This is a genomic window from Spirosoma flavum (assembly GCF_042686045.1).
GTDB classification, from domain to species: domain Bacteria; phylum Bacteroidota; class Bacteroidia; order Cytophagales; family Spirosomataceae; genus Spirosoma; species Spirosoma flavum.
The window spans coordinates 57,672-288,357 of record NZ_JBHUOM010000001.1 but is presented as its reverse complement, the minus strand read 5'-3'; the positions used below and the strand labels follow the sequence as shown (position 1 = coordinate 288,357).

General features: G+C 47.1%; 179 protein-coding genes, 1 tRNA gene and 1 pseudogene (2 of these 181 only partly in view). 104 read left to right on the top strand and 77 right to left on the bottom strand.

Translation table 11 applies throughout. The features are described 5' to 3' along the window. Positions 1 to 93, bottom strand: the 5' portion of a protein-coding gene (locus ACFS25_RS01120; RefSeq protein WP_381496560.1) for an SPOR domain-containing protein. It extends 507 nt beyond the left edge of the window; the window shows 93 of its 600 coding nt (coding positions 1-93); its start codon is at positions 91 to 93; its stop codon lies off the left edge, out of view. A gap of 123 nt (positions 94 to 216) precedes the next feature. Here ACFS25_RS01120 and murB point away from each other — a divergent pair, with 123 nt between their 5' ends. Next, entirely contained in the window at positions 217 to 1,242 is a 1,026-nt protein-coding gene (murB, locus tag ACFS25_RS01115; RefSeq protein ID WP_381496559.1) for a UDP-N-acetylmuramate dehydrogenase, read from the top strand. A gap of 72 nt (positions 1,243 to 1,314) precedes the next feature. Here the strand turns inward: murB and ACFS25_RS01110 are convergent, their stop codons facing one another. Beyond that, positions 1,315 to 2,229, bottom strand: coding sequence for an ROK family protein (locus tag ACFS25_RS01110; RefSeq protein WP_381496558.1), 915 nt, complete (start codon positions 2,227 to 2,229; stop codon positions 1,315 to 1,317). 143 nt (positions 2,230 to 2,372) lie between these two features. Further along, positions 2,373 to 3,047, bottom strand: a complete 675-nt coding sequence (locus ACFS25_RS01105) for an SDR family oxidoreductase (RefSeq protein ID WP_381496557.1) — start codon at positions 3,045 to 3,047, stop codon at positions 2,373 to 2,375. A gap of 183 nt (positions 3,048 to 3,230) precedes the next feature. On the opposite strand from ACFS25_RS01105, the gene ACFS25_RS01100 reads away from it, so the two are divergent. Beyond that, positions 3,231 to 3,962 (top strand): MlaE family ABC transporter permease, encoded by a 732-nt coding sequence (locus ACFS25_RS01100; RefSeq protein ID WP_381496556.1) that lies wholly within the window; start codon positions 3,231 to 3,233, stop codon positions 3,960 to 3,962. Between the two features lie 46 nt (positions 3,963 to 4,008). Further along, the gene (locus ACFS25_RS01095) at positions 4,009 to 4,755 is read left to right on the top strand and encodes an ABC transporter ATP-binding protein (protein ID WP_381496555.1); all 747 of its coding nucleotides are present in this window, start codon (positions 4,009 to 4,011) and stop codon (positions 4,753 to 4,755) included. An 8-nt stretch (positions 4,756 to 4,763) separates the two neighbouring features. On the opposite strand, the gene ACFS25_RS01090 is transcribed toward ACFS25_RS01095, so the two are convergent. After that, positions 4,764 to 6,857 carry a ComEA family DNA-binding protein gene (locus ACFS25_RS01090; protein WP_381496554.1) on the bottom strand — a complete coding sequence of 698 codons (2,094 nt, stop codon included), beginning with the start codon at positions 6,855 to 6,857 and terminating at the stop codon, positions 4,764 to 4,766. 99 nt (positions 6,858 to 6,956) lie between these two features. Further along, positions 6,957 to 8,243, bottom strand: a complete 1,287-nt coding sequence (locus ACFS25_RS01085; protein ID WP_381496553.1) for a hypothetical protein — start codon at positions 8,241 to 8,243, stop codon at positions 6,957 to 6,959. 169 nt (positions 8,244 to 8,412) lie between these two features. Between ACFS25_RS01085 and ACFS25_RS01080 the strand changes: the two genes are divergently transcribed. Then, positions 8,413 to 9,036: a thymidine kinase gene (locus ACFS25_RS01080; protein WP_381496552.1), complete on the top strand. Its 624-nt coding sequence runs from the start codon at positions 8,413 to 8,415 to the stop codon at positions 9,034 to 9,036. 78 nt (positions 9,037 to 9,114) lie between these two features. Further along, positions 9,115 to 11,364, top strand: a complete 2,250-nt coding sequence (gene porZ / locus ACFS25_RS01075) for a type IX secretion system anionic LPS delivery protein PorZ (protein WP_381496551.1) — start codon at positions 9,115 to 9,117, stop codon at positions 11,362 to 11,364. A 14-nt stretch (positions 11,365 to 11,378) separates the two neighbouring features. Here the strand turns inward: porZ and ACFS25_RS01070 are convergent, their stop codons facing one another. After that, complete coding sequence (locus ACFS25_RS01070; protein ID WP_381496550.1) at positions 11,379 to 13,838, bottom strand: TonB-dependent receptor domain-containing protein; 2,460 nt, start codon at positions 13,836 to 13,838, stop codon at positions 11,379 to 11,381. A 469-nt stretch (positions 13,839 to 14,307) separates the two neighbouring features. On the opposite strand from ACFS25_RS01070, the pseudogene ACFS25_RS01065 reads away from it, so the two are divergent. After that, positions 14,308 to 15,306: pseudogene (locus tag ACFS25_RS01065) on the top strand (pyruvate dehydrogenase complex E1 component subunit beta); the annotation flags it as partial. A 188-nt stretch (positions 15,307 to 15,494) separates the two neighbouring features. Then, entirely contained in the window at positions 15,495 to 15,854 is a 360-nt protein-coding gene (locus ACFS25_RS01060; protein ID WP_381496549.1) for a hypothetical protein, read from the top strand. Positions 15,855 to 15,963: 109 nt separating this feature from the next. On the opposite strand, the gene nadC is transcribed toward ACFS25_RS01060, so the two are convergent. Together nadC and ACFS25_RS01050 are read right to left on the bottom strand one after the other, a co-directional pair. Then, positions 15,964 to 16,797 carry a carboxylating nicotinate-nucleotide diphosphorylase gene (gene nadC / locus ACFS25_RS01055; RefSeq protein ID WP_381496548.1) on the bottom strand — a complete coding sequence of 278 codons (834 nt, stop codon included), beginning with the start codon at positions 16,795 to 16,797 and terminating at the stop codon, positions 15,964 to 15,966. Between the two features lie 187 nt (positions 16,798 to 16,984). After that, positions 16,985 to 20,629, bottom strand: a complete 3,645-nt coding sequence (locus ACFS25_RS01050) for a T9SS type A sorting domain-containing protein (protein WP_381496547.1) — start codon at positions 20,627 to 20,629, stop codon at positions 16,985 to 16,987. Between the two features lie 255 nt (positions 20,630 to 20,884). Between ACFS25_RS01050 and ACFS25_RS01045 the strand changes: the two genes are divergently transcribed. From ACFS25_RS01045 to ACFS25_RS01025, 5 genes are all read left to right on the top strand, one after another. Further along, the gene (locus ACFS25_RS01045; protein WP_381496546.1) at positions 20,885 to 21,274 is read left to right on the top strand and encodes a hypothetical protein; all 390 of its coding nucleotides are present in this window, start codon (positions 20,885 to 20,887) and stop codon (positions 21,272 to 21,274) included. 100 nt (positions 21,275 to 21,374) lie between these two features. Continuing rightward, positions 21,375 to 24,455: a protein translocase subunit SecDF gene (gene secDF / locus ACFS25_RS01040; protein ID WP_381496545.1), complete on the top strand. Its 3,081-nt coding sequence runs from the start codon at positions 21,375 to 21,377 to the stop codon at positions 24,453 to 24,455. A 142-nt stretch (positions 24,456 to 24,597) separates the two neighbouring features. Beyond that, a complete protein-coding gene (locus tag ACFS25_RS01035; RefSeq protein ID WP_381496544.1) occupies positions 24,598 to 26,109 on the top strand; it encodes an APC family permease in 1,512 nt (503 codons plus the stop codon). 106 nt (positions 26,110 to 26,215) lie between these two features. Then, positions 26,216 to 27,025 carry a sulfite exporter TauE/SafE family protein gene (locus tag ACFS25_RS01030; RefSeq protein WP_381496543.1) on the top strand — a complete coding sequence of 270 codons (810 nt, stop codon included), beginning with the start codon at positions 26,216 to 26,218 and terminating at the stop codon, positions 27,023 to 27,025. Continuing rightward, a complete protein-coding gene (locus ACFS25_RS01025) occupies positions 27,022 to 28,425 on the top strand; it encodes an MBL fold metallo-hydrolase (protein ID WP_381496542.1) in 1,404 nt (467 codons plus the stop codon). The genes ACFS25_RS01030 and ACFS25_RS01025 overlap by 4 nt, the downstream gene beginning before the upstream one ends. Positions 28,426 to 28,616: 191 nt before the next feature. Here the strand turns inward: ACFS25_RS01025 and ACFS25_RS01020 are convergent, their stop codons facing one another. The 7 genes from ACFS25_RS01020 to cobA form a co-directional block, all read right to left on the bottom strand. Further along, the gene (locus ACFS25_RS01020; protein ID WP_381496541.1) at positions 28,617 to 31,487 is read right to left on the bottom strand and encodes a M16 family metallopeptidase; all 2,871 of its coding nucleotides are present in this window, start codon (positions 31,485 to 31,487) and stop codon (positions 28,617 to 28,619) included. A gap of 73 nt (positions 31,488 to 31,560) precedes the next feature. Next, the gene (locus ACFS25_RS01015) at positions 31,561 to 31,956 is read right to left on the bottom strand and encodes a hypothetical protein (protein ID WP_381496540.1); all 396 of its coding nucleotides are present in this window, start codon (positions 31,954 to 31,956) and stop codon (positions 31,561 to 31,563) included. A gap of 72 nt (positions 31,957 to 32,028) precedes the next feature. After that, positions 32,029 to 33,489 carry a rubredoxin gene (locus ACFS25_RS01010; protein WP_381496539.1) on the bottom strand — a complete coding sequence of 487 codons (1,461 nt, stop codon included), beginning with the start codon at positions 33,487 to 33,489 and terminating at the stop codon, positions 32,029 to 32,031. Between the two features lie 31 nt (positions 33,490 to 33,520). Continuing rightward, positions 33,521 to 37,174 (bottom strand): molybdopterin-dependent oxidoreductase, encoded by a 3,654-nt coding sequence (locus ACFS25_RS01005; protein ID WP_381496538.1) that lies wholly within the window; start codon positions 37,172 to 37,174, stop codon positions 33,521 to 33,523. 91 nt (positions 37,175 to 37,265) lie between these two features. After that, entirely contained in the window at positions 37,266 to 38,567 is a 1,302-nt protein-coding gene (locus ACFS25_RS01000; protein WP_381496537.1) for a NarK family nitrate/nitrite MFS transporter, read from the bottom strand. Positions 38,568 to 38,641: 74 nt separating this feature from the next. Further along, entirely contained in the window at positions 38,642 to 40,165 is a 1,524-nt protein-coding gene (locus ACFS25_RS00995) for an alginate export family protein (protein WP_381497400.1), read from the bottom strand. 272 nt (positions 40,166 to 40,437) lie between these two features. After that, a complete protein-coding gene (gene cobA / locus ACFS25_RS00990; RefSeq protein ID WP_381496536.1) occupies positions 40,438 to 41,196 on the bottom strand; it encodes a uroporphyrinogen-III C-methyltransferase in 759 nt (252 codons plus the stop codon). 280 nt (positions 41,197 to 41,476) lie between these two features. Here cobA and nirB point away from each other — a divergent pair, with 280 nt between their 5' ends. From nirB to ACFS25_RS00970, 4 genes are all read left to right on the top strand, one after another. Beyond that, complete coding sequence (gene nirB, locus ACFS25_RS00985; RefSeq protein WP_381496535.1) at positions 41,477 to 44,002, top strand: nitrite reductase large subunit NirB; 2,526 nt, start codon at positions 41,477 to 41,479, stop codon at positions 44,000 to 44,002. A 171-nt stretch (positions 44,003 to 44,173) separates the two neighbouring features. Next, positions 44,174 to 44,527 (top strand): nitrite reductase small subunit NirD, encoded by a 354-nt coding sequence (gene nirD / locus ACFS25_RS00980; RefSeq protein ID WP_381496534.1) that lies wholly within the window; start codon positions 44,174 to 44,176, stop codon positions 44,525 to 44,527. A 49-nt stretch (positions 44,528 to 44,576) separates the two neighbouring features. Further along, positions 44,577 to 46,061: an ATP-binding protein gene (locus tag ACFS25_RS00975; RefSeq protein ID WP_381496533.1), complete on the top strand. Its 1,485-nt coding sequence runs from the start codon at positions 44,577 to 44,579 to the stop codon at positions 46,059 to 46,061. Between the two features lie 2 nt (positions 46,062 to 46,063). After that, the gene (locus ACFS25_RS00970; RefSeq protein WP_381496532.1) at positions 46,064 to 46,732 is read left to right on the top strand and encodes a response regulator transcription factor; all 669 of its coding nucleotides are present in this window, start codon (positions 46,064 to 46,066) and stop codon (positions 46,730 to 46,732) included. A 17-nt stretch (positions 46,733 to 46,749) separates the two neighbouring features. Here ACFS25_RS00970 and ACFS25_RS00965 read toward each other — a convergent pair whose 3' ends face one another. From ACFS25_RS00965 to ACFS25_RS00950, 4 genes are all read right to left on the bottom strand, one after another. After that, complete coding sequence (locus ACFS25_RS00965; RefSeq protein ID WP_381496531.1) at positions 46,750 to 47,913, bottom strand: acyltransferase family protein; 1,164 nt, start codon at positions 47,911 to 47,913, stop codon at positions 46,750 to 46,752. 47 nt (positions 47,914 to 47,960) lie between these two features. Beyond that, positions 47,961 to 48,734: a hypothetical protein gene (locus tag ACFS25_RS00960; protein ID WP_381496530.1), complete on the bottom strand. Its 774-nt coding sequence runs from the start codon at positions 48,732 to 48,734 to the stop codon at positions 47,961 to 47,963. A gap of 163 nt (positions 48,735 to 48,897) precedes the next feature. After that, positions 48,898 to 50,871, bottom strand: coding sequence for a glucosamine-6-phosphate deaminase (gene nagB / locus ACFS25_RS00955; protein WP_381496529.1), 1,974 nt, complete (start codon positions 50,869 to 50,871; stop codon positions 48,898 to 48,900). A gap of 127 nt (positions 50,872 to 50,998) precedes the next feature. Continuing rightward, positions 50,999 to 52,156, bottom strand: coding sequence for a Gfo/Idh/MocA family protein (locus ACFS25_RS00950; RefSeq protein WP_381496528.1), 1,158 nt, complete (start codon positions 52,154 to 52,156; stop codon positions 50,999 to 51,001). 302 nt (positions 52,157 to 52,458) lie between these two features. On the opposite strand from ACFS25_RS00950, the gene ACFS25_RS00945 reads away from it, so the two are divergent. Then, positions 52,459 to 54,519, top strand: coding sequence for a M64 family metallopeptidase (locus ACFS25_RS00945; RefSeq protein WP_381496527.1), 2,061 nt, complete (start codon positions 52,459 to 52,461; stop codon positions 54,517 to 54,519). Positions 54,520 to 54,532: 13 nt separating this feature from the next. Next, a complete protein-coding gene (locus ACFS25_RS00940; protein ID WP_381496526.1) occupies positions 54,533 to 55,294 on the top strand; it encodes a hypothetical protein in 762 nt (253 codons plus the stop codon). A 423-nt stretch (positions 55,295 to 55,717) separates the two neighbouring features. Here ACFS25_RS00940 and ACFS25_RS00935 read toward each other — a convergent pair whose 3' ends face one another. The 3 genes from ACFS25_RS00935 to ACFS25_RS00925 form a co-directional block, all read right to left on the bottom strand. Continuing rightward, a complete protein-coding gene (locus ACFS25_RS00935; protein ID WP_381496525.1) occupies positions 55,718 to 56,329 on the bottom strand; it encodes a GNAT family N-acetyltransferase in 612 nt (203 codons plus the stop codon). A 4-nt stretch (positions 56,330 to 56,333) separates the two neighbouring features. Then, a complete protein-coding gene (locus tag ACFS25_RS00930) occupies positions 56,334 to 56,741 on the bottom strand; it encodes a ketosteroid isomerase-related protein (protein ID WP_381496524.1) in 408 nt (135 codons plus the stop codon). A 95-nt stretch (positions 56,742 to 56,836) separates the two neighbouring features. Beyond that, positions 56,837 to 57,601, bottom strand: a complete 765-nt coding sequence (locus tag ACFS25_RS00925) for an NUDIX hydrolase (protein WP_381496523.1) — start codon at positions 57,599 to 57,601, stop codon at positions 56,837 to 56,839. A 222-nt stretch (positions 57,602 to 57,823) separates the two neighbouring features. Between ACFS25_RS00925 and ACFS25_RS00920 the strand changes: the two genes are divergently transcribed. The 7 genes from ACFS25_RS00920 (at position 57,824) to ACFS25_RS00890 (ending at position 64,529) form a co-directional block, all read left to right on the top strand. Further along, positions 57,824 to 58,330 (top strand): (2Fe-2S)-binding protein, encoded by a 507-nt coding sequence (locus tag ACFS25_RS00920; protein WP_381496522.1) that lies wholly within the window; start codon positions 57,824 to 57,826, stop codon positions 58,328 to 58,330. Further along, on the top strand, positions 58,327 to 60,567 hold the full coding sequence (locus ACFS25_RS00915) for a xanthine dehydrogenase family protein molybdopterin-binding subunit (protein ID WP_381496521.1): 2,241 nt from the start codon (positions 58,327 to 58,329) through the stop codon (positions 60,565 to 60,567). Before ACFS25_RS00920 ends, ACFS25_RS00915 begins: the two co-directional genes overlap by 4 nt. Before the next feature lie 177 nt (positions 60,568 to 60,744). Then, positions 60,745 to 61,923 (top strand): XdhC family protein, encoded by a 1,179-nt coding sequence (locus ACFS25_RS00910; protein WP_381496520.1) that lies wholly within the window; start codon positions 60,745 to 60,747, stop codon positions 61,921 to 61,923. 2 nt (positions 61,924 to 61,925) lie between these two features. Further along, on the top strand, positions 61,926 to 62,531 hold the full coding sequence (locus tag ACFS25_RS00905; protein WP_381496519.1) for a nucleotidyltransferase family protein: 606 nt from the start codon (positions 61,926 to 61,928) through the stop codon (positions 62,529 to 62,531). Positions 62,532 to 62,646: 115 nt separating this feature from the next. Continuing rightward, positions 62,647 to 63,069 (top strand): Holliday junction resolvase RuvX, encoded by a 423-nt coding sequence (gene ruvX, locus ACFS25_RS00900; RefSeq protein WP_381496518.1) that lies wholly within the window; start codon positions 62,647 to 62,649, stop codon positions 63,067 to 63,069. A gap of 45 nt (positions 63,070 to 63,114) precedes the next feature. After that, on the top strand, positions 63,115 to 63,690 hold the full coding sequence (gene def, locus ACFS25_RS00895; RefSeq protein WP_381496517.1) for a peptide deformylase: 576 nt from the start codon (positions 63,115 to 63,117) through the stop codon (positions 63,688 to 63,690). A 38-nt stretch (positions 63,691 to 63,728) separates the two neighbouring features. Beyond that, positions 63,729 to 64,529 carry an amidohydrolase gene (locus tag ACFS25_RS00890; protein WP_381496516.1) on the top strand — a complete coding sequence of 267 codons (801 nt, stop codon included), beginning with the start codon at positions 63,729 to 63,731 and terminating at the stop codon, positions 64,527 to 64,529. Here ACFS25_RS00890 and ACFS25_RS00885 read toward each other — a convergent pair. Then, on the bottom strand, positions 64,513 to 65,214 hold the full coding sequence (locus ACFS25_RS00885; protein ID WP_381496515.1) for an HAD family hydrolase: 702 nt from the start codon (positions 65,212 to 65,214) through the stop codon (positions 64,513 to 64,515). The genes ACFS25_RS00890 and ACFS25_RS00885 overlap by 17 nt on opposite strands. A 157-nt stretch (positions 65,215 to 65,371) precedes the next feature. Here ACFS25_RS00885 and ACFS25_RS00880 point away from each other — a divergent pair, with 157 nt between their 5' ends. Continuing rightward, a complete protein-coding gene (locus tag ACFS25_RS00880) occupies positions 65,372 to 66,934 on the top strand; it encodes a DUF4301 family protein (protein ID WP_381496514.1) in 1,563 nt (520 codons plus the stop codon). Positions 66,935 to 67,016: 82 nt separating this feature from the next. Here ACFS25_RS00880 and ACFS25_RS00875 read toward each other — a convergent pair whose 3' ends face one another. Then, a complete protein-coding gene (locus tag ACFS25_RS00875) occupies positions 67,017 to 67,499 on the bottom strand; it encodes an RrF2 family transcriptional regulator (protein WP_381496513.1) in 483 nt (160 codons plus the stop codon). Positions 67,500 to 68,227: 728 nt separating this feature from the next. Here ACFS25_RS00875 and ACFS25_RS00870 point away from each other — a divergent pair. Beyond that, positions 68,228 to 71,449, top strand: coding sequence for a TonB-dependent receptor (locus ACFS25_RS00870; protein ID WP_381496512.1), 3,222 nt, complete (start codon positions 68,228 to 68,230; stop codon positions 71,447 to 71,449). Positions 71,450 to 71,682: 233 nt separating this feature from the next. Here ACFS25_RS00870 and ACFS25_RS00865 read toward each other — a convergent pair whose 3' ends face one another. Both ACFS25_RS00865 and crcB read right to left on the bottom strand, forming a co-directional pair. Further along, positions 71,683 to 73,131, bottom strand: coding sequence for a M14 family zinc carboxypeptidase (locus tag ACFS25_RS00865; RefSeq protein ID WP_381496511.1), 1,449 nt, complete (start codon positions 73,129 to 73,131; stop codon positions 71,683 to 71,685). Between the two features lie 35 nt (positions 73,132 to 73,166). Beyond that, on the bottom strand, positions 73,167 to 73,556 hold the full coding sequence (crcB, locus tag ACFS25_RS00860; RefSeq protein WP_381496510.1) for a fluoride efflux transporter CrcB: 390 nt from the start codon (positions 73,554 to 73,556) through the stop codon (positions 73,167 to 73,169). A gap of 126 nt (positions 73,557 to 73,682) precedes the next feature. Here crcB and ACFS25_RS00855 point away from each other — a divergent pair, with 126 nt between their 5' ends. Beyond that, positions 73,683 to 74,990, top strand: coding sequence for an APC family permease (locus ACFS25_RS00855; protein ID WP_381496509.1), 1,308 nt, complete (start codon positions 73,683 to 73,685; stop codon positions 74,988 to 74,990). Between the two features lie 31 nt (positions 74,991 to 75,021). On the opposite strand, the gene ACFS25_RS00850 is transcribed toward ACFS25_RS00855, so the two are convergent. Together ACFS25_RS00850 and ACFS25_RS00845 are read right to left on the bottom strand one after the other, a co-directional pair. Continuing rightward, positions 75,022 to 76,311: a D-alanyl-D-alanine carboxypeptidase gene (locus tag ACFS25_RS00850; RefSeq protein WP_381496508.1), complete on the bottom strand. Its 1,290-nt coding sequence runs from the start codon at positions 76,309 to 76,311 to the stop codon at positions 75,022 to 75,024. 157 nt (positions 76,312 to 76,468) lie between these two features. Then, positions 76,469 to 78,022 (bottom strand): polysaccharide biosynthesis C-terminal domain-containing protein, encoded by a 1,554-nt coding sequence (locus ACFS25_RS00845; protein WP_381496507.1) that lies wholly within the window; start codon positions 78,020 to 78,022, stop codon positions 76,469 to 76,471. A gap of 176 nt (positions 78,023 to 78,198) precedes the next feature. Here ACFS25_RS00845 and purH point away from each other — a divergent pair, with 176 nt between their 5' ends. The 3 genes from purH (at position 78,199) to gatC (ending at position 80,881) form a co-directional block, all read left to right on the top strand. After that, a complete protein-coding gene (gene purH / locus ACFS25_RS00840; protein ID WP_381496506.1) occupies positions 78,199 to 79,758 on the top strand; it encodes a bifunctional phosphoribosylaminoimidazolecarboxamide formyltransferase/IMP cyclohydrolase in 1,560 nt (519 codons plus the stop codon). 98 nt (positions 79,759 to 79,856) lie between these two features. Next, positions 79,857 to 80,597, top strand: a complete 741-nt coding sequence (locus ACFS25_RS00835; protein WP_381496505.1) for a lysophospholipid acyltransferase family protein — start codon at positions 79,857 to 79,859, stop codon at positions 80,595 to 80,597. Then, positions 80,594 to 80,881 carry an Asp-tRNA(Asn)/Glu-tRNA(Gln) amidotransferase subunit GatC gene (gatC, locus tag ACFS25_RS00830; RefSeq protein WP_381496504.1) on the top strand — a complete coding sequence of 96 codons (288 nt, stop codon included), beginning with the start codon at positions 80,594 to 80,596 and terminating at the stop codon, positions 80,879 to 80,881. Before ACFS25_RS00835 ends, gatC begins: the two co-directional genes overlap by 4 nt. A gap of 20 nt (positions 80,882 to 80,901) precedes the next feature. On the opposite strand, the gene ACFS25_RS00825 is transcribed toward gatC, so the two are convergent. The 5 genes from ACFS25_RS00825 to ACFS25_RS00805 all read right to left on the bottom strand — a co-directional run bounded on the left by ACFS25_RS00825 (position 80,902) and on the right by ACFS25_RS00805 (position 91,656). Then, entirely contained in the window at positions 80,902 to 81,294 is a 393-nt protein-coding gene (locus ACFS25_RS00825) for a DMT family transporter (protein WP_381496503.1), read from the bottom strand. A 115-nt stretch (positions 81,295 to 81,409) separates the two neighbouring features. Beyond that, complete coding sequence (locus ACFS25_RS00820) at positions 81,410 to 82,927, bottom strand: DUF1501 domain-containing protein (RefSeq protein WP_381496502.1); 1,518 nt, start codon at positions 82,925 to 82,927, stop codon at positions 81,410 to 81,412. An 85-nt stretch (positions 82,928 to 83,012) separates the two neighbouring features. Beyond that, positions 83,013 to 85,808, bottom strand: a complete 2,796-nt coding sequence (locus ACFS25_RS00815) for a DUF1553 domain-containing protein (protein ID WP_381496501.1) — start codon at positions 85,806 to 85,808, stop codon at positions 83,013 to 83,015. Positions 85,809 to 85,947: 139 nt separating this feature from the next. Further along, entirely contained in the window at positions 85,948 to 88,320 is a 2,373-nt protein-coding gene (locus ACFS25_RS00810; RefSeq protein WP_381496500.1) for a sialate O-acetylesterase, read from the bottom strand. A 378-nt stretch (positions 88,321 to 88,698) separates the two neighbouring features. Beyond that, positions 88,699 to 91,656 (bottom strand): excinuclease ABC subunit UvrA, encoded by a 2,958-nt coding sequence (locus ACFS25_RS00805; RefSeq protein ID WP_381496499.1) that lies wholly within the window; start codon positions 91,654 to 91,656, stop codon positions 88,699 to 88,701. A gap of 150 nt (positions 91,657 to 91,806) precedes the next feature. Between ACFS25_RS00805 and ACFS25_RS00800 the strand changes: the two genes are divergently transcribed. The 4 genes from ACFS25_RS00800 (at position 91,807) to ACFS25_RS00785 (ending at position 95,783) form a co-directional block, all read left to right on the top strand. Next, complete coding sequence (locus tag ACFS25_RS00800; RefSeq protein WP_381496498.1) at positions 91,807 to 92,436, top strand: MgtC/SapB family protein; 630 nt, start codon at positions 91,807 to 91,809, stop codon at positions 92,434 to 92,436. 41 nt (positions 92,437 to 92,477) lie between these two features. Next, a complete protein-coding gene (locus tag ACFS25_RS00795) occupies positions 92,478 to 93,110 on the top strand; it encodes a hypothetical protein (protein WP_381496497.1) in 633 nt (210 codons plus the stop codon). A gap of 118 nt (positions 93,111 to 93,228) precedes the next feature. Then, the gene (locus ACFS25_RS00790; protein ID WP_381496496.1) at positions 93,229 to 94,668 is read left to right on the top strand and encodes an MBOAT family O-acyltransferase; all 1,440 of its coding nucleotides are present in this window, start codon (positions 93,229 to 93,231) and stop codon (positions 94,666 to 94,668) included. 17 nt (positions 94,669 to 94,685) lie between these two features. Further along, positions 94,686 to 95,783 (top strand): alginate O-acetyltransferase AlgX-related protein, encoded by a 1,098-nt coding sequence (locus ACFS25_RS00785; protein ID WP_381496495.1) that lies wholly within the window; start codon positions 94,686 to 94,688, stop codon positions 95,781 to 95,783. A 43-nt stretch (positions 95,784 to 95,826) separates the two neighbouring features. Here the strand turns inward: ACFS25_RS00785 and ACFS25_RS00780 are convergent, their stop codons facing one another. From ACFS25_RS00780 to ACFS25_RS00770, 3 genes are all read right to left on the bottom strand, one after another. Beyond that, positions 95,827 to 97,503 carry a GMC family oxidoreductase gene (locus tag ACFS25_RS00780; RefSeq protein WP_381496494.1) on the bottom strand — a complete coding sequence of 559 codons (1,677 nt, stop codon included), beginning with the start codon at positions 97,501 to 97,503 and terminating at the stop codon, positions 95,827 to 95,829. Positions 97,504 to 97,757: 254 nt separating this feature from the next. Further along, entirely contained in the window at positions 97,758 to 98,423 is a 666-nt protein-coding gene (locus ACFS25_RS00775; RefSeq protein ID WP_381496493.1) for a phosphatidylserine decarboxylase family protein, read from the bottom strand. A gap of 119 nt (positions 98,424 to 98,542) precedes the next feature. Then, complete coding sequence (locus tag ACFS25_RS00770) at positions 98,543 to 99,817, bottom strand: Glu/Leu/Phe/Val family dehydrogenase (RefSeq protein ID WP_381496492.1); 1,275 nt, start codon at positions 99,815 to 99,817, stop codon at positions 98,543 to 98,545. A gap of 335 nt (positions 99,818 to 100,152) precedes the next feature. Between ACFS25_RS00770 and ACFS25_RS00765 the strand changes: the two genes are divergently transcribed. From ACFS25_RS00765 to ACFS25_RS00745, 5 genes are all read left to right on the top strand, one after another. Then, entirely contained in the window at positions 100,153 to 100,539 is a 387-nt protein-coding gene (locus ACFS25_RS00765) for a TraR/DksA family transcriptional regulator (RefSeq protein ID WP_381496491.1), read from the top strand. 173 nt (positions 100,540 to 100,712) lie between these two features. Further along, on the top strand, positions 100,713 to 101,132 hold the full coding sequence (locus tag ACFS25_RS00760; protein ID WP_381496490.1) for a phage holin family protein: 420 nt from the start codon (positions 100,713 to 100,715) through the stop codon (positions 101,130 to 101,132). A 36-nt stretch (positions 101,133 to 101,168) separates the two neighbouring features. Beyond that, positions 101,169 to 101,699, top strand: a complete 531-nt coding sequence (locus ACFS25_RS00755) for a hypothetical protein (RefSeq protein WP_381496489.1) — start codon at positions 101,169 to 101,171, stop codon at positions 101,697 to 101,699. Then, on the top strand, positions 101,677 to 102,426 hold the full coding sequence (locus tag ACFS25_RS00750) for a phosphoglycerol geranylgeranyltransferase (protein ID WP_381496488.1): 750 nt from the start codon (positions 101,677 to 101,679) through the stop codon (positions 102,424 to 102,426). The genes ACFS25_RS00755 and ACFS25_RS00750 overlap by 23 nt, the downstream gene beginning before the upstream one ends. Before the next feature lie 3 nt (positions 102,427 to 102,429). Next, positions 102,430 to 102,867, top strand: a complete 438-nt coding sequence (locus ACFS25_RS00745; protein WP_381496487.1) for an energy transducer TonB — start codon at positions 102,430 to 102,432, stop codon at positions 102,865 to 102,867. 73 nt (positions 102,868 to 102,940) lie between these two features. On the opposite strand, the gene ACFS25_RS00740 is transcribed toward ACFS25_RS00745, so the two are convergent. The 3 genes from ACFS25_RS00740 to ACFS25_RS00730 form a co-directional block, all read right to left on the bottom strand. Continuing rightward, a complete protein-coding gene (locus tag ACFS25_RS00740; protein WP_381496486.1) occupies positions 102,941 to 103,867 on the bottom strand; it encodes an AraC family transcriptional regulator in 927 nt (308 codons plus the stop codon). A gap of 173 nt (positions 103,868 to 104,040) precedes the next feature. Beyond that, positions 104,041 to 105,210 (bottom strand): acyl-CoA dehydrogenase, encoded by a 1,170-nt coding sequence (locus ACFS25_RS00735; protein WP_381496485.1) that lies wholly within the window; start codon positions 105,208 to 105,210, stop codon positions 104,041 to 104,043. Between the two features lie 95 nt (positions 105,211 to 105,305). Then, on the bottom strand, positions 105,306 to 105,761 hold the full coding sequence (locus ACFS25_RS00730) for a MaoC family dehydratase (protein WP_381496484.1): 456 nt from the start codon (positions 105,759 to 105,761) through the stop codon (positions 105,306 to 105,308). 76 nt (positions 105,762 to 105,837) lie between these two features. On the opposite strand from ACFS25_RS00730, the gene ACFS25_RS00725 reads away from it, so the two are divergent. After that, positions 105,838 to 106,641, top strand: coding sequence for an alpha/beta fold hydrolase (locus ACFS25_RS00725; RefSeq protein ID WP_381496483.1), 804 nt, complete (start codon positions 105,838 to 105,840; stop codon positions 106,639 to 106,641). 34 nt (positions 106,642 to 106,675) lie between these two features. Here ACFS25_RS00725 and ACFS25_RS00720 read toward each other — a convergent pair whose 3' ends face one another. Then, positions 106,676 to 107,347 carry a TVP38/TMEM64 family protein gene (locus tag ACFS25_RS00720; protein ID WP_381496482.1) on the bottom strand — a complete coding sequence of 224 codons (672 nt, stop codon included), beginning with the start codon at positions 107,345 to 107,347 and terminating at the stop codon, positions 106,676 to 106,678. 87 nt (positions 107,348 to 107,434) lie between these two features. Between ACFS25_RS00720 and ACFS25_RS00715 the strand changes: the two genes are divergently transcribed. Then, the gene (locus ACFS25_RS00715; protein ID WP_381496481.1) at positions 107,435 to 108,574 is read left to right on the top strand and encodes a cystathionine gamma-synthase; all 1,140 of its coding nucleotides are present in this window, start codon (positions 107,435 to 107,437) and stop codon (positions 108,572 to 108,574) included. Positions 108,575 to 108,675: 101 nt separating this feature from the next. Here the strand turns inward: ACFS25_RS00715 and ACFS25_RS00710 are convergent, their stop codons facing one another. After that, positions 108,676 to 111,057, bottom strand: a complete 2,382-nt coding sequence (locus tag ACFS25_RS00710) for a TonB-dependent receptor (RefSeq protein ID WP_381496480.1) — start codon at positions 111,055 to 111,057, stop codon at positions 108,676 to 108,678. A gap of 253 nt (positions 111,058 to 111,310) precedes the next feature. Between ACFS25_RS00710 and ACFS25_RS00705 the strand changes: the two genes are divergently transcribed. The 5 genes from ACFS25_RS00705 (at position 111,311) to serS (ending at position 115,693) form a co-directional block, all read left to right on the top strand. Next, positions 111,311 to 111,553 carry a DUF4926 domain-containing protein gene (locus ACFS25_RS00705; protein ID WP_381496479.1) on the top strand — a complete coding sequence of 81 codons (243 nt, stop codon included), beginning with the start codon at positions 111,311 to 111,313 and terminating at the stop codon, positions 111,551 to 111,553. A 67-nt stretch (positions 111,554 to 111,620) separates the two neighbouring features. Then, a complete protein-coding gene (locus ACFS25_RS00700; RefSeq protein WP_381496478.1) occupies positions 111,621 to 112,316 on the top strand; it encodes a tetratricopeptide repeat protein in 696 nt (231 codons plus the stop codon). Between the two features lie 122 nt (positions 112,317 to 112,438). Beyond that, positions 112,439 to 112,939, top strand: coding sequence for a 6,7-dimethyl-8-ribityllumazine synthase (gene ribH, locus ACFS25_RS00695; RefSeq protein WP_381496477.1), 501 nt, complete (start codon positions 112,439 to 112,441; stop codon positions 112,937 to 112,939). 89 nt (positions 112,940 to 113,028) lie between these two features. Beyond that, positions 113,029 to 114,354 (top strand): aspartate kinase, encoded by a 1,326-nt coding sequence (locus ACFS25_RS00690; protein WP_381496476.1) that lies wholly within the window; start codon positions 113,029 to 113,031, stop codon positions 114,352 to 114,354. 67 nt (positions 114,355 to 114,421) lie between these two features. Further along, on the top strand, positions 114,422 to 115,693 hold the full coding sequence (serS, locus tag ACFS25_RS00685; protein ID WP_381496475.1) for a serine--tRNA ligase: 1,272 nt from the start codon (positions 114,422 to 114,424) through the stop codon (positions 115,691 to 115,693). Positions 115,694 to 116,043: 350 nt separating this feature from the next. On the opposite strand, the gene ACFS25_RS00680 is transcribed toward serS, so the two are convergent. The 3 genes from ACFS25_RS00680 to ACFS25_RS00670 form a co-directional block, all read right to left on the bottom strand. Continuing rightward, positions 116,044 to 116,550, bottom strand: a complete 507-nt coding sequence (locus ACFS25_RS00680) for a Dps family protein (RefSeq protein ID WP_381496474.1) — start codon at positions 116,548 to 116,550, stop codon at positions 116,044 to 116,046. A 78-nt stretch (positions 116,551 to 116,628) separates the two neighbouring features. Then, positions 116,629 to 117,837 (bottom strand): L-2-hydroxyglutarate oxidase, encoded by a 1,209-nt coding sequence (gene lhgO, locus ACFS25_RS00675; protein ID WP_381497399.1) that lies wholly within the window; start codon positions 117,835 to 117,837, stop codon positions 116,629 to 116,631. A 158-nt stretch (positions 117,838 to 117,995) separates the two neighbouring features. Continuing rightward, positions 117,996 to 119,255, bottom strand: a complete 1,260-nt coding sequence (locus ACFS25_RS00670; protein ID WP_381496473.1) for an anthranilate phosphoribosyltransferase — start codon at positions 119,253 to 119,255, stop codon at positions 117,996 to 117,998. 241 nt (positions 119,256 to 119,496) lie between these two features. On the opposite strand from ACFS25_RS00670, the gene ACFS25_RS00665 reads away from it, so the two are divergent. Next, complete coding sequence (locus tag ACFS25_RS00665) at positions 119,497 to 120,510, top strand: hypothetical protein (RefSeq protein ID WP_381496472.1); 1,014 nt, start codon at positions 119,497 to 119,499, stop codon at positions 120,508 to 120,510. Between the two features lie 94 nt (positions 120,511 to 120,604). After that, entirely contained in the window at positions 120,605 to 124,162 is a 3,558-nt protein-coding gene (locus tag ACFS25_RS00660; protein WP_381496471.1) for an SNF2-related protein, read from the top strand. Between the two features lie 78 nt (positions 124,163 to 124,240). Here ACFS25_RS00660 and ACFS25_RS00655 read toward each other — a convergent pair whose 3' ends face one another. From ACFS25_RS00655 to ACFS25_RS00640, 4 genes are all read right to left on the bottom strand, one after another. Then, entirely contained in the window at positions 124,241 to 125,620 is a 1,380-nt protein-coding gene (locus tag ACFS25_RS00655) for a Gfo/Idh/MocA family protein (protein WP_381496470.1), read from the bottom strand. A 178-nt stretch (positions 125,621 to 125,798) separates the two neighbouring features. After that, the gene (locus tag ACFS25_RS00650; RefSeq protein ID WP_381496469.1) at positions 125,799 to 126,968 is read right to left on the bottom strand and encodes an alpha/beta hydrolase family protein; all 1,170 of its coding nucleotides are present in this window, start codon (positions 126,966 to 126,968) and stop codon (positions 125,799 to 125,801) included. Positions 126,969 to 127,025: 57 nt separating this feature from the next. Further along, positions 127,026 to 129,371 carry a DUF7133 domain-containing protein gene (locus tag ACFS25_RS00645; RefSeq protein WP_381496468.1) on the bottom strand — a complete coding sequence of 782 codons (2,346 nt, stop codon included), beginning with the start codon at positions 129,369 to 129,371 and terminating at the stop codon, positions 127,026 to 127,028. A gap of 124 nt (positions 129,372 to 129,495) precedes the next feature. Continuing rightward, positions 129,496 to 130,533 carry a LacI family DNA-binding transcriptional regulator gene (locus ACFS25_RS00640; protein ID WP_381496467.1) on the bottom strand — a complete coding sequence of 346 codons (1,038 nt, stop codon included), beginning with the start codon at positions 130,531 to 130,533 and terminating at the stop codon, positions 129,496 to 129,498. A gap of 343 nt (positions 130,534 to 130,876) precedes the next feature. On the opposite strand from ACFS25_RS00640, the gene ACFS25_RS00635 reads away from it, so the two are divergent. The 4 genes from ACFS25_RS00635 (at position 130,877) to ACFS25_RS00620 (ending at position 139,948) form a co-directional block, all read left to right on the top strand. Beyond that, positions 130,877 to 133,930 (top strand): SusC/RagA family TonB-linked outer membrane protein, encoded by a 3,054-nt coding sequence (locus ACFS25_RS00635; protein ID WP_381496466.1) that lies wholly within the window; start codon positions 130,877 to 130,879, stop codon positions 133,928 to 133,930. A gap of 16 nt (positions 133,931 to 133,946) precedes the next feature. Next, positions 133,947 to 135,425, top strand: a complete 1,479-nt coding sequence (locus tag ACFS25_RS00630) for a RagB/SusD family nutrient uptake outer membrane protein (protein ID WP_381496465.1) — start codon at positions 133,947 to 133,949, stop codon at positions 135,423 to 135,425. 94 nt (positions 135,426 to 135,519) lie between these two features. Next, positions 135,520 to 138,102, top strand: a complete 2,583-nt coding sequence (locus tag ACFS25_RS00625; protein ID WP_381496464.1) for a glycoside hydrolase family protein — start codon at positions 135,520 to 135,522, stop codon at positions 138,100 to 138,102. Positions 138,103 to 138,223: 121 nt separating this feature from the next. Then, the gene (locus tag ACFS25_RS00620) at positions 138,224 to 139,948 is read left to right on the top strand and encodes a sodium:solute symporter family protein (RefSeq protein ID WP_381496463.1); all 1,725 of its coding nucleotides are present in this window, start codon (positions 138,224 to 138,226) and stop codon (positions 139,946 to 139,948) included. Here the strand turns inward: ACFS25_RS00620 and ACFS25_RS00615 are convergent. Together ACFS25_RS00615 and ACFS25_RS00610 are read right to left on the bottom strand one after the other, a co-directional pair. Beyond that, positions 139,904 to 140,227 carry a PIN domain-containing protein gene (locus ACFS25_RS00615; RefSeq protein WP_381496462.1) on the bottom strand — a complete coding sequence of 108 codons (324 nt, stop codon included), beginning with the start codon at positions 140,225 to 140,227 and terminating at the stop codon, positions 139,904 to 139,906. The genes ACFS25_RS00620 and ACFS25_RS00615 overlap by 45 nt on opposite strands. Positions 140,228 to 140,324: 97 nt before the next feature. Then, entirely contained in the window at positions 140,325 to 140,528 is a 204-nt protein-coding gene (locus ACFS25_RS00610; RefSeq protein ID WP_381496461.1) for a hypothetical protein, read from the bottom strand. Between the two features lie 98 nt (positions 140,529 to 140,626). Here ACFS25_RS00610 and ACFS25_RS00605 point away from each other — a divergent pair, with 98 nt between their 5' ends. Next, complete coding sequence (locus ACFS25_RS00605) at positions 140,627 to 142,690, top strand: glycoside hydrolase family 2 protein (protein ID WP_381496460.1); 2,064 nt, start codon at positions 140,627 to 140,629, stop codon at positions 142,688 to 142,690. Next, on the top strand, positions 142,668 to 144,965 hold the full coding sequence (locus ACFS25_RS00600; protein WP_381496459.1) for an FAD-dependent oxidoreductase: 2,298 nt from the start codon (positions 142,668 to 142,670) through the stop codon (positions 144,963 to 144,965). The genes ACFS25_RS00605 and ACFS25_RS00600 overlap by 23 nt, the downstream gene beginning before the upstream one ends. A gap of 69 nt (positions 144,966 to 145,034) precedes the next feature. Here ACFS25_RS00600 and ACFS25_RS00595 read toward each other — a convergent pair whose 3' ends face one another. From ACFS25_RS00595 to prmA, 4 genes are all read right to left on the bottom strand, one after another. Continuing rightward, positions 145,035 to 146,789: a GMC oxidoreductase gene (locus ACFS25_RS00595; RefSeq protein WP_381496458.1), complete on the bottom strand. Its 1,755-nt coding sequence runs from the start codon at positions 146,787 to 146,789 to the stop codon at positions 145,035 to 145,037. A 103-nt stretch (positions 146,790 to 146,892) separates the two neighbouring features. After that, the gene (locus ACFS25_RS00590) at positions 146,893 to 147,828 is read right to left on the bottom strand and encodes a CPBP family intramembrane glutamic endopeptidase (protein WP_381496457.1); all 936 of its coding nucleotides are present in this window, start codon (positions 147,826 to 147,828) and stop codon (positions 146,893 to 146,895) included. A 95-nt stretch (positions 147,829 to 147,923) separates the two neighbouring features. Beyond that, positions 147,924 to 153,020, bottom strand: coding sequence for a hypothetical protein (locus ACFS25_RS00585; protein ID WP_381497398.1), 5,097 nt, complete (start codon positions 153,018 to 153,020; stop codon positions 147,924 to 147,926). Between the two features lie 107 nt (positions 153,021 to 153,127). Beyond that, on the bottom strand, positions 153,128 to 153,955 hold the full coding sequence (prmA, locus tag ACFS25_RS00580) for a 50S ribosomal protein L11 methyltransferase (protein ID WP_381496456.1): 828 nt from the start codon (positions 153,953 to 153,955) through the stop codon (positions 153,128 to 153,130). A 173-nt stretch (positions 153,956 to 154,128) separates the two neighbouring features. Between prmA and ACFS25_RS00575 the strand changes: the two genes are divergently transcribed. Together ACFS25_RS00575 and ACFS25_RS00570 are read left to right on the top strand one after the other, a co-directional pair. Then, positions 154,129 to 154,914, top strand: a complete 786-nt coding sequence (locus tag ACFS25_RS00575; protein ID WP_381496455.1) for a cysteine hydrolase family protein — start codon at positions 154,129 to 154,131, stop codon at positions 154,912 to 154,914. 22 nt (positions 154,915 to 154,936) lie between these two features. Then, complete coding sequence (locus tag ACFS25_RS00570) at positions 154,937 to 155,566, top strand: LON peptidase substrate-binding domain-containing protein (RefSeq protein ID WP_381496454.1); 630 nt, start codon at positions 154,937 to 154,939, stop codon at positions 155,564 to 155,566. Between the two features lie 77 nt (positions 155,567 to 155,643). Here ACFS25_RS00570 and ACFS25_RS00565 read toward each other — a convergent pair whose 3' ends face one another. After that, on the bottom strand, positions 155,644 to 156,795 hold the full coding sequence (locus ACFS25_RS00565) for an AI-2E family transporter (RefSeq protein WP_381496453.1): 1,152 nt from the start codon (positions 156,793 to 156,795) through the stop codon (positions 155,644 to 155,646). 299 nt (positions 156,796 to 157,094) lie between these two features. Between ACFS25_RS00565 and ACFS25_RS00560 the strand changes: the two genes are divergently transcribed. Further along, entirely contained in the window at positions 157,095 to 157,802 is a 708-nt protein-coding gene (locus ACFS25_RS00560; protein WP_381496452.1) for a response regulator transcription factor, read from the top strand. A gap of 114 nt (positions 157,803 to 157,916) precedes the next feature. Next, complete coding sequence (locus tag ACFS25_RS00555; RefSeq protein WP_381496451.1) at positions 157,917 to 158,951, top strand: sensor histidine kinase; 1,035 nt, start codon at positions 157,917 to 157,919, stop codon at positions 158,949 to 158,951. 31 nt (positions 158,952 to 158,982) lie between these two features. Here the strand turns inward: ACFS25_RS00555 and ACFS25_RS00550 are convergent, their stop codons facing one another. Then, positions 158,983 to 160,245, bottom strand: coding sequence for an aspartyl protease family protein (locus tag ACFS25_RS00550; protein WP_381496450.1), 1,263 nt, complete (start codon positions 160,243 to 160,245; stop codon positions 158,983 to 158,985). Between the two features lie 236 nt (positions 160,246 to 160,481). Between ACFS25_RS00550 and tpiA the strand changes: the two genes are divergently transcribed. Next, the gene (gene tpiA, locus ACFS25_RS00545) at positions 160,482 to 161,246 is read left to right on the top strand and encodes a triose-phosphate isomerase (protein WP_381496449.1); all 765 of its coding nucleotides are present in this window, start codon (positions 160,482 to 160,484) and stop codon (positions 161,244 to 161,246) included. 105 nt (positions 161,247 to 161,351) lie between these two features. After that, on the top strand, positions 161,352 to 161,879 hold the full coding sequence (locus ACFS25_RS00540) for a cupin domain-containing protein (RefSeq protein ID WP_381496448.1): 528 nt from the start codon (positions 161,352 to 161,354) through the stop codon (positions 161,877 to 161,879). Here ACFS25_RS00540 and ACFS25_RS00535 read toward each other — a convergent pair. The 3 genes from ACFS25_RS00535 to ACFS25_RS00525 are packed head-to-tail and all read right to left on the bottom strand — an operon-like array spanning position 161,872 to position 164,217. Beyond that, the gene (locus ACFS25_RS00535; RefSeq protein ID WP_381496447.1) at positions 161,872 to 162,927 is read right to left on the bottom strand and encodes a hypothetical protein; all 1,056 of its coding nucleotides are present in this window, start codon (positions 162,925 to 162,927) and stop codon (positions 161,872 to 161,874) included. The two genes, ACFS25_RS00540 and ACFS25_RS00535, sit on opposite strands and share 8 nt — an antisense overlap. Continuing rightward, on the bottom strand, positions 162,911 to 163,579 hold the full coding sequence (locus tag ACFS25_RS00530; protein WP_381496446.1) for a hypothetical protein: 669 nt from the start codon (positions 163,577 to 163,579) through the stop codon (positions 162,911 to 162,913). The genes ACFS25_RS00535 and ACFS25_RS00530 overlap by 17 nt, the downstream gene beginning before the upstream one ends. 59 nt (positions 163,580 to 163,638) lie before the next feature. After that, complete coding sequence (locus ACFS25_RS00525; RefSeq protein WP_381496445.1) at positions 163,639 to 164,217, bottom strand: RNA polymerase sigma factor; 579 nt, start codon at positions 164,215 to 164,217, stop codon at positions 163,639 to 163,641. A gap of 248 nt (positions 164,218 to 164,465) precedes the next feature. Between ACFS25_RS00525 and ACFS25_RS00520 the strand changes: the two genes are divergently transcribed. The 5 genes from ACFS25_RS00520 to ACFS25_RS00500 all read left to right on the top strand — a co-directional run bounded on the left by ACFS25_RS00520 (position 164,466) and on the right by ACFS25_RS00500 (position 170,672). Further along, on the top strand, positions 164,466 to 164,819 hold the full coding sequence (locus ACFS25_RS00520) for a hypothetical protein (RefSeq protein WP_381496444.1): 354 nt from the start codon (positions 164,466 to 164,468) through the stop codon (positions 164,817 to 164,819). Positions 164,820 to 164,935: 116 nt separating this feature from the next. Further along, positions 164,936 to 167,230, top strand: coding sequence for an ATP-dependent helicase (locus ACFS25_RS00515; protein ID WP_381496443.1), 2,295 nt, complete (start codon positions 164,936 to 164,938; stop codon positions 167,228 to 167,230). A gap of 394 nt (positions 167,231 to 167,624) precedes the next feature. Beyond that, complete coding sequence (locus ACFS25_RS00510) at positions 167,625 to 169,241, top strand: OmpA family protein (RefSeq protein WP_381496442.1); 1,617 nt, start codon at positions 167,625 to 167,627, stop codon at positions 169,239 to 169,241. Positions 169,242 to 169,359: 118 nt separating this feature from the next. Continuing rightward, positions 169,360 to 170,226 carry a transglutaminase domain-containing protein gene (locus ACFS25_RS00505; protein WP_381496441.1) on the top strand — a complete coding sequence of 289 codons (867 nt, stop codon included), beginning with the start codon at positions 169,360 to 169,362 and terminating at the stop codon, positions 170,224 to 170,226. A 2-nt stretch (positions 170,227 to 170,228) separates the two neighbouring features. Beyond that, on the top strand, positions 170,229 to 170,672 hold the full coding sequence (locus tag ACFS25_RS00500; protein ID WP_381496440.1) for a hypothetical protein: 444 nt from the start codon (positions 170,229 to 170,231) through the stop codon (positions 170,670 to 170,672). An 80-nt stretch (positions 170,673 to 170,752) separates the two neighbouring features. Here ACFS25_RS00500 and ACFS25_RS00495 read toward each other — a convergent pair whose 3' ends face one another. Beyond that, the gene (locus tag ACFS25_RS00495; RefSeq protein ID WP_381496439.1) at positions 170,753 to 171,700 is read right to left on the bottom strand and encodes a hypothetical protein; all 948 of its coding nucleotides are present in this window, start codon (positions 171,698 to 171,700) and stop codon (positions 170,753 to 170,755) included. 381 nt (positions 171,701 to 172,081) lie between these two features. Between ACFS25_RS00495 and ACFS25_RS00490 the strand changes: the two genes are divergently transcribed. Beyond that, complete coding sequence (locus ACFS25_RS00490) at positions 172,082 to 172,897, top strand: Fpg/Nei family DNA glycosylase (RefSeq protein WP_381496438.1); 816 nt, start codon at positions 172,082 to 172,084, stop codon at positions 172,895 to 172,897. Between the two features lie 100 nt (positions 172,898 to 172,997). Beyond that, positions 172,998 to 173,858 carry a pirin family protein gene (locus tag ACFS25_RS00485; RefSeq protein ID WP_381496437.1) on the top strand — a complete coding sequence of 287 codons (861 nt, stop codon included), beginning with the start codon at positions 172,998 to 173,000 and terminating at the stop codon, positions 173,856 to 173,858. Between the two features lie 53 nt (positions 173,859 to 173,911). On the opposite strand, the gene ACFS25_RS00480 is transcribed toward ACFS25_RS00485, so the two are convergent. Beyond that, complete coding sequence (locus tag ACFS25_RS00480) at positions 173,912 to 175,177, bottom strand: DNA polymerase Y family protein (RefSeq protein WP_381496436.1); 1,266 nt, start codon at positions 175,175 to 175,177, stop codon at positions 173,912 to 173,914. A gap of 155 nt (positions 175,178 to 175,332) precedes the next feature. Between ACFS25_RS00480 and ACFS25_RS00475 the strand changes: the two genes are divergently transcribed. From ACFS25_RS00475 to ACFS25_RS00435, 9 genes are all read left to right on the top strand, one after another. After that, positions 175,333 to 176,010, top strand: a complete 678-nt coding sequence (locus ACFS25_RS00475) for a LexA family transcriptional regulator (RefSeq protein ID WP_381496435.1) — start codon at positions 175,333 to 175,335, stop codon at positions 176,008 to 176,010. Between the two features lie 368 nt (positions 176,011 to 176,378). Beyond that, on the top strand, positions 176,379 to 178,496 hold the full coding sequence (gene fusA / locus ACFS25_RS00470) for an elongation factor G (RefSeq protein ID WP_381496434.1): 2,118 nt from the start codon (positions 176,379 to 176,381) through the stop codon (positions 178,494 to 178,496). A 109-nt stretch (positions 178,497 to 178,605) separates the two neighbouring features. Continuing rightward, the gene (gene rpsJ, locus ACFS25_RS00465) at positions 178,606 to 178,911 is read left to right on the top strand and encodes a 30S ribosomal protein S10 (protein ID WP_012930032.1); all 306 of its coding nucleotides are present in this window, start codon (positions 178,606 to 178,608) and stop codon (positions 178,909 to 178,911) included. 181 nt (positions 178,912 to 179,092) lie between these two features. Further along, positions 179,093 to 181,156 (top strand): DNA mismatch repair endonuclease MutL, encoded by a 2,064-nt coding sequence (gene mutL / locus ACFS25_RS00460; protein WP_381496433.1) that lies wholly within the window; start codon positions 179,093 to 179,095, stop codon positions 181,154 to 181,156. A gap of 34 nt (positions 181,157 to 181,190) precedes the next feature. Next, a complete protein-coding gene (locus tag ACFS25_RS00455; protein ID WP_381496432.1) occupies positions 181,191 to 181,970 on the top strand; it encodes a rhomboid family intramembrane serine protease in 780 nt (259 codons plus the stop codon). A 2-nt stretch (positions 181,971 to 181,972) separates the two neighbouring features. Next, entirely contained in the window at positions 181,973 to 182,899 is a 927-nt protein-coding gene (locus ACFS25_RS00450) for a rhomboid family intramembrane serine protease (RefSeq protein WP_381496431.1), read from the top strand. 247 nt (positions 182,900 to 183,146) lie between these two features. Next, complete coding sequence (dxs, locus tag ACFS25_RS00445) at positions 183,147 to 185,081, top strand: 1-deoxy-D-xylulose-5-phosphate synthase (protein ID WP_381496430.1); 1,935 nt, start codon at positions 183,147 to 183,149, stop codon at positions 185,079 to 185,081. An 84-nt stretch (positions 185,082 to 185,165) separates the two neighbouring features. Then, on the top strand, positions 185,166 to 186,407 hold the full coding sequence (locus tag ACFS25_RS00440) for an aspartate kinase (protein WP_381496429.1): 1,242 nt from the start codon (positions 185,166 to 185,168) through the stop codon (positions 186,405 to 186,407). Positions 186,408 to 186,489: 82 nt separating this feature from the next. After that, entirely contained in the window at positions 186,490 to 187,341 is an 852-nt protein-coding gene (locus tag ACFS25_RS00435) for an aminotransferase class IV (RefSeq protein WP_381496428.1), read from the top strand. Here ACFS25_RS00435 and bioD read toward each other — a convergent pair. The 3 genes from bioD to ACFS25_RS00420 all read right to left on the bottom strand — a co-directional run bounded on the left by bioD (position 187,294) and on the right by ACFS25_RS00420 (position 190,329). Continuing rightward, positions 187,294 to 187,947, bottom strand: coding sequence for a dethiobiotin synthase (gene bioD / locus ACFS25_RS00430; RefSeq protein ID WP_381496427.1), 654 nt, complete (start codon positions 187,945 to 187,947; stop codon positions 187,294 to 187,296). The two genes, ACFS25_RS00435 and bioD, sit on opposite strands and share 48 nt — an antisense overlap. Next, complete coding sequence (locus ACFS25_RS00425; RefSeq protein ID WP_381496426.1) at positions 187,934 to 189,121, bottom strand: aminotransferase class I/II-fold pyridoxal phosphate-dependent enzyme; 1,188 nt, start codon at positions 189,119 to 189,121, stop codon at positions 187,934 to 187,936. The genes bioD and ACFS25_RS00425 overlap by 14 nt, the downstream gene beginning before the upstream one ends. 182 nt (positions 189,122 to 189,303) lie before the next feature. Further along, positions 189,304 to 190,329, bottom strand: coding sequence for a quinone oxidoreductase family protein (locus ACFS25_RS00420; protein WP_381496425.1), 1,026 nt, complete (start codon positions 190,327 to 190,329; stop codon positions 189,304 to 189,306). 28 nt (positions 190,330 to 190,357) lie between these two features. Between ACFS25_RS00420 and ybeY the strand changes: the two genes are divergently transcribed. Beyond that, positions 190,358 to 190,771, top strand: coding sequence for an rRNA maturation RNase YbeY (ybeY, locus tag ACFS25_RS00415; RefSeq protein WP_381496424.1), 414 nt, complete (start codon positions 190,358 to 190,360; stop codon positions 190,769 to 190,771). Positions 190,772 to 190,817: 46 nt separating this feature from the next. On the opposite strand, the gene ACFS25_RS00410 is transcribed toward ybeY, so the two are convergent. After that, positions 190,818 to 191,612 (bottom strand): glucose 1-dehydrogenase, encoded by a 795-nt coding sequence (locus tag ACFS25_RS00410; RefSeq protein WP_381496423.1) that lies wholly within the window; start codon positions 191,610 to 191,612, stop codon positions 190,818 to 190,820. 206 nt (positions 191,613 to 191,818) lie between these two features. On the opposite strand from ACFS25_RS00410, the gene ACFS25_RS00405 reads away from it, so the two are divergent. The 3 genes from ACFS25_RS00405 to ACFS25_RS00395 all read left to right on the top strand — a co-directional run bounded on the left by ACFS25_RS00405 (position 191,819) and on the right by ACFS25_RS00395 (position 193,951). After that, positions 191,819 to 192,112 carry a hypothetical protein gene (locus ACFS25_RS00405; protein WP_381496422.1) on the top strand — a complete coding sequence of 98 codons (294 nt, stop codon included), beginning with the start codon at positions 191,819 to 191,821 and terminating at the stop codon, positions 192,110 to 192,112. 285 nt (positions 192,113 to 192,397) lie between these two features. Beyond that, positions 192,398 to 193,123 (top strand): ferritin-like domain-containing protein, encoded by a 726-nt coding sequence (locus ACFS25_RS00400; protein ID WP_381496421.1) that lies wholly within the window; start codon positions 192,398 to 192,400, stop codon positions 193,121 to 193,123. An 18-nt stretch (positions 193,124 to 193,141) separates the two neighbouring features. After that, positions 193,142 to 193,951 carry a ferritin-like domain-containing protein gene (locus tag ACFS25_RS00395; protein ID WP_381496420.1) on the top strand — a complete coding sequence of 270 codons (810 nt, stop codon included), beginning with the start codon at positions 193,142 to 193,144 and terminating at the stop codon, positions 193,949 to 193,951. A gap of 87 nt (positions 193,952 to 194,038) precedes the next feature. Here the strand turns inward: ACFS25_RS00395 and ACFS25_RS00390 are convergent, their stop codons facing one another. Together ACFS25_RS00390 and ACFS25_RS00385 are read right to left on the bottom strand one after the other, a co-directional pair. Next, positions 194,039 to 194,953, bottom strand: coding sequence for a PfkB family carbohydrate kinase (locus ACFS25_RS00390; protein ID WP_381496419.1), 915 nt, complete (start codon positions 194,951 to 194,953; stop codon positions 194,039 to 194,041). Positions 194,954 to 194,964: 11 nt separating this feature from the next. Beyond that, positions 194,965 to 196,161: a hypothetical protein gene (locus ACFS25_RS00385; protein WP_381496418.1), complete on the bottom strand. Its 1,197-nt coding sequence runs from the start codon at positions 196,159 to 196,161 to the stop codon at positions 194,965 to 194,967. A gap of 163 nt (positions 196,162 to 196,324) precedes the next feature. Here ACFS25_RS00385 and cysS point away from each other — a divergent pair, with 163 nt between their 5' ends. The 3 genes from cysS to ACFS25_RS00370 all read left to right on the top strand — a co-directional run bounded on the left by cysS (position 196,325) and on the right by ACFS25_RS00370 (position 199,357). Further along, positions 196,325 to 197,824 carry a cysteine--tRNA ligase gene (cysS, locus tag ACFS25_RS00380; RefSeq protein ID WP_381497397.1) on the top strand — a complete coding sequence of 500 codons (1,500 nt, stop codon included), beginning with the start codon at positions 196,325 to 196,327 and terminating at the stop codon, positions 197,822 to 197,824. 74 nt (positions 197,825 to 197,898) lie between these two features. Then, a complete protein-coding gene (locus ACFS25_RS00375; RefSeq protein WP_381496417.1) occupies positions 197,899 to 198,924 on the top strand; it encodes a M28 family peptidase in 1,026 nt (341 codons plus the stop codon). Further along, positions 198,914 to 199,357 carry a hypothetical protein gene (locus ACFS25_RS00370; RefSeq protein WP_381496416.1) on the top strand — a complete coding sequence of 148 codons (444 nt, stop codon included), beginning with the start codon at positions 198,914 to 198,916 and terminating at the stop codon, positions 199,355 to 199,357. Before ACFS25_RS00375 ends, ACFS25_RS00370 begins: the two co-directional genes overlap by 11 nt. A gap of 48 nt (positions 199,358 to 199,405) precedes the next feature. Here the strand turns inward: ACFS25_RS00370 and nadD are convergent, their stop codons facing one another. From nadD to ACFS25_RS00335, 7 genes are all read right to left on the bottom strand, one after another. Further along, complete coding sequence (nadD, locus tag ACFS25_RS00365) at positions 199,406 to 199,978, bottom strand: nicotinate (nicotinamide) nucleotide adenylyltransferase (protein ID WP_381496415.1); 573 nt, start codon at positions 199,976 to 199,978, stop codon at positions 199,406 to 199,408. A 41-nt stretch (positions 199,979 to 200,019) separates the two neighbouring features. Beyond that, a complete protein-coding gene (gmk, locus tag ACFS25_RS00360) occupies positions 200,020 to 200,619 on the bottom strand; it encodes a guanylate kinase (RefSeq protein ID WP_381496414.1) in 600 nt (199 codons plus the stop codon). Between the two features lie 95 nt (positions 200,620 to 200,714). After that, entirely contained in the window at positions 200,715 to 200,957 is a 243-nt protein-coding gene (locus ACFS25_RS00355; protein ID WP_381497396.1) for a hypothetical protein, read from the bottom strand. Positions 200,958 to 201,086: 129 nt separating this feature from the next. Beyond that, positions 201,087 to 201,794, bottom strand: a complete 708-nt coding sequence (locus tag ACFS25_RS00350) for a sigma-70 family RNA polymerase sigma factor (protein ID WP_381497395.1) — start codon at positions 201,792 to 201,794, stop codon at positions 201,087 to 201,089. Positions 201,795 to 202,063: 269 nt separating this feature from the next. Continuing rightward, positions 202,064 to 202,561 carry a hypothetical protein gene (locus tag ACFS25_RS00345; RefSeq protein ID WP_381496413.1) on the bottom strand — a complete coding sequence of 166 codons (498 nt, stop codon included), beginning with the start codon at positions 202,559 to 202,561 and terminating at the stop codon, positions 202,064 to 202,066. Positions 202,562 to 202,621: 60 nt separating this feature from the next. Beyond that, positions 202,622 to 203,425, bottom strand: coding sequence for a (Fe-S)-binding protein (locus ACFS25_RS00340; protein ID WP_381496412.1), 804 nt, complete (start codon positions 203,423 to 203,425; stop codon positions 202,622 to 202,624). 108 nt (positions 203,426 to 203,533) lie between these two features. Continuing rightward, entirely contained in the window at positions 203,534 to 204,910 is a 1,377-nt protein-coding gene (locus tag ACFS25_RS00335; RefSeq protein WP_381496411.1) for a 4Fe-4S dicluster domain-containing protein, read from the bottom strand. 127 nt (positions 204,911 to 205,037) lie between these two features. Here ACFS25_RS00335 and ACFS25_RS00330 point away from each other — a divergent pair. Further along, a tRNA-Phe gene (locus ACFS25_RS00330) sits at positions 205,038 to 205,113 on the top strand. Positions 205,114 to 205,425: 312 nt separating this feature from the next. Here ACFS25_RS00330 and msrA read toward each other — a convergent pair. Next, the gene (gene msrA, locus ACFS25_RS00325; RefSeq protein WP_381497394.1) at positions 205,426 to 206,013 is read right to left on the bottom strand and encodes a peptide-methionine (S)-S-oxide reductase MsrA; all 588 of its coding nucleotides are present in this window, start codon (positions 206,011 to 206,013) and stop codon (positions 205,426 to 205,428) included. A gap of 183 nt (positions 206,014 to 206,196) precedes the next feature. Here msrA and ACFS25_RS00320 point away from each other — a divergent pair, with 183 nt between their 5' ends. The 4 genes from ACFS25_RS00320 (at position 206,197) to ACFS25_RS00305 (ending at position 211,650) form a co-directional block, all read left to right on the top strand. Beyond that, positions 206,197 to 207,078: a PPK2 family polyphosphate kinase gene (locus tag ACFS25_RS00320; protein ID WP_381496410.1), complete on the top strand. Its 882-nt coding sequence runs from the start codon at positions 206,197 to 206,199 to the stop codon at positions 207,076 to 207,078. Between the two features lie 94 nt (positions 207,079 to 207,172). After that, entirely contained in the window at positions 207,173 to 208,054 is an 882-nt protein-coding gene (locus ACFS25_RS00315; RefSeq protein ID WP_381496409.1) for a PPK2 family polyphosphate kinase, read from the top strand. 188 nt (positions 208,055 to 208,242) lie between these two features. After that, positions 208,243 to 210,681, top strand: a complete 2,439-nt coding sequence (locus ACFS25_RS00310) for a TonB-dependent receptor (protein WP_381496408.1) — start codon at positions 208,243 to 208,245, stop codon at positions 210,679 to 210,681. A gap of 66 nt (positions 210,682 to 210,747) precedes the next feature. Further along, positions 210,748 to 211,650: a DUF4249 domain-containing protein gene (locus tag ACFS25_RS00305; RefSeq protein ID WP_381496407.1), complete on the top strand. Its 903-nt coding sequence runs from the start codon at positions 210,748 to 210,750 to the stop codon at positions 211,648 to 211,650. Positions 211,651 to 211,761: 111 nt separating this feature from the next. Here ACFS25_RS00305 and ACFS25_RS00300 read toward each other — a convergent pair whose 3' ends face one another. Both ACFS25_RS00300 and msrB read right to left on the bottom strand, forming a co-directional pair. After that, complete coding sequence (locus ACFS25_RS00300) at positions 211,762 to 214,401, bottom strand: T9SS type A sorting domain-containing protein (RefSeq protein ID WP_381496406.1); 2,640 nt, start codon at positions 214,399 to 214,401, stop codon at positions 211,762 to 211,764. A gap of 169 nt (positions 214,402 to 214,570) precedes the next feature. After that, positions 214,571 to 214,978, bottom strand: a complete 408-nt coding sequence (gene msrB / locus ACFS25_RS00295) for a peptide-methionine (R)-S-oxide reductase MsrB (protein ID WP_381496405.1) — start codon at positions 214,976 to 214,978, stop codon at positions 214,571 to 214,573. A gap of 185 nt (positions 214,979 to 215,163) precedes the next feature. Here msrB and ACFS25_RS00290 point away from each other — a divergent pair, with 185 nt between their 5' ends. The 15 genes from ACFS25_RS00290 to hisIE form a co-directional block, all read left to right on the top strand. Next, positions 215,164 to 217,092, top strand: coding sequence for a RecQ family ATP-dependent DNA helicase (locus tag ACFS25_RS00290; RefSeq protein WP_381496404.1), 1,929 nt, complete (start codon positions 215,164 to 215,166; stop codon positions 217,090 to 217,092). 165 nt (positions 217,093 to 217,257) lie between these two features. Beyond that, the gene (locus ACFS25_RS00285) at positions 217,258 to 217,809 is read left to right on the top strand and encodes a DUF2141 domain-containing protein (protein WP_381496403.1); all 552 of its coding nucleotides are present in this window, start codon (positions 217,258 to 217,260) and stop codon (positions 217,807 to 217,809) included. Positions 217,810 to 217,972: 163 nt separating this feature from the next. Continuing rightward, positions 217,973 to 218,839 (top strand): SDR family oxidoreductase, encoded by an 867-nt coding sequence (locus ACFS25_RS00280; protein WP_381496402.1) that lies wholly within the window; start codon positions 217,973 to 217,975, stop codon positions 218,837 to 218,839. 40 nt (positions 218,840 to 218,879) lie between these two features. Continuing rightward, positions 218,880 to 219,482, top strand: coding sequence for a gluconate 2-dehydrogenase subunit 3 family protein (locus ACFS25_RS00275; protein ID WP_381496400.1), 603 nt, complete (start codon positions 218,880 to 218,882; stop codon positions 219,480 to 219,482). 72 nt (positions 219,483 to 219,554) lie between these two features. Next, positions 219,555 to 221,096, top strand: a complete 1,542-nt coding sequence (locus tag ACFS25_RS00270) for a GMC family oxidoreductase (protein WP_381496398.1) — start codon at positions 219,555 to 219,557, stop codon at positions 221,094 to 221,096. Positions 221,097 to 221,171: 75 nt separating this feature from the next. After that, the gene (locus ACFS25_RS00265; protein ID WP_381496396.1) at positions 221,172 to 222,512 is read left to right on the top strand and encodes a family 1 glycosylhydrolase; all 1,341 of its coding nucleotides are present in this window, start codon (positions 221,172 to 221,174) and stop codon (positions 222,510 to 222,512) included. A 201-nt stretch (positions 222,513 to 222,713) separates the two neighbouring features. After that, the gene (locus ACFS25_RS00260) at positions 222,714 to 223,517 is read left to right on the top strand and encodes an alpha/beta fold hydrolase (RefSeq protein WP_381496394.1); all 804 of its coding nucleotides are present in this window, start codon (positions 222,714 to 222,716) and stop codon (positions 223,515 to 223,517) included. A gap of 228 nt (positions 223,518 to 223,745) precedes the next feature. Next, the gene (locus ACFS25_RS00255; protein ID WP_381496392.1) at positions 223,746 to 225,182 is read left to right on the top strand and encodes an anthranilate synthase component I family protein; all 1,437 of its coding nucleotides are present in this window, start codon (positions 223,746 to 223,748) and stop codon (positions 225,180 to 225,182) included. A 62-nt stretch (positions 225,183 to 225,244) separates the two neighbouring features. Further along, positions 225,245 to 225,811 carry an anthranilate synthase component II gene (locus ACFS25_RS00250; RefSeq protein WP_381496390.1) on the top strand — a complete coding sequence of 189 codons (567 nt, stop codon included), beginning with the start codon at positions 225,245 to 225,247 and terminating at the stop codon, positions 225,809 to 225,811. Between the two features lie 38 nt (positions 225,812 to 225,849). After that, entirely contained in the window at positions 225,850 to 226,836 is a 987-nt protein-coding gene (gene trpD / locus ACFS25_RS00245; RefSeq protein WP_381496388.1) for an anthranilate phosphoribosyltransferase, read from the top strand. Further along, positions 226,833 to 227,642, top strand: coding sequence for an indole-3-glycerol phosphate synthase TrpC (gene trpC / locus ACFS25_RS00240; protein WP_381496386.1), 810 nt, complete (start codon positions 226,833 to 226,835; stop codon positions 227,640 to 227,642). Before trpD ends, trpC begins: the two co-directional genes overlap by 4 nt. Before the next feature lie 11 nt (positions 227,643 to 227,653). Then, positions 227,654 to 228,298 carry a phosphoribosylanthranilate isomerase gene (locus ACFS25_RS00235; protein ID WP_381496384.1) on the top strand — a complete coding sequence of 215 codons (645 nt, stop codon included), beginning with the start codon at positions 227,654 to 227,656 and terminating at the stop codon, positions 228,296 to 228,298. Between the two features lie 2 nt (positions 228,299 to 228,300). Further along, positions 228,301 to 229,500: a tryptophan synthase subunit beta gene (trpB, locus tag ACFS25_RS00230; protein WP_381496381.1), complete on the top strand. Its 1,200-nt coding sequence runs from the start codon at positions 228,301 to 228,303 to the stop codon at positions 229,498 to 229,500. A 53-nt stretch (positions 229,501 to 229,553) separates the two neighbouring features. After that, a complete protein-coding gene (trpA, locus tag ACFS25_RS00225) occupies positions 229,554 to 230,360 on the top strand; it encodes a tryptophan synthase subunit alpha (protein ID WP_381496379.1) in 807 nt (268 codons plus the stop codon). 16 nt (positions 230,361 to 230,376) lie between these two features. After that, on the top strand, positions 230,377 to 230,686 hold the 5' portion of the coding sequence (hisIE, locus tag ACFS25_RS00220; protein ID WP_381496377.1) for a bifunctional phosphoribosyl-AMP cyclohydrolase/phosphoribosyl-ATP diphosphatase HisIE. Its footprint extends 299 nt past the window's final position; the window shows 310 of its 609 coding nt (coding positions 1-310); the start codon lies at positions 230,377 to 230,379; its stop codon lies off the right edge, out of view.

Genomic DNA, 230,686 nt, shown 5'->3' with positions numbered 1-230,686 from the left:
ACCCGCCGACGCCGACGTAGTTGAGCGACTACTGGCACAACCTGTCATAAAAAGCAATCCTAACACAAAAATTTCACCAAATCCGGAACGCATAATCATCATTAAATGAGAAAGCAAAAATAGCCATTTTGTCATTGTAATAACTTAAACCAATGAGCATACGTACAAACCCATCCCAGAATTTGGTTATTTTTGTCTATTCACAAGGTACACTACATGCTGAATATACAAAGTCACGTATCGCTCAAGCCATACAATACGTTCGGAATTGATGCCAACGCGCGATACTTGGTTGAAGTTAACAGTGAGGAAGACCTCCGGACCTTACTTCAACTGACTGAATTCATTGACAATCCTAAACTAATTCTTGGCGGAGGCAGTAATGTTTTACTATGCCACGATTTCAACGGGTTAGTTGTCAAAATGAATATTCAGGGTATTGAGGTCGTCCGCGAAAGTGATACTCATGTTTACATAAAAGCCGGTGCTGGTGTCAATTGGCACGCGTTAGTCCTGTTTTGCGTTGGGAAAGGCTATGCGGGAGTAGAAAATTTATCGCTAATACCGGGCACAGTTGGAGCGGCACCGATGCAAAATATTGGTGCTTATGGCGTTGAGTTAGAGCAGGTATTTGAATCCCTTACCGCCGTTCATATCCTAACTGGCGAAAAGCAAACGTTTACTCATGCTAATTGTGCATTCGGTTATCGGGAAAGCATTTTCAAACGGGAATTAAAAGGCCAGTACATAATCTCGAGCGTTACCTTTCAGTTAGATAAGGAGCCAACATTTCATACTCGCTATGGAGCTATTCAGGAAACGCTGACCGAGATGGGTGTAGAAGAAAAAGATTTGTCTATCAAGGCCATTAGCGAATCCGTTATCCGAATCCGGCGTACCAAACTCCCCGACCCGAATCAAATTGGAAATGCAGGTAGTTTTTTTAAAAATCCTGAAATTCCAAAAGCTCAGTTTGATGCGCTAAAAGCTCAATACCCTGCCTTACCTGGATACCCTATGAGTGACGACGTTGTGAAAATTCCGGCGGGCTGGCTTATTGAACAGGCTGGCTGGAAAGGATATCGTTCCGGAGATGCAGGCGTTCATACGAAACAGGCACTGGTTTTGGTTAACTATGGCAATGCCACCGGCGACGAAATTCTGCTCCTTGCCAAAAAGGTACAGGAATCTGTATTTTCTCAGTTTGGCGTTACTATTTCGCCAGAAGTAAATGTTATTTGAAGACAGGAAGTATTGAAGGAGAAGGAAGTTTGTACAAGACTACTCCTTCTCCTTCAATCTCCTTCAATACTTTTATTCGAAGCAAAGTGAAGCCGCTCCCAGCAGCCCCGCATCGTTTCCTAGTGTTGCCCGCTTAATACTTAGCCCATTTTTATAGTATTCATTGAGCCAGTAATCGAGAGTCCTATTAACAGCAGGCAAAATATAATCGAACGAAGCAGACAATCCTCCGCCAATCAATACCTGTTTGATGTCTAGTATCTTAATGAGTGCAGCCAGGCCTTCACCCAGCATTTCGCCTACTTCCGTCCAAATTTGAAGGGCTAACTCGTCACCTTCAGCCGCAGCCGCCACCAAACCGGTTGTAGAAATATCGCCATCGTTAGACAAATGCGTTTCACCTTTGTAGGCACGCCGACGTTCATTAGCCAAATCGAGCAACTCTTTCTTGCCGATATTGCGTTCCAGCACCCGCCCATTGCGCGAAGGAATGTGGCCGGGTTCCATAGCGTTACCATCGCCCCCGGTGAAGATTTTCTTGTTTATGATGGCTGCTCCGCCAACACCCGTTCCGAGGGTGATAAAAATATAATTTTCAGTAATCTTCTCCTCGGCAAAATAGTACTCTCCCAGAGCTGCTGCGTTTGCATCGTTAGCCAGAAAAAACTGAATACCCTGAAATCGCTTACTCAGCAAATCCACCATTGGGATACCATTGATTTCAGGAATAGCCGTAATTTCGAGCGGAATCGTACGTTCGCGATTGAGCATACCAGGCAACCCGATACCAACTTGTTTTACATCTTTATTGGAAAACAATTGCAACGCAACCGCGTCGCCAAAGCGTTCAACAAAGTGCCCTGATTCCCGCCAGCTAATGGTGTCGTGGCTGTAGAAATTGGAGATTTTACCGGTATTAGCATCGACAATACCCATTTTGACGTTCGTGCCGCCGACGTCAATACCCAAATACTCAACGGAAGCCATTCGTAATAATAATCAGTTAATAGTGAACAGTTGTCAGATCAGGGACAAATGAATTGAGTGCAAGATACGAAAAGTCGGTAGTCGTTAGACATTCGTCCCTAGTAGTTCGCTCAGTTTACTTAGTGTAAAGGACGTTGATTTACCTAAATATCGCCCAACTGTGGCCGAATGATGATTTCTTCTATAACAGCACTTTTCGAAAGCGAATAAGCCGCCCAAACACTATCAGCTACATCTTCGGGTTTCAAAAAGCGCTCTTCGGGCAAATCGGTTCCCTCCCAGCTAGCGGTGAGGGTAGCTCCCGGCAAGATGGCCGTTACTTTTACATCATGCGATTTTAGTTCCTCGCGCAAAACGCGGCTCATGCCTAGCAACGCGAATTTAGAAATACAATAAGACCCCCCGTTGGTATAGGCGGTGATACTAGCTGTCGAACACATCATAAAAATATGTCCCTGCCGACGGGCAATCATATCACCCACCAGCCCACGAGTCAGGTGATAGGCACTTGCAACATTGGTATTCATCAGTTGCTCAAATGTACCCTCGGCTTCATTATGAATCTGGCCTGGATGAAATATTCCCGTATTGTTAACCAACACATCGACAGGCCGCTTGAGCGAGTGAATATAATCGAGCAGCGTATTAACGCCGGAGCGGGTAGACAAATCGGCGGCAACGGGCAATAAGCCAGACCCGTGAATGCCCTCAACCGAACGGGCGCAAACTACGGCATCGAAGCCCTCGGTCACAAATTTACCGGCAATAGTGCGGCCAATTCCTTTGGTGCCACCGGTTACAACAACTAATGGATTCATAGAACAAAGGTATTGATCTCAAACGTCAGAGGATAACTTTTCCTCATTTAAACGCCCATAAGACGTAGGATAATCGATGACGCAAGTTACCTCAGAAACCATTCTATCGTTACGGGGGTTCTCCCGAATGGATACCATCAGCACCACCACAGATGAGGTCCGTTCGTTTTTCTATACGCTTTTATGTCACGATTAGGCAGTTACTTTATTTTTTTGGGTACTCTCTTCCGTAATCGGGAGAAACTCCGTGTTTATCTGGGCCTTATCATGAATGAATGCACGTCCATTGGCGTCGGGTCTGTTTTCATAGTAGCCTTGGTCAATATATTCATTGGTGCCGTTACCTGCGTCCAGACAGCCTACAACCTTACTAATCCGTTTGTACCCAAGAATATTATTGCGCTAATCGTACGCGACAGTTCTATTCTGGAACTGGCTCCAACCCTATCGTGTATCGTGCTGGCGGGAAAGGTTGGCTCTAATATTGCCAGTGAATTAGGCACGATGCGAATTACGGAACAAGTTGATGCACTGGAAGTTATGGGCATCAATTCGAGTTCTTACTTGATATTGCCAAAGGTCATAGCATCGGTGTTGATGTTTCCACTCCTGGTTATCATGGCTGGTTTCCTGGCTATTCTGGGCGGATACATTGCCGGAACACTGGCGGGTGTTATCTCTCCTGAAGACTACGTTTCTGGCCTACGTTTTGAGTACAAGCCGTTTGGTGTTGTGTTTGCGCTCATTAAAACGGTCGTGTTTGCTTTCTTAATTTCAACCATCTCGGCTTATCAAGGGTATAACGTTAGTGGCGGTGCGCTCGAAGTTGGTTCGGCTTCAACGTCTGCCGTTACGAACAGTTGCATTGCCATCGTAGCCGCCGACTTTGTTCTGACACAGTTATTACTCACGTAAGTAGTGATTGAGCAAATAGTTTCTATTAGTTAATCACTCATTGATTATGATTGACATTAAAAATATATCGAAATCCTTCGGCGACAGACAAGTGCTGGCGGGTATCGACGGAACCTTTAAGCCGGGCGATACAAGCCTGATTATTGGCGGTAGCGGCACGGGTAAAAGTGTGTTGCTGAAGTGTATGATTGGATTGATTAAGCCCGACTCCGGGGAGGTTCTTTACAATGGACGAGATTTTTTAACCAGCGACCTGAAGGAACAAAAAGCGATTCGGCGTGAGATGGGCGTTTTGTTTCAAGGATCGGCTTTGTTCGACTCAAAGACCGTATTGGAAAATGTTCGATTTCCACTCGATATGCTCACGGAGCAATCAGAAAGCGAAAAAGTAGATCGGGCGAAAGAGTGTTTACAACGCGTCGGTTTGGAAAAAGCGGGGGACCGAATGCCGTCTGAAATTAGCGGAGGGATGAAAAAACGCGTTGGTATAGCCCGTGCTATTGTCCTAAATCCCAAATATTTATTTTGTGATGAACCGAACTCTGGCCTTGACCCCTTAACGTCGATTAAGATCGATCAGCTCATATCTGAGATCACCGACGAATTTAAAATTACGACGGTTGTGATTACGCACGACATGAATTCGATGATGGAGATTGGGGAGAAAATTATGTTTCTTTATGAGGGCAAAAAGCTCTGGCAGGGAAATAGCAGTACGCTTACTGAATCGAATGTGAAGGAGTTAAACGAATTTATCAACGCGAACAAGCTCATTCGGGAAATGCAAAAGTGATTGAGTCCTCAAAAACGCCATCGTGCCTGCATCTTCACCTCTGTTTTATGTGGGGCGCTAATCTGGTCGAGGTCAGAGCCAACAGAATCCTGATTCGTTAGGTCGGTTCTGGCCCATCGAACCCAAACTGTCAACTGACGACTTATATTATATTGAGCTAATAGATAGTGCCGGACACCCCGGTTAAAGTAGGCCGGAAACGAAAACGCATAAAGTACATCACGTTCGTAGACGTATTGGCGACTGTCATAATCGTCCGTACCGAACAAGGCTACCCGACCGCTCAGACTTAGCCTGCGTAAATCCAGTGTGGCATCCTGCACAAGCGCAAACCCATGTGAGACCGCCTGACCTGCATAATTAAATCCACCCCACTGCACCCTAGACCGTAGCGACAATCCCCGAAATAGTACATAGTCGGCATTGAGCGCGTAACTCCGACGCGTTGTCCCAACAACATCTTTAACCTTATCAATCGTCAGGTTTTTCTGCTTGTGTTCTTCGTGGTAAACGGCATAAAAAGCAGTTTTCCGATTCGGTGTGTAACGAGCTTGCAGTAAGTAGTCAAACCCATTAGACGGTGTATCTACTAAATATCGTAACCACGGGAAGCTGAAATAATCAACAAAGCCACCCATCGTCAATTTACGGTAAACGGTGTACTTCATCCCCAAATAGGCACCGGATTCGTTGATCGTCCGGCTACCTTCACTAAACCCATTGCTGTAAAAACTATGAAAATTGGGGTCGTAATGCCGTAGTACAACAGCTAAATCTACCTTTTTCGTCAGACTAATCAAGGCCCCGCCAACGGCTCCAATCCCACCCGAATTTGTTGCGGAGCCACTACTGCGCGCCACTTCGCCAAATAGATTCCAATTGCGCCAGATATAACCGCCGTGTATGCCAACGACCAAATTTTGCTTGCCTGTAAATTCATACTGGTTATAAGGCAAATCTCGTCGGCGAAAAAATGTGTCGAAGGTGGTCTGTAATAACGTTAGACCAAGTTGAAACTGTTGGCGATTGTGGTAGAGAAGATGCGCGCCAATATTGGTTTCGGTTAAACTTCCCTGATCGTCAAGTTCGGATTGGGTTCTGTGTAATCCTGACGTTTGTAGAGACGTGGCAATTGTAACCACAGAATCCTGAGTCATATTCGCATCGCGCCGGTTACGGGCCGCTAACAGCGTGATGTCAAGTGTTCGGTGTAAGGCGTAGGTAGCGGTTGCGCCCCGGAAATAGCCGTACTCCGTGAGCGATGTATAAGGCCGGGCACCTAATGTTGGACGGCGAACGGTCTGCACCGTTTCGGCACTTTTCCCCAACACAAAGCCCGCTGACAACACCAATCCCTGCCCAACTTGCAATTGGTAATCACCCAGCAGAATATTTCGCCATTTGCCCCGGTTCTGAACCTGCGCATGAAACGATACATAATCTACGCCGTACCGACGGACCGACGGTTGCCAACCCATTGTTTCGCCGGGATCTTTTTCCATCGTTAGCCCAACACTGAACGCATGGGGGCGGCTATATCGGTAGCGGGCATATAATTGCCCGGAACTACCCAGATAACGCGTTGGTAGGTTCCCTTTTTTATCGGGGGTAGCTTCCGAAAAGCCTTTTTGTTGCTCCAATACCTGCTCGTATCGTACAATCAGGTAGTTATCCGTTGGTGTGAGCATGGCACTAAATAGACCCGAATTGGCGGACACCGTTACAAACGGTAATAGGCGCCGAATTGTCGGTAAGTCGAAATCCGGTATAGCCTGCAGCTCATAGACCGATAATAAATCACCTAATTCAGCACGGTACGTTGCCAGACTACTCAACTGACGTTCGGTAAGCAGATAAGTGGCTTCCAGTTCGTCACGCGTAGCAACATTCAAGTCGAGCGGATTGGCGTAGAGTTGGGTTAGAGCATCATAAACAGATTGATAGTCGATCCCTTCTGTCTGCACCGGGAATAAATCCTGCAAATGTCGACTCACGGCATCAGCCGATCGATCTGCATCTCGATACGATGGTTTATTAGCTTGGGAAAAAGCAGTGGTTGTGGTTAGCCATCCGACCACCGTAAGCAAGTAAACGATTCGCAAGGCCCTTTTCGGTAAAATAAATCTGATGTTGGGTTAGACGAACGCACCCACCAAAAGATACATTTAAGCGCAAAAAGGTCACATCACAGTTAACGATTTTCAGGAAAATCGGCGTTTCAGAATTTCAACCAGTTCACTAACTTCATCACTGCTCATGTCCCATAGGTACTGCGAGGCATAGCGGTAGGAAATTAAGTCGAGTGCCTGACCATAATTATTTAGCGTATCGATTTCTTCAACAGCCTGATTATAGGCACTTGTATTCCCGTTGAACAACTGGTTGATAAAGCGAAACTTCTGGTTCAGTGAAATACTACGAGCAACACTCTCAATAGGCGCACGATGAAAGGTCTCGGCCACCGTAACGGGTTCAGCAGGAGTCCCCTCACGCAAGGTATCATTTAAAGTATGTGTCGCATCAACCGAGTTAACAGCTTGTGAATTTTCGGCTATAATAGGTTGGAGGCTACTGCCAGCCGATAACTGCGACGGCTGACCAATAGGAGAAATTGGGTCTGGGCCAGCCTCACCATCAAGAAACATAGCCCCGCTTGATGATGACTCGTCGGTTGCTTCGGCCGCCGAGACACTCGGGTATGGTTGTGGGGGTATCGCTGGCCTATTAGCACCCGTTCCATCAGTCAATATCCCCTCCACTGGTGTGGTATTCTCATTAGCTACCAATGGGGCTGGAGGAACCTCAGTAGCCGTATCAAAAAAGGAGCGGAATGGAGTAGCCGGGATGCTGTCGGGAACATGACTACGCAGCAACGCAGACACATCCATCGGTAGTTTCTCCGAAAACAGAGCCACAAATTTATCGTAATGCTCTAGTTCATGCCCACGCTGGGTCAACGCTTCGTCCAAGTAATTCAGTGCCTGATTAGCATACACGAATGGCTTACCGTTCATGCGTTGCGTAATATGGGCCAGAATAAACTGGTTAATTTTCGTATAACGCATTATTTGCTTGAGCGCATCAGCCGTCAGGGTAAACTCAGGCTGGCCGCGTAGCAGATCATCAAAATAAGCTCGAGGATCGAAAATCATGATAATTGTCCGGCGCGTAGCATCAGCCAACAAAGGTTCGAGGTGTTCGCGTCGAACGGTAATATGCTGCGACACAACGTTCATAAAATTTTGTAAGGCTTCCTGTACCTCAGCGTCGGTAAAGTCGAAATAAGGGCTTCGAAATTTGGCTGCATCCGCTTGCCACTTGTCAGATAAGCTACTAATAACGAACAGGTTAATCTGATTAATAGGCGTCAGTGATAGGATGCTTGGCCCATTGATAGTTGCGTGGTGTTGAAAGAAGTCGGCGGCTATCCGACGGGCGTAAGACTTGCTATATTCAGTAAGGGCGTTGGCATTAAACTTGTTCGACATTAGGAAAAGCCTTTGTTTTGTGAAAGATAAAGTTTTGGGTCGCAAACCTATTTCTGGTTATAAATAACGTTAAAAAAAGCGATTCACGGCTTAGAACTATGCCGATGTCCAAACAATTAGAGTGTTTGGTTAAGAGTAAGTAACCAGCTTCTAGAAAGACTATCACCTGATGTTTATTGAACCCTCCCGACGACGTGACCCGCCCCATCTCCGCACTGGTTGGATTGAAGTAATATGCGGCTCGATGTTCTCTGGTAAAACCGAAGAATTAATCCGGCGGCTCACCCGTGCCCGGATCGCAAAACTGAATGTCAGAATCTTCAAACCCGCCTTAGATACGCGCTACCACGAAGAAAACATCGTTTCACACTCAGCCATCACAATACAATCCATTCCGGTACAAATGGCGAGCCAGATTCCAGCATTAGCGGGCAACTGCGATGTGGTGGGTATAGACGAAGCGCAGTTTTTTGATAAAGATATTTCGGAGGTCTGCAATCTATTGTCTAATCAGGGTAAACGTGTTATTGTTGCCGGTTTAGATATGGACTTCTCAGGGCAACCGTTCGGCTGTATGCCCCAGTTGATGAGTATTGCCGAATACGTTACCAAAGTTCACGCCATTTGCGTGATTTGTGGCGACATTGCGCAGTATTCCTATCGGCTGGTACCCTCGCAGGAGCGCGTACTTTTGGGCGAAACCGATAGCTATGAAGCCCGGTGCCGACGATGTTTCAACCTCGGCGACGATGCAGGCCAGAAAGAGTGGGCTTACGAGGATGTTGAGAACTGATGCCGGAGCACCGGCGTGATGATAACTGATAAAAGAAATCCTGTGGTGAATCAATGGTGGATTAAGAGACTAACCTCAATGTTTTGGTACGTTTCGTTTAGCCTGTGTTTATCATTTGTCATCCATCCATCATTTGCTCAAATTGGCACCTGGCAGACACATGTTAGTTATCAATCGGCGCAGTCGGTAGCCGTCGTTGGTAATAACGTGTACGCAGCTACCCAAAACGGTTTTTTCTACTACGACAAAACCACCCATGAAACCACAACAATTGGCAAACAGAACGGCTTAAATGACGTTGGTATCAGCCGATTGCTTTACCTCGCTGACCAGAAACGACTACTCATTGTCTATCATAATGGCAATCTGGATTTTATGAGTCTAACGGATACCGGCGAACCGGGTACCGTCACGAATGTAAACACAATCGTGGCCGCCACTTCTTTACCTGCCGCACGGGGCATCAACCATATTAACCGGATTGGCAATAATGTCTACCTCAGCACCGACTTCGGGCTTGTGGTACTGGATCTACTTAAAAATGAAATTCGGGATACGTATTTCAGCCAACGGGCAGATGGCACTCCGCTCCCTATCTTTCAGACAGCCGCCACGACCGACACATTATATGCTTTAACGGCACCGTTACTTCCGACAGAAACCAGACGTCGGCTGCGGGCGGTGCGTTTTGCGGCTACCGTTAACATTGTGGACCCAGCTAATTGGCGATTGATAACCGAACCTGGCTTACAAACAGAATCTATTATTATTAATCAGGGGAAATTATCGGCAACAGTTAATGGGCAGGGAATTTACGAACGTCAGGCAGGGCAATGGAATCTAAGTCAGTCACTTACGAGCCTAATTATCCGGCAATTTTCGGCTACATCGGGCTTAATCTTAGCTACCAATCAAGCCGTGACACTGTCAGGTATTGGCACATTCACAAGTTCGTTGTTAGCTGACCCGCGCGAGGTAATAGCCGATGGCAATGTCTTATGGGTCGCCGATACAAAAAACGGTTTGTTGACCTCTACGGCTAATACGTTTCAGCGAATTGCTCCCGAAGGTCCAACGCGTGACCAGTTTGCCCAGTTATATGCCTATTCGCAGACACTCGTAGCGCTACCTACTAATCCGCAGGATGCAACGCTGCTGGCCGGAAACCAGCCGCCCGTTGAGTTGCTGTCAGTACCAAATGAACGCTGGTCCAGTAATCTGATTTCTGGATTAACTCGTGGGTTCAATTCCGCAGCGTACGTAGCGGCTGAGCAAAAACTTTATCTGGGCAGTTTCGGTAGTGGACTGTGGAGCCAAAGCGAAGGGCAAGTTCCTACGCCCGTTACATTACCCGCAACAATTCCCCCCTTTATTAACAGTTTAGCCACTGACCTCGACGGAAATTTGTGGATAACAACCGGGAGGGTCAATACACAACAAGCTACTTTGCACGTCCGCCAATCCGACGGACAGTTTCAATCGTTTCCAGTTGTCAGCCAGACCAATATAATACAGGTTGTACCCGACGACAATGGCTTTCTGTGGCTCCGTCCTGACCTGAGTGGGGGTGGAGGTCTGTTAGTTGTTGATCCCCAAATGAATCGGAGCCGGGTTTTAAGCACTGGAACCGGACTAGGCGGCTTATTGACCAATTCCATTCGGGCTTTAGTAAAAGACCGAAACGGGGCCATTTGGGTCGGTACTGACCTCGGCCCAACGGTGTTTGACAACCCAGCCGGTGCCTTCGACGCGACCGTTGACGCCCAGCCTCCCCTGCTCAACCGGCGTCGGTTGCTAGCCAATGAACTTATCACAACGATTGCCGTCGATGGCGGTAATCGAAAATGGCTTGGCACTCGCAGTGGTCTTTATCATGTCGCTCCCGACGGTTCGCAACTGCTTGATACGTTCACAGCTGATAACAGTCCCTTACCAAGCAACATCATTCAGGCGCTGGCTATTGAACCCATTAGCGGCAAGGTGTTCATTGAAACGGGAACGTCTGCGCAACCCAATGGCATAGTCTCTTACCAAAGCCAGGCTACCGAACCCGTTCAGGCACTTAGTAATTTAACCATTTTCCCTAACCCCGTCCGACCCGATTTTACAGGTACTGTGGGCATTAACGGTCTGACCGATAACGCAACGGTGAAAATTCTTGATGCGGGCGGTCAGCTGGTTTACGAAACCCGGTCGCAGGGCGGCACCGCTACATGGGGCCTTCGGGATTATCGGGGCCGTATGGCGCAAACGGGTATTTACTTAGTGGTAGTGGTTACGGCTGATGGTTCAGAAGGGTTGGCGGGAAAACTGGCGGTGGTGAGGTGAAATTCTTTAAATAATTAACGGCCACCGGCTTTGTCATCGTTACTGATTTTTTTACTCTGCTTTCCGCCCGCGCTCATTTGACCAAACTTATAACTTAAGGTTAGTCGTACCGAGCGATTTACGAAAAGTGACGTATTCTGCCCCGTGAAGGTGGGAGCGAATTGTTCGCCTGTTATTCGAACATTCCGATTAAAAGGATTATTGACGTTCAGCGTTAAACTGATTTTCTTGTCCATCAACTCCTTCTTGGCCGACAATCCGTAATAATACCAGCCCGAATTACGGCTTTGCAGCGATATCCAGCCCGATCCAACATAGCCATTGGCTTGCAGTGTAAAATCTTTAGGCAATTTATAGGATGCGTTGGGGCTAATATTCCAGACCCAACCATTTGTACGCTGATTGAGCGCGATGCTGGTCAAATCCACATAGGTCAACTCTGTACCAATACTAAAATTCAACTGCTTATTGGGCTGAAGTGACAAGTTCATGTTAGCCCCGTAGCTGGCATTACGACCTATATTTTGCGGAGTCGTTAGCGCTACGCCCTGCGAATCTACCGTCGAGAGCCACTCGATTGAATTATTCGTTTGCCGCCAGAACAGTGCTGCATTAAATGAGGCTCCTTCCTTGCCAAATGTGCTGTACGACAATTCGGTAGCGTGGGTCAATTCAGGGTTTAGGAACGGGTTGCCTGTCTGGACGTTCTTTGGATCACTATAGTTTTTATACGGATTCAGGTACCAAATCAGGGGCCGCGAAATTCGTTGGGTATAACTGACTTTGACGGTGTGTTTGTCGTGGAAGGTTTTTGCCACAGTAAAACTCGGAATCAAGTTCTGATACTGATTATTAAACGTACTCTGGGTTGTCGCAAAATCGCCCTGAACATTGGTATGTTCAATCCGGGCACCCGCCGTTAGATTCCATTTTCGTTTTGTATCCATCTTCAGTGATGTGTATCCCGCTACAACTCGCTGATTATACGTAAACTCATTTGACCGGGAGGGGTCAAGTGTATAATCGGCTTCTAGTCCGGTCGTTGCCTGCTCAATGACAAATTCACTGCCAATCCCGCGTAGAATCGTTTTAGCCCCTGCTTCAAGTTTAAAATTGAGTGTATCGTGTTTGGTATAGGCTCTAAAAGGATGTGTATAATCTGCCTGAAACGTATATTCGTTATTGCGACTGAGGTTGGTACTCCGTTCCAAGTAGGTAGGCGTTTCAGACTGCATACTGGTTTGCCTAATTGTGTAGTAGTAATTATCAGGCATCCGGGCATATTGGGTCAGTATCGAGAACTCGCGGCCAGGCATGGATTCGTCTTTCTTCTTGAATGATTTAGTCCAGCCGAGGTTGAATTCGGTATTGCCGTAAGGATTGCGAAACTCAATATCGCGGTGGTATTCCTGCAACACTACCCCTTGCGGATCGGTTAGGCGGCTGTCAAGGGTGCTGTTCGAGGGAAAGTTGCCGCCCCAGGCATTGGCCGAAAAGTTGATGCGGTTTGTTGTATCCGGATCATAATCGAGGCTCATCTCGCCGTAGCCGCCCGTACTGGTATTATCGCGGTAGGTACTCTGGTGCAAAATGCTTGCGGGTGTCTGGTATATAAGTGCCGTGCGGGTGCTGAACGTTTCACCAATGTTCCGGTATTGATAGCCGTTCAGCGAAATGGCCAATCCCAGTTTTTTGCCCTTCACATTCAGGTTACCACCCACCGAGCGGTTCATATTACCAGCCGTTAGGTTAACGGTTCCGTTGGTTCCCTGTATTGCCTTTTTGGTGACGATGTTAATGACACCCGCCGAGCCTTCAGCGTCATATTTGGCACCGGGGCTGGTAATTACCTCCACCGATTTAATGATATTGGCGGGCATCTGTTTCAAGGCATCGGCTAGATTCCGGGCCATAATGCTCGAAGGTTTACCATTGACCAGCACTTTAATATTACCACTGCCACGCATCTTAAGATTGCCATCCAAATCAACTGTTAACATAGGCACTTTCCTCAATACGTCAACGGCTGTTCCGCCCGTATTCGATACATCTTTTTCAGCATTGTACACCAATCGGTCACCTTTATCCTCAATTAGCACTTTCTGCCCAACGACATCCACGGCCCTCAGATTTCGGCTATCGGGCGATATTATGATTTTCCCTACATCAATTACGGGTTTCTCGGTCGTGATGGCCAACTTCTCTATCGTTTTGGTACGATAGCCCACAAATGAAATGACAATTTTGTATGTACCAACGGCGATTTTATCAATCGAGAAAGTGCCTTTTTCGTTGGTTACTACACCGTTGATGAGTTTATTCTCCATTGTTTGGAGAGCCACCGTTGCAAAAAGAACCGGCTTAGCGGTGGTCGAATCGGTAAGTGTACCGTTGATGATACCGGGGTTCGTCTGGCCAAACGTCAGATATGGAGTTAAAGAAAAAAGAATCAGGAGTAGGAATATGTCTTTCATAAAGAAGGTATTGACAAAAACAATACATCACGTGCTCAGCAACGGTCGACTTTCGTATTATAACCGATTGTGTAGCAAAGCTATGTGTCATCGAAATAAGGATATGTATCGTTATAGAAATTTAACATTTCGGGGAATAAATGTTCTGCATCGATCAATATGTTAAAAAGCAGTTGGCTCTAATGATGCAGAAAGGATGAAGTAGGTTGCCTAAGTCTGTACTTTTATAGCCTGATAATGCAGGCCGTTCGCGCATGATGGGTCGGCGGCTTGTAGCTAAATTTTACGTCTATAAATAGCCAACTCAGTCGGGGACGAACAGTTATTTTTGAGCCTGTTCTTAGAAATAATAGCGGTATTGAAAGAAGCTACAAAAGGCTATTTGATGAATCAGGGCATTTTGCCTAATTTTGATCGGTTTTCTGCCATCTCATTCTAGTACCACAATAGGCAGAATGAGCAACCAAAAGCAATCAACGCACTCATTATGAGAGAAATACAATTCCGCGAAGCCCTGCGGGAGGCCATGACGGAAGAAATGCGCCGGGATCCGAAAGTCTATCTGATGGGCGAAGAAGTCGCTGAATACAACGGAGCCTACAAAGTCAGTCAGGGAATGCTGGACGAATTTGGTCCGGAGCGGGTCATTGATACGCCTATTGCCGAGCTTGGTTTTGCCGGTATTGGCGTTGGTTCAGCCATCAATGGCCTGCGGCCAATTATCGAGTTCATGACCTTCAATTTCTCGCTCGTTGCGATTGACCAGGTTATTAATTCGGCGGCTAAAATTATGTCGATGTCTGGCGGGCAATATTCCTGTCCCATCGTGTTTCGCGGACCAACGGGCAATGCCGGGATGCTGTCTTCGCAACACTCGCAAAACTTCGAGAACTGGTTCGCCAATACCTCGGGCCTGAAAGTCGTTGTACCATCGAACCCTTACGATGCCAAAGGGCTGCTCAAGTCGTGCATTCGTGACAATGATCCCGTTATTTTCATGGAGTCAGAATTGATGTATGGCGACAAAGGGCAAGTTCCGGAAGAAGAATACCTGATTCCAATTGGGCTGGCTAAGGTCGTTCGGGAAGGTAACGATGTAACGATTGTGTCGTTCGGGAAAATCATGAAAGTGGCTCTCGCAGCTGCCGACGAATTAGCCAAGAACGGTGTATCGGCTGAAGTTATTGATTTGCGTTCGGTTCGCCCAATTGACTATGCAACAATTATCAACTCGGTAAAGAAAACGAACCGATGTGTGATTGTTGAAGAAGCCTGGCCGTTGGCCGCTATTTCGTCGGAGTTGACGTACAACATTCAACGAAATGCGTTCGATTATTTAGACTCGCCGGTTATTCGGGTCAACAGCATGGATTTGCCATTGCCTTACGCCCCTACCCTCATTGAAGTCATTCTGCCAAACGTGAAGCGCACCTTGCAAGCTGTAGAAGCTGTGATGTATAAGAAGTAAGAAGCACCTACTATAGCATAAAAAAGCGTCGACCTAGCAGGTCGACGCTTTTTTATGCTATACAAAAACGCCCGGCTAGTTTGAGTAGCCGGGCGTTTGTTAGCGTAATTATAGGTGAAACCCCTAAGCTGGCAGAATAGTTTCTGACTTGAAAAATAGTAGTATAATTTTTCATATTATTAACACGCATGAACGATTCTTCTGAGAACATGCCAAAAGGACCGGTATTGACGCTGAGTGGCCGTATTATTTATGAAGTCACTATTCAGCATGTCGGCTCATTAACTACTTTGCGCCAGCGTGAGCCAACCGTCATTTTCTTCTCGAATCTCCGCAAAACTGTGGATGCGATTACGGCTGAACTAGCGCTAAATAACTGGCCACCCAATGTTAATTATACAGCGGTTTATCGGGGAGTGAAGCAGCGGGGATTCTATAGTTGTGATTTTAATGTAGCCGGAGCACGAGTTTTTCGGGTTAAAGTCGTTCCACGCGTGTTGAACCCAGCCCTCCCCCGGTTAGGCATTGATGAAAATCCGACCAAATAATTCAGAAACGGCCAAACGTAATCAAGTCCCATCGGACGTTTTAAATCATCCGATGGGACTTGACTTAATAGGGTTGCTTTTGCTATTTTATACTGATCTCAACTGATTATCAGTACGCTTTTAAACTCAAGTCCAGGCTCTTAATCTGGTGAGTTAGGGCACCGGACGAAATATAATCCACTCCGGTTTCGGCATACGCCCGCAGATTGGTTTCGTCGATTCCACCCGAGGCTTCGGTCACAAAGCGACCATTGATAAGTCGCACCATATCACGAATACCTTCGGGCGTAAAGTTGTCTAATAAAATTACGTCGATCTGACCAACCCGCAACACTTCCTCTACTTCGGCCTTATTTCGGGTTTCAACTTCGATGCGCAATTTCCGACCTGTGTCGTTTAAATAAGCAACAGCTTTGGTGATGGCTGCTTCAATACTCCCGGCATAATCGACGTGGTTATCCTTAATCAGAATCATGTCGTACAAGCCAAACCGGTGATTCACCGCCCCACCGATTTTAGTCGCCATTTTCTCGCAGATGCGGAAGTTAGGCGTGGTTTTACGGGTGTCTAACAACTTGGCCCGCGTACCCTCCAGCAAGTTTACCAACTCGCGGGTGTGGGTAGCAATGCCGCTCATACGTTGCATACAGTTGAGTACTAACCGCTCGGCAGTGAGAATATTACGGGCGTTGCCACTGACGGTCAGCGCTATATCACCAGGTTTAATGCTGGCCCCATCGTGCATCAGCACATCCACAACAAAGGCGGGGTCGACTTCGGCAAAAATAGCCTGCGCCACCTCAACGCCCGCCAGAATACCGGTTTCTTTAACTAACAGCCGGGCTCGTTTTTGCGCATCAGCCGGAATAGTCGATAAGGATGTATGGTCGCCATCGCCGACATCTTCAGCAAGGGCGAGTTGAATAAATTCGTGCAGATTCATAGCTGCAAGGTAGCAGATTATTCTTTTTCGTCTGCTACTACCAAGCCTTTCAACTCTTTCTATATGCTGTTTTAACCGGTAAGCCCTTTCTTCAGGTACGGTCTCGGAATGTATTTGTGAACATACTTTCTGCCTATATACCAACTAAAAAAACTCATTGGTCGATGAGCTTTCTTAGTGTATTTAGTTAATGTACTTTCAAAATTCGTCTTACCGTCCGGTTGTTGCCCTGTTTCACCTCAAGTAAATAAATCCCATACGGGAGTGACGATAAATCAACGCTGCCAGAAAACGTACTTGTGCTTTTTTGCAGCGTAACCTGATGCCGGGACACACCCAGATTAGCATCAATAACGCTGACATCTACCTCGCCCACATACGCATTATTTAGTTGAATGACCACTTTATCTGTTGAGGGATTCGGGTAAACACGAAGTGATTCTTCTTCGTGTCCGGGCAATTCGGCGGATAAACGCGCGGCAGCCGATGTCTGAATAATAAATTGGGGTGTTTCTGTAAGCGTCAAAGTAATCCGGCTATTTACCGTTGGTAGTATCTGCAACGCCATCGTATCACGACCGGCCTGAGGGGTATACACCCTTGCAACATTACCCGTTCCCAGATTCAGCGAGTATTGACCCGTACGACCCACTTCATCAGGAATCCAGAGCGCATAGGCCGACTGACCATTGCGTTCGTAACGGTCAACATTAGGATTTGTGCTTAGCGACTCCTTAAACACATAATCGCCAATGAGTTTTTTGGCTTGATAAAAATAATCGGCGGTGGGCTTGCGGGTGAAATCAGGGTTAATAAAACCCATTGAGCAAAATTGAGTGGCACAATCCAGACTCAGATCGTAGGTCTGGTAAAAATCAACCCTGTCTACGCCTTCCCGACCATACAACAAGGCCGTCCGCAGATTCCAATCGGCCTGGGTACTCAGCACCGATTTATTGCCAATGGCAATGGCATGGAGCGGGCTTCCCTGATTCAGGTCGTAGCCCGTTTCTGACATATACACCGGCATATCGTAACAGGCTTCGTGCGCCAATTTCAGAACATTTCGGGCAACCTGAGCGGCAATCGATAGCTCCGGCGCAGCACCCCGTGCCGCTGCCCCGCTTCCATTTTGCATGGAGCTGGAATTATCGGGGTAGAGGTGATAATTAATTACGTCCCAGCAAAGATTAACGCGACCATCCGCTTTATAGCCCCTAAACTCCTTGCACCAGTCGATCATGCCCCGGATGTAGTCTGTACCATTGGCAATCGAGCATAAACCGCCCATGACCACCGTCATACCAGGGTCGGCATTTTTCACACCAACGCCCGCTCCCATTGTGTTTTTATGTCCATCGTAAAACGCCGACATGTTAGCCGCATATTCGCGACCGGTTTGGTAAGCTTTTCGGCCACGCCACCACTTATCGCGTTCGTTATCGCACTCAATATAGTTGATCAACCCAAGGCCAATTTTCACAACGTTAGGCGGATCAGCAGTCCAGCGGATATTGGTATTTACTTTAACCAACGCGGGGTTTACAGCGGTATTTTTTCCGTAGCGAGCGGCATATTGAAACGCCACCTTTGCCTGCTCGATGTATGACAATGGGCTTGTAAAGTCCTTGCCGTACCGAACCGGCACATTGTCGTTTCCTTGCTGATTGGCCGGGTAGGTTGCGTTCATCCAGGGCGACATATCTTTCAGGCAAGCCATTACTTCAATACCGTCTGCTTTGCAGCGTTGGTACATGAGATCGTAATTCCAGCCACCGGCGTGAGTTGGGTTGAAGGTGTAATTACCCTCTGTCAACTCCAGTTTTTCCCAATCCATATAGTGCCGGACTACGCCAAATGATTGTATGGCCTTCATTTTAGGTGCCGAGATACCCGGTACGCCCGCCTGATAAAAATCCCACTCGAACCCATTTATACCAAGCAGATTTTTGAATGTCGGACTCTTTCTGGGCGCTGCGCCAACCGTTGTACTACTTGCCTGATACGTTCCGTATAGCTCTATCTCACGAGGCCAGAAATCCGTTGTATTAATGACCAGATACCGTGCTCCAGTCACTACACTGTCGAGCAGAAATTTCGAATCGCCCGAAGTCGACCGCGTTGGATACGGCCCCACCCAGGTATTGTATTCTAACCCTTGAAACTGCCCCAATTCAATACGTTTCCAATTGCTGGTAATAATGGATATTCGCATCGGACTAGCCGCATTGCTCCCATTACCATCATAGAACTTAATGGCTCTAATGGCCATTGACTCGCCGGTTTGCAGTGGGTAGTAAGCATCGTAATTACTCAGAATTTTACCCCAGCCTGTTTGAATATCATCAACGGTTTTTCCATCAAACAGAGGCCCAAGGCCACTACTGACGTTATTGAGTTGATACCATCGACTGGCATCAATGGGTATTTTACTTCCCAACACAACGGCCGTTGTCGTAGAAGCCGGCGTTGTAGTGGTTGTAGTTGGTGGGGTTGTCGTTGTACTGCCGGGCGTAGTTATCGTCACGCCACTGTCCAGTGGATGGCCATACACCCGAATTTTAACCGGCAACGCATTGCAATACTTATGAGTCACAATAGCATCGGCCACCAAAGCCGGAAACGATAACTCCTGCCAGACCGCGTAGGATGGACCGGTAAAGGATCCTAATAGCGTTTTCTGGGTTCCGTTGAGCGCATAAATTAAGGCGGGTGTACTCGAAAAATCATTTTCGCCGTCGTATAACTCAAGTTTAGTAAGCGTGCTTTTGGCTTCCAGTTTGAGGGTAAGATCCATCCATACACAGTCGGCACTGTTCCGGTCTGTTTGTACCAAACTACTCATATCATCATTCATATAAGGAGCATAGCTCTGTGTCGTAGGCAGGCTTGATGTTACGCTTGTTACATTCACCCGTTCCTGAGCATACAAAATGGCGTCGAGCGGATCGGTTGGCAGCACCTTTCCGTATGCTCGTATTTTGACCGGTATGTTATTGCAATATTTATGAATAACGATACCCTCAGCCACGACAGGCTCTGTGAGAATATACGATTTGAACACCCTGTAGTTATCGCCTGTGAACGTACCAATCAATGTTTTTTCTTTCCCGTTCAACGCATATACCTGCGCTGGAGACGACTCAAAAGTGCCCTCAAAATCGTACAAGTCCAGTTTAGTCAGCAAGCTTTTCTTGCTCAATTTAATTGTAACATCGGTCCATTGGAAATTTGCGGGTTCCCAGTACGTAGGTACCAGTTTCGTTATATCGTCGTTCAGATAGGCAGAATAGTCCTCACCCGTTACCGGGTTGTCTTTCACCGACGTAAGTGTCAACAAATCGAGCGGACGCGGAATAACGGTCGTTGCTGTAATGGGCTGTCCAAACGCCTTGATTTTTTGTGGAATATTGTTGCCATACTTGTAAATCATAATGGCATCAGCGATAAGTGGCTGAGAGGGCGTAAGCGTTACCCAACTCATATAAGCAGAGCCATCGAAGGAGCCAATCAGAATCCGCTGGCTACCGTTCATTGCGTAAAGTAAAGCGGGCTTATCCGCAAACGACCCCTCAAAATCATACACTGATAGACTGGAAATAAGGCTCTTCTTCTCCAGCTTGAGTGTTACCTGCACCCATTTGGCATTGGCTGTCCAGGCACTCTGCACCAATTTACCAAGATCGTCGGTAAGCCAAGGGGAATAATCCTGGCCTGTGTTTTCGCTGGCCGTAATTGACACGACATTGAGCCGCACAGGAGTCGGTGCTGTTTGCCCTCTGCTTAACAGGTTGCATAGTACCAATAAGAAAGTGAGTAGTCGTTTAGCCATAGGTATTATTTTGTGAAATATATAAACAATTTATTAACGATATTAATAATTTGTTTATATATTTCACTCTTTAAACGTATTGATAATCTGCATTTTGACTAAATACCCGCAACTATTACGCCAGACTCAGGCTAGTTTCCTTTGATCCGGGGGCTTTGACGATAAAGACAGGTCGACAAAGGATTTGAAAACCTGTCTTATCTATTTGCATTCCTGCAGAAATGATACGAAATTTGTCATCCGCTCAGGAAATATATGAATCAACCACGCGTCATACAACGTCTTTCAGGTCTCTTGCTGGCTACCCTACTGCTGTTTACAGCCGTTTGGGGACACGGCAATGTTACCCAGGCAAAGGCGCTGGTAACGCATAAAGAAGCCATTGCCGAACAAGCCAAGTCACAAAAAGCGACTGACGCATCATCGTCGGCAACCCAACTGAGCGCGGCCCAATTCGAAGCAGTTGTTACCCCGGCTATTCAATTGGGCGAATCAGGTCAAACAGCTTTTCTGCTTCCCGCACCAACGCTTTTGATTCTGTTACTGCTGAGCGTTCCACTGCTCCGCTTTTTTACTTTTCCGCATTTCTATTTCTCCTATTTCAGGCACGTCTTTGGACATCATATTGCCACCAATGCGCCTTAATTAACGTAATACCCGGCATGTTGCCCGATAATTTACGTTAATTACTTTCCTTTCAAGTACATCATTTTTTCTTTAGCAGACCTCTGGGCTGCTATAACTCATGCAAAACAAAACCGGAATACTTATTCTGACAGGCGTGATTGCAGCCATCTGCATTTACTTCCTGTCCTTTACGTTTGTCTCGCGGGGCATCAAGTCCGACGCCGAGGCATACGCCACAAACAAGCAGGGTCTGGTTGACCGTACAAAAAAACAGCATTACCTCGATTCTCTCTGGAAAGAACCAGTTTATCTGGGCAGCACTCTTCAGGAAGTCACCGAACGCGAACTCGGTCTTGGTCTTGACTTACAAGGCGGTATGCACGTAGTGCTGGAAGTATCGCCCGCCGAAATTCTGCGTAGCTTATCAGGCAACAATCGCGATCCAAAATTCAATCAGGCGCTGAAACAGGCATCTGAAGATCAGAAAACGAGCAGTACCAGTTATGTCGATCTGTTTGCCAGTGCTTTTAAGAAAATTGCACCAGATACCAAACTGGCAACCGTATTTGCCACTAGTGCGAACCGTAGCAAAATCAATTTCCAATCGTCGGATACCGAAGTAAGAAAATTGCTGAATGATGAAGTAAATGGCGCGACCACGCGTGCGTTCCAGATCATCCAGGCACGGGTTGACAAATTCGGGGTCGCTAACCCAAACATCCAGCGCTTGCCAGGTTCGGGCCGTATTCAGATCGAATTACCGGGTGTAGATAACCCCGATCGTATACGTCGCCTGTTGACTGGCGCGGCTAAACTCGAATTTACGGAAGTTTACCGCTTAAATGAACTTGCTCCGGCCATTGAAGGCATGGGCGCGTATCTGCTCAGCCAAGAAGCAACCCGGAAAGCGGCTTTGACCACAACGACTCCAACAACGGGCTCTGCAACTAAGGGGTCCAGTCTTGAGTCACAATTGGCGCAGGGAAGCAAGAAAGATTCAACGGCCAAAAATGATACTGCAGCTTCTGCCGCGCAAGGAACGGCTCTTACGCAGTTGTTTTTACCAGTTGGTCAGGACCAGTTGGGGGTTTATCTGAAAGATACGGCCCGCGCCAACGCCGTTCTGAACGCACCCGAAGTACGGGGTCTATTCCCCGTTGATGCCATGTTTGCCTGGGATCGCAAAACCTTTAAAGCAACCGATGGCAAAGAAATTCTGCCACTTTACTTCCTGAAAAAATCGGGGGGCCGCGCTCCGCTCGAAGGCGATGTAATTACGGATGCCACCAATGACTACGATGATCGGGGTCGCCCGGAAGTGACCATGAACATGAACCCCGAAGGTGCCCGTAAGTGGAAAAACCTGACGGCAGCAAACGTAGGTCGTCCGGTCGCTATTTTGTTGGATAACCTTGTGTATACTGCGCCGAATGTGCAGAATGAGATTCCAAATGGCCGGTCGAGTATCTCGGGTAACTTCACCGTAGAAGAAACCAAAGACATGGCCAACGTGCTGAAAGCGGGTAAACTACCGGCTCCAACAAATATCGTTGAGGAAAACATTGTGGGTGCTACGTTGGGTTCAGAAGCCGTTAGCGCCGGTGTACTCTCGTCAATTATCGGTATTTTACTCGTGCTGGCTTTTGTGGTGTTTTATTATAACCGTGCTGGCCTTATTGCCGATGTTGCCCTGATCGTTAACCTATTTTTCCTGATGGGCGTCATGGCCTCGTTGGGTGCTGTGTTAACAATGCCCGGTATTGCCGGTATCGTTCTCTCTATCGGTATGGCCGTTGATGCGAACGTATTAATTTTCGAGCGTATAAAAGAAGAGTTAGCCTTGGGTAAAGGGTTTAAGCAAGCGGTTAATGATGGTTTCCAGAACGCTCTATCCTCCATTATCGATTCGAACGTAACGACTTTTCTGACGGGTATCGTTCTGTTTATCTTCGGAACGGGTCTGATCTTGGGCTTTGCAACAACTCTGATCATTGGTATTCTAACATCGTTGTTCGCAGCTATTTTCATTACCCGCCTGCTACTAGAATATTATATTAGAAATGGTAAGACTCTGACCTTTAGCTCATCCTGGGCGAAGAACTTGTTTGCCGATTCCAATTTTGATTTCGTATCGCGTCGGAAACTGTACTATACCGTTTCGTCGGTCATTATTGGTCTGGGTATTATTTCGGCCATCTTCAGAGGATTTGGTCTGGGTGTTGACTTCAAGGGCGGTCGCTCTTATGTGGTTCGTTTCGAGAAAGGGGTTAGTACAGACGAGGTTCGGAACTCACTAGAGACGATACTAGGCGGATCACCAGAGGTGAAAACGTACGGCGGCACGGGCATCGACGCTACTCAGGTAAAGGTAACAACACCCTATTTGGTTGATGATAACACACCGGGTGCAGACAAGAAAGCCGAAGCTGCGATCTATCAGGGCTTAAGTAGCATTAAAGGCAATCCGGCCAAAATTGAAAGTTCACAAAAGGTTGGTCCTACTATTGCTTATGACCTGTTAACATCCGCTTTATGGTCTATTCTGCTGGCTGTGGGGGTGGTCTTTCTGTACATCCTGATTCGCTTCAAGAAGCTGGCATTTGGCTATGGCGCTGTTGTGGCCATGTTCCACGATGTCCTTATCATTCTAGCTATTTTCTCAATCTTCAATAACGTATTACCTTTCTCGCTGGATGTTGATCAGGCATTTGTGGGTGCGTTACTGACGATTATGGGGTATTCGATGAATGACACCGTCGTGGTATTTGACCGGGTGCGTGAGTATCTGGCCGAGAATAAAGGCAAGAAGGAAAGCATCCCGACAATTATTAACAATGCGCTGAACGCGACACTAAGCCGCACAGCTGTAACGGGTTTCTCAACGATTCTCGTCCTGTTGGTCCTGTTCATATTCGGGGGAGAAACGATTCGTGGCTTCTCGTTCGCTATGCTTATCGGTGTTATTGTTGGTACTTACTCGTCGCTATTCGTGGCTACACCAATTGTGGTTGACTCATTAAGCCGCGATCAGGAGAGAGACCTTCTGACTACGCCAACTGCCACAGTTGTAGAGAAAAAAACCGGATTCGACGCCATCCCGACAGACTTTACAAGCGCGGCACCCGCTACGCCTGAAGAGTTTACGGCTAAAAAGGAAAAGAAAGCTAAAACTCCGTTGATTCGACCATCGCAATCATAAATAACTGGCATCAGAAAAGCCGGGTGGTATTCGTTCCATCCGGCTTTTCTGGTTTTTATCTCACAATTCAGTATCTTTCCCGACGCTTTGCCTAATAATCTCTTTATAAAACGCACAATCACCAAACTCTAATTCTTCCTTCATGGAAACCAAACTAAAACCTATCGATACTAGTATCTGGCGTAAGAAGCCCCTGGCGGCCTATGAAGCCGACATGAAAAAGAGTGAATTAAAGCGGGTATTGACGCGCTGGTCGCTGACCTCGCTTGGTATTGGGGCCGTTATTGGCGGTGGTGTATTTGTGCTCACTGGCATCGCAGCCAACGAATGGGCGGGCCCGGCACTGGCACTGGCATTTGTGATGGCGGGCGTTGCCTGCGCATTTGCAGCCCTGTGCTACGCTGAGTTTGCGTCTATTCTTCCCGTCGAAGGGTCGGCTTACGCGTATTCATATGGTACGGTAGGTGAAATTTTCGCCTGGCTTATTGGCTGGAACCTGATTCTTGAATACATGATGGGTGCCACAACAGTGGCCGTAAGCTGGTCGGGGTACTTCGAAAAACTCCTTCATTTAGTCGGTATTAACCCGCCTATCTGGTTGATGAACGACCCCATCACAGCGCAGGAAAAGGCAGACAAACTGCGGGCAGCCGGTGAGAATATTCCTGATTTTGCATTTGCTGTTAACTTACCAGCCTTTCTAATTGTATGGTGTGTTACCTATGTATTGGTCAAGGGCATTAAAGAAGCAGCAAGCACCAATAACGCTATTGTAATCATAAAAGTAGCAACCGTTATTTTCGTAATTATTGCCGGTTCATTCTATGTTGATGTCGCCAACTGGACGCCCTTCATCCCGGCTCCGGTTATTGACACAACGGGTCAGCAACATTACGGATTCAACGGAATTGTGACGGCAGCCGGTATCGTGTTTTTTGCCTACATCGGCTTCGACGCCGTTTCAACGCAAGCTGGGGAAGCCATCAATCCTAAGAAAGACGTTCCATTTGCTATTATCGCGTCGCTCATTATTTGCACAGTACTCTATATTCTGGTATCGCTTGTACTAACGGGTATGGTTAAGTATGATGCATTAGATCTGAAAGCACCAGTGGCGCAAGCGTTTGCCGACATTCCAGGATTAACCTGGGCGGTGTACCTGATTACGATTGCCGCCATTGCCGGTCTGACATCCGTGATGCTGGTGATGATGCTCGGTCAAACCCGGATTTTCCTTGGTATGGCTAAAGACGGTCTGCTACCAAAAAATCTATTCGCATCTATTCACCCGACGTTCAAAACGCCCTGGAAAAGTACGATTCTGGTTGGTGCCATCGTCTCCACAGTGGCCGCACTAACACCGATTGATAAGGTATCGGAGTTGTGCTCCTCGGGAACGCTACTGGCCTTCGCTATGATTTGCGGAGCAGTTTGGTTGTTGCGTATTCGGGAGCCAAACCTGGAACGCCCTTACCGGACGCCCGCTCTGCCCGTTGTAGCTACGCTGGGTATTTGTGCCAACCTTTACCTGATGTATAATCTACGGACCGATACAAAAATTTCGTTTGTGATCTGGTGTACGCTCGGTGTCATCGTGTATTTTCTGTACAGCCGTCGGCATAGCCACCTGAACAATCCAGAAGATCACAAGTAAATCAACCTCATAATTCTGTCAAAAGCCCTCAAATTCACAGTTTGGGGGCTTTTTCATAACTCTATAGACTAAACATCTCACTCGCTACGTGTAGCTTTGTCTCGTAATGAGTGAACAGGAATTATTCGGATATGCATCTGCCGTTGTAGTAGGACTGGTTATTGGACTGGCCGGTGGCGGTGGCTCCATCCTCACCGTACCCATTTTCATCTACGTTTTTCATATACCAACCGTGCTGGCAACAACCTACTCACTGTTTGTAGTCGGCTCCACATCACTGGTAGGTTCCGTAAACCATATCTGGAGAAAACGGGTAAACTTACGTGTGACCGCCGTGTTTGCTCTTCCTTCCTTTATTTCGGTCTATTTAAGTCGTCGGTTTTTGCTTCCAGCCCTTCCTGACCCACTGTTTCAGTTCGGGCAGTTTGTTCTGCCAAAGAGCAATGCCATTCTCTATTTCTTTGCCATCGTCATGATCATTGCGGCCCGCGCCATGATTCGTAGCGACCGACCAGAACAGGGAGAAGCCTCTGACGGGCATCCACGGTATGGTAGTTTGGCCCTCGATGGACTGGCTGTAGGTATGCTGACGGGCACCATTGGCGCGGGGGGCGGTTTTTTGATTGTTCCTATGCTTGTACTACTGGCAGGATTGCCCATGTATCGGGCAGTAGCCACATCGGTTCTTATTATTTCGGTTAACTCATTCGTTGGCTTTCTGGGTGATATTAACCACACCAATCTAAACTGGAATTTTCTTCTGCCGTTTACGGGTTTATCCATTATCGGCATTTGCATCGGCATGTATTTAGCCCAATTTGTAGCCCCTGACAAACTCAAAAAAGGTTTTGGCTGGTTCGTACTAGCAGTAGCCTTTTACATGATTAGCCGGGAACTGTACACTGGAATACTATGATCATCGAACAACTATATACGGGCTGTCTTGCTCAGGGAGCCTATTATATTGAAAGTAACGGCGAAGCAGCCATCATTGACCCGCTTCGCGAAACGTCACCGTACACAAAAAAAACTGAGAAAGCCGGAGCGAAAATCAAATACGTTTTCGAAACACACTTTCACGCCGATTTTGTGTCGGGGCATGTTGATCTGGCAAAAAAAACGGGTGCCACTATTGTCTATGGCCCCAACGCCAATACAAGTTATGAGGTATATCACGCAAAGGATGGTGAAACATTTGCCTTGGGTAAGGTAACGATAAAAGTCTTGCATACGCCCGGCCATACCCCTGAATCAACGACGTATCTGCTGATTGACGAAATGGGGAAAGACCACGCTATTTTTACCGGAGACACTCTGTTTATTGGTGATGTAGGCCGACCTGACTTAGCTATTAAGGGTGACTTAACCGAACGTGACCTTGCCGGTATGCTATATGACAGCCTCCACACCAAAATCATGCCACTCGCCGACGACGTGATTGTTTACCCGGCTCATGGTGCAGGTTCAGCTTGCGGTAAAAATATGAGCAAGGAAACAACAGACACGCTCGGCAATCAGAAACGCTTTAATTACGCCCTACAGGCCAAATCGAGAACCGAGTTCGTTGAGAAAGTACTTGATGGCCTGACAACAGCGCCCGCTTATTTTGCGGAGAATGCCCGGCTTAATAAAGAAGGATATGAGCCTATTGACCGGGTTATGCAACGGGGTAATCACGCCCTCTCGCCCGATCCGTTTGAACTTGCCGTTAACGAAACTAATGCCCTAATTCTGGACGTACGAGATGCGGTTGATTTTGCAAATGGCTTTATTCCAAATTCAATTAACATCGGTCTAAACGGGCAGTTTGCTCCCTGGGTTGGTGCGTTGATTCCTGAATTAACGCAACCTATTGCGCTTGTCACGCCCGAAGGACAAGAGAGCGAAACGGTTCTTCGACTGGCTCGTGTTGGTTATGACAAGTGTATTGGCTTTTTGGACGGTGGCTTCTCTGCCTGGCAGCAGGCTGGTAAAGAGACAGACACAATTGAATCAATCTCCGCAGACGAGTTTGCAGAACGCTGGCAACAGAACTCTACTATGCCAGTTGTCGATGTGCGTAAGACCACAGAGTTTGCCGTAGAGCACGTTGATGGAGCAGATAATATCTCGTTAGATAATCTCAACGATCACATGGCCGATATAAACCGCAACGAGCCGGTCTATGTTCACTGCGCCGGAGGTTACCGCTCAATGGTTGCTAACTCGATCTTAAAAGCGCGCGGGTTCGATAACGTCGTGAATGTAGAAGGTGGCCTAACCGCCATAAAAAGGACGAACGTGCCGGTAGTTGCCGATGCACCGGCCTCCCATTAATGCCTACTTGTATTATTGGCTTTTCAGAGCGCGAATAACTCTTCAACGGTCATTTGCAGGTCTGATACGGCAGGGCCCCATGACTTATGAGGTTTTATGTAAATGTACAAAAAGAAGTCAACAGTCATTAGTTGGTAGAATACCACTGACTAAGGACTGTTGACCACCGGGCACTCACGTAATAACTCCCTTTACTGTTTCTTCTCCGGCATCAGTACCAGCCGAATCAAGTTTGGGCCAAAGTATTGATTAGCAGCAGATTTCGTGCTTTCGACGGTAACTTTACTTAACTGCTCTTTTTCGTGCAATACTTCGTCTGGTGCATCGCCATTGTAATATTGATTCTGGAGATAACCCAGCCAAAACTGATTATCCTTCAACTGAACTTCGGTTTCACGTTGAGTTTCGGCTTTGAATTTGGCAATATCGGTGGGTAATGCTCCTTTAGCTTTCAGATCATTTATCAGCTCTTGCGTCTTGGCAATGAGCTTTTCGACGTTTTCGGGAGCACAGCCGAAATTGATGCGGAAGGTATAGCGCGGTACGGGGTATTTAGCGTAAGCCGCATTGGCTCCCACACCATAAACGCCACTTTCCTCTTCTCGTAGCTTCTCAATCAGTTTGATTTCGAGCACTTCAGCCAACGCATCCAATTGCGTTGCGTTCTCTGGCGACCATGTCAGGTCTCCACTGTAAACTAATTGCACAGACGCTTTCGAGTCAACACCCTTATACACCGTCTTACTGATCTGACCTTTTGGCGCGCGGATGCCCAAGTCATTGAATTTCTCTGCTTTATCCGTCGATGGCAAGCCACCGAGGTATTTTTCAACCAACGGTTTTAGTTTATCTTCTTTGAAATTACCGACGAAGTAGAACGTAAAATCTCCCGCATTAGCAAAGCGTTCCTGATAGATTTTCAGGGCTCGGTCGAGATCGATTTTATCCAGATCATCAGGTCGGAGGGGTTGCCGACGAGGGCTGTTGTTACCCAACGTCACTGTCACCGTATCCTGAAATACTTTTGCCGGTGTTGGGGTGTTGATCTGGTTTTGCAATGAACTCCGTTGGTTTGACAGGAAGCCCTTCACAACATCGGCATCTTTGCGGGGTTGCGTAAAATAGCTGTAGAGAAGTTGCAGAGCCGTTTCCAAATCTTTCGGGGCTGCGCTCCCATTGATACCCTCACTCAGTTCACCCACGAACGGGAACACGCTCACCTGCTTACCTGACAAAAACTTGCCCAGTTGAATCTGGTTGTACTCGCCGGTACCACCCATGGCAGTCAGTGTAGATGAAAACCGCGCCGACTGAAAGTCTTTTAAATCATACAGCGATGTTCCTCCTAAGCTACTGGCAGAAAACAGAATCTGGTCATTTTTGAAGTTCGTTGGTTTCAGCACCACGTGAACCCCATTCTTTAACGTCCATTCCGTCACATCAATGTCCTTGATCTGCTTCTCATTCACAACGGGCGAACCGGTTGGCTGCTTGGCCAGCAGTGGGCTGTTCAGAGTTTTGTCTTCGTAGGCCGTTAACCCTTTTCCAGCATCGTCAACGTAATTCAGAATTTGCGCAACGGTCGGGAGTTTTGCTTTGTCTTTTTCGGGAGCCATGACAATGACAGCCCGGTTATCGTTATGAATAAATTGATCGACCAAGGCATTCACCTCGCCAAGTTTGATTCCGTCCTGCTCTTTCTTCAGGAAATTATAGTAAAAATCAATACTCGTATAGGGCGCTTTATCCGTGAAGTTCTGAACGTACTCATTCACGAAATTGACCGAACGGGTTTTGTCACGTTCGCTATATGCCTGTTCTACACTTGTCATGAACTCCTGCTTGGCACGGGCCAGTTCGGTCGCAGTAAACCCAAATTGTTTTACACGGGCATTCTCGTCGAGTACCGCCCGAATCGCCTTTTCCACATTGCCTTCTTTGGCTACAGCGATGGACGTAAACGCGTCGAGATTCCCTAGAAAGTCACTGTAATTACTATAACCACCCAAAAACGGTGGGTCAGCGCGTTGCGTAAGCTCCTGAATCCGGTTGCCAATCATGGTGTTGAACAGCCCTCGCTTGATACTCTCGCGCAGGTCGTTTAATGTCTTCTCTTTGATTTCAGGCCGTTTGTAAATCACCTGAACGACCGTGTTTGGCTGCTCGGGGTCGGTCACGATCACTACTTTCGTGTCTTTATGCGCTGGAATGTCGTATTCAGTTCGGGGTTTTTCGGATTTTACAGCTGGAATACGACCGAATTTTTCGCGGATAATGCCTTCTACCTGCTTCATATCAAAATCACCGACGGCAATCACAGCCATCAGATCGGGGCGATACCAGTCTTTATAAAACTGCCGTAAGGTTTCTGGCTTGAATGTGGTCAGCACCTGTTCTGTCCCAATAGGCAGACGTTTAGCGTATTGCGAATCATTCAATAGAGCCGGAAAATACTTGTCGCGCATTCGCTGACCAGCGCCACGGCCAAGCCGCCGTTCTTCCAGAATCACCCCGCGTTCTTTATCAACTTCGGTCGGGTCAATCGTTGCATTATGCGCCCAGTCTTCCAGAATCTGAAACGCTTGAGTGAACACGTTGGCTGAATCTGTCGGAACGGGTAATTGATACACCGTTTCATCGAAACCCGTATAGGCATTCAGGTCGGCCCCGAAGCGAACGCCCGCCGATTGCAAAAAATTAACTAGTTCGTTTTTAGGGAAATTCTTCGTACCGTTGAACTCCATGTGCTCCATGAAGTGCGCCAGCCCCTGCTGGTTATCCGTTTCCAACACCGATCCTGCCCGAATGACTAATCGCAACTCTGCTCGGTTTTTTGGCTCGGCATTTTTGCGAATATAGTAAGTCAGACCATTTGGCAGTTTACCAACCTTCACATCGGGGTCGAGGGGAATGAGACTACTAAGGTCAGGAGATTTATTCTGTGTTTTTACAGAACGAGAAGTAGCTAATTTTTGGGGTGCTGATTTGGCTTTAGGCGCGGATTGAGCCAGCACCAGCGTTGCACTGAGTAACAAGCTCAGGCATAATGGAAAACGTACCATTCGGTCGCTTGAATTGGGTTATGATTCTTGAAAATGAAATACGGACTAATAACGTTCTGGAAGGTCGAATCGTTTACCGTTTCCAAACCAGCAGTACCCCAACCAGTATAGACGCAATAAGGGACAGCCAGCAGATAATAACTACCCATCGGGTTGGGATTTCTCGTATTGGTGCGTGAAGCTTCACTATTTCGTCGTCTGCGTCGACGACCCCATAAGAATTTCGTGTGCAGAAATCAGCCCAACCAGCGTAATCGATGAAGCAAGCAAGAGTATCCAGACAAAATGGTGGAGGAATAGCCGATGACTCCCAAAACGCCTGCAAATCATGGGCATCTACGCGCCGATTTGTATGGGTAAACACGAGTTGACTCAGAAGCTCAAAATCGCGGAATCGCCAGTGGGCGGGCTGCTCCCAGCGTAGTATGCGTTCAATTTGCTGTTTGAGGTCGTTGGCATGACGTGTCATACCTTAATAATACCATTTTCCAGAATATCTCCTGCGTTAAAATGTGCTTAATCCGTACTGGCTCCTAGCAGATTAACCATGAATTCCCGCCAATTGCACTTCTTCCAGTTCCTCTTTAGGCGCATCGCAGGTTGAACATAAATAATCAATCGGTAACTGGCCGAATGCTGTACCCGCCGGGATACCGCGCCGTAAATCACCATACTGTTCGTCATATACTGTAAAGCAATGTGGACATTGATGTACGGTGGGAACAGCAGCCAAAATCGGTTCTGGCTTTTCTGTTTCCATTCGAACCGTTTCGACGCCTTCCTGTGACCGACGAGCGTTAAATTTCCGGCACAACCGATTTAGTTGATTAGGTAAATGCAGTTTCAACAACCCCCTCTCAACCAGATTATGTATTCGACTGTTGGGATTAAAATTTTCCGTGAAATACAAATCGTAGACACTGAATAAGGCCAACTGTCCAATGCGGACCAACGGACGTTTTCGTATCAAAATCGAGCCAAACACTTCTGATTTAGCCCGCGTCTGTACACCGAAACATAACCCAAATGTGCGTGTGTCATTTTTCTCAAAATACCGGATAACATAGTTTTTTAGGTTGGTTCCTTCGTCGGTATGATCTTCGGTTTGCCAGGCTAACTCGTTGGCGGCATGACGTACATTGATGTTGTGTTTGCCCAGCACATACGACCAGAATACCCGATCTTTTTCCTCAATACCTTTAATAATAAGGGACTTCCAGGGCGTTATACACAATTCGCCGATGCGGGTTTTCAAACAGAGCGCACAGACATCCAACAAAAAAGCAATCGAGAACTGTTCGTCCCGGCGGTAAAGTCCTAACCACGAACGTTCGCCATACCGATTGAAGCCTTCATAATAAGGTAGTGAAAAGTCGGGTAGTTCAACTTCCTGAGTAGCGGGTTGAATAATAAAGGTTTGTGCAGACGTAACAGTTTTATACAATGCATCTTCCCCTTGGCAACCCTGGTCCAGCATTGCCTCTTCGACGGCTTTGGCAAGTCGGCCAACATCATTCGTGTAGATCAACTCCGGCCACCGAAAAATGGCATTACTCTGTTTCAGACGGACGTAGAGATACCAAAAATGTGGTTCGTGGGAGGCAATAAAATTGAGATTTCCCGTAAAAAAGGGCGTGAAGCTTTGATTGAAATCCGATATATTTATTTTCAAACGGGGCTGATAATCAAGCTGGTCCAGAACAGTATGATATTCGCTTTCACGCAACCAGGCCCCCGTTCGAAACACGTCTTCTCCACAATACGAACTAATAATATTTGGGTACTGATCTGAGTTTATTTCGTACGAAATCTGATGCTGTTTCAGGTCTTTTTCCAGAAAACGCATGTCTTCGTAGTGAACGGTCATCAGCAATTGCTGGCGGGCACCAAACCGCACGTGCCGAACTTTTGCTTCGTAGGCCAGTGACAATATGTTTTGCAACGTACCGGGCGAAACAATCCCGGCAGGCATATTGACTTTGAGAGTGTAATAATCGCGCATGAATTTTTGAAATTATGCTGTGATGTCAAATTTAAGAACCTGACATCACAGCATTTGCACTTACTAAAGCCATCTTTTCCAGAATGCTTCGTACTTCCGGGCGGCAGGAACCGCAGCCCGTTCCAGCGCCGGTTTTCTGACACAATTGCTGGAAATCAGTGCAGCCAGCCTGAATTGCGCGTTCCAGATTGCCTTTACCAACTGTATTACAGGAACAGACCAATTTGCCTTCTACGGGGTCAACTTTTTTGTTTGACCGCAAGAGGTGAAGCCGTTTTTCAGACAATTCAATACCATCAGCAATCAGACCCCGAAATTCCTGAAACTCATTTTTATCACCGATCAAAATGGCGCCAACCAGTTTATCGCCGTGAACGATGCATTTTTTGTAGTAGCGTTTCGCCTTGTCGATAAAGATAATTTCCTCGTAGGTGGCCCGGTCGGGCGTTCCGCGGTCCGGCGTACCTGAATTGGCCGGAACGCCCGACCGCGGAACTTCGGTTAGGCCGATGCTACACAGGTGCAGCCCTTCCATTTTCAGAATATTCATAGACAAGCTTCCGCGATAGGGTTGCGAAATATCCCCAGCTATGAAGCGAGCGGCTGTTTCGGCTTGTTGCTCGGCAGCTAACGTAACACCCCACATTTGACCATTCCACTGAGCGACTTCACCGGCGGCAAAAATATCGGGGTCAGACGTTTGCAGATAATCATTCACAACAATACCCCGGTTGCAAGTAAGGCCGGATGCGCGAGCCAATTCGATGTTGGGAACTGTGCCAATAGCCATTACTACAACCTGACACTGAAGTTTACGACCCGATTGCAGCTGAACACCTTCCAGCCGGTCAGTGCCGGTAAATGTCTGCACTTCTTCATTGAAATAGATTTCAATCCCACGATCTAACAGGTCTAAATACAGTAATTCGCTGGCGAGTGGGTCCAGTTGGCGTTCCATAAATCGCCCCGACCGGTGAATCAGCGTAACCCGGACACCAATCTGCCGCAAAGAAGCCGCCAGTTCCAAGCCCAATAATCCGCCACCGACAACGACCGCGTGTGGATTTTCCTGGTCGAGAAAAGGCATGAGTGCATCGGCGTCAAGCCGCGAACGCATATTGAAAATGCCCGGCAAACGCGGCACTCCTTTGGGCATAAACGCGCGACTACCAGTACCCAATAAAATCTTGTCGTACGAATGTTCTACACCGTTACTATCCGTTATAATTTTAGCTTTTCGGTCAATGTGGTCAACGCCTACGCCCTTGTGAACAACAATATTGGCTTCCTCAAACTGATCTTCACGCAACTTGACGAGTTGCTCCCACGACTGCGACCCGCTGATGTAATCGGGCAGCAAAACCCGGTTGTAGAACGGATAAATTTCTTTGGAAAAGACATGAATTTCATCGTCGACCGGGGTCGCCGGTCCGCCGGTGCGGCTCGACTTAAGTGCCCGATACGTATTGATAAAGCCTAAACCCGCCGAGCCAGCACCAATAATAATAATTTTCTCAACCGGCTTCCGATAAGGCAATACCTCAACTGCCGAAAACTTGAAATCCGGTTCTTTGGAGCGTGGGTCAACGAGCGAGTTGGTTAGGTTGTTGGCCCGATTCAAATTGCTGTTCAGACGCTTGCCCCAGTGCATCGGCAAAAAACACAAACCCGGACGCACATCATCGGTGAGTTGCACTTTCACCCGGACATCACCGCGTCGTCCGCGCACCTCGACTAACTGACCATCCTGAATACCACGCGCTTTGGCATCGTCGGGGTGAAGTTGCAGAAACGGTTGCGGACTGTGCTGGTTCAATTTAGCCACCCGACCGGTCTTGGTCATGGTGTGCCACTGGTCGCGAATACGACCAGTGGTTAATACAAGCGGAAAGTCGTCGTCAATCGGTTCGGACGTATTTTCGTCAGGTACTGCGTGAATCTGAGCGCGTTGGTTGGGTGTGTAGAATCGGTTATCTGTGAAAAGTCGTTTTGTCCCCGCTTCGGAGAAATTCTCTGTGTTTCGTTCTTCGCCCGGCGCACCATGCCCCAAATCACCTGCCGGATACGGCCATTGAATCGTTCGTTTTTGCTTCAGCAAGTCATAGGTTACGCCTGTCACATCAACATTTGTTCCTGCCGTAAGTCGGGTATATTCCTGATAAACCTCCGATGCATTGGCGTAATTGAATTCATCGCCAAACCCCATTTTCTGAGCAAAACGCCAAATGATTTCGGCATCGGGCAATGCTTCGCCGGGTGCGTCAAGTACTTCGGGTAGGTGAGCAATCCGGCGTTCGGCGTTGGTCATGGTACCTTCCTTTTCGAGCCAGGCAGCAGCAGGCAGCACGACATCGGCAAACTGCACCGTGTCGGCCCGGTTCGACACGTCCTGCACAACCACAAAACGAGCGTTCTTCAAGGCTTTCTCAGTGGCATTCACATCGGGCATACTCACCAAAGGATTCGTATTAATGATCCAAATGGCTTTCAGCGAAGCGTCGCCCGGCCGATCATTGGCCAGCGCGTCGAACATCTCGGTAGCAGTTAAGCCAGACTTAGCCGCAATCTTAACCGGACTGTTCCAGAAAGCTTCGACTTCGGCGCGGTGGGCGGCATTTGTCACGTCGCGGTGGGCGGGTAATACGTTAGCTAAGCCCCCCGTTTCGCGGCCACCCATCGCATTTGGCTGACCGGTCAGCGAAAAAGGACCATTCCCAGGTTTACCGATACGCCCTGTAATCAGATGTAAGTTTATCAGCGCCAGATTTTTATTGACCCCAATAACTGACTGATTGAGGCCCATCGTCCAGAGAGATAAAAACCCCTTCGAGCGTCCAATCCACTCAGCAGCCGTGCGAATACCGTCGGACGAGATACCACACAGGTCGGCGGCTTCGTCTATGGACCGTTGCATAACTTGCGCCCGGTAAGCCTCAAAGCCATCGGCATGATTGGCGATAAACTCCTGGTCGATGAATCCGTTTTCGATTAGTAACCGACCGATGGCATTATTCAGCACAATATCGGTGCCGGGCCGGATAGGTAGATGCAAATCCGACGAGCTGGCGGTGTCGGTCTTTCGGGGATCGACACAGATGATTTTGACAGTTGGGTTGACTGCTTTATGTGCCTCAATCCGGCGCCAGAGAATTGGGTGGCACCAGGCTGGATTAGCTCCCTGCACCAGAAAAACATCGGCTTCTTCGATATCGTCGTAACACACGGGAACCGAGTCTTCCCCAAGCGATAACTTGTAGCCAACCACGGCTGAACTCATGCACAGCCGGGAATTTGTATCGATATTATTAGAGCCAATAAACCCCTTAATGAGTTTATTAACCAGGTAATATTCTTCGGTCAGGCACTGCCCCGATACGTAAAAAGCCACCGAGTCAGGCCCGTATTTTTGAATAAATGTTTTGAAAACGGCGGCAGTACGCTCCAAAGCGGCATCCCAAGTTACCCGCTGCATGGGCATGTTTCGGTTGAGCCGCATCTGTGGATACAACAGCCGATCCGACTGATCCATGACCGTGTAGTGCAGATTCATTCCCTTCGAGCAAAGCATTCCCTTGCTCGAAGGGTGCTGCGTATCGCCTTCCAGGGTCAATTGCCCATTTTTCTCCTGCTTGACTACAATTCCACAGCCAACACCACAATAGCAACAGGTAGTTTGATGAGTCATGATTTATCTTCGATAAATGATTGGAAGGCGGGTTGAATGGGTATAGATTATTTTTATCTGTGCCAACTCGTTTAACCCACCTTCCAATCTATCAAGCCGTTTGCATTTCCGCTTCTGACGGGTTAATGACAACCGCTTTATTGAAATTTACCAGGAACAAAAGCAAGCCAGCTGCGATCACAATACAGCCAATATACAGAAATGCCTGCCCGTAGCTGATGGATGGTGATTTAAATAAAAAGGCCATCAGCATACCGCCAAGGTTGCCACCCGCACCAACAACACCGGAAATGACACCTACGGCTTTGGGATTGACGAATGGTACAATGGCGTAGGTACTGCCGTTCGACATTTTCAGGAACAACGCAAACGTTACCATTGATAGAATAGCCAGAGGGAGGTTGCCTGCCTGCGCAAACAGCATAATACCGATACCTTCCAAGACCAACATACTCGCCAGCAGAACACCTTTACCGCGCATTCCGTATTTGCTGCCCACTTTATCGGCCACAATACCACCGAGGGCACGGGCAAAAATGTTCATACCCCCAAACAACATAGCCCAGAAACCGGCTTGTGTTTCTTCCATTTTAAAATTATCGAAGAAGTACAACGCAGCTACACCATCGAAGGTAATTTCCATACCGAAGCAGCAGCCATACGCTAAGGCCAGAGCCCAAACGCGGATGTCGGCGCAGGCTTTCCAGAAACTAACTTTCTCGCCCGTTACCGCAAACCGTTCGATCTCGTCGTAGTTACCCGCCGGTGTGTCTTTGGTGAAGCGGTAATAAATGAACGCCATAATGAGCATCAGAACGCCCGGAAAAATCATAGCCAGCCGCCACGCTTCGGGTTTGGTATAACCAAATCCAACAATGGCTGCCATGATGAGCGGCATTGCCAATTGCGTAATGCCACCGCCGAGATTACCCCAACCACCAGCAACAGCATTGGCCGTGCCTTTAATTTTCGGAGCAAACATCATCGACGTGTGAAACTGCGTAATCACAAACGATGCGCCAATGACGCCAATCGCCAGCCGGAACAACAAAAACGTTGTGTAATCATGTGCCAGACCAACAAACATAACGGGCAACGAACCCAATATTAATAACGCCGTATAGGTTTTGCGCGGTCCCCAGGTATCACATAGCTTCCCGACCAGTAGCCGGGCAAAAATAGTAGCCGACACAGCCGCAATAATCGTGTTGCCAACTTGTGGTTTTGTCAACCCCAAATCTGCCCGAATAGCGGGCATCAGCGGGGCCAGACCAAACCAGCCAAAGAAACAGACAAAGAAGGTTAACCAGGTGATGTGGAACGTCCGCATCTGAATCCCTTTGAAATTGAGGACGTTGAGCTTTTCGAGCGGTTTGTTAATCAGTACATTCATGATTGTAGCAAGTTTAGAAAGCTTGATTGAACTCTATTTTTTTCTTTTTGCGTCGAGTTTTAACCCGGTTAAATTCATTTTTTCACCGCGAAAAAGTCAGGCCGGATATTGATCATCAAATATGCCCACGTTCCAATCTTATCTTTTTGGTTCATGGTACCCTGCTTCGCATACTCCAGCGTATTAGTGCCGCTCATAATGGCGTACCCTGCTTCTACCGTCGTGAATCTGTTAAGGGAGTAGTTCGCAATCAGGTCATACTCCATACCTAATTTTGAGGATAATGGCGTAGCGGGTGCAGCCTCAGGCAATTTGTTGAAGGTGGTATTGGCTAGGGCGAAATAGTGAATATCGAAACTGGTTGTCAAACGTTTACCGGTGTATTTAAACTTCAAGTAAGCGTCCTGCAACCCACCCGATGGCGAACCTGTACCCGCGTAGAAGTAGTCCATCATGCCCCGGAATTTATGTGGAGTGCCGTACAAGGGGTCGAAGCGATTGGTTTTCCCCGCTTTGATCGTTGCGTCGTTATTTCCAGATAATACTTCGTAGCCCGGTCCGGCACTAAGTGGCCCATGTTGAACCATCAGATTCGCACCGTAGTGATAGGCATTCTTGATTTGTAGGCCATCGCGGTCTTTTCCGCTTTGCAAATAGCCAAACGCTTGCCAGGCAATGGGCAGCGTTTTACCAACCAAACCCGTTAGCATAGCTCCGTACGTCACACGCGAGTTCGTACCTAACTGATCATAACGTCTCCCATATACGTAACCAGCCGTGGCAGAACCAATCGAGTCGAGTCTATATTTCTGGAAATCATCTTTAAAGACTAACGCCGAGAATTTCGTCTGCTTAAACTTACGTGTCAGGTAAATCATCTGAAACGACTTAAACTGCTGATTTTGACCGTTTGTACTAACGGCATTCGTCACGACGGGTGCGCCCCCTTTGCCCGTTGTTGGCAGAAACCCCGCTGGTATAGACAACGTAACGTTTTGGGATGATAAGGCGGATATTGGTACGTTAGCAGGCGTATAATATGTACCGGCGACCCCAAATGCATCCGTATTTTGGTTGAAGCCTACGCCCAAATCCAACGCCCAGCCTTTATGTTGCGCTTTCAGCAAAGCCGCATCAAACCGACGTCCCTGTTGTAGCCAGTCCAGATTCCCGATCAGGCGAGAATCATCGTAAACCATCTCCTGGCGACCAATTTTAAAGGATAAGTAATCAATGGGACCGGGTTTCATCGTTGTGTCAGCTCGATTTAAGAGAGCTATATCAGCCCAGGCTTCGTGTACCATTAGCCTGTTTCCGTCAGCATTAGATATGGTTGAAGCATCCTGGCCCCAAACCCGCACATCCTGAATGGACGCCTGAAACGTGATTCGGTCCATTTTATAGCCGAAAGTCAGGCGGGCCCGTTGCGATGTAAATCCAGCCATTGGACTGTCTTTTACGGGCAGATTGCCTACGCCATGCCGGAGTTCGGTGCGGGTACGCAACTGTCCGATTAAGGAGAATTGTGCCTTGACTTGCACCTGCAAACCCACGAGGAATGCGCCTAAAAGCGATAATCGCAGAAGGTAATATTGCATCATGATACAGATTAAAAGAAGAAAATGAATAGCATAGACAAATGGCATTCCTGGCCATGTATACATGGTTAAGGTTAGACAGTTAGCGAACGAAGACGCTGATTTTCACTCAACAAATGGAGTGGCCGGAATGAGACACGGCACCAAGCAGAAAGGAAAGCAGGTTTGCTTTAGGTGATTTTTTTCATTTTCTTTGAATCGTTTGTGTTAAGCATAGACAAACCCTGTTTAGCCGATCCAAAGGTGCCCCCACACCGGATCGGCTTTTTTTGTTAGTAGGCCATAGAAAAATTCCGCATAGATTCCGCCAAATAAGACGGATGTAGCGAAACTACCTCGCCAATAATCAGTACAGCAGGCGCCCCCACGCCCTGTTCTGCTGCCAACTGCTCTATATTCCAGACCTGACCAATGACGCACTGTTCATCAGCGCGCGTACCATTTTGTACAATTGCCATAGGCAAGTGCCCGCGTCCGGCCTGACAAAATAGCGTACATATTTCATTCAGCTTACCCATGCCCATCAAGACAATAACCGTTGCTTTTGATTGAGCCGCCAGCCGTAGATCGTCAGAAAGCTCACCGTTTCGCGTGGTACCGGTAATTACCCAGAAACTCTCGCTTACACCCCGGCTTGTTACTGGAATGCCCTGCGAAGCGGGAACCGCGATACTGCTCGACACACCCGGTACCACCTCGCAGGGAATCCCGTAGTGCCGCGCATAATCGTACTCTTCAAAGCCACGCCCAAATACGTAGGGGTCTCCCCCTTTAAGCCGCACCACATGGCCGTGCTCCTGCGCTAACCTGACAATTAATTCATTTATTTCATCTTGGGTAAACGATGCTTTTCCAGATCGTTTACCGACATAGATTTTCAGCGCCTGCTCGGGAGCAAACTCCAGTAACGTATGGTTGGCAAGATCGTCGTATAAAACAACGTCGGCTTGCCGAAGCGCCCTGATCCCTTTTAAAGTGATCAATTCTCCGTCGCCGGGACCCGCCCCCACGAGTGTTAGCTTTGGCTTCATCTGACTCTTCCGTTAAACGATTAGATAGTGGTATTGTACTATTAGTAGCTAATTACTACTATTTCATATTTGTATGTCAAAAGTAGAGATGAAATTCTTAAAAACAAGCATTTTTCAGAAAATTAGCTTTCATAATGAACTAATAACGAAAGAATAGATTAGGTTTTCAGGAAAACACCTCTTACTTTTGACTTGTCTTCTTTGGGAGTAATAAGACATATTTCTTAGATAAGTACAATAATAAAACAGGGTTTTCACAATTTTATAGTTACAATTAACTATGAATGCAAACACAAACAAACGTGTCGTTGTCATTGGCAATGGTATGGTGGGCTACAAGTTTTGCGAGAAATTAATAGCCAAAGAAAAAAATGAGCAACGATTTACACTGACAGTTTTTGGAGAAGAGCCACGTGTAGCCTACGATCGAGTTCATTTAAGTGCTTACTTCGATGGCAAAACTGCCGAAGATCTGACGTTAGCATCCGAACAGTGGTATGCTGACAATGGCATCACGCTCTACCTTACCGATCCGGTAATAGATATTGACCGGGAGCGGAAACAAGTCCGTTCGCACCATGGCGTTGTAGTACCTTATGACTACCTGATTCTAGCCACTGGTTCCGGCGCTTTTGTCCCGCCGGTTGCGGGCGTCGAAAAAGACGGCGTGTTCGTTTATCGCACCATCGAAGACCTCGATCTCATTCAAGCTTACGCACGTAAGGCACGTATAGGAGCGGTATTGGGTGGCGGTTTGCTGGGTCTGGAAGCGGCTAAAGCGTTGCTCGATCTGGGTCTGGAAGAAACGCATGTGGTGGAGTTTGCGCCCCGCCTGATGCCCCGTCAGATTGACGACGCGGGTTCTGGTATTCTGCAAAGGCAACTGGAATCGCTGGGACTGAATATCCATCTGTCGAAAAGTACGCAGGAGATTACGGGATTCGATTGCATTACTGGTATGCAATTTGCCGATGGGTCACACTTAGCCATTGACATGTTGGTCATTTCAGCCGGCATTCGTCCGCGTGATGAACTGGCAAAATCATCTGGTCTGGACACGCATCCACGCGGGGGAATTATTGTCGATAATTACTTGCAAACATCTGACCCCGCCATTTTCGCCATTGGCGAATGTGCGGTAGCTCACCACATGATTTACGGGCTGGTTGCACCCGGCTACGAAATGGCTGAAGTTGTGGCATTGCAACTCATGGGAGAAATCAAAGAGTTCAAGCCCTTTGATATGTCGACAAAACTGAAGCTGATTGGTACGGATGTAGCCAGCTTCGGTGACCCATTTGCCGTCGAGCCCGCCTGCCGAACCATCGTTTATGAAAATAGGGCGAAAGGTGTTTATAAACGTATTAATGTATCAGCCGATGGTAAAGAACTGTTAGGCGGCATTTTGGTAGGCGATGCAGAGCAGTATAATATGCTCTTGCAGACTTGCAAAAACAAAACTATCCTGCCTCCCGATCCCGAAGACGTAATTTTGGGTTCGCGCGGTGGCGAAGAAGCGGGTGCCGGGATAATGAGCCTGCCCGATGATGCGCTGATTTGCTCCTGCGAAGCCATCACTAAAGCTATGCTTTGCCATGAGATTGGTGAAAATGGGCATAACACGGTCGATGCATTGAAGAAAGCAACAAAAGCCTGCACTGGTTGCGGAGGGTGTACACCGATGGTAAAAGACCTGATTGAGGGCGTGATGAAGGAAAAAGGGGTGTACGTTCGCAACATCATCTGCGAACACTTTGACTATACACGCCAGGAGTTACTGGATCTGGTCAAAATCAATAGTCTGAAAACCTATACCGACGTACTGAATCAGTTGGGTCACAGTGATGGCTGCGAAGTATGTAAACCAGCCGTGGCCTCTATCCTGGCCGGTCTCTGGAACGAGAATATTCTGGCCAAAGATCGCGCGCCCATTCAGGACTCGAACGACCGGTTTCTGGCTAATATTCAGCGGGGCGGGACATATTCGGTGATGCCGCGCGTAGCTGGTGGCGAAATCTCACCCTCAAAACTGATTGTGCTGGGTCAGGTCGCGCAGAAGTACGGTCTCTACACCAAAATCACCGGTGGTCAGCGAATCGACTTGTTTGGGGCACACGTTGGCGACTTACCAAAAATTTGGGAAGAATTAATCGTTGCTGGTTTCGAGAGTGGTCATGCCTACGGGAAATCGCTGCGGACGGTAAAAAGCTGTGTCGGCACAACTTGGTGCCGATATGGTGTGCAGGATTCCGTTACGTTCGCTATTGAACTGGAAAACCGCTACAAAGGATTACGATCACCTCATAAGCTCAAATCGGGTGTATCGGGTTGTACACGCGAATGCGCCGAAGCCCAGAGTAAAGATTTCGGCATCATCGCCACCGAAAAAGGCTGGAACGTTTATGTATGCGGCAATGGTGGCACCAAACCCCAGCATGCCCAACTGCTTGCCTCCGATATTGACAAAGAAACCTGCATTAAGTTACTCGACCGGTTCCTGATGTTCTATGTAAAAACCGCCGATCCACTGACCCGCACGGCCACCTGGCTGAATAAAATGGAAGGCGGCATGACCTATCTCAAAGCTGTTGTGATAGATGATGTATTGGGAATTGGCGCAGAGCTGGAACGCGAAATGCAGCTCATTGTCGATACATACGCCTGTGAATGGAAAGAAGTGGTTGAGAACCCCGAACTCCGCAAGCGGTTTACCCACTTTGTGAATGCTCCCGAAGTGAACGATCCCACGGTGCAATTTGAGCCGATGCGCGACCAGATTCGCGCAAAGGAATGGAGCCAGATATAGCTTTGTGATACGTGCGAGCAGTTCTTAGATGTGGTATCGGGTTCTTACATTCAACATTGAGCGGCTTCCTAAAACCGCGTATAGCACTTTCAGCTAGATATCAGTGATGGCAGTTTTAAGAAACTAATATCACTGATATCTAGCCTCACCCAAATAAACGCAGTCAAACCAATGGAATTTATTGCGATAAATAAAGACGAACTTACCTGGCACATAGCGGGTCGGGTCGATGATATTCCGGAAGATGGCGGGGCTTGTGCCCTGATTGACGGACGGCAGATTGCCATTTTCAACTTTGCGCGCCGGGGCGAATGGTATGCGACCGACAATGAATGTCCGCACCGACAGCAGATGGCACTTGGCCGGGGTATGATCGGCAGTCAGGGAGACGAGCCCAAAGTGGCTTGCCCATTCCACAAACGAACATTTTCGCTCAAAACCGGGCAATGTTTGAATGACGACGCCTATCAAATTAATACCTATCCAATTAAAGTAGACGCCGGGCTGGTTTACATCGGTTTGTAATTCTTCAGTTTGGGTTTTATTGCGTCGGTTTTTAACCCGGTGAAGAATTATGAATCAACTCGATCAACAGGTAGCCCGCCGGTTAACACGATTTTATGTAATGGCTCTCACCGTCATTGCGGTGTTATTACTAAGCGGGCTACTGTTTATCAGACATACCATTAGTACACACTACGATGACAGTCGGGTCGTAAATGTGGCTGGTCGGCAACGGATGCTGAGTCAGCGCCTGACTAAGCTTGCCCTGTTGCGAATTGAAGGGCTCGAAACTGCCGACTCGGTTTCGTTCGACTCGCTCTTACACTCTTGGAGTCGAAGCCATATTCAGTTGCGGAACGGTACGCTACGAATGGAAAAGGTTTATACTGTTCGAAAAAGCGGTCGGCTGGATAGTATGTTTACCCACATTGAGCCGGTATTTCAATCTATCTACAAAGGGTTTACCCGCATTGACAATCCTCAAACTACGCTTACTAAGAAAAAAGACGCGCTACGGATCATTTTGCGAGACGAGTTTTCGTTTTTACAGCAAATGAATGACATTGTCTTTCAGTTCGATACAGAAAGCTTTGGACGGGTAAAGCAGCTCGAACGTATTGAATGGATTTTAACAATTGCTACACTATTAACCTTATTGATTGAAGGATTATTCATTTTCCGACCGGTGGTCAATCACACCAAAAATGTAATTCGTCGGCTGGCCAGATCAGAGAAGGCGTTACAACTGGCTAATAACCATATGGAGATTACCAACCGAGAGTTAGAAGCCACCAATCAAAATCTGGCTGCATCTAATCACAAACTGGTCGATACACAGCGTGAGTTACTGCACACTACCGAAGAAAAATATCAATTGCAACTGGCCGAAGATACGGTACGGTCGGCAGCGCTGCTGGAAGGCCAGGAAGAGGAGCGTCGGCGGTTTGCCCGCGAACTTCACGATGGTATCGGTCAGATGTTGACCGGCCTGAAACTACACGCCGAAAAGCTAAAGTCGATGTCATTTGCGGATGAAAAACAACGGCTTCGATTTGCCGAGCTGTGCGACCTGATTGCCGACACGATTCAAACGACCCGGCAGGTTTCCTACAATCTTATGCCATCGACACTGAGCGACTTCGGCCTGGGCCCTACCCTGCACTTATTAGCCGATCAAACAAGCCGATCAACCGGTATTAAGGTTATCTTTACTGGCCCTCGTGAAGCCAAGCGATTAAGTCCGGCAATGGAGATTGGTTTGTACCGAATTGCCCAGGAAGCATTGCACAATGCGGTGAAATACGCCAATGCCCAAACGCTGACAATTAACTTGCAACAGAATGCGTACAAACTTCTGTTATCTATAGAAGACGATGGAAAAGGATTTGTAATGAACCCATCGCCTACCAACGAAAAACCGTTGTCAGTAGTTAACGGCCTCGACAATATGCGAACCCGAACCCGTTTGCTCAATGGTGAATTAACGATTACGTCGAAGTTAAAAAAAGGAACCAAGGTTCGTGTTAGTGTTAGTTTATCCGATAGTTCCCAATAATTATGTCGATACGAATTCTTGTTGCTGACGACCACTCTGTGGTACGAAAAGGGATTCGAATGTTGCTGGAAGACGAAGCTGATATACAAGTCGTGGGTGAAGCTGCCGACGGCGACGAAGCAATTGATTTGCTATCCAGCATTCAAACGGATGTTTTGTTGCTAGACATAACCATGCCCCGAATGTCGGGTATTGATGCTCTGAAAGTCATTTCACAGCAATACCCTGCTGTTCGGACGTTAATGTTCAGTATGCATAATAACCCGGAATACATTTTGAAAGCAGTGCAGTATGGTGCCGCCGGGTACCTCATGAAAGATACCAACCAGGAAGAAATATTGCGAGCCGTCCGAACGGTGGTTAATGGCGAATTATATTATCCACCCAATGCCTCTTCGGTGATTATCCGACATTTGATTTTAGTCAATAATTCTCAAAAGCCTGAACCCACAGCCGTTGGCCCGAAAGCCCCGTCTATATGGAATAAGATAACCACGCGGGAAGGTCAGATTCTGAGTTGCTTAATTGATGGCATGAGTAGTCCAGCCATAGCCGACCGATTTGGCATCAGCCCAAACACCGTAGCCAACCAGCGAGCGAGCATCATGCGCAAAGCGGGCGTCAAAAATACAGTTGACCTGATTCGGCTGGCGCTGGAAGAGAAAAGCTAGCGATGGCCGAAATTCGATTAGACCTTTATAATCACATTTTTTCGGTACATCCACCACAAAATTCCGAACCAGATTAGGACAAACGTCAACGCACCCGCCAGCGACGCATTTTTCGGGTCAGCAAAAGGCGGAGCAATGAACGTTCGATACAGATACTCCTTAGAGCTAATTTGGGTACCGTCGGGCTGGGTAACATGGATCAGATTCATCACACGCGGAATCAGCCCGGATAGAAAGAACACCGTGATAGCATTAACACCAAAGGCCACAAACGGCAACACGCCACGCCGGTAGTCATTCACGTCAATAAACCAATAACACAGGGCCAAGCCGAGCATCGCCAATCCACCCGCCAGTAAGACGTATGAACTGGTCCACAGCGCTTTATTAATCGGAAAGAATCCGTTCCAAATTAGTCCTAAAAGGGTAATGACACAGCCGCTGGCAAAAAGCCAGGCTACTTTCTCAGCCACTGGACGAGTATTTCTATTGCTCAGCCACGTTCCCGTTAAAATGCCGATTAATCCCGTAGCAATAGCGGGGAGGGTGCTCAATAATCCTTCTGGGTCCCAGACTTTGGCCGGTTTGTAAACGTGCGCTGGGGTCAGAATTGTCCGGTCGAACCAGGCCGCCAAGTTGGTTTCGGGTTCGAGGTTGGCAAATCCTACACCCGGCACCGGCACAAACGTCATGAGTAGCCAGTAGCCAACGAGCAGTCCGCAAACTATATAAACTTGCTGGCGTGAGGTTGTTTTCAAAAAAATGAGTGAACAGAACAGGTACACCAGCGCGATACGCTGTAAAACGCCCATAATGCGAACCGTCGTGATATCAAACTTTGGAAAGAAATTCAGGAAGAAGCCAAGCAAAAATAACGTCGCGCTCCGTCTGATAATCTTCCCAATTATCCCCTTTCCGTCCTGCTTTTTTCCATCCAGCGCAAACGTAATCGAGACGCCAACGATGAATAGGAAAAACGGGAAAATCAGATCGGTGGGTGTCCAGCCATTCCAGGGTGCGTGTTCGAGGGGTGCGTAAATATGGGCCCAATCGCCGGGGTTGTTGACTAAAACCATAGCCGCTACTGTGACACCACGAAAAAAGTCAAGCGAGAGTAGACGACCGGAATTAATTTCGGAACGGTGAGTACTGGCAGAACGTGTAGAAATGGCAGGTTGCATAAAAGCCGGGAAGGTTTCCCGAAGATACGATAAGTAGAGATACCAAATCAACTGAATACCTTCGCCAGTTTTTTCTCCAAACCTTTTTCTAACGTCAATAAACCTTCCGCATTCGACAGATAGGTTAACGCCCGATGATGGCGCAAATCGAACGGAATATCACCGACGGATTGCGTAATTGGAATCACAAGTTTACCAAGTGTATGTGCAACGCCCGTTTCGTAAAACACGTTGGGATTTCGATCCGTAAAATCAGTAATAACGGCTTTCGATGTAAAAATCAGATCAAATACATCCTGAATCAGAATGCTATTGTCCCAGATGTCGTCGGCCCGTTTGCAATCAATTCCAAGCCTGGCGCACACATTTCGGATAGCGGTGTAGGTCCCCGAAAATTTACTTTCAAAGGGCATCATTACCGACAGCACATTTGGTTCAACTGGTTTGGTCGGAATTCGAAATACGTCCGGGGCAAACGTGATAACCCGGTCGGGTATAACGGTTTGAACAGTAGAAATAAAGTCTGGCACTGCCCGAACAGAACGATTAAATGTTGTTTTTTTTGCCTCAACAAACCGTTCTATTTCATACAAATTGCTGCTACTCTCGCTAATCAGCCTGGACAAAACCTGTAGGCTATTTCCTTCATAGTCATCATCTTTAAAATCAAGACTGCGTAACAACCTGGGGTGATCTTCGATCAACTCCGTAGTATCTGTAAGGTAGGCTACTTTGATCCAATCCGATTTGGTAAAGTGATCCTGAATGAATTCGTGCAGCGCAAAAAGCCGCAGCATTTTCTGTTTATTTTGTCTGGTCATAGTTTCGATAAAGGGATCATATAATACAACTATTATATATTAATGCAATTATATTCAAATTATATATTACAATAACTAACCGAAGGAATATTTTAACGACATAAAAAAGCCATTTCATGAGAAATGGCTTTTTTATAGAATCAGAAAAATTGATAATAGTAACTTAAAACCGCCAGCGGACGAAGGCTTCCATGGCTTCGTATTCGGCTAGTCCGAGCCGGTTATAAAGGCCAGCCGTGGCGCGATTTCGCTCTTCGGCCCGTTGCCAAAACTCCCTCGAATCGGTACCCTGATAAACAACACCATCTTTCTGAGACTGGTGTTTGAAAATACCCAATCGTTTTTTCGTCACCTGATCGGGCGACATTGGAACGACCATCTCAATTTCATGAACGTCCCACTCGGCCCAGGCTCCACGGTAGAGCCATATCCAGCAATCTTTCATAAAGTCTTCATTCTTCAGGCGACGAATAGACTCCAGTACAGCATCTAAACAGACCTTGTGCGTACCATGCGGATCGGCTAGGTCGCCAGCCGCGTAGATTTGATGCGGCTTGATTTCTTCAATCAACGCCATTGTAATCAGAATATCTTCTTCACTCAGGGGTTTCTTCGCTACTGTTCCGGTCTCGTAAAAAGGCATATTCAGGAAGTGCGCATTCTCAACCGGGATACCAACAAACCGACAGGTGGATTTGGCTTCTCCCATTCGAATTAAGCCCTTCACGTAGCGAACTTCGGTAGTATCCATTTCGGAGTCTTTTTTCTCGCGTAATGACGCTGCCGCATCCTGAAAAATCCGGGTAGCTTCAGGACTATCAATGCCAAATTTCGAATTGAAATCCACGACGTAATCTGCAAAGCGAAGAGCCTCATCGTCTGCTACGGCAATGTTGCCAGACGTTTGATAGCCAATATGAACTTCATGGCCCTGATCGCGCAGGCGTTGGAAAGTCCCGCCCATCGAAATGATATCGTCGTCGGGGTGAGGGCTAAAAATCAAGCAACGTTTCTGCGCAGGTAAAGCACGTTCGGGCCGATTGGTATCGTCGGCGTTGGGTTTGCCACCCGGCCAACCCGTAATAGTATACTGGAGTTGATTGAAAACGTCGATGTTAATGTCATACGACTGACCATATTGGGCCAGTAAATCACTCATCCCGTTATCATTGTAATCGCGGTCGGTTAGTTTGAGAATCGGCTTACCAAGCGTCAATGACAGATGCGTGACGGCTTTTTTCTTCATTTTATTGTCCCACATAACCGAATCCACCAACCAGGGCGTTTTCATGCGGGTCAACTCCGAAGCAGCGGCTTCGTCGATTACAAACAGCGAGTTCCGGTGCGTTTGCAGATACGACGCCGGGTTTAATTCCGTTACCAATCCTTCTACCGCTCCCCGAATAACGGGGGCTTTACGCTCACCCCACGCCAGCAGTACCACACGTCGGGCACTCAAAATACTCGATACGCCCATTGTGATGGCTTTACGAGGTGTTTTGGGCAATCCACCAAAGTCTACCGAGGCCGCCGATCTTGTCGAGTTATCGAGCATCATAAGGCGGGTGTGCGAATTGATAAGAGAGCCCGGTTCGTTGAAACCGATGTGGCCATTCCCGCCAATACCTAACAACTGGAAATCCAGACCACCAGCGGCTTCAATGGTTGCTTCGTACTTCTTCGCAAATTCGCCAACTTCATCAGTCCGGACGGTACCATCAGGAACGTAATAATTTCCCGCCGGAATATCGACGTGATCAAACAACTGCTCCCGCATAAACCGCCAGTAACTCTGTAGCGAGTCGGCTTCCATTGGGTAGTATTCGTCCAGGTTAAACGAGACCACGTTGTGGAAACTCAAATTCTCCTCTCGGTGCATCCGGATTAATTCAGCGTATACCGTTTTGGGCGATGAGCCGGTTGCCAGACCCAGCACGCAGGGCTTCCCCTCGCTTTGCTTCTGACGAATCAGATCGGCAATTTCCTGAGCCACAGCCTGCGATGCCGCTTTTGCATCAGCATAGATGTGTGTCGGAATTTTTTCGTAGGTGATGGCCGATTGAATAGGACCACCCGTGAGTGATGTACCCGGAATTTGTCCGTCCGGGTTATTGAGTAATGGAGACTCCGTGATCATGATGTGCGGAGAAATGATGAGACTCCGCAAAGGTCGAAAAAAATCAGGTAGTTTTCAGCTACTTTAGGACCTGAAGCTAATATTTATAAAATTTTTTATTAATTCGCACCAACACGCTTGAGCTTCTTTACTGACGAGCCATCTGGTCAGCGATGGTTGCCGTTTCTAAGGATTGCAGACCATTCTGTTCATTAACAATTCGGTGCGTTCCAGGATATTGGATAGCATTAGTTTGATCACGAAACATCAACCGCAGCAACTCACCGTAGAGATGCTGTTTTTCGTCGCCGAAACCGAAGCGGAGTTCAATTTGCTGGTAAGCGTCAAACTCTTTATGCCGCCCGCGAAGGGGTTGGTCTTTACCGCTAATGGTCGCTGTTACATTAAGTTGTGCTCCCGGAAACAAGTCCATTAAGGCGCGGGTTGTTTCTTCATCGGCCACGCAACGCAGTATCATTCGAGTTGGCACCCATTCGAAAAGTGTAATATCTCCACGCTCAAACAACAGCCGCATTTCCTGACGGTCCATGCGCCCGGTTTGGGTAAAGCCGTGATAAAAATTGACTAGCTTTCTACCCGTTACGTCATCCCCATATTCAACAATAGCCTGCACCTGATCTTCAATGTCAGCATTATCAGACGAATCCACGGTGGGACGCTTAATTACTTGTGCGGCCTTCACCGTTCCTTTACCTAACCAGCCGGCAAACATATCGAAGAAGTGTACGCCATGCTCAATAAAAATTCCGCCCGATTTAGTTCGATCCCAGAACCAATGCTCAGGTGAAAGACCTTCATCACCCGCGTAATTCTCGAAATAACCATGCAGAAAGTCGCCAAGCAGATTCTTGTCGATCAGGTGCTTAACACGGGCAAACATGGGATTGTAGCGTTGCATCAGATTTGTGACCATGAGGAGTCCTTTTTCTTTCGCCAACGCCAGCATTTCGGCTCCCTGCTCAGAATTCATCGCTAATGGTTTCTCGCAAATGACGTGCTTTCCGGCATTCAGAGCTAGCATAGACTGCTCGTAATGTAGAAATGGAGGGGTGGCAATGTAGATAACATCCACATCGGGATGGTTGACCAATTCCTCAATACTGCCTAGTTGTTCAGCACCAAAACGTTTGGCCGTTCTACTGGCTTCCTCCCGTTTCGACCCGGCGATAGCGACTAATTTCGTATTCGGCGTTTGTAAAAACTGCTGAACGGCAAACAGCCCGAAGCCGCCCATACCAATAACACCAATGCCAATTTCCCGGTCTTTCGATGCGGTTGTTTCCATGCTATGCTGAGTTGTGTACAACTTATTTAACGGGTAGTAGAACGTTTGTGTTGTCGAAAGAAGCCTTTTCTACGACTTAAGGTCTGAAGATCATCAGTTTGTTCATATACTGCCAGCTATCTGATTTTATACCCACACACTTTTTCGGGATGCCAGTTAGTATCACACGTAGTAGTACGCTGCCTGATTATCAGGCTTTTTACGCTAAAATAAGCCAACCTTCTTCTCGTCTTTTGTCTTATCCTTTAACCTTCGAAGGCAAGCCCTGTTTCGCTCCTGTCTTCGCTCAGAAATCTACTACTATGCCCAATAGCGTAACCCAGATTCTTATCTCGGGCCCGGTGGGGTCCAAGCTAAACATTGCCGTATTGGGTGATGGCTTTGCCCAGACAGATCAAGCTGCCTATAACCAAAAAGTACAGGAGTTGCTGATAGATGGCGTGTTTGGTCATGATTATTTTTACGAAGACAAGCAAGCCTTCAACATCTTTCGAGTCAACCTGATTTCGAACCAATCGGGCGTTAGCACCCGACAATATAATGAACATGGAACCCCCGATGATGGATCGGACGATACGATTACCAGTACAACCCTAAAAGACACGGCGCTCAAATATATTTTCAGTGGTTCGTGGGCACACTGCTGGCTTGAAGGTACGGCTACTACCAGCGCTTTAGTACAGGCAGCGCTCAACACATGGGTACCGGATTACGACTTAGTGGTGGTCATTTTAAACGACCCTCGCTACGGCGGCTGTGGCGGAGGTGGTTTCCAGGTTATACCAATGGGCGTTGGATGGGAGGTACTTGCCCACGAATTTGGACATGGAACCGGCGGTCTCGCCGATGAATATTGTACGTCGAAGGTGTATGCTGGTGGTGAATCTGGTTCTGTTGACCTGACCACCAATACCAACCGGGCTACGTTGAAATGGAAGCGATTTGTCAATCCGACCACACCCATTCCAACTGGTACCGGCAACTGCTCCGACTACACCGCCGGACCCAAACCCGCTTCCTGGGACAATACGCAGGACGTGGGGCTTTTCGAAGGGGGTGGTACCTACGCTACCGGTATCTACCGGCCAGTCATTAATTGTCGGATGCGTAGCAACAGTCCCGAATTTTGCCCAGTCTGTTACACAGAGATGAAGACCAAAATGCATAACTATACGGGTCGAAATTTCCTGAACTGTTACAGCGGTGATTTCAACGGTGACGGCAAGAGCGACCTACTGGTGCACAACGATAACTCTATTATGATTTATCGGTCTAATGGTTCACAATTCGACGTCGTATTTAGTACAGTTGAGCGGGTGCCGGGTTCGTGGCAATTTAAACCCAACGACCAGTTTTACATCGGCGATTTTAACGGTGATGGCAAAGATGAAGTAGCCATATTTAACGGGGTTGACTGGTCAATGGAGTATTTGGGTTTGCTGGCTGACGATGGTCATAATGGCCTCAAATTAATTGCCCGTTATGACAATTCCATGCCCAACTGGGACTTCAAGAAAAACGATAAGTTTTATGTCTCAGACTTTAACGGCGACGGCAAAAAGGATCTTATTGTGTTTAATGGTGCTGACTGGTCTATACCTTACCTAGGCATGTTGCAGTCGTCGGGTACGGGCTTCAACGTTATACAACGCTATGACGCGAACTTGGCTAATTGGCAGATGACCAAAGGCGATAAATTTTACGTAGGTGATTTCGACGGAAACGGCAAAGACGATTTATACGTTTTTAACGGCGATAATTGGTCAATTCCTTACTTGTCAATGCTCCGTAGTAATGGCACATCCTATACGATGGTCCATCGCTACGATGCCAACTTAGCGGGTTGGCAGATGACTAAGGGCGACAAGTTCTACGTAGGCGACTTCAACGGCGACGGTAAGGCTGACATCTATGTTTCCAACGGGCAAAATTGGAACATAGCGTATCTGGCCATGATGGCGTCCAACGGAACATCGCTGACTATGGTCCGCCGGTATGACGGTAATGCGCCAGGCTGGCAAATGCGCAAAAATGACCAATATTTTGTCGGTGATATTAACGGCGATAATAAGGCGGACCTATTTGTGTACAATTACCAGGATTGGAGTAAAGAATATCTGGGCACGATGATTTCGAGCGGGAGCGATTTGGCTTGTAGCTGGCGAGAAGACTGGGTAGGCGAGTGGAACTTAGGTTCGGTTGATCGGTTCCTGGTGTGCAACTTCGAGGGGACAGTTGGCAAACGTGATTTGGTTGTTCACAACCAGAACTGGCTGGGCATGATTAAAGCCACGCCAACGTTGAGTTTACAGAAGCTTTATTACAAATGGATTCATAATTATCGTTACGGTAGAAACTGGTAAGACAAGGAGGTGTATGATGAGCAGAAAATCAATTAAAGGGATTTACAGTAAGCCAATGGACGCGTTTGCTACCCAGCCGGTAATCGAAAACAGGAAATTACCGACTATGGATAATGCATCCTCCCAAAATGCACAATGGCCCAAATTGGCTACACCCAATCAGATTCTGATGGATGATGCCAGGGACCAGCCGACGACCGGTAGAAAAGGAAATCAAATGGCTGCTTTTAAAGCTGCTGATGAGCCCTCTACTAATCCAGTGTATGCAGACCAAGTTCCGAAGGTAACCCGTAAACCTGCTAACGCTGGCTATATCGTGCTAAGAATGCGCGTTCAGAATGGCGTTCTGTCTGTGGTGGGATCGAAGCGGGTAGACAGCCAACTCGTAAACAATGACAGTATTGTTCAGGGTGGCCTTACCTACGAAGCTATACTGGAAAATACCCGCTTAACTATTGGCTCAGTTCCCGATTATGGCGAGCAACGCAGTTTTCCCCGACCGGGCGAACATGAACATCATATTACGGTGATGCCTAGTTTTGATTTCAACCTGAAGATGCCCAGCGATAAAATAACCATGCAAGATTTGCCACAGCTAAAGGTGTCGCTGTACCGGTTCAAAGAGCACGTGCCCGACCTCAAATTGGGTGTGCAGCCACTGAACGCACAGTTTGATAAAGAGGTCAGGGTTGTGGCCGAACTGAATGGAATCGAGCTGAGCCAACTCAAACCTGATGTACGGGAGTTAGTAGAAAAGGCGTTCAAAAAGCCGTGAATTACGTTGTCCGTTTTGGTAGTAGATGGTATAAATGCAGGGTTGCCTTATAGTCTTTATGGCTGTTTTGCAATCCTGTTTTGATTTGCACAAACCGTAATTCCATTCGTTCACCTTGCTCACTTCACCAACCCTTCCTTCACAACCTTACCTGTACTAAACGGTTAGGTTTTTGTTGCTGTGTAGTAATAACGAGGCAGGAAACTTCCGTGTAAACTTGAACCTACCTGCTGGTCAATTCCGGGAAATTGTCACGAACCGCGTCACTCACATAGATTGACTGTCAACTACCAACGATGACTTTCATTATGAAGTTGACATCCGATGGTCGGCAGACTATATACCTTAGTTTGACTTTAGCTATTCGAAATTGTTGATAGCCGTTTCAAGAATGGGTCAGATTAAGCAGTTAACAAGGCTGAACTAGTGCAGCAACCGCGTCCAGTAAACCATTGGTTTGGCTGTTTCAATAAGCTCGTTGCGGTCTAGCCAAACGAACGAACTTTGCAAGCTACTATCGCACTGATAACCGCGTTTCATCCAGAATACATCATGGGGTCGATAGTCTGTGGGACGAAGGGGATGGTCAACAGGGCGTTGCACAGCACAGAAACAAGCCATTTTATACTGACTAAACTGGCGGGCATGGGCTTCGCGCTCATCGAAAAAACGATTTCCCAAACCCAACCCCCGATAAGCAGGTAGCAGGATGCTCTCGCCAAAATAGAAAATTGATTCAAGATCATGGCCCGCTGCCAGAAAAGGAGCTTTTACCTCGTCGGTCTCGTCGCGAAGGGGCAAAGCAGTTGTCGCACCAACCATCCGGGCTCCATCGTAAACGGCAAATAACAGCGAGCGTTCAGAACGAGCGTATGTTTCCAGATAATTTTTTTCGTAGGCAATCGACCCTTCATATAAATAGGGGAAGTTGCGAAAGACCGCGATGCGCAACGCGGCCAAGTCGTCGAAAACAGTCCGAAATGCGGGTCCCGTCCCCCGCAGAAAGGTGAGTGACCAATAGTCTATAACGGCCAAAACGCTATTGATTACCCAGGACCAGCGATTCCCAGAGTGGCAAATTATAATATGTAGTGATACGGGTGATTTGCCCGTCCGCAACGTCGAGAAACGAACCGGCGGGCAGTACGTATGTCTGTCCGGTAGCCGCTGGCAAATCGCCGTCAGTTTTTTTATATACCCCATTCACAACGAATTCGCAGGCAACGCGGGTATCGGTTGGTTCCGTCATAATAATCACGTCGGTCAGGGTTTCGTCATAGCAGTCGTCCATGTGTTGAAGAAACTGGCTAAATATATCTTTACCAACACGAGAGGCACCCTGGTTACTGTCGTGGCGAACATCCGGGTGGAGCAAGCTGAGCATACCCGCCCAATCTTTACGGTTAAAAGCATCGTAGTAACGGGTAACGGTATCGAGAGAAGTCATAAGAGCGTTTTTGATACGAATTTAGTCAACAAAGATAAGGGATCGGGCAGAAGAAGAAGAGGCTGGAAATGGCCGGAAAATAAGGTTACGAAACACTAAACAAAGATCAAATTTCCATTGACAAGTGCCTTCTGATAATTCGTCTGGTCGAACTGGTAGAGGTAAGGCGATTTATACGCCCCACCCGTCCGACGTTCATTTAAGCGGGTCAGAATGCTCAGTCCTGTTATTTTCTTGTGAAAGTTACGAGCGTCCAGAGACCGTCCCAGCACGGTTTCGTAGAGTCGTTGCAAGTCAGGAATCGTAAATTTTTCGGGCATTAGATTCAGGCCAATCGGTTGCCAGTTCAGTTGCAGACGCAATGTTTGCAAGGCTACATCAATAATTTGGCGGTGGTCATAAAGCAGAGAAGGCAAGTCACCCACCTCACACCAAACACATTCGTCAGACAGAAAATCGGCGGTGGGCGTTACTTTTGTGTAATCAACTAAAGCATAGTACCCCATAGAAATTGTGCGATCAGGCCAGCTACCACCGAACGGCATAGGCATTTTCTGTCTTTGCCAGGTATCCTCGCGATCGTACCGAACAGCTTCACCAAATAGATGAAATTGTTGCAGAAACAGCTGGTTCAGGCCCGTTCGTTCATGCAGCACCCGCCCGGCTGCGGCATCTACCGACTCCTTTTTGTAAATAAATCCACCGGGCAAACACCATTCATTAGTCTCCTTCCAACGTAATAGCAAAACTTTCAGCCGGGTGTCGTGAAAACCAAAAATAACGCAATCAAGTGACAGACCGGGTACGCACTCCTCAGCTACGGTTTGGTAATAGGCGATTAATTGATCTGGGTAATTCATGCGGAAATATAAATTTTTCTACAGGTCATTATACAAGCTAATTATAAATTAGCCATGTTTGCTTTTAACTCCTCAACAGGATTAACAGGATTTTATTTGCATGAAAATATTGTTAATCCTGTAATTCTGTCAAGGCGCTACATTGCGTTACACTTTTCGATTCACTAAAATCCGTATCTTTCCTGATACAAACGCGATTCCTATTTCAATCCTTCTTCGGTTATGGCTTCTGTAAAATTGACCATTAACAACCAGCCGCATACAGTGGATGTTGATCCTGATATGCCACTATTGTGGGCCATCCGCGATGTGGTTGGTCTGACCGGTACTAAATTCGGCTGCGGCATTGCGCAGTGTGGGGCCTGTACGGTCCATTTAGATGGCAATCCTACCCGCTCATGCAGCGTTCCCGTCTCGGCAGTGGTCGGTCAAAAAATAACGACCATCGAGGGCCTTTCTAAAAACGCCGATCACCCAGTGCAGAAAGCCTGGGTGGAGCATCAGGTACCGCAGTGTGGTTATTGCCAATCCGGGCAAATCATGTCGGCGGTGGCTCTACTGAAGCAAACCCCCAAGCCCACCGACGACGACATTGATACTGCCATGCAGGGAAATATATGCCGTTGCGGTACGTATGGCCGTATTCGGCAGGCTATTCATACAGCATCAGCAGAAATGGCATCCAGTCCTAAAATGCCAAAAACAACACCTAAAATCGGTAAGCGATGAGCACAACTCCCACTTCTACTGGAACTGAAACCGGCACAAGCCGACGAAATTTCCTAAAAGCGGCAGGTCTGACCGGAGCCGCTTTTGCGCTTGGTTTTTCGTCAAACGACAGTCTCGCCAGCCCTGTACTGAATCTTAGTGCCCAGCCTGGAATGCCCCCGCCTGAATCGGTTGAACTCACACCCTATATACTCATCGAGAAATCGGGGCGAATCACGATCATGAATCCCCGCCCCGAAATTGGTCAGGGAACCTATCAATCTGTACCGGCACTCATTGCCGAGGAACTGGAAGTACCGTTAGACAAAGTCGTTATCCGGCAAACCGGGGGCGAAAGCAAATATGGTGGTATGTGGTCGCAGGCGGTAGGCGGCAGCGGCTCCATTCGGGGTGGCTACACGCAGATGCGCAAAGTAGGTGCGTCGGCCCGCGAGATGCTTATAAAAGCGGCCAGCAATCAATGGAGCGTTCCGGTAGAAGAATGTTTCGCCGAAAACGCCACGATTGTTCATAAGCCTACGGGTAGAAAATTGTCATACGGCCAGTTAGCTGAACCAGCCGCCAAACTTCCCGTTCCGAAAGAGCCTACGCTGAAAGATCCGAAACAGTTTACGATGCTGGGCAAATCGATGCCCCGGCTCGATATTCCGATGAAAGTGTCGGGTCAAGCAACGTTTGGTATTGATGCAAAGGTGCCCGGTATGGTTTATGCCTCCATAGAGCGGTGCCCCGTATTCGGTAGCAAGCTGGTCAGTTTCGACGCGGCTCAGTCGTTGAAAGTTAAAGGCGTTCGGCAAGCCGTAAAAGTGGAGCGCGTTATTGGCAAAAACCATTACGATGGTGTAGCCATTATCGCCGACAATTACTGGGCTGCCTTGCAAGGCCGGAAAGCACTCAAGGTGAAATGGGATCATCAGGGACATGACACATTCAATTCTGTTGACTTCGAAAAAAAACTCCGTGAGTTAGCCAAAACGGATGGTGTGGTGGGTCATAATGCAGGTGATTTTGACAAGACGTTTGCTGGTTCGTCGAACCAGCTTGACGCTTTTTACGAAACTCCCATCGTGAGCCATTCGACTATGGAGCCGATGAATGCGCTGGCGCATTACAAACCCGGCGCGTCCAAGCCGGGCGCATCCACACCAAGCGATAAAGTTGAGATTTGGGTCTCTTCGCAAGGTGGCGATTTGGTCAGAGACGAAGTGGCAAAAGTGCTTAAAGTGCCCGCCGATAATATAACCGTACACATTTTATTTAATGGTGGCGGTTTCGGTCGGCGGCTGGCACAGGATTTTGCTACCGAAGCAACATTGCTCTCAAAAGCCATTGGCAAACCCGTTAAAGTGGTCTGGACACGGGAAGACGACACCCAACTCGGTCCATTTCGGCCCATGACATTCTCTGCCATGCGCGGGGCGCTTTCTGCCGATGGGAAAATTATAGCCCTTCAGCACAAGGTCATTTCGCCGTCTATCGACGCGACGATGAACGAGACATACGACAAGACGAAGCCCGACAGTACCATGCTCGAAGCCACCAACGAGCAGAAATATGAAATTCCAAACCTTAACACACGCTATGTTAATGCCGACATTCACATTCCGCTTACCTACTGGCGGTCGGTGACGAGTTCGACTCTGGCATTTTCCCACGAATGCTTTATCGACGAAATGGCTCATAAAGCAGGACAAGATCCACTGGCATTTCGGCTGTCGATGATGACGAAAGACAGCGATGCAAAACGAGTGCTGATGAAGTTGAAAGAGGTTTCTGGCTGGGATAAGCCACTGCCTGCCGGTAAAGGGCGCGGTGTTGCCCAGTGGGAATTTTTCGCGGGCTTAGCCGGGCAAGTAGTGGAAGTGTCAAAGGACAAAGCTGGTGGCGTAAAGGTCGATAAGGTTTACTGCGTCATTGATCTTGGCACAGTCGTTAATCCAGATACGGTGAAAGCTCAGGTAGAAGGAGCTATCGCAATGGCCTTGACGGCCGCCACCAAAGACGGAATCACGTTCGAGAATGGTCAGGCGGTTCAGAAAAATTTTGATGCCAACCATATGCTGCGCATCAACGAAATGCCAGCGATTGAAGTCCACATCCTCGCCGAAGGCGGGCCAGTAATTAAGGGCGTTGGAGAGCCGGGTTTACCCCCTTTAGCACCCGCTTTAGCCAATGCTGTCTTTGCCGCAACGGGCAAACGCATCCGTCGGCTACCATTTGATTTGGAGAAAGTTTAGCCTAAGTTTTATGATGACTTCGGGGCTTGCTCGTGGAACTGTGTTATACTCTATATAGTGTAGATATCGTACATAGCCTAGTTCCGTGAGTAGGCCCTGAAATTTTCCAGAATCAAATTTCAAAACAGATTCTTACTGTTGTCGTTTTAATACTACGATAGTTTATTGAATTGATTCATGAAAGAAATCAGTCGTATTGTTGAGGTTTTTGAACAAATTGACTTCTCCCAACGCAAGGCCGCTCTGGCAACCGTTGTGTGGGTAGAAGGATCATCATATCGTCGTCCCGGTGCTCGTATGCTCATTACGGACGATGGACGTTGGGAAGGGGCCATTAGTGGCGGCTGTCTGGAAGGTGATGCCTTACGGAAAGCCCGGCAGGTTATGCTCGATGGACAACCTATTGTGGTCACGTATGACACAATGGACGACGGAGCCAATAGCTTTGGCGTCGGTTTAGGGTGCAATGGCATTATTGATGTCTTGATTGAACCGATTGATCCCAATAGTCCGCAAAACCCGGTCGCGTTGTTAAAGGAGTTTACACAAAGGCGTGACGTGCGTGCCCTAGCTACGGTATTGAAAAGCAATGACTTCACAGGTCTTATGCCTGGAAATCGGTTTGTTCTTACCCAGCAAACAGCCGAATCAATCCCCGGTTGGCTGCACGATGACATGTACGACGTATTCAGTACAGGCAAGCCATTGACCCGAACCTATTCTATTTTGTCAGGAAGTGCCGAGGTGTTCATTGAGCGAATCGACCCTGGTATTGAACTGGTTATATTCGGCGCTGGCTACGATGTTGTTCCGGTAGCTAAACTGGCCCGTGACCTCGGCTGGCAGGTAACAGTTACCGACGATTGCGTGGCTCACCTGTCTCCGAAACGATTTCCGGTGGCTACCTGCGTGTTGTATGCCGACCGGCAGGCCGTTACCGATCAGCTAACAATTACCAACAGAACAGCCGCAGTGTTGATGTCGCACAACTTCAATTACGACCGGGCTGTATTGCAAAAACTTCTCGCAACCGATGTTCCATACATTGGTATGTTGGGGCCGCGCAAACGGTTCGATAAGATGCAGGCCGAATTTGAGAAAGATGGACTAAATTTCAGCGAAACGGCTCTGAGCAGAGTCCACGCCCCTATTGGGCTGGACTTAGGGGCCGAAACCCCGGATGAAATCGCCCTGTCGATTATGGCCGAAATCAAAGCGTTTTTCACAAAAGGAGCCGGTGGATTTTTGAAAGACAAACCCGGTCCTATTCACGAACGGCTCTCTGGAAATTCCTCTGAGCATCGTCGGCAAGCAGACGAGATCGGCCTAGACACGGCCAGTTTGGGCGCGGTATAAGCATGAACATCGCAACGATCATTTTAGCCGCTGGCGGCTCAACCCGATTGGGCGGCAAACCAAAACAATTGCTTAGTCATGACGGAACGACGCTTGTACGGCGGATGGCCAATGCTGCTTTATCGTTACAGACGGGTCCAGTAATTGTTGTGCTGGGGGCAAATCAGGACCTTATTTACACCGAACTCGCTCATTTACCCATTCATACACCCATCAATCCCGATTGGCGCGACGGCATGTCGTCATCCCTGCGGGTTGGCCTGAACAGGTTATCCGACGAGCCAGTCGAAGCGTTTTTGATTGTCTTGACCGATCAGCCTTATGTTACGGCTGAGCTTCTCCAGCAATTAATTACGACACAGGAAAAGAGAGGGTTAGGTATCGTTGCTTGCCGGTATGGTGAGTCCGGCCATCTCGGCGTACCAGCTTTATTCGATATCCGCTATAGATCTGAGTTTATGCGCCTGTCAGGTGATGTGGGTGCTCGTAAACTTATTCAGCAGTATTCGAGCGACTGTGCCGAGATTCCTTTCCCATTGGCCGCCATCGATTTAGATACCTGGCAGGATGTAGAAGCGTGGCAGTCTTCTCTAGACAATAGCCACTAACAGGGTTCTGCTCCGGCACCCGGCTGGTGTATTAGCTTAGCTATCAGACATAAATACTTGCCTACAGCTATCTCCTTACTGACCTCTCCCTCATTTTCGTACCTTTGCCTCCAGAATGGCAAGACTCTTAGCAATCGACTATGGTATGAAACGCACCGGCATTGCCGTTACGGACCCTTTGCAACTCATTGCGTCGGCGCTGGATATGGTACCCTCCCACGAGGTGTTGAAGTATCTGAGAGCCTATGTGGTGCGGGAACAAGTCGAAGCATTTATTGTCGGCCTTCCCAAGGGATTGGATGGTAATGATACCGATAATACTCCTCGTGTCAGAAAGTTCGTGACGCATCTGCAGAACGCTTTACCCGACATTCCGGTTTATTGGCATGACGAACGTTTCACATCCGTTATGGCTCTGCAAGCCATGATTGCCGGTGGAAGTACTAAAAAAGATCGACGGGAGAAGGGCAATATCGACAAAGTCAGTGCGGCCATTATTCTTCAGTCCTATATGGAAAGCAAAAAGAATAATAAGTGAGGATTGACCACGATTCAGACTCATCTACTATTCATTATTAAAGATATGATTTTCCCAATTATTGCCTACGGTGATCCCGTTCTGCGGAAACGGGCTAAAAACATTGAACCCGGTAGCCTCGACGTCAAGACGTTGAGCGTAAATATGTACGAGACGATGTATGCGGCTTCGGGTGTAGGGTTAGCCGCTCCGCAGATCGGCCAAAGTATTCGAATGTTCGTCGTCGATGGTGAACCGCTGAACGAAGATGAAGCGGAAGAAGACATTGACAAAACCCTAATTGGTTTCAAAAAAGTGTTCATCAACCCCGAAATCATCGAAGAAGCGGGTGACGACTGGGGTTTTGAAGAAGGTTGCCTGAGTATTCCAGGGATTCGGGGCGAAGTGTTCCGGCCCGAAATTATCGTAATTCGTTACTTGGATACCGACTGGAATGAGCATGAAGAAGAATATGAAGGCATGGCAGCTCGCATCATTCAGCATGAATATGACCATCTCGACGGTAAATTATTTACGGATTACCTGCCTACTCTCCGCCGGACGCTCATCAAGAAAAAGCTAGCCGACATTACGAAGGGCAAAACGGATGTTGAGTATAAGATGAAATTCCCAAAACTGTAGAAATCAATTCGTCTGCCGGTCTCTACATCTGGTTCCTTATGAATATTACTCTCCTTCAAGCCGATCTTTACTGGCACGATCCGGTAGCTAACCGAGCCATGCTGGAGGAGCGTATCTTTAACTTATCGGAACCGACAGACCTGATTATCCTCCCCGAAATGTTCACAACGGGCTTTACTATGGATGCCCGCGCCGTAGCTGAGCCGATGAACCTGACTACGTTTCGGTGGATAAAGCAAATGGCGGCTCAAACGGGAGCCGTCGTAACAGGTAGTTATGTAACGAAAGAGGATGGCCACTTTTACAATCGGCTCATCTGGATGCAACCCGATGGACAGTTTGATACGTACGACAAACGCCACCTATTTCGGATGGCGGGCGAAGATGCAATTTATACGGCGGGAACAAGTCGAATTGTGAAAGAATGGAAAGGCTGGCGCATTTGCCCGCTTGTCTGCTATGATCTTCGTTTTCCTGTCTGGAGCCGCAATCAACTTGATGAATCATCCGATTTTGCCTACGATTTACTACTCTATGTAGCCAACTGGCCAGCCGCACGGCGCAACGCCTGGAATGTGCTCCTACAAGCCCGCGCCATTGAAAACCTGAGTTACGTAGTCGGTGTGAACCGAGTTGGCGAAGATGGTGACCGAAACGTTGGACCGGGCCACGTGTACTCGGGCGATTCAGCCGTGATTGACTTCAAAGGTGACATCTTGTTCCGGCATTCCGACACAGAAATAGTTCACCAGCAAACGCTTTCGCTGGATGAATTGCAGACATTTCGAACGAAATTTCCGGCTAATCTGGATGCCGATTCGTTTACACTTCTTCGTTAAGGTTGTCAAATAACGTCGATAACTCCCGGAAACTTCCCAACGTGGTAAACGATTTGCCGGTCAATTGTTCCTCGGTCACTTGCTCGTGCGCCCAGGTAATGGCATAGGGTATGTGTATAGCCCGCCCACCAATGTGAACTACTGGCAGAATATCGGATTTTAACGAATTTCCAATCATCAGAAAATCAGCGGGTTGAATATTATATTTCTGTAGAATACGCTGATAGGCCAGTTCATTCTTTTCGCTAACTATTTCCACGTGCTTAAAGTAATGTCCTAAACCCGAACGGGCAATCTTACTCTCCTGATCAAAAAGGTCGCCTTTAGTCAGTACCATGAGGTCAAACTTCTTGGAAAGCGTTTCCAGAACGTCGACAACCCCATCGAGTACGTCAATTGGGAAATCCAGTAGTTGCCTTCCCACATCAATAATCTGCTGAATCTCTACCCCGGTAACAGCACCATTGGTTAGTTCGATGGCCGTTTCGATCATAGCAAGTATAAAACTTTTAGCGCCGTAGCCAAACAATTCGAGGTTCCGAATCTGCGTAGCATAAAACCGTTGCGACAGGGTATCTTCATCGATGTGATGCGCGAGCATTTCGCCTAATTTTTGCTTTACATCAACGTAATTTGGTTCGTTGACCCACAGTGTGTCGTCGGCATCGAAAGCGATTAGTTTCATGGGCGAAGTGATGTTAACGGTTGAAAATTGAACAAAGGTAAGCAGGCAGCCAAAATCTTATTATACTACGCCATTTTGCGATAATTTGATTTGCGTCATATTGCTGAAATACCCAATTTGCCGCCTATTCCTAACGCTATTTTCCTTTTTTATCAATATGGTATTTACTGAGCAAGATCAGGACCAGATTCAGTTGCAGGGCGTTTCGCTCGACCAGATTGACCAGCAGATACAACACTTCGTACAGGGCTTCCCGTATCTGAATGTCATAAAAGCCGCTACCATTGGTGATGGTATCGTTCGCATTACCGAAGACCAGTTACCAGCTTACATTCACCGGTTCGATGTAGCGGCTCACGAACGCGATTTAGTAAAGTTCGTTCCCGCTTCGGGAGCGGCTACCCGGATGTTCAAATCATTGTTTTCTGCACTGGATGGCAAGTCGGATAAATCGACGGACGAAGTATTTGCCCGCCTAACCGAGTTTGCTTTCTACGACGATCTGAAAGCTGCCATGGCAGCTAAAGGCCATGATTTGGATAAAGCCGTTGCCGAAAATGATTGGACGCCATCGCTGCGGGTAACTGTCCTGCAATTTTTGTTGACCGACGAGGGCCTGGAATATGGTAGCCTGCCGAAAGGATTACTGAAGTTTCACCGTTACGCCGACGGCCCACGGACTCCTGTAGAAGAACATTTGGTAGAGGGTGCAGCTTATGCCAACTCCGACGGTTTAGTTAAAATTCACTTTACCGTCTCGCCCGAACACCGCAGCCGTTTTGAGCAACTGATTCAGGAACAGAAAGCCGATTATGAAGCGTGGCTTGGTGTGACGTTCGAAATAAGTTTTTCGGAGCAGAAAAAATCCACCGATACCATTTCGGTAAATGTCGACAATTCGCCGTTTCGTAATGCCGACCGCGACGGCGTGCCGGGGTCATTGTTGTTTCGCCCGGCGGGTCATGGTGCGCTTATCGAAAACCTTAATGACATCGACGCTGACATTGTCTTTATCAAAAACATCGACAATGTAGTGCCTGACGAAATTAAGGAACCTACCGTTACCTACAAAAAAGTATTGGCTGCTGTGTTGATCGATGCCCAACAGCAAATTGCCCGTTTGCAGGGTTTGCTAGAAGGGCAGTCCGGCGAATCGGGTGAGATTAGCGATGGCTATCTTGCCGAAGCCGACGAGCTCCTTCGCCGAACACTCTTCACATTACCACCAGAGGGTTTTGAAACGTTATCGAAAGCAGAAAAACTGGACTACCTGCGCCGGAAATTAGACCGTCCGGTACGAGCATGTGGGATGGTCAAAAATGTTGGCGAACCCGGTGGCGGGCCTTTCTGGGCCAGAAATCAGGATGGTTCCGTATCGTTGCAAGTGGTTGAGTCAGCACAGATTGACTTAAACGACCCAGCGCAAAAGTCCATTTTTGACGAAGCTACACACTTTAATCCCGTCGATTTAGTTTGTGGCCTGAAAGATCATCATGGTCGTAAATACGATCTGCCAGCCTACCGTGACCAGTTAACAGGTTTCATTACTGCTAAGTCGAAAGACGGAAAAGACCTCAAAGCACAGGAATTACCGGGCCTTTGGAACGGGGCCATGGCCGACTGGAACACGATTTTTGTGGAAGTACCGCTCGTTACGTTTAACCCGGTTAAAACCGTAAACGATTTGCTACGGAAAGAGCATCAACCAACAGAAGATTAAAAAAGTTGGCTGTTGCAGTTATATCGTTGTACGGTTTTGGAAACGAAGTCTCCAAAACCGTACAACGATACTATGTTGACAGTCAGCTGGTTGCAACTTCAACCAATTCGGAGGCTTTACTACCAACTGGAATTTCTTTACTTTCGGACGAAGCAAGCTTTTGGAATGTCAGCAACGTTGTGCTTTCGTAAACGCCTAGATTCGCGTCGCGAACGCGCTCCATTATTGGCCTTAGCGCGCAGGTTACCTCGTCATTACAGTCATCGCATTTAACATAAAAATTAAACGATACGCAGGGCGTTGGGGCAATAGGCCCATCAATTACCCGAAGTACCTGTGCCAGATTGACCCGACCCGGATCGACACGCAACAAATAACCACCACCTTTTCCCTTCTGGCTTTGCAGAATTCCGTGATTACGCAGTTCCAGCAGAATAGCTTCTAAAAATTTTTTCGGGATATTTTCCTTCGCCGAAATGTAGGAAATCAATACGGGGCCTTTGCCATACTCTTCAGTCAAAACCTTGAGGGCTTTGATGGCATACTTAGCTTTTTTAGAAATCATCGTTACGGTGCCTAATGGTGGTAGGGTAATAAAGTAGACCGACTAATTAAATAACGATTCGGCCATCAAAAGAATAAAAATCAGCAGGTACTTAATTCTCAGCCAAAAACGTGGCTATTTACGTAAATAAAGCAGAAATGATGATACACTCGACCATACCTTATTGTCTTTAACACAAATTTATTGCCGAACAATCATAAACTTCCTAAAAGTTCATGGATTAAGTTGGGTATTAGATGCGCCATGAATCTGTAAGTAACTAAATGATCCGTCGAAAGTGTAAACTGTTGATTTTTGCATTAGATTGGCAGCTGATTTATAAGTAACCTACGCCTTTTTACTACTTAGCTATTGTATGAATTACGTTTACTTATTTCTTTGGCCTGTGTCTTCATAGGCCACTCTTACAGTAGCTTCCTTACCATTCCAGATGGCACCTCTCAACAGAAATACTGCCGAGTTGAGTACCATTTACGCGTACAGCGCAACTGATGGGATTGCTTTTGTTTCCCGTCTTTATTCGTACACCAACTTATACCGACCTCGCTAAGACGGTATTATACAATAAGAAGAAAGGAACAACCACTCATTTCATAAGTAGTTGTTTAATCTTATTTTAATCTGTTCATCTATTTCATAACATTTGCCGTGTGTTTGATAACATTTGGCTAACAGGGAGCGTCTGAAATTCCGTGAATTTTGCACCGGAAATATCATAGATGCAACAAATGAAATTATTTATCTCTACCCTGTTACTTTTATTATCACTTGTCACTCTTTCGGTCTCTTGGGCACAGGTGACAACCAGCGGTTTGAGTGGCCGTATTACAGACATTAAGAAAGAGGGATTACCTGGTGCAACGGTTCAGGCACTATACACACCAACCGGCACAAAATATGCTACCGTTACGGATACTGAAGGCCGTTTCCGTATCAATAACATGAATGCGGGCGGCCCTTATCAAATTGTAGTTACTTATGTAGGCTATAATACCGAAACCCGGTCTGATGTTCTGCTGCAATTAGGCGAAACCACCAATTTGAATTTTCTGCTAAAAGACGGTAGTGCGCAATTGACCGAAGTTGTTGTAAAAGGTAGTCGAGAGGGCGAACGACAGGGCGCGGGCATTAGTGTCAACAGTGAAGCCATCCGTCGGTTACCAACTATTTCGCGGAGTTTGACCGATATGACTCGCTTATCTCCGCAAGCCAACAACAATAACTCGTTTGCGGGTACAAATTTCCGGTACAATAACGTGACTATTGACGGAGCCATTAACAATGATGCCATAGGTTTTAGCCCATCACTTGGTGGCTCGACCGGCTCAACGGGTCAGCCTGGTTCAAGTACGCGTACAAACCCTGTAAGCTTAGATGCCATTCAGGACATTCAGGTAGCCGTGGCCCCGTTTGACGTACGATTGGGCAATTTCTTAGGTGGTTCTATCAACGCCGTGACACGAAGCGGCACCAACGATGTAACGGGTTCAGTCTATGGATTTGGTCGGAATGCTTCACTAACGGGTTCATGGAATGGCGCATCTGACGCCAAAGAAAAATTACCCAGCACGTTTTACGAGTATCAAACGGGCGTTCGAGTAGGGTTGCCGCTGATTAAAAATAAGCTGTTCTTCTTTACCAACGAGGAAATCACCCGTCGTCAAGATCCGGTTCAGTTTCAGGCAGGCACACCTAGCTCACTTATTAAGGATGCGGCCCTTGCCCAGCAGCTCAGCGATTTTGTTAAAACGAACTATGGTCTCGATGCCGGGTCGTCTGGCAATTATTCGATCTACTCAAAAAGCACCAAATTCTTTAATCGGATAGACTGGAATATCAACGATAAAAATCAGCTGAGTATCCGTAATAACACGGTATTCTCGGAAGCTACTAATTTAGAGCGTGACGCAGCCAACTTCCGTTTCGGCAGCATCGACTTCAAGCAAAGCAATAACCAGAGCAGCACCGTTGCCGAATTAAAGAGTCAATTTGGTGGACGAGCATCGAACAGCTTGATTTTTGGTTATTCGAGCGTTCACGATTTTCGGAATACGCTCTCGAATGTACGGTCGTTTCCACAGGTCGAGATTGGCTATAACGGCGGCACAATTTTCCTGGGTAATGACCGCGAAGCATCAGTATTTAACTTGCGCCAGAAGACGTTTGAGTTGACGGATAACTTTACATTTTACCTTGGCAAAAATACCTTCACGGTCGGTACGCACAACGAGTTTTATAACATCGACTACGGGTTCGTAAACGCGCCAAACGGTCGGATTTCTTACCGCTCGCCCGCTGAATTTCTGGCCAAATTGCCTAACCGCGTACGGGGTTCATACCCTTTCGCTGATGGGACGAATAACCTGGATACTCAATTCAACAATCCATACGCCCACTTCAATGTTAATCTGCTGAGTTTTTATGTGCAGGATGAGATTCAGCTTACAGACCGACTTAAGCTTTCGCCCGGTATTCGCTTCGATTATTCGGGGCTACCGACAAAACCGGCTCTTAGCTCGCAGGTAACGGGATCGGCTGGCGATCCGACTGATATGGGTAAGACGTACAACTTCACACCTCTGAACAAAATCACCAATAACTACCTAAACAACGTTCAAATATCACCCCGTTTAGGGTTTAATTTCGATGTAAAGGGTGATCGAAGTTTGGTCATTCGGGGTGGAACGGGCTTGTTTACCGGTCGGATTCCATTCGCCTGGTTAGGGTATGCTTTCTACAACAATGGTGTGGGTTACGGCGCGTATGACTTTAACAACAATGCTACGGCAACGACCAAACTGGTTGGCGATCCCCTTGTTGCGAATGGCGGATTAGCTATTAATAACAACCCGGCAAATGGTGGAGTAACCCGGACACAGGTTGACTTGATTGACAATAAGTTTAAGATGCCCCAGATGTTCCGGAACAATATCGCCGTTGATTACACAGTGGGCGGTTACAAGTTTACGGTAGAAGGATTATACACGAAGGTGATTCAGGATTTGAAGTTTCAGCAAGTCAACACCAAAGATATTGTCCGGTATTACAGCTACGATACGAAGCAACAACAGCCAATTTATGTAGCGGCTAATGGAAGTGCTGGAGCGCAGCGCATTGACAATAACTTCGCTAATGCGTACATGCTGTCAAATACGAACAAAGGCTACCGCTACAGTTTGACAGCACAAGTACAACGGAACTTCCCGGCTGGTTTTGGTTTTTCAACGGCTTACACTTACGGCAAATCGTTCGATATTACCAACGGCATTCGGAACTCAATGGAATCGAACTGGCAGTTGAACCAGTCGCTGACTCCTAACAACCCGCAATTATCGTATTCGAACTTCGACATTCGGAGCCGGATTGTAGGTACGGTCAATTACCGGAAACTGTGGAATCCGCGCAATGCCACCACCGTTACGCTGTTTTATTCGCTGCAATCTGGTACGCCGTTCTCATGGGGATATGTCAACGCAACCGTCGATGGGTCAGCGCAGGCCAATAGTTTAGCCTATATTCCACGTGACCTGACTGAAGCGCAAAAGTTGTTACCAACTGGAACACAAGCGGCTGATTTTATGAACTTTGTTGAATCAGACTCTTATCTGAAAACACGCAAGGGCGACTTTACCGAACGCAATGCCGGTCGCACACCCTGGAATAATACAATGGATTTGCGTTTCCTGCATGAGTTCAAGTTAAAAGGCCGTCAGTCGATTCAGATTAGTTATGACATTATCAACTTCCTGAATCTGCTGGACAAGAAGTTAGGCTACTACTACTTCTCACCAAATACGTTTAACTCGACAGCGTCTGTCGGTTTAACACGGGCTACGAATCCAACGGTAGGCGACCCAACATTTAGTTGGTCGGCTCCGGCGGCACCGTATTCGATTGATCCCCTGGGCTCTCGCTGGCAGATGCAGTTGGGCGCACGGTACTCGTTCTAACATACATTACTTTCTATCCAAAACAAACCGCCCGGCTATTCAGTCGGGCGGTTTGTTTTGTTCGAGGTTTAAATTGACGTAAAAGAAAAAACCAGAACAATGTTCTGGCTTTTCGGGCGACACCAATATGAGGCTCTAGATGATAGATAGCTTGTTTATGCAAACTAATTTCCGACAAAGTTACTCATCTAGTGTTAGGGGAATGTTATGCCACCATTACGCTTGTATTAGGACTAATCAACTACTCCATTTTGTGCGTCGCGGCTGTCTTTCCAAAACCCATTGACAAACTGGTACTTTATTTGAGTGCCCTTCACTAGCAGGAAAGTTGGAATCTGCTCTAGTTGAAGCGGTTGTCCCGGCAAGCCGCCTTCATGAAGCAAGTGTACAGCTTGCGTTGGAAAGTTATCGTTAGCAGCCTGCCGTACGTTAAACAAGACAATTCCATCGCGTCGAAGAGCGGATAAATTAAGTTTATCAAGATCGGCTGCGCTGTCGAGCGTATCAGCATAAATACGAGCTGGTGTTAAGGTTAAGCCCGTCGCGTCGATTTCCTCTATACCGTACAAGGTTGACAGATCGCCAATATCTTCGACGGTGCTCTTATACTGAAACGTTTTTGCCAATCCAGCCTGGGCCAATCCAGGCCGGGCCAGTCCAGGCTGAATTACGTTGTCATTGACTTCGTCGTGATTAATGCCCACGTCAATCGTTATCGGTCGGCCTTCACGCACGACCGTCGCATTCCGAATCAGGACGTCAAATAAGGCGCGACCGTTTTCGGGAATGGCCTGATAGTCGGCAGTATCTTCCTGTTTATAGACTCCATCGGCAATGGCTTTCAGAGCAGACAGAATCGCCACAAAGTTCAGCCGACGGATCGCCATTTTTTCCGGATCACCTCTGTAGCCGCCCGATTCAATCAAAACCAGCGTTGTTCCCCACTTTTGAATGTTATCTCCGAACGCTCTCGGCTCAAACTCATCGTCGTAGCGAGCCACCTGTCCCGGTATAAACTGCTGCAACACGCGATTCATGCCCACAATGAGCTGCATAGATCGTTGCCGAACATCGTTGACCGTCCGGTCTTCATCATAGGCCGTCGCCAAAAAAGACATAACAGCCTGTTTGCCCGTTTTGCCAACGCTGTATCGTGGGCTCTGGTCATGAAGATTGAAGCCAACTAACGGATGAAGCGTTTGCTGAAGATGTTTAAGTAGCCTTCCTTCCGGTGTTTGCAGACGCAGCGCATCGCGATTCATGTCAATGTCTGTGGCGGTGCGTCGTTGAAATCGTTCGGTCCCATCAGGATTGAGCATCGGCACAAAATAGAGTGTCGTGTTAGCCAGGATTGTCTGTCGCAACTCATCGAAGCCATCATTTTTCGCTTGCAGGAAATTAAAAATGTCGAACAAAGCCATCGTGGCAGTGGCTTCGTCGCCGTGCATCTGGCTCCAGAGCAATACTTTCGTTGGTCCTGTACCGGCTTTGACCTGATAAATAGCCCGTTTTTCCAGTGATTCGCCAACCTGACTAACCGACATCGGTTCGCTTAGCTTATTCAGCAGGGGTATAATATCCGCATGGGTAAATCGTCGATGCGTAAAGATTTTTTCTTTATAGGTGTCATGCGCGTCGTGCAGCCGACGTGCTACATCCTGGGCTTGCGAACTAATTGGCATTGTTAGGAATAGAGATAGAACGAGCGATAGCCTTATCATAGTTTTTGTCCAAGCCACAGGCCACCAATAGAAGCGACTAAACACAAGATCACATTGAGGCCAATATTAAGCAAGGCAGCCCCAATACGACCATTTTGCATCAATATAACCGTATCATAGCTAAAACTTGAAAACGTGCTGAGTCCTCCACAAAAGCCCACACCGATCAGCAAGCGGGTTTCCTCACTCGCCAACCTACTCATTATTAAGCCAGCAACCGCACCCAGCACAAAGCTGGCGACTATGTTAACCACTAAAATGGCCGTTGGAAATGGCGAGCCAGTAAGCGTAGCAGGAATTAACCGACCTGCGCTATAGCGCAGTAAACTCCCCGCACCACCACCGAAAAATACCAGCACATAGGGATTTATCAACAACATTCTCATGGTGGCAAACTTACAAAAAACAACAACGCTGACAGCCGGTCTCAGGGCTTGAATCCCTTATGGGCCACTTTTTTCGCTATCATTGTAAAATAGCCTGCTCTGGCACCTTGCTTCCTCCTGCCCACTATGGCCCAAAATCAACTCAAAAAATTGTTAGGCGTCGGCTTCGGCGTAGCCGTCACCATTGGCGGCACTATTGGTACGGGTATTTTGCGAAAGCCTGGTCCCGTTGCGCAGGACATTGGCAATCCCACCCTCATCATTGCAGTCTGGCTGGCCGTGGGTGCCTATGCACTGGTTGGTTCGCTGTCGGTTATGGAATTGGGAACGATGCTGCCTAAAGCAGGAGCCTGGTATATTTATGCGCGCCGGGCATTTGGCAATTATATCGGTTTCATTATCGGTATTAGTAGCTGGCTCGGCAGTGTGGCCGCTATGGCCTTTGGGGCCGCCGTTATGAGCGAGTACATTGGTTTACTGGTGCCGGTGCTAATTAACTGGCAAAAAGTAGTTGCCATCAGCATTCTGCTGGCATTTGTTGCTTTTCACTGGATTGGCGTTCGGGCGGCAGGCCGGGCGCAGGAGGTTATGAGTGTACTTAAAGCGGTGGGATTATTAGCATTCGTGGTGGCCTGCTTTGTGGTAACGCCCAGTTCATCAGCCGCCCCGATCTCAGTCGGGACAGTTAGGCCGTTGGCCGAGAAAGGCATTTGGCTTGGCATTCTGGCCGCACTACAGTCGGTGTTTTATACCTACGATGGCTGGCACACAGCGGCCTATTTTACGGAAGAGGATGTAAATTCCAGCCGTAATCTGCCCCGTTCTATGATGGGTGGGGTGCTTCTGATCATCGTCATTTATGTACTGGTTAACCTGGCACTGCTTCACGTTCTGCCCATAGAAACCCTGGCAGGGTCTAAATTAGCCGCTGCCGATGCCGTTCAGTTTCTATTCGGGCCGGGCAGTGCGCAGGTCGTAACGTTTTTGCTGATGATTTCAATTATGGGCATTATCAACGCCCAGCTGATGTTCAATCCACGCGTTATCTTCTCGATGGCTCGCGATGGACTGTTTTTTCGCGCCGTTAGTTACGTCAATGCGGGTGGCACACCGGCCCTTGCCGTGTTGCTAACAGCCCTAACGTCAATTGTACTGATCCTAACTAATACCTATAGCAAACTGTCGGATATTGCCACATTCTTCTTCGTGTTGTGTAACGCGTCGGGTTTTGCGGCTCTGATTCGCCTGCGACAAACCGAGCCAGACCTTCCGCGACCAATTCGGGCCTGGGGGTATCCTTTTTCTACCTGGACACTACTTATTGTCTCACTGGCGTTTCTGCTTGGGGTTATTATCGGTGATTTCTCCAGCAGCTTGTACGCCCTTGGCTTCATAGCGGTGAGTTATCCGGTGTATTTACTGATTAAGCGATAGGAAAGCTAGAGAGCTTGGCTTTATTACAATATTACAATCGCTCATGAATTTCCTCTAACAACGCTGCCGTTCGTCGGCGCATTTCGCTGACGGGCTGCGTAAAATTGTTGTGCATGATACTGAAATAGAGAAGCTTATTCCGCTTCGTCAGTACATAACCGCTTAGATTATATACACCGGTCATAGAACCGGATTTGGCAAAAACATAAGACTTCTCATTTGCCATTGGGATCCGCAACGTAGCCGACTGCCCGGTGGCAATTCGCGGCCCGACTGGCAGTAGGCCAAACAATCGCCGTTGTGGCACTTTTGAATAAATCCGGCCAAGTAAATCAATAAAAATGTTGGGCGTAAACAGGTTATACCTTGATAAGCCTGAACCATCAACCCACTTGGCCGGGGTTCGGCCTCCTGAGGTGGCTGAATAATGTAAAACTGAATCTAATAGCCAACGTATTTCTGCTGTTGGATTGAGTTTGCCTGACGTGTGTTCGGCAGATGCCATAAACAGTACTTGTTCGGCAAACTGATTATCGCTCACGTGAAGCATTCGTTTGTAAAGCGAATCGGAGGGAGAGCCCCGCAAAAGTCGGGCGTTCGACTCTACAGGCACGTTAACCACGCCGACTGGTCGATGAAGAGTATCGGAAAGTAGTTGAGCAGCTAAAGTAGCCGACCATCGAAATGGCACATCCTGCCGCGTCGATTTTCCACCACTCGACCGTACAAACTGATTGCTAACTTCCGCACGATGCACTCCGCCCGCAGCCTTGGTCGATACATTTGTACTGTCAACAAATCGGCTTGGGTTTACTGACCCACTGGTAAACCGCACAACGTTGCCGTATATGGGCAGTGAGGCTAGTTCCGGCGAATAATCATCGTTATAATCGTCCCAGGCCCAACCGGACCCAAAGCGCGGACCATCATAATTGGCCGGTGAGAAGAACAACCGCTCCGGACGATTTCGGAGAAAGACCAGCGCAGTTGTATCGGGCAGATCAGGGTGAAGGAGAAGCGGATTACCGGTTCCCCAGAAAATCAGCGAATCGTTCCGAATAACGTAGCGTAATACGGGCAGCGAGTCACGGAGAGCTAGCAATCCCGCATATAAACTGAATAGTTTGGTGTTCGATGCGGGCGTAAAGGACTTATCAGCATTGTATTCAATTAACGCTCGCTGTTGAACAGGATCATACAAGGCGACTCCTGTAAAGTGGTCGTTATAAGCCGACTTCGTGCGCAAATCACGATTAATGCGACGAGCGGGAGAGCAACCAAACACAATCAGTAAAAAAACAAAAGGCAGTACTACTTTCATATTTGCCGGTATAATTTCATGAAGCAGGAAGCGCCATTTACGGTGGCAGAGTTAACAGATTATTGCCAAATCTATCTATAAGAAATACTGCCCGGGCAAGCCATCGTTTTTCTTGAAGATACATTTATCGTTAACCTATTCTCATCATTGTTTTAGGCTATGGTATTCGGGCAACTTGCTTTCTCTTCCGAAATCGGAGTATTAGCGGTTGAAGGGTGTCGCGTTCAATAAATAGCACGACACCTATAAATAACCCAAACAGGGCCGTGTGAACCGGCACCGCAACCCATAAATTGGCAATGGGAAACTGCCAGCATCCCCAAATTAGCAAACCAGCCCCAAGTGTATACCCCACCGCTGATCGAACATCGTAAGGGACTGGATAGTATTTCTCGCCAAGTAGATAGCACATAGCCGTCATGACAAAGCTGGAAATTAGAAAGGCGACGGCACATCCCATATAGCCAATAATGGGAATAAGTACCAGATTCAGCACAATCGTTACGGCCATTCCGACAACTGTAATAAGTGTACCATAATACGTTTTGTCATTCAGCTTAAACCAAAACGAGATGTTGTAATAAACCCCCAAGAGCATGTTTCCCAGCAGAAGCAATGGCACAATATCCAACCCGACACGATACGCTTTCGAACGCAAAAATAGCTGGCCAAGCAGATCGAGATTGATACTAACGCCAACCCAGATCAGAATGCAGACGATCAGAAACCATTTTGTAACAGTCGCCAATAATGTCGGCGCATTTTTGTCTTCGGCCTGTGCGAAAAAAAATGGGTCAGCGGCAAATTTGAACGACTGGATAGCTAAGGCCATAAAGACCGATAACTTCAAACAACTGCCGTAAATACCCAGTACATCTTCGGGCGACAAACCTGGATAAAAACCCGGTGGCAAGAAATGGCGCAGGAATAACCGGTCTGTCAGTAGGTTTAAGACACCCGCCAGATTCGTGAGCATAATGGGGAAAGCATATACCAATAAAGCCCCGATTTGTGGCCCGTTCAACTGAAAACGAAACCCGGCAAATGCTTTTCGGATAATAATAAAATACAGCGCGTTACCAATTAGGTTGGCCAGAAAGATATAACCTGCACCGATCTCTGGCTTATAAATAAGGTCGGCTATCGGCTGTAGAGCCGTCAGATATTTACCTTCATAAACATCTTTGGCCAGAATAATAAAAAAGATATTTAAGGCGACTACGATAAGGATATTCGTCATTCTCGCCCAGACAAACTCACGAGCGCGGTTTTCGACGCGCAGACGGGCGAATGGAATCGCCACAATCGCGTCAATAGCCACCAGCAACGCCGACCATTGCACAAAACGCTCCTGACCCGGATAGTTTAGCCATTGGGTTATTTGGGTGGCAAAACTAAAGAGTAAAATCGTTGACAGAAGGCTTATACTAATAACTATGCTGAGTGACTGACTAAAAATTCGGTTCTTTTCGGCAACAGGCTGGTCTTTCGAGCGGGACATGAACCGAAAAAAAGCGGTTTCCAGCCCCAGTGTGTAAAGCACCAGAAAAACGCCAATCCAGCTATAAAATTCAATGTTCGAGGCCATTGCAGCTGGCTTGTCAAAGGCGTAAGTCTGGATTGGCAGGAGAGCATAATTGAGCAGCCGCGCCAGAATGGTACTGATACCATACAGCGCCGTGTCGCTGGCTAATTTTTTGAACGTACTCATTTTTTACAGAATGTCTGGCCTGGATTGGCCCAGCTAAAGCCGGACTTCGTGCTCCGGGCTGACAAAGTTAAGACCTTTGGTTATCTTTGCGCTTCCAGTTGAACCAGTTACGTGACTGTTTCGCATTACTTGGCAACAAAATTATTAACAGCCCTAAAGCTGTTCTAACCGACCTCATGTCTCTCAAAATCTCCTCCGCGCTGATTTCCGTTTTTTATAAAGACGGTCTCGAACCTTTAGTACGGCTCTTGAACGAACAGAACGTCAAATTATATTCTACCGGCGGCACTCAGGCGTTCATCGAACAACTCGGCATTCCGGTTACGGCTGTTGAAGACCTCACCGGCTATCCATCCATTTTCGGCGGACGAGTCAAAACACTGCATCCAGCCGTAATGGGCGGCATTCTGTACCGACGGGACGTAGCTGAAGATCTCGCTCAGGCCCAGCGGCACCAGATTCCACCCATTGATTTGGTGATTGTAGACCTTTATCCATTTGAGGAAACGGTAGCGTCGGACGCATCGGATGAGGACATTATTGAAAAAATTGACATCGGTGGTATTTCGCTGATTCGGGCGGCTGCTAAAAATTATAATGATGTACTGATTGTTTCCTCGCGAACTCAGTACACGGCTGTGGTCGATTTGCTGACCCAGCAAAAAGGATCAACTGAGTTGAGTGACCGCCGACAGTATGCCGGAGAAGCGTTTGCCGTAACATCGCACTACGACACGGCAATTCAGGCTTATTTTGCCGGGACTAGTCAACAATTGGAACCTGCGGGACCTATTTACGACTTTAAAAGTCTGTCAGCCAACCACCTTCGGTACGGCGAGAATCCGCACCAGCAAGCGACTTTCTACGGCGATTTGGATGCTATGTTCGATAAATTACATGGCAAAGAACTGTCCTACAACAACTTAGTAGATGTTGACGCCTGCGTAAACTTGATTGATGAATTCGCAAGTACGGACGAGAAAGCGTTTGCCATCATCAAACATACCAACGCTTGTGGCATTGCCATAGCCCCAACCGCAAAGGAAGCTTACGTAAATGCACTGGCTTGCGATCCAGTTTCAGCTTTTGGGGGCGTGGTGGTAACAAACGCACCGGTAGACCTGGAAACAGCCGAAGAATTGAACAAGCTGTTTATGGAAATCCTGATTGCGCCCGATTATATGCCGGAAGCTTTGAGCCTGTTAAAATCGAAAAAGAATCGGATTCTTCTCAAACGCAATGCCGTAGCGTTACCAACCGTCATGTTTAAAACGATTTTAAACGGGGTGCTGGAGCAGGATAAAGACAATCAGACCGAAACAGCCAGTCAGTTCAAAACCGTTACAGAAAAAGCTCCTACCGATAGCGAAGTACGGGCGCTGGAGTTCGCCCTCAAAGTTTGCAAACACACGAAATCAAACACCATCGTATTAGCAAAAGAAGGTGGTACGGCATACCGGCAGCTTTTAGCCAGTGGCGTGGGGCAAACTTCCCGCGTCGATTCGCTGCGGCAGGCCATTGAGAAAGCTCATGCTTTCGGATTCGATCTGAATGGGGCAGTAATGGCCTCGGATGCGTTTTTCCCATTTCCGGACTGCGTCGAAATTGCCGGTCAGGCGGGTATTACGGCAGTTATTCAACCCGGCGGGTCTATTCGCGATCAGGATTCAATCAACTATTGCAATCAGCACAATCTGGCAATGGTCACAACGGGCATCCGACATTTTAAACATTGATTAAGGTTTTTTGACAGGATTACAGGATTGACAAGATTAATTTTTACCATACCTAATCTTGTCAATCCTGTAATCCTATCAAAACAAACCCAGAGACCATGAAGCTACTTTACACGATCTGGTGCGTTGTTTGTCTCGTGGTATTATACCTGGTGTTGTTCCCAATCCAGTTTGTGTTTTTGCAACGTGACGCGTGGAAACCCCTGGCCCACAAAATCAATGCTATCTGGGGAAAGCTATTCTTCATAGGCGTGGGCATTCCGGTTCGGGTTGAGCGTCGATTTCGACCCGATCCCAACAAGGCATATGTCTTTTGTGCCAATCACTTTTCCTATTTAGACATTGCGGTTATGGGCGTACTAGTGAATAACTATTTCGCTTTCGTCGGCAAAAGTGATGTTAAGACCATTCCGTTACTGGGGTATATGTTCGCTAAACTGCATGTGCAAGTTGATCGTGATCAGCCAAACAGCCGAGCGTATTCGCTGGCTAAATCGATTAGAACACTAGCGTCGGGCAGGAGCATTATGATATTTCCGGAAGGTGGAATCCGGGCTGTTGAGATGCCCCAGATGACGCCTTTTAAAGATGGAGCCTTCACGATGGCGATTCAGCAACAGGTCCCAATCGTACCGATTACCCTGCTGACTAATTACCGAATTTTGCCCGATAAAAGTCCCGTTCGATTCCACTGGCATCCACTACGGGCTGTTATTCACCCGCCTATTGAAACGGTAGGTATGACCCAGGAGAGCGTAGAGCACTTAAAACAGGAAACGTATCAAATTATTGATGCCGAATTAAAAAAAATCAGCTTCCCCGCTGCGCTACAGGTATGAAAGTAGATCAAGACACCCTGCATAAGATGGCTCATCTGGCCCGGCTGGAGGTTAAACCCGAAGAAGAAGCCGACTTACTAACCAGTTTGAACAGCGTACTCGACTGGATGGAGCAGCTTAACGAAGTTGATACAACGGGCGTTGAACCCCTGACGCACATTTCGAACGAGATCAACGTTTTACGTGACGATGTAGTTGGCAATCACATTTCCCGCGAGCAGGCTCTCATGAACGCTCCCCAACATGACGAGCAGTTTTTTGAAGTACCCAAAGTGATGGAATAAAGTATTTTCTGCTTTCCGAATTACTCCGTTGGGCCGACTATTTTTAAGCCAATGATACCAATGGTGATGAGCAGGATAAAAAATAATTCAGGCCATGACCAGCTTATTTTCAACCAGATGATATCGGCGGCCTTGAGAAATACCAGCGTTAGAGCCATCCAGACGGCAAAGGCTGTCGTAGTTGATATTGTGCGCATGGCGATAGCCAGCAATAGGGTATTGACAATCCCAAAGAAAACGTAAGCAATCCACGGAAGCAAAGCCGGTAAACCTCCATCAGTTCGGTAGAATGTAGCCCAGCGCAACGCTTTCAGGTCAGCCAGTCGCATGTACTTGAGCGAGTACATCCAGGCCATTTCACAGGCGGCTGCGCCAATTAGATACAGCCAGGACAGCGTGGTTTGCTTGATCATGGAAACTACCCAACAAAGGTATAGGTACAAAGGAAACGATTATTCGCAACTCCATGCAACTTGCCAATTGAGGATATGATTAAGAAATTGTTGCCATCTCGCTTTATGTCAACGACTACGCCAAAATCGGCTTCACTACTTTCCCGGCTACATCGGTTAGTCGAAACGGGCGACCCTGAAACTGATAGGTCAATTTAGTATGGTCAAAGCCGAGTAAATGTAAAATGGTGGCCTGTAGATCATGAATATGCACTTTATCTTTCACACCGTAATAGCCTATATCATCGGTTTCGCCGTAAGAAAACCCTTGTTTAACGCCACCACCGGCCATCCAAACAGTAAACGCTTCGAGGTGATGGTCACGCCCCATGAACGGTAACACCTGCCCATCCCGATTTTCCTGCATGGGCGTCCGGCCAAATTCACCGCCCCAGACAACCAGCGTATCGTCCAACAAACCACGCTGTTTCAGGTCATTCAATAAAGCGGCAACGGCTTGGTCTGACTCCACACATTTCTTTTTCAGACCAATGTCAATGGCGGTATCGGCACCTGTACCGTGCGAATCCCACCCCCAATCGAACAATTGCACGAACCGAACTCCCCGCTCAACCAACCGCCGAGCTAGCAAACAGTTCCGCGAAAAGGAGCCTTTATTCGGGTCGACACCGTAGCTGTCAAGAATATACTGTGGTTCGCTCTTGATGTCCATCGCATCGGGAACAGACATCTGCATCCGAAACGCCAGTTCATATTGGGCAATGCGGGTCAGAATTTCGGGGTCTTTAACTTCGTCGTATTGCTGCTGGTTGATCTGGCTAATCGCGTCAATCGTTTGCTTGCGAACATCGCGGCTGATACCAGCGGGGTCTGACGCATAAAGTACCGGGTCGCCATCCGTTCGGCACTGAACACCCTGATACAGCGTTGGCAAAAAGCCGCTTCCCCAAATTGACTTGCCTGCGTCGGGCTGTTTTCCACCCGACGCCAAAACGATGTAGCCCGGCAGGTTGTCATTTTCGGTCCCCAGTCCATATGTCACCCACGACCCCATACTTGGCCGACCCAGCCGCGCGCTGCCCGTATGCATGAGCAACTGCGCAGGCGCATGATTGAACTGGTCCGTATGCATTGCTTTCAGGAATGTAATATCATCTACAACGCCCTGTAAATGGGGCAAATAGTCTGACACCCAAGCCCCAGATTGGCCATGTTGCGCGAATTTACCCTGCGGGCCAAGCATTTTTGGTACACCCCGAATGAAGGCGAATTTTTTACCTTCGAGCAATTCCTGCGGGCAGTCTTTACCGTTATATTTCGCCAGTTCGGGTTTATAATCGAACAGTTCCAACTGGCTCGGCGACCCAGCCATGTGAATATAAATGATGCGTTTAGCCTTGGGCAGATACTGCGACGGATGTGAAGCAGTAGTCGGTCCGTTACTATGCGGATCGGATTGTATTCCTCCCTCAACGGCGTTGGTTTGCGAAGAATCGTTCCCTAGAAATCCGCAGCTTCCCAACACAGAACTAAGTGCCATTGCACCTAAACCCGTTGAGCAGGTATGGAGAAAATGACGCCGGGTTTCGCGCTCGGCTGCTGCCTGCTGGAGTTCTTTGATTAATTTATCCATTTAGTAAACGTAGAGAAAATAGATAGTTTGCAGAGGAAAGGGATTTCAGTATCAGCGAATCTCTATTTTCTCTGCGTTTTAAAACTCACTCCTTGGTTATCACCTCATCCAGATTCAGCATCGTATTAGCGGTTACAGTCAAGGCGGCTAATTGAGGTGAAATAGTAGAACAATCTAGTCCGGGTCGATCCAGCAACCTCTCTGCCTGGCCCGGTTTTTGGCGATAATACTGCTCCGTGTTTCGGTAAAGTCGAACCAGAACGGCTAATTTCTTAGGAGGCAGATCGTACAGCATTACCCGCCGAAACCCGCGCTGAATCTGGGCTTCGGGCGATTTTCCCTGCTGTTGCATGTACTCAGCTAATTTTTGGGCGGCCTCCACATAAACTGGATCGTTGAGTGTGACGAGTGCCTGTAAAGGCGTATTGGTTCGGATACGTCTCGACTGACAGAATTCCCGGCTTGGACTATCAAACGTAACCATCGATGGATACGGTGCTGTACGTTTCCAATAAGTATATATGGCCCGTCGATGCAGGTCTTCGCCCGTACTTTGCTTCCAGGATTCACCATCGTAAGGCGATTGCCAGATGCCATCGGGTTGAACAGGCATGACGCTTGGACCGTACATTTTATGGCTTAACAAACCACTTACAGCTAGTGCCTGATCGTGAACAACTTCGGCTAATAAGCGAACGCGTGGCCCCCGCGCCAGCAATTTATTGAATGGGTCTTTTGCCACCATTTCCGGCGAGGCCTTGGATTGCTGCCGATACGTAGCAGACATAACCATCTTTTTTAGAATCTTCTTGACGCTCCAATGGTCAGTTTCCATGAACTCAACCGCCAGATAATCCAGCAATTCACGATGGGTTGGCGAAATTCCCTGCGTACCCATATCTTCTACTGTCTCAACGATACCCGTACCAAATAACTGCTCCCAAAAGCGATTCACCGCTACACGGGCAGTTAGCGGATGCTCCCGGCTAACCATCCAACGAGCCAATCCCAGCCTGTTTTTTGGCAGTTTGGGGTCCATTGCCGGGAAAGACTTAGGTACATCGGGGGTTACTTTTTTACCTTTTACAAGCCAGTTGCCGCGCTGAAAAACGTATGTCTCTCGGGCTAAATCGCCCGATCCATCGAGCATAATGGGTGTTTGTTCGGCATCGGCGTTAAGAATTTCCAGTAGCCGTTTATCCTGATCGCCAACGGCATTAAGTGGCTGGCCGGGCAGAATTGGCTGAAACGATACCCACTTAATCATAACCCACTCTTTTGGGGCCTTCGGACTGGTAAGCGATAAATACAGGTTATGCTTTCCCTGCACCTGCGGCAACGGAATCATCTGGATGGTATCGTTCCACTGACCGCCGGTTTCAGGAACGGCTAAATTCGCCAGAATCGGCCCGTCGAGGTTATCCTGCCGAATTATGACGGTAGCACCGGGTGCTTTGGTTCCCCAGGCAATTAGCAAGCGGGGACGTCCCGTCATGGTCACGTTTTTAATACGAACCGAACCTTTGTCCTGAAAACCAAAATATTTGGCATCAAGCAATGACGCATTAACTAATTGGTCGAAGTCGTGCGAATTGATTTTTGGCTCAACCGTTCGCACCAATTTAGTAATCTGGTTAACGCTGATCTGCCTCTGCTTCGGGCTGGTAACGGAGGTGAAAATGTAGTGTTGTAAAGAATTGATTTTTAAGGAGTCAGCAGGCTTATAAAAGCGAAGCGTTGGCGTGTCGCTGGTTACGTCTTCATCGCGGCTATTATTGAAGAAAGCAAGATATTTGTAATACTCATCGTGGGTAAACGGGTCATACGGGTGGCTGTGGCATTGAATGCAGGCAAAAGTTGTTCCCTGAAATACATCCCAGGTAGTGTTAACCCGGTCAAGCACAGCCGCTATCCTGAACTCTTCGTCCTGCGTACCGCCCTCGTCGTTAGTCATCGTGTTGCGATGGAAACCAGTTGCAATAAATTGAGCGTCAGTAGGATTTGGCATTAAATCACCCGCCAATTGCTCGACGGTGAACTGATCGAACGGCTTATCGTCATTAAAGGACTTTATCAACCAGTCGCGGTATCGCCAGATTTTCCGACCTGGGTCGCGTTCATACCCTTTGGTATCGGCGTAGCGGGCCAGATCGAGCCACATGCTCGTCCAGCGTTCGCCATAAGCAGGCGATTTTAAACATCGATCAACAACTTTCTCGTAGGCATCTGGTGATTTATCCTCGACAAAGGCGGAGACTTCTGTTTCGGTTGGTGGCAAGCCCGTCAAATCAAGCGATACCCGACGAATCAGCGTAGCTCGATCAGCCTCGGGCGAAGGCTTTAAATGGTCAGACGGGGCATCCTGCTTTAGTTTATCCAGAATAAAATCATCAATTTCATTTTTCGCCCAGCTTGTTTCTTCATTTTCTGATAGACCCAATCGGCTCCAAAAGGTGCCGATTTTGGGAACGTCGGGCTTCTGAACAGTCTGATACGCCCAATGGTCGCCCCACTCGGCACCCTGATCAATCCATTTGCGAAGAAGGTCGATTTCGTCAGGCTTCAGGGCAGGGTGGTCAAGGGGCATCCGCTCGTCGGGGTCCGTTAGCGTCAGCCGCCGAATCATCTCGCTACCATCTGCATTGCCGGGAATGATAGCTAGTTTGCCGGACTTGGCTGGAGCCAGGGCTTCATGTTTGAACAACAGGGAGAAGTCAGATGCTTTTTTAACCCCACCGTGGCAGACAATGCAGTTTTTATTTAATAGGGGTTTGATTTGGGTATTATAGTCCACTCGTTTCTCGAAAAAGCCGAGAAATGAAGAAAGCATCAACGCAATTGTGATGCCTACCGTCCCTAAAATAACCCACCTAGTTTTCATAGAAGCCAGACACACAACCATTCGCTATCACTGAAAGCAGTAATGCTGGTTTTTGTCACCATTAAAATCACAACTCGATGTAATTTTAATGGTAATTTAGTGTATAGTCTTCATTACTAAGCCATAAAGAAGACTATATTTACCTCACCCGTACATCTACCTGAGCGGTATCATCTTCGCCATTTGTTGTGCCATTGCCCGGTGTAGAGTCGGGATCGGGAATACTGGAGGTTGTTAGTTGAACTGCGCAAGCACCTTGCCCAGTGGTAGTAGCACTAGTCCGAAAGCGTAACGAAACATAACTACCGGCGGCCAAGCTGCTGACAACGCCAACCGGATTGCCACCTGACAGCCCAAAATCATCGCCCGGCACAAACGTTTGACCGGCGGGCAGATAAGCGGCTACACTCAATCCCGTTGCCGCCAAACCACCCAGATTGGTAAGGGTTATTGTATACGTAATGATGTCGCCCAGGCGGGGAGCCCGGTTGTCAACAGATAGACTGAGGCTAACATCAGCTTTAGCGGGATCGGGAGTGGGCTGATTGCTACTAACGCCAGGTAACGGAACTTGGTTGGGATTCGGCGAGGTAAACACCGACGGGCTAAGTTGACGAGTTCGAAAATCTAGTTGAGCAGCATCGTCCTGACCGTCTCCGGTACCAGAGTTGGGTTGACTATCGGGGTCGCTGGTTAGTGACTGCGAAATTTCAGCTGCGTTCTGGTAGCTACCCAACGCGGTCGGCTGTGCGACGAAACTAACTATCTGACTAGCTCCCGCATTGAGATCTATAGCCGCACTTGTTAGCACCGTTCCAGTAACTGACAGGTCAGTTGATGAAACAAAGGCCAGATTACTGGGCAACCGATTTCGAACGATTATACTTTTTGTTGGCCCCGGTCCATCGTTGTGAATGAGCAGGCTAATGGTTACGGGCGTGTTTAGGTCTGGTGTTCGCTGACTAATACTCATTGCCAAACTCACATCGGCCTGATTTTTTATCTGGAATAGATTCGACGGGACAGCGGGCATGGCAGGCGATGTAGCCACTACCCGAATCTGGAAGTGACCACTTTGCAGGGCACTGGGTAACGTTACCTGTATCGGGCTGGTAGACCCGCTTCCCAAAACGCTTTTATACTGACCCAGTGAATCAAGTAGTTGCACCTGCCATTGGTTGCTCGCATCGAATGTACCAAGTGTAACAAATGATACAGATACCGTAGCACCGGGACCTATGTAAGCAGCCAGATTACCCGTTGCGGCAAACTGCGTTGGCGTAATAGGTTGAGCATTCTGAAAAAAAGCATTATTCAGGCTATTGTTCCAGTTTCGGGCAAAGCGCGACAGACCCATATTCGTCGGAATAGCTTTGTTATTCAGATAATATTGCGGGTGAATCGATGGGCGCGACACATTGCGAAAGTGTACATTAGTATCGCCCGCAGCTCGATTCCGGATTGTGTCGTTGAGCGGTCCCTGAAACACATTAAGACCGGCCATAGCAATCACACTCTCCTGCTGAGTCACCACATCAGGCGTTGTCTTTGTGCCATTAAACGACGCACGAGCCACTATCCAGGGAACATTTCGTCCACCAAAATCCTGACGTGATTTCTGAATAACTTCCTTAATCCGGGCAGCATACTGGGGAATATCTCCGCTGGCTACATCACCCTCAGCTTCGCCCTGATGCCAGAGTATAGCCCGTACGCCCGCTATAGCCCCATAATACTGTAATATGTTCTTCAGGTTAGTATACGGTTGAAGGTTCGGCCAGTTTGCCACACAGTAATACGCGTTACAAGTCGGAATGCCATTGGCCGTTTTATTCCAGTTATCAATTGTTGAGCCATCCCAACCAGCCACAAAAAAGGCTACCGGCACGTTGTAGCGGTTAACAATATAATCGCCCAATTCACCCCATCCCCACGAACTCTCGGCCATTGGAAATACCCGACGTGTGGCTGTCAGGGCTTTAAATATGGGCACGGGTGAAGGGTCGCCAGATGAGAGTAGGGCTTGTCCATCAGGAGGATAATAGTGATTAATTGAATCAATAGCATTCACGCGGTCGGTATTCGTGCCGAGATCATTATCACCAATACCTAGCCCGCGCGCGTTTGACTGTCCGGCTGTAATAAATACTTCACCAATACCAACTGGCTGTACAGTAGCCTGTTCAATAACGGTACTCCCTACAAGAGTACGCACCGTTAGCACATACCAGCCACCCGCCCCCGTCACATACCCTAAAAATAAGTTATTGGTTGGATTGGTTTGTACTGTTTGCCAAGCCGTAGCCACGCCCTGACCAGCGGCAACAGGCGTTAATTGAGCTTCCACCCGATCTATAGCGCCCGTAAATCGTCCAGATAGATAAAGTCGTCCATTGCCATCAGTCGCGCGCTGTATTACAAGGCGGGGCATTGGGTGCGAAATTTGAAGTTGGGCAATGGTTACCAGCGGCCAAACAACAAATAGAATGGCCCATTTAATAAACCTGAACATGAACGGTGGGTAAGTTAACACCGCGAAAATACAGAGAAACTTTGTCTGTATAGATACGCAAATTCAGTACTTCCTTTATTCGATTGCGACTAAATAGATTTTGTAATTATAATAGATTTAAGAGTTACATAGTTCAGTGTCTATATTATACAATATAGTCATTTAAATAAACATAAAGTATATATAATATTAATTAATTTACCTATATGTTTAACTTTAATTATAACATTAGCTTTTTTGTTAATCTCTATAAGACACCCAGGAGAATGTCCACTTATTCATATTTGGTGGGTAATGTTGGGTTAATAAGTGAAAAATCACCTTGCATACGATGTAGTAGACAAGGTGATTTTTATGCACTTGGGGAAAACCAATAACCTATACTTTACCTTTCAAATACTCTGCAGTGTAATTTCCATCGGTCAGTTTCACCATTTCTTCCGGCGTACCCGTAAAGGTTATGTAACCGCCGGTTTCGCCACCGTCGGGCCCAAGGTCAATGATGTGATCAGCATTTTTGATGACTTCCATATTATGCTCGATAATAATCACCGAATCGCCCTGATTAACCAGGGCGTTAATAGCCGAAAGTAACTTACGGATGTCGTGGAAGTGCAGGCCCGTTGTCGGCTCGTCGAAAATAAACAGGGTACTGCCCTTGTTAGGGTTGCCTTTGCCTAAAAACGACGCCAATTTAACTCGTTGAGCTTCACCCCCCGAGAGCGTGTTTGCCGACTGTCCCAACCCGATATACCCTAAACCTACATCCTGTAACGGTTGCAGTTTATCGGCCATTTTGGGTTCAACTTTTCGGAAGAAGCTAATAGCCTCATCAACGGTTAGGTCCAAAATATCTGAAATATTTTTGTCATGCAGGGTTACCTCCAATACTTCTTGCTTGAACCGTTTGCCCCCACAGCCTTCGCACTTTAGATAAATGTCGGCCATGAACTGCATTTCGATTTTCACTTCGCCCTCACCCTGACAAACCTCACAACGGCCTCCGTCTACGTTGAACGAAAAATGACTTGGCTTGTACGCCCGAGATTTCGACACGGGTTGATCAGCCATCACCTGCCGGAGGTAATCATAGGCTTTAATGTAGGTGACTGGATTTGAGCGACTCGATTTACCAATGGGGTTCTGGTCAATCATCTCAACAGCCGAAACGCGGTCGAGTGAACCCGTAAGGGAGTCGTATTTACCCGTTTCTTCGGTGCCTTCACCCCGCTGCCGCATCAAGGCCGGGTATAATACTTTCCGAATGAGGGTACTCTTGCCAGAACCCGATACACCTGTTACGACGGTGAGCGTATTGAGCGGCAACCGTACATTTACATCTTTGAGGTTATTCTCCCGTGCGCCTTTTAAGTCAATGAAGTTTGTCGCCTTCCGTCGAAACGTTGGCACTGGCACCGTCTCGCGACCCGTCAGAAAATCGAGCGTATGCGAATGAAGTGGTAACAGTAGTGGCTCGCTAGTATCAAATCCGGCATTCTCTGGCAATGTAGATTGAGAATCCGACGCGGCACTAGCCGACGACATCACATCATCCCACGTTCCCTGAAAAACCAAATGGCCACCCAGCGACCCGGCATCTGGACCAATGTCGATAAGTTGATCAGCGGCCCGCATAACTTCTTCTTCGTGTTCAACCACAATAACCGTGTTACCCATATCACGGAGCGATTCGAGTACACTAACTAACCGTTTTGTATCTCGGGGGTGAAGACCAATACTTGGTTCATCCAAAATATACATCGAACCAACCAAGGCCGACCCCAGTGATGTGGCTAGTTTAATACGCTGATATTCACCGCCAGACAGACTGTTGGTCAGTCGATTAAGCGTTAGGTATCCCAGTCCAACACGCTCCATATAGTCCAGGCGGTTGCGAATTTCAATCAATATTCGATTGGCTATCTGCTGCTGGTGTTCAGGTAACTCAAGGTTGTGAAAGAAGGTTGTAACCTGAGACAGCGGCAACAGGACAAGATCAGTAATGGATTTTCCGCCTACTTTAACATAGCTCGCATCCTTCCGCAACCGGGACCCTCTACACTCAGGACAAGTCGTCTTACCCCGATACCGTGACAACATAACACGGTACTGAACCTTAAACGTCTGGCTTTCGACAAAGGCAAAAAACGAGTTTATACCATCAAAATAGGTATTGCCCGTCCAGAGCAATTCCTGTTCAGCAGGTGTCAGTTCTTTGTAAGGGCGATGAATCGGGAAGTCGAAGCGAATGCCGTTTTTGAGCAATGGTTTCATAAACTCCTCGCTCATTTTCTCACTACGCCAGGGAGCAATAGCACCTTCGAATACGGAAAGATTTTTATCCGGAATCACTAAATCCGGGTCGATGCCCAACACTTTACCGAATCCATCGCACCGGCGGCAGGCTCCGTAGGGATTATTAAAGGTGAATAAATTCACACTCGGCTCCTCGAATTCAATTCCGTCTAACTCAAATTTATCCGAGAAAATTCGTGACTCCCGACCTACGATATCTATCCGGCAGGTGCCTTCGCCCTCACTAAAGGCTGTTTGGACCGAGTCTGAAAAGCGGTATTGATTATCTTCGTCGGGGTTGCCACTTTCATCATATAAAACGGTTCCCCGGTCAACAAGAATTTCGAGCGGAAAAGAACCTGCTTCAGTAACGCTAAGTTCATCAATCTGTACGCTGTTGCCCAGTACCTCCTCAATTTGCAATACCTGCCGACCCGTCGGACCGCCATCGCCAATAATACGGGTATAGCCCTTCTGAAGCAGGATATTCAGCTCATAAGCCAACGACCTTCCTTCGCGAACGCGCAATGGAGCCATGATCATTACCCGTTGCCCTGCTTCGAAGTTGTACATAAAATTGACAACATCTGTAACCGTATCTTTGCGAACTTCGTGGCCCGAAATAGGCGAATACGTAATGCCAGCCCGGCCAAAGAGCAACTTCAGGTAATCGTATATTTCGGTGGAGGTGCCAACCGTTGAGCGAGGATTGCGGGTCGAGACTTTTTGTTCGATGGCAATAGCGGGAGAAACCCCCTTAATATACTCGACATCAGGCTTTTCCATTCGGCCCAGAAACTGTCTTGCGTAGCTGCTCAGACTTTCGACGTACATTCGCTGGCCTTCGGCAAATAACGTGTCAAATGCCAGCGACGATTTGCCAGAACCCGACAAACCTGTCAACACAACTAATTTGTTGCGAGGTATGGCAACATCAATTCCTTTTAGATTATGTACTTTCGCCCCTTTAATAATAATAAACTGCTTGGGGTCGAGATGGTCAACAGAACGTAGTGGTCCGGTTTCCGTAGTCTGATTCATTCTAAGTTAATGAGGGTAAACTCTATCTAGATTTTAACGGTTTATTTCAAAATATGGTTTCTCCCGGCCAGTTAAAACGGGCTGGTGAACGTAATAATATTCTGCCATGCAACGGGATTCTGTCAATTACCGTACTGGCTAACAAACGAAATGAATTTTGCGCAGGAAGACATTATTCGGCTAAGTGTTTCGCTGTTGATTGGTGGCCTGATCGGAGCCGAGCGCGAGTATCATGGCAAGTCGGCAGGTTTGCGGACAATGATTATGATATGCGTCGGCTCGGCTTTGTTCACGATGATTTCGGGAAGAATCGGCGGTTCCGGCGACCGTATTGCGGCCAATATTGTCAATGGTATTGGTTTTCTGGGTGCGGGTATTATTTTTCGGGAGGATAACCGGGTGAAGGGTCTAACCACAGCCGCCACCGTCTGGTCGGTATCTGCCTTAGGCATGTGTGTTGGGGCGGGTCATTACGATATTGCGCTGGTGGGTTTCGTATTCATTCTAGGTTCACTATTATTGATGGTAGGTTTTGCCAATTGGATTCAGAAGTTGAACCAAACGCGTGATTATAAGATTGTAACAGCGTTTCACAACAAGACCCTTAATCAATACGAAGAGCTTTTCAAGGAGTATAATCTAAAGTCGATTCGAAACCAGCAGCAACGTATTGGAACGGAGATTATTGGTCATTGGCGGGTAGATGGCTCAGAACAGAACCATGAAAATTGTATTAAACGTTTGTTGAACGACCCGGAGGTAAAAGAATTTACCTTTTGATTTCGTTACGTAATAAGAGTTATTTTTTTGCAAAGAACACCATGAACCATATCCAAAAGTTACTGTTTATCACGGCTTTATTAAGTAGTAGCGTTGCATTCGGTCAACTGACGGAAGATCCCGATGAGCGCCGGGGTCAGGGCAAAGATCCGCTTAGAACCCAAACGCCAGAAGGCCGTCCATTGCCCTTCGGGCAGCGGCTTCGGTTTGGGGGGGGTATAAACGGCTTTCGCTTTGGCAACCCGTTCAGCCTGGGCATTTCGCCGGTTATTGCGTATCAGGCCAGCGAGCGAATGATTGTTGGGGTTGGAGTAAATTACACATACACCCGTTACAAGGCAGGCCTTCTCTATGCTACTCAAGGTGTCACTATTAATCAATACGGAGCCAGAGGGTTTGTCATGTATGAGTTCATTCCCAGTATTTTACCGAACTTGTATTTGCATGGCGAACTACAAACCAATACGTATCAGCAGAAAGTAGATCAGGTAGCCGGTGCTTATACGGGAACGATTGCCGCTCCATTTTTAGGGGTGACTTACATGCAACCCATAACCCGACGGTTTGGCGTAAATATCACGGCTCTCTATAATCTCAATTATAAACCGAACGACCCTATCTCTTATCAGGTTTACGGAGGTACTCCCTTTTTGCTTCGGTTATCGTTCTTTTAAGGAAGTATAAAGGAGGAGAGGGCGAAAAAGGAAAAGAGAGCACGACCTGTGCTCTCTTTTCCTTTTTCGCCCTCTCCTCCTTTTCAATTAACTTTGGCCCGACTCATTGTCTTATTGTATGCTGTTCAGTTCGGCCATTTTTTTATTTCTGTATCTCCCGCTCTTCCTGATTGTTTACTATCTGCTGCCCCGCCGGTGGAATAATGCCTTCTTATTTGGTGCTAGTCTGTTGTTCTATGCCTGGGGCGAAGGGGTAATTGTGTTGGTACTGCTGTTGTCGGCATTGATCAACTTTGTGGCCGGTCGGCTTGTGGAGAACGGTCGGCGTCGGGCTGGCTTACTATTATCGCTATTTGGTAGTCTAGGTCTACTCTTTTATTACAAGTACACCAATTTTCTGGTGGATTCGATACGCGGCATTGCCGAAGCATTTGCCTTGCCCATTGCTGATAATTTGAGCATTGCCCACATTGCGCTGCCCATTGGTATTAGTTTTTATACATTTCAGGGCATTTCCTATACATTGGATATCTATTGGGGTCGCATTCGGGCAAATCGCAGCTTCCTGGATTATGGCACCTATGTAGCCATGTTTCCACACCAGATTGCCGGGCCTATTGTTCGCTACGCCGACATAGCGCCCGAACTCGCCGACCGAACAGTAACTGTTGAAAAATTTGGCATTGGCGCTGAGCGATTTATCATCGGTATGGCAAAGAAAGTGCTGTTAGCCAATACCTTCGCTGAACTAGCCGATACTATTTTCAATGCACCACCCGACAGTTATCCGGCAGAGACGGCCTGGTTAGGCATTATAGCTTATTCGCTCCAGATTTACTTCGACTTTTCAGGGTATTCGGATATGGCCATTGGTTTAGGCAAGATGGTTGGCTTCGATTTTAAAGAGAATTTCAATTACCCTTACGTCGCCCAATCAATTCAGGATTTCTGGCGACGCTGGCATATTTCCCTGTCAAGTTGGTTTCGCGATTACCTCTACATTCCGTTGGGCGGCAATCGGGGCAGTAAAGCCCGTACCTATCGCAACCTGCTGATTGTGTTTTTCGTGACGGGACTTTGGCACGGAGCCAGTTGGAATTTCATTATCTGGGGGCTTTATCATGGCCTGTTTCTGCTCATTGAACGGGCGGGTCTTGGCAAGCGGCTAGAGCGCATATGGACACCCCTTGCTCACTTATACACCTTATTTGTCGTGCTGATTGGATGGGTATTTTTCAGAGCGGAAGACTTGACGTCGGCGATAGCTTATTTGCAGAAAATGGCTGGCTTTGCTACCATTGGTCGGCTGGCGTTTCCCTTGGCGTACTTCTTGAATATTGACGTTGTTGTTTCGCTGCTGTTAGGATTTGTACTGGTTACACCCATATATCATCGGTTCCAAACGGTGTGGCACAGATCACTAGCTCGGGTGGTGGCGACACCTACCCGGCTGACGTTAAGCGCAGCGTATGTACTTGGGCTGGTTGGCTTGTTTGTAATGGCCGTAGCGTATCTGGCGGCTGATACCTACAATCCGTTTATTTATTTCCGGTTTTAACGTCCAGTTCAGAAGCAATGAATCTACGACCTCGCCTACTAGCTTTCACGTTTGCTGTTCTGCTGTTACTGCCAATGCTTGATCAGGCACTGGGATTGTCAATACGATTTAGCAGTACCGAAAACCGACAGGTGCAGGGTATGCCCGCCTTAAATTTCCCGCATGTCCGCAGTTTTGTTCACCAGTTTGACCGCTATTATAAAGAGAATTTTGGTTGGCGTAATGCGTTGTTTTACGCTTACAGCCGCTGGAAATTTAATATGCTGGGGTTATCGCCCCTACCCGAAAAAGTAGTGGTTGGCAAAAATGGCTGGTTTTATCTGGGTAACAGCTATAACAAGGTCATAGACCAGCATCGGGGGCTGCAACCGCTCTCGGCTGATTCGGCTCGACGTATTGCCGACCATCTGATAAATCGGCAGCAGGAATTGGCGCAACAGGGTGCTCAATTGTATATTTTTATCGCTCCTGATTCGCACACAATTTACCCCGAATACCTACCTGACCATTTACAACAAAGCCCTGCTCCTTCCCGCTTAGATATACTTAAGGAGGCCATAAATAAAACGACTCTTCGTTTTGTAGACATTCGTGATACACTCCGGGCGGCAAAACGTAACCATGTCGTTTACTACCAGACAGATACGCATTGGAATGAATATGGAACGCTGATTGGCTGTGCAGCTTTGCTAAATCGCATTCGACTGGATCAGCCCACAGTAGCACCTGTTCGCTTGTCAGATTACCATATTGAACAGCAACGAGGTGGCGCGGGTGACCTGACTACTATGTTGACACTTCAGGATGAACAGAAAGATCCACTTTATTACTACATAAAACCAGTGCCAAACCGCATGGGTCGCCAAACAGCTCTTATACCAAATGAAGCTCTTGGATTCCCATCTACCCGGTTTACGGGTCCGGGTTCAGGCCGGTTGTTGTTTGTAGGCGACTCGTTCAGCCACGGTATGATGGGATATTTGCCGGGTTATTTCCGCGAATCATATTTCGTTCGTAGCAACCAACTAGACCCCATCTTAGTGAAAACTGAGCGACCTACTGTTGTTGTTATCGAGATCGTAGAGCGAAATATTAACAAACTGGCTACATTTTAAGGGGTTGTCGCCCATACGGATTAGATCGAGGCTAGTAACAGTATCAGTTTAACTGTTTTCCTAAAATTAAATCAGCCGCTTTCTCGGCAATCATAATGACCGGTGCGTTTGTATTACCCGACACAATTGTCGGCATGATGGAGGCATCGACCACGCGCAGTCCCTCAATGCCCCGCACCCGCAAATTAGCGTCCACAACGGCAAATTCATCTGATACCGGTCCCATTTTACACGTACCGACGGGATGGTAGACCGTTTCGACCCTGGCAATTATATGCTGCCAAAGCGCATCATCGGAGTTGTACTCTATGGGCGAATTAATACCCATACTGTAAGGCCGAAAGGAGTCTGTTTGCATTACTTCAATGGCTTTCCGCAGGCCACTAATTAGCACCAGGCGGTCATCGTCGTTGGCAAAGTAGTTTGGCTGAATCACCGGCGCAGTAAGTGGATTAGACGAACTTATTCCTATATAACCCCGGCTTTTAGGTTTGAGTAATGTTGGCAGAATGGTATAACCATCGGTGTGGGGGTAGGTGCCAAGAGTATAAATATCTGTCTTATCATCATTTCCGAAGTGAGCGGGTACAAAATGAAACTGCATATCTATCCTGTCTGGATTGGCCTGGCCTGCATTTACCGGGTCTGAATTCGTTTGTGTCAACGCTTGGTCCGTTTTCAGAAAGGCAACAGCTTCAAGAGGACCGCTTGTCAGTGGACCGGTTTTATTTATTAAAAACTGTGCCAGTGCTTTCAGTTGATTTATCGGTTTAAGGTGAAAATTAGCCGAACTGCCCCGCTTCGAACTCAAGCTGCTGATGCCTGTAAATACGTGATCTTGTAAATTTTGGCCAACACCGGGCAATTCTTTTTTTACTCTAATTCCTACCGAACGCAACGCATCAACCGGACCAATACCTGACAGCATAAGTAATTGTGGTGAGTGAAAGGCCCCAGCCGACAAAATAACTTCTTTTCTGGCCGTTGCTTGCTGAGTCTGATTCTTACCCGTTTTGAATTCAACGCCCGTAGCCCGGTCGTTCTGGATCAGAATCTGCTTTGTATGAGCGTGGGTAATAACCTTGAGATTCGGACGGTTCAGCGCAGGTTTTAGGAAAGCTGTTGCTGCACTGTGCCGCCGACCATTTTTAGTTGTGAACTGAAACGCTCCCGCCCCTTCCTGCTCGGCCCCGTTATAGTCTGCATTGGCCCGGATACCTGCCTGTACACAGGCATTAATAAAGCAACTGGCTAAGGGCGTCTGAAATCCGGTAGCATACGTAACGTTTAGGGGACCGCTGTTGCCGTGATAGTGTGCGTCTAGCTGGTCATACTGCTCATTGTGCTCTGACCGGATAAAATAAGGTAAGATATCCTTGTAACTCCACCCTTGATTTCCCAAAATAGCCCAGTCGTCATAATCGAGCCGGTTGCCACGCACGTAGGCCATTGCATTGGTAGATGAACAGCCTCCCAGCGTCTTACCCCGTGGCTGATACATTCGTCGCCCATTGAGTGCCAGTTGAGGTTCTGTCCAGAATCCCCAGTCAACCGTTGAACCGTGTAATTTGGTATAAGCTGCGGGAATATGAATCTCCATTTTTGTATCTGGTCCACCAGCTTCCAGCAGCAACACAGATAGTGTCGAATCTGCCGATAAACGATTGGCTAGTACACAGCCCGCTGAACCAGCGCCAACAATAATGTAGTCGAAATCCATAGCATTATTGACATTATTTAGACGTTTAAATTACAAAAACTTCTTCGAATAAGTCAACGAATGGATATATAAATTAGATGATATCATCCCCTACACTTGGTTTTCGCTTAACTCAGTTACAAGCAAAGCTGGGCAAAAAACTAGTGCGTATTTTCAACTACGAATAAACAAAATCGGGGTCGGTTCAACGATGCAGATTGGTAGAATTACTACTCTGTACCGTTAAACCGACCCCGATTCGGCTAAAAAACCATTTAACTCGGCAACTCCGCTATTACGGTAACACCACCTTTAGTGATTTCGCCAATTTTGACTTTGATTTCAGCGTCTAAAGGAAGAAACACGTCTACTCTCGAGCCAAACTTTATGAAGCCGAATTCATCACCCTGCTTAACAGGCTGACCTTCTTTTACATACCAGATAATACGCCGGGCTACGGCACCCGCAATTTGCCGAAGCAACACCTGGGTACCATTAGCCACCTCAATAACGACCGTTGTCCGCTCGTTTTCGGTACTCGATTTAGGATGCCAAGCTACCAGATATTTACCCGGAAAATACTTGAAATACCGAACAATACCCGTAACTGGATTGCGGTTAACGTGCACATTCAGCGGTGACATAAAAATTGACACTTGCCGGCGACGATCCTTAAAATATTCACTTTCAAGGGTTTCCTCAATAACGACAACCTTACCATCAGCCGGAGCGATCACCTGCGATTCGCCGGTCGTTAGCAGTCGATTCGGAATACGAAAAAATTGCACCACCAACACAAACAGAATCAGGCTTACTATTGCTAATAAGATAATGGCTGTTGAATTATCAGAAAACAGATAATAGTAAGCGAGCAAATTCAGAGCTAGTAAAACTAGCCCAGTTGTAAGCATTATGATAGTGCCTTCGCGGTGTAAGCGCATGTATGTATTTACGATTTGTGATTTACGAAACAATCCGCCATCGCGGCATGATTCCAAGTTTACAAAGGTAAACCCGGATGAGGTAAATCGTACCGTATGAATCAGAATTCATAAACAGGTTAATATCCTCCACGAAATTTGTAGGTGCTGGCCACTTTATCAATTGCCACAATATAAGCAGCTAAACGCAGCGGTACCTGATAACGTTGCGAAGTTTCAAATACGCGGTCGAAGGCGTCTTTCATTACACGATCGGCCCGACGATTAATACGGTCAAGTGTCCACTTGTAGCCAATGCGATTTTGCACCCACTCAAAATAAGAAACTGTAACCCCACCCGCATTCGCCAAAATATCGGGCACGACTAAAATACCCTTACTGTTAATGATCTCGTCGGCGCTGGCTGATGTAGGGCCGTTAGCCCCTTCTACAATCATTTTCGCCTGAATCGATGCGGCATTATACTCGGTAATAACATCTTCTTTTGCGGCTGGCACGAGCACATCAACAGCTAACGAGAGTAGTTCTTCGTTCGATATTTGCTCCGCTCCGCTAAATCCTTCTAATGTTCCTCTGTTTGAGTTACGGTATGCTACAGCCGCTGTAATGTCAATACCAGCCTTATTATAGTAACCACCCGAAATGTCGCTCACGGCTACCACTGTAACACCCCGCTCATGAAGCAATTCAGCCGCAAACGAGCCAACATTACCAAACCCCTGAATAGCCGCGGTAGCCCGGTATGGGTTCATCCGAAGCTTATCCATTGCTGACAGAGCCGCCACGGTAACGCCCCGGCCAGTTGCTTCTGTACGTCCAAGCGAACCACCTAATACGAGCGGCTTACCCGTTACTACATTATTTACCGTCGTACCTTTTGCTTTCGAGTATTCGTCCATCATCCAGGCCATCTCGCGCGGTCCAGTGCCCATATCGGGAGCAGGAATGTCGCGGTCGGGACCAATTACGTCAAGCATTGCAACTGTATATTGGCGGATGAGCCGCTCAATTTCACCTGCCGACATTTCGCGGGGGTTACAGGCGATTCCACCTTTGGCACCTCCATACGGAATATCAACCACGGCGCATTTCCAGGTCATCCAAGCCGCCAAAGCGCGAACTTCGTCTAGATTAACAGCTGGATCGAGCCGAATACCTCCTTTTGACGGCCCCAAAATGTTGGAGTGAATAACGCGGTATCCTTCAAAAACTTTAATGGCACCGTTATCCATCGTAACGGGTAACCCAACAATCACCTGTCGCGCCGGCACTTTCAATATGTCGTACATCTCATCCGAAATACCTACCAATTTGGCAGCGGCATCGAAGCGCGACATCATTGATTCAAGCGGATTTTTTTTGTCTTTTATTGGAGCTGGTTCAATATATCCCATGACTTTACTTTAACTTCTATCTTTTAAACAAATTTGTTTGTGAAGTGTCTCACAAACTTAACAAATCATGAGCCATATTGCAGAAGGTCTATTTTTTCTAAGATTAATATAATACCAATAAACCATATAATAATTTACAGTTTATTTTCATTTCAATACAGTTTTTGTCCCTACTACGGTATGTACCAAAGATTAATTCACAAAACCGGGAAATCTCGATTTGATGAATTTTCAAAAAAAACATATGTTAACTAAGATGTTCATTGAAATAACGATTACAAAGCATTATTTTTGTCCCCAAAATAAGGTACACACCATCTAACGTAGTACTTGATATGGTTCAGGAAGAGAAAAACCGTTACTCGGAAGAAGATCTGAAGGAATTCGAGAAACTGATTGGTAAGAAACTCGACGCCACTCGCAGTGAGTTGAACTACATCAAAGAAACACTTAGCAAACGCAATGATAGCGGCACAGACAACACATCGGGCAATTCGAAATTGCTCGAAGATGGTGCCGACACCAGCGAACGCGAAAATTTAAGCCAGTTGGCAGCTCGGCTACAGAAGTTCATTCAGCAATTAGATGCAGCTATGGTTCGAATTAAAAACGGAACCTATGGCGTCTGTAAGGACACGGGCAAATTGATTCCCAAAGAGCGGCTTCGGGCAGTTCCCCATACACAACAGACAATTGAAGCTAAATTGCGGCAGTCAAAATAACATTGCCCTGTTGTTTGTTGGCTGGTGGCAAAAAAATATCAATGTAGTAGTGTTTCTATAACACACTCAAAAGCTCCGGCACGCTATGCGCCGGAGCTTTTTTTCCTTCTATTTTTGAACAAATTGAACGTTTTTTTGTAAATACGGCAGGAGAAATTTAATTATCTGAAATCATGTTTGAACGCTTGGAAGAAATTCGGGAGAATATATTCCGTTATCTGGAAGCCCGCATCGAGTTATTCACGCTGGAGAGCCGGGGCAAACTTGAGGAAGGCGTCGTTGTGGCTGTTCACAGCATTGTACTCGCCCTGCTGGCTACAATGACCACCATCTTTTTATTTAGTTTACTGGCTGCTTACCTGAATGAAGTAACAAACAGCCGGTATCTTGGCTTTCTGATTGTTGCCGGTTTTTTCCTGATTTTGAGCATATTATGGATAGCGGCCAAAGATTTCTTTAAATCAAAAATTAGAGTGGCAGCCTACAGCGCTCTAAAGAAAAGTCAGGAGAAAAAGATCGAGGAAAAATCGGAAGCTGTTGAAGAGTTAATGGCCCAAACGCGTTCATCAATGACAAATAGTAGTGCCAAATAAGTAGGCAAACTTTAAACGAATTCAGGATTACTCAAAATGGAAGACTCTAAAGTACCTTTTGCCGATACAACGGCCCGTCGAGCCCAATTAATGGCAGCCACAGAACAGTTTAGAACATCAATTACAGACAGTGTTGAAGCTATCAAGGGCGACGCAACCGAGGTTAGCAAAACAGCCGCGTTTGTAGCAGGTACTGCTTTAGCTGTATATTTGGTCGTTAATGCTATTCTGCCTAAGTCCGATGAGTATCGGTATGCCGAAAAATACGGTGAACCAGATGACTCGGATGACGACTATGATGAGACCGATGAGAGTGATGAAAATCATCTTCAACCGTCATACCGCAAAGCCGTGAAGCAGCAGGCCAATAAAACACAAAAATCAGCAGCGGCAAGTGGGTTGATTGGTGGTCTTATAACATCTGTACTAACCAACATCGCCCGTGAGCAGCTAACCGGATTTTTAGCCCGCATACGTACAAATAATGCCATCAATCCAACCGCCGAACCAAATCAATACCACGAACAGGCTAAAACCAAGCCTGTTGACTATACTTCGGGATCGTAGGCTATCTGGCCACAAAGCACTTGCCGTCTTGCTCGATCCTGATAAGATTGAGCAAGACGCGCTTTCCCAACTACTGATTCGTACGGCTAGTTGTCCCGTTGATTTTTTTCTGGTTGGCGGTAGCCTGGTGACAGATTACGCCCACAAAGAAGTTATTGCCGCTATTCGTCGCCAGTCTACTATACCTATCACTCTTTTTCCCGGCAACCTGCTTCATATTGAGCCATCGGCCGATGCTATCCTACTTTTGTCCTTAATTTCGGGACGTAACCCAGATTTTTTAATCGGTCAGCACGTTATTGCGGCTCCCTTGCTCAAAAGGAGCGGTCTGGAAATTATGTCAACGGGCTATATGGTTGTTGATAGCGGTACACAAACAACTGTTTCTTACATTAGTGGCACAATGCCTTTGCCCTACGATAAACCCGATGTGGCTGCCTGTACAGCTATGGCGGGCGAAATGCTTGGTTTGCAATTGATGTACCTGGATGCAGGCAGCGGAGCGCGTCGGCCCGTATCTTCCGACATGATTGCTGCGGTTCGCAGAGTAGTTGATCTACCGATTATTGTTGGCGGGGGAATCAACTCCGGAGAAAAAGCGTATGAAGCCCTTAAAGCTGGTGCCGATATGATTGTGGTCGGAAATGGTATTGAACAGAACCCGGATTTGCTTCCCCAACTATCGACCGTAATACGAGAGTTCAATCAATCTGTTGTACAAGCCTAATTTATGAAACTTCCTGTCGCATCACTACTGTTTCTGACAGCTATATCTTTTGCTCTCCTATTTTCTGGGTCAGATGCCGTAGCACAGTCACGCAGCGAAAAAGTTTATACTGTTGCCGAACGCGAACCTGAATTCCCAGGTGGGAAAGCCGCACTGAGCCACTATTTAGCAGAAAATATACGGATTCCGGGTTCGCTGGTACGAAGAAACTACAACACCGGACCAGTAGCCGCCAAGTTTATCATTGACGAACTTGGTTATGTACACGATGTCAGAATAACGACCAAGCCGATTGACAAGAAAGTACAAAAGGGCATGCAGGACTTCATGACAAGCATTATTAGTGTTGTCGAGAAAATGCCTCGTTGGCAGCCTGGAGAAGTTGGCGGCAAGCGCGTATCCGTATTTTATACCCTACCGATCGAAGTAAACATGCGTTGAGGACCGGAAAAATAAAGAAGAATCGGGGGAGTAAGGCTGTTTATTCACAAGCCTTACTCCCCCGATTCTTCTTTTATACGTTCATCAGAGACTCCCGACGTCGCATTTTACCGGCTGGAATACCGAACATCATCTTAAATCGGCGGCAGAAATAAGCCGTGTCTTTATACCCCACTTCGGCACCGATAGCCCGAATACTCTTTTTGCTGGTGCGTAGCAAGCCAACGGCGGCTTCCATGCGTTGATATTCGATATAATCCTGCGGATTTATACCTGTTAGCATTTTGAAATACTGACCAACATAATCTTCAGAAACATTTGCTACGTTAGCCAGCACTTTGTTCGAGAGGTCGCCACCGAGGTTTTCCTTGATATAGGCAAAAATATCAATCAGCCGTGGATCTTTGAAATACGTACTGTTAGTAACGAGTTGTTCGACAAACAGGTGATTTTTCAGAATATATCGAACAACTTCGATAACGATTTCCTCTGTCTTGATCTTGATAATCCGTCCTTTGCCAGCCAGATCAGTCATTTCTTCAGCCAGAATCTGGTCGATTGTATTGGCCAGATGCTCTTCCCGTTTGATGATAAACGGGGGCACATCGAGCGAATTAAAGAAGTTGACCGAGTCGAAAACTTTGGCTTCAAACGACACGTAGCCGAACGAGTTGGGCAGATGACCTATTAGTTTAGGATCATGGTTGCCTTCCCAGTATGATTCCCGATGCGTCATAAATTCTTCATTCGAGACGGCCTTGGGGTTCGTTGGATCACCATAAGTAACGGTAACGTGCTTTCCACCCGGAATAAATAGCATATCACCCACCTCTACCTTTGTCTTTTCGTCGCCAATTGAGACGTCACCATTGAACAAAATCAACAGTGTGTTTTCAACATCATAGAAATTTTTTATGGTAATAGGCTGTAAAATCCGAATGTTTCGGGCCTTGATGAACTTCACGCCCAACGATTCGATTATTTTATTGTAGTCTTCCATATCTGAAAGGAGTGTGTCCGTAAATTGAATTTGTACGTAAAGTTGCACAAAACTAATAATTTGTACAAAACTAATACAAGTATAAAAGTTTCCAAATAATAAAAAAAATAGTACGTATCCGTATCGAACACGTACTATCGCTTTAGAAAAATTCTATTTTACCAAGAAAAGCCTTAACGAACGAGTTCTCGGGCTATTACTAATTTTTGTATTTCGGAAGTACCCTCGTAAATCTGGGTGATTTTTGCATCACGCATGAATCGCTCTACATGAAATTCTTTCACGTAGCCATAGCCTCCATGAATCTGCACGGCTTCGGTTGTAGCCCACATAGCCACCTCCGACGCGAATAGTTTTGCCATGGCCGCAGCCTGTACGTAATCCTTGTGTTCGTCTTTGAACCGGGCGGCTTTATAAACCAGTAAACGGGCAGCTTCAATTTTGGTTACCATCTCGGCCAACTTAAATTGAATAGCCTGATGGTCAAAGATTTGCTTACCAAATGCTTTTCGCTCCTGACTATATTTTAAAGCCAATTCATACGCGCCAGCGGCAATACCCAGTGCTTGCGCAGCAATGCCAATACGCCCACCATTGAGCGTCGACATGGCAAACTTAAAGCCAAATCCATCTTCACCAATGCGATTTTCTTTTGGTACCTGCACATCTGTGAAGAGCAACGAGTGCGTATCTGACGCCCGAATGCCCATTTTGTCTTCTTTTTTTCCTACGACAAACCCAGGGAGACCCTTTTCGACAATCAGACAGTTAATGCCCCGATGTTTTTTTGCCCGATCTGTCTGTGCAACGACTAAGCAAACCCCGGATGACCCGCCGTTTGTAATCCAGTTTTTGGTCCCGTTCACTAAATAATAATCGCCTTTATCTTCGGCCATAGTTGCCTGTGAGGTAGCATCCGAACCAGCTTCAGGCTCCGACAGGCAAAACGCGCCAAGTATCTCGCCGGTAGCCAGGCGCGTAAGGTATTTTTGCTTCTGTGCTTCCGTACCGTAAGCCTCCAATCCATAACAGACCAATGAGTTATTGACCGACATAATAACAGAAGCCGACGCATCAATTTTAGAGATTTCCTCCATCGCCAGCACATAAGAAACGGTATCCATACCGCCCCCGCCGTAGTCTGGTGATACCATCATACCTAAAAATCCCAGTTCGCCCATGCGTTTCACTTGCTCGGTCGGAAACCGAGCTTCGTTATCGCGCTCGACAATACCAGGCAATAGCTCATTTTGCGCAAAATCGCGGGCCGCTTCCTGCACAGCAAGATGCTCTTCCGACAAATTAAAATTCAATCCCTGTAATTCAAGCGTTGCCGATGCCATTTGACTTGCGTTGATTTTAGTTGTTATGAATTGCTTGTTGTGAATAGGGTAAAAGTAAGAAAAAAGAGGCAATAGTATGCATGCATACTATTGCCTCACTCAAACAATAGTGTAATCAATTCGGCGATGCAGGCCGGTTTCGGAGAATGCTCTATTTCGAATCTGCATTCCATAATAACCCGAATACCATTACCTTGCTGTTCAACCTGTTGCAAATTAGCGCTCATTCGTAAACGACTACCAACAGGAACAGCATTTGTAAACCGGATTTTGTTAGCTCCGTAATTGATACCCATCTTCACCGATTCAATCCGGTAGAGTTCAGCCAGTAGTTTCGGGGCCAGCGAAAGTGTCAGGAAGCCGTGCGCAATAGTCGTTTTATAAGGTGATTCATCGGCGGCTCGCTCAGGGTCGGTATGAATCCACTGATGGTCTCCGGTAGCCTGCGCAAAGAGATCGACCATATTCTGTGTTATAGTCAGGTACTCGGTTACCCCAAGCGACTGCCCGACATAAGCCGAAAAATGAGCCAGATCGGTGAAGATATGCATAAGGATACTATGGATATGATGTATAAGAGCGGATGGCCAAGATTGTTTATTAGCCACCGCACTTAATTTTGTACGTATGCCTGAAACGACCAATGCCCACGAATTTACGTTTAACGATAGCCATATTGCTTACCAGAAATTTGGCAGTGGTTCGTCTGTGCTTCTAGCATTTCATGGCTTTGGGCAGAACAGTCAAGTTTTTACCGTTCTGGAAAAATCCCTCGGCGAGCGATTTACTATTTTCGCCATTGATCTATTCTTTCATGGCAACAGTCATTACGCCGGAAATCAGCCACTGACTAAACTTTTCTGGGACCAGTTAATCAGTCAATTTTTGCAGGCACAGGGCATTGACAGACTTTCGCTGTTGGGTTTCAGCATGGGGGGACGATTTGCACTGGCAACGGTCGGAACCATCGCAGATCGGCTCGAGCAGCTTATACTTATTGCTCCTGATGGCATCACACGTACTTTTTGGTATCGGTTGGCAACAGATTTCAGTCTGGGACGCAACCTGTTTCGATACGTACTGCGGCATTTATCTATGCTAACTACGTTTGGCCATATGCTAACGAGGCTCGGTTTGTTGAATCGAACAGTTATGCGTTTTGCCGAAATCTCTCTGAGTACGCCCGAACAGCGAGACCTAGTCTATAAAAGCTGGACCCAATTCCGCTTACTCTACCCAAACCTAGACTCCATTTCTAAAATACTGAATGACAATAAGATACGGACCCGTTTTTTTACAGGAGCGTTTGACCGCATTGTACCCGGTTCGCATATTCTTCCACTAACCAAACGACTTTGCCACTATGAATTGACCGCTTTACAAACGGGTCATAATCATTTGATTGAGCTAGTATCCGAGCAATTGAAATAACTCAAGTGTGAAACAAACGACTACCTTTTCAGTGCTATTTTAGGGACCGTTGTATAACCTGCCAAAGTCCGGCAATGGAGACAACGATTAACCCAATTATAACGATCTGTGTCCATGAACTTTGATTCGGATTTTCTAGCAGCGCTTTTATTTCGCGGGCTTCGTGACCAGACCAGATAGCCAGCAACGTTCGGGGTGTCATTCCCAGAAAACCACCCAGCAAAATATTTTTTAGCCGTGCCCCCGATAGGGCAAACAGCAAATTAGTCAGGCCAAAGGGAAGAATAGGCGATAGTTTGGCAAAGAAAATAACTTCTAACTCGTTGTTCAAAATCCGGTCCAGCACCGATTGCGCTTTAGGATTACGACGTAAAAAAGTCAAAAATCGGTCATGATCGAGCCAGTGAACAAGTAGATTAATGAACAGAATACCGCCAAAATTGATAACAAAAAGCGGCAAAACAGCTTGCCAACCCAGAAAATAGCCAAAAATCAGGGCTAACATCGTTGGTGGAGTCAGTCCAGCCGATGTAATTGCACACGCAAGAGTTATGCCTGCCCATTGCCAGGCAGTGAATCCAGCAATGGTGGCTTCATGAACTACAGCATAGTAGGTCAGCAGGGAGGTAAACACAATTGGCGTTACCGATAAAATGACCCCTGCAAAGGCTGGGCCCGCAATTTTTTTAGGAATAGCTAACTTCACATTCTATCAAACGGGTAAATGGCCGTTGTAGTTTGACCTTGTCGTACAGGGTATCACTCTACGTGACATTCTTCGTTACATTTGAGCATGAAATTCGGAACCAAAGCCATCCATGCCGGTATTGAGCCGGACCCCACAACGGGCGCGATTATGACGCCTATTTATCAAACCTCGACCTACGTTCAGGAGTCGCCGGGTAAGCACAAAGGCTACGAATACGCCCGGACTCAGAATCCAACCCGGACGGTTCTACAAGATAATCTGGCTGCTCTTGAAAACGGAAAATACGGCATTTGTTACTCATCAGGCTTGGGTGCAACCGACGCCATTCTTAAACTATTCAAACCCGGCGACGAAATCATTGCCAGTAACGACCTCTACGGTGGTACGTACCGGATTATGGTGCGCGTATTTCAGGAATTTGGTCTTAAATTTAAATTTGTTGGTTTAGAAGACCCGGCCAATCTGGAAGCAGCCATAACACCTTCCACTAAAATGGTCTGGATTGAGACCCCAACGAACCCGTTGCTGCGTTTAGTAGACATTGCGGCTGTGGCGGCCATCACCAAGCCACATAATATTCAGCTTGTTGTAGACAACACATTTGCGTCGCCCTACCTACAAAATCCGCTTGATTTAGGGGCTGATATGGTGATGCACTCGGTTACGAAATACCTCGGTGGGCACTCCGACACGGTCATGGGAGCTATTATCCTGAACGACGATGAAACGGCCCAGCGCCTGGCGTTTATCCAAAATGCCTGCGGAGCGGTACCGGGTCCACAGGATTGTTTCCTAGTGTTGCGCGGCATTAAAACTTTGCATGTCAGGATGCAGCGCCACTGCGAAAATGCCATGAAAGTTGCTCACTACTTGCAACAACACCCCAAGGTGAGTCAGGTTCATTATCCCGGTTTGACATCGCATCCCGGTCATGAGTTAGCGAAACGGCAAATGCGTGATTTTGGTGGAATGCTGTCATTCGAGCTGAAAGGTGATTCAATGCCCGAAGCGGTTCGATTAATGGAAAGTTTTCACGTGTTCTCCCTGGCCGAATCATTGGGGGGCGTTGAGTCGCTTTGCACACACCCCGCCAGTATGACGCACGCCAGCATTCCGAAAGAAGAAAGGCACAAGAATGGCCTGAAAGACACCCTCATCCGACTCAGTGTCGGTATTGAGGATGTTGACGACTTAATCCAGGATCTGGCACAGGCGATTGGTTGATAAGAAACCTCGGGGGTAATAGATTGAGCCGATTAACAGAGGTTTTATACACTCTGATCGGCTCAATCTATTACCCCGAATACCCCGAAGTTCTATTTTAGTTAAAATCTCACTCTAATCCCCGCCAGAAAATTTCGTCCTGCTTGTGGGTAATATCCGTTATCTGCCGTTACTTTCCCTTCCGAAATGTAGGCGTAGGTATAGCCATTCGATTCGTACAACTCATTGAAGACGTTATTAAACAACACCGTGAAGACGATTTCTTGAGCAAACTTGGGTTTTAGGCTATAAATCAGCCGGATGTCGTTTGTAAAGTAAGAATTCAGTTTGCGGCTTTCGTTCGACGTATTATCCATGTATTGTTTGCCTACGTATTTCGAGAGTAGTCCTACTTCCAGCCCTTTGGCGGGCATAAATAATAACTGAGACCCGGCAATAGCATTTGGTGAAAACGAAATATCCGTCCGGCTGTATTGACGGCTTTCCTGCTGGCCATTGTCGAAATTATCTAAATACTCCGTGAAGTTTCGAACCTTGTTTTGACTAAACGTAGCGTTTACATTCCAGCGAAGTTGTTTGGCCAGCCGAGTGCCCAATTCAAGTTCCAGCCCAGCCCGATAACTATTCGCAACGTTCACCCGGTTAGCAGCGCCCACGTCGTTTAGCTTACCAGAAAGCACCAACTGATTGCGGTAATTCATGTAATAGCCATTAACCGTGAAGGCAAGGTTCTGAGTCTGAACTTTATAACCCGCTTCATAATCAATCAACTTCTCTGCTTTGGGCCGGCTTTCGGGCGTCGATTGTGTGTAGTCGTTACGATTCGGCTCACGCTGACCCACGCCTACCGAAGCATAGGCTGTACTGCGGTCATTGATCGTATACGTCAGGCCAGCCTTCGGATTGAAGAATGTTAGTTTCGCATTCTGCTGTACATTCTGTAATTGGCTGTTGTAGCCTAGAAACGAATAATCTACCGTACGAATCTGTGCATCAACGAAGCCGTTAAGCTTCGGCGTTAACTGATAAAACGCCTTGGCATACAGGTTAAAATCGCGTTTGGTTGCATTGTCTTCGTAGTAGCGGTCGCGGATATTGGTATTCCCGGCAACGCGTTCCCAGATAATCTCACCATAGTGCGCCCCTTTATACTGATTCCAGCCCCCGCCAATATTAGCCGTCAGCTTACCGAAACTGTTATAGTCGAACGAAAAAACGCCACCATAAAAATCATTGTCCAGCCAGAGCCGCCGAATTAAATCGGTTTGCCGGATGGTCGAGTCGCCAATAACAACATTTGGAAGGCCGTACTTACTATAGGCATCCTGCGGCCTGAATTCTTCATAATAGCCTTTTCCTTTCGTGTAAAAAAATGACAGATTAGCCCGCCAGTTTTTAGTCAACTCATGGGAGCTAATCAACTGATAATTATCCTGCTGATAGTTATCAGTCTGATTGTCATACGTAAATGAATTGTAAGTCCGGTCGGTCTTTAGCAGGTTTTCTGGTACGCCGTTCCAGGCCTGATACGTTTGCTCCTGACCCGAAAACACATTTAGCCGAAAGAAACTTTTTTTGGTATAATAGCCACCGGAGATATAAAACGATTTCAAGTCGGAGAAAGCCCGGTCGATATATCCATCGGAATGAATTTTCGATAGACGGGCATCTAAGACAAAGTGATTATTTAAAAGGCCCGTTCCAACGAGCACGTTCACTTTTCGCGTACCAAACGAACCGCCCGACATATTCACTTCGGCGTACGGTTTCTGTTCCAGCTTGTTCGTTTGAATATTGACCGACGCACCAAACGCACCCGCACCATTGGTCGATGTGCCAACGCCCCGCTGAATCTGAACTGTGCTGACCGATGACGCGAAATCGGGCATATTCACAAAAAATGTTCCCTGCGATTCGGCGTCATTGTACGGGATACCGTTAAGCGTCACGTTTACCCGTGTTGCGTCGGAACCGCGAATGCGAATACCCGTATAACCTACACCCGCACCGGCATCAGATGTAGTAACGATGGAGGGAGTGAAATTGAGCAGTTGCGGTATATCCTGCCCTAAATTCAATTTGTTTAAATCCCGGCGCGTAACATCAGTATAAGCAATTGCCGACTTCTGGTTAGCTCGCGTCGCGCTCACGACAACTTCATCAACGGCTACCGCTGTCCTGACTAATTTTATGGCAAGTGTACCGTTTTGAGATGGGTCAATCGTCTGGCTTTGAGTTTCGTACCCTAGCATTGACACCTGTATTGACAGAGTGACCGGCTTTAGATTTGTTAGTCGAAAGGTACCAGTAGCATCCGTAAATGTGCCTTTGTAAGTGCCTTCGAGCACAACGGCCGCACCGGGCAATGTGCCGCCATCAGCATCACTGACAGTACCTGAAATTGTGCGTTGTGCCCAGGCGGGCAGAGTTGATAGCCATAGTAAGGCTACCAATAAAATAAGATAAGTCGTCGTTTTTTTCATAATGAAAAAAAGTGACGATAGGCAAGGGGCCGAACCTACCTTTTGTTAGGTATAGTTTTTGTAAACACTCACAGACACAATCTATGAATACATTTCCCTTCACGGCATTACCCGCGCAGGTTCAATGGGTATAATCTCAGCCCGTTAGGTTAGGGCACCCCTTAGAAGATTAGCGGGAGCAAAGTTAACTCAAATTTAACAAAACAAGATTTTACTGTTGTCGTTTTTATTTCAGAACTAGTATAGTAATAGTATGAGCGAGTTTGATTTAGTTGTGCTACAGGAAGATATAGCCGACTGTCGCCTAAAAACAGGTGACGTTGGCACGATTCTAACCGTTTATAATGAAGGCAAAGCTTTTGAGGTTGAATTCGTAACGATGACCGGTGAGGCAGTAGCCATTGAGACACTATTATCGCACCAAATTAGGCCCGTACGCTCGTCGGAAGTACTGGCCGTACGCGATATGGATCTACAAGAAACAAGTGAATCGTAAAGTTTTGAGGCTTACGCTTTTCCATCATGGTAAATATTCCTAATTTTGCAATCCAAATTGCAAAAGCATGAGCAAGAAGAACCCCGGCTTGGACTTTTTAGAAGACCCAGACGCATTAGAAGGAAGATTAGAAGATGTTGGTGATTACTTCCAGCAGAACAGAAATATTGTGGTGGGTATCATCGGTGGTATTGTACTGCTGGTTGTCGGTTTTTTCGGCTATCGGTATTATGTAAGCAGCCAGGATGAAACAGCACAAGTTGAACTGTTCCCATCGGTTTATCAGCTTGAAGCCGATTCGCTGAAAAAAGCCCTCAACGGCGATGGCAAAAGCCCTGGTCTATTGGCAGTTGCTGATAGCTATGGTTCGACACCAAGCGGAAATCTGGCCGAGTTTTATGCTGGTCTTGGTTTGTTGAAAGAAGGCAAATACGACGAGGCTATTGAGCATCTGAAGAGCTTTAGTTCATCAGATTTTCTGGTGCAGGCCCGCGCCTATGCGCTCACCGGCGATGCATACATGGAGAAGAAAAGCTTTGACGAAGCTGCCGATTATTATCGGAAAGCGGCTGATTACAAGCCTAATAAATTTTTTACGCCCGGTTATCTGTTTAAGTTAGCTATTGCTTATGAGCAAGCGAAACAGAACGATAAAGCTATCGAGGCTTATAACCAGATTATTGAGAAGTACGGCCAATCGGCTGAGTCTGCTAATGCGAAAAAGTACAAATCCGTACTAGAGGCATTGGTCGGCGAGTCGTAAGCGTACTGAATAAATCAATACAGCAAAGGACAAAGCCGACGTGGTTTTGTCCTTTTTTATTTTTGGATTTCCTGCCGGATTGAAACCGCAATGTTGGACATTCCAGTATAATAAAACAAAAAATGGCATCAGACTTAAAAAATCTTAGCGTCTTTTCAACAGACGAATTACCCGATATAAGTCAACGACGGTTTGCGATTCTGGTTTCTGAGTGGAACGCGGAAGTGACCGAAGCCTTGTTCGATGGGGCTTACCAAACACTGCTTCAGCATGGAGCGAAGCCCGAAAACATTATTCGCGGCAATGTGCCCGGTAGTTACGAATTGAGTTTGGGAGCATTATGGTTCGCCCAACGCGACGATATTGATGCCATTATTGCGCTCGGTTGCGTCATTCAAGGCGAAACCAAACACAATGATTACATCAATCATGCGGTAGCACAGGGCTTAACGAACGTCGGGTTACAAACTGGCAAACCCGTTATTTTTGGTGTGCTGACACCCAATGACCAGCAACAAGCTCTTGACCGGGCGGGCGGAAAGCACGGCAATAAAGGCGACGAAGCCGCCATCACAGCCGTTAAAATGCTCGGTTTGCAGGAACAAGTTTACAGTAAATTTTAAAGATTGATGGACAGAAAGAGCGGGTAAAGCTCAAATTTCTCTTAATCTTTCACCGCTACGGCGGACCCTTTATTCATTCTTTCACTATTATGCACGTCTGGAAATTTGGCGGCACATCGGTCGGAAAACCCGAGCGTATGCACTCCATCCGTACCCTGATTACTAGCGACGATACCCGAAAAATCGTCGTCCTGTCGGCTTTGTCTGGCACGACCAACGCTTTGTTAGCCATTGGTGAATCGCTGAAAGCGAACAACGATGCCGAGGCTGATACTAAGATTGATACGTTGAAAGCACATTACGACGATTTTATCGGCGAACTCTACAAAACAACGGAAGGGAAAACAGCTGGGCAGCAAGTTGTCGATAATGAGTTTTCGTTTATTCGGTCGTTGATAGGCATCAAACCCTTTACACTCAAGCAGGAAAAAGAGCTGGTAGCCGAGGGCGAATTGTTGAGTACGCAGATTTTTCAGGCGTATCTGGTCGAAGAAGGCATTCATTCTGCACTGTTGCCAGCGCTGGAGTTTATGCGAATAGACGCCGACAATGAGCCTGAGATTCACTTTACAGAACAGAAACTGGCTGAGTTATTATCTCAGCACGAGGATAAGCAGATCATTGTCACGCAGGGCTTTATTTGCAGAAACCCGCGCGGTGAAGTAGACAATTTAAAGCGAGGTGGTTCGGATTATACAGCTTCACTGATTGGCGGAGCCATTCGTGCAGAGGAAATCCAGATTTGGACGGACATCGACGGGATGCACAATAACGACCCACGTATTGTCAAAAATACGTTCCCGGTTCGTGAGTTGACCTTCGACGAAGCCGCCGAATTAGCTTATTTCGGAGCGAAAATCCTGCATCCATCCACCATTACACCCGCCCGGATGTTTGGCGTACCAGTGCGGCTGAAAAATACGATGGACCCCAGTGCAGCCGGGACGCTCATTGCCGACCGTACATCAAGTGAGGTGTTTAAGGCTATTGCGGCCAAAGATGGCATCACGGCCTTGTATATTCACTCAACCCGAATGTTGAACGCGTACGGCTTTTTACGCCGGATTTTTGAGATTTTCGAGAAATATAAAACGCCGGTCGACATGCTGGCAACCTCCGAAGTATCGGTATCGGTCACGATTGATAATACAGACCGGCTTCAGGAGATTACGGATGAACTAAATACATTCTGTACGCTCGAAGAGCCCGATCACGATCAGACAATTATTTGCATCGTTGGCAACTTCAGTGCTGATAATGAGGGAGTTGCCTTGCGAGTTTTCAACGCTATGCATACCATTCCCATCCGGATGATTTCGTATGGCGGCACAGAAAGTAATCTTTCTTTACTCGTACATGGACGTTACAAAGTTGAGGCTCTGAACGCCTTGAATGATGGGCTTTTTTTGGTGTAATTTTCAGTCCTTGCAGGGTGAGAACCTATGCCAGAGCCAAACGCGTGATAGATAAAAAACATTAACAATGCTACAAGTCAATTTCATCCGCGAAAATAAAGACACCACGTTGGCGGGCCTTCGTAAGAAACATTTCGCCAACGCCGAGATGGTTGTTGATCAAGTCCTAACGCTCGACCAGCAACGACGCGATACACAACGCGAACTTGACGATGTGCTGTCGCAATCGAACGCTAAAGCGGGTCAGATTGGGGCATTAATGAAGGCTGGTGATAAGGCGGCTGCCGAAGCGTCAAAGGCCGAAACTGCCGACCTGAAAATTCGTTCGAAAGACTTCGCCGATACGCTCCGCCAGGTAGAGGCTGACTTGCAAGCAATTCTGGTAACCATTCCCAACTTGCCTCACAGCAGTGTTCCCGAAGGTCGTAACGCTGACGATAACGAGGTCATTTTGGAACATGGCGATAAACCTGCTCTTTATGATAAGGCTCAACCGCACTGGGAGTTGATCAAGAAATACGATATTATCGACTTCGAGTTGGGTGTTAAAATTGCGGGGGCGGGCTTTCCGGTATATAAGGGCAAAGGGGCTCGAATTCAGCGGGCGATGATTAATTTCTTCCTCGATGAAGCTACGAAAGCCGGTTATATGGAAGTACAACCGCCTATTGTAGTCAATGAAGAGTCAGGTTTTGCTACGGGTCAACTGCCTGATAAAGAAGGGCAGATGTATTATATCACCGAAGAAAAACTCTACCTGATTCCGACTGCCGAAGTGCCCATCACGAATATGTACCGTGATGTTATTTTGCCCGAAAATCAGTTGCCGGTTAAGAATGTTGGCTATACACCCTGTTTCCGACGCGAAGCGGGTTCATGGGGCGCCCATGTTCGGGGATTGAATCGGCTGCACCAGTTCGACAAGGTGGAACTGGTCCGAATCGAAAAGCCTGAAAATTCTTATGCAGCACTGGAAGAAATGAGCCTGCACGTTCAGAGCGTGCTGCAAAAGTTGGAACTTCCCTACCGTGTCCTGCGGCTTTGCGGGGGCGATATGAGCTTCACCTCAGCGCTAACCTATGATATGGAAGTTTGGTCGGCGGCACAGCAACGTTGGCTGGAAGTTAGCTCGGTGTCGAATTTTGAAACCTATCAGGCTAATCGGCTCAAGCTGCGGTCAAAACTTGAGGGTAAAATGCAGTTAATGCACACATTAAACGGCTCAGCTCTGGCACTGCCCCGTATTCTGGCTTCTATTCTGGAAAACAACCAAACACCGGAGGGAATCCAAATCCCTAGAGTTTTAGTGCCTTACTGTGGTTTTGAGGTTATTGATTAATTGCCTCTTGTTGAGGGTGTTGATTTTGCCTTTAAGAATAGCTTAAAACAAGTACATTTTTGCTAGAGTGGGATTGATTTGCCGAATCATACCGCTGCCGCGGACGGTCGCGACGGCGGACCGTATCTCATTTTGAAACCCAGATAAGTATATGAGACAGGGTATTTACTCTATTTATGAATACTAAGTGACAGATTTTACGGTCCGCCGTTGCGACTATCCGCGCCTGCGGTACGATTCGGCAAACCAAACCAGAGTGATAAAAACAAAAGCCCGAAATCCAGTATTGGATTTCGGGCTTTTGTTTTGTGGTGTCGGTTTTGAGAAACCGACACCACAATAAATTTTGGTCAATTCAAATCTCTTGTGGTTTCAAACAGGAACCACACACGCCGTTCTGTTTCGTCAATGTATACTTCAAGTAGACTGGCGGTAGCCACATCTTCAGCGTCATCGGCAATCTGATGGGCGTCGCGCATGTTTTTCGCCATCTTCTTATTTTCGGCGATCAAATCCGTCAACATATCTTTAGGAGCCACAAAATCTTCGTCGTTATCTTTCACTCGTTGCAATTGGGCAATGTGTGCCACAGACCGGATTGTGTTATTACCAATCTTCCGAACGCGTTCAGCTAGCGGATCAATCGTTGCAAAAATTTGGTCGGCCTGTTCATCGAGTAATAAATGATAGTCTCGGAAATGGCGACCCGACATGTGCCAATGGAAATTTTTTGTTTTGATATAGAGCGCAAACGCATCGGCTACCAGCCGATTTAATGATTCCGACACCTTCTCCCGGCCTTTTACTTCGAGGTCAGAGGGCGTATCGAGCGCTTCTACTGGCTTAATAGCATCCATGAGTAATTCTGGGTTATAAGATTACAAATCCTGTCTCAAAAAAACCCCATTCAATAGATATTGTTTATTAACTGTAGCTTAAAATCGAGCCAGTACCTTTTCGGCTACCGTTTGCCCAATAGCCAGTGACGAGGTTGCGGCTGGTGAAGGTGCGTTTACAACATTAATGGCCTTGTCGGTTTCCAGAATGGCAAAATCATCCAGCAAACCGCCTGTGCGATCACAAGCCTGTGCCCGAACGCCTGCGCCCCCGGCCTCCAAATCGGATTCCTGAACCTCGGGAATAAGTTCCTGTAAAGCCTTTGTGAAGGCAGACTTTGAGAATGATCGATACATTTCGCCGAGGCCCGTTTGCCAGTATTTAGCAGCAACTTTCTGGAAACCCGGCCACGAAAGCGTCTCAAACAGTTCTTTCAGATTCACATCTGATTTGGTATAGCCTTCGCGCTGGAAGGCCAGAACCGCATTTGGGCCAGCCTCTACGCCCCCATGAATCATGCGCGTGAAGTGCACCCCCAGAAACGGAAAGTTGGGATCAGGAACGGGATAAATCAGATTTTTAACAAGGTATTGCTTCTCTGACCGAATCTTAAAATACTCCCCCCGGAACGGTATAATGCGTACATTAACGGGGTCACGTTGCGTCAGTTGGGCGATTTTATCAGAATACAATCCAGCGCAGTTGACCACAAGTTTAGTTTCGTAGCGGTTTTTGTTTGTCACTACTATGCTCAAACTTGTTCCGGGTGTTACCTGTTCAACACGTTCATTAAGCCGGATTTCACCCCCGACAGCCTGAAATTTCTCAGCATATTTGTCGGATACCTGCTTATAATCGACGATGCCCGTTTGAGGAACGAACATGCCTGCTACACCCTTAACGTGCGGCTCAATTTCGCGCATCTCGGCCACCGACAGTTTTTTTAATCCGCCAAGACCGTTGAGTTGACCACGTTCGTACAACGTCTCTAATTGTGGTAATTCTTCCTGTTTGGTAGCCACGACAATTTTTCCGCAAAGGTCATACGGTATACCTTCGGCAGTACAAAAGTCGATAAGCATGTGATAACCCCGAATGCAGTTGGTGGCTTTCAAACTGCCGGGCTTGTAGTAAAGTCCTGAATGAATAACACCGCTGTTATGGCCCGTTTGGTGACGGGCGACAGCGGATTCTTTTTCAATCAAAATGACCTTCAGATCAGGTCGTTGCTGTTTTAATTGCAGAGCGGTGGCTAACCCTACGATTCCTCCGCCAATAATTACTACGTCTGTCATGCTTCCGTCAATAAGTCGTTGGACAAGCTTTATAACAGTCCTGAACTAGGTCAGGGCTCACCCAATGGCTTACAAAGGTACAGTACCCCCATCGTTTATCAGCAAAAAACGGGCGCAACGAAAACCTCGCTACACCCGTTTTTGCTATTATTTATTACCAGTGGGAGAGATTACCGCAACTGAGATTCAACCCAATCCAGACCGCGACCGTAAAGAGCCTGGGCAAAATGTACCCGGTTATCGAAGTCGGCATTTGCTGTTTGACCATCGATCATAAATTGCCGAACAAGCCGGGCATTATCAAGCGCCTGTGGCTGATCATATTCGGGTTCAGATTCGGTGCGAAAGGCCGCAAATGCAGGTGCATCCCCTTCAAAATGTTGAAAGAACAAATGGCCACGTGGGGTACGAACGGCACATAAAATTCCGCTCGACCGGCTTGTTGACGGCGACAAACTACCCTCTAAGCCACGTTTTAGCACAATAACGGCATCGAAACCAGCCAGCATTGCCAGCTCAGCCATTTTCATTTGATACGTAATATGAAACACCGACGTAACCAGAATTTGGGCGTGGCACGGATTCAATACTTTTTCGAGGGTTGCCAAAAATGGACGTTTAATGATAATATGGCGACGCTCTACCCAACGATTGAGCGCAGGAGACAGGGCTTTTTGATCGAGTACCCAGCCATGAGATGCCAGGGGTGTGTCGAGTTCGTGGTTGCTTTGCAGAAACTGACAACCCAGATGCATGTATAAATCAAGCGCGTTGAGCGTAAACTTAGGTCCACTCGACCGCCCAACCAATGATACGGCTCCGTAACCGCGTTTCTGAAATAACTGCGCCAGCAAAGGCGTTATAAGGTAACTATTTTCAACGCCATCGAAGGGTTCGGCGAGTTGTACCAAAGGCCGATCAGCACAACTTATTGAGCCGAAACCGGGCGAGAACGTTCGTTCGGAAGCCCGCATCAAGCCTTGATACTCCTCGTTCGTTTCGTGCCGGACACGCATGATACTAGCCGCCAGTCCCCGAAACGTTTCGCAGGGGCCATCACCAAATAAATAATCGCCTAGTTGCTCTGCCTCAGTCACTTGTAGATTGGCTCCCCGAACCAGCTTAGTAGCAATAGGAAGCAGACCCTCCGGTAAATCAGGGCAGATTTTATTGATAAAAAACGTCGGATGAGAGAACGCTCCCTTACCGATTACATCTTCCAGGGTCCGCTCCTCAGGTGTCGGGCCTTTCGCTAGTAACGCCCCAAAAAAGGCCCCACGTTGCAACGGGTGGGATGTTGGATCGAGCAGTGCAGCGCGACATTCAGCTAGCAGTTCGGGGGTAAGCGGCTTGCTGCCATACTTACCAATGCCAATATGTTTGATACCACGACCAAGCGGGGTACTGGTGGCAGGTACATCCAGAACCATATAAATAACTAGTTTATCTGAGAGATAGGGAGTAAGTAAAAGTAAGTAAAAAAGACTGACTATTTAATGGCTAACTCATCGAAAATGAACGTTTTATAAGTTTCATTGGGGCATTTATGGTTAAAATCCCTTATACCAAAGCTGTTATCCAATTATGTTAACAGCCAAAAAAGTTTAGTTTTGATAAACCACCGTTGAAATTACCTTATTCGGCAATTAATGCCTTGTTTCTTGATAAAAAATGACCTTTCCCAGACGCTTTATCACACCCCGAATAGTGGCATTTTTGCTTCTAACAGTCCTATTGATCTGGATAGAAATGAGCGTTGCTCGTACGGTAACCTTTAGTCAGCAGCCAATAGTTTTGTCGATAGGCGTCCTGTTTGATTTGGTTTTCGTAACGACGGGCGTGTTTTACTGGCTTGTCGCTAAACCACTTCGGTTAGCAAGTAGTCGGTTGATATTCGTAGCCTTGCTGATGCTGCGGGTAGCCCTGTTTATTTTGCCACAAACTTCATTATTGCCTAACCAAATCTGGCCATTTTTAGTAGTCTTTAGTGAGGGACTGGTCTTACTTATCGCGGGGCTGAATATCCGCACTATTGTGCGAACGTACCGAAATTTACGACTAACCACCGATGCAGAAACAGCGTTACGCGGTAGTTTAACTACAGTGTTTGGCAAAAAAGCAACCGAACTTATTATTGGAGAAGGTCTTGTACTGTATTATTTGCTGCTGGGCTGGCGACTTCGCTCCGACATTCCGGTGGATGCTCAACCCCTGACAACCCATCGCCAATCGGGGCAAATAGCCTTAGTCATAGGAATATTGATGGTGGGCGTAGTTGAAGGGTCAGCCGTTCATTTATTGCTAGCTCGCTGGCATCCTATGATGGCGTTCTGGATCACCCTTCTTAGTGGGTATGGAATGTTATTTTTCGTGGCCGATATTATAGCAACTGTCAAACGGCCATCCTATATAACAGCAAATCAGCTACATCTACGGCTCGGCGTTCGGTGGAGAGCCACCATTCCCCGGTCAACAATCGCCACTAGTTCACTTATAAGTGAAAAACCCACTAAACAAATAGGCCAGCTTAACGGGTCATTCCTGACTATACCCAATGTTTTACTGACGTTCAACGAACCCATTTGCTTCCTGGGACCTTATGGAATAAGCAAAGAGGTCTGTCAATTCGCTTTTTTCGTGGATGATCCGGTAGCATTTGTTCGATTAGTAGCTGAAGACAGTTAATTCACAAAATGGTCTATACTTTTAGTCAAAAGTCCATTCGCCTTGCTAACTAGTTAATCAATTATTTTTACAGTGAAATTATCATTTCGGTAAAATGGCAGAACGCATCACCTACGGTAAAACATGGTGGGGACAACAGTGGCTCAGTGCCCTGACAAGCATCGACATGGCAAACCGGTTACCACGTGGTAAAACCTACGCCAACAAAGGCGCGGTTCAGGGGCTGACCATTTCTAAAAATCAGATTAGTGCTTCCATAAAAGGGTCGGCACCCCGGCCCTACAAAGCCAAATTGTCGGTGCCGCTGTTTACCGAACAGGAGAAAGAATGGTTGCTGACCGAAATTCGTGAGAATCCGGCCACGCTGGCCCAACTTCTGAACCGCCAGCTACCACCCGAATTAACGGAGTTTGCCAATCGACGAAACATTAAGCTATTTCCGCAATCGTTTCACGATTTATCTATGGGCTGCTCTTGCCCCGACTATGCTTTGCCATGCAAACACCTGGCGGCTGTAGCTTATGTAATTGCCAACGAAATTGACCGAAACCCCTTTCTCGTATTTCAGCTAAAGGGCCTGGATATTCTGGCCGAACTCCAAAAGGAACAGTCCGATACAGTGACAGGAAGCATGGGAAGTGTTCTTTTGTTCAAAGACATTGGTACCGATGAATTTCCCGACGATGAGGATTGGCAAGCCGATGAAAAAGCCCGTGCCAGCCTTGATTTCGCAACGATTCCACCCTTAACCGACCAACTGCTGGGCTTACTGGCTCCAGACGTTACGTTTACAAAGGGTGATTTTCACAAGTCACTAACCAGAGCCTATAAGCTGTTCAGTAAGCCATTTTCAGACGGAAAGCAGTTTTCCCACGCAGAGCGGCCCGACTTCAGTGATAGCATCGAACTGCAACTCGATGAGCTAATGGCCGTGAAGAAAATAAATGCATTCAGCGAACATGGCGAACCCCGGCAGCTTACTGACTTTAAAATAAGCGACTTAGTTAGCTGGCTCGATACACTCACCGAAGCCGACTGGCCCGAAATGAGCGATTCTGTCCGGGCGCTGTATCTGACGCATCAATTTTCGGCTGCCCTGTTGCGCCGGGGAGCGGTAGTGCCACAGTTATTACGCGTTGGGGTAGCCGAAGACCAGTATCGAGTACGCTGGCTTCCAGCAACGCTCAATGAAACGGTAAGGCGCTTAGTTAATCAATTAGCTACCCAACTCCCACCAACGTTACTTACCGTGCGCTGGCAAAAAGACTGGTTAGCACTACCCGATGAGCAACAGATTTCGACACTTTGTTCGTTGTTTCTGCGCCGGGTTATTAAGCCAACAACCATCGAGTTATGGGAACGCTGGCCCCTCGAAGATGCTGACCGGCTCTTTTTTGGTGTTGAAACCCTGCGGTTTGAGGGATTTGGCCGCAAGGAAATGCCGTTGGCGATACAGCTTTGGCTGAATGATTTCTTCCTGACACATAAGCGATTTGTGCCGATTCTGGCGGTTGAAGATACCGAACTTGGCGACGAGTTTCGCTTAAGTCTCCTTGTCCGCGACCGCGAAGCACCCGCCATAAATGGGACGCCAACAGCACCCATTCCGCTGGCAGAATTGCTGGACAAGAAAAATGGGGGTATTGACCAATATGAGCCCATCCGGATGGCCGTTTTGCAGGATTTGCTAGTATTATCACGGCACTTTCCCGACCTCGCGAAACTGACAAAAACGGGCGGACCGGCATACCTTTCCTATTCACCCGAGCAGTTTGTGAAGGTGTTACTCGATACATTGCCCCGAATGCAGTTGCTCGGTATTGCACTTTGGTTGCCTAAATCGCTCCAGCATTGGATTCGGCCACAGGCAGGCGGGCGGCTTAAGGCTAAGGCCAACGTTACAGCCAGCAACGCATTTATGCGGCTGGATGATATGCTGACATTCGACTGGCAAGTGGCTCTTGGCGACGAAATGGTAAGCGTAAATGAGTTTCAGAAGTTAGTTGGCCGCACAACGGGCTTGGTCAAAATCAAAGACCAATACGTATTGATCGACCCGAATGACCTAACTAAACTATACAAACAACTCGAAAATCCACCCGAACTAACCGGTGCTGAACTAATTAAAGCGGCTTTATCTGAAGAGTACAAAGGCGGTCGATTAGGCTTATCGACCGATGTGCGGGGGTTAATAAAGCAATTTACGGAAAGTGCTTCTCAACCCCTCCCCGATTCGCTGGACGCTACTTTGCGTCCTTACCAGCAGCGGGGCTACGACTGGCTGATCAAAAACACGGCGCTTGGCATGGGGAGTCTGCTCGCTGATGATATGGGTTTGGGCAAGACCCTGCAAGTAATTGCTCTACTGCTCAAATTCAGGCAGGAAGGCCGGTTTAAAAAGCAGAAGGGTTTAGTCGTCTTACCAACAACATTACTAACCAACTGGCAGAAAGAAATTGCCCGTTTTGCCCCCGAACTACAGGCCCGCATTTACCACGGTCCCAACCGTAAATTACCAGAAGATCGTGCAGATGAGTACGATTTATTACTGACTACATATGGCGTTGTCCGTAGTGATCTCGATAAGTTCAAGAAAATTACATGGGCAGTTGTGGTGATAGATGAAGCGCAGAATATCAAAAACGCCGATACCGAACAGACAAAAGCCGTTAAAACCCTGAAATCACCGATCCGAATCGCCCTTAGTGGTACTCCTGTCGAGAATAGGCTATCGGAGTTTTGGAGCATTATGGATTTCGTAAATAAGGGCTATCTGGGTGGATTAAGCAAATTCAATGAGGAGTTCGGGAAGCCGATTCAGCAGGAGCGCGACCATCAGAAACTAGAGCAATTCCGTCGTATAACAAGCCCTTTTCTACTTCGGCGTGTCAAAACCGATCGTACTATTATCACTGATCTGCCCGATAAAATTGAGACGAATCAGTTTTGTGCGCTCACAACCGAACAGGCGGCTTTGTACCATAGTGTGGTTCAGGAAAGTTTGCGGGCTATTGAAGAAAAAGACGGTATTGCCCGTCGGGGACTGGTGCTAAAACTCATGACGGCGCTCAAACAGATTGGCAATCACCCACGTCAATACCTCAAGCGCGGCAATGACTCTCCTTCCCTGTCGGGCAAGGCGACGTTGCTGCTCAACCTGCTCGAAACGATTTATGCCAACCACGAGAAAGTATTGATTTTTACGCAATACCGTGAAATGGGTGAGTTACTGGCACAATTTATTCAGCAAGCATTTGGTACTCAACCTTTGTTTTTACACGGTGGCACTTCGCGACCCGAACGCGACCGGATGGTCGATCAGTTTCAACGCAATCGCAGTGACCATACTTTCATTTTGTCGCTCAAAGCGGGCGGTACCGGCCTCAATCTAACCCAGGCGAATCATGTCATTCACTACGATTTGTGGTGGAATCCAGCCGTGGAATCTCAAGCCACCGACCGAGCCTTTCGTATTGGACAGACCAAGAATGTACTGGTGTACCGACTCATGAATCAGGGCACGCTGGAGGAAAAAATCGACGCCATGATTCGGTCGAAGCGCGAACTGGCCGACCTCAGCATAAAGACCGGCGAGACCTGGCTTGGCGACCTAAGCGACGATGAGCTGAAAGAGCTGGTAGCATTAGGATAACCATCAAACGGAAGCGCGTAGCGACTCTTTTTGCAAAGCCGCTACGCGCCATATTATTTGTATACCAACCAAGAAGGCTTAAACTTTCTTTGGGTCTGGGTGAACATACGGCTGTCGATACGGGCGTTGTAGAAGTCCATTCGCTTCCCGATCGCCAACAATCTCACGCTTCTGCGGATCATACACAATAGGGCGACCGGTTTTCATAGATAAGTTAGCCAGGATGCAACTGGCCGTAGAGATATGGCCCTCTTCGATGTCGGCTACGGGTCTGCTTCCCTTGTCGATAGCATCCAGAAAGTTGAGCATGTGCAACCGTGTTGCCGGGGCAGCATTCAACTCAATTTTTGGGTTTGTATCTTCCGTTACATCTTCCGGGTATTTCTCTTTTTCGTAGACCACATCTAAGTGGATCTTCTTGCCATTTTTATCATCCGGAATAAAATCACACTGCATGGTGCTGGCCCATAACGTGCCTTTTTCGCCATAGAGCGTGAATGACCAGGGGTAATCTGGATTGTTGGGCGTTCCCCAGGTTTTATGATGCCATACACAATTCAGTTCATCATATTCAAACAGAGCCGATTGCGTATCGGAAATATTTGATTTACCTTCTTTCTGAACGTAAATTCCACCATGTGAACTAATCCGCTTCGGCCAACCAAGTTTCAGCATCCACCGCACAGTATCGAACATGTGTACGCACATATCGCCCGTAATGCCATTACCGTATTCGGTGAATGTCCGCCACCAACGCACATGAGGCAAGCCATCATAAGGACGGAGTGGCGCAGGACCGGTCCACATTTCATAATCCAGAAAATCGGGAACGGCCTGTAATGGAGGATTACCGTTGGCACGCATGTGCAGGTCGCAGGACATCTCTACGTGCGATATCTTGCCAAGCAGCCCTGCATCAACGATGTCTCTCTTGGCGGTAATCAGGTGAGGAGTGCTTTTACGTTGCGTTCCCACCTGCACAACTTTATTATATTTACGGGCGGCCGCCACCATCGCTTCGCCTTCCATAACATCAACGCTGACCGGCTTTTGCACATATACATTTGCGCCCGCTTTAACGGCATCAATCATTTGAAGGGCATGCCAATGGTCAGGCGTTCCGATGAGAACAATATCCATTTCATTTTCGGACAGCATTTTCCGATAGTCGCCGTACAGCCGGGGCGTTTTACCCGATTTCTGCCGCTGACTAACGAGCTTTGCCGCTGCTGCCAGCATATTTTTATCAACATCGCAGAGAGCTACCACTTCCACGGGTGACACCTGAATTAATCGAAACAAATCACTTTTTCCGTACCATCCTGTTCCAATCAGTCCTACCCGAAGTGTTTTGGCCGGGTTGATAATATCCATGCCTCTGGCCCCGAAGGCCGACAGCGCGAGTGAGGCCGTAGTACCTTGGAGAAAACGGCGACGGTTAATGTTGAAAATATCCATATAAATTGAGGGGTTTCGGACGGCCAAAGCCGAATTTTAAGGTAAAGACAATCTACGTTTTCAGTACTATGTCTGTTCACGAGTGCACAAATGCCTACGCGACCAAACGCACCTATAAATACTAAATACAATCAGGCACTTATACTACTTTATCCTACTATCATTCATTTCCGCAAAGCTATTTCAGTAGGGCTAACACAGCACCGTCGCCCATAACTGCACGGGCGGGCCGTGGATGATCAGCGTTAAATACCTGTAGAGCAACCGAATCGAGAAGTTTATTAGGCGTTTCGTCGATTTCGCCATTTTTCAACACCCGGTTCAAATCCAGTTTTAACTCTTTAGCCAAAAATCGGTACGCTGCCGCCCGCTTACTAGGGCCATAATCATGTCCTTCTGTAGGTAAATGCACGTTTTCAACCCGAGCTTTAGCGCCGTAATAGCCATAGATTGTCTGGATGTAAGGAAACTCCACATCAGGGGTATTTTTCGTCCAGTCTTTGCCGTCAGAAACAAGTAACATAGGACGCGGAACGGCTAATGCGGCTAACTCTACGTTGCTGGTCTGATGAGTTGGCCGCTTATGAATGGGCATGCCACTTTCGCAAACGCAGCCCCCGAAAAAGTGAGCAGACACCATAACAACGGGCACCGAAACTTTAATACGTTGGTCAAGGGCAGTTAGTAAAAACGTTTGTGTTCCCCCACCCGATTCGCCCGATATACCAATCCGGTTGGTGTCCACATCGGGTAGGCTTGTTAGAAAGTCGAGGGAACGAAGGCCATTCAGGATTTGCAGTTTTAGGGCTTCCGAAAGTTTATGCGAACACTGTTTCGAGTCACCGTAGCCAAGCATGTCGTACACGAACACAACTGCCCCCATGCGGGCCATCGTGGCGCATCGTTGCTGAGTTTGTTCCTGAAATCGAGCATCCTGATTTGCCGTGTGACCATGTGGGCAGAGAATCCCGGCTGATTTACCAACGGGATTGAGTGGCCTATATAAGTTGCCCGTCACGAAAAAGCCCGGCAAACTCTCAAAGGCCACGTTTTCAACCGTATATCCGTTCAACTTTTTCAAGCTATGTCGAATGGGTTGAAATGGAGCAAACCGGGGTGATACGGGTAATTTCATGCCATCACGAAGTCCCTGCCGAATCATCGCGGCACGAACCTCCCAACTAGCCCGGTCGTGATAGGTTTTGGCGAAGGTCTGCAACGAAGCCGCCCCCTGCGCTTCGGTGAAATACGCCCCCTGACATAAATCAGGGCGGTCAGGATTTGGTTGTGCCGTAGCACCAATAATTCCCATTGCCCAACCGACGACAAAAAAAAGCCTGACTCTCATAGTCTTTTTGACAGAAAAATGGCTGAAAATCCCTACTAGTCTAGCCAAATGACTTATTTACTCACCCACTTTTTCGAGATCAGATAGGGTCCATGCCTTTGTTTTTCCGGTCGTTTGCTCCCGTACTTTTTTGACCTCATCGGCCTTTACAAAGGGCTTGAAATTCCGCCGTTTTAAAACTTCCGGTGGTACGTCTCCATTAGTAGGGCGTGGGGTAGTTGGGGGTGGACTGGGCGGAAAATTGCCCGTATAACCAAATTCGTAACGGATATAACTCAGGACGGAAGCTATCCATTCGTCGTCATTTGCACCCATAGACGGCATAACGTCGGGGTAGGTTTTCTCATCAACCGGACCCGATAAGCCGTGTAATAAGATCTTAATCAGCACATCTTTATCGCCTACAATACGTTTCGAGCCGAACAGCGGAGGTGCCACCATACTGCTTCCACCAACAGCCAGACCTTTGCCGTCGGGTCCATGACATGAAGAACAAAGTGTTTTGAAGGTATTTGCACCCGCCAAAACCAGTTTTCGATCGGCGTCTTCAAGTCGGCCAAGGCGGAGTCCGTAGGTTTTGACATCGTCATTCTTCAGAAGGCTTTTCTGAGCACTTACCAGCATTTCATTATTGGCACTCTGCTCTATAATTTCATTTGTAAGGGCTTTGGCTTTAGCTGATTTGCTGTCATGCATGGACAAAATCAATTGTGTCCGAACATCATAACTAGGATCGTTTTTTAGCGCCTGAAACGTATCGATTACCTGTGCATCATCCTGTTTTACATAGCGTTCGCTAATCCAGACAGCCGCCCGACGAAGTTGGGGGTCAGCATCTTTCATCGCCGTGAACAGAATATCTTTATCAATGGCCTCTAAGCCTTCCAGCGTCCACAAAGCATGCAGCCGACCAAGCGCAGACGGTTGTTTAGTTAGTGAACCCTGTTGCCCCGATACGATCTGCTTCAGCACTGGCACAACCGATTTATCGCCCAGAATAACAAGTTGCTTCTGCGCGTTATCACGCCACCAACCGTTCGGGTGATCTAAATAACTAATTAGTTTGGTGCTGGATTCATCGAGCATGTGTGGCGATGGACCCGGTTTCATACCATCGTGAACTAACCGGAAGATGCGGCCATGCTGTACATTTTTGTCCAGACCTAACCGCTGAATTTGGGGCCGCAGATAAGAACCTTTCGGTGTCCATTGCGATTCCTGAATAATGCCCCGATTCATGTCCACAATGTATAAACAGCCATCGGGGCCCGTATAGGTGTTGACGGGCCGGAAGTTCATATCTGTCGAGGCAATAAACTCTTGCTGCTTATACGCATTCTCCAGCGTCAATTTTCCATTCGTATTGATGACTTTGGCGCGACGAATAATCCGGGCTACCGGCTCACCAATCAGGTAATCACCCACTAAATCAGCGGGAAGTTTGTCACCCCGAAAAATAGATTGCCCATTGCTGGCCGTAAAGTGGTTCAGTGTACTGTCGGGAAGGCGCAGTCGGCGTAGGCCACCCTGAATATCGGGCGTTGACATAATAGGCCATACCGCGTTAAATTCTTCGCTGTACTGATCCGGGAATTCAAGCCCGCCGTAGACCGGGTTTATCTGAAAACCAGAGGCTGGAATTTCGCCACCAGCCCGTGAGAAAAACAGACGGCCATAGTTATCATGCGTCAAGCCCCATTGTCCGTTCGACCCGCTGGGGAGGGAGTCCACTTTTAGGCCGTTTTTCGTGTAACGAAAGCGCACAGGGTCAACTGTGAGATAAATCCAGTTGTCCAGATTCCAGTCTAAGCCACTGCGCTGGTGCTCCAGATTGCCGGGCGACTTTTTGCCAACCTGATAGACTGACTTTTTCTGATCGGCCACGCCATCGCCGTTCGTGTCCTTATAACTCCAAATATCGTAGGTATCGGTTTCATTGACCAGAAGCTCATGATCAACGCATAAGAGCATTCGGGGTAAAAGCAGTTTGTCAATAAAGACGGAGCTCTTGTCCATTTTTCCGTCATTATTGGTGTCTTCAAGTAACATGACCCGGCTTACACGGTCATGCTCATTGGAGCCTTCGACATCCTGCATGTACGTGCTCATTTCGGCTACATACATTTTGGCGTTCCCATCCCAGGCTATTGCCACCGGCTCTTTGATCATAGGATCACTGGCAACCAGTTCCATATGGTAGCCTTTTGGTACGCGAAAGGCCCGCAAACTCTGCTCAGGCGTTAACTGAACCGGCGAAGGATTAGACACGAACGTTGGCACAGTGTCTACCAGACTAGACGCCGTATTTTTGGCGCTATCCGGCGGGGCTTGCTGAACGACTTTACACGTAACAACCAGCATGGAGAAAGAAATCAAGCCCGGAATCCAGAGCTTATTTTTCATAGGTATGAGTTTAGAACAAAACCAAAAGATGGCGTTAGTAAACTCTTACTCCACAAGTTGCGCGGATACCCTAATTTTTTAACAGTTTTAACTAGTTATAATCCCAAAGCAGAAAATTTATCGCTTATAAATCCCCACTGCGCGGCTTAACCGTTGAGCCACGGATGATTAAGTTAGTTGGCAAGACAATTCGTTCGGGCTGGAAATCGTCTCCTTTTGCCAGTAGTTGCTTAAGCAAAATATAGGCCGCCTGCTGTCCAATCTCATTTACCGGCTGAGCTACTGTCGTTAAGCCGGGCTCAATCAGGGCCGACATAGGATCGTCGCTAAACCCAACAATGGCCAAATCGTCGGGCACGCAAAGCCCCCGGCGTTTGGCTATATTCAGTGCTTCGAGGGCCGTAGGGTCATTTATGGCAAACAGCGCATCGGGTGGTTGAGGGAGATTGAGTAAGTGATTCACATAAATATTAGCCTTATCCAGATTTAAGTCATACGCGATAATCAACTCAGGATCAATGGGCAGGCCATACTGCTTAAGCGCATCCCGATAACCATTGAGCCGATTCCGACTATTGGTGAGTGTGTCTGGTCCGGCAAGGTGAGCAATTCGTCGTCGGCCGGTTTGAATAAGGTGCTCGACTGCCCGAAAAGCGCCGTTATAATCGTCTACCGTCACATTCGATACGTTCATGTCTTCGCAAACGCGGTTGAAAAATACAACCGGAATACCTTTCCGCTGGAATACCTTAAAATGATCAAAGTTTCGGGTTTCCTTCGTATGCGACACAATTAACCCATCGACCCGGCTGGCTAATAAGGCTTTAGCGTTTGCCACCTCTGTTTCGTATGATTCATTCGAGTGACAGATTACAACATTATAGCCCGATTTAGTCATTTCCTCCTGCGCCCCAATGATGACTTTCGGGAAGAAGAAACTGATAAACTCCGGCACGATGATACCAACCGTACCAGTGCGATTGGTCAACAAAGAAATAGCCAGCTGATTACGCTGGTAATCGACCTGAGCCGCCATATCGAGTATACGCTGCCGGGTCTTTTCGTTCACGTTTGCATGCCCTGTCAATGCTCTTGACACCGTCGATTTGGATATGCCCAAGGCGCGGGCAATGTCAATGATGGTTGTTTGATGCGTAGCCACTGGAAGTTGAAATATATAATTAATTTAAGTTTTAGTATCGAAGCTCAAGAAATCTTATAGCTGTGTCTTCGCAACGTTAATCTTTTTATTGGGAACATTCCCAAGATTTTGGGAATGTTCCCAATAAAATAAGTCAAGAAAATCTTTGCAGAATGATTATACAGCTGTAATATCAAGTAAAAATGAGGAAAATGTATCATATCGGCCTTCCAGAAGGGAAATTGCCAACTTATGATTTCTCATTCCACAAGTACTCTTCGCTGATTGAAAAGCTTGGCCAATTTGCATTTTTCTACTTTGCATCATTCCTAAACCCAAAAAGGCAGTCTACGCTGCTTTACCTATGCAATCTATTCTATCACTACGAACTATGGTCGGCCTGATTGGCCTGATACTGGCTACGTTGGGCGGGCGAGCGCAGGCTCCCCGCGCAACTACTATTGCAGGCAGGGTTACCGACGCGGGCACAACTGATGGCCTGCCGGGGGTCAATATCGTTGTTAAAGGTGCCCAACAGGGCACTACCACAAACGCAACCGGACAATATGCCTTGACGGTACCTGATGGTAAAGCCACGCTAACATTCTCTTCCATCGGTTATATATCGCAGGAGGTAACAGTTGCTAATCGCAGCACCATCGACATCGCCTTGAAAGCGGATGATCGTTCGCTGAATGAAGTCGTAGTAGTTGGTTATGGTACGCAGCGTAAAATCGAAACGACCGGTTCTATTGCGTCGATTAAAGCCGCTGATCTGGTGCAAACGCCCATTGTTAATGTCGCGCAGGGCATTCAGGCACGGGTGGCCGGGGTGCAGATTGTGCAAAATTCGGGCGCACCGGGCGGTAATGTCAGCGTCAGGATTCGAGGGACAAACTCTATCAACGGTACGTCTGAACCACTCTATATTGTTGACGGTATCCAGATTTCAAATGGGGGAAACCTAACCGATATCAGCCCCCTTTCGACTATCAATCCCAACGATATTGAATCGGTAGAGGTATTGAAAGATGCCTCCGCTACAGCTATTTACGGCTCGCGGGCCGCCAACGGAGTTGTACTCATCACAACGAAACGAGGCAAAGCAGGCAAAACCAGTGTGAGTTATGAAAGCTACTACGGAGTTCAAAACGTTTCGAAAACGCTGCCGGTATTAAATGCCACTCAGTTTGCCCAGTTGGAAAATGAAGCATTCAAAAATAACTACTATCCCGACCCGGCAAGTTTAGGTGAAGGCGTGAACTGGCAAAAGTTGATTTTTCGATCTGCCCCCATTCAAAACCATCAACTAACAATCAATGGTGGATCAGAGAAAACCCAGTTAGCCCTTTCTCTCAACTATTTCAATCAGCAGGGCGTCATCATCAATTCCGGTTTTCAGCGTTACTCACTTCGGCTTAACGTTGACCATCGCATCAGCGACCGATTTAAAATAGGCACCAGCATTCTGGGAAGTTACTCGATCAATAAAGGCGTTCCCTACGGCACCACGAGTCTCGGCGACGGCGATTTTATTACCAGTAGTATTCTCGGGTCGGCATTAGGGGCACCACCAAATCTCCAGCCCTACAAAGCAGATGGCAGCCTGTTTCCTTTCGGCGAGCAAGCCGCCGGACAGTACCGTGAAGTGACTAATCCGTTGGGACTGGCGGCCATTCAAAACCAGATTGGTATCCAGCGGACATTGGCTAATATATATGGAGAAGCCAACCTATTGAAAGGATTGACCTATCGGGCTTCGTTCAATATCGATTTGCAAAACAGCCTTCGGGATACGTATTCGCCCCGCTCTATCGTGAACAAAGCCGACCTGAACGACAACTCTGGTTCCGGCTCCAAAGCAAATGCGAATGGCGTTGTACTGCTTCATGAAAGCATCCTGACCTACGCCCGTACCATTGCCAGCCACCACACGCTCAAATTTACGGGTGTATTTGCCAGCCAGAGTAATTTATCGAACAGCAACAGCATCAATGCGACCGGCTTTCCGAACGATGCCACCAACAATGAAGCTTTGCAATTGGCCCTGACCCGTACGGTAAGCAGCAGCCGAACCAGAGAACGGTTGGATTCCTATTTGGCCCGGATTAATTATGGCTATAAAGACAAATACTTTCTGGACCTGACCGCCCGTGCCGACGGATCGAGCAAGTTCGGAGCAAATCACAAATACGGTTTTTTTCCGGCGGTATCGGCGGCCTGGCGGCTTATTGAAGAACCATTATTTAAACAGGTTAGCTGGCTGTCGGATTTGAAATTACGGGCCAGTTACGGATTGACGGGAAACGCTGGCGGCATTTCGCCTTATCAATCATTAGCGACAGTAGGCTCACCCAATCCAAACCCATCCGATTATCAGTTTAACCACACGTATTTAACGGGCATTAATCCGTTGGGTATTGCCAATCCCGATCTACGGTGGGAAAAGTCCACGCAGGCGAATATTGGACTGGACATTAGTTTGCTTAACAACCGGCTGAGTTTCGTGGTCGATGTTTATAACAAAAAGACCCGTGACCTACTCTATATCAAGACATTACCCCTTTCGTCTGGATACGGTAGCATTACGGGTAACTTTGCCTCGCTGGAAAATAAGGGTATTGAACTGGCCGCTAACGCCCGGATTTTGCAGGGTGCTTTTCGCTGGGACGTATCGGCCAACGCCACCATGAACCGCAATAAAGTGCTTGACCTTGATGGAGGCACCACGAAGGAACGGTTCGTTACAACGTACAGCATTCTTAGTGTTGGGCAACCCCTGGCACTTTTCAAAACCTATGTATTCGACGGCATTAACCAAACGGGCGATGCTATTTTACCGGGCTATGATGGGCGTTTAGGCGGTCACAAACTGAAAGACCTCAACGGTGACGGCAAGATTGACGCCAACGACCAGACGGTTACGGGTAATCCAAACCCCAAACTCATCTTCGGATTTTCGACTAACCTCTCGTATAAAAACATAGACCTGAGCGCTTTTTTGTCGGGTAGTCAGGGCAATGACATCTATAATCAGGCACGATTTGCTTTCGAAACACCACTCGGTCAGCGCAATTTGTTGGCGGGCGTGGCTAATCGCTGGTCACCCACGAATCCAAGTCAGGAATACGCCAGCGCGGCACTAAGTAGCCGGTTGCCCGTGAGCAGCCGATACGTTGAAGATGGCTCTTACATTCGAATGAAGAACGTGACGCTGGGCTATACGCTGCCCAAAATCAAGGGTTTCCAGCGCATCCGAATTTACGCTAGTGGCAATAACCTCTTCACCCTCACCAAATACACCGGTTTCGATCCTGAGGTGAATACATACGCGGGTAGCAACACTGTCATCGGTGTCGATAATTTAGTATATCCACCCGCCCGGTCATTTTTGGGTGGTTTACAAGTCACGTTCTGAACCGCCCTTTACACTCATGAAAAAGATATTACTTCCTATATTCGTTGCCTTCGGTCTGATTTCCTGCCAGTTGGAGGAAACCATTTACTCGTCTATTTACACCGAAGCCTTTTACAAAACCGCTGCTGACGCCGAAAAAGGGTTGATTGCCGTGTACGACCCCATTGCCGACATGGCCGGCGGACCCGTCCTGACCATCGTCTCCGACCTAAGCGCCGATCAGGCATACCCACGGGCCGTAGTAGGTCGTAACACACTCACGCTGTTCACGTATGACCCTAATTACACGACTCAAAAAAGCGCAGGGCGAATTAATGAGTCACCCCAGCAAATCTGGACATCCTGCTACGATGGCATTGAGAAAGCGAACTGGATTATTCAGAAAGTCCCTGCGGCCAGCATGGATGCCGTTCGCCAGAAACAAATTATTGGTGAAGCGTATTTTCTACGGGCGTTTTATCACTGGATGCTCACGAAAAACTTCGGCGATGTGCCGATAAAAATTAAAGCCAGCGCTACCCAAGCGGAAGCGATAGTAGGCAAGAGCACCAAAGCAGAGGTTTATAAGCAAATTTATAGCGATCTGGATCAGGCCAGTAACGCCGGACTGGTTTCGGGTCCCGGTATCGAAAAAGGTCGTCCGTCGAACGAAGTTGTTACGGCTCTCTACGCGAAAGTTGCGCTGTATAACGAAGATTGGGCGACAGCTTTGAAGAAAGCGCAGGAAGTCATAAACTCGGGCAAGTATTCGCTCATGGCCGATGTGCGTGATGTATACCGGTACGACAAAGAAGACCTTGCCCGTGTGGAAAACATGTGGGCTTTCGAGTCGGAAGGTGGGTTCAGTCCCAGCCGGGGGCATCAGCTAACCGGTCTCTGCGGTCCACCCGCCAGCACCGGACCAGAGTACGGCAAAACCACATTCGGTTCTATGTTTGCCTATCAGTCGTTTTTTAACTCATTCAACCCCAGCGATAAACGACGGCTACTGCTGGACACTACGTACGTTGACAAAAGCAACAAAATTATTCCGCAGCGCAGCATCACGCCGATTACGGCGCAGGGCGTACTCATAAAAAAATTCCAGGACCCAGTGTCAACAGTCGGCAACATTCCCAATATCCCAATCCTCCGTTTGCCGGATGTATATCTGATTGCCGCTGAAGCCGAAGCCCGGCAGAACGGTGCGACGTCGGCGGCTTACGGGTACATTAACATCATTCGGAAACGGGCTGGCTTGGCTGATCTCACAGCAGGTCTGGGCAAAGATGCTTTCATCGACGCTGTGATTCAGGAACGGTCCTGGGAGTTTTTCGCCGAAGGAGACCGCTGGTACGACCTCACGCGCACGGGCAAATACATGACGGCTCTAGCATCAGCCGTGAACACGGTGTATCCAACCCGACCTGTTCAGGCAAAGAATAAATATTTCCCAATCCCGCAGGATGAAATCAATGCCAACCCGAAACTGGAACAAAATGCCGATTGGAAGTAAAGCTAAATTTTCGGTATGACCCCATCGGGACAGTCGGCTGCTGCCGTCACACTGTGGCAGTATACGGTTTAAATAACTTAATCATTCTTTGTCAATGCGTTATACCCGGACGATTACAATTTTGACTTTATGCTGGCTGGCATGGCTGGTAACTAATGCCCAATCGAAGCAGTCAGTTTCGCTAACCAACGAGCGCGTAAAAGTCATCTGGACAAACACGCCGAAAGGCTGGACAGTTGGACAAGTAGCTGTGCGAAAGGGATCTACATGGATAAGTATGGCTACTCCATCTGGCGAAAACACCTTGTTGTACGCTGCCGAAAAGCCATCAGCAAAGCCAGATACCACCTTCAAATCTATTACAGGTGAAGAATTTCCGGGACCACTGTATCATTATCAGCAAGGACAGTGGGCCGAGAGTACCAATCCGGTTTCATTAAATACGGCTGGACAAGCGTTTCACTTTTTCCCGAAAGAAGCCAGGCAAACGGGTAAAAATAGCGTGTCGTTTCAACAGGAAACCGACGTAGCCACCATCAATACAGCGTGGACATTCGACCCAAATTTTCCGTCTGATATCATTGTCAAACAAACTATTACGCCAAAAACGACTGGTTATTTCTCACTCGCTACGCCTACCCTAGCCACTATATCTGAGCAAAATTTAGCGTGGGCGACCGTACCGGGTTATTTTCAGGGGAATAAAATCCAGCCAAATTTCGCGTTAGCGTATGCTTACGGTCACGGAATTCCACCTTTGCCCGTCGTGTATCGAGAACGATGTGCCAGTACGCTTTGCCCAATTGTGAGTACCAAAAACGGCATAACGCTATCGGTCATTCCAGAACCGGGTCTGGGCCGTGACCCCTGGGCTATCGACAAAAGCACGCAAACGGATTGGAACATTGGCCTATCCCACATGAACCGAAAGGCCCAGCTTTCACCAACACTCTACTACCCGGTTTTGGGCGAGCCAAAATCAGCGATGAAGTCCGGCGAAACGATTAGCTATACATTTCGGTATAGCCTCACCGACGGCGATTGGTTCAAAGCACTGAATCACACGGTTTATGACATTTACCAGTTCAGGGAATCGCTGGCGTTACGGCAATCCAAACAATCGCTGACCGATCGTATTGAAAAAATGCACCATTACCTGACCAACCCCAAAACGTCTCTGTGGAACATCGAGGAATTTGAGGGAAAGAAAATTGGGGCGCAATCGTATATGGGGGGCGTAGTTGGGTCCAACAAAGACGCCATGAAAAACTCCGATTATGGGGCTATGTGGATGCTGGCCAATGCGACGCATGATTCGTTATTGACAAAAAATGTCTTGCCTTACGCCGAAAATTTTAAACTCGCTCAACAGGAAACCGGAGCTGGTTTTTTTAAGGGAGCGCCTGAGGGACAATACTATCTGGCTAAATCGCAAAAGTTTGTTGAGGAATGGGGCGAAGTGGTCGAACCAATGGGCCTTACGTATTACACCATGCTCGACATTGGAAATATGCTCTTATTCGAGCCAACCAATGCCGAACTGAAAGAACGGCTACGACTGGGTGCTGACCGTTTGTTAAGCTGGCAGAAACCAGATGGGCATTGGGCGGTGGCTTACGACCGGCATTCGGAGCAGGAAATTTTCAAAGACATCCAGGATGTACGGCCTACGTTTTACGGCTTGATTGTAGCCTATCGCATCCTAAAAGAACCGAAGTATCTCGCTGCCGCTCGCAAAGGCGCGGACTGGTTTCTCAAGAACGCTATTGCAACAGGTAGCTTTCTGGGTGTTTGTGGGGATGCTCGCTACGCTCCCGATTTCGCTACGGGGCAGTCGGCGCAGGCACTTCTGGATTTATATGATCTGACCAAAGATACTCGCTACAAAGAAGCTGCCATCATAGCCGCCAAAATATACACAACCTCTATTTACACGCATCCCATTGCCAGTCATAAATCAAAGACAGTCAATGGAATGCAACGTGAAGATTGGGAGATTTCACAGTCGGGGTTGAGCTTTGAACATGGTGGAATCTTCGGCTCGGCTACCCGGCTGGGACCCATTCAGTTGTGCAGCCATGCGGGAATGTTTATCCGTATGTATCAGCTAACAAAAGAACCCATTTTCGCGGATATGGCCCGCGCCGGAGCTATTGGCCGTGATGCCTTCGTTGAGCCGAAAACGAGTGTTGCTTCCTATTACTGGAATGCCATGAATAAGGGGTCAGGCCCCTACCCACACCATGCTTGGTGGCAGATTGGCTGGTTAACTGATTACCTGATGGCCGAAGCAGAACTACGCTCAGACGGAAAAATAGTTTTTCCGCGTGGTTTTGTGACGCCTAAAGTTGGCCCTCATCAGACGTATGGCTTTAAAGCCGGGACGATTTATGGACAACCTGCCAACTTACTGATTCAGGAAGGATTGGTGCAACCCGACAGTCCAGTTATAGATTACGTATTGGCTCGCTCCACCGATCAGAAAACGCTGTATGTCATCCTGCAAAATAACCGCGCGCAGTCAACTATGGCTACGATAAAAATAAACCCCGCCGTATTGGGTAAACGTATTACGGGCATCAAGCGGCTTGATACAAATCAGACCATTTCTACCAGTGCTATTTCACTTAATTTACCGGGCTTTGGTCAGGAAGTGCTGAAACTAGATTTACAATAAGGATTGGGCAGCTATTTATTTTTGACAGGATTGACAGCCGTGCCGACGTTTCGGATAAAACAGGATTTAGGATCAGAATGAAAAGTCCGGTGAGTCCTGTCAAAAAAATAAACAGGAAACTATGAATACAACCATTGATACAGCCGTCATTGTCATTTTCTCGGCCTTTGTGCTGGCTATCGGTATGCTCTTTGCCCGAACTGGCCGGAACTTGAAATCCTTCTTTGCAGGTGGAGAGGCCGTTCCCTGGTTCATCGGCGGTTTATCACTGTTTATGAGTTTTTTCTCAGCGGGTACATTCGTGGCTTGGGGGTCAATCGCTTACAAACACGGTTGGGTAGCTATTACTATCCAGTGGACAATGTGCATTGGTGCACTGATAACGGGCCTGTATCTGGCTCCACGCTGGAAAGCAACGGGCGCTTTGACTGCCGCCGAGTTTATTCGCGAACGATTGGGGGCCACCGTTCAGAAAGTATACATCTTTATTTTTACGCTAGTTTCGCTGTTCATTAAAGGATCAGTTTTGTACCCAGTAGCCAAATTGGTCAGTATATCGCTCAATTTACCACTGGTTCCCTGCACAATCGGGTTGGGCTTGTTTATGATTGCCTACACCGCGGTGGGCGGTTTATGGGCCGTTATGGTCACCGACATTTTGCAGTTTGTGGTGCTATCGGCAGCGGTGTTTATTCTGTTACCCCTGTCACTGGACAAAGTGGGTGGATGGGATGGCTTTACTAAAAACGTGCCTGACGATTTTTTCAACCTGCTAAATGGCGAATACACCTTCGGATTTATAGCGGCTTTTGTCATTTATCACATCTGCTACATCGGCGGCAACTGGACATTCGTACAGCGGTATACCAGTGTCGATAGTCCGAAGTCGGCGCGTAAAGTGGCGTTTCTATTTGCGGGTTTGTACCTCATTAGCCCCGTAATTTGGATGATGCCGCCCATGATTTATAAAGCCATCAACCCATCATTAACTGGGCTGGATACCGAAAATGCGTATCTGATGATTTGTAAACTCGTTTTGCCACCGGGCTTGCTTGGGCTAATGTTAACGGGCATGTATTTCTCGACCTCGGCCAGTGCCAATACAGCGTTGAACGTAGTGTCGGCTGTTTTTACCAACGATATCTATAAAGGATTGATTAACCCGGCGGCTTCGGACCGGAAACTGATGCGCGTGGCCCGAGGCTCATCGTGGGTTTTTGGCTTAGGCATGATCATTATTGCGTTGCTGGTTCCGGCAGCGGGTGGCATTGTCGAGGTCGTGTTGAGTATTTCGTCCATTTCGGGCGGACCGCTGCTAGCCCCTCCCCTGTGGGCGTTATTTTCCAAACGCCTAACAAGCCGAACGACGCTCTGGGTTACGGGTATTGGCCTCACGGTCAATTTATTCTTCAAAATACTGGCCCCGTTACTTCTAGATTTCAAACTGACCCGAGGGGCCGAAACCATTATTGGCGTGGGCCTGCCGCTATTACTATTGTTGGCTTATGAACTCTATGCGCGGTCGAAAGGCGTAGTGGCAGATGAATATTACACATATTTGCTTGCCCGTCAGCAAAAGCAGGACGAAGCCCGAGCCGAATCGCCCGAAGAGTCACTTGCCGTAAAAAAACAGAACCGTTTCGGCTTGCAGGTCATTGCTGGATCACTGGTATTTACGGCCTTAATGCTGGGCGGATTAAGTTTCCTGACCACGCAGGGAGCTGGAATTACAGCCACGATTTCCGTCGTCGTTCTGGTAGCGGCACTGATTCCCTGGCGAGCCTCGAAACAGGTGAAACTATCAGGTTTGGCACCAGTTGAGAAACTCATCAATTCTAATAGCTGATAAGCGGGGAAATTCGATGTCACGGAGAACAGAAAAATGTCGGTCTTCAGAGACCAAATGGTCTACATTCGCAACCAAGGCACAGTCTACATATTTATTGTCGTCTGGCCGGGCCGTCGTACGGTCATTGTGCATTAATCCCCATTCAAAATATATAGACTGCAACGTGCAGTTTTCAAGTGACAAAAGAAGTTTAATGACATTATCCGCCACCGAAGGTGATGCTTTCTCAGCTAATTTTTCATGGTATTCCGAGAGAATGTCATTACTCAGAATCAACTCAAATTTACCTGCTTTTAAGGAATCAAAATCAGTCGATATTTTGATGCAACAGGAAGAGAAATCAGTAAAACATTAATATCTAATACGACTCTCATTAAACAGACCGACTACGTAAATGCTCATTTTTCCAGTTCTCAATAGTCTGTTCATTCCAGCCTTTTTCTTGCCACAACTGGCCCATCTCGCTATCAACTCGTTGGGCAAAATAATCAGTTAGTAAAAGTCGGATTTCTGTTAATTCTTCTTCGGAGACGGTATATGGATACAACTTCAGCAACTCCATTTGAAGATTGCTCAATTTCGTGGGTATCGTCTAAGAGGTTGCCATAACATAATTATTTTCCACACATATAAGACAAAGCTTACCTGATTGATAAGTCGTTTTATCCCCAATACATGACACACCTACGAAGCGTTCTGCCCATTTTCCTGATTCTTTGGTTTGCACCGACAGTCTTCGCCCAATATACCATTCGGGATCCGAACGCGATCCCGCTTCACGGAGAGTGGATGTTTGCCATGGACCCGATGGACGTTGGCGAGACGGGGAAATGGTACCGTGAAGCTGCACCACTCGGGCATTGGAATAAAGTGACCGTACCACACTGTTTTTCAGTTGATCCGCGCTATCAATTTTACACCGGCACAGCCTGGTATCGCCGGACATTTCCCTGGAAACCGACCGCGGGCAAACGCGTAATCCTTCATTTTGATGCTGCTTATTACGAAACAACGGTCTGGATTAACAATCGGAAAGTTGGAACACACGAAGGCGGCTATACACCCTTTCACTTTGATGTAACAGAGTATTTGAAAGAGGGACAGTCCAACGGTTCGGATAATACAATCGCCGTTTCGGTGAACAACGACACGTGGCGGGTGGGAACCATACCGGGTGCGAAAGACAATAACGAGCCCAACGACCCATTCCCCGGCTGGCTAAATTATGGCGGCCTGATACGCCCGGTGTATCTGACCGTTGAGCCGGAGGTATATGTTGACAATGTAAAAGTGGAAGCAGTTCCAGACTTACAAAAAGGCGCTGCTACGCTAAAAATCAAAACGCGTATCCGCAACGCAAGTAATCAAGCAGTCAAGCCAAAACTCGCCTTCCGGGTGGAGCAGAATGGAAAACCCATTACCCTCACATGGAAACAGACAGCCGGTAATGTAGCGCCTAATCAGACGACTGTATTGGAAGCTGAAACAACGTTGAAAGCTACCGACGTAAAGTTGTGGAGTATCGACCAGCCGACCTTATATGATGTGCAGGTAATAGCGTCCAGCGACACAGTTCGGACTCATTTTGGGATTCGTAAGGTGGAAGTTCGTAACGCACAATTATTGCTGAACGGTCAGCCGATAAAGGTGGCGGGTGGCAACCGCGTCGTCGATTATCCGAGTCTGGGGTCCCTAGAGCCGGATTGGGTCGTTGAAAAAGATATGCGTCTGATGAAAGAAGCGGGCATGGAACTCCAGCGTCTAACCCACTACACACCGTCTGAAACCATCTACGATTGGGCCGACAGGAATGGAATGCTACTCATCAGCGAAGCCGGAAACTGGCAGTTAACACCCAGAGAAATGGACAACGATACCATCAGAACGAAGTTCCGGCAGCAGTTTCGGGAGATGGCCGAGCGCGACTGGAATCACCCCAGCGTAATTGCTTATAGCGTGGGAAACGAGTACTTATCTGAGCAACCGGCAGGTCAACGATGGACGAAAGATATGATTGCTTATGCTCGCGAACTTGACCCCACCCGGCTCTACACATTTGCGTCCATGCGACTGAATACGCTGCCCAAAAAACCAGAAGACGAAGCCAGTCAATACTGCGATTTTATCTCGACCAATACCTACGGCAATCACACGAACATTCTGAAACACATCCATTCGCTTTACCCCGACAAACCGATTTTTATTAGCGAATATGGTACTCGGGCCGACGGCAAAGATAGCGAAGCGGGTCAGGTGAGCCACATCGAAAAATTCCTGACCGACGTTCGACAGTTGCCGTATGTAGTGGGTGCGTCATGGTGGTCATTTAACGACTATCTGAGTCGGCATGATGGCACTAATGCAGATGGCACACGCCCGTGGGGATTAGTCCGATGGGACCGCTCGAAACGGCCACTTTATAAAGCACACCAAACCGGTATGGCACCCGTTACGGTCGAGAAAATTAGTTGGCAGCAAGGCAACGAGGGAGTTCACACCGTAACGCTACGCATCACAGCCCGTAATGACTTTCCGGCTTATGCCATCAAAAATTATCAGCTAAAAGCAGCGAATGCTACTATACTTATTCCCGATTTACAACCGGGCCAACAGGCTACACTAACTATTCCGGTGCGGGGTTTCGACAAAACACTAATGGTAGAAGTCGTCAAACCAACGGGCTTTTCAATTCTTACCCAAATTATCGACTCAACGAATGATACGCGAACCGGCAACTGATAAACGAACACTAAAAACCATTCGCTACGATGCCGACTTGATTGTTGTTGGCGGGGGGTTATCAGGCGTTTGTTGCGCTATTACTGCGGCCCGCGCAGGGACCCGCGCTGTGCTGGTGCAGGACCGGCCCGTATTGGGGGGTAACTCATCCTCCGAAGTGCGACTATGGGTACTGGGGGCAACCTCGCACATGGGCAACAACAACCGCTGGGCGCGGGAAGGTGGCGTTATTGACGAACTTCTACTCGAAAACCTATACCGAAATCCAGAAGGCAACCCGTTGATTTTCGACACAATATTGCTGGAAAAAGTAATATTGGAGCCAAACATTAAGCTCCTGCTAAACACGGTGGTGTACGAGGTTGAAAAATCCAACGCTGAGACGATTAGTGGTATAAGAGCTTTTTGTAGTCAGAACAGCACGATGTATGAGCTGGTAGCCCCGCTATTTTGCGACGCTTCCGGCGATGGTATTGTAGGATTTCAGGCCGGGGCCGCATTTCGGATGGGGGCCGAAAGTCGGGAAGAATTCGGTGAGAAGTTTGCGCCAACAGCTGAATACGGCGAATTGCTCGGTCATTCGCTTTATTTCTATACGAAAGACACCGGAAGGCCCGTTCGCTTTGTGCCGCCAGCCTACGCCTTGCAGGACATTACTCAGATTCCCCGATATAAACGATTTAACGCTCAGGAGTATGGTTGCCAGCTTTGGTGGATTGAGTACGGTGGGCGATTAGACACGGTTCACGATACCGAAACCATCAAGTGGGAACTCTGGAAAGTGGTGTATGGCGTCTGGAATTATATCAAAAACTCGGGCCAATTTCCCGAAGCCGATACGATGACGTTAGAATGGGTCGGTCAGATTCCCGGCAAACGCGAAAGTCGCCGGTTTGAGGGCGACTCTATCCTGAAACAGCAGGACGTGGTTGAGCAACGAACGCATCCCGATGCCGTTGCTTTTGGTGGCTGGTCAATTGATTTACATCCTGCTGACGGTATTTTTTCGGAGAAACCGGGTTGCAATCAATGGCATAGTAAAGGGATTTACCAAATTCCCTACCGTTGTCTTTACAGCCGAAATATTACGAATTTATTTCTGGCCGGGCGTATTATCAGTGCTTCGCACGTTGCGTTTGGGTCGTCGCGGGTAATGGCAACGGGTGCCCACGTTGGGCAGGCGGTGGGCATGGCGGCTGCGCTTAGTACCCGTGACCAGTTGCTGCCACGCGACCTGACCGAACCAGCCCGTATGCAGACGTTACAGCAGGAACTACTTAAAACGGGCCAGCATATTCCGGGTCTGCATCTATACGACAATAATGATCTCGTGCATCAAGCAACTGTGTCGGCTTCCAGCGAGTTTGTTCTCAGCGAGTTACCTCCAGACGGGGCACTATTTCCATTGACTTATTCGGCGGCTCAGATGTTGCCCTTGCCAGTTGGAGCAATCCCCCGAATGACCGCTTTCGTAACAGCTGATCAGGATACAACGCTAACCGTTGAGCTAAGACGAAGCAGTAAATCGTTTAATCACACGCCTGACGTAACGATGGAAACATTAACAATTTCACTATCCAAGGGGAAACAGGAAATAGATTTATCGTTTGTCAGCCAGCTTTCTGAGCAGCAACATATTTTTGTTATGTTCCTCAAGAACGAACATATTCAGTTGCAATACAGTCAGTTACGGGTTACGGGTATTTTATCGGTATTTAATAAAATCAATCCGGCTGTCTCGAATTATGGCAAACAGGAGCCAACGGAGGATATTGGCGTAGATACGTTCGAATTCTGGTGTCCTGAACGACGACCCGCCGGTCAGAACATTGCGTTACGCATTCAACCCGGCATCCGACTATTCAACTCAAATAATGTGCGCAATGGCATTCAAAGACCTACGAATCAGCCAAATGCTTGGGTGGCTAACGCTGACGATACAAACCCGACAATAACACTAAGCTGGCCTACTCGAAAACAAATTAGCCGTGTGGAACTACGGTTTGATACGGACTTTGACCACCCACTCGAATCGGTCATTATGATTCATCCTGAAACTGTTTCTCCGTTCTGTGTGCAGGAATACGAAGTGTGCAATGACCAACAGGAACGAATTTTCCATCAGACAGACAACCACCAGTCCAATCGCACAATTCGGTTCGAACAACCCGTCGAAACCACTAGCCTAACGATTCATCTGAAGAAAAAGAGTGCTTTCCATCAGGCTAATTTTGCCCCCGCTTCGCTACTGGAGATACGGTGTTATGCGGAGTAACGAAGTGACAGTCGTGGTGTCAGGTTTGAGAACCTGACACCACGACTCCAACCGTTTATAGTAAGTTGATTACCGGGGTAAGTCACCCCGTTTTAATGCCTTCACCGCATAATCTGCCGCCCGCGCTGATAAGGCCATGTACGTAAGGGATGGATTCTGGCAGGGCGACGAGGTCATAGTTGCCCCATCTGTGCAGAATACATTTTTGACCACATGGTGCTGATTGAACTTATTAAAGACTGAGTTTTTGGGCGAAGTACCCATACGAGCGGTACCCATTTCGTGAATGCTCAGGCCCGGATGCGCTTGTTTGTCAAAGCCGTTAATACTTGAGAAACCGGCTTTTTCTAACATCAAGACAGCTTGTTCTTTGGCGTCTTTACGCATGAGTGTTTCATTTTCCCGATAATGAACATCCATTTTCAGGACCGGCTGTCCCCATTTATCGGTTACTTCATTGGTCAGATGAACCCGGTTATCTTCGTAAGGCAGACATTCACCAAAGGCATCCAGTGTTATTTTCCAGGTGCCAAACTGAGTTGCTTTTTCCTTAAAATCTGCTCCAAATCCATCCTCTTGACGGGCATGATCCCAGTTCTCCCGATTAGTATAAACCTCAAACCCATAGCCACGCGTAAATGCCTGATTGTGCTGGTCGGGAAGGTTACGGAAACGCGGAATGTATAGTCCGGCGGGGTGCCGACCGTAATAATATTTATCTAAATCGTGGTCATAATCGGCGGTAGCTCCAACATGGAAATGGTGGTCCATCAGGTTCCGACCTAACTGCCCACTATCATCCATACCATTTGGAAACCGTTTCGATTTGGAGTTCATCAGGATATAGGTCGAACCCAAAGCCGATGCATTCAGGAAAATAACGCTGGCGTGAAACTCATGCCATTCGTGCGTTTGCTCGTCAATAACCCGAACACCAGTTGCCCGTCCGAACGTTGAACTGGCCGTATTTTCGTCGTAAATAATTGAGTTAACAATGGAATGCGGGCGAACCGTCAATCGCTTGGTTCGGCGGGCTGCGGGTAACGTTGCCGATTGAGTGCTAAAATAGGCACCATAGGGACAGCCGCGCATACAGAGATTTCGGTATTGGCATTTTGCGCGGCCCAGATTCATCTGTTCCTGCGTAGGTGCGGTTAGGTGAGCGGCCCGCGCCGAAATCACTTTACGATCCCCAAACTGCTCATTTACCGTCTGCCGAAAATGTGCTTCCACACAATTGTCGGGCATGGCGGGCTGAAACTGTCCATCGGGCAGGTGCGGCAATCCATCACGATCACCCGCAATGCCTGCAAACTTCTCAACGTAATCGTACCAGGGCGCAATGTCCTTGTAGCGAATTGGCCAGTCCGTTGCGATGCCTTCTTTGGCATTAGCCTCAAAATCGAGGTCAGAAAACCGGAACGAATAGCGCCCCCACATCAGCGACTTACCACCAACGTGATACCCACGAATCCAGTCAAAAGGTTTTTCTTCGACGTAAGGATTTTCCAAATCATTGACGAAATGCTGGTGTGTCGCTTCAGTAATTGTAAACCCGGTTCGGTTCTGAACCGGATACTGTTTCAGCAAGTCCGTTGGCATCTCCAGATTGTGGTGCGGAAAATCCCACGGATTCATGGTAGCCGTGTGATAATCCGTAACGTGCTCGATCATACGACCTCGTTCGAGCAAAAGCACATTCAATCCTTTTTCGCAAAGTTCCTTTGCCGACCAACCACCGCTGATGCCAGAACCAACAACAATAGCATCGAATTTTTTTCCTGATGGAATGGGTGTTTGCGCAGGAATGTTTTTTCGACTCATATCAGGGTAAGAATTCTTAGTTAGACGTTGATAAAAATAATGCTCAAAAGGTGGACACGAAACACCAAATTTAACTGATAATATAGTAACAACTTTTGGGACGTTATCGACCTGTACTTTGCAAAAAAGCCGCAATTTCCATTCCCCAGGCAATACCGATATGAATGAGTAAACCACCCCAGATGCTTCGTGTGCTCAAGGCCAGCACACCCAATAAATACCCACCGAACAGTGACGAAACAGCCTCGCCCAATGGCCGACCGAAATGGATGGAACAATACCAGACAACCATTGGCAAAACTGCTCCACGTCCCAACACCCGGCTCATACCAATAACGAGAAAACCCCGAAAAAGTAGTTCAGTCGGCACAAAATCCCAGCCGTAGCAGAGCTCGTAAATGAGAGCGGTAACCCACTCCGGCACGTCGAAAAATTCGTTGGCATTCGTATCGTGATAGGTTGGATAGGAATGAAGAAAGTCGGGCTGGAACGAGGCAAACGTGATAAGCGGAATCATTAACCCCAGCAGAATTGCGTATAAGGCTAACCCCTTCCGCTTCGGTGTCATGCCATAAAAACTGCTCGGATAGGGGTCTACAAATTTATAAAACAGATATAGCGGCAGGACAATTGTCAGGACCGATTGCAAGTTGTGCAGGCAGTAATAGGCAAATACATAAATCTGCCCATTGAATATCTGCCGACTCCACTCACTGTGCGCATAGAAACCAGCATAAATCGAGTAACAAATTAGGGCAATCCCACTTCGAAACCAGAATTCCCGGCTGCGCCAAGTATAGAGCCGATGGTGAAAGTAAGTCCAAAGCCACACACTCACGTAATAGGCGGTGGCGTACAAGCCGAAATATAAAACCGGCCAGATTGGCTTGCCCTGAGATGAGTCTATGTATGAGTCTTCAAAATTTAGCGTGAAATTAACCGTCAGAAGTAAAACGACCCAAAGGGCGGTGGCAGCATACAGGTCAAGCCGAAAATCGGTGCGGAGATGGTCGCGCAAGTCACGCCAGAGGGATTTCAATACGATGAGTAATTAGGTAGATTGGGCGAAAACGGAAACTGGGGACTTATACCTGCAATATTACCCGATTTCCGTTTTCGCCCAATTGATCCGTGTTAAAACCCTTCTTTCTCGGCTTCTTTGTCTTTTTTCTTTTCGTCTTTCTTTTTCTCGTCCTTTACTACCTTCTGCCCCGGTTGTAGCTTAGGTTTAGGGGCTGCTTTAGCTTTCGTTTTATACTGATCCAGATAGCGATCGACAAAGAGGGTTTTCTCATCGACCGTAGCCGCTACAACTTCAATAGTGGCTTTCGACGAGTTTTTAGATCCTGCCAGCAAACGGTCATTAATGTCCTGCTCGGATGTGACAATGGCCAACTGGCCTAAAGACGTTGGTGTGCTACCCGGCTTGTAGTCGTAAAACACCCACACATCGGGCGACGATTCCAGATAAATACTTGCTTCGTCGCCATTTCCCGACTTTCTGATTTCGACAAAACCATCCATCTGCGCGTTCACATCCGTCGCCATCATATTCGATACGCCCAACTGACCTATACTGTAAAAGGCATTGAACTTATTGGACCAGCGCAGATTAGCGTTAGCTAACACCAGCATGGCGTTTAGTTTCGGTGATGCCTGGTTGAGTGGTGCGTGCTGATTCTGCGCTTTAAGCCGGTAAGCATCCACCGCTTGCTGACCAATCAACGGTAGCAATTTGTCTGATAATCGGTTTAAATCATCGTCGGCGGCTTCATCATTTTTTTCTTCCAGATTAGACTTAACAATCTTGTCAGAAATGAGGCTGCTAATCGGATCCGGCACCGGAAAGGCGAAAGCAAGTAATGTATTGAACCGATATTGCGCACTATCAATGTTAATCCGGGCTGAACCCGACGCCAGCAGGTATTCGTGCGGAACCGCATTTAATAGGTTTAATTTGCCTTTGAACGTCATGAGTCCTCGGGCATCATTAAACGTAAACGCGTTTTCAACATCCTCTGCAATTCCGGCAAGACTCGCATTCTCCACATGGCCCGAACTATCAGAGCTTGCTGTACTATCCAATTTAGCAACAGTATTCGTCTTCACGCTATCAACCAGTGTGGTCGCGGAGGCTGGTAAAGTCGGTTGTCCATCGGGTAAGTCACTACCTTTCGAGGCAATCCGATACACTTTATCCTTCTCATCATAGCGCATAATACCTGTTGCGGAGAAGAGGTCATCGTCTTTGGCGTCTTCTTTCGGCGACAGGAATGTTGGATACAAACCCGCATTGCCCAGTCGAAAATGGATACCGGCCACTAGTTGTTGCCCCCCTTCGTTCTTTAGGTTTTTATCCACTTTAATCTCCAGCCGTTCCGCTACTTTTTCCTTAAATGGAATCCAGCCACCAACGAGGTCTGCGCGTTTTTTTAGGGCGGGTTTAATGAACCCATCCATTGCCAGATCGCGGGAAGGGGCCTGCATAGCAATGGTTCCTTTGAACAGCATTTTTGGCGCTAATTGCAGATTATCGTCTTCGTCAACTTCGGCACGAGCAACGGTAAAATACGTCGTTAACGGCTTTTGTACGTCCTTCCGACGGCCTTTAGGTGTTTTCTTTGTATCGGCTGTCAACGTACTGGAGGCTACCACTGGCGCTTCTTTCAACTCAAAGCTACCCATCTTTATACTGGCCGTATCACCCCTGGCGGTAGCGAACTGGTACGTAGCATCACCGGCAAAGCGGGTTCGGGAAAGTACCTGTATATTACCGTTTTTGAGCCGGTGAAACAGATTAATCGTGTCCAATTCAAGCTTGGCATTTTTAAAAGGCAGCATCTCGCCATTCCGCCGAATGGTTACCTGGCCTTTGTCGGGATAAATCCGGGCATCGGCAGATGTAACATACGGTACACCACTAATATTCAACGTCCGTTTCTCCACATCGTACAAAGCTGCCGAGCCGTTGAACATCAGCCCTTCCTGCTCATCAGCGGTAGCCGTGAAGGTTGAGGTTTTCACATCGCCCTTCATGGCAATCGTCTTCGCATTTATGTTCCACTGCGCCCGGTTAATATTGGTTTTATAGGCAGCAAACGGAAACTCCATACTGGCACTCACACTATCATCAAGGCTCTCTTTTTTGTTAATCACCAGGCCAACAATACCTTTCGTCTGGTTAAAATCCATATCGATGCCGCTTCCCAGCAGAATTGGTTTCCCAATGGGCGTTCCCTGTGTTTCTTTATCCGATATAATTTTGACGTGTGCGTTGCTGGCAATGAATCCGTCTTTATTGAACTTAATGCTATTGGAGACGGCTTCTGAATCTTTCCGACGTAGGGTTCCATTTCCAAACAAACCTGACGAACGCAACGCTAAATCGCCTTCGAGGTTAGTTGTGGCATTGTAGAAATTGAAGTTATTTTTCTGAGTTGTAATGACCATACTATCAGCTTTGGGCCACCATTTCAGGTTATAGTTGTTCAGTTGAACCTGCGGAAAATAGGCTTTCCCAATCAATCCTTCTTTAATTTCACCCTTCTCGCCCGATGCCATTAAGGAATCAGTCGTGAACAAAATCCCTTTCGTATTCAGACTGGCGGTGAGATGGTTCAACACTCCTTCGGCCCGTAGCCCGCTTTTATCCATCGTCAGTTCGCCCGCAAATTTAAACGTCGATGGAGCGGTTCCCTTTTTAGCAGTATATACCGGGTAGCCGGTTGCCGGCGCTTTATGCACGAAGCCGAGGGTATTGTCGGGCATCGTTTTGAGTTCTGCTTTGAAAGGCGGGAAAATACCGTCGGAATAGAAAGTGCCAATGAAGGAGATATCTCCTTTGCCCAGGCTGTCATTATCAATAGCTGGAATTTTAAAGTAGACCTTCTGATTGTACGTGAGATCTCCCCGTATAGGTTGGTTGAAATAGACCGTCATCCCCTCAGGCATAACCAATCGTTGAGTTGTTTTCTTGCCCGCAATTCGCCCTGATTTATTATCGGCACTACCAAAATAGACCGTTCCGGGATTCTCATATTTAATGTCGCCCCCAACTTCCCCCGTTTTTCCCTGAGCCGCCAATTTCTGCGACGAGAAGGTAATAGAGTCAATTTTATTAAGGGTCATTCCGAACTTATCATAATCGAATTTAAGGTCACGGCCCGCATAGCGGAGGGTTCCTGCTTTGAGTTGACCATTCAATGTGAAAGCCCGGCCCTTTCCTACCTGTAATGTTTTGTCAGACGGAAAACCGATTATCTTGAGCGAATCAGACAGGATGAAGCGATCAACTCCTCGAATGGTCAGAATTTTATCGTCTAAATTGATCGTCGCGTTTTTCGTGCTATCATTTGATGCAAATAGTGACTGTACCTGAAAGTTGTCGTAGTCTCGTTTTTGGGCGTAGGCTAACACGTAAAGTGCTCCCTTTCGACTCAGACGCATTAAACCTGTTTTCGCATCGCGGTCAAGATAGCCTTCGAGCACCATACGATTTAAGGACCCGCGTAAGGCAACCGGACTAACAGTTTTGACAAACTGGGTAATATCATCCTCTAAAAACGTCTGCTGCTTTTTGGTCGAGACAAAATTTGCTACGATTTGCAAGGGGTGGAAACCATAATCAACCGTCAGATCGGTGTAGCGTTGCGGTTGGAAATAATCGAACGACTCGAAACGTACCGGCACTTCGCGTTTGGCTCCTACCTGATAGAAATCCACTTTCCGGCGGGGTAAATCCCACCGTACCACTTCGGGCATAATGTAAAATTTATGGTACGAATCGGCATAGGGAACGCGGGTGTAATCGGTACGTTGTTCGCGGTCGAGCCAGGCGATGTGCTGATTTTTATCGTACCGGAATTTTACAGACGGGTGCGTAATGGAGTCCGCATCCACGTAGCCAACAAAGGAAGCCGAACTCGCCGAAATCATCGGGCGTACTCCAGACCCAGTTGATTTTACGGGTTCTGTCGTATTGAATCCAGATTGAGATAACCCTATTTGAGTTGAGTCAGGGCGAGTTCCTCCAGCCTGACTTCCTGCCGACTGGGCTTCTTCAATGCTGTTGAAATCGAAACGCCGACTGCTCGCTTTGAACGCTGGTTTTCCGTTGTATTTTACTGTTATCTGAGCGGGTTGCCCACTAGCCGACGCGCCAACCATTTGAGTTCCCGATAAGGCCAAACCACCCCGGTACTCTATATCTGGTCCTAAATCGGGCAGTTTAACGTCGTTCTGCCACGACATGAAACGCGGATATGTTACAGGGCCGCCCTTTTTCTTGCTGACGTATTCAAATACACCTTTAATGGGTTTGCTTCCACCATACGTCAGCGTTACATCATCAGCTTGTAGACGCGGACTTATCGTCGTTAAGGCGTAATCGCTCAACGTCACGAAAATGTCTGGCCGACCAGCCGTTGCCCACGTAAACTTTCCACCCTGACCAACCAGAATGCCGTCCTTAAGCATTAGATCGCCATTGGTATTCGCTAAAACTGCTGAGTCGCCATTCGAAATAATTGCCAACGACACATCTTTTAAGGTGATAACCGCGCCTGATACCGTCGGAATTGGCCGTCGTTGGGGCACAAACTGAACGCCGGTCGGACGTGGTTGCGTAGAATCTGATACCGCCGGGGTGTCCCAACCATCAAATCGCGACCGATCAGCAGCAGCTTTTGCGGCTGCAATTGAGTCGGCAGGGGTTTGTACAGCACCAAGCTGCACCGGTTGCGCACCGTCTACGTAGCGAAACTGGAACGTGCCGCCCAACGCATAAAGTTTGTTATACGCACTGGCATAAAGTTCACGCCTTTCCGTAAAACGCCGGGTAGTTTCCAGAATGCGAGCAAACACTTTGGGATCGTTCGCGTCGAAAAGTTTTTCGGCAATGGTTAAAATCCCATCAACGTTGGTAGCTGGCTGTTGCTGCGCGTTGAGGTAAAGCGATTCGTAAAACGGAGCAAAGTGTGTAGCTGGCTGAAGCCGTTTCTGGTTCATCTTTCGGCTTAATGCCATTACCCTCTCCTGTTGCTGCGCGGATAATTTGTTCTCCGACCAGAGCGACTGCAAATTCGTACCAGCGCGCACAGCCACCGGACCGCCCGTTACCATCAATTTTTGTACCTCGGTCATGAACTGTTCAGGTTTATCGGAAATTCGAACAGCCTGACCGAAGGTTACAGACAAGGTTGGGAAAAACAAAAAAAACACAACGCCCAACATCTGTATTCTCACTAAATTCTCTCGGTACAACTGACCAGAAAACAGGCGAGGACACAGATTGTCAAAATGGGAATGACTACCCTTTATTTTATCACTATTTATCATGCTTATTTTTGAAAAAGGAGCGAAGTCCACTCCTTATTGATCATATCTCTGACGAACGTGAGCCCCGCTTCTGTGGCTTTTTGTTGAATGTCCGGCGCATCATGCTCATAAAATCCACTTACTAACAGATATCCCTTTTCATTCAGCAACTTCGTATAGTTTGGAATATCAACTAGCAACACGTTTCGATTAATATTAGCTAGCACGATGTCATACAGGTCATTCGGATCAACATCGTCAATTGTTCCCTGAAACACCGTGATTTGCGGGCAATCGTTTAGTTCGACGTTTTCCCAAGCGTTTTCAACCGCCCATTCTTCAATATCAAAAGCCAGCACTTTTTTTGCTCCCATTTTGGCGGCTAAAATCGCCAGAATACCCGTGCCACTACCAACATCGAGCACCGTTGTTCCTGCAAAGTCGAGCCCAAGTTGCTGCTCCAGCATCATGGCGGTTGTTTCGTGATGACCTGTGCCGAAGGACATCTTCGGATTGATAACAATGTCATAACGAAACCGGGCATCCAACTCATGGAAGGATGCCCGGACCCGAACTTTATCCACCACTTCTATCGGCTCATAATTGCGCTCCCACTCGGCGTTCCAGTTACGTTTTTCTAACGAATTGACTTGGTAGGCTATTGCAGTCTGACTGGCGTATTTAGCAATCAATTCCTGAATGGCCTTTTCATCAAAATCAGGCTCGATTATATAGGCATTCAGACCCTCGTCGGTTTCAACAAATGACTCAAAACCAAGTTCACCTAGTTCGGCGGTGAGGATATCGGTAAAATCGGGCGACAGATGCAGTTGGAGTTCACTATAATTCATACATCAAAGTAACGAAAAAGGCCCACATTGTTCGATTTACGATCTATTATCTACCAATGGTTTATTTACTTGCATCGTCTACCCGCTTACTTTCCCTGCGTCTTATGTTATTTAGGGCGTCCTGACTAGCAAAGAATACACTATGTAGAAAACAACCCTTAACTAACTAACTGGTGAAAAACGCTTTTCTAATTATTGACACCCAATTCGATTTCTGCCATCCCGAAGGTGCGTTGTTTGTACCGGGAGCCGAGCATGACGTTGAGCGGATAGCAACGCTGATTCGGCAACACGCTCACCAGATTGATCATATAGTCGTTACCCTCGATACGCATCATGTACTAGATATTGCCCATCCGCTATTCTGGCATGATGCCGCTGGCAATCATCCCAAGCCGTTCACACGCATTACCGGCGAAGACGTTGATACCGAACGCTGGATACCACGTTTTTCGCCCAAAAAAGCCATCAGCTACATTCATGACCTTGAGGCCGATGGTCAGTTTGCCCATTTTATCTGGCCGGAACATTGTTTGATTGGTTCGCGTGGGGCGGCTTTGCACGACACGTTACTTAATGCGCTCAAGGAATGGTCGGGGCAGCGCGACCTCGACTATGTAGCCGTGCAAAAGGGATTGTATCCACTATCGGAACACTTCGGTATTTTTCGGGCGCAGGTGCCAGATTTATCCGTTCCCGAAACTCAACTCAACTCCGGGCTGATTGCAGATCTAGCCCGTTTCGACACCATATACTTGATGGGCGAAGCGAAATCGCATTGTGTAGCCAATAGTCTCAAGCAGATGCTGGATTTTGCCCCTGAACTAGTCTCAAAGGTGGTTATCGTAGCTGACTGCATGTCAGATGTGACTGGTCTGGGCTACCTCGCCGATCCAATTTATGCCGAGGCACAAGTAAGAAACGTTCGTTTTATGGAATCAGACACGGTTTTCAACTAAAAACCCGTACCTTTTCGGTGCTATGGAAAAGACAATTTCTCTATTCCCGCTCAATCTGATTGTTTATCCTGGCGAGGATTTGAATCTGCATATTTTTGAACCACGCTACCGCCAACTCATTGATGAGTGCCTGGATGAAGAACGAACCTTTGGTATTCCGGCTTTCATCAATAATAAACTGCCCGGCTATGGCACCGAGATGCACGTTACGACGCTACACAAGCGCTATCCCGATGGCCGGATGGACATTAAATCGAAAGGTTTAGGTGTTTTTCGATTAGTGAATTTTGAGAATCCCGTGCCCGGTAAATTATACGCTGGTGGTGAAGTGGAATTGGTTGAACCCGACGATGGTTTCAGTGCACATTCGTCGGCCCTGACTGAACGATTGGAACAACTTTATACGCTGTTGCAGATTGAAACCGATTATGCGCCATCAACCGAAAATTTCTCCTATCGGGTGGCTCATAAAGTTGGCCTGTCTATTGAACAGGAATACGAACTCTTAATGCTCGAAACCGAAGCCGAACGCCAGCTTTTCCTGATTCAGCACCTCAACAACGTGTTGCCGGTTGTGTCAGATATGGAGCGTACCAAGGAGCGCATTCGCATGAATGGTCATTTCAAAAACCTAGATCCACTTAATTTTTAATGAATGCAGAGGTTGCTCAAAAGTTATTGAGTGAATAGCCAACACAAAAAATAGTCACGGCTCAACGGTCTGTCCGATCATTGTTTTTCTTCCACCTTCCCTACTTTTTTTGCACGTTTGGGCAGTTGGTCAGCTAACTCCTGAAGATTTTTTATAGGGGGACGGGGCTTTTCAGCTTCACCAATAACAAAACCGTAGGGTTTGAGCGAATCTACTGAATCGAAAACAACTTTGAGAATGGCTGTCATAGGTAAGGCGAGAACGAGACCAGGCAGACCCCAGACATTCTCCCAAAGAATTAAGACGATGATAGCGGCAAGTGGGTTTATGCTAACTTTAGAGCCGACAATGTAAGGTGTAATAAAATTACCCTCCAGCGTCTGCACAAACAGAAAAATACCAATGACACCCAGGGCTTTAAGGGGGTTGTCCTGCGTAACGAGTGTGTAAGCGGCTGGCAGTAATGAACCCATGGAAATACCGAAGTAGGGAATCAATACCAGACAGGCCCCGAAAAAGCCAAAGAACACCGCATAATCAACACCCAGAATGAGCAATCCAACAGTCATTAAGGTGCCAATTATGACAATAACCAGCACCAAACCGGCGAGGTAGTCTTTCACAACTTCGTAAATTCTCGACAGTACATTATCAATATCCGACCGGCGGGCATCGCTAAACACTTTATAGAAGAATGAGCGAAAAAAGTCTCGGTAGAGTAAGAAAAAGAAGGCGAATAGTAATATTAAAAAGATGTTGGTGATAATGCTGGTTGTGGCTAGCAATGTGGTGGTTAGAATAGTGCCTCCTTCTGCCAAAGCTTGATTCAGGTATTTCTTCACCTCCGAAACCTGCCGCTGACGGTCTATATTTAGATGTTCATCGGCAAATGTTTGGATACTGTTTATGTATTCACTCCCCCGCTGAACAAACTTTGGTATGACTTCTGAAAAGCTGCTAATCTGAATTGAAATACCCCAAAACAGTCCCGTTAATACACCCAATGTCAACAACAGACACAATACTATAGACAACACTCTGGGTACACGCCAATTTTCAAGTCGCTTAGCTAGTGGAAATAACAAGACGGAAAATAAAATGGCAAAAACCAATGGAATCAGTAACCCTTGTAACACATGCAGGCCGTAGACAATAACAACCAACGACAGCAGTACGCAAGCAATTTTAGCGTAAGAGGGGAGTTCGATTTCCCGCGAGCGAATATTCATAGTGCAAGTAAAGGTAACTGCGTACTGTAGTCGTTATTTTCTTTATGGTTTGGCCGGCTTCCTTACGTAACCAACCCGTTAATTTCGGCTTTGTTCAGAGCGCGGATAATTCTTAACTGGGAATTAATAAACTCGTTTTCAGCTAGAAATGAAGAAAGAAATACAGACGTGGACTGTTAAGTTTTTGTTAAGTATGCATTCATGATTCGTAACGTTGTGGATAAGCCAGTTAACTTCGGCCTGCCAATTATCCGGCAACTTACCAAAACGGTAAACCATTCTCACCAATCTTGTTTCGTATGAGTGCTGCCAAAGCTGCTCAACCCTTACATCGCGTTTTAGTCGTAGACGATGACGCCGACATCGTAGAGATGCTCGAATATAACCTCATTAAAGAGGGATATGACGTCCGTACGGCAACCGATGGCCGCAAAGCCCTCGAAATAGCAAAGACGTACCTGCCCGAATTAGTTCTGCTCGACATCATGATGCCTCATATGGACGGTATTGAGGCCGGGCGGCAACTGCGCGACATGCCCGAGCTGCGCCAGATGTACATTCTCTTTCTAACGGCCCGCTCAGAAGAATACTCTGAAGTAGCCGCTTTTGACGTTGGAGCCGATGATTACATTACAAAGCCGATTAAGCCGCGTGCTCTCATGAGTCGTATTAATGCTTTCTTTCGACGTGAAGCTCAGAAATCTGATCCCGGCGAACAGATTGACATTGCCGATCTGATTATTAACCGTAAAAATTATTCGGTTACTCAAAATGACAAATCGGTAATTTTGCCCAAGAAAGAATTTGAATTATTGTTTTTTCTGGCCCAGCACCCTAACAAGGTATGCAGCCGGGAGGAGCTATTACAAAAAATCTGGGGTGCAGACATTTACGTTCTCGAACGTACTGTAGATGTACACATCCGAAAACTCCGCGAGAAAATTGGGGATACTCACATCCGCACACTCAAGGGTGTAGGATATATGTTTACCGACCAGCCAGAATAAACACGCAAATGTGATCGGGCGAACGAGTGGAAAACTGGTGGGAACCATTTTTCCACTCGTTCGCCCGATCACATTTGGGGCGGCCCGGTCCTCCGCCTTTTTTACCTTTGTCTTATGTCCCTTAGTCCCCGCATTATCGCGCTTTTACTGGCCTGCCTGATTTCAGCACTGACGCTGGCGTTTCTGACCTTCGTGGAGGGCGTTACCAGTACCATGCTGTTTGTGGTGGGCATTTCGTCGTTCATTATTTCTTTTTTTTTGGTTTTCTACGCGATCGAACTTCTCGTATTTCGCGAGGTAAACAAGATGTATAAAACCATCCACAAACTAAAAATTCGTGACTTCAATATCTCTCGAAAATCAATCATTAAGAACACTAACCCCTTTAAGAAACTGAATGACGAAATTTTTGTCTACGTTGCCCGGAAACAGAAGGAGATTGACGAGCTGAAGCGGCTGGAATTATTTCGGCGGGAGTTTCTGGCCGATGTGTCGCATGAGTTGAAAACGCCCATTTTTGCAGCTCAGGGTTTTATCCATACCCTCATCGATGGAGCCGTTGACGACGAACAGGTGCGCGATAAATTTCTATCTAAAGCGGCTAAGAGTCTCGACGGTCTCGATGCGCTGGTAAAAGATTTGGTAGCCCTGTCTCAATTGGAAACCGGAGAAGTAAAAATGAACTTCGAACGAGTCGATTTAGCGCATGTTACGCAGGAAATTTTTGAGCAATTAGAAAAAATAGCGCATGGCAAACATGCTTCTCTTCAGGTGAAAAGTACTCATTCTGGTTCTGTTTGGGTAAAAGCCGACCCGCAGCGTATTAGGCAGGTAATGACCAACTTGATTGAGAATGCGGTGAAATATGGCAATGAAAACGGTCGCGTACAGGTCAGCTTAGACGACGACAAGAAATTCATTATTGTATCTATTCGTGACGACGGTCCCGGTATTCCGCCAGAACACCTGAACCGGATTTTTGAGCGCTTTTACCGAGTCGAAAAAAGTCGCTCTAAAGATCGGGGCGGCACCGGTCTGGGTTTAGCCATTGTGAAACATATTTTGAATGCTCATAAAACCAAAATTTCAGTGATGAGCAAAGTGGAGAAGGGGACTACATTCCGGTTCAAACTCGAACGTATGGACTGATCAGTTCACTGGGTCAAAACTCGGTGTAACATCAAATCAGTCGTTTCAGCACAAAACTGGATATAATAATCTGGCCGTTTCGCCGGACTAAAATGGACACTTCTTTACCTTCCCCTTTTTGAAGTATTTTATATATATCACTAACAGTTAGCTCACTGGCAGAATTGCTATTAACAAACAGCACTTCATCACCTTCTTTCAACCCTGCCATATCAGCTGGAGACCCGGTAAGGACTTTGGCCACATAATAATTGCGATATCGATCTCCCTTGGCGCGAAGCTCCATCCCGCTCATATCATGTTCAAAACTCTCGCGCATAAGCCGCTTAATTGGCTTCATAACGATATACCGTTCTGGATAATTGAACGTAACATTGAAGCGACGAAGTAGTTCACACCCTACATTTCCTTGCCGTTCGGGCATATCAATTAATTTCATCCCGAAACTCATACTATCCGGAAATGATGCCAGGATATTATCTAACTCGTAGCGGCCAAACATAACTTTCTGAATACGCCCCATACAGCCGTTAATTACGCCATTCAACCCGCGGCCCAGTTGCGCCCGAATACTTTTTACTGGCATTGGCATTAACGCAGTACTCCGCGAGCGGTCGAGCAGTAAGGCATGCCCTGCACCCGTATCCAACACAACTCGCAAAGGCAGGCTTTTTTCGCCATCAAACACCGACAGCGCATCAGTATATGCCTTTGTATCTTGAATAGTAATAGGGTATCGGTCGCCTTTACGTTTCTTATAAGTGTATTTATCGGGCCTCATCAATGTTATTTCACGACGTTGAAAGTCAATATTTACAACGAAGTTGGCAAAGATTTCATAGCCAAAAATACCGTGAACGGGTGTCCCAACATACTCTGACAGTTTTAGAATGTCTTCATCTAAAATAACCAAATTATGATGCGCGGCCCGCAGACCACCCATACTCAGGGTATTGTCGATGGCAATGGATGCCGTCAGACTGCCGCCTTCACCGGCTCCGCTAATTTTAACTTTACGCGCAAGCGTGAGCGGTTTTTTCCGGAAAGCACTCGGATCCGTAATGATTGTATTACTAACGCCGGTATCCAGAATGAACCGAAGCGTGTCGGATTCATTAACTCGTACCGGAACGATAATAAGGTTAGAATGGAGTTGAAATGGAATACGCGTCCAGGTGCGGTTATCGGCAATGAAAAATCCGTAACGATCCTTATCAGGTGTATGCTGGCGATCGTCTCCACGCGCAACGGCGTATAAACCTAACAGTCCGATTATTAATACCAGCGTTTTCATATAGCGTATTTGTTACATTAAAATTACGCATTTTTTTATCCGAATAACACAATTATTTAGCAACTGGTTTTATATGGTAATGCATGCTTTTATAAGCATGTGAGCAGTTATACAAATTTTAGTACCAAGCTGGCGACGTGTTCAGTTTAAATGTTCTAATTTAGCTCAAAATTGACGAAGAAACATTCGTTTCTGATGATTTGAAAAACTGGTTTTGGCCTCATTATTAATTGATTATGCGTAAGAAAATTGTTGCTGGTAACTGGAAAATGAATAAGACAGCCGAAGAAGCGAAAGCCTTGCTGTCGGAGGTAATCAATATGGTAAAAGATGAAGTTACGGGTGATGTTGAAGTGGTCCTTTGCCCTCCCGCTCTTTATCTGGCTTCGGCACGGCAGTATGTAACGGCTGGCGGCAAGGTTTCGCTGGGCGCACAAAACTGTCACGAAAAAGCATCGGGAGCTTATACAGGTGAAATCTCAGCACCTATGCTCCAATCCATTGGGGTTGATTACGTTATAATAGGTCATAGCGAACGACGACAGTATTTCGAGGAAACCAATGAACAGTTGGCCGAGAAAGTGAACAGTGCCCTCGAAAGTGGACTGAAGCCTATTTTTTGCTGCGGTGAATCTCGCGATCTACGCGAGAACGGTGATTATATTGGCTTCGTGAAGGATCAAATCACGGAAGGTCTGTTCCACCTATCGTCTGAGTCATTTGCCAACGTCGTTATTGCTTACGAACCCATCTGGGCCATCGGGACAGGCTTAACGGCTTCGTCGGGACAGGCGCAGGATATGCACTTCGAATTGCGGCAGCACATTGCCGGTCAATACGGTGACTCAGTGGCGCAGGACACGACCATTTTGTACGGCGGTAGTGCCAATGCTCAAAATGCTGCTGAACTCTTTTCCCAACCCGACGTAGATGGTGGCCTTATTGGTGGAGCCTCACTCAAGGCTCGTGATTTCCTGACAGTAGTAAAAGCGGCTCAATAAGTAAAATCAGTGGAGTGAATGGTAGACTGACCAGACGCCGGAGCAGTCAATAGAGCTTACGTTAGCTATTTGCTCATTCTATCATTCCCTTAGCCTGTATTATTTATGACCGCAGCCTATTACGTCCAAACGTTCAATATGCAGCCCCATCCTGAGGGCGGCTATTTTGCTGAAACGTACCGTTCAGCCGAAACAATTTCTCAATCAGATTTGCCGAGTCGGTTTGGCGGAACGCGTTCGTTTTGCACCGCCATTTATTTTCTACTCGAAAGCCATCACGTTTCAGCCTTTCACCGAATTAAGTCCGACGAAATCTGGCATTTCTACGCGGGTAGTCCATTAGAGATTTTTGTCATCTCTTCAACTGGTGAATTGACTATTATTCGGTTGGGCAATAATCCTGAACAGGGCGAAGTGTTTCAGGCAGTGGTTCCGGCGGGTTGCTGGTTCGGGTCAAAGCCCGCCGTGGATTCGGACGCCTTGGATTCACTCGCGGTAGGCGTTAATTTCTCTTTTGTTGGTTGCACCGTGGCTCCCGGTTTTGATTTTGCCGATTTCGACATGGCCAACCGATCTACTTTGCTGGCTGACTTTCCGCAACACCAAGCCACAATTGAAAGTCTAACTACCTGAAACTCACGTTCCCAAATTTCGAAGTGACCCGGACTTTAGTGCCGGACCCACTCCCCACTTTACCAACATATTGCTTGGTTAACCGAGGACCACGATGATTGTCATTATCGTTTGGCTGACTTGTGAAGTGCATTGTTGAACCAGACGAGTAATTAAAATTACCGTAGCTCACCGTCACATCGAAGTCGCAGTCGTTGCCACTATCCATTGGTAGTCCTATAGAGGAGTAAGCCGCCTGGATAGTCAGATTTTCTGCCGTTTTGAGCAATTGGTCAATACGAAAACCACTCGAAAATTCGATCTTAATATTCCCAGACTCCCGTAGTGTACCGATTTTAGCGCCCGAATAATTGATATCGGCGTCTAACTTACCAACGTCGCCAATATTCATCTTGCCAAATTTATTGGTCAGTACCAGCACATTAGCCCGGGAGAGTTCGAGGTTACCATACGCCATATCTACCTTTCCCTGACCGAAGTTGCCGATATCTGCTTTACCGTATGCCACGTCAATATCGTTGTGATGGCTGGTTAAATCATCGGCGCTAAAGTTGCCATAACGGCTGTAGACTGTTAATGGGGCTTGAAACGCGGGAATGCTGGTATTGCCAAATTTATTTCGAACAGTTAATGCGTTCTGCTTGGGCATCATAACCTCGTAATTAATCTTAACAAAATTACGATCGCCACCCTCTTTCCATTTCCCAAAGCTCCAGTTCGAGACACTATTCTGGCTGAAATTTGTGCGGACAGTAATCTGGCTACCCGTTCGCTTTTCTTCAATTGATACAGCATCAAGAAATTTCTGTACACGTTCGTCAGAGTCCGAATTAGCAATGATAGTAATCTGAACCCGGATTTCGTTCTTATCCCACAACCCAACTGACACCTGACCAAATTGGTTATCTATCACTAGATTATCGCTACTACTTACATCGAACAGCTTGATAATGGTCTTCTTTTTTTCAATTGCGCCACTACCAACCAGATCTTCGGCACAGGTGAGCACAGGTAGTAGGCACAGCAAAATACTACACAGGGTTTTCATGAGTTTGTTGTTTAATGCGCTGAATTACGCTCAACTGTTCATTGAGCAGATTAATCTGGAGTTGCAAATTCTGTATCATGGCCTGAATAAGCACTTCCTGATTCGGGTTTTGAGGCAAATCAGCTTTTAACGACTGGTATGATTTTTCGAGCCGGTCGAGATCTGTCGAAAACTCCTGATACAAAGCCGGATTACCTTCCGTCATTTGCTTCAATTCGATGCGTTTATCATCGATCAACCGTGTGTAATGCACCACTTCTTTCGCATACATTGGACTGGCCGCTACAACTTCAGGCTGGTGCGTAACACCATACTGCTGATTCATGTACATAAAAGCGCCTGCCAGTAATAATACAGCAACAGAAGCAGCTACCCGCCAATCGAGCGAAGGCCAGCCAATTTGTCGGCCTTGTATTCGGGTCGGGTTTTTATGTACCTGACGGAACGGAGTTTCCTTGATGGGCCGTTGCTTATCCAGTCCATTCACCTCCGAGCCAGAATCCTCCAGTCCGGATTTCTCCAGACCGAAACCTTCCAGTCCAGGACCCTCCAGTCCGGCCTCTATTTTTTGCCACATAGCATTAGGCGGCTCTTTGTCGTCAAAGGCTTCGCGGTTATCGCGCACGAAGCGTTCAAGCTTATCTTTCTTCATATTTATAGTATCGAATCCAGAGGATCGGCGTTCATATTTGTTGTTGATACGTTCATGCTTTACTGCTTCAACAATTCTAGTAATCGTTTTTTACCGCGCAAATATTGTGTCCGCGATGTAGTCTCACTGATTGTAAGGATGTTCCCAATTTCCTCATGGTCGTAGCCTTCAAATAAATACAGCGATAACACCACACGATAGCCTTCAGGCAATTGTTGCATAGCCCGCCGGACCCGTTCAACTTCAAGCTGCGTATTGTCATCGTCGTAAGGCTCCGTATCGGCGTAGTCTGGGCCATCATCTTCGCCTATCCGGTGCGAGTCCAGATCCACCAGCTCCAGACGCTTACTGCGCAGATGGTTAATGGCTCGATGCACAACAATCTGTTTCAACCACGCACCAAACGTACTCTGTCCCCGAAATGAATTAATATGGCTGAAGGCGTCCATGAAAGCCTCCTGCAATACATCTTCGGCTTCGGCCTCGTGGTTCAAGATACGCAGACAGACGTTGTACATCGCCTTAACGTACTGCTGATAAAGGTCATACTGCGCTCGTCGCTCACCTTGCTGGCAGCGTTTGACCAATTCGGCATGACGGTCTGGGTATGGCGGCCCGACGTTTCTGTTAGATTCCAAAAGGTTCAGCGTAACGGTTGCTGTAGTTTGTTAACAAGAGAAAGATGCATGAAAATTGAGAATGTTGCACAATAATTAAGAAAAAGTAAGCGTTTCTTTTCTCACTCTTCTTAAACGCTGTTTTTCTGTAACTTAGCCATATAAATCAGCAACTTAGTTATGTACAACCCGCAATTTCCAAACCACAGCTAGTTCAGGAAGACGACGGGACCAATTCGCCCCTTGACCATCAGCGTGTAATCAGCAAATTGACAGTCGAGTTGGGTATTTTATATTATCACAAACATGTCATTACTCTGGAACCACTTCCAGAAACGCCATTAGGTGATGGACCGGGCCATATTGTGCCGGACGTATTGCTGTTTGACAATCAAGCAGAGCAGACACGAATAATTATTGAAGTCGCCAATAACCGCAGTTTTAGAATCGATCTAAAAAAGATTACTCGACTAATTGAGGAAGACGATTACGGGATTCTGGAAGGTTTCGTGTACAATTACAAGACCCATGAATGGCTTCGGTACCGCAAAGGCGATGGTGGCGCGGCCACATCTTCGTCGTTTTCAGAACTGATGATGGTTGACTTAGGGCCTTTTTTGTGAAATTCCTTCTCCTATTCCGACTACCCTAGGTAATATCTTCAATCTACATTCCTATCAACCCCGACCAAAATTTTTTCGTACTTTTACTTGTTATAGAAGGAAGAGAAACGAGCCGAATGGTTGATTATATTTCTGGATTAAATGACCCCCAGCGGGAGGCTGTCATGCACGGAGACGGCCCGCTAATGATTATAGCCGGTGCGGGTTCGGGTAAAACCCGTGTGCTCACCTACCGTATTGCGCATCTGATTGAAACCGGAGTTGACCCTTTTCGTATTCTGTCACTGACGTTTACGAACAAAGCGGCTGGTGAAATGCGTAGCCGTATCGAAAAAGTTGTTGGTACGGAAGCTCGTAATATCTGGATGGGAACGTTCCACTCGGTGTTTGCCAAGATTTTGCGCATCGAAGCCAAAGCCATTGGTTATACCAGCAACTTTTCAATATACGACACTGACGATTCTAAGTCACTGTTGCGAAGTCTTATCAAAGAGATGGGACTCGATGATAAAGTTTATCGGGTTAACAGTGTCTTTGGGCGGATTTCGGGAGCGAAAAACCGGCTCGTCGGCCCTGATGATTACATCAACAATGCGGTAATTCAGGCTGACGATGAAGCCGCCCGGATGCCCCACATTGGCCGACTCTACAAACAGTATACGTTGCGGTGCTTCGCGGCCAATGCAATGGATTTCGATGATTTACTGTTCAATACGAACGTACTATTTCGTGACCACTTAGACATCCTGAACAAGTACCAGCATAAGTTTCAACATATTATGGTGGATGAGTTTCAAGATACGAACGTATCCCAGTATCTCATTACCCGTAAACTGGCGGCTGTTCATCAGAATATTGCCATCGTAGGTGATGATGCCCAAAGCATTTACGCCTTTCGTGGGGCCAATATTGAGAATATCCTGAATTTCCAGCGTGATTACGGCAAGGAAAACGTCAAAATTGTAAAGCTGGAGCAGAATTATCGCTCAACCAAAACGATCGTACAGGCTGCAAACTCGATTATTGCCCGCAATAAAAATCAATTAGAAAAGTCGGTCTTTACTGACAATGAAGACGGTCCACTAATTGATGTTATCAAAGCATCGTCGGATAATGAAGAAGGGCGATTGGTAGCCTCGGCTATTTTTGAGACGAAGATGAACGAGTCGCTTTTAAACAACGACTTCGCGATTCTATACCGCACCAACGCTCAGTCGCGGGCATTTGAAGAAGCCCTGCGTAAAGTGAGCATCAAGTACCGGATCATTGGCGGCTTGTCTTTCTATCAACGCAAAGAAATCAAGGACCTAATCGCCTACATGCGCTTTACGGTCAATCAGCAGGACGAAGAAGCCTTCAAGCGTATCATCAATCTACCCAAGCGCGGTATCGGCGACACTACTATAGCCAAGATTAGCGTGATTGCAGCCGAAAAGCAGGACTCTATCTGGGAGATTGTGGCCGAGATTAGCAAGCACGTGGCGGGTCGGGCGTCTATTGCGATTGAAGGCTTTGCTGATTTGATTAAAAGCTTCAAGCTTCTGCTCGACCAAAAAGATGCCTTTGAAGTAGCCTCTCACATTGCCAAAGCATCGGGTTTACTGAAAGAACTGTACGACGACAAGACCGTTGAAGGACTGGCTCGCTACGAAAACGTACAGGAATTGCTGAACGCTATCAAGGAGTTCGTGGATAACCAGGACAATGACGAAAAGAGCCTGGGTGCGTTTCTTCAATCTGTCTCACTGCTGACCACCGCTGACGAAAAAGAAGACGATGGCGACAATGACCGCGTGACACTAATGACCATTCACGCGGCTAAAGGTCTGGAATTCAAGAATGTCCACATTGTTGGCTTGGAAGAGGATTTATTTCCGAGCCAGATGATGCTTGAAAGTCGGAACGATCTGGAAGAGGAACGGAGGTTATTTTACGTGGCCATTACCCGCGCCGAAAAACGCCTGACGGTCTCCTACGCAGAAACGCGTTATCACTACGGGCGATTGAAAATGTGCGAACCAAGCCGGTTCCTGTTGGAAATCGACCAGAAATACATGAAGCTGTCGAAGGTACGGGCGGCACCGAGTCGGCTGGATTTTGATCGGCCCGAACGCGATCGAAGTGAAAGCACATCGTCGGGGTCAATGAATTTCGTGCGCTCGTTGGCGCAAAAAACGGCCCGTTCTCAGGCTCCTCAACCAACTGTATCACACACGCCCTCGGCCGACTTTGCCCCCACCAGCACAGCTGAACTTGCTGCTGGTCAGCGGGTCGAGCACGCCAAGTTTGGTTTCGGTACGGTTAAAGCGGTTGATGTAAACGGTACGGAGCGGAAAGCTACCATTCTATTCGAACGTGCGGGCGAAAAAGTCTTGTTGCTGAGTTTCGCGAAGCTGCGGATAGTGGAGTAAGGCTGGCTGATATTGCTTACTTATGTATCCTTATCGTTGGCGTCACACTCTTAATGAGGAGTGAGCTAGAGAGAAAGTTGATGACATAATCATCAATAAAATTTCATGAGAACACTACAGTATCGCTTAATTCTGATGCCTGAACCCGATGGGAAAGGGTAGTCATCATATTTATTATAATCCTGATTTAAAATCACTGTTCCGGTACCTTACCCGTCCACAGTAAAGACATGAAAAAGGCACCTTCATGGGAATTCTGAAAGATGCGGGGTAGACACGTCGAATCTGCGTTAAAGTTTGAGTAAGACAACTTCATAACTTAACGCCCTCCATACAAAACTCTTCCTTCCTGTCGTTCTTGCTGAAAGTACTCCACTCCCTTTTGCGTAACTGTATGAACGTCAATGGTGCCTTTGCCGCCAGTCTGCTTTTTTTGCTTATCTCGCTATACACAAACGGCCAGCCTACTAAAGACTCAACGAATGTTGAAAATCTTGGAATACAGGTCAATTCGGAGTATAACGAGATTAATCCAATGATTGCACCTGATGGCAAGACGCTCTATTTTGCCCGCATTAGTCACCCCAATAATACACACGGCACAAAAGGCAGTCAGGATATATGGTACTCCGACTTTGACGCAGCTAGTGGCAAATGGGGCCCTGCCCGACGTATGGGTTTTCCGCTCAATAAAGACGAGTACAATTGTGCTTACAGCATCACACCCGATGGTAACAGCATGCTTATAAAAGGTCAATACGCGAACGGGAACTACGAAACACGCGGATTTTCGCTCAGTAAGAAGACCGCCAGCGGCTGGTCGCCCCCGCAAAAAATAGACATTCCCAGTTATGTCAATATGAGCAAGGGACAGTTTGATTGTGGGTTTATGTCAGCCGATGGGAAAGTATTACTGATGGCGTTTAGTGAGAAGAAAAACAGTAAAGAAGATGACATATATGTCAGCTTTCGGCAGAAAGATGGGTCTTGGACTAAGCCAGTGGAACTTGGTCCAGAAGTAAACACCAAATTTACAGAAACAACCCCTTTTCTGGCTCCCGACGGTGCTACACTGTATTTTTCGAGTAACCGGGAAGGCGGTTTGGGGAGCAATGACATCTACGTTTGCAAACGCGTAGATAAAACCTGGAAACACTGGTCGAAACCGATTAACCTTGGCCCAAAAGTCAATACTGATGGTTACGATGCGTATTACACCCTGGCAGCTTCCGGCGATTATGCCTATTTAACAACCTTCAAAAACACACTTGGCAAGGGCGATATTGTTCGTATTAAGCTAGTCAACGACCAACCAGACAATCAGCCAGGCAAGTTGGGAGGAAGTGACGATATAGCGACTAAATCTGATGCAACTCGCCCCGATCCTGTTGCACTCATTAGCGGAAAAGTAGTAGATCAGGTTACGGGTAAGCCTATTGAGGCCCGAATTATTTACCAAACCCTGCCCGATGGCGTCGAAGCGGGCGAGGCTACATCGGATCCTCTCACGGGCGAATATAAAATCGTGTTACCCTATGGACAGAAATACACGATGCGGGCTATTGCCAAAGACTTTATTGCCGAAGGCGACAACATTGATTTGACTCAGCCTAAAGCATTTCAGCAGATTACGGGTAAACAACTGAAGATGGTTCCTATCGAAGTTGGCCGAACAGTACGTTTAAACAATATCTTCTTCGACACAGGAAAATCGGAACTTCGATCTGAATCTAGCCCCGAACTCGATCGACTGGTAACAACGTTGAATGAAGCCCCAAAAATGATTATCGAAGTACGTGGGCACACTGACAACACGGGTTCTAATGAGATAAACGCCAAGCTGTCTCAGGACCGGGCCGACGCCGTTCGTGAATACTTTATCAGCAAAGGCATTGAACCAGACCGTGTTGCCAGTAAAGGCTTTGGCGAATCGAAACCCATTGCAACAAACGATACCGATGATGGACGCCAGCAAAATAGACGGGTAGAGTTTATGATTGTGAAGAAATAAGATGATTTTCACTTCTTTTGACCCTAAAAAACAACCATTATTTGTTAACTATAAGAACTCATTCGTGTTAACCTACTAGCTAAAATAACGTCTAATCTCTTTCATCCAGGAACCAGAAATGCAACTTAACGCTGGCTGTGAACTATCGTTTTATGCCCAATCGCCAACTCCCCTAATTTTAATGCTACGCCCTCGTTCAGGGGCCGGACAGTGGATTATTCGGGAAGAATATCAAATTACACCCGCGGTTAACGTTACCGAGTTTACAGATATGTATGGTAATCTATGCCAGCGGGTTGTAGCACCAGAAGGACCATTTTCAATCCACTTTTCGGCCACAGTCCAAACAGCTGATTTGATTGATACTGGTATCGGTGCTCCCTATACACCCGTTGAAGACTTACCCGATGATGTACTGCATTTTACACTACCGAGCCGGTATTGCCAATCTGATCAGTTGGGCAGCTTAGCGGCTCAGATTACGAAAAATGTTGAGTCAGGTTACGATCAGGCAGAAGCTATTCGCAAATGGATTTATGAGTCAATTACCTATCAATATGGCACCAGCGATGCCAGTACATCGGCAGTTGATACGGCAGCTAGTCGAGTTGGCGTTTGCCGCGATTTTACTCATCTTGGCATATCGCTTTGCCGCGCCCTGAACATTCCGGCCCGGATGGTAGTCGGCTATCTGTACCAGCTTGATCCAATGGACCTTCATGCTTGGTTTGAGGCTTATGTAGATGGGCGCTGGTTTACGTTTGACGCCACACAGGCACTTCCGCGCGGAAATCGAATTACGGTCGCTTATGGTCGAGATGCTGCCGATGTAGCCTTTACAACGCAATTTGGATCAATGACCCTTAATGAAATGAAAGTATGGGTTGATGCCGTTCAGAATGAAACAAGTGAGAGCGACAAAAAGGTGGATGAGGAAGCAACCCTTTTAACTACTGTTGGGTCTACAGAACAAACAGCCAATTGACAATGAAAAAACGACTGCTTTTTTGCTCTATGGTAGGGGTACTGACAGCCTGCCAGCAAGAGGGGGATGTTCAACCAGCCTCTACCACATTAGCGAGTGAAGTAGTCGGCATTTACCGTACGAATTTTTACCTTGATCCTTCTAGTGTAGCTATTTCGGCTAACCAGATGTCCTATGCGGAACTAAAGGTACAATCAGATAGTACTGTTACTCTGGTTTATACGAAATTATACCCGGCTAAAATAAGCCGTTCTTTTGAGAATGTCGGGCTAAGACGTCAATCCAACGGGGTCCAGTTGCGCATTGCCGACTCAGGCATCGGCACGTTACAGACAGACAGAATCTTTACCGACAACGGGATGGAAAAGCAAGGGAAGCTACTACGGATTACTATTCAGGATGACCCGCAAAGCTTACTAAATTTCGCAGGCATCAAGCAACAGTAGAAAGGTCAACAGGTCATAAAAACAAATGAGCGATACCGTCTGGTATCGCTCATTTGTTTTTATGACCTGTTGAGGAATTATTAACGAACAGCAAACTCGCCGGAGCCAATGCGGAAACCTTCCGAATATAGTTCTACAGTGTATTTACCGGGTTTGTAAGGAATGCCTCGGGTGTAAAGTAGTTCGACGTTTTGACCGTTGCTTGTATAATTTACCGTTTGCTTGGTTGTATAGATGGTTTCATTGCCATCTACCGTGAACGTTCCTGATCCATTAGCCATATCTGACACAACAGCTCCCGTTGGGTCAAGTACCCGTACAAAAACGTCTTTGGGTTCTTCTCTCGTCAGCGGATTGTCTAACAGGGTATAAACCAACTTGATTTTGTCTAACCGCTTCGCTTTATACGAGTCGTCTTCCTTTACTTTCCCTTTAGCATTGACGGCAAAAACTTTTACGTTTTGAGCCTTCAGCGCAGCAGCGCGGGTAACCTTGGTACTCAACTCCTGGTTCTGTGATACGACCTGCGTTACAACAGCACCCACCGAATCGCGAAATTGCTGACCCTTCACTTTCAGGCCACTATTTTCTTCATCCAGTGTCTTAACATTGGTAGCCAAAGTCACGTTTTCGCGCTGTAGGTTGGCGATGAGCGTATCTTTTTCCACCAGAAACGCTTCATACTGCTTAATTTTAGCGTCGTATTTAGCAATTGAAATTCGACTTCCTTTTCGTAGAGAAGCTTTATCCTGCTCCAACTGCACTTTCATTTTTTCCAATTCGGAAACATCGCCACCCAGTTTTTGTACTTCAGCAATCTTAGCGTCTAACGCTGTCGAAATCGAATCTAACTTAACACGGGTCGTTGAAAGCTCTTCAACACGTTCGGAAATGGTTACTTCTTGGTTCTCAGAGACTTTCTTCTGATCGAAGTATAAGTAACTCGATACGCCAGCTAAACCCGTCATAATAATGAGAGCGGCTAGTAAAGCACCATTTGTCTTCGATTTTTGCGGATTATTTTCCATCGTGAATTTTCAGTTTAACAATTGAACATGCACATACTTGTAAAAAGCCGCTTTCGCGGTTGTGTAGAGGTTGTTACATCTGAGACTTTTTGGTAAATGAGGAAATAAAATTTGGTTATTAAAAAAGTAACTCAAGTCGTGATTAGATAGTAACTGAACGTCATCTAGATCAGCGTATTGCTTTTTACAACGTACAGCCGTTTAAAAATGTTTTTAATCTAATGGCTGGCTTCACCAAATTTCTCTACTGAATATCAGTTAAATGCACCGCAAAATAAACACATTTTTTTAATAAAGCAGAGTAACGCATTAATATTAGCTAAATAAATAGTACGATAACAACCTATCCTCACCGACAGTTATCACCTAAATTCATCAACGATGCCAGAACTTCCAGAGGTTGAAATTAGACGCCAATACCTTGAAACGTCGTCACTTTATCAACCCATTAATCACATTGAGGTTGAGGATAAGAAACTACTAACAACAGATTATGCTACATTAGAAAATACCCTGATTGGGCGGCAGTTTACCAGTACTCATAGGGTTGGTAAGAATCTGTTTGTTTTGACGGATGCCCCCGGCGTAATCGTTCATATGCACTTCGGCATGACCGGCGATTTGGAATATTACCATTCTTCGCTCAACCGACCTCGCTTTGCCAGAATTGTGTTTGAGTTTACAACCGGCTTTAACCTTGGTTTTCTTTGCCCCCGTAAGTTCGAACGCGTTGGTTTGCTGGACGATATAGATGCATTCCTGAAACGAAAGAAAATTGGTGAAGATGGACTGGACATTTCAGTAGCCACCCTAACCGAACAGGTGCGCCGTAAAAAGGCACTTATTAAACCTGTCCTGCTTGATCAAAGCGTTATAGCTGGTTTAGGCAACTGGATTGTGGATGAGGTATTGTTTCAGGCATTTATCCATCCTGAACAACGAGCCGACACACTCACTGACGCTCAGATGAGCCACCTCCACGGGGCCATTCAACTCGTACTCGAAACGGCCATTCGTTATGAAGCAACCTACCGTGACTTCCCAACTAGTTTTCTGACTCACGTTCGGGAATGGGATGATTCGCCCTATGACGATGTCGAAGCGCATAAGTTCTGCCCCCGTTGCAGCACCCGTATAGAACGCTCGGTGGTGGGTGGGCGCACAACCTTCTTTTGCCCAAAGGAGCAGGTTTGGTAACGCCTTATTCCTCACGCATTCTACCTGCATAGACGGCTATATCCCGGTGAACTTGTTCATCACTAGTTTGGTTTTTAAATTACATGTACCTACACGTATTATGACAACCCAACGTACAATTTCTGACATACGCATCGCCACACCAAACAACGTAGGCGATGGTTTTATTGGCTTAAACGCTTTCCACCCACAAGGATCGCGGCCGTTCAATCCGTTCTTATTGTTAGACCATCATGGACCTATGAACGTGCAGCCATCTGAACAACCGAAAGGTGTTGATGAGCATCCACACCGAGGCTTCGAAACGGTAACAATTGTTTATGAAGGTGCCCTGGAACACCGCGATTCAGCCGGGAATTATGGCAAACTATTCGCGGGCGATGTGCAATGGATGACAGCCGCATCGGGTATTATCCACGAAGAAAAACATGAACGGGAATTTTCTCGTCAGGGTGGGCAACTCGACTTTGTACAGTTGTGGGTAAACCTGTCAGCAAAAGATAAAATGAATCCACCCCGCTACCAGGATATTGCTTCGTCACGAATCCCGACAGCGGTGTTGCCCGGTGGTGGTCAGTTACGCGTTATAGCCGGTGAATTGGCAGGTTTACATGGTCCGGCTAACACATTTAGTCCGATTACAGTTGCCGATTTAACGCTTACAAATGGTCAGTTGGAAAGTCTTACTATCCCCGCCGATCATTCTCTACTGATCTATGTACTAAGTGGTTCGGCAACTATACATGGAGAGAAAATAGAACGTGGGCAGATTGCCCTTATGAATACGGATGGTGACTCAATTACTCTGTCAACAACATCCGAAACAAAAGTTCTTATTCTAGCCGGAGAACCCATTCAGGAGCCATTAGCGGTATATGGCCCGTTTGTGATGAACACCCGGGAAGAACTTATCGAAGCGTTCAGCGATTTCCAGGCTGGACGGATGGGTGTTTTGAGTTAGATGTGTTTGTCTTAGTCAGTATAGCACTAAACCTGCATGCTGACTAAGGCAACTTATAAATCTTTGATGTTTCCGAACCCTATGACATCCCGATAAGCGGGATTGTCGCGAAGTTCGGTAGCCCGAATGACTTTGTCGGTGCCAAATTTCGCTTTTAAGTCATAGAGCGTCTGGCGAAATTTTCCTTTCCGAAGATCATTCTCGAAAAGATTTAAAGGCACAACCTCCGCAGGTATAAACCGAAAAACAGCCACACACATACTTTGCAGGTATTCGTTCAGAACCGGTTCACAACGGTGTGCTACCTGGAATTTCTCTAAACGTTCCCGGATGATCTGATACAATTCGGGACCGTCCTGCTTAGGCTCCGAAAAACGAGCTTCATAATTATACGTCTTGCCATTTTGGTAACGGCAGGAGAACGACATATCCTGACAAAATATGCCCCGGCGTACCATTCGCCGTTCCAGTGTCAGGCAAAGGGATTGCAGCAACTCATCCAGCCGTTCGGGTGTGCTACGCTGCTCAGTTGAAATCGTGCGCATCGCCGACATACTTTTAGTATCAGCCGTTGTTTCTAAATCTACCTCACCACCGAAGTTCAACCGTAAGTGCCAGTGCCAGCCAATAATACTTTTGCAAACCGCCCGAAGATGTTCCGGCGAGGCATAACGGAGGTTAAGTGGGGTATGTATCCCGCCCGCCTGTAGCCGGGCAGCCATGCGATAACCAATACCGGGTAAATCTGTGAGCGTCAGGGTTTGTAACACATCATCAATCGTAGCAGGCGTAATAATCGTCAGGCCATCAGGTTTTTGGATATCTGAAGCCAGTTTTGCCAGAAATACATTCGGTGCAATACCAATGGAACAACGCAGCCAATCACCCACTTTTAGCCTAATAGCCTGCTTAATGTTCAAAGCGGTCTGGTGCATGTCTTTATAAACCAGTTGGTAGTTCGTCAAATCGACAACAGCTTCGTCAATACTTTTTGGAATGACATCATCCGAAAATGTACGGAGTACTTCAATAATCCTGACGTGGTATTCCCGATAGCGATTAGGATTTGTTTCAATAGGCACCAGATCCGGACACAATACCATAGCCTGATCCAGGCGCATTCCCGTTTTTACCCCCCGCAACTTTGCTTCCACCGACGGCGCAATTACACAACCGTTCCGACCGGTATAGACGCACACGCCAACGGGGCGCCCCCGTAGCCAATAATTTTCCTGCTGTTCACAAGAGGCAAAGAAACTGTTCATATCCACAAACAGAACCGTTGGAAGCGTATGGGTAGAAAGTCGATTGCGGTTCATTGGCTCTAGGGTAAGAAAGTAGCTTTCAATACAGGTATTCGTCTATATTTTGACTATGTTTGCTGTAATACAAGCGCAATATATTTTACTTGTATTATACTTACCAACTATCCAGACGTCAATGTCCGAAATTTGTTCAAAAAAAATTTAACCCCGTGACTATCCAAGACCGATTAAAACAGGTTTTCGATGCCTTAGGCATAACTATCTATCAGATTGCCAAAGAGTTAGGCGAAAACCCATCGAAATTTTACAATATCCTGAATGGGCGGGCCAAACCCTCATACGATACGATCATGAGTTTGCTGGCCTGCTACCCTCAAATCAGTGCTGACTACCTGATTCGAGGCATCATGCCAGTATTGAACTCACCACAGGCCAACGCCCGAATTATGCTATCAGACGATGACATGATTGAGGTTCCATTTGTGCCCGTTAAGTTCTACGCCAGTTTTGTCGAGAGTTTCAGTGACGGTATCAGCTCGACCGATGTGGAGTCATTTCGGGTACGTAAACCCATTATGAAGGGTCACAAAAATGGCGTTGTACTGGAGATTTCAGGAAGTAGTATGAGTCCACAGTTGGCACATGGTGCTAAAGTGCTGGCTATCCCCGTTGGAGAAAACAATTGGGAATACCAGTCAGGAGGTGTGTATGCCGTCATGTACCGGGATTATTTTGTTGTCAAACGCATTCGCGACAACGAGCTTCTGACTCGTAAATACCTTACTCTTCATTCCGACAACCCCAATGGTGGCAACGTAACGGTGTCTTTGCAAGATATTCGAGGCTTATGGAAAATAGTCGCGATTGTAGAAGCTCCGGTAGAGTAAGAACTTATTTCATCAAAAAAGGGGGCTGGCTAACAAGTAGCTAGTCCCCTTTTTTGATGAAAAATCAGTCCTAATCTCTTTACGGGCTTACTCTTTCTGTTGTCAGGCAAATGGACAGATAGCCTGAAATACGAACAGACGTGGATTTTGCATGATTCCAAGATACACCCTATTGCCAAAAATAGATTCTTTTTGTCAAAATGGATAAAAAGGGCCCCTAATTTCTGCGACAATCTTAGGCTCAACTATTTGTTTTGTCGTTGAAATTCAGTAATTTTGCGACCTGATTTGCAAAGTTAGCGGCTCGTTTAAAGTGTGCTCTCTTTGCTCTGATTTTAGAAACATATAACTTTCAGTATAACAAGCTAATGGCTCGCGATTTATTACTCACGAGAAACATCGGTATCGCTGCCCACATTGATGCGGGTAAGACAACTACTACCGAACGTATTCTCTACTACGCCGGAGTAAGTCACAAAATTGGTGAGGTTCATGATGGAGCTGCCACTATGGACTGGATGGAGCAGGAGCAGGAACGGGGGATCACGATCACCTCGGCTGCTACGACTGTCGATTGGACTTACCGTGACCAAAAATACCATATCAACATCATTGATACACCAGGACACGTTGACTTCACGGTTGAAGTAAACCGTTCACTGCGTGTACTTGATGGACTAGTATTCCTGTTTAGTGCTGTTGATGGTGTTGAGCCTCAGTCGGAAACAAACTGGCGTCTAGCCAACAATTACAACGTAGCCCGCATCGGCTTTGTGAACAAAATGGACCGGTCTGGTGCCGATTTCCTGAAAGTTTGCAAGCAGGTAAAAGAAATGTTGGGCAGCTACGCTGTTCCTCTTCAGTTACCAATTGGTGAAGAAGATAATTTTACTGGTGTTGTTGACCTCGTTAACTTCCGTGGTATCCAGTGGAACGAAGACGACAAAGGCATGACATTTCAGGAAGTTCCTATTCCGGCTGATATGCTGGAAGAGGCTACCGAATGGCGCGAAAAACTTCTTGAAGCCGTTGCCGAATTCGACGATACGCTGATGGAGAAGTTTTTTGATGACCCTGCGTCAATTTCGGAAGATGAAATTCTGGCAGCTCTCCGCAAAGCGACTGTTAGCATGAAAATCGTTCCGATGCTCTGCGGTTCGTCCTTTAAAAATAAAGGTGTACAAACCATGCTCGACTACGTGATGGCCCTTTTGCCTTCACCAATGGATAAAGAGAGCATTGTTGGTACTGACCCTAACACGGGCGAAGAAATATCGCGTAAGCCATCGACGACTGAGCCGTTTGCGGGTCTGGCGTTTAAGATTGCTACTGATCCTTACGTAGGTCGTCTTTGCTTTGTACGTTCCTATTCGGGTGTCCTGGAATCTGGTTCATATATCCTGAATAACCGTTCGGGTAATAAAGAACGTATTTCGCGGATTTTCCAGATGCACGCTAACAAGCAAAACCAGATCGACCGTTTAGAAGCGGGTGATATTGGTGCTGTAGTTGGCTTTAAAGACATCAAAACCGGCGATACCCTATCGGACGAAAAGCACCCTATCGTGCTTGAATCAATGGTGTTCCCTGAGCCAGTTATTGGTTATGCGATCGAGCCTAAAAAATCGGCTGATCAGGATAACTTCTCGAAAGCGATTGGTAAATTAATCGAAGAAGATCCAACGCTTAAAGTTGAATCGAACGAAGAAACCGGCCAAACCATCATTCGGGGTATGGGCGAACTTCACCTCGAGATCATCATCGACCGTATGCGTCGTGAATTTAAGGTAGAAGTAAACCAGGGTGCTCCACAGGTGGCTTACAAAGAGAAGCTAACCAAGAACGTCGAACACCGCGAAGTTTACAAGAAACAAACGGGTGGTCGCGGTAAATTTGCTGACATTCTATTTGAACTTGGGCCACGTGGCGAAGATGAGACAGGTGTTGTGCCAGCAGGTTTAGAGTTCGTAAACGGTATTGTAGGTGGTGTAATTCCCCGTGAATTTATTCCCTCTATTGAAAAAGGTTTCAAAGAGTCGCTGAAAAACGGTCCTCTGGCTGGCTTTCCGCTCGAGAGTATGAAAGTTCGGATATACCACGGTTCGTACCACGACGTTGACTCCGATGCACTTTCTTTCGAAATGGCAGCTCGCTTAGGCTTCCGCGAAGCAGCTCGTCAGGCTGGTCCGAAATTACTCGAACCAATCATGGCTGTTGAAGTATTGACACCGGAAGAATATACGGGTCCAATTACAGGTGATCTGAACCGCCGTCGTGGTGTGATGAAGGGGATGGATACGAAAGCGGGATCGCAAGTGATCAAGGCTGACGTTCCTCTGTCAGAATTATTTGGTTACGTAACAGATCTGCGGACAATGTCGTCGGGTCGGGCTACGGCCAACCTGACCTTTGCACACTACGAAGTCGTACCGCAAAGTCTTGCGGAAGGTGTAGTTGCAAAAGAAAAAGGTACTGTGAAGGCGTAAGCTTTATAAAATATTGGGCAGTGGGTCAACCGACCGACTGCCCATTTTTTGTGCCGTCGGAGTAAATGGTTCTTTCGGCAGGCCTATTAACTTAACGAACCAAAACACAATGAGCCAAAAAATTCGTATCAAGCTAAAGTCGTTCGACCACATGCTGGTTGACAAGTCGGCCGAGAAGATCGTGAAAGCGGTTAAATCGACGGGTGCTATTGTAAGTGGTCCTATCCCACTTCCAACCAACAAGGAAATCTATACTGTATTGCGGTCGCCCCACGTTAATAAAAAGGCACGTGAACAGTTCCAACTTTGCACGTACAAGCGGTTAGTAGATATCTACAGCAGCAGTGCTAAAACGGTAGACGCGCTGATGAAGCTCGAACTACCAAGTGGTGTTGATGTAGAAATCAAAGTCTAACGATTTTTTGCTAAAGAATTCTAGTGCTGCAAGTGTTAAGACATGAACTGTCTCGCACTTGCAGCATTTTGCGTTTAAAGTAATTTCCTTGTTATTCCATTGAATTATACGTGCACCTAACGGGTTATTTTTGTATATTGTACGTTAGGGCACATGGCCGCTCTGGGAGATTTTATCCGTTATGTTAAACGTCATTCAGCTACTTCCCGACTCGATTGCTAACCAAATTGCAGCCGGTGAGGTCGTTCAGCGACCCGCTTCGGTGGTCAAAGAGTTGCTAGAAAACTCAGTCGATGCCAAAGCGAAATCTGTACAGGTTATCATTCGTGAAGCGGGCCGCAATTTGATTCAGATTGTGGACGATGGCGTTGGTATGACGGAAACAGATGCCCGTATGAGTTTTGAACGCCATGCAACGTCTAAGATTCGTACATCCGACGATTTATTTCGCATTCGCACGATGGGTTTCCGTGGAGAAGCGTTGGCGTCTATTGCGGCTGTGGCTCAAATTGAAATGCGAACACGACGGGCCGAAGATGAATTAGGTACGCTCATTCGGATAGAAGGTTCTGACATTAAGGCACAGGAGTCCATTTCGTGCCTGCCAGGAACGAACCTACTTATCAAGAATCTATTTTTCAATGTACCTGCCCGGCGCAACTTCCTGAAGTCGAATTCCGTTGAGATGCGTCACATACTCGATGAATTTCAGCGCGTGTCCCTCGCCAACCCCGAAGTAGCCTTTTCACTGTTTCACAATGATCAGGAGATTTATAACCTCCCCGCGGGGAAATTAAGCCGTCGTATCGTTGATATGTTTGGCAAAAGTTACCGGGAACAGTTGAATTTTTGTGAAGAACAAACGCCCTACGTCACCGTACACGGTTACATTGGCAAGCCCGAATCGGCGAAGAAAGCCCGAAACGAGCAGTTTTTCTTTGTTAATAATCGATATATCAAACACAACTACCTGCATCACGCGGTGGTTGGCGCCTACGAAGGCACCTTACCCGAAGGTAGCCATCCGTTTTATGTGCTGTTTATAGATATCGATCCGTCACACATTGACATTAATATTCACCCCACTAAAACAGAAATAAAATTTGATGACGAACGATCTGTCTACGCCATTATGATGGCAGCCGTTCGAAAAGCCGTGGGTGTTTACAACCTTTCGCCCTCACTTGACTTTGATTCAGATGTTAATTTTCTGGCGGGTGTTCGTCCGGGCATGGCCAAATCAACGACGACAGATGCCAAGGCTGATCGTACTGGCTCTACTGTGAATTCGGATTCAGCCCGGCCTATTTCGCCATCCTGGGCCACAGAAAAAGCACAGCCAACCAATGAGCGGAGTGTGCTGCATGCTGATTCGTTAGACAGCGCTGCGGGTAGTAGTTTTGAGGTATCCAAAAAGCCGAACGTAACCGGAAAACCAGACATCCGACCGTCAGTTAACAATTGGCAAACGTTATATGAAGGCGTTTCTGGAAACAATGGGAAGTTAAGTCCCCCAACAGATGTGCCCGAAGAGGGGGGTGACTGGCTAGGCCCAACCAAGCAGGAGTCAATAGTGGACGACAAGCAACCCACTGACAACGAACCTATTACGATGGGTAGCCGTGCCAATCAGTTGCAAATGGGTTTAGAGTCCGTGGAAAAGGATGTGCCCGTACTCGTTGAGGATGATAATATCGTTCAGGTACAGAATCGTTACCTTTTGGCTCCAATCAAGTCTGGGATGTTACTGATAGACCAACGGCGTGCTTATGAACGAATCCTATACGATCAATTCCATGCGGCTCTGACAAAACGAAATGGGGCTTCGCAACAATTGTTGTTTCCAAAGACGATTACACTAACACCCGTAGATTTTCAACTGGCTCTCGACTTGCGCGACGACCTAACCAATTTAGGGTTTGAATTTGATGAACTAGGCGCAAACACGTTTGTAATTCGAGGAGTTCCGGTGCTGATAATGGGCGAAAATGAAGAAGAATTATTTGCTAATCTATTGGCGCAACTGCGGGCCGATACGGGTCGATTGAAATTAGATAAGATTGAATCGATGGCACGGTCGCTGGCACGCCGGTCGGCAATGCGTTATGTAAACCGCTTGAGCACAACTGAGCGGAAGGCTTTAGTAAACCAATTGTTCGCGTCGGCTAACCCCAGCTATACCCCCACTGGCGAGTCAGTAACGGTTGTGTTGTCGTTAGATAAAATTGCGGGACTTTTTCGCTGATAATTGAGTTAATCAGCATAACTTGTCACTTAAGATGTTTTCACTTACTCCGGTAGTTCGCGTTCTATTAATAATAAACGTATTGGTATTTCTGGTTACGAATGAGTCTATTATTGAGCAATTTGGTCTGCACTCATTTTTATCTGACAAATTTAATCCAATTCAGTTGTTGACTCATATGTTTCTGCATGGTGGTTTTAACCACATTTTCAGCAATATGATTGGATTAGTAATATTTGGACCTATGCTGGAGCAGTTTTGGGGACCGCGCCGGTTTACGTTTTTTTACTTTTTTACGGGTTTAGGGGCTGCGCTGTTATTTTCAGGAATAAACTATTTTGAAGTGCACAGCGTATATGAAACTATTCAGACTTATCGGGCAAATCCCGGTTACGATAGTTTCCTGGCCTTCGTTGACCAGCATGCGGGTTCTTATTATGATCGATTAGTACCTTTTATTGAAAAGTTTAAGACTTTTCCGGACGACAGTAAAAATATTCAGGATAGCCTTACCATCGTGAATCGAATATTCACAAATCAGGTCGATGAGCCAATGGTTGGTGCGTCTGGTGCGATTTTTGGCGTAATAATGGGTTACGGACTTTTGTTTCCGAACACTCAACTGTTTTTATTGTTTCCACCTATACCGGTTAAGGCAAAGTACCTCGTTATATTTTACGGAGCCTTTGAGCTTTACTCGGGTGTTTATCGGACGCAGGCCGACAACGTTGCTCATTTCGCCCATATCGGCGGCATGTTGTTTGCATTTATACTGGTGAAATACTGGGGTTCACAACGAAAAACGTTTTATTAGGGATGAGCGGGTTGTTCGATGATTTTCGGAGCGAATTCAATAAGCCCAACAACACGTTGGTGCAATTGATATTAGTCAATGTTGTCATATTTTTGGTGTTGCTGGTGACGAAAGTCGGCCTGCAAATGGCCGAGAATAAAGTGGCATTTGATTTTATTGAAGCTCAATTAGTGATTCCGGCGGGAATAAATGCTTTTTTGCATAAGCCCTGGACATTATTCACGTATTTTTTTACGCATGAAGAGATATTTCATATTCTCTATAACATGCTATTCTTGTACTGGTTTGGTCGGCTAATTGATGAGTATTTAGGCAATCGCCGACTCATGGGATTATATATTATGGGGGGATTGGCAGGCGGTATACTGTATTTAGCCATGTTTAATCTAGTTCCTTATTTTCAAAACCAAGCCGATGGGGCGCGAATGCTAGGTGCATCAGCAGCCGCATTCTCGGTAGCAGTTGGAGCAGCTACGTTATTACCAAACTATACCTTTCATCTGCTATTTTTCGGACCTGTACGAATCAAGTACATCGTTTTTTTCTTTATCATCCTCTCCATAGCTCAGTCGGCGGGTATGAATGCGGGCGGTAATCTGGCCCACCTCGGTGGTGCAATGATGGGCTTTGCTTACGTTAAATTATTACAGAACGGTACTGATCTTGGCCGGCCAATTTATTGGCTTGTGGATGGCTGGAGCAATTTGCTTAGGCCAAAACCAGCCATTAAAGTGTCTTATCGGCAACGGAGCAATGCCAATACACAGGCCAGTACGTTTGTAACATCGGCAGCTTCACCTTCGTCACCGGCTTCAACACCAGATCAAGATGAAGTCGATACAATTCTGGACAAAATTTCTCGCTCTGGCTATGAGAGTTTAACGCGCGAAGAAAAGCAAAAACTTTTCCGCGCCAGTCAGCGAAATTAATCAAATTATTAGCCTGTCACTTAGCTGATAATTTATAGAGTGAATGATGAGAAATAAGTATTTATAGTTGCTACAGAAAACTGAGCCTTCAGCGCCTACGTATGTATAAAGGCAGCTGAAGGCTTAGTTTTTATAATTATTAAAAATTATAGTAGCTTCGTTTTCCAAATACTATTGACAAACCGTCAGTAGAACAATGAATTCTGTACGTGTGTTGTTGTAAGACAGACGCTTATCTGCTACCATCATGCTGATTACCCCTGGCAGTCTTCTTGCCACTATTAATACCCCCGACGATCTTCGTAAACTCGATAAATCCCTATTACCTCAGGTTGCCGATGAATTACGGCAGTTTATAATCGACGATGTATCGGTATACGGCGGTCACTTCGGTGCCAGTTTGGGAGTGGTAGAATTAACTGTTGCACTCCATTACGTTTTCAATACGCCCGACGATCAATTGGTTTGGGATGTAGGCCACCAGGCATATGGTCACAAAATACTGACGGGTCGGCGGGAGAGGTTCCATACCAACCGCTTTTACAAGGGGCTCTCAGGATTTCCGAAACGGAAAGAAAGTGAGTATGATTCATTTGGTGTTGGACATTCCTCTACGTCTATTTCGGCCGCTTTGGGGATGGCTGTAGCGTCACAGTTACAGGGTAATTTACAGCGCAATCATATTGCCGTCATTGGCGATGGGGCCTTAACAGCGGGTGAAGCTTTCGAAGGTATGAATCATGCCGGTACAACGGATAGCAATCTGCTTATTGTGCTGAATGACAATTGCATGAGTATTGACCCCAATGTAGGTGCTCTGCGAGAATATTTAACCGACATCACCACTTCACAGACCTACAATAAGGTTAAAGATGAAGTTTGGAATTTGCTCGGTAAGATGGATAAGCTTGGCAAAACGGCTCAGGAGCTGGTCTCGCAGGTACAATCGGGTATTAAGAGTTCATTGCTGGAACAGAGCAATCTGTTCGAGTCGCTGCACCTCCGCTACTTCGGTCCTATTGACGGGCATGATATTGACCATTTAGTCAGTGTTTTAGATGACCTTAAACACATTCCCGGTCCCAAGCTGCTGCACGTATTAACCGTAAAAGGAAAAGGGTATGGCCCTGCCGAAAAAGATCAGACCAAATGGCATGCGCCTGGTTTGTTCGATAAGGTGACGGGCGTTATCCAGAAAAAAATTTACGACACGCCCCAACCACCCAAGTATCAGGACGTATTTGGGAATACGTTAGTTGAACTGGCTGAGCAAAATCCCCACATTGTAGGCGTAACTCCTGCCATGCCATCTGGCTCATCAATGAACATTATGATGAAAGCCATGCCAAAGCGGGCTTTCGATGTGGGCATTGCCGAGCAGCACGCCGTCACATTCTCGGCAGGTATGGCTACACAGGGCGAAGTCGTATTCTGTAATATTTACTCGACATTCATGCAGCGGGCCTATGATCAGGTTATCCACGATGTCTGCATTCAGGAGTTACCCGTTATATTCTGTCTCGACCGAGCTGGATTTGCGGGTGCTGATGGCCCTACGCATCACGGAGCGTATGATTTAGCTTACATGCGTTGCATTCCGAATATGATTGTGGCCGCTCCAATGAACGAGCAGGAACTTCGCAACATGATGTTTACGGCCCAATCGGACGAAGTACAACAAGGTAAACGCGCTTTCACAATTCGCTATCCACGCGGTGAGGGAGTTATGCCAAACTGGCGAACTCCGCTTGAAAAGCAACATATTGGTAAGGGCCGGATGATTACCGATGGCGAAAATGTGGCAATTTTAACCATCGGTCACATTGGCAACTACGCCGTTGAAGCTACGCGTATGCTGACAAAAGAAGGCATTCGGCCTGCTCATTTCGATATGCGCTATGTGAAGCCATTGGATGAGGAACTTCTGCACCAGATTTTCAACCGTTTCGACCGTATCTTGACCGTTGAAGATGGCTGTATTATGGGCGGTTTTGGCAGCGCAGTTCTGGAGTTCATGGCTAATCATGGTTATATGGCTCGCGTCAAACGCCTAGGCATTCCCGATGCCGTTATTGAGCATGGTGAGCAAATTGAATTATATCACGAGTGCGGCTTTGACCCTCAGGGTATTGCTGATGCTGTTCGTGAGCTACTGTTTACTGGCCGGGAAGTAACCGTTTAAACTCTTTTTTTTCGACAGGATTACATGATACTACAGGATGAATAATCTTGTTAATCATGTTATCCTGTTTATTTTTTGATGGGTATGAAAGTTTTCAAATTTGGTGGTGCTTCCGTAAAAGATGCTGTCGGTGTTCGCAATCTAGCCGAAATCGTCAGGACACAGGGTCAGAATACGGTTGTAATCGTGTCGGCAATGGGAAAGACCACCAACGCGCTGGAAGGACTAGTCCAAGCCTACGTCCACCAGCAAATCGAGAGCATACAAAGCCAGTTAGACGGTATTCGGACCTATCATACGGATATAATGAGCGAACTGACCGGCGACTTTAGTCATGTTCATCAGACCTTTGCTCATCTTGAAAACTACCTGAAACAGCCGGTAACAGACTTCCACGATGAAATTTATGACCAGATTGTTTCTTTAGGCGAAATATTGTCGACTCAGATTATTGCTGCTCATCTAACTGAAACCAGGCTTTCCGTCCACTGGCTCGATGCCCGGCAATTAGTCCGAACCGATACAACCTTTCGTGAAGGCCGGGTGGACTGGGAAGTAACAAATCGGCGCATAAAAGAGACTGTAACAACAAACGGAATTACGGTAACACAAGGATTTATTGGTCAATCTTTTGATAACCGAACAACAACTCTTGGCCGCGAAGGATCTGACTATACAGCGGCCATTTTTGCGTATTGCTTAAACGCCGAAAGTGTTACCATCTGGAAAGACGTACCGGGTGTGTTAAATGCCGATCCTAAATGGTTCGACAAAACCGTACTTTTGGACAGGTTAACCTATCAGGATGCCATCGAATTAGCCTATTACGGGGCAACAGTCATTCATCCGAAAACAATTAAACCATTGCAAAATAAGGGTATTCCGCTCTATGTTCGGTCGTTTTTGCAGCCCAATGCACCGGGAACAGTTATTGGTAATTATGAGCGACATCTGTCAATTCCATCCTTTATTTTTAAAGTCAACCAAGTCTTAATCTCTCTTCATCCGACTGATTTTTCGTTTATCGCAGAAGATAATTTGAGTCGAATTTTTGGCCGGTTTGCGCAGGCAGGCGTTAAAATAAACCTTATGCAAAATACGGCCATTAGCTTTTCTGTGGTGGTAGACAACATTCCCGACCGGGTTGCAACGCTATTGGCTTTGCTGAAGCAAGATTTTCGGGTTAGTTACAATGATGGTCTGGAACTTATTACCATTCGTTATTATGATCAGGGAACGATAGAGCGAGTACTGCCGAACAAGAAACTGTTACTGGAACAAAAAAGCCGTTATACAGCGCAGTTAGTGGTTAAAGATTTAGACTGAGAACATACTCTTTCTACGGTATTCAGGGCATTATGCACATTTCCCGTACCTTTGACCACCGAGTCCAACTAACGCTTTTCCCATGTACTACGGCTATTTTAATGGCACCATTGCCCCTACTGACCAGCTAGCAGTTGGTGTTACAGACCTTAGTCTGCTTCGTGGTTATGGGCTGTTTGACTATTTCCTGACTTATAACGGGCGGCCTTTTCAATGGGATTGGTACTGGGAGCGATTTCAGAATTCGGCTTCTCGTATGCATTTACGGTTGCCCCTTAGTAAGGACGAGACTTATGCTATCGTCATGAATCTTGTGGAGCGTAGCAATAAAGCACGACTTACTAGTGGCTTGTCAAACCCAATTGACGTAGGGTTTCGGTTTGTTCTGACAGGTGGCTATTCGGCGGATAGTATCACTGTCGAGCGGCCAAACCTACTCATTATGACCGAGATGATTCACCCCGTGCCGACGATTCAGTACGAACAGGGAATCAAGGTGATTTTAGACGATTATGTCCGGGAAATGGCCGAAGTAAAAAGTACAGATTATAAGCGTGTTATTCTAATGGCCGAAGCAATTCGAGCCGCTCGTGCGTCGGATTTGCTATATCAGAAAGGGGGCGAAATAAGCGAACTAAGCCGGAGTAATTTCTTTCTTGTTAAGGGTGATCGACTTGTTACGCCCGATCGCCATATTTTACACGGCATTACCCGCAAAACTGTCCTTCAACTGGCCCAAAGCGATTTTCAGGTTGAAGAACGACCCGTACTCCTTTCCGAGCTTTATGACGCCGACGAAGCGTTCACGACCAGTTCAACCAAAAAGATATTGTCTATCACCCAAATCGGCGATTTAACTATTGGTAACGGGCATGTTGGACCGAAATCAAAATTCTTGCTGGAACGGTTTAACGAATTGGTGAAGACCTGGTAATATCGACGTTGCATAATGGCGAATAGTTGCCTTTGTCATAACCTCTTCCTGCCCAATTCGGCCAACGCAGGGCAAACCGGTATAAGTCAAAATAAACGTTTCCGTAGTCGGAACAGTAGGGCCATTGAACAGAATACCCACGAGGGGAATACTGCGGCTACGGCATACGTCAACTGACAGAAGTGTATGGTTGATACTTCCCAAATAGTTTCGGGAGACCAATACCACCGGTAGTCCCAGCTTCTGCACCAAATCAATGTTTAGGTCGTGACTATTGAGAGGAACCATTAAGCCGCCCGCCAGTTCGATAATCAGTGCATTATGGGTTGATGGTACGCTGATAGTAGCCAGTTCAATTGAGATACCGTCGATTTCAGCCGCTGCGTGTGGCGATAGCGGTTGTGTCAGTCGATACGCTTCCGCGTGAAAGTATGACGTTGGATTACTCACCAACCGACGCACAGTGTCCGTATCGGAATTGCCTAGTGCACCGGATTGAATTGGCTTCCAATAATCGGCTCGTAAGGCTTCGACTAAAACCGCTGACGCGACCGTTTTACCAATTTCCGTTCCAATACCGGCGACGATTAACTTAGTCATGTTCATTAGTTAAGATGTCCGACAAGGCAACATGTAAAATAGTTAATAGCCGGTCTATTTCATAGGTTGTGTTAAAGGCATGCACACAAAGCCGTAAACGCTCCCGCCCAACCGGCACTGTTGGGCTAAGAATGGCCCGCACATCAAAGCCGATACGTTGGGCTTCGGTGGCAACATAGCGAGCTTGCTCATTGCCCGGAATAATCAGACACTGAATTGGCGACTGGCTATCAGTCCAATTAGTACCGGGCAACACGTTGCTTACCTGCTGACGGAAATAAGTAATTCTTTCGTGAAGTTGTTGCTGAGCAGTCGTAGACTTCACTTGCTCATGCGCGCAGCGAATTGCAAGCAAACTGTGAGGAGGTAAGGCCGTCGTGTAAATAAATGGGCGGGCAAAATTAATAAGATACGAGCGTAGCACAGCCGGGCCAACAATGGCGGCTCCATGAACGCCCAATGCTTTCCCAAACGTGTGAATTCTAGCCAGAACCCGTTCCTGTAATCCTAATTCAGCCACCAACCCTTCACCATTTTGACCAGACCCATAGACCCCTGTTGCGTGAGCTTCATCTACTACTAATCCTGCCCCGTACTGGTCGCAGATATCAGCTAGTTTACGAAGCGGAGCCATGTCACCATCCATCGAATAAACCGATTCTACCGCTACAAAAACTTGTCCACCCACTTGGTGTGATGCCTGTTTCAGTTTGATTTCCAGATCAGCCAAATCATTATGAAGAAAGCGATGACGGGTTGCATAACTGAGTCGTGCCCCATCAATCATACTGGCGTGAATTAACTCATCGGTCAAGAGCGTGTCACCTGCTTTGGGTAGGCAAGCCAGTAAGCCTATGTTTGCATCATATCCGGAGTTAAAAATAAGCGCAGATTCCGTTCCATAAAATCGTGCTAACTCCTGTTCTACCTCGTCAGCCAGAGTAGTTTGTCCGGCTAAAAGTCGGGAGCCGGTTGCACCGGTCCGTCCATTAGTGTGATTGATGTCGGCTTGTTGAATAGCCATTTTAAGCTCACTAGAACGCGCAAAACCGAGGTAGTCATTCGAGCAAAAGTCAATAGATTCATCGACAGTTCGCAGTTGCCGCAGCAAGCCTTCCTGCTGATAATTTGCTAATCGTTCGGATAATGTATGGGTAATTGAGCGCCTTAAAGTGAGCATATAACAAAGGTAAATCGTGAGCGCAAACGGTTACCAGTAATTGACCATCAATTGCCAAAATGTGTGTAAGTAGGTAGTTATCCACATTGCAATTGTGGATAACTATTCTATATAGATGAAATTACAGGTGTGAAGATAAAAATAAGGTTAAAAGTAGATTAAATACTCAACTACGAAACCCGTTAACCGCCTATTTTGAAAACAATTTTCCCAAACTGTTTACCAGTATCCATTTTTTGCATAGCGCGTTCTGTGTCTATTAACGGGAAAATCTCGTCCAGAACGGGCACAATCTGTTTGTCAGCTATAAACGAAAGCATGTCTGCAAACTCCCGCTCGGTACCCATCGTTGAGCCGAAAATAGATAGCTGTTTAAAGAATACTTTTGGCGGAATAATGTCGGTGATATTGCCGGTCGTCCCACCAAAAAAAGCAATCCGGCCACCCGATGCGGCAACATCAATTAGTTTTGAAAATCCCGCCCCGCCCGCACTGTCGATGATGACATCAAAGTAGCCAGCCCGACCGCCACCCGTTTGGGTCGTGAGTGTGTTAGCCCAATCGGGTTCACGATAATTAACTCCGCCAGTTGCGCCCAATGCTTTTGCCGCAACCAGTTTTTCTTCAGAACCAGATGTTACCCAAACTTCGGCCCCGGCTGCTACGGCAAACTGCAACGCAAACAAAGCGGCTCCTCCGCCAATACCTGTAACTAAAACTTTTTCGGGAGTGCCGGATATGTGCAAGCCTGCCCGCGTCATAAGTGCCCGCCAGGCAGTCAGACCTGCCAATGGAAATGCGGCTGCCTGTTCGAAAGAAAGATGCGTAGGCTTATGATGAATATACATTGTGCCCACTACCACATATTCGGCAAAGGTGCCGTTGCCGGGCATACCTAAAATCCGAAAATCAGGCCCGTAAAACTTCGGATTTCCGCCCCAATGCATGGCAGGATTAATAACAACGGACTGGCCTCGCCAAGCTGTATCAACACCTTCACCAACATCAGTCACTATGCCCGCTCCATCAGAACCCAGAATAGCCGGTAGCCTTATACCCGGATATAAGCCTTGCTGAATGTATACATCACGATGGTTGAGAGACGCGGCCTCTAGTTTTACGAGCACTTCGTCTGGTCCGGCAGTAGGTACTGGTGCATCTATAAGCTGCACAGGCTGATACTTTTCGGCAAGAAGGATGGCTTTCATAGCGTATATTTGTCCCTAAAAACAACAGATGATTCGGTTTTTTAACGAGGACGTATCGTATAAACTTACTCAAAAACAGGCAATCCGTAAGTGGCTTAAACAGCAAGCAGAAGGAGAAGGTTATGCTGTAGGCGATTTAAACTACATTTTTTGTTCCGACGATCACGTTTTGCAAGTTAACCGGGATTACCTTCAACACGACTACTATACGGACATCATTACATTCGACCAGAGCGAAGAAGAGGGCAAAATAGAAGGTGACATTTTTATCAGTGTTGATCGCGTGGCCGACAATGCCAATCAGTTAGCAATAACAGCAGAGCAGGAAATGCGCCGGGTATTGGCTCACGGTCTGTTACACCTTTGCGGCTACGGCGACAAAACAGACGAGGAAGCTGCGCAAATGCGGGTAAAAGAAGACGAGTGGATAAGCCATTTATAAGCCTGTTGTCAATTACAGATCACCTGGCGAACAGGTGATCAAAAATCTATCCGGCTGTCATTCCACCATCCAGTTGGATAGCCTGCCCCGTACAAAAGGTATTTTCGTCAGCACAAAGCCAGAGAATTGCCTGGGCAATTTCATCCGGTTGTCCAAACCGGCCAATAGGAATCATTCGGCGCAGTCGTTCTTCTATTCCAGGGGCCGTACTGATAAGTTCATCGACCATGCTGGAGTGCGTATAAACTGGGCAAACGGCATTAATGCGAATATTCTGCCGGACATATTCCAGCGCGGCTGTTTTTGTTAACCCAATTACGGCATGTTTCGAAGCGCTATAAGGTGCTCCCATCGGCATTCCGCGAACGCCCGCTATGCTCGACACATTCACAATTTTGCCCCCGGCTGGATAGTGGTCGCCATTGGCATTATACCCTTTCTGCTGTAAAATCATTTGCCGGATTTGAGCTTGCATACCATAAAATACACTCCCAACATTCACGGCCATAATCTGATCAAAGTCCTCCTTTGTCTGATCGATAAACCGGCCATATTTTCCACCAATACCGGCATTATTGATGCCAATATCTAACCGGCCATACGTGTCAACCGTCTGCCAAATAGCCGCATCAATTTGCTCGGGCTCGGCAACATCACAGCGAACAAAAAGAGCAGTGCCCCCCAATTCCTGAATGTAACCAACGGTTTCCCGGCCACTTTTTTCGTTGATCTCCGCGACAACAACTTTCGCTCCCTCGCTGGCAAAAGCCAGCGCTGTTGCCCGACCAATACCCGATCCAGCACCCGTGATAAATGCAATTTGGTTGGCAAAATTCGACATATGGTTTTCAGATACGGCTATCCAGAAGTCGAAAATAGATTTATTTTGTGGTTTAATAGCCGTTTTTGTGGAAATCAATTTCAGGAAACATACCCTTTTCTTTACCTGTAAGAACAGTTCGCTGGTACGCCAAACAACTCTTATCTGTATGTGTATTTACAGCTGAATAGAATTTAGACGGGCTGCCTGAAAACTAAATACGTATTATGAATGCCAAACCCATTTTGGAAACGGCTCTGCGCATTCATGCTACCGAAGCCACTCACGCAGCACGCGTTCGCTATTTGCGGGGACAAAAGGGTTGGGTGCCACTAGCTAGTGCATCGGGCTTGCCACAGGCTGCGGCTGGTGTATATATGGGTGAAGACAACGTAATTCAGAAGGGAATCAACCTCGCCGATTTGCTATCGGGACAGGTATCCATTGAAGGCATTACCGAAGCTTTTGATGAGCCGCCAACCCGCGACCAGGTTATGGCCATTGTTAAACCATTTCTATAAGATCTATTTTCTAGTTCTGTAAAGCTGATTCGGTTGCCTATTCCTTCAAGGTATAAGCAACCGAATCAGCTTTTTTAATGGCCTGGAAAGCCTTTCGCAAAACATTATTTCTGGCCTGACACAAAAGATTATTATACGCAATATTCTGATTTTCAGATATTTATCTAATCATTCTGGTTTTTTTGATATAATGTCATAGTAGAGGAAATCCAAACGTAGAAATCTAACGTAATAATGTCAGCCTACTCAATAGTGAGCAGAGACCATAACTTAATTTTTTACTCAATGAATAATGTTACTAATCGACCTGAAGCGACGCCTTCGGAGGCTGCAGCCAGCCGCCGGTCGTTTCTGCGAGTAGCGGGAGCAGCAGCTGTAACAGGCGGTTTGCTTACAGCTTGCTCCAACGCGGACCAAATGTCTGTTCAACCTAGTGGTGCTCGTGCTGCTGGCACTATGGTTTCGTTGCCCACTGGCGATAATGGTATCCTTGCCTTCGCCTATGTACTGGAACAGCTCGAAGCTGCTTTTTACGAAATGGTGCTGGCAAAACCGTATCCAAATATGTCTTCGGCAGATAAGACACTGTGGACAGATATCGGTGGTCACGAAATTATTCACCGCGCGCTTTTCAAGGCAGCAGTAGGTAGCCTTGTACCAACTCTGACTTTCGACTTTTCGAGCATTGATTTCAACAACCGTGCAGCTGTACTGATTGCCGCTGAAGCTTTTGAAAAAACAGGTGTAGGTGCTTACAATGGTGCTGGTAAATACATTACAAACGCCGACTATTTAACACTTGCCGGTAAGATCGTGTCGGTAGAAACTCGTCACCACTCAATTCTTCGCGAGTTGCAATACCCACATTCAGATGCGTTTGCCGGGCCAACCATCGTTACCAGTGACACAGGTTTACACCTTGCTTACGAGCCAACGTATGTATTGCCAATTGCACAGAAATACATTCTTGAAACACTCGACGCAAGCGCATTAGTAGCCAGCCTGTCATAAACCAACCACTCAACTCCAATGAATTTACAGAACTTATTTAGCGAAATTGAGAAAGTGGATGGCGAGATTTTCGACCGCTTAGCACACGTCTCACGTCGGGGCTTATTTAGCTCTTTGACTAAAAAAACTATTGCCGTTGCCGCACCAGCCATCATGGCTTCTGCGCTAACTACAGCCTACGGACAAGCAAGTACTTTGCCATCTAATGTAGTAGACGTACTCAACTTTGCGCTCACATTAGAATACTTAGAGTTCGAATTTTACGATATTGGACACAATCTGTCAATGATTCCTAGCAATTATTCGGCAGCATTTGAGCTTATACGGGAGCACGAACAAGTACACGTTCGATTACTGAAATCGGTACTTGGCTCATCTGCTGTTGCAAAACCTAAGTTCGATTTCTCAGCTAAGGGTACCTTTACGGACACGTTTACCAACTTCGCAACGTTCTCGGCTATTGCGCAAACGCTTGAAGATACCGGCGTTCGGGCTTACAAAGGACAGGCCCCTAACTTGATGAATGCGAAGCCTATCTTGCAGGTAGCTCTACAAATTCACGCTACAGAAGCTGCTCATGCTGCCAATGTACGCTATATGCGGGGTCAGAAAGGATGGATCACGGGCGGTACTGCTGCCATGCAAGGTCTTCCTTCAGTTGTAGATGGCAATTATAAGGGTGAAGATAATCTAACGCAGGCTGGTGTTAACTTGGCTACTGCGCTGGCTAGTGATACCCGGATAACGTCTAATATGGTTACCGAAGCCTTCGACGAACCGCTCAGCAAAGCTGATGTACTGGTTCTTGTTACGCCTTTCTTAGCATAGAAATTACGTATTAAGTTGTCTATTAATGAATAAGCCGCCTGTGATTCACGGGCGGCTTGTTTGTGTAGAAAGAACAGAACTAGACTGTTATAAGCCAAACGCCGATAGCGTTACAAACTCATTTACCCGAGCCTGAATTTCATCCTGAGTTAGATTCATAATTCGCTCAGCTCCAAACTTCTCGACACAGAAAGACGCCATAGCTGAACCATAGATAATGGCCCGTTTCATGTTATCGAATGAAATATCATCGGTTTTGGCTAAGTGGCCGATAAAACCACCGGCAAAGGTGTCGCCCGCGCCCGTTGGGTCAAATACTTCTTCCAGCGGAAGCGCCGGAGCAAAGAAAACCTGGCCTTCACTGAACAGTAATGCGCCATGCTCACCTTTTTTAATAATAACTGTTTGCGGCCCCATCGTCCGAATCTTAGCCGCAGCTTTCACTAACGAATACTCGTGAGTCAATTGCCGGGCTTCTTCATCATTGACAACCAGCACATCGACCAACTTAAGAAGACTCATTAAATCGGGGTTGGCAATTTCAATCCAGAGATTCATTGTGTCGAGTACGATGAGTTTAGGACGCTTTTGCAACCGTTCAATCACTGTTTGCTGAATGGATGGAGCTGTATTGCCCAGCATTAAGTATTGGCAATTCTGATACGATTCTGGAATTATGGGATCAAAATCTGCCATTACATTCAACTGCACCTCCACCGTGTCGCGGGAGTTCATGTCGTTGTGGTACTTACCCGACCAGAAGAAGGTCTTCTCCCCCACCCGAATCTGTAAGCCTTCCGTATCAACGCCGTGCTGATTGAGATCGTCAATCATGGTTTGTGGAAAATCATCTCCCACAACGCCAACCAGATTGTTTTCTTTCGTAAAGTATGACGCCGAGAGCGTGATGTATGTGGCGGCACCGCCAATGATTTTGTCAGTTTTGCCAAATGGGGTTTCCAGCGCATCGAATGCCACGGAACCAACGGTAAGTAAGCTCATTTTTTCTTGGTTTATTTTCTCCGCCCAATTACCGGACAGCGTTTAAATGGTTTGGTCTCGTCGAACAATTTACGGTACGTAATGTGCGTCTTGACAATCTTCGACCCTAATTGACTCACGAACCGCACCATAATCGGATTAAAATCGCCCACCCAATTCATCTCCAATTCGGTGTATTGGAAGTTCGGGTTGTTGTCGGCTTCATGGGGCATTCGGAGAGCAATAGCTGCTTCAACCCCTTTACCCTGATGTTCCGGGGCCACGCCAAACACGACCCCGAAGGCTTTATGGTTGGTTTTCAAAAGTACATGCCACAGAAATTTCAGTTTGCCAATAAGATCCAGTTTGCCGTTGACGTATTTGAAAACCTGATTCAATTCAGGTAAGCAGACAAAAAAAGCGATTGGCTCATCTTTGTAGTAAGCAAAATAGATGATTTTTTCGTCGATAACCGGCTTCAGTTTCTGCATAAGTACCTGTGCCTGAGCAGCCGACATTTCCTTAACCCCGCTATGGCCTGCCCACGCAGCATTATAAATATGCCGGAACTGCTCAGCGGCTGCGGGCAGTTGCTTTTTATCAATCGTCCGAAAACTATACTCCGGATTTTGGAAGATGCGCTGGGCACGGTCTTTCACCGCCTGCGACATATCCACCAGTTTTGCCCATGTTGTTGGAATGCCGAACGTATACTGCTTAAAGTAATCTTTGAAGCCGTAATTCTCAAAAAATGGAATGTAATACGGCTTCGTATAGGGCATACAATAGTTGGGCTCCCGGTCGAAACCATCAACTAACAGGCCCCACCAACGATCGCGGTCACCAAAATTGATGGGACCATCCATCGCTTCCATGCCTCGTCTCTGCAACCACGTTTTTCCAGCGTCGAACAGCGCGAAAGCTGCCAACTGGTCATTGATGCACTCAAAAAAACCTAGTCCGCCTGTTGGCTGATCATTATCGAGATTGGCAATTTCACGATCAATGAAGGCTGCCACCCGACCGATGGTTTCGTTTTTATCATTCAACAACAAATACCGAACGCATTCGCCGTGTTCGAACCGCTTATTACGAGTTGGGTCAAACACTTCCTCTACGTCGGTATCCAATGGCCGAATCCAGCATGAGTCAGTACGATATAGCCGCACTGGAAACTGAATAAATTCTTTCTGATATCGGGCGTTTTCGCCTACCTCAACTACCTGCATTTCAGAATATGAGCGGGTAAATTTTCAAAACAAAATGCGAATATAGCCAAAAGGTCCGGGCTGCGTAAGTGGGCTACCGTTTTCCGCTTAACAATCCCTAACTTTGGGAGCTTGTTTTCGTCCCGGTTCTGACCGGGCGGCCAAAGCCATGACACAAAATCGAATGCAACCACTCCACGTATACAATACGCTTGCTCGCAAAAAAGAACTGTTTGAACCGCTCAATGCGCCTTATGTAGGTATGTACGTTTGCGGACCTACCGTTTATAATTATGTTCACCTCGGCAACGTCCGCACGTTTTTAACCTTCGATACGCTCTATCGGTATCTAACATTTATCGGCTATAAAGTCCGGTATGTGCGCAACCTTACCGATGTTGGGCATTTGGTTGGTGATGGCGACGATGGTGAAGATAAAATTGGCCGGATGGCTAAGTTAGAAAAGGTTGAACCAATGGAAATTGTGCAACGCTTCACAAACGATTTCCATACCGTTATGAAGCAGTTCAATACGTTTCCGCCAAGTATCGAACCTACCGCAACGGGCCACATGGTCGAGCAGATTGAAGCGGTGCAGGCACTGCTGGCAAAGGAACTGGCCTATGAATCAAACGGGTCTGTCTATTTCGACATCGAGACCTATAACCAGCGGGGCGGTAATTATGGTAAACTTTCCGGACGTATTCTGGATGACTTGCTCAATGAAACCCGTGAGTTAGATGGTCAGTCAGAAAAGCGCAGTCCGCTCGATTTTGCTATCTGGAAACGAGCGGCTCCTGAGCATCTCATGCGGTGGAATTCACCCTGGGGCGAAGGCTTTCCTGGATGGCACCTGGAGTGTACCTGCATGAGCACCAAATACCTGGGTAAGCAATTTGATATTCACGGTGGCGGGATGGACCTGAAGTTTCCACACCATGAATGCGAAATTGCGCAGGGCGATGGGCTTACCGGAATTGACCCTGTTCGCTACTGGATGCATTCGAATATGCTGACAGTTAACGGGCAAAAAATGTCGAAGTCGTTGGGAAATTCATTCCTGCCATCCGAACTTTTTGCCGGTAGCCACTATCTGCTCGAACAGGCCTATAGCCCCATGACGGTGCGTTTCTTCATGCTTCAGTCGCATTATCGGAGCACGCTCGATTTCTCGAATGATGCCCTCAAAGCGGCTCAAAAAGGCTACCGTCGTTTGGCTAATGGCTTGCGTGTCGTTAAAACGATGACCTACCAAGCTGGTGAAGATAGTTCAAGTGTTGATGCTTCTGATGAGGCCCGACGACAGGACATTCGGCAGGCCGTCAAGCAGTTTTACGACGCTATGAACGACGACCTCAACACAGCCGTTGGTATTGCGCAACTATTTACGTTACTGAAGTACATTAATATGCTTTACCTCAGCCAGCTTCAGGCATCATCGCTGGGCGAAGAGGTATTTAATTTACTCAAAGAGTCGTTTATAACATTCATGCAGGATGTGCTTGGCTTACTTGAAGAAGGCACCAATAATCAACCTGTTCTGGAAGGTTTATTGACCCTTTATCGCGAATACAAAGAGCAGCGGCAATACGACAAAGTAGACCAGATTCGTTCGTACTTTAAGGCGCAGGGTCTGGCCATCAAAGACATGAAACACCAGATTGATTGGGCATATGAAGAGTAATATCCTGGTCAGCGTCCTGCTGGCCGGTTGCTATATAAAAGTGACATCAGAACGCTGACCGAGAACGTTTACCAATGAATAAATCTATTTTGGGCTACTCGATAGCTTTACTACTATTAACAGCTGCCAGTTGCCGAACCAAGCAATCTCAAAGCGATAATACGCAAACTACTGAGCAGCCAGCTACTGTATCAGCCCCAACTTTCAACGCCGATTCAGCCTATTTGTACATAGAAAAGCAGCTGGCTTTTGGTCCACGTGTACCGAATACACCTGCTCATGTACATACGGCTGATTATTTAGCGGCTAAGTTCAAGCAATTCGGGTGCGACGTTACTGTGCAGTCATTTATAGCGACCACTTGGGATGGCAGAAAAATAAATGCCCGTAACATTATTGGCAGTATTAATCCGTTGGCTGGCAAGCGCATCTTTATTTCTTCACACTGGGATTCACGTCCTATTGCCGATTCAGACAGTATAGTCGCAAACAGAACCAAGCCCGTACCAGCGGCTAACGATGGTGCCAGTGGCGTTGCCGTTATGCTCGAATTGGCACGTTCCATTCAACAGACCAAGTCGAAGCCCTATATTGGTATTGATTTCATCTGCTTTGATGTCGAAGATTTAGGGGATGGCGAGAAAGCAACTAAGGACTTTGAAAAAGGAAGTGGAGAGATTGATTATTTAGGCTACGGCCTTGGTTCCCGCTACTGGTCGAAAACCCCCCATAAACCTGGCTACTCGGCCTACTATGGTATTCTGTTAGATATGGTTGGTGCAAAAGGAGCTACTTTTCCTAAAGAAGGGCTTTCGATGAAGTTTGCGCCTACGGTTGTTAATAACGTTTGGCAAACGGCCAGCCGATTGGGCTTTAGTCAGTATTTTATTGATACCCCCGGCGGAGAGATTACAGACGATCATGTTGCTCCCAACTATATCGCAAAAATTCCGACAATTGATATAATTCAACTCAATACAATCTCGGGTGGCTTTTTTCCAGCTCACCACACTCTTGCTGACGATATGCGCTATATTGACCGGGGTACACTTAAAGCCGTGGGCCAGACGCTCTTACAAGTACTTTATAATGAACAATAAGCGAGCAATAACCGTACTGACGTTCAGTGAGCAAGTGGGTAAGTGGATAGCGCGGCCTCTGTTTTTTTGTACTGTAGGCATCTGCTTATTTAATAGCTGTGGCCCAGCACCCGACCACTTTGGCAAACTTGATCTAAAAAAATGGCGAGGAGACCGGGGCGGCTGCAATGGTGTTCGGGCTACGCTTATACCCGACTTCAGAGCCGAGGTTCAGAACCTGAAAGGCAATTCGTCCAACACCATCGGTGAGTTACTCGGTCGGCCTGACGTCAATCAAATTGCCGACCGGAATCAGAAATTTTATGTCTATTATCTGGAAAAAGGGCCTCAATGCGACCAGGCTGGTAGCAAATCGATGAGTCGCTCAGTTGCCATTCGTATGAGCGCTGTTGGTCTGGCAACGGAGATTACATTTCAGAACGGGATTCCCTGAGACAGTGCTTCCAGCCGCATTTTGGTCTGAGACATCTTGCCGACTGCGTTACAAATAAAATTTTTTCCTTGTAATCATTTCCTCCACTATGTCTGGCACCATATACCGAATGGAGCGATTGGCTCGTATACTGTCACGAATAAACGTCGCAGAAATATCTAACAGCGGGGCTTCAACTAAACTGACATTCGGGTGGGTTTTAAATTCACTCTCTTTGCTTCTGGGGCGCGGGTATATACTTAGGCCGTAATATTCCAGGATTTTGTCATAGTTTTTCCAGTTAGCAAACTGCTCTAGATTGTCTTCGCCCATGATAAGCCGAAACGTGTGCTGCGGATATTTTTCACTCAGTCGCGTTAGCGTATCAATCGTATAGCTGGGTTTCGGCATCGAAAACTCAATGTTAGTCGCCTTCAGGCGACTATTATCAGCTATAGCCCGCTCAACCATGTCGAGCCGGTCAAATTCATGCAACAGACTTTTACTCTTCTTAAAGGGATTTTGGGGCGAAACCACAAACCACACTTGTTCGAGGTCAGTTGTTGTGGCTATTGCGTTAGCAATAATCAGATGGCCAATGTGGATAGGATTGAAGGAGCCGAAAAAAAGGCCTATTTTCATCAGAGTAATAAGGAAGCGTCAAAAACCTTGCAAGTCTATTATTAAATCATCGTCGCTTTCGGTGGCACTTTATTTTCGTACACAAAATCCTCAACTAGCTTCTGGGCTTTCTGGAGAGATGTTTCCAAGTCGTCGTTTACTAAAACCACGTCAAAACGGTTTTGAAAACTCATTTCGAAATGGACTTTAAACAGCCGTTTGGATAAGCTTTCTTCGGTTTCAGAACCACGGCCAATCAGACGTTGGCGAAGGGTTTCTTCATCGGGCACTTTCACAAAAACGGCTAGGGCTTTGTCCCCATAATATTCTTTCAATTTTAAGCCGCCCTGCACGTCTACGTCGAATAAAACATGTTTGCCATTATCCCAAAGACGTTGAATCTCGGCTTTCAGGGTGCCATAAAATGCACCAATATAAACCTCTTCCCATTCAACAAATTCGTTAGTATCAATTTTCTGTTTGAATTCTTCAGGTGTCAGAAAGTAGTAATCTTTTCCATTCTCTTCGGCCCGTCCCCGGCGATCACGGGTGCATGCCGAAATGGAAAAGCCGAGATTCGTGTTCTCGGCCAACAAATGCTTAACAATGGTAGTCTTGCCCGAACCGGAGGGGGCAGAAAAAATGATCAGTTTACCGTCCACGGTAGATGATAGATTGGTGGGGTCTGTAATAAAATTGGGGTAATTAGGGCTGCTTTAAAGCATTGCCCTAATTACCCCAATTGCGTTTGTTTCAACTAACTAAAACTCAGAATTCGGGATTTAATCGTCGCTACTAACTGCTCAGGGCAGCATCGTTTTTCAATTCGTTTGGTCAGCAACTCCTTCACTTCTTTTTCGAGATGATACATCTCAATGCAGGGTTTGCAGGATTCCAGATTAGCTTTCACTTTGGCGAGCTGTTGTTCGGTGGCTTCGCCATCCAGAATCAACTGAATCATCTTCAAGCAGTCGGCACTGTGGCCGCAATGTTCTTTCATCTCGGGCTTGGCATCGGATGAAGATGATGGTGACAAGGACGTTTGCATTGGAAAAATTTTATTTATTCCAAGAATAATAATACCATTAAGTTATTAGCAGAACCAAAATAGAGTTATAAAAAGTTCGGTTTACTCTTCATTTTCTTCTTTATAGCCCATTGAAGATGCATAATCGCGCAATTTTTCTTTCAATAGGTTGCGGGCTCGGTGCAAACGTGACCGTACAGTACCAATCGGGATATCCAGAATTTTAGCCATCTCCTCATACGTAAATCCTTCGATGTCGCAGAGAATAATAACTGTCCGAAAATCAACTGGCAACGAGTTTAGAGCAGTTGCCACTTCATCACCAATTAAATCAGAAACGGATTCGGCCCGAAGGTCAACCGTATGTTCAGATTCAGCATCTTCGGAGTTATAGGTCGTCTCAACGTCCTGATAATCTACTTTAGCTGGTTCTTTACTTTTTTTCCTGTAATCGTTGATGAAGCTGTTCTTCAGAATCCGAAACAGCCATGCTTTTGCGTTAGTTCCTTGTTCAAAAGATGAAATGAACCGAAATGCCTTCAAATACGTATCCTGCACAAGATCGTTCGCATCGTCCTCGTCGGTCGTTAAGCGAAAAGCAAAGTTGTACATGGAGTCGATGTGGGGCATAAACTCTTTATTGAAAACCTGATATTTCTGCTCATCGGTGTACCGGCGAGCAGGTGTATCAGCCGAGGGCTGTTCAACGGGGTGGTCTCCGTCTGGTAACAATTGGTCCGGTCCAGCCGGTCCGCCGTGGTCCGGCATTCCGGTGCGGTCCTGATCGTCGCGAGTTGGCGTATCTGACATAACTTCGTGTATGGTCGCCATAAAAGTAAGAGTTAATTGCCGTTTACTATCGGCAAAAGTCAACGAATTCGATAATTTGGCGAACCAATTCGCTGAGTAGTATCAACATGTCAACTACAAAAATTAATCCTTTCTTAAAAAAAAGGGGAAATGTGAGTCAAATATGACTATTTGTCAGTGAACGTTTCATTATTTGCTAATGTTAAAGCCAGCTAATAGATAGCCGAATTTTGCATCTATCAACTGGCTTATCTTATTTGACAGGTTATTTAAGCTGCTATAGATCTAAAATAGCGCTTTAGCCACGAGTCGGCAGCCCGAATACGCCAGTCTGACAAAAAATCCGCTTTCGTTTTCACTAATGTATTAAACACGGTGGTGTCGGGTGTCAGTAGGCCATCCGTTACGGCTTTCTTAATGGCAGGCAGAGCAAGCGTCTGCACAGAACCATCGGCTACTTGTATGGCTGCCGAACGGTTAAAGAAATCGGCCGACACTTCCCGACCAATTTCCTGCAACGTCCGCACGGATGCATCAATCGAACAACCGCTTGGCAAATTGTATCCCTCATCCACGCCAATAATCACAAAGCGATTTTTTATCACCTGTGCTGATGCCAACAACGGCTGACCATGTGCTGCCCACTGGCTTAAGGCTGGTTGCAAAGCTTCCTCAATTATTTTTACCTCGCCGTCTGTAAACGGGCGGTCTGCCTGATACACCCATACGCGGGCGGTGTCGGGCAATTTGTCAAAGTCAATATACATAGAGCTAATAATGAGTGATAAATGATGACTGATCTTGTTTAAAAATAATTCATCATTCAGTTAAAGACCCTGCCCCTGGGCAATGAGTTCCGAGATGTCATAGACACGAACAGAATCTTCTTTATTCTTGTTTTTGACGCCGTCAGACATCATCGTCATACAAAATGGACACGCTACAGCAATGGTATCGGCCCCTGTACTAAGTGCCTCCTCTACCCGTTCGACGTTTACGTCTTTCTTTCCTGGCTCTGGTTCTTTAAAATACTGACCGCCACCCGCCCCACAACACAAGCCATTGGCTCGTACCCGCTTCATTTCGACCAAGTCGGCATCCAAGGCAGCCAACACATCGCGCGGAGCCTCATATACTTTATTCGCACGACCTAAATAGCAGGAATCATGAAACGTTATCCGACGCCCTTTAAACGACTGCCCATCTTTGACCCGAACACGGCCTTCATTAATAAGTCCCTGCAAAAACTGCGAGTGATGAATCACTTCGTAGTTGCCACCCAATTCAGGATATTCGTTTTTAAGCGTATTGAAGCAATGTGGGCAAGCCGTCACAATTTTCTTAACGTTGTAGCCATTCAGCACCTGAATATTAGCCATTGCCTGCATCTGAAACAAAAATTCGTTTCCTGCCCGACGGGCCGGGTCACCGGTGCAGGCTTCTTCTGGCCCGAGTACGGCGAATTTGATGCCCACATGGTTCAGAATACGAACGAAGGCAATGGTTACCCGTTTGTAGCGATCATCGAACGAGCCGGCACAACCTACCCAAAATAAAATTTCTGGTTCTTCGCCCGAGGCAGCCATGTCGGCCATTGTCGGCACCGTATATGTTTTTACGTCTTGCGTCATGATTTTAGTTTGTAGTCTTCATTCGTAGTTTGTCGGACGTGGTTAGTTGATGTCTGTACTCGTCGTGTATCAACTAACGATAAACCGCACCAGGAGCCCGGCACAACCTTACTTGACTTCATTTACCTGTTCAGCCCAGTTGAATCGGTCACTTGGCGAGAACTTCCAGGGGGCCATGTTATTTTCGATATTACTAAACATGGCATTCCAGGAGGCTGGTGCTTCTGACTCTTCCATAACCCGATACCGGCGTAACTGTAAAATAATGTCCAGTGGATTAATGTTAATCGGGCAAGCATTTACACAAGCCTGACAGGTTGTACAGGCGTTAATTTCTTCTGGTGTAATGTAGTCATTCAACAGTGACTTTTCGTCACGGTAATCATTCCCGTTAGCTTTCCAGCCCCGCTGAATTTCTTCGAGCCGGTCGCGGGTATCCATCATAATTTTGCGTGGCGATAGCTTTTTGCCGGTAATATTGGCAGGACAGGCGGATGTACAGCGCCCGCACTCGGTGCAACTGTAGGCGTTCATCAGGTTTATCCATTTCAAATCCTGCACGTCTTTAGCCCCAAACCGACCTACTTCAGCCACTTGCTCACCGTTGTCGTTATCCTGCGAACCATCGGCTTGAGTTGTCACAGGTAAACCAAGTGCGAGTTGCACTTCTTTCGTGATTTCGGGCATATTCTGCATTTCGCCTTTCGGTTGCAGGTCCGAGAAATAGACATTTGGGAACCCCAGCGCAATGTGCAGATGCTTCGAGTAGGTCACATAAACGGCAAACGCCAGAATGCCCAGAATATGCAGCCACCAGGCTGTTCGCTCGTAGACAACCAAAGCCGTGTCGCTGAAATTAGTAAAGAACGGCTTCAGGAATTGACTAAGCAGGAAGTCAGGGATAACGCCTTTTAATTCACCATAATGCCCAACGCCACGATCGCGCAGAACGCTGTCCGATGCGTTCCAGGTTAGAAAGGCAATCATAAGTAATATTTCGGCGACCAAAATAATGGCTGCATCAGTGCGGGGCCAGCGGGTCATTTCGCGGTGTCGTTCCTGCTGAAAACGACTCACTTTCGCCACAAACCGACGGCACAGAAATACTACGCAGACGGCCAGTACCCCAAAGGCCAGTACTTCAAACACATCAATCAATATCGGATAAATGGGTGTAATGTATGGCGCAAACAGACGATGCGTACCCAAAATGCCATCCAGAATAATCTCAAGAATTTCGATATTGATAATCAGGAAACCGGCATAAATTATGAAGTGCATTACCCCAACCAATACGTTAGTAAACATCTTCTTTTGACCAAATGCAACTAACAGCATCGTCTTCAGTCGTTCGTCGGCATGATCGAACCGATTCTCTGGCCGACCGAGGTTTATGGCGCGTGAAATGAGCTGGACACGTTGAGTTATGAACCAGGTTACCGCTGCTAAGGCCGCGACAAACAAAACTTGTTGAAAAATATCCATTCGTTTAAGGGACAGGTTTACTCTGATAATCAGCAGACTAGTACGGATAATTGTACGCTACTCGAAAATATCTTACAAATATGTTGCAGAAAGGCAATCAATGTGTACTTTTGCACCCACGTTTCAGGGTGATGTAGCTCAGTTGGTAGAGCAAAGGACTGAAAATCCTTGTGTCGGCGGTTCGATTCCGTCCATCACCACCACCCGGAAACAGGCAGTTGCAACTTAATGTTGTAGCTGCCTTTTGTTTTATAGCCATACCACTACGACAATTGGGACACTGATTTTCCTGCTGAAACTGATAATGGTAAGTAAAGCCACATGAAATTTCTGTCCAAATGAAGTAATAAATAGGCATATAGAATATAACGAGGAACCGATGAAATCGTTTTTTCTTCCGGTGGCGAACCCAATCAAAAAGCCGCGCCAGTCAAGACTAAGCGCGGCTTCTTAAGATAAGTACTTCATTAGAAAAGCTGGTTTGGGTTGTTGGTCCCAAGTTCAGCTTTTATGCTTCATAAACCAATTACTTTACTTTCTTCGGGTCGAGTAGACTTTAGCTTTTCTTTAAATACCTTTCTGAACTTATCAAGTTTAGGGGCAATGACAAACGCACAATAACCCTGATTAGGATTGTTCTCGAAATAGCTTTGGTGATAGGCTTCGGCTTCGTAGAAGGTTTCTGCCGGACTAATTTCTGTCACAATTGGACGATCATAAGCACCAATTTTATCTAGTTCAGCTTTAGCCGTCTTAGCCAACTGCTCCTGTTCGTCATCATGATAAAAAATCACTGATCGGTATTGCGTACCCACGTCTTCTCCCTGGCGGTTCAGCGACGTTGGGTCGTGGCTGCGGAAGAACGCTTCGAGTAATTCCTGATAGGTAATTTTTGCCGGGTCATACGTTACCTCGACACATTCGGCATGGCCGGTTGTGCCCGTACATACGTCCCTATAGGTTGGATTTGGCCGTTGGCCTCCTTCGTAGCCTGATACGGCCGAAATAACACCATCCAGCGATTCGTATAAGGCTTCTGTACACCAGAAACAGCCCGTTCCAAAAGTTGCTTTGGCTAGATTGGCAGATTGATTTGTGATCATACGTATTAATTTTGTTTGAGCCACCAATTGTGTTGGCCGCACCAGTCCAAAGGCCGAAGCAAGCAACGCGGTCAAGGCGGCAAATTGTTTGCGAAGTGCAATCGCAACCATTCGTTTGGTTTGTGGTTGTAAACTCAACTAAATAACATAACTGACTCGCGTAAAGTTTGCGCCCCCGTGCCTGTGAAAGACTTCGATACTGACCGTTTCCGCTATGACGGAGACAAATCTCTGAAACTAAAAAAAGCACCGACTAAAGTAGATGATCTCTACGAAGATAATGCCCATTACGAAGCCCAGCTCCGGCAACAGGCCGCTGAGATTGACAAGTGGCAGGAGCTCATGTATGCCCAAAACCGGTGCGGTTTACTAACCATCTTTCAAGCGCTGGATGCGGCTGGAAAAGACGGTACCATCCAGAATGTTTTTACCGGTACCAATCCAACCGGGGTGCAGGTTTACTCATTCAAACGCCCAACTGACCAAGAGCTGGACCATGATTTCTTATGGCGCACCTGGCGCGAATTACCTGCCCGAGGCAACATCGGCATTTTCAACCGGTCATATTATGAGGAAGTGCTGGTGACGAAAGTTCATCCGGAAATTCTGACACAAAATCAGCGGCTACCCGAAAAACTGACCGACGATCTGGATAAGCTATTTAAACATCGGTATGAAGCCATCAGGAACATGGAGATCTTTCTGCACCGAAATGGCTTCCCAACGATTAAGTTTTATCTGAATGTTTCCAAAAAAGAACAGGCCGATCGGCTTATTGCCCGTATTGAAGACCCCGAAAAGAATTGGAAGTTTGAAGAAGGCGATGTAAAAGAACGGGAGTTTTGGGATGACTACCAGGATGCTTACGAAACCTGCATTAACGAAACAGCTACCGGCAAAGCGCCCTGGTACGTGATTCCAGCCGACGACAAAAAAAATATGCGTTTGCTGGTAGGTCGGGTTATCATTGATGAACTCAAAAAGCTACAAATCACCAACCCGGAACCTGACGAGGTGAGATTTAAAGCCTTACAAAAACTGATTCCAGTTATTAAAGGACAATAGTAACTCAGGCATTCTTCCGTCGAACGGTCACCTGTTCGACGGAACATTACTCACGTATTCATAGAATCATGGCTGAAAAGCTATGGTATATTTAATGAAAAAACTCAATACAAGTGCCTTTCGCTACGACGAGAAACGACCGTTTTCTACAAGCGAAACGCCAACGTTGATAGACCCTTTTTATACCAGCGAAGCTGATCAAAGTCGGCAGTTGGATGAACTGGCTGATCGGATGGATCAGGCGCAAAATCGGATGCATGCCGATGAGCATTATGGGTTGCTGGTTGTGTTCCAGGCGATGGATGCAGCGGGGAAAGACAGCAGTATCCGGCGTGTGTTTAAAGGCGTCAATCCATCTCGGTTTAAAATGGCCCCGTTTAAAAAGCCGGACGATTCAGATTTAAAACACGATTTCTTGTGGCGTTTCTGGCAGGAGTTGCCCGAGCGTGGCAATATTGGCATATTTAACCGCTCGTATTACGAAGAAGTACTGGTATTACGCGTGCATCCGGAACGCTTACAGGAGCAGTACATTCCTAAAAACTTGTTGCCTTCCAACAAGAAAACCCTCTGGAATCAACGCTTTGGCGATATTGTCCATTTTGAAGATTACTTATTTCGCAATGGTTTTCCGATCGTGAAATTTTATCTGCACGTTAATAAAGAAGAACAGGGCAAGCGGCTTATTGCCCGTCTGGAAGACACCGAGAAGCAATGGAAACTGAGTAAAAGCGATTTGGAGGAGCGGGAGTTTTGGCCGGAGTATTTACAGGCTTATGAAGATACGGTGAATGCAACCGCTACTAAACAAAATCCCTGGTACGTAATTCCTAGCGACGACCGCACGAATCAGCAGCTCATTATTGCGCATATTCTAACGGAAATACTGGAATCATTACCGGCTCATTTTCCAGAAACAGACGAGAAAGAAGCCCAGAAATTGATTAGACAGATCAAGAAACAGGACGGTAAATAGCAAGCCATTTGCTAGAGCCTCCCGTAGTTTATACTTGTCTGTTTTAAGTTCACTCTGGAGGCCATGCCGTTTAGCATCGCATTTTGATGGTTCATCTATTTTTAACTTAAGCTTACTATACCAATACGTACTTTTGCGTTAACAGCCTGAGCCATCGTTCCATTGATGAGTGGCCTATAAATAACGCAATGAGACAAACAATACCATTTTGGCTTTGCGGCCTCTTTATTTATTTCATGCCGTTAGTAGTCAGCAAGGCACAGGGGTCGCTTAATGCTACTACTATCGGTAATGCACAGGCAAAAGGAAGCCGGGTTGCTGGCCTGACTGTCAGCGGTTACATAAAGGATGCGGGCAATGGCGAAGGAATGATTGGGGTATCCGTATACATTAAAGAAACCGGTACCGGGGCGGTAACAAACAGTTACGGATTCTATGCTATTACAATGCCGCCGGGCAATTATAATCTCGTTATCAGTTATGTTGGTTATGCTAAACAAACTAAAACCGTTGCCCTAACTGACCGAAATGTCCGCCTTGATCTTGAACTAAGTCAGGAAGGAGAGCAGCTTCAGGAAGTTGTCGTTTCGACGACACGTGAGGACGATAACGTTAAAAATATCGAGATGAGCGTCAACCGAATTGACGTAAAAACGCTGCAACGGATTCCGGCTCTACTCGGCGAAGTAGATGTAATTCGGAGTATTCAACTGCTGCCTGGTGTGTCAACAGTGGGCGAAGGCGCAACAGGATTCAACGTTCGCGGGGGTAGCATTGACCAGAATCTGGTACTGCTGGACGAAGCACCCGTTTATAATTCCTCTCACCTGTTTGGCTTCTTTTCGGTATTTAATCCCGATGCGGTCAAGGACGTTAAGCTTATTAAAGGCGGCATTCCAGCCAATTACGGCGGTCGGATTGCGTCTATTCTGGATGTTCGATTGAAAGAAGGAAATGCCAAGAAGCCAGAATTAAACGGTGGTATTGGGCTTATTTTTAGCCGGTTATCGTACGAACGCCCGTTGTTTAAAGGTAAAGGTTCTTTTATCGTTGCCGGTCGACGCTCGTACGCCGATGTTCTGGCCCAGCCATTTTTGAACAAAGATCTGAAAGGAGCTAAGTTTTATTTCTATGACCTGACGGCGAAAGGAAACTACCATATCAACGATAAAAATACGGTGTTTCTGTCGGGCTATCTTGGCCGTGATGTGTTCGGTTCTGACTTTGGATTCAACTGGGGCAACGCAACCCTTTCGGCTCGGTGGAACCACGTATTTAGTGATCGTCTGTTTTTAAACACGACCGCTTATTATAGCAACTACGATTATTCGCTGAATACTGACCTGAAACAGCAACGACCGAACGATTACTTTCGCACTGATTCGCGTATTGTCGATTACAGCTTAAAACCTGACTTTTCGCTGTTTTTGGGCAAAAACACGATTACGTTTGGCGGGCAAGCTATTGTGCATGACTTCCAGCCGGGTATGGCCACAGCCGCCAGTTCGGGCAGTGTCAGAACGTTTGGCTTGGCTAATAAACACGCCCTCGAGAGTGCCTTATATGTGGGTAATGAGCAACAGGTAACGCCCCAACTTCAGCTTCAGTACGGCCTGCGTTATTCTCTATTTAATTATGTTGGGCCGGGTGAGGCTTATACGTTCCAGACAGATGTGCCGATTGGAACACGGCGCGAGGTTATTACAACGGTAGCCTATCGAGGAGGTGATGTCATTAAAACCTATGGCAATTGGGAGCCCCGTTTTTCGGCTAAGTATGACCTAACGACCAACAGTTCGCTTAAATTCAGTTACAACCGTCTGGCGCAGTACATTCACCTGATTTCCAATACGACCGCATCTACCCCCTTGGATGTCTGGACAACTTCGACCAATAACGTCAAACCGCAAATTGCCGACCAGATTGCCGGTGGCTATTTTAAAAACTTTGGCCATACGGGACGGGAGTTCGAGGCATCGGTAGAGGTGTACTATAAATGGCTTCAGAATCAGATTGATTACATTGACGGGGCCAGCCTGATTCTGAACAAATACCTCGAAGGCGATTTGCTAAGCGGTAAAGGACGCGCCTACGGAGCCGAGTTTTTCGTAAAACGTAATACGGGTGTTGTTAATGGGTGGATTAGCTATACACTAGCCAAAACCGAGCGGCAGGTATCTGGCATCAATAATGGCAACTGGTATCCGACGCGCTTTGATAAACGGCACACCCTTACTTCAGTACTCCTGTTCGATCCTCCCCAAGCCAAACGCTGGAACTTCTCGGCTACATTCACACTCGCCAGTGGAACTCCCGGCACCTTCCCCACAAATCGGTTTGAGTATGCAGGCTACGTAGTGCCGCTAAACACAGATAACTCACGTAACAACTACCGCATTCCAGCGTATCACCGGCTCGATCTGGCGGCAACATTACAGGGCCGCAAACGACCGGGCAAGAAAAAAGTAGACAACTGGGTATTTTCGGTCTATAACGTGTATGCTCGAAAAAATGCTTTCTCAGTCTATTTTCAGCCTAACGCCGACAATTCCCGCGTGACCGAAGCCATTCGTTACTCCGTTTTTGCCACCTTGATTCCGTCGGTGACGTATAACTTCAAATTTTAGTAATACTGCCCCTCCGGGTGCGTATTTATCTGTATATCAGCCGACCTTCTGGGTCGGCACTACACTATGCAACGATACTTTATTCTTTTATTCCTGCTTGTTGGTGTTCTCGGCCTGAACAGTTGCACAACTGTAATTGATGCTAAACTCGATACGGGGCCAATTCAGCTTTCGGTAGACGGGACGTTGACCGATCAGCCCGGTTCACAAACGATTCGGCTAACACAAACAGCTGCTTATTTTGACAGTAGCACGCCACCTGTCGCTACCAGTGCCACCGTTACTGTTTCAGACAATGCGGGCAAGACATACTCTTTTACAGACCCCGATAATGACGGCTATTATGTTTGGCAGCCAACGGGTAAGGATACACTTGGGCATATCGGGCGGACATACCAACTCACGATTGCCTATCAGGGTGAAACCTACCAGGCCAGCTCAAAAATGAACCGTGTACCACCAGTTGATTCGCTCATTTTTGTAAAGCGAAAACTCAACCCACTATCGAAGAGAGAAGGCTATAGAGCTGATTTTTACGCCATTGACATTCCCAACGAAGTAGATTATTACCGGATTCGTTTCTTCCGAAACGGCGAGTTACAGAATAAGCCCGGTGACATCATTACCTCACAGGATGGCGCGTTTCGGGGTGTCAGTACAGTTACCGATGGTTTGACGTTTATTGCCCCTATTCGGCGGTCCATCAATCCAGATAGTTTATATGTCTTGAATGATGTTGTGAAGGTGGAAGTCCAGTCTCTTACGCTCGAAGCATTTGATTTTTGGCAGGAGCTACGGACGCAAATTACGAACGGAGGGCTTTTTGCTACGCCCTCGGTCAACCTTCCAACTAACATTATTAATACCAGTGCGAGCGGCAGAAAAGCAACTGGTTTTTTTATTACCTCGGCAGTTCGTAGCCGTAGCGCTATCGTTGCTCCCCCAAACTTACGCGCAAGTGAGAATTAAGGAATAAGACTAAAACTGCATAAAGAACTTTCGTTTTCCTAGATACCTTATTCAATGTAAGTTTGGAAGCAGTCTGATCTTATAGTAATCAGGCTGCTTCCAAACTTACATTTACTTCGTGACAATAATCTTTTGCGTCAATACGGCATCGCCTACACTCAGTTTTAGAAAGTAAAAGCCCGTTGATAATTGACTTAAATCGAGTTGTTCGCTCATATTCTTTCCCTTAACATTTAGCGTCTGTTGCCTCAGTAGTTGCCCGGTTTGGCCAACAACACTCAATTGAATTTCTGGAATAGATTTAGTTAGCTCGGCCTCTATTTGCACAATGCCATTATTAATTGGGTTTGGGTAGACCAAGAATGACCCGACATTAATTGGTTCTGTAGCCAGCACGAGTGGCTGGGTCGGAGCCTGAATTCTCAGGTTATCAATCGCCCAACCCCAGCCGTGGGCCAGTTGATCGGCTACTAACCGGAAACGAATCAGAATTTGGTCACCCGCCCGAAAAAGACTTTTTTGATTCAAAAGCGGTATATTCCGATGCCTAAACAAGGCGGGAACACCCGCCATTATCGAATTTTGTTCACCTGTTATAGTAGTGACTACCTTACTCTTATAAGCCGCTAGCCAGTCATTTTTATCTGTTGAGCTATAAGCATCTAGAAGTGATTTCCAGGTAGAGCCATTGTCAACGGAGCCTTCAACAATAACGTAGTCGTAGAAATTCTTATCGCCTATATGACTTCCGGGATCCCCCGGTTCTACCAGCACAACTTCGTCGAATCGAATAACCGCACTATCAGGATTAATCTTTATCCGAATGGGTGACAGCAATACGTATTCATAACTACTTTGGCCCTGAAAATCAATTCCGTTACGATAAGGATGTTCTGAGTGAATGGCCGGATCACCGAAACTGGAAGGCGTCGTGATGCTAAAACCATAACCAACAAAATCGCTGGCCGTCGTCGCATCGCTAAACGTATTAATATATTGATTACGGACGGCTTGTGTCGCAATAACCTTAAGTTCATAGAATCCAGTTGTTGGACTAACCGTCTGGTTTTGAGCCCTCGACGAATCGCGCGCAACAATTCGGTAGATAATCTTATCACCAGCTTTCAATGAGTTGGCCGAGAAGTCAATCCGACTCACATAGACACTATCATACGTGATATTATTGACGGTCTGTCGGCTGTAGCGTAAGGCGCGGTTTGGCTGAGTTACTCCATTAATTTGATACTCGACGTAGGCGGTGCTGATTCCACTTCGGTCGTCGGAGATGCGGGCATAAATAGGTAAGCTATCCGCCACGGCCGTCGAGAAAATATTGTTTTTTGATGGGCTATATTGAATAGCAGGGGGCGAGTTATCGGGGCCAACCCGTATATGATGCCAGGTTTGTGCGCCATTCGTGAGTTTTCCTGGATTAGTAAACGTACGACCCGATGCATCCTGTGCCTGAAAGTAATACCAGGTATCGCCCAAAGCCTGTGCCGCAGGGAGCGTGTATTGGTACACATCGGTTGTGCCCACGCGGGTGGGTGAAACGGCGGTAAATACCGAATCTTTGGCCGTTGGTGCGCTTTTTCGATAAAACAACCGGACAGAACCCGCTGTCAGTGTTGTATCGCTTACGACCCGAACGCTAAACAGGAAGTCCTTTACATCTTCAGAATTTAATATAGGTTCATGCAATACGGAGGTCGTCTTCCATTCCATATCGGAAAAGAAAGCCAGCACCAACGGTCCTGGCATGTGAATCGATTCGGCCCGACCCAGTTGAGCACTCATCAGCGAGTTAATGTTGCCGGGCGGGTACATATCTTCATCTAAATGATAAATACTTGCCGACCTGTCGAACTGGGCTTTCGCCTGAAGCTTAAGTTTCTGACCTGTTGTCTGTCGTAAAACTGCGCCATTCAAAAATAGATCTCCCCCCGTTAATTGACGATTCAACGGAATTGAATTATTCGGGTAATCCGTTTGGGAGGTGACTAACCGCTGTTTCAGGCCATTTTCAATGAAAACGTCATACACGGATGGCAAGTCAGCTATATATTGTCCGTTGCCCTGATCGCCTTTGCCCGTTTCGACGTTGAAAAAGCCGATAAATCCCAGACCATGTGCTAACTCATGCAAGACCGCTGTTACAAAATCGGTTTGGCCAGCGGGTGTTTTTCCATCGGTGCCGTAATACCAATCATTATTGCGGTTAAAATCGGCAATAATGTCTGCATCAGTTGGGTTATTCAGTTCGCGTCGGGCAATTTTTTCGGCAAGCGCAACCGGATAAAACGCCATTGCTTTCTGCCCTCCATCAAAATTATATCGATAAGAGGCCGGGCCTGCCGATCCCAGCAAATTAGGTTCCTGCGATACCCAGTTCGCCTGAATACGGATAGGCACCGACGACACAATAAGCGTTGACCAGATGTCAACGGCATACTGAAAAGCGCGTTGCGCTTCGGCGGTGAAGTTTGTATAGGTAACAATAAAGTGGGCTGTAGGAGCCATTAGGCGAGCATTTATACTGCTGCCTTTCAGAAAATTATCGGGCGGGGGTATTCGCGTTGACGCATCCTGTTCCGTTGAATAGTAACTGATTTTATAGCCAGCTGTTGATCGGCTTACCGGTTTAGTCAACTGTCCGTTTGGCAGGGGTAAACTACTTTTTTGAGCCAGCACCAGATTCGCTCCCAGTAGTCCGATTAGGAGAATTAATCGAGCCGTATTCCAGTAATTCATATTGACGTATAGCTAATCGATCTGGCAAATGCGGTTCGTTAAAGATGCGAATTTCCACACTAAATGGCCATTGACAACGCAAAAAAAGGGGCCGTTTAGTAGCAAAACGGCCCGCAATATGGGAAACTATCCAGTTGAAAAGTTGGCTATTGTATAACAATGTTGTGCTTTATTGAGAATCTACGGTTCGCTTCAGTACCAGCGATACGGAATTTAAACAGTAACGAAGTCCGCCAGGAGCGGGACCATCATTAAATACGTGCCCGAGATGAGCATCACATACGTTACAGAGCACTTCAACTCGAGACATACCATAACTGTAATCCTTTTCGAGCCTGATGCGATCTTCCTCAATGGGTTCGGTAAAACTTGGCCAGCCGGTTCCCGATTCAAACTTGGTTTCTGACTCGAACAATTCGGTGCCGCAGCATACACAGGCATAAAGTCCGGGATCGTGGGCCTCGCAGTATTCACCGGCAAACGCTCGTTCGGTACCTTTGCCACGAGCCACCCGATATTGTTCCGGCGTTAATTGCTTCTGCCATTCTTCGTCAGATTTAATGACTTTCTGAATCATATTGCACCCGCTAATGCGGCTATTTTTAGTTAGTGATTATGTATTCTATAGAAACGTAAAACCCTTATTCCTCCGTTTTGTCTTTTCAAGCCGTAAATTTGCAACAGCAACCAGCGTTTGTGTCGGGTCGGCAGACTATTTATTGTCCGTAGTTACCCGGCGCTAACCTATCAACCCACAAAATATTGACCAACCGGCAGATTTTACAGCAGTTTTGGGGTTACTCCGACTTCCGGCCCATGCAGGAAGACGTGGTTGATGCTGTGCTGAACCGGCAGGATACACTTGTACTAATGCCGACTGGTGGAGGCAAATCTATTTGCTTTCAGGTACCGACACTAGCGATGAAAGGCGTTTGCATTGTGGTAACGCCCCTCATTGCTTTAATGAAAGATCAGGTTGAACAGTTGCGCAAACGAGGCATTCCGGCAGCGGCTATTTATTCTGGCATGCACTACCGTGAGATTGATACCACACTTGACAATTGCATTTACGGTAATACCAAATTTCTCTACGTCTCTCCCGAACGACTACGTACCGAAATCGTCATTGAGCGGGTTAAACACATGACCGTCTGCCTGTTGGCCGTTGATGAAGCCCACTGCATCTCGGCCTGGGGGTACGATTTTCGGCCACCTTATCTGCAAATCGCTGAGTTCCGAGAACTCATTCCCGACACCCCAATTATTGCCCTGACGGCTTCGGCCACGCCCGACGTACAGACCGACATTCTGGAAAAACTGGCCTTACGAAGTCACAATGGTGCACCTCCTCAAATATTCAGGCAAACGTTTGCCCGCCCAAACTTATCATATTCGGCAGTTCTTGAAGAAAACAAAGAAGCTCGACTGTTGCGTATACTGCAAAATGTGCCGGGGTCTGCCGTTGTGTACGTTCGTAGCCGTAAGCAGACACAAAATATAGCGCAGTGGCTTACACGACAGGGAATTTCGGCTGATTTCTACCACGCGGGCCTCACTACTCAACAGCGGGGGGACAAACAGGATGCCTGGATACAAAACCAGACGCGGTTAATCGTGGCTACGAATGCTTTTGGCATGGGTATCGACAAGCCCGATGTACGGGCAGTGGTTCATTTAGACGTGCCCGACTCGCTCGAAGCCTATTATCAGGAAGCAGGCCGGGCCGGTCGTGATGGTCAGAAAGCGTATGCCGTAATGCTTTACACAAACGGTGATCTGGAAAACTTGCGTTACCGAACCGAGCAGCTTTACCAACCCGTCGAGATGTTGCGCCGTGTGTATCAGGCCATTGCCAACTATACGGCGGTACCGGTAGGCGGTGGCGAGTTTAGTAGTTATGATTTCGACTTGAGCGTGTTTGCCAACACATTTAAGCTGCCGCCACAAGAAACGCATTACGCCTTGAAACAACTCCAGTTAGAGGGTTTTATTCAACTGAACGAAAACTATTATCATCCCTCCCGACTGGCTGTCGTACTGGACAATAGGCAGTTGTACGAATTTCAGGTTATGAACCCGCGCTTCGATTCATTTCTGAAATTGCTGCTGCGGATATATGGGGGTGAATTATTTACTGACTTCATTACTATCTCAGAATCAACGTTGGCACGGGCATTTTCATTGAATCAACCCGAAATTGAGACGCTGCTTGAGCAGTTAAACGAGCGCAATGTAGTTGTCTACGAGAAGCAAAAGGACAAACCACAGCTAACATTTCTGACGCCCCGATTAGACGCTCCTTCGCTACCCGTTAACGTACAGGAATTGACCCGACGCAAAGAACTGGCAATGCGCAAAGTGCAGTCGGCTATCCTTTACACCGAACACCCGACCCAATGCCGGACCCGACTGATACAAGCCTATTTTGGGGAGAAACCCGGTGAAGCTTGCGGCATTTGTGACAACTGCATCAAAAAGAAGAAAAAAACGGAGACCATATCATCAGCCGTGCGGGAACAGGTGCGCCAGTATGTTGCTCTGGCAAACGGGCCTGGTGTATCGCCAAAACAACTCTCGTATCATTTTGCCCAAACTGATGCCGACACGCTCGCGCAAACGCTGAGGCAAATGCTGGCCGAAGAGGAAATCCGGTATAATAAGAGCGGGAATTTGACTTTAAATCTGGGCTAGAGAACGTTCCTATTGTTCCCACGACTTGTCTATCTGTCCCTAAACCTGTCATTGATACCATAACCGGGCTATTCGTCCCTTCCAATGGTAGTGGGAATTAGGAAGTCCTTATGTTTGTTCTGTCGAACAAATGGTAACACTCAAACAACCTTTCTAATCAGCCTCATGAAAACACTCATCACTACAATTCTTACGACTGCCCTATTTATCAGCAGTATGGCAAAGCCTTGTTTTGCCCAACAGACAACCCCATCTACATCAACACCCGTCGCGGCAACTTCCGTTGCGGCAACTTCCGTTGCGGCAACTTCCGTTGCGGCAACTTCCGTTGCGGCAACTTCCGTTAAATCATCAACAGCTACGTACAAACTGACTGTTGTGGTAGCGAATGTCAATAAACGTACGGGAAAATTATACATAGGGCTGGCCAACGACAAAGCCAGTTTTGATGGGGAATCCTTTCAGAGAAAAATGATCGACGTACCAGCCTCGGGCGAAATCACTTTAACCTTTGAGGGATTGGCACCAGGACGCTACGCTGTACGAGTCTATCAGGATTTAAACGATAATCAGAAAATGGATTTTTCGGGACGGATGCCCAACGAACCATTTGGCTTCTCGAATGTAGCTACGCTAATGGGGCCGCCCGACTTTGATCAATCTTCATTCGAACTGACCAAGGATGACAGCATTCGCATAAATATGCTCGAAATGTAGTAGTTCCCGAACAAATAACATGCCACATAGATGAGTCGCCTACCCCATAGGCGACTCATTTTGATTTTACGCTAACAAAAGGCGTTAACGGCAGTTTAGAAGTTCGACTACGCAGTCTGTTCACAGAAACTGACAGCAAACTGCTTACTTACTCAACGCCCTTATGAATCAAACTGAATTTCGCCCAAAATCCGAAGAGATTTCTGGTCAGCAACTCCCCTACCCGGCTCGGCAGTCGGATATGAATCCAGCTCCTGATAGCGACTTATCTAATTACAAACCAGCCGGTAAACTCACCGACAAAATAGCAATCGTTACCGGGGCCGATTCGGGAATTGGGCGGGCTGTTGCTATTGCTTTTGCAATGGAAGGAGCCGATGTAGCCATTGTTTACAACGAAAATACCGACGACGCTAAGTACACCAAACGCATCGTTGAAAGTAAAGGGCGCTCGTGTCTGGTAATTCAGGCTGATGTTCGCAGTTCAGCCGCCTGCAAAGACGCCGTTCAGCAAACGGTTGACCGGTATGGCAAGCTAAATATCCTAGTCAACAATGCGGCCTATCAAATGGCGCAGTCAACGCTGGAAGATATTACGGAAGAGCAACTTCGGCGCACATTCGACACGAATATTCTGGGTTATTTTTTCATGGCTCAGGCTGCGCTTCCCCATTTGAATGAAGGCGATGCTATTGTTAATACAGGAAGTATCGTCGGTATCGTTGGCAATCCGATTCTGGTGGATTACACCGCTACGAAAGGCGCTATTCATTCGTTCACTAAATCATTGGCTATCCAATTGGGCAAGCGTAATATCCGTGTCAACTGTGTCGCACCCGGCCCCGTCTGGACACCCAATATTCCCGCCACAATGCCCGAAGACGAAGTCAAGAATTTTGGTCATGAAGTTGCTCTCGCCCGGCCCGGACAACCTGAAGAACTAGCTCCTGCCTATGTGTTGCTGGCCTCTAGCGAAGGAAGTTTTATGACCGGCAGCATTGTAGAAGTGACGGGCGGAAAACTAGGATAAACATTGATATATCCAGACCGGGCTAATCAAAAACAAACTCATGCATAACCACTATCCCGCCGGGACCGTCCGTGCCTTACTCGATACCGATCTGGTTACAGAAGCTACGCGGCAGGCATTGACTGAGCGCTTAAATACGCCAACACATCAGCCATCCTTCTTTTCAGCCGATGAGTTTGCGCTTCTACAAGCCGTTTGTGCTCGGTTAATTCCGCAGGATGATCGTTCAGAACCGATTGACATTGCGGGCAATATTGATAAACGGTTAAGTGAGAACAAATCTGATGGCTGGCGATATGATACTATGCCCGCCGACGGAGACGCGTACAAAATGGGTTTAAAAGGTATTGACGAAAGTGCCCAATTGACATTTCAGCAATCATTTCAAAACATTTCCGCTGAACAAAAGGACATTATTCTACAAGCTATTCAGACGAAGAAAGCGGCTGGTGATACATGGCAACGACTAGACGCCAACCGCTTTTTCGAGGAATTGCTAGCCGAAGCCGTCAACAACTACTACAGTCATCCTGTAGCGCAGGAGGAAATTGGGTATGTCGGAATGGCCGACGTACCAACCTGGCAGCGTATTGGCTTGAATCTGTTAGAAGACCGCGAACCACGATTGATAAATACGAAATAATGTTGACTGGGTAATGAACACGTCACATCTGTTCTAAGCTGTTTTCATTATCCGTCCTACATTATTTATAAGATGCCCTATTCTATTACCGAAACCGTTGACGCTGTTGTAATTGGCACTGGTGCAGGCGGTGCTCCTCTATTAGCACGACTAGCGAAGGCAGGATTGAAAGTTGTTGCCCTCGAAGCAGGTAAACACTGGAACCCTTCCCGTGATTTCGCCACTGACGAGAAAGCACAGGAAAAGCTATTCTGGAACGATGAGCGACTCAGTGCAGGCAACGATCCCTTACCGTTTGGAAGTAATAATTCCGGCACTGGCGTTGGTGGTTCAACACTACATTATACCGCTTACACTCCCCGCGCCCAACCCGATGATTTCCAGCTTCGCACAGATTTTGGTGTGGGTGAAGACTGGCCCATCGGTTATGATCAGCTCGAACCGTATTACGACGAAGTCGAGCAATTTCTGGGTATTTCTGGACCAGCATCTTACCCCTGGGGGCCAAATCGTAAACGTGCCTATGCGCTGGGTCCACTGCCCATCAACGGAGCGGGCCAGTTAATGGCAAAAGGCTGTAAAGATTTGGGAATAAAAACGTCGCCCGCAGCGAATGCAGCTCTATCGGCAGGTTATTATCAGGAGGGTGTCGGCCATCGACCCGCCTGCGCAAACCGGGGTTTCTGTCAGGCTGGCTGCAACATTGGGGCAAAAGCTAGTATGGACGTTACGTACATTCCACTGGCTATTCATTACGGAGCAGAAATCCGCCCGGAATGCTTCGTGACGCAGTTAATAAAAACAGAATCAGGTAAAATCAGTGAAGTTGTCTACACCCGCAATGGGCAGGAAGAACGGCAACGATGTCGGTATGTGTTTTTGTGCGCGGGCACTATTGAGACCGCTCGACTCTTACTTCTCAACGATCTAGCCAACAGCAGCGGACAGGTTGGCAAGAATGTAATGGCGCACACGGCACTACAGATCTGGGGCGAATTTGACGACGATGTGCGACCGTATAAGGGTATTCCCGGCGCATTGATCTCAGAAGACACACATCGGCCCCGACAGGCCGATTTTGCGGGGGGATATCTACTTCAGTCAATTGGTGTAATGCCCGTTACCTACCTGACACAAATGGCGCGGGGTCGCGGATTGTGGGGGGCTGAATTGAAGCGGGCAGCGTTAGCCTACAACCATGTAGCGGGTATCAATATTCTCGGCGACTGCCTGCCCTACGCGCATAATTATTTGGAATTATCTGATGAGAAAGACATCCGAGGCATACCTAAACCGCGTATCTACTTTTCTAATGGCGAAAACGAAAAACGAATGTCAGCGCATGCCGATAAGATAATGCGTGATATCTGGGCCGCAGCAGGGGCCAAAAACGTCTGGGCATTCCCTCGTAATGCGCACGTTATTGGAACTTGCCGTATGGGTACCAAATCCGAGACAGCCGTTGTCAATACCGATGGACAATCATTCGATATTCCAAACCTGTACATCAGTGATAACTCTACGTTTCCAAGTGCTTTGAGTGTAAACCCGGCTTTAACAATTATGGCTTTGTCGCTTCGAACAGCCGACCAGTTTTTAGAGCAGTGGAAATAAGGTGGGCGGTCTGCCCTACGGTGGAAATCCGCAAACCGTACTAGACAAAAGCGGGTTCCGTCCGCATTACATCTTATGCCTGAAAAAGGATTTTTAGATCATATCAAAAAAACGTTCGGTGACGGCAATTATGATGGCGACCAGTTTGGTGGAGCCAAAGGTCATGATGGCAGTGGCCTACCCGATAACAACCCGTCTAATTTTATGTTTGCGACGGGTATCGAATGCTCATACCCAACTATTCAGCATGGGAAAATCCGCCGGGACCAGCTTCGCGAATGTGGTCACTATGACCGCTGGCGCGAAGATTTGGGACTTGTGAAAGAGATGGGATTGAAGGTACTGCGGTACGGCCTCCCCTACTATAGCATTCATCTGGCACCGGGTAAGTTCGATTGGAGTTTTGCCGACGAAGTCATGGCTGAAATCAAACGACTTGGTATTACGCCAATTTTGGACTTAATGCATTTTGGTGTGCCGGACTGGGTTGGCAATTTTCAAAATCCCGAATTACCCATTCACTTTGCCGAATATGCCGGAGCTGTAGCCGACCGCTATCCGTGGGTACGCTTTTATACGCCTGTAAATGAAATATACGTTACAGCTCGAATCAGCGCAAAAGATGGTGTCTGGAATGAGCAGCTCAAAACAGACAAGGGCTTTGTTACGGCTCTTAAGCATTGCGCAGCAGCCAGCATTATGGGAAATCAGCAGATTGCCAAACGCCGTAACGACTGCGTGATTGTGCAAAGTGAAAGCGCAGAATTTACGCATGAACTCTATGCAAAGCCTTCCCCACAGGTCGCCCTGGAAAACGAACTGCGCTTTCTGTCATTAGACCTTCTATACGCAAATCCGCCATCGGCTACGGTCGGCATGTATTTGTTGGACAATGGTATGACCCGCGAAGAATACGCTTGGTTTATGACGGGCAAGCCCCCTGGCTACCAGATTATGGGTAATGACTACTACGGTCGTAATGAGCGCATTAAACTGGCAGACGGGTCCATCCAAACGTCGATGGATGTACTGGGCTGGTACGAGATTACGAAAGACTATTACGAGCGGTATCGAATGCCGGTCATGCATACAGAGACTAATGTATTTGAGGCCGACCAAGCGCCCATCTGGCTAAATAAGCAGTGGGTTAGTATTATGCGTATGCGTCGGGATGGTATACCCGTTTTGGGATTTACCTGGTATAGTTTGATTGACCAGATTGACTGGGATACGCAACTCGGTGAGTTGAATAATAATGTCAACGCATGCGGCCTGTACGACCTCGACCGCAAACCGCGTCCTGTAGCCGAAGCGTATAAAAGCTTGTTGAATGAGTTCGGGCAGATTACTATTGTTCCTTATGGGGAGGTACTCGAAATAACGGATCGTCCGGCCCGGCTCAAGGTTCAGGTTTAATGAAATAGACAACTGACGATATTAACGCCAACACTCACAGTGTTAATATTGATTTTCTTGAGAAAGGTAGCAGCCTGCTAACACCTGTATTTTGGTCGTTCGGATCTGGAAGTGCGACCCATCGCGAACCAGCTTACTGATTATTTTCCGTTGTTCCTCTACCGACTGGCTTTAATCGGTTCACCTTACCGTTCAGGTTCAATGAAATACGCAACTAACAACGTTAAGATCAACATTAATGGCATTAATATCAATTATGTCGAGAAAGGCAACGGCCCGTTAACACTCGTATTTTTGCATTATTTCGGTGGTTCAGCCTTAGAGTGGCAACCCGTCATGAACCAGCTTGCTAACCAATACCGCTGTATCGCTATCGATTTGCGTGGACATGGAAATTCAGAAGCACCCGCCACCGGCTATTCAGTGGACGATATGGCTGATGATGTAGCAGCCTTAATCCGGGCGGTAACCATTCAGGATTTCGTGTTAGTTGGGCACTCAATGAGTGGCAAAGTTGCGCTGGCTTTAGCAGCAAGACAACCAGTTGGGCTTCGGTCGTTGATACTAGTGTCGCCTTCTCCTCCGGTTCCTGAACCCATCTCTGACGACGACCGAAAAGACATGCTCACAACACATGGCCAGCGGTCAGCCGCCGAACAGACGTTTGAGAAGGTCACGGCCAAACCCGTTTCTGAAAAAATTAAACAGCAAATTATTAGCGATGATCTGCGAACATCACAAGCCGCCTGGAACGCCTGGCTGACGGCAGGCAGTAAAGAAAATATTTCGGCACGGATGGATAGCCTTAACGTGCCAGTATCAATTATTGTCGGCGCGGCTGATAGAGCGCTCAAGCCCGATGTTCAAAAAACCCTGACATTGCCATACCTCAAAAATGCTACGTTCGATACAATTCAGGAAGCCGGGCATCTGCTCCCGTGGGAGACGCCAAACGAATTAGTGGATTTTATTCAGAAAAAAATTGGTCAGTCTTATCTAGAATAAAACAAACGTTTTATATTTGTGCTGTCGAAGCGGAAATAGAAACCGCCAAGACGATCCTGGCACACGCTCAGAAACTCATGAATAATTCGGTCAACAATATGATTTGGTGGTGGCACTCTTCTCAAATGAGATGAAGGTTGCCGCTATTGTTGTTCACCAACAATTTTTATAAAGGCTCACCGTCATCACGGTGAGCCTTATTTTTTGCCCTATAATCAACTAAAACCTATGCCAACCCTCACGACCCCAACCACTTACCGCGTTGTTAGCCGTTACAAACGGATGCTGGCCGACATTATCACCCCGGTCAGCATTTATCTGCGCGTCCGCGACCGATTCCTGAATAGTATCCTGCTCGAAAGCTCTGATTATCATGGCAACGACAACAGTTTCTCCTATATCGCCTTTGATCCCGTTGCCCGTTTTTCGTATGAATCCAAGCTATTAACAGTCAGGATGCCCGGCGGAAATGAACAGACAAGCGAGTTACCCGAACCTGAAATGCTGGCGGCTCTTAAGCACTTTAAAGACAGTTTTCAGCACGAGAAAGCTCCATTCTCATTTATTACCAATGGGTTATTTGGTTACTTTGGCTACCCAGCCGTGCAAAGTTTCGAGGACATTTCGCTCCACGCACCAGTCCCGACAGAGAACCAGATTCCGGCGGCTGTTTTCGCTGTTTATCGGTATGTAATAGCCATCAACCACTTCAAAGACGAGCTTTATTTGTTCGAGCATAGCTACCTCCAGGATGGCGAAACCGAATCGGAGAGCACCCTCGATTATATCAGCGATCTGATTACAGGGCGAAACTACCCTACTTATTCGTTTAGTTCGGCGGGGGCAGAGCAGTCAAACTTTACGGACGATGAGTTTCGGGCAATCATTCAAAAAGGGAAAGACCACTGCCAACGGGGCGATGTGTTTCAGATTGTTTTATCTCGCCGGTTTTCTACGCCCTTTGTGGGTGATGAATTCAATGTTTATCGGGCGTTGCGCTCCCTGAACCCCTCCCCTTACCTGTTTTATTTCGATTACGGCAACTACAAATTGTTCGGCTCCTCGCCCGAATCGCAGATTGTTGTTAAAGATCGCAAAGCCACGATTTACCCTATTGCCGGAACATTCCGACGCACTGGTGACGATATTCGCGATGCCGAACTGGCTCAGAAACTCTACGACGATCCTAAAGAGTCGGCTGAACATGTTATGCTGGTCGATCTCGCCCGCAACGACCTGAGCCGCAATTGCGATGTCGTGAACGTCGAGACATTTAAGGAAGTGCAATATTATTCACATGTTATTCACCTCGTATCAAAAGTCGTTGGCGACCTCACCGAAACGGCTGACCCACTCCAAATTGTGGCTGAAACCTTCCCGGCGGGAACACTTTCGGGTGCGCCCAAGCATAACGCCATGCAATTGATTGACCGCTACGAAAACATAAGTCGTAGTTTTTATGCGGGCAGCATCGGCTATATGGGATTCGACGGTGAATTTAATCACTGCATTATGATACGGACGTTTATGAGTAAAGACAATACGCTTTATTATCAGGCAGGTGCTGGCGTAGTGGCAAAATCAGTCGTTGAGAGCGAATTACAGGAAGTTCACAACAAACTGGCGGCTCTGCGAATGGCTATTGAACAGGCAAAAACATTGTAATGTAATGCGGGTGGGAACCCGCTTGTATAAGCACATTTCGGGTTTCCACCCGCGCTATAACTATGAAACTTTTAGTATTAGACAACTACGATTCATTCACCTATAATCTCGTTTATATTCTTCGGGAGCTGGGGTATCGGCCAGAGGTGATCAGGAATGACAAAATCGCCCTTGACGATGTTGGGGAATATGACAAAATCATGCTCTCGCCTGGGCCGGGCATTCCCTCCGAAGCGGGTATCATGCAGAGTTTAGTAGCTGAGTATGGCCCAACAAAAAGTATTCTGGGCATTTGTCTGGGCCATCAGGGCATTGGCGAAGTATATGGTGCAACACTCGAAAACCTCGGCGATGTGTTACATGGGGTCGCGCATCGGGCCACTGTTATTGACCCTTCTGAAGCAATTTTCGCTGATATCCCGGACACACTGACTGTTGGCCGCTATCATTCCTGGACTGTTGCGCCTGATTCTGTACCTGCCGACCTGCGAATCACAGCCATAGATGAGCAGGGCCGCGTGATGGGTTTGTCGCACACCCGCTTCGACGTGAAAGGATTGCAATTCCATCCAGAATCTGTCCTGACCGAGAATGGGGTGAAGATGATAAAAAATTGGTTAGCCATATAGAGACTGGTCCACCGACGGTTTCTACAAATAAAGACTTCATGAAAGCCATTCTGAACCACCTGTTCGAATATAAATTTTTAACGAAGGACCAATCCCGCGAAGTCTTACTCGGCATTGGCCGGGGAGAATATAACCCCGCCCAAATTGCCTCATTTCTAACGGTTTACATGATGCGCAGCTTGCGACTGGAAGAACTCGAAGGATTCCGCGATGCGATGCTTGAGCTTTGTTTACCCGTTGATCTTGACGCGTATGACCCAATGGACCTCTGCGGAACCGGGGGCGACGGGAAAGACACGTTTAACATCTCGACATTATCTTCATTTGTCGTAGCGGGAGCCGGTCAACGCGTTGCCAAACATGGTAACCACGGCGTATCGTCGCTCGTTGGGTCATCGACGGTGATGGAACGACTTGGTTATCAGTTCACCAACGACGTAGGTGAATTGCAACGCAAGATGGAAACGGCAGGAATTTGTTTCCTCCACGCGCCCCTGTTTCACCCAGCGATGAAGAATGTTGCCCCTATCCGACGAGATTTGGGCGTAAAGACATTTTTTAACGTGCTCGGTCCTATGATTAACCCGGCAAGGCCTGCTAAACAGCTTGTTGGTGTGTTCAATCTTGAATTGGCGCGATTATATGCTTACCTTTATCAGCAAACCGATAAGCGGTTTATGATTCTGCACGCACTGGATGGATACGACGAAATTTCGCTAACGGGGCCGTTCAAAGTCATTAGTAATATGACCGAACAAGTCCTTGAGCCAGCGCAATTAGGTATGGATACCTTAACACCTGAATCACTGGCTGGCGGCCAAACGTTAGACGAGTCGGCGCAGATATTTTTGAACGTCCTGAATGACGAATCCACCTCGGCTCAAAAGCAGGCAGTTTTAGCCAATTCAGCCATGGCGCTGCTGGCTGCTGGCAAAGCCGAAACCCGCGAAGAGGCCGTAGCGATGGCCCGCGAGTCGCTGGAAAGCAAACGGGCGTTGGCGTGTTTTAAGAAATTGATAGCATGACGATTCTTGACGAAATAGTTGCCCAAAAGCGAATAGAAGTAGAACAGCGAAAAGCGGCCATCTCGGTATCGTCGCTAGAGCAAATGCCTGATTTCAAACGCCAGGCGTTATCGGCGCGGGACGCCATACAGGATTTACACTCGACGGGCATCATTGCCGAGTTCAAACGTAAATCACCCTCCAGAGGAATCATTAACGATTGGGCCGACGTAGCTATCACGACGCAGGGCTACGTAAAGGCAGGCGCAGCAGTATTGTCGATATTAACCGACGAGCCGTTTTTTGGCGGTACTCTCGCTGATTTACAAGCCGCCCGACTGGCAAATCCGGAAACCCCAATTTTACGTAAAGATTTCATCATTGATCGGTATCAACTTCTCGAAGCCAAAGCGTGGGGAGCCGATCTAGTGCTGCTAATTGCCGCTTGCCTAACGCCCGAAGAAGTTATTGAGCTTAGTCTTCAGGCGCACGATTTAAGCATGCAGGTATTACTCGAAGTGCATGATGAAGATGAGTTGGATCGCTCGCTAACCCATACAATCGATTTGGTGGGCGTTAATAATCGTGACCTTAAAACGTTTACGACATCCATCGAAACATCGCTACGATTAGTGGAACGGATTCCCGACACGTTTGCCAAGATAACTGAAAGTGGCCTGCACGACGCCGATACAATGTTGACCCTGTTTCGGGCGGGTTTCGATGGTTTTCTGATTGGCGAAGCCTTCATGAAAACGACCGATCCGGCCAATGCATTAGCCTCTTTGGTCTCTCAATACGTTATAAACAATACGTTATCCATTTAACTTGTACAGCCATGAAAATCAAAGTGTGCGGTCTGCGTGATGCCGACAACCTGAAAGAGATTGCCGCCCTTGGTCCTGATTTTGTTGGATTTATATTTTACGATCAGTCACCCCGCTTTGTAGGCGAAGAGTTAGATGTTGATGTTGTAAGAGCATTGCCACGCTCAATTAGAAAGGTCGGTGTGTTTGTGAACGCCAGCCCGGATTATATTCTGCGGTCCGTTAAGAAATATGATTTTCAATACGTGCAGTTACACGGTAACGAAACGCCGGAATATTGTCGAAGCCTGCGCAATCGGGGTATCAACATTATTAAAGCGTTTCGGGTTAATGAGTCGTTCAACTTCTCGATGTTGAACAACTACAAAGCCCAGTGCGATTTTTTCCTGTTTGATGCTAAAGGCGATCAGCCAGGTGGAAACGGGATTACGTTTGACTGGAGCATCCTAAGCCGTTATGACAATGAGAAACCGTTTTTCATTAGTGGTGGTATTGGTCTGGACAACCTCGACCAGCTAGCTGCGCTGAAAGGCATAAAGCCCTACGGTGTCGATGTTAATAGCCATGTCGAAACCGAGCCAGGCGTAAAAGACGTGGCACAAGTGAAAGAACTCATTACTCGGCTGAGGCCAATTGAGGAAGAAGAAACTGTTTAGTTATGCAAACCACTCTCGAACCTAAAACCTCTTTCGAGGTCTCAAATAAAGGATTTTATGGCCATTTCGGTGGAGCGTTCATTCCTGAAATGCTTTATCCGAACGTTGAAGAACTACGGCAGAATTACCTTAAGATTATTGCCGACCCGACGTTTCAGGCCGAATTTTGGCAATTGCTGGAAGATTACGTTGGGCGGCCAACGCCTTTGTTCCTCGCAAAACGCCTGTCAGCACATATTGGCGCAACGATTTACTTAAAACGTGAGGATCTTTGCCACACTGGTGCGCATAAAATCAATAACACAATTGGCCAGATTCTGGTAGCGCAACGTCTTGGCAAGCAGCGTATCGTGGCCGAAACCGGAGCGGGTCAGCACGGAGTAGCTACGGCAACGGTCTGTGCCCTGATGGGCTTGGAATGCATTGTCTACATGGGTAGCATCGACATGGAACGCCAGCAGCCAAACGTAGATCGGATGCGGATGCTTGGCGCAACGGTTATTCCGGCAACATCGGGGAGCCAGACGCTTAAGGATGCGACCAACGAAGCGATGCGCCATTGGATTAATAACCCGGTCGACACGCATTACATCATTGGTTCTGTAGTCGGTCCACACCCCTACCCCGATATGGTTGCTCGATTTCAGTCAGTTATTTCCGAAGAGATCAAGAAACAACTTTTTGCTAAAACGGGTAGTGAGAATCCAGATTATGTTGTGGCTTGCGTTGGCGGTGGCAGTAATGCGGCTGGTGCATTTTACCACTATCTAAACGAGCCATCAGTGCGCCTGGTCGCAGCCGAAGCAGCTGGTCAGGGCGTTAACTCAGGCCACTCAGCCGCAACTACCGCCCTTGGCAAACCAGGTGTATTGCACGGAAGCCGCACGATTTTAATGCAAACAGAAGACGGTCAGGTAACGGAGCCGTATTCTATCTCGGCAGGTTTAGACTATCCGGGTATCGGTCCTCTTCACGCCCATTTGTTTGAATCAGGCCGGGGTGATTTCTACGCCATTACTGACGGCGAAGCCTTACATGCGGGTTTTCAATTAAGTAAACTGGAAGGCATTATACCCGCGCTGGAAACAGCCCATGCGCTGGCAGCACTTGAGAAAATGACACTCAACCCCACCGATGTTGTCGTGGTTTGTCTGTCTGGCCGGGGAGATAAAGATTTGAGTACCTACTCAAAGTTTTTGTAGCCTGTAAAAACGGGCCGGTGCGCCGGGCAATATTACTCCACTTTACATAACCGATGACTCAGGAACTAACTCAAAATCGTATCAGCAACCTCTTCGCGCAAAAAAGTGAGCGGTTACTGAACGTATATTTTACAGCCGGATTTCCTAACCTTGACGATACAACGACTATCCTGCGTGGCTTACAGGCGGCTGGTGTAGACCTTGTTGAGATTGGGATGCCCTACTCTGATCCCGTTGCCGACGGCGAAACTATTCAGCAAAGTAACGGTCACGCATTGGCGAATGGGATGTCATTGAAAACACTTTTTTCCCAATTAGCTGATTGTCGTAACACTACATATGGTGAGCCAGTTACGGTGCCGATTCTACTAATGGGTTACATCAACCCCGTTCTACAATTTGGGGTTGAAAATTTCTGCCAAAAGTGTCAGGAAGTGGGTGTTGATGGCGTTATTTTGCCCGACTTACCACTGGATTTGTACCTTAATGACTATGCGTCTATTTTCCGTCGGTATGGCATTTTGAATGTACACCTTATTACGCCACAAACGACAGAGGACCGAATTCGGCTCATTGACGAGGAATCAGACGGGTTTATTTATATGGTATCCTCGGCTAGTATAACCGGCTCGGTGAAAGGTATCAGCGATTCAATGATGACCTACTTTGAGCGAATTCAAGCCATGAATTTGCGAAATCCGCGCCTTATTGGCTTTGGTATTAACAACCATGAAACCTTCGATATGGCCAGTCAATACTCAAATGGCGCTATTGTTGGTAGTGCCTTTATCCGGCATCTGTCCGAAAAAGGAACATCTCCGGAGAGCATCCGGGCGTTTGTAGAAACGATTCGGGCGTAACGACTACCTTTGCGGCATGAATTCCGAGATTAATTTTGATAAGTCCCCCGACGGTCTCATTCCGGTCGTGATTCAGGATGCCGAAACGGGTAAAATTCTGATGCTGGGTTACATGAATCGTGCGGCCTACGACAAAACGGTCGCCGAGAATATCGTGACGTTTTTCAGCCGGAGTAAACAACGACTTTGGACCAAGGGCGAAACATCCAACAATTTCCTGCACGTTCAGACTATTTTAGTTGACTGCGACGGCGATACAATACTGATCAAATCCACCCCTGCCGGACCAACCTGCCACACGGGTGCCGATACCTGCTTTGACGAGG

Bases quoted from the DNA above. Each gene is read 5' to 3' on its own strand.
- ACFS25_RS00250 (WP_381496390.1), top strand. From the start codon at position 225,245: ATGAAACTTTTAGTATTAGACAACTACGATTCATTCACCTATAATCTC.
- ACFS25_RS00500 (WP_381496440.1), top strand. From the start codon at position 170,229: ATGAAAAAACGACTGCTTTTTTGCTCTATGGTAGGGGTACTGACAGCC.
- ACFS25_RS00730 (WP_381496484.1), bottom strand. From the start codon at position 105,761: ATGCATATCTTCACCGATCTGGCTCATTTTTCGGCTTATGTCGGGCAG.
- ybeY (WP_381496424.1), top strand. From the start codon at position 190,358: ATGATTCGGTTTTTTAACGAGGACGTATCGTATAAACTTACTCAAAAA.
- ACFS25_RS00805 (WP_381496499.1), bottom strand. From the start codon at position 91,656: ATGAATCAGACTACGGAAACCGGACCACTACGTTCTGTTGACCATCTC.
- ACFS25_RS00940 (WP_381496526.1), top strand. From the start codon at position 54,533: ATGATGAGCAGAAAATCAATTAAAGGGATTTACAGTAAGCCAATGGAC.
- serS (WP_381496475.1), top strand. From the start codon at position 114,422: ATGCTACAAGTCAATTTCATCCGCGAAAATAAAGACACCACGTTGGCG.
- ACFS25_RS00370 (WP_381496416.1), top strand. From the start codon at position 198,914: ATGAACAATAAGCGAGCAATAACCGTACTGACGTTCAGTGAGCAAGTG.
- prmA (WP_381496456.1), bottom strand. From the start codon at position 153,955: ATGAATTATAGTGAACTCCAACTGCATCTGTCGCCCGATTTTACCGAT.
- ACFS25_RS00600 (WP_381496459.1), top strand. From the start codon at position 142,668: ATGATACGCGAACCGGCAACTGATAAACGAACACTAAAAACCATTCGC.
- ACFS25_RS00880 (WP_381496514.1), top strand. From the start codon at position 65,372: ATGGTATTTACTGAGCAAGATCAGGACCAGATTCAGTTGCAGGGCGTT.
- ACFS25_RS00435 (WP_381496428.1), top strand. From the start codon at position 186,490: ATGTACTACGGCTATTTTAATGGCACCATTGCCCCTACTGACCAGCTA.
- ACFS25_RS01025 (WP_381496542.1), top strand. From the start codon at position 27,022: ATGATCATCGAACAACTATATACGGGCTGTCTTGCTCAGGGAGCCTAT.
- ACFS25_RS00550 (WP_381496450.1), bottom strand. From the start codon at position 160,245: ATGAAAACGCTGGTATTAATAATCGGACTGTTAGGTTTATACGCCGTT.
- ACFS25_RS00690 (WP_381496476.1), top strand. From the start codon at position 113,029: ATGCACGTCTGGAAATTTGGCGGCACATCGGTCGGAAAACCCGAGCGT.
- ACFS25_RS00555 (WP_381496451.1), top strand. From the start codon at position 157,917: ATGTCCCTTAGTCCCCGCATTATCGCGCTTTTACTGGCCTGCCTGATT.
- ACFS25_RS01030 (WP_381496543.1), top strand. From the start codon at position 26,216: ATGAGTGAACAGGAATTATTCGGATATGCATCTGCCGTTGTAGTAGGA.
- ACFS25_RS00820 (WP_381496502.1), bottom strand. From the start codon at position 82,927: ATGGATAAATTAATCAAAGAACTCCAGCAGGCAGCAGCCGAGCGCGAA.
- trpA (WP_381496379.1), top strand. From the start codon at position 229,554: ATGACTCAGGAACTAACTCAAAATCGTATCAGCAACCTCTTCGCGCAA.
- trpB (WP_381496381.1), top strand. From the start codon at position 228,301: ATGCAAACCACTCTCGAACCTAAAACCTCTTTCGAGGTCTCAAATAAA.
- ACFS25_RS01010 (WP_381496539.1), bottom strand. From the start codon at position 33,489: ATGCGCGATTATTACACTCTCAAAGTCAATATGCCTGCCGGGATTGTT.
- trpD (WP_381496388.1), top strand. From the start codon at position 225,850: ATGAAAGCCATTCTGAACCACCTGTTCGAATATAAATTTTTAACGAAG.
- ACFS25_RS00995 (WP_381497400.1), bottom strand. From the start codon at position 40,165: ATGCAATATTACCTTCTGCGATTATCGCTTTTAGGCGCATTCCTCGTG.
- tpiA (WP_381496449.1), top strand. From the start codon at position 160,482: ATGCGTAAGAAAATTGTTGCTGGTAACTGGAAAATGAATAAGACAGCC.
- ACFS25_RS00920 (WP_381496522.1), top strand. From the start codon at position 57,824: ATGGCTTCTGTAAAATTGACCATTAACAACCAGCCGCATACAGTGGAT.
- ACFS25_RS00965 (WP_381496531.1), bottom strand. From the start codon at position 47,913: ATGCAACCTGCCATTTCTACACGTTCTGCCAGTACTCACCGTTCCGAA.
- ACFS25_RS00755 (WP_381496489.1), top strand. From the start codon at position 101,169: ATGGAAGACTCTAAAGTACCTTTTGCCGATACAACGGCCCGTCGAGCC.
- ACFS25_RS01020 (WP_381496541.1), bottom strand. From the start codon at position 31,487: ATGGTACGTTTTCCATTATGCCTGAGCTTGTTACTCAGTGCAACGCTG.
- ACFS25_RS00405 (WP_381496422.1), top strand. From the start codon at position 191,819: ATGAATGCCAAACCCATTTTGGAAACGGCTCTGCGCATTCATGCTACC.
- ACFS25_RS00945 (WP_381496527.1), top strand. From the start codon at position 52,459: ATGCCCAATAGCGTAACCCAGATTCTTATCTCGGGCCCGGTGGGGTCC.
- ACFS25_RS00865 (WP_381496511.1), bottom strand. From the start codon at position 73,131: ATGCCAATTAGTTCGCAAGCCCAGGATGTAGCACGTCGGCTGCACGAC.
- fusA (WP_381496434.1), top strand. From the start codon at position 176,379: ATGGCTCGCGATTTATTACTCACGAGAAACATCGGTATCGCTGCCCAC.
- ACFS25_RS01105 (WP_381496557.1), bottom strand. From the start codon at position 3,047: ATGAATCCATTAGTTGTTGTAACCGGTGGCACCAAAGGAATTGGCCGC.
- ACFS25_RS00280 (WP_381496402.1), top strand. From the start codon at position 217,973: ATGAATCAAACTGAATTTCGCCCAAAATCCGAAGAGATTTCTGGTCAG.
- ACFS25_RS01110 (WP_381496558.1), bottom strand. From the start codon at position 2,229: ATGGCTTCCGTTGAGTATTTGGGTATTGACGTCGGCGGCACGAACGTC.
- ACFS25_RS00875 (WP_381496513.1), bottom strand. From the start codon at position 67,499: ATGATTTCTAAAAAAGCTAAGTATGCCATCAAAGCCCTCAAGGTTTTG.
- ACFS25_RS00510 (WP_381496442.1), top strand. From the start codon at position 167,625: ATGAACGTCAATGGTGCCTTTGCCGCCAGTCTGCTTTTTTTGCTTATC.
- ACFS25_RS00495 (WP_381496439.1), bottom strand. From the start codon at position 171,700: ATGGAAAATAATCCGCAAAAATCGAAGACAAATGGTGCTTTACTAGCC.
- ACFS25_RS00780 (WP_381496494.1), bottom strand. From the start codon at position 97,503: ATGGATTTCGACTACATTATTGTTGGCGCTGGTTCAGCGGGCTGTGTA.
- ACFS25_RS00305 (WP_381496407.1), top strand. From the start codon at position 210,748: ATGCAACGATACTTTATTCTTTTATTCCTGCTTGTTGGTGTTCTCGGC.
- ACFS25_RS00630 (WP_381496465.1), top strand. From the start codon at position 133,947: ATGAAAAAGATATTACTTCCTATATTCGTTGCCTTCGGTCTGATTTCC.
- ACFS25_RS00265 (WP_381496396.1), top strand. From the start codon at position 221,172: ATGCCTGAAAAAGGATTTTTAGATCATATCAAAAAAACGTTCGGTGAC.
- ACFS25_RS00565 (WP_381496453.1), bottom strand. From the start codon at position 156,795: ATGAATATTCGCTCGCGGGAAATCGAACTCCCCTCTTACGCTAAAATT.
- ACFS25_RS00650 (WP_381496469.1), bottom strand. From the start codon at position 126,968: ATGAGAGTCAGGCTTTTTTTTGTCGTCGGTTGGGCAATGGGAATTATT.
- ACFS25_RS00315 (WP_381496409.1), top strand. From the start codon at position 207,173: ATGAAAAAACTCAATACAAGTGCCTTTCGCTACGACGAGAAACGACCG.
- ACFS25_RS00915 (WP_381496521.1), top strand. From the start codon at position 58,327: ATGAGCACAACTCCCACTTCTACTGGAACTGAAACCGGCACAAGCCGA.
- ACFS25_RS00570 (WP_381496454.1), top strand. From the start codon at position 154,937: ATGGAAAAGACAATTTCTCTATTCCCGCTCAATCTGATTGTTTATCCT.
- ACFS25_RS00760 (WP_381496490.1), top strand. From the start codon at position 100,713: ATGTTTGAACGCTTGGAAGAAATTCGGGAGAATATATTCCGTTATCTG.
- ACFS25_RS00700 (WP_381496478.1), top strand. From the start codon at position 111,621: ATGAGCAAGAAGAACCCCGGCTTGGACTTTTTAGAAGACCCAGACGCA.
- mutL (WP_381496433.1), top strand. From the start codon at position 179,093: ATGTTAAACGTCATTCAGCTACTTCCCGACTCGATTGCTAACCAAATT.
- ACFS25_RS00855 (WP_381496509.1), top strand. From the start codon at position 73,683: ATGGCCCAAAATCAACTCAAAAAATTGTTAGGCGTCGGCTTCGGCGTA.
- trpC (WP_381496386.1), top strand. From the start codon at position 226,833: ATGACGATTCTTGACGAAATAGTTGCCCAAAAGCGAATAGAAGTAGAA.
- def (WP_381496517.1), top strand. From the start codon at position 63,115: ATGATTTTCCCAATTATTGCCTACGGTGATCCCGTTCTGCGGAAACGG.
- nadC (WP_381496548.1), bottom strand. From the start codon at position 16,797: ATGAATCTGCACGAATTTATTCAACTCGCCCTTGCTGAAGATGTCGGC.
- ACFS25_RS00540 (WP_381496448.1), top strand. From the start codon at position 161,352: ATGACCGCAGCCTATTACGTCCAAACGTTCAATATGCAGCCCCATCCT.
- ACFS25_RS00375 (WP_381496417.1), top strand. From the start codon at position 197,899: ATGAATAAATCTATTTTGGGCTACTCGATAGCTTTACTACTATTAACA.
- ACFS25_RS01080 (WP_381496552.1), top strand. From the start codon at position 8,413: ATGTTTATTGAACCCTCCCGACGACGTGACCCGCCCCATCTCCGCACT.
- ACFS25_RS00910 (WP_381496520.1), top strand. From the start codon at position 60,745: ATGAAAGAAATCAGTCGTATTGTTGAGGTTTTTGAACAAATTGACTTC.
- ACFS25_RS00770 (WP_381496492.1), bottom strand. From the start codon at position 99,817: ATGGGATATATTGAACCAGCTCCAATAAAAGACAAAAAAAATCCGCTT.
- ACFS25_RS00765 (WP_381496491.1), top strand. From the start codon at position 100,153: ATGGTTCAGGAAGAGAAAAACCGTTACTCGGAAGAAGATCTGAAGGAA.
- ACFS25_RS00725 (WP_381496483.1), top strand. From the start codon at position 105,838: ATGCCTGAAACGACCAATGCCCACGAATTTACGTTTAACGATAGCCAT.
- ACFS25_RS00785 (WP_381496495.1), top strand. From the start codon at position 94,686: ATGAATCTACGACCTCGCCTACTAGCTTTCACGTTTGCTGTTCTGCTG.
- ACFS25_RS00455 (WP_381496432.1), top strand. From the start codon at position 181,191: ATGTTTTCACTTACTCCGGTAGTTCGCGTTCTATTAATAATAAACGTA.
- ACFS25_RS00300 (WP_381496406.1), bottom strand. From the start codon at position 214,401: ATGAATTACTGGAATACGGCTCGATTAATTCTCCTAATCGGACTACTG.
- nirD (WP_381496534.1), top strand. From the start codon at position 44,174: ATGGAATTTATTGCGATAAATAAAGACGAACTTACCTGGCACATAGCG.
- ACFS25_RS00635 (WP_381496466.1), top strand. From the start codon at position 130,877: ATGCAATCTATTCTATCACTACGAACTATGGTCGGCCTGATTGGCCTG.
- ACFS25_RS01050 (WP_381496547.1), bottom strand. From the start codon at position 20,629: ATGGCTAAACGACTACTCACTTTCTTATTGGTACTATGCAACCTGTTA.
- cobA (WP_381496536.1), bottom strand. From the start codon at position 41,196: ATGAAGCCAAAGCTAACACTCGTGGGGGCGGGTCCCGGCGACGGAGAA.
- nagB (WP_381496529.1), bottom strand. From the start codon at position 50,871: ATGATCACGGAGTCTCCATTACTCAATAACCCGGACGGACAAATTCCG.
- secDF (WP_381496545.1), top strand. From the start codon at position 21,375: ATGCAAAACAAAACCGGAATACTTATTCTGACAGGCGTGATTGCAGCC.
- ACFS25_RS00255 (WP_381496392.1), top strand. From the start codon at position 223,746: ATGCCAACCCTCACGACCCCAACCACTTACCGCGTTGTTAGCCGTTAC.
- ACFS25_RS00665 (WP_381496472.1), top strand. From the start codon at position 119,497: ATGACCTTTCCCAGACGCTTTATCACACCCCGAATAGTGGCATTTTTG.
- nadD (WP_381496415.1), bottom strand. From the start codon at position 199,978: ATGAAAATAGGCCTTTTTTTCGGCTCCTTCAATCCTATCCACATTGGC.
- nirB (WP_381496535.1), top strand. From the start codon at position 41,477: ATGAATGCAAACACAAACAAACGTGTCGTTGTCATTGGCAATGGTATG.
- ACFS25_RS00420 (WP_381496425.1), bottom strand. From the start codon at position 190,329: ATGAAAGCCATCCTTCTTGCCGAAAAGTATCAGCCTGTGCAGCTTATA.
- ACFS25_RS00585 (WP_381497398.1), bottom strand. From the start codon at position 153,020: ATGTTGGGCGTTGTGTTTTTTTTGTTTTTCCCAACCTTGTCTGTAACC.
- ACFS25_RS00355 (WP_381497396.1), bottom strand. From the start codon at position 200,957: ATGAAAGAACATTGCGGCCACAGTGCCGACTGCTTGAAGATGATTCAG.
- ACFS25_RS00335 (WP_381496411.1), bottom strand. From the start codon at position 204,910: ATGGATATTTTTCAACAAGTTTTGTTTGTCGCGGCCTTAGCAGCGGTA.
- ACFS25_RS00710 (WP_381496480.1), bottom strand. From the start codon at position 111,057: ATGAAAAAAACGACGACTTATCTTATTTTATTGGTAGCCTTACTATGG.
- ACFS25_RS01035 (WP_381496544.1), top strand. From the start codon at position 24,598: ATGGAAACCAAACTAAAACCTATCGATACTAGTATCTGGCGTAAGAAG.
- ACFS25_RS00815 (WP_381496501.1), bottom strand. From the start codon at position 85,808: ATGAAAACTAGGTGGGTTATTTTAGGGACGGTAGGCATCACAATTGCG.
- ACFS25_RS00740 (WP_381496486.1), bottom strand. From the start codon at position 103,867: ATGGAAGACTACAATAAAATAATCGAATCGTTGGGCGTGAAGTTCATC.
- ACFS25_RS00285 (WP_381496403.1), top strand. From the start codon at position 217,258: ATGAAAACACTCATCACTACAATTCTTACGACTGCCCTATTTATCAGC.
- ACFS25_RS00835 (WP_381496505.1), top strand. From the start codon at position 79,857: ATGAAGCTACTTTACACGATCTGGTGCGTTGTTTGTCTCGTGGTATTA.
- ACFS25_RS00850 (WP_381496508.1), bottom strand. From the start codon at position 76,311: ATGAAAGTAGTACTGCCTTTTGTTTTTTTACTGATTGTGTTTGGTTGC.
- ACFS25_RS00560 (WP_381496452.1), top strand. From the start codon at position 157,095: ATGAGTGCTGCCAAAGCTGCTCAACCCTTACATCGCGTTTTAGTCGTA.
- murB (WP_381496559.1), top strand. From the start codon at position 217: ATGCTGAATATACAAAGTCACGTATCGCTCAAGCCATACAATACGTTC.
- ACFS25_RS00620 (WP_381496463.1), top strand. From the start codon at position 138,224: ATGAATACAACCATTGATACAGCCGTCATTGTCATTTTCTCGGCCTTT.
- ACFS25_RS00655 (WP_381496470.1), bottom strand. From the start codon at position 125,620: ATGGATATTTTCAACATTAACCGTCGCCGTTTTCTCCAAGGTACTACG.
- ACFS25_RS00775 (WP_381496493.1), bottom strand. From the start codon at position 98,423: ATGCGCTTACACCGCGAAGGCACTATCATAATGCTTACAACTGGGCTA.
- ACFS25_RS00680 (WP_381496474.1), bottom strand. From the start codon at position 116,550: ATGGATGCTATTAAGCCAGTAGAAGCGCTCGATACGCCCTCTGACCTC.
- ACFS25_RS00480 (WP_381496436.1), bottom strand. From the start codon at position 175,177: ATGAACCGCAATCGACTTTCTACCCATACGCTTCCAACGGTTCTGTTT.
- ribH (WP_381496477.1), top strand. From the start codon at position 112,439: ATGGCATCAGACTTAAAAAATCTTAGCGTCTTTTCAACAGACGAATTA.
- ACFS25_RS00905 (WP_381496519.1), top strand. From the start codon at position 61,926: ATGAACATCGCAACGATCATTTTAGCCGCTGGCGGCTCAACCCGATTG.
- ACFS25_RS00350 (WP_381497395.1), bottom strand. From the start codon at position 201,794: ATGTCAGATACGCCAACTCGCGACGATCAGGACCGCACCGGAATGCCG.
- ACFS25_RS01045 (WP_381496546.1), top strand. From the start codon at position 20,885: ATGAATCAACCACGCGTCATACAACGTCTTTCAGGTCTCTTGCTGGCT.
- ACFS25_RS00845 (WP_381496507.1), bottom strand. From the start codon at position 78,022: ATGAGTACGTTCAAAAAATTAGCCAGCGACACGGCGCTGTATGGTATC.
- msrB (WP_381496405.1), bottom strand. From the start codon at position 214,978: ATGATTCAGAAAGTCATTAAATCTGACGAAGAATGGCAGAAGCAATTA.
- ACFS25_RS00390 (WP_381496419.1), bottom strand. From the start codon at position 194,953: ATGAGCTTACTTACCGTTGGTTCCGTGGCATTCGATGCGCTGGAAACC.
- ACFS25_RS00310 (WP_381496408.1), top strand. From the start codon at position 208,243: ATGAGACAAACAATACCATTTTGGCTTTGCGGCCTCTTTATTTATTTC.
- ACFS25_RS00410 (WP_381496423.1), bottom strand. From the start codon at position 191,612: ATGTCGAATTTTGCCAACCAAATTGCATTTATCACGGGTGCTGGATCG.
- ACFS25_RS00795 (WP_381496497.1), top strand. From the start codon at position 92,478: ATGAACCATATCCAAAAGTTACTGTTTATCACGGCTTTATTAAGTAGT.
- ACFS25_RS00715 (WP_381496481.1), top strand. From the start codon at position 107,435: ATGAAATTCGGAACCAAAGCCATCCATGCCGGTATTGAGCCGGACCCC.
- ACFS25_RS00625 (WP_381496464.1), top strand. From the start codon at position 135,520: ATGCGTTATACCCGGACGATTACAATTTTGACTTTATGCTGGCTGGCA.
- ACFS25_RS00450 (WP_381496431.1), top strand. From the start codon at position 181,973: ATGAGCGGGTTGTTCGATGATTTTCGGAGCGAATTCAATAAGCCCAAC.
- ACFS25_RS00275 (WP_381496400.1), top strand. From the start codon at position 218,880: ATGCATAACCACTATCCCGCCGGGACCGTCCGTGCCTTACTCGATACC.
- ACFS25_RS00425 (WP_381496426.1), bottom strand. From the start codon at position 189,121: ATGCTCACTTTAAGGCGCTCAATTACCCATACATTATCCGAACGATTA.
- porZ (WP_381496551.1), top strand. From the start codon at position 9,115: ATGTTTTGGTACGTTTCGTTTAGCCTGTGTTTATCATTTGTCATCCAT.
- ACFS25_RS00670 (WP_381496473.1), bottom strand. From the start codon at position 119,255: ATGGTTCTGGATGTACCTGCCACCAGTACCCCGCTTGGTCGTGGTATC.
- ACFS25_RS00485 (WP_381496437.1), top strand. From the start codon at position 172,998: ATGACAACCCAACGTACAATTTCTGACATACGCATCGCCACACCAAAC.
- dxs (WP_381496430.1), top strand. From the start codon at position 183,147: ATGCTGATTACCCCTGGCAGTCTTCTTGCCACTATTAATACCCCCGAC.
- ACFS25_RS00595 (WP_381496458.1), bottom strand. From the start codon at position 146,789: ATGAGTCGAAAAAACATTCCTGCGCAAACACCCATTCCATCAGGAAAA.
- ACFS25_RS00735 (WP_381496485.1), bottom strand. From the start codon at position 105,210: ATGGCATCGGCAACGCTTGAATTACAGGGATTGAATTTTAATTTGTCG.
- ACFS25_RS00440 (WP_381496429.1), top strand. From the start codon at position 185,166: ATGAAAGTTTTCAAATTTGGTGGTGCTTCCGTAAAAGATGCTGTCGGT.
- cysS (WP_381497397.1), top strand. From the start codon at position 196,325: ATGCAACCACTCCACGTATACAATACGCTTGCTCGCAAAAAAGAACTG.
- ACFS25_RS00950 (WP_381496528.1), bottom strand. From the start codon at position 52,156: ATGGAAACAACCGCATCGAAAGACCGGGAAATTGGCATTGGTGTTATT.
- crcB (WP_381496510.1), bottom strand. From the start codon at position 73,556: ATGAGAATGTTGTTGATAAATCCCTATGTGCTGGTATTTTTCGGTGGT.
- ACFS25_RS00800 (WP_381496498.1), top strand. From the start codon at position 91,807: ATGAATTTTGCGCAGGAAGACATTATTCGGCTAAGTGTTTCGCTGTTG.
- purH (WP_381496506.1), top strand. From the start codon at position 78,199: ATGTCTCTCAAAATCTCCTCCGCGCTGATTTCCGTTTTTTATAAAGAC.
- ACFS25_RS00605 (WP_381496460.1), top strand. From the start codon at position 140,627: ATGACACACCTACGAAGCGTTCTGCCCATTTTCCTGATTCTTTGGTTT.
- ACFS25_RS00975 (WP_381496533.1), top strand. From the start codon at position 44,577: ATGAATCAACTCGATCAACAGGTAGCCCGCCGGTTAACACGATTTTAT.
- msrA (WP_381497394.1), bottom strand. From the start codon at position 206,013: ATGATCACAAATCAATCTGCCAATCTAGCCAAAGCAACTTTTGGAACG.
- rpsJ (WP_012930032.1), top strand. From the start codon at position 178,606: ATGAGCCAAAAAATTCGTATCAAGCTAAAGTCGTTCGACCACATGCTG.
- ACFS25_RS00970 (WP_381496532.1), top strand. From the start codon at position 46,064: ATGTCGATACGAATTCTTGTTGCTGACGACCACTCTGTGGTACGAAAA.
- ACFS25_RS00395 (WP_381496420.1), top strand. From the start codon at position 193,142: ATGAATTTACAGAACTTATTTAGCGAAATTGAGAAAGTGGATGGCGAG.
- ACFS25_RS00400 (WP_381496421.1), top strand. From the start codon at position 192,398: ATGAATAATGTTACTAATCGACCTGAAGCGACGCCTTCGGAGGCTGCA.
- ACFS25_RS00260 (WP_381496394.1), top strand. From the start codon at position 222,714: ATGAAATACGCAACTAACAACGTTAAGATCAACATTAATGGCATTAAT.
- ACFS25_RS00885 (WP_381496515.1), bottom strand. From the start codon at position 65,214: ATGAAACTAATCGCTTTCGATGCCGACGACACACTGTGGGTCAACGAA.
- ACFS25_RS00790 (WP_381496496.1), top strand. From the start codon at position 93,229: ATGCTGTTCAGTTCGGCCATTTTTTTATTTCTGTATCTCCCGCTCTTC.
- ACFS25_RS01070 (WP_381496550.1), bottom strand. From the start codon at position 13,838: ATGAAAGACATATTCCTACTCCTGATTCTTTTTTCTTTAACTCCATAT.
- bioD (WP_381496427.1), bottom strand. From the start codon at position 187,947: ATGAACATGACTAAGTTAATCGTCGCCGGTATTGGAACGGAAATTGGT.
- ACFS25_RS00930 (WP_381496524.1), bottom strand. From the start codon at position 56,741: ATGACTTCTCTCGATACCGTTACCCGTTACTACGATGCTTTTAACCGT.
- ACFS25_RS00340 (WP_381496412.1), bottom strand. From the start codon at position 203,425: ATGACGCAAGACGTAAAAACATATACGGTGCCGACAATGGCCGACATG.
- ACFS25_RS00890 (WP_381496516.1), top strand. From the start codon at position 63,729: ATGAATATTACTCTCCTTCAAGCCGATCTTTACTGGCACGATCCGGTA.
- ACFS25_RS00705 (WP_381496479.1), top strand. From the start codon at position 111,311: ATGAGCGAGTTTGATTTAGTTGTGCTACAGGAAGATATAGCCGACTGT.
- ACFS25_RS00825 (WP_381496503.1), bottom strand. From the start codon at position 81,294: ATGATCAAGCAAACCACGCTGTCCTGGCTGTATCTAATTGGCGCAGCC.
- ACFS25_RS00925 (WP_381496523.1), bottom strand. From the start codon at position 57,601: ATGAATTACCCAGATCAATTAATCGCCTATTACCAAACCGTAGCTGAG.
- ACFS25_RS00515 (WP_381496443.1), top strand. From the start codon at position 164,936: ATGGTTGATTATATTTCTGGATTAAATGACCCCCAGCGGGAGGCTGTC.
- ACFS25_RS00345 (WP_381496413.1), bottom strand. From the start codon at position 202,561: ATGTATATTGACTTTGACAAATTGCCCGACACCGCCCGCGTATGGGTG.
- gatC (WP_381496504.1), top strand. From the start codon at position 80,594: ATGAAAGTAGATCAAGACACCCTGCATAAGATGGCTCATCTGGCCCGG.
- ACFS25_RS01000 (WP_381496537.1), bottom strand. From the start codon at position 38,567: ATGAATGTACTGATTAACAAACCGCTCGAAAAGCTCAACGTCCTCAAT.
- ACFS25_RS00745 (WP_381496487.1), top strand. From the start codon at position 102,430: ATGAAACTTCCTGTCGCATCACTACTGTTTCTGACAGCTATATCTTTT.
- ACFS25_RS00960 (WP_381496530.1), bottom strand. From the start codon at position 48,734: ATGACCAGACAAAATAAACAGAAAATGCTGCGGCTTTTTGCGCTGCAC.
- ACFS25_RS00235 (WP_381496384.1), top strand. From the start codon at position 227,654: ATGAAAATCAAAGTGTGCGGTCTGCGTGATGCCGACAACCTGAAAGAG.
- ACFS25_RS00645 (WP_381496468.1), bottom strand. From the start codon at position 129,371: ATGAAAAATAAGCTCTGGATTCCGGGCTTGATTTCTTTCTCCATGCTG.
- ACFS25_RS00505 (WP_381496441.1), top strand. From the start codon at position 169,360: ATGCAACTTAACGCTGGCTGTGAACTATCGTTTTATGCCCAATCGCCA.
- ACFS25_RS01095 (WP_381496555.1), top strand. From the start codon at position 4,009: ATGATTGACATTAAAAATATATCGAAATCCTTCGGCGACAGACAAGTG.
- ACFS25_RS01015 (WP_381496540.1), bottom strand. From the start codon at position 31,956: ATGACACGTCATGCCAACGACCTCAAACAGCAAATTGAACGCATACTA.
- ACFS25_RS00270 (WP_381496398.1), top strand. From the start codon at position 219,555: ATGCCCTATTCTATTACCGAAACCGTTGACGCTGTTGTAATTGGCACT.
- ACFS25_RS01005 (WP_381496538.1), bottom strand. From the start codon at position 37,174: ATGACTCATCAAACTACCTGTTGCTATTGTGGTGTTGGCTGTGGAATT.
- ACFS25_RS01100 (WP_381496556.1), top strand. From the start codon at position 3,231: ATGTCACGATTAGGCAGTTACTTTATTTTTTTGGGTACTCTCTTCCGT.
- ruvX (WP_381496518.1), top strand. From the start codon at position 62,647: ATGGCAAGACTCTTAGCAATCGACTATGGTATGAAACGCACCGGCATT.
- ACFS25_RS00490 (WP_381496438.1), top strand. From the start codon at position 172,082: ATGCCAGAACTTCCAGAGGTTGAAATTAGACGCCAATACCTTGAAACG.
- ACFS25_RS01085 (WP_381496553.1), bottom strand. From the start codon at position 8,243: ATGTCGAACAAGTTTAATGCCAACGCCCTTACTGAATATAGCAAGTCT.
- ACFS25_RS00530 (WP_381496446.1), bottom strand. From the start codon at position 163,579: ATGAAGAAAGATAAGCTTGAACGCTTCGTGCGCGATAACCGCGAAGCC.
- ACFS25_RS00660 (WP_381496471.1), top strand. From the start codon at position 120,605: ATGGCAGAACGCATCACCTACGGTAAAACATGGTGGGGACAACAGTGG.
- ACFS25_RS00810 (WP_381496500.1), bottom strand. From the start codon at position 88,320: ATGTTCAGGTTTATTAAATGGGCCATTCTATTTGTTGTTTGGCCGCTG.
- ACFS25_RS00870 (WP_381496512.1), top strand. From the start codon at position 68,228: ATGAAATTATTTATCTCTACCCTGTTACTTTTATTATCACTTGTCACT.
- ACFS25_RS00535 (WP_381496447.1), bottom strand. From the start codon at position 162,927: ATGAAAACCCTGTGTAGTATTTTGCTGTGCCTACTACCTGTGCTCACC.
- ACFS25_RS00385 (WP_381496418.1), bottom strand. From the start codon at position 196,161: ATGCAGGTAGTTGAGGTAGGCGAAAACGCCCGATATCAGAAAGAATTT.
- ACFS25_RS01060 (WP_381496549.1), top strand. From the start codon at position 15,495: ATGAACGATTCTTCTGAGAACATGCCAAAAGGACCGGTATTGACGCTG.